The sequence below is a fragment of the Williamsia serinedens genome, from assembly GCF_024171725.1.
GTDB lineage: Bacteria > Actinomycetota > Actinomycetes > Mycobacteriales > Mycobacteriaceae > Williamsia_A > Williamsia_A serinedens.
Genome location: NZ_JAMTCG010000002.1, coordinates 572,386 through 780,192, shown reverse-complemented (window position 1 = coordinate 780,192; position 207,807 = coordinate 572,386). Strand labels below are relative to the sequence as shown.

General features: G+C 69.7%; 226 protein-coding genes, 4 tRNA genes and 3 pseudogenes (1 of these 233 only partly in view). 108 read left to right on the top strand and 125 right to left on the bottom strand.

Going from position 1 to position 207,807, the window contains the following annotated elements; translation table 11 throughout:
* Both LX12_RS07345 and LX12_RS07340 read right to left on the bottom strand, forming a co-directional pair.
* Positions 1 to 310: pseudogene (locus LX12_RS07345) on the bottom strand (amidohydrolase family protein); the annotation flags it as partial.
* A 26-nt stretch (positions 311 to 336) separates the two neighbouring features.
* A complete protein-coding gene (locus LX12_RS07340; protein WP_253653844.1) occupies positions 337 to 1,998 on the bottom strand; it encodes a bifunctional fumarylacetoacetate hydrolase/alpha/beta hydrolase family protein in 1,662 nt (553 codons plus the stop codon).
* A 171-nt stretch (positions 1,999 to 2,169) separates the two neighbouring features.
* Here LX12_RS07340 and LX12_RS07335 point away from each other — a divergent pair, with 171 nt between their 5' ends.
* On the top strand, positions 2,170 to 2,838 hold the full coding sequence (locus LX12_RS07335) for a FadR/GntR family transcriptional regulator (protein WP_253653843.1): 669 nt from the start codon (positions 2,170 to 2,172) through the stop codon (positions 2,836 to 2,838).
* A 28-nt stretch (positions 2,839 to 2,866) separates the two neighbouring features.
* On the opposite strand, the gene LX12_RS07330 is transcribed toward LX12_RS07335, so the two are convergent.
* Positions 2,867 to 3,040: a hypothetical protein gene (locus tag LX12_RS07330; protein ID WP_253653842.1), complete on the bottom strand. Its 174-nt coding sequence runs from the start codon at positions 3,038 to 3,040 to the stop codon at positions 2,867 to 2,869.
* Entirely contained in the window at positions 2,964 to 3,221 is a 258-nt protein-coding gene (locus tag LX12_RS22335) for an SDR family NAD(P)-dependent oxidoreductase (RefSeq protein WP_372504951.1), read from the bottom strand. The genes LX12_RS07330 and LX12_RS22335 overlap by 77 nt, the downstream gene beginning before the upstream one ends.
* A 410-nt stretch (positions 3,222 to 3,631) precedes the next feature.
* Here LX12_RS22335 and LX12_RS07325 point away from each other — a divergent pair, with 410 nt between their 5' ends.
* Entirely contained in the window at positions 3,632 to 4,465 is an 834-nt protein-coding gene (locus LX12_RS07325) for a class I SAM-dependent methyltransferase (protein WP_253653841.1), read from the top strand.
* A gap of 11 nt (positions 4,466 to 4,476) precedes the next feature.
* Here LX12_RS07325 and abmR read toward each other — a convergent pair whose 3' ends face one another.
* Positions 4,477 to 5,031, bottom strand: coding sequence for an ATP-binding transcription factor AbmR (abmR, locus tag LX12_RS07320; protein ID WP_253653840.1), 555 nt, complete (start codon positions 5,029 to 5,031; stop codon positions 4,477 to 4,479).
* A 158-nt stretch (positions 5,032 to 5,189) separates the two neighbouring features.
* Between abmR and LX12_RS07315 the strand changes: the two genes are divergently transcribed.
* The 3 genes from LX12_RS07315 (at position 5,190) to LX12_RS07305 (ending at position 8,129) form a co-directional block, all read left to right on the top strand.
* Positions 5,190 to 6,206: an alpha/beta hydrolase gene (locus LX12_RS07315; protein WP_253653839.1), complete on the top strand. Its 1,017-nt coding sequence runs from the start codon at positions 5,190 to 5,192 to the stop codon at positions 6,204 to 6,206.
* Positions 6,203 to 7,435 (top strand): glycosyltransferase, encoded by a 1,233-nt coding sequence (locus LX12_RS07310; protein ID WP_253653838.1) that lies wholly within the window; start codon positions 6,203 to 6,205, stop codon positions 7,433 to 7,435. The genes LX12_RS07315 and LX12_RS07310 overlap by 4 nt, the downstream gene beginning before the upstream one ends.
* Before the next feature lie 97 nt (positions 7,436 to 7,532).
* Complete coding sequence (locus LX12_RS07305; RefSeq protein ID WP_253653837.1) at positions 7,533 to 8,129, top strand: Rv1733c family protein; 597 nt, start codon at positions 7,533 to 7,535, stop codon at positions 8,127 to 8,129.
* Here the strand turns inward: LX12_RS07305 and LX12_RS07300 are convergent, their stop codons facing one another.
* Positions 8,130 to 8,708 carry a TetR/AcrR family transcriptional regulator gene (locus LX12_RS07300; protein WP_253653836.1) on the bottom strand — a complete coding sequence of 193 codons (579 nt, stop codon included), beginning with the start codon at positions 8,706 to 8,708 and terminating at the stop codon, positions 8,130 to 8,132. It abuts the gene before it with no gap.
* 34 nt (positions 8,709 to 8,742) lie between these two features.
* Between LX12_RS07300 and LX12_RS07295 the strand changes: the two are divergent.
* Positions 8,743 to 9,585 (top strand): annotated as a pseudogene (locus tag LX12_RS07295) (DMT family transporter); the annotation flags it as partial.
* 75 nt (positions 9,586 to 9,660) lie between these two features.
* On the opposite strand, the gene LX12_RS07290 reads toward LX12_RS07295, so the two are convergent.
* The 3 genes from LX12_RS07290 to LX12_RS07280 all read right to left on the bottom strand — a co-directional run bounded on the left by LX12_RS07290 (position 9,661) and on the right by LX12_RS07280 (position 12,515).
* Positions 9,661 to 10,086, bottom strand: coding sequence for a DoxX family protein (locus LX12_RS07290; protein WP_253653835.1), 426 nt, complete (start codon positions 10,084 to 10,086; stop codon positions 9,661 to 9,663).
* Between the two features lie 77 nt (positions 10,087 to 10,163).
* The gene (locus tag LX12_RS07285) at positions 10,164 to 11,186 is read right to left on the bottom strand and encodes a cellulase family glycosylhydrolase (protein WP_301284340.1); all 1,023 of its coding nucleotides are present in this window, start codon (positions 11,184 to 11,186) and stop codon (positions 10,164 to 10,166) included.
* A 246-nt stretch (positions 11,187 to 11,432) separates the two neighbouring features.
* Entirely contained in the window at positions 11,433 to 12,515 is a 1,083-nt protein-coding gene (locus LX12_RS07280) for a DNA polymerase domain-containing protein (RefSeq protein WP_253653833.1), read from the bottom strand.
* A 70-nt stretch (positions 12,516 to 12,585) separates the two neighbouring features.
* Between LX12_RS07280 and LX12_RS07275 the strand changes: the two genes are divergently transcribed.
* Positions 12,586 to 13,656, top strand: a complete 1,071-nt coding sequence (locus tag LX12_RS07275; RefSeq protein ID WP_253653832.1) for an ATP-dependent DNA ligase — start codon at positions 12,586 to 12,588, stop codon at positions 13,654 to 13,656.
* 3 nt (positions 13,657 to 13,659) lie between these two features.
* Here LX12_RS07275 and LX12_RS07270 read toward each other — a convergent pair whose 3' ends face one another.
* Entirely contained in the window at positions 13,660 to 14,676 is a 1,017-nt protein-coding gene (locus LX12_RS07270) for a hypothetical protein (protein WP_253653831.1), read from the bottom strand.
* A gap of 386 nt (positions 14,677 to 15,062) precedes the next feature.
* Between LX12_RS07270 and LX12_RS07265 the strand changes: the two genes are divergently transcribed.
* The 4 genes from LX12_RS07265 (at position 15,063) to gluQRS (ending at position 18,967) form a co-directional block, all read left to right on the top strand.
* Positions 15,063 to 15,500: an NUDIX hydrolase gene (locus tag LX12_RS07265; RefSeq protein ID WP_253653830.1), complete on the top strand. Its 438-nt coding sequence runs from the start codon at positions 15,063 to 15,065 to the stop codon at positions 15,498 to 15,500.
* Positions 15,501 to 15,510: 10 nt separating this feature from the next.
* Entirely contained in the window at positions 15,511 to 16,344 is an 834-nt protein-coding gene (locus LX12_RS07260; RefSeq protein ID WP_253653829.1) for a TIGR03854 family LLM class F420-dependent oxidoreductase, read from the top strand.
* A 77-nt stretch (positions 16,345 to 16,421) separates the two neighbouring features.
* On the top strand, positions 16,422 to 18,062 hold the full coding sequence (locus LX12_RS07255; RefSeq protein WP_253653828.1) for an SMP-30/gluconolactonase/LRE family protein: 1,641 nt from the start codon (positions 16,422 to 16,424) through the stop codon (positions 18,060 to 18,062).
* Complete coding sequence (gene gluQRS / locus LX12_RS07250; protein ID WP_253653827.1) at positions 18,059 to 18,967, top strand: tRNA glutamyl-Q(34) synthetase GluQRS; 909 nt, start codon at positions 18,059 to 18,061, stop codon at positions 18,965 to 18,967. Before LX12_RS07255 ends, gluQRS begins: the two co-directional genes overlap by 4 nt.
* 4 nt (positions 18,968 to 18,971) lie before the next feature.
* On the opposite strand, the gene LX12_RS07245 is transcribed toward gluQRS, so the two are convergent.
* The gene (locus LX12_RS07245; protein WP_253653826.1) at positions 18,972 to 19,877 is read right to left on the bottom strand and encodes a hypothetical protein; all 906 of its coding nucleotides are present in this window, start codon (positions 19,875 to 19,877) and stop codon (positions 18,972 to 18,974) included.
* A gap of 185 nt (positions 19,878 to 20,062) precedes the next feature.
* Between LX12_RS07245 and LX12_RS07240 the strand changes: the two genes are divergently transcribed.
* Positions 20,063 to 20,800, top strand: a complete 738-nt coding sequence (locus tag LX12_RS07240) for an RDD family protein (RefSeq protein ID WP_253653825.1) — start codon at positions 20,063 to 20,065, stop codon at positions 20,798 to 20,800.
* Positions 20,801 to 20,833: 33 nt separating this feature from the next.
* Here LX12_RS07240 and tgt read toward each other — a convergent pair whose 3' ends face one another.
* On the bottom strand, positions 20,834 to 22,075 hold the full coding sequence (gene tgt, locus LX12_RS07235; RefSeq protein ID WP_253653824.1) for a tRNA guanosine(34) transglycosylase Tgt: 1,242 nt from the start codon (positions 22,073 to 22,075) through the stop codon (positions 20,834 to 20,836).
* 53 nt (positions 22,076 to 22,128) lie between these two features.
* The gene (locus LX12_RS07230) at positions 22,129 to 22,620 is read right to left on the bottom strand and encodes a cupin domain-containing protein (RefSeq protein ID WP_253653823.1); all 492 of its coding nucleotides are present in this window, start codon (positions 22,618 to 22,620) and stop codon (positions 22,129 to 22,131) included.
* A gap of 75 nt (positions 22,621 to 22,695) precedes the next feature.
* Between LX12_RS07230 and LX12_RS07225 the strand changes: the two genes are divergently transcribed.
* The gene (locus LX12_RS07225; protein WP_253653822.1) at positions 22,696 to 23,184 is read left to right on the top strand and encodes a hypothetical protein; all 489 of its coding nucleotides are present in this window, start codon (positions 22,696 to 22,698) and stop codon (positions 23,182 to 23,184) included.
* Positions 23,185 to 23,248: 64 nt separating this feature from the next.
* On the opposite strand, the gene LX12_RS07220 is transcribed toward LX12_RS07225, so the two are convergent.
* The 4 genes from LX12_RS07220 to LX12_RS07205 form a co-directional block, all read right to left on the bottom strand.
* Positions 23,249 to 23,336: transfer RNA gene (locus LX12_RS07220), tRNA-Ser, on the bottom strand.
* A 66-nt stretch (positions 23,337 to 23,402) separates the two neighbouring features.
* Positions 23,403 to 23,612: a CsbD family protein gene (locus LX12_RS07215; RefSeq protein ID WP_253653821.1), complete on the bottom strand. Its 210-nt coding sequence runs from the start codon at positions 23,610 to 23,612 to the stop codon at positions 23,403 to 23,405.
* 98 nt (positions 23,613 to 23,710) lie between these two features.
* Positions 23,711 to 24,187 (bottom strand): nucleoside deaminase, encoded by a 477-nt coding sequence (locus tag LX12_RS07210; protein WP_253653820.1) that lies wholly within the window; start codon positions 24,185 to 24,187, stop codon positions 23,711 to 23,713.
* Positions 24,188 to 24,194: 7 nt separating this feature from the next.
* On the bottom strand, positions 24,195 to 24,704 hold the full coding sequence (locus LX12_RS07205; RefSeq protein WP_253653819.1) for a tRNA adenosine deaminase-associated protein: 510 nt from the start codon (positions 24,702 to 24,704) through the stop codon (positions 24,195 to 24,197).
* Positions 24,705 to 24,800: 96 nt separating this feature from the next.
* On the opposite strand from LX12_RS07205, the gene LX12_RS07200 reads away from it, so the two are divergent.
* The gene (locus LX12_RS07200) at positions 24,801 to 25,796 is read left to right on the top strand and encodes a prephenate dehydrogenase (RefSeq protein WP_253653818.1); all 996 of its coding nucleotides are present in this window, start codon (positions 24,801 to 24,803) and stop codon (positions 25,794 to 25,796) included.
* On the opposite strand, the gene LX12_RS07195 is transcribed toward LX12_RS07200, so the two are convergent.
* The 3 genes from LX12_RS07195 to LX12_RS07185 are packed head-to-tail and all read right to left on the bottom strand — an operon-like array spanning position 25,769 to position 28,672.
* A complete protein-coding gene (locus LX12_RS07195; RefSeq protein WP_253653817.1) occupies positions 25,769 to 26,368 on the bottom strand; it encodes a putative glycolipid-binding domain-containing protein in 600 nt (199 codons plus the stop codon). The two genes, LX12_RS07200 and LX12_RS07195, sit on opposite strands and share 28 nt — an antisense overlap.
* The gene (locus LX12_RS07190) at positions 26,334 to 27,167 is read right to left on the bottom strand and encodes an aspartate/glutamate racemase family protein (RefSeq protein WP_301284206.1); all 834 of its coding nucleotides are present in this window, start codon (positions 27,165 to 27,167) and stop codon (positions 26,334 to 26,336) included. Before LX12_RS07190 ends, LX12_RS07195 begins: the two co-directional genes overlap by 35 nt.
* A 5-nt stretch (positions 27,168 to 27,172) precedes the next feature.
* A complete protein-coding gene (locus LX12_RS07185; RefSeq protein WP_372504940.1) occupies positions 27,173 to 28,672 on the bottom strand; it encodes an NCS1 family nucleobase:cation symporter-1 in 1,500 nt (499 codons plus the stop codon).
* Positions 28,673 to 28,771: 99 nt separating this feature from the next.
* On the opposite strand from LX12_RS07185, the gene LX12_RS07180 reads away from it, so the two are divergent.
* Both LX12_RS07180 and LX12_RS07175 read left to right on the top strand, forming a co-directional pair.
* The gene (locus LX12_RS07180) at positions 28,772 to 29,152 is read left to right on the top strand and encodes a VOC family protein (RefSeq protein WP_253653816.1); all 381 of its coding nucleotides are present in this window, start codon (positions 28,772 to 28,774) and stop codon (positions 29,150 to 29,152) included.
* A gap of 97 nt (positions 29,153 to 29,249) precedes the next feature.
* The gene (locus LX12_RS07175) at positions 29,250 to 29,690 is read left to right on the top strand and encodes a hypothetical protein (protein WP_253653815.1); all 441 of its coding nucleotides are present in this window, start codon (positions 29,250 to 29,252) and stop codon (positions 29,688 to 29,690) included.
* A 4-nt stretch (positions 29,691 to 29,694) separates the two neighbouring features.
* On the opposite strand, the gene LX12_RS07170 is transcribed toward LX12_RS07175, so the two are convergent.
* The 11 genes from LX12_RS07170 to LX12_RS07120 form a co-directional block, all read right to left on the bottom strand.
* Positions 29,695 to 30,381, bottom strand: coding sequence for a GntR family transcriptional regulator (locus tag LX12_RS07170; protein ID WP_253653814.1), 687 nt, complete (start codon positions 30,379 to 30,381; stop codon positions 29,695 to 29,697).
* Positions 30,382 to 30,388: 7 nt separating this feature from the next.
* Positions 30,389 to 31,342 (bottom strand): allantoinase PuuE, encoded by a 954-nt coding sequence (gene puuE / locus LX12_RS07165; RefSeq protein WP_253653813.1) that lies wholly within the window; start codon positions 31,340 to 31,342, stop codon positions 30,389 to 30,391.
* Positions 31,339 to 32,322, bottom strand: a complete 984-nt coding sequence (gene alc / locus LX12_RS07160) for an allantoicase (RefSeq protein ID WP_253653812.1) — start codon at positions 32,320 to 32,322, stop codon at positions 31,339 to 31,341. Before alc ends, puuE begins: the two co-directional genes overlap by 4 nt.
* Entirely contained in the window at positions 32,319 to 33,548 is a 1,230-nt protein-coding gene (locus tag LX12_RS07155) for a DUF6986 family protein (protein ID WP_253653811.1), read from the bottom strand. Before LX12_RS07155 ends, alc begins: the two co-directional genes overlap by 4 nt.
* 14 nt (positions 33,549 to 33,562) lie before the next feature.
* The gene (locus LX12_RS07150) at positions 33,563 to 34,279 is read right to left on the bottom strand and encodes an ABC transporter permease (RefSeq protein WP_253653810.1); all 717 of its coding nucleotides are present in this window, start codon (positions 34,277 to 34,279) and stop codon (positions 33,563 to 33,565) included.
* Positions 34,276 to 34,971 (bottom strand): ABC transporter permease, encoded by a 696-nt coding sequence (locus LX12_RS07145; RefSeq protein WP_253653809.1) that lies wholly within the window; start codon positions 34,969 to 34,971, stop codon positions 34,276 to 34,278. The genes LX12_RS07150 and LX12_RS07145 overlap by 4 nt, the downstream gene beginning before the upstream one ends.
* Positions 34,968 to 36,068: an ABC transporter ATP-binding protein gene (locus LX12_RS07140; RefSeq protein WP_253653901.1), complete on the bottom strand. Its 1,101-nt coding sequence runs from the start codon at positions 36,066 to 36,068 to the stop codon at positions 34,968 to 34,970. The genes LX12_RS07145 and LX12_RS07140 overlap by 4 nt, the downstream gene beginning before the upstream one ends.
* 17 nt (positions 36,069 to 36,085) lie before the next feature.
* On the bottom strand, positions 36,086 to 37,087 hold the full coding sequence (locus tag LX12_RS07135) for an ABC transporter substrate-binding protein (protein WP_443741617.1): 1,002 nt from the start codon (positions 37,085 to 37,087) through the stop codon (positions 36,086 to 36,088).
* A 54-nt stretch (positions 37,088 to 37,141) separates the two neighbouring features.
* Entirely contained in the window at positions 37,142 to 37,912 is a 771-nt protein-coding gene (locus tag LX12_RS07130; RefSeq protein WP_253653807.1) for a class I SAM-dependent methyltransferase, read from the bottom strand.
* A gap of 193 nt (positions 37,913 to 38,105) precedes the next feature.
* Positions 38,106 to 39,536 (bottom strand): ATP-binding protein, encoded by a 1,431-nt coding sequence (locus LX12_RS07125; protein WP_372504939.1) that lies wholly within the window; start codon positions 39,534 to 39,536, stop codon positions 38,106 to 38,108.
* 11 nt (positions 39,537 to 39,547) lie between these two features.
* A complete protein-coding gene (locus LX12_RS07120) occupies positions 39,548 to 41,218 on the bottom strand; it encodes an NAD(P)/FAD-dependent oxidoreductase (protein WP_253653805.1) in 1,671 nt (556 codons plus the stop codon).
* Positions 41,219 to 41,285: 67 nt separating this feature from the next.
* On the opposite strand from LX12_RS07120, the gene LX12_RS07115 reads away from it, so the two are divergent.
* From LX12_RS07115 to LX12_RS07080, 8 genes are all read left to right on the top strand, one after another.
* The gene (locus LX12_RS07115; RefSeq protein ID WP_253653804.1) at positions 41,286 to 42,017 is read left to right on the top strand and encodes a YqjF family protein; all 732 of its coding nucleotides are present in this window, start codon (positions 41,286 to 41,288) and stop codon (positions 42,015 to 42,017) included.
* A gap of 83 nt (positions 42,018 to 42,100) precedes the next feature.
* Entirely contained in the window at positions 42,101 to 43,126 is a 1,026-nt protein-coding gene (locus LX12_RS07110) for a hypothetical protein (RefSeq protein WP_253653803.1), read from the top strand.
* 107 nt (positions 43,127 to 43,233) lie between these two features.
* Positions 43,234 to 43,491 (top strand): hypothetical protein, encoded by a 258-nt coding sequence (locus LX12_RS07105; protein WP_253653802.1) that lies wholly within the window; start codon positions 43,234 to 43,236, stop codon positions 43,489 to 43,491.
* 102 nt (positions 43,492 to 43,593) lie between these two features.
* On the top strand, positions 43,594 to 44,214 hold the full coding sequence (locus LX12_RS07100) for a flavodoxin family protein (RefSeq protein WP_253653801.1): 621 nt from the start codon (positions 43,594 to 43,596) through the stop codon (positions 44,212 to 44,214).
* The gene (locus LX12_RS07095) at positions 44,211 to 45,170 is read left to right on the top strand and encodes a TIGR03557 family F420-dependent LLM class oxidoreductase (RefSeq protein ID WP_253653800.1); all 960 of its coding nucleotides are present in this window, start codon (positions 44,211 to 44,213) and stop codon (positions 45,168 to 45,170) included. Before LX12_RS07100 ends, LX12_RS07095 begins: the two co-directional genes overlap by 4 nt.
* A 71-nt stretch (positions 45,171 to 45,241) precedes the next feature.
* Positions 45,242 to 46,087, top strand: coding sequence for an NADPH-dependent F420 reductase (locus LX12_RS07090; protein WP_301284205.1), 846 nt, complete (start codon positions 45,242 to 45,244; stop codon positions 46,085 to 46,087).
* Positions 46,088 to 46,185: 98 nt separating this feature from the next.
* Positions 46,186 to 47,472 (top strand): ATP-grasp domain-containing protein, encoded by a 1,287-nt coding sequence (locus LX12_RS07085; protein ID WP_372504950.1) that lies wholly within the window; start codon positions 46,186 to 46,188, stop codon positions 47,470 to 47,472.
* 41 nt (positions 47,473 to 47,513) lie between these two features.
* A complete protein-coding gene (locus tag LX12_RS07080; protein WP_253653899.1) occupies positions 47,514 to 49,511 on the top strand; it encodes a hypothetical protein in 1,998 nt (665 codons plus the stop codon).
* A gap of 9 nt (positions 49,512 to 49,520) precedes the next feature.
* Here LX12_RS07080 and LX12_RS07075 read toward each other — a convergent pair whose 3' ends face one another.
* The 4 genes from LX12_RS07075 to LX12_RS07060 all read right to left on the bottom strand — a co-directional run bounded on the left by LX12_RS07075 (position 49,521) and on the right by LX12_RS07060 (position 51,598).
* Positions 49,521 to 50,168: a nucleoside/nucleotide kinase family protein gene (locus tag LX12_RS07075; RefSeq protein WP_372504948.1), complete on the bottom strand. Its 648-nt coding sequence runs from the start codon at positions 50,166 to 50,168 to the stop codon at positions 49,521 to 49,523.
* Between the two features lie 117 nt (positions 50,169 to 50,285).
* A complete protein-coding gene (locus LX12_RS07070; RefSeq protein ID WP_253653798.1) occupies positions 50,286 to 51,134 on the bottom strand; it encodes a DUF3800 domain-containing protein in 849 nt (282 codons plus the stop codon).
* 271 nt (positions 51,135 to 51,405) lie between these two features.
* Positions 51,406 to 51,478: transfer RNA gene (locus LX12_RS07065), tRNA-Arg, on the bottom strand.
* A 31-nt stretch (positions 51,479 to 51,509) separates the two neighbouring features.
* Positions 51,510 to 51,598 (bottom strand) — tRNA-Ser (locus LX12_RS07060).
* A gap of 104 nt (positions 51,599 to 51,702) precedes the next feature.
* Between LX12_RS07060 and hisC the strand changes: the two genes are divergently transcribed.
* A complete protein-coding gene (hisC, locus tag LX12_RS07055) occupies positions 51,703 to 52,764 on the top strand; it encodes a histidinol-phosphate transaminase (protein ID WP_253653797.1) in 1,062 nt (353 codons plus the stop codon).
* A gap of 1 nt (position 52,765) precedes the next feature.
* On the opposite strand, the gene LX12_RS07050 is transcribed toward hisC, so the two are convergent.
* Positions 52,766 to 53,773: an alpha/beta hydrolase gene (locus tag LX12_RS07050; RefSeq protein WP_372504938.1), complete on the bottom strand. Its 1,008-nt coding sequence runs from the start codon at positions 53,771 to 53,773 to the stop codon at positions 52,766 to 52,768.
* Positions 53,774 to 53,937: 164 nt separating this feature from the next.
* Between LX12_RS07050 and LX12_RS07045 the strand changes: the two genes are divergently transcribed.
* Positions 53,938 to 54,372, top strand: coding sequence for an acyl-CoA thioesterase (locus LX12_RS07045; RefSeq protein WP_253653796.1), 435 nt, complete (start codon positions 53,938 to 53,940; stop codon positions 54,370 to 54,372).
* Between the two features lie 644 nt (positions 54,373 to 55,016).
* Positions 55,017 to 55,946, top strand: coding sequence for an alpha/beta hydrolase (locus LX12_RS07040; RefSeq protein ID WP_372504947.1), 930 nt, complete (start codon positions 55,017 to 55,019; stop codon positions 55,944 to 55,946).
* A gap of 4 nt (positions 55,947 to 55,950) precedes the next feature.
* Here the strand turns inward: LX12_RS07040 and LX12_RS07035 are convergent, their stop codons facing one another.
* Positions 55,951 to 56,580 (bottom strand): TetR/AcrR family transcriptional regulator, encoded by a 630-nt coding sequence (locus LX12_RS07035; RefSeq protein WP_253653795.1) that lies wholly within the window; start codon positions 56,578 to 56,580, stop codon positions 55,951 to 55,953.
* A gap of 59 nt (positions 56,581 to 56,639) precedes the next feature.
* Between LX12_RS07035 and LX12_RS07030 the strand changes: the two genes are divergently transcribed.
* Positions 56,640 to 58,055: a serine hydrolase domain-containing protein gene (locus LX12_RS07030; RefSeq protein WP_253653794.1), complete on the top strand. Its 1,416-nt coding sequence runs from the start codon at positions 56,640 to 56,642 to the stop codon at positions 58,053 to 58,055.
* Between the two features lie 3 nt (positions 58,056 to 58,058).
* On the opposite strand, the gene LX12_RS07025 is transcribed toward LX12_RS07030, so the two are convergent.
* Positions 58,059 to 59,438: an MFS transporter gene (locus LX12_RS07025; protein WP_253653793.1), complete on the bottom strand. Its 1,380-nt coding sequence runs from the start codon at positions 59,436 to 59,438 to the stop codon at positions 58,059 to 58,061.
* Positions 59,435 to 59,878: a MarR family winged helix-turn-helix transcriptional regulator gene (locus LX12_RS07020; protein ID WP_253653792.1), complete on the bottom strand. Its 444-nt coding sequence runs from the start codon at positions 59,876 to 59,878 to the stop codon at positions 59,435 to 59,437. The genes LX12_RS07025 and LX12_RS07020 overlap by 4 nt, the downstream gene beginning before the upstream one ends.
* A gap of 60 nt (positions 59,879 to 59,938) precedes the next feature.
* Here LX12_RS07020 and LX12_RS07015 point away from each other — a divergent pair, with 60 nt between their 5' ends.
* Positions 59,939 to 60,496 carry a cysteine hydrolase family protein gene (locus LX12_RS07015; protein WP_253653791.1) on the top strand — a complete coding sequence of 186 codons (558 nt, stop codon included), beginning with the start codon at positions 59,939 to 59,941 and terminating at the stop codon, positions 60,494 to 60,496.
* On the opposite strand, the gene LX12_RS07010 is transcribed toward LX12_RS07015, so the two are convergent.
* From LX12_RS07010 to LX12_RS07000, 3 genes are read right to left on the bottom strand one after another with little or no spacing between them, the layout of a single operon-like run.
* On the bottom strand, positions 60,485 to 61,702 hold the full coding sequence (locus LX12_RS07010; RefSeq protein ID WP_253653790.1) for a hypothetical protein: 1,218 nt from the start codon (positions 61,700 to 61,702) through the stop codon (positions 60,485 to 60,487). The two genes, LX12_RS07015 and LX12_RS07010, sit on opposite strands and share 12 nt — an antisense overlap.
* Positions 61,699 to 62,838, bottom strand: coding sequence for an acyltransferase family protein (locus tag LX12_RS07005; RefSeq protein ID WP_308213975.1), 1,140 nt, complete (start codon positions 62,836 to 62,838; stop codon positions 61,699 to 61,701). Before LX12_RS07005 ends, LX12_RS07010 begins: the two co-directional genes overlap by 4 nt.
* Before the next feature lie 26 nt (positions 62,839 to 62,864).
* A complete protein-coding gene (locus tag LX12_RS07000; protein WP_253653789.1) occupies positions 62,865 to 64,199 on the bottom strand; it encodes a UDP-N-acetylmuramoyl-tripeptide--D-alanyl-D-alanine ligase in 1,335 nt (444 codons plus the stop codon).
* An 83-nt stretch (positions 64,200 to 64,282) separates the two neighbouring features.
* Here LX12_RS07000 and LX12_RS06995 point away from each other — a divergent pair, with 83 nt between their 5' ends.
* The 4 genes from LX12_RS06995 (at position 64,283) to LX12_RS06980 (ending at position 68,378) form a co-directional block, all read left to right on the top strand.
* Positions 64,283 to 65,401 carry a D-alanine--D-alanine ligase family protein gene (locus LX12_RS06995; RefSeq protein ID WP_253653788.1) on the top strand — a complete coding sequence of 373 codons (1,119 nt, stop codon included), beginning with the start codon at positions 64,283 to 64,285 and terminating at the stop codon, positions 65,399 to 65,401.
* An 8-nt stretch (positions 65,402 to 65,409) separates the two neighbouring features.
* A complete protein-coding gene (locus LX12_RS06990; protein WP_253653787.1) occupies positions 65,410 to 66,435 on the top strand; it encodes a magnesium transporter CorA family protein in 1,026 nt (341 codons plus the stop codon).
* 64 nt (positions 66,436 to 66,499) lie between these two features.
* Positions 66,500 to 67,660, top strand: coding sequence for an NAD-dependent epimerase/dehydratase family protein (locus LX12_RS06985; RefSeq protein ID WP_253653786.1), 1,161 nt, complete (start codon positions 66,500 to 66,502; stop codon positions 67,658 to 67,660).
* 4 nt (positions 67,661 to 67,664) lie between these two features.
* Positions 67,665 to 68,378, top strand: coding sequence for a CPBP family intramembrane glutamic endopeptidase (locus LX12_RS06980; protein ID WP_308213974.1), 714 nt, complete (start codon positions 67,665 to 67,667; stop codon positions 68,376 to 68,378).
* 115 nt (positions 68,379 to 68,493) lie between these two features.
* Here the strand turns inward: LX12_RS06980 and LX12_RS06975 are convergent.
* A tRNA-Ser gene (locus tag LX12_RS06975) sits at positions 68,494 to 68,581 on the bottom strand.
* Between the two features lie 43 nt (positions 68,582 to 68,624).
* Positions 68,625 to 69,140, bottom strand: coding sequence for a MarR family winged helix-turn-helix transcriptional regulator (locus tag LX12_RS06970; protein ID WP_253653785.1), 516 nt, complete (start codon positions 69,138 to 69,140; stop codon positions 68,625 to 68,627).
* Between the two features lie 204 nt (positions 69,141 to 69,344).
* Between LX12_RS06970 and LX12_RS06965 the strand changes: the two genes are divergently transcribed.
* Positions 69,345 to 70,322 carry an NAD(P)H-quinone oxidoreductase gene (locus tag LX12_RS06965; protein ID WP_253653784.1) on the top strand — a complete coding sequence of 326 codons (978 nt, stop codon included), beginning with the start codon at positions 69,345 to 69,347 and terminating at the stop codon, positions 70,320 to 70,322.
* 18 nt (positions 70,323 to 70,340) lie between these two features.
* On the opposite strand, the gene LX12_RS06960 is transcribed toward LX12_RS06965, so the two are convergent.
* Positions 70,341 to 71,537 (bottom strand): cysteine desulfurase-like protein, encoded by a 1,197-nt coding sequence (locus LX12_RS06960; protein WP_253653783.1) that lies wholly within the window; start codon positions 71,535 to 71,537, stop codon positions 70,341 to 70,343.
* Positions 71,538 to 71,711: 174 nt separating this feature from the next.
* Here LX12_RS06960 and LX12_RS06955 point away from each other — a divergent pair, with 174 nt between their 5' ends.
* The 4 genes from LX12_RS06955 to glfT1 are packed head-to-tail and all read left to right on the top strand — an operon-like array spanning position 71,712 to position 74,941.
* Positions 71,712 to 72,272, top strand: a complete 561-nt coding sequence (locus LX12_RS06955; protein ID WP_253653782.1) for a bacterial proteasome activator family protein — start codon at positions 71,712 to 71,714, stop codon at positions 72,270 to 72,272.
* Between the two features lie 19 nt (positions 72,273 to 72,291).
* A complete protein-coding gene (gene wzm, locus LX12_RS06950; RefSeq protein WP_253653781.1) occupies positions 72,292 to 73,149 on the top strand; it encodes a galactan export ABC transporter permease subunit Wzm/RfbD in 858 nt (285 codons plus the stop codon).
* A 47-nt stretch (positions 73,150 to 73,196) separates the two neighbouring features.
* On the top strand, positions 73,197 to 74,006 hold the full coding sequence (gene wzt / locus LX12_RS06945; RefSeq protein ID WP_253653780.1) for a galactan export ABC transporter ATP-binding subunit Wzt/RfbE: 810 nt from the start codon (positions 73,197 to 73,199) through the stop codon (positions 74,004 to 74,006).
* 2 nt (positions 74,007 to 74,008) lie between these two features.
* Entirely contained in the window at positions 74,009 to 74,941 is a 933-nt protein-coding gene (gene glfT1, locus LX12_RS06940; RefSeq protein WP_253653779.1) for a galactofuranosyltransferase GlfT1, read from the top strand.
* Here glfT1 and LX12_RS06935 read toward each other — a convergent pair.
* Entirely contained in the window at positions 74,928 to 75,350 is a 423-nt protein-coding gene (locus LX12_RS06935; protein ID WP_253653778.1) for a MarR family winged helix-turn-helix transcriptional regulator, read from the bottom strand. The genes glfT1 and LX12_RS06935 overlap by 14 nt on opposite strands.
* A gap of 83 nt (positions 75,351 to 75,433) precedes the next feature.
* Here LX12_RS06935 and LX12_RS06930 point away from each other — a divergent pair, with 83 nt between their 5' ends.
* The 3 genes from LX12_RS06930 to LX12_RS06920 all read left to right on the top strand — a co-directional run bounded on the left by LX12_RS06930 (position 75,434) and on the right by LX12_RS06920 (position 78,099).
* Positions 75,434 to 76,243 (top strand): alpha/beta fold hydrolase, encoded by an 810-nt coding sequence (locus LX12_RS06930; protein WP_253653777.1) that lies wholly within the window; start codon positions 75,434 to 75,436, stop codon positions 76,241 to 76,243.
* A 79-nt stretch (positions 76,244 to 76,322) separates the two neighbouring features.
* The gene (locus LX12_RS06925; RefSeq protein ID WP_253653776.1) at positions 76,323 to 77,201 is read left to right on the top strand and encodes a TIGR03619 family F420-dependent LLM class oxidoreductase; all 879 of its coding nucleotides are present in this window, start codon (positions 76,323 to 76,325) and stop codon (positions 77,199 to 77,201) included.
* Between the two features lie 34 nt (positions 77,202 to 77,235).
* A complete protein-coding gene (locus LX12_RS06920; RefSeq protein WP_253653775.1) occupies positions 77,236 to 78,099 on the top strand; it encodes an alpha/beta fold hydrolase in 864 nt (287 codons plus the stop codon).
* A gap of 7 nt (positions 78,100 to 78,106) precedes the next feature.
* Here LX12_RS06920 and LX12_RS06915 read toward each other — a convergent pair whose 3' ends face one another.
* From LX12_RS06915 to LX12_RS06900, 4 genes are all read right to left on the bottom strand, one after another.
* Positions 78,107 to 78,559 (bottom strand): helix-turn-helix domain-containing protein, encoded by a 453-nt coding sequence (locus LX12_RS06915; protein WP_253653774.1) that lies wholly within the window; start codon positions 78,557 to 78,559, stop codon positions 78,107 to 78,109.
* A gap of 32 nt (positions 78,560 to 78,591) precedes the next feature.
* A complete protein-coding gene (locus tag LX12_RS06910; protein ID WP_253653773.1) occupies positions 78,592 to 79,398 on the bottom strand; it encodes a UbiA family prenyltransferase in 807 nt (268 codons plus the stop codon).
* 64 nt (positions 79,399 to 79,462) lie between these two features.
* Positions 79,463 to 80,290: an SDR family oxidoreductase gene (locus tag LX12_RS06905; protein ID WP_253653772.1), complete on the bottom strand. Its 828-nt coding sequence runs from the start codon at positions 80,288 to 80,290 to the stop codon at positions 79,463 to 79,465.
* The gene (locus LX12_RS06900) at positions 80,290 to 80,721 is read right to left on the bottom strand and encodes a GtrA family protein (RefSeq protein ID WP_301284323.1); all 432 of its coding nucleotides are present in this window, start codon (positions 80,719 to 80,721) and stop codon (positions 80,290 to 80,292) included. The genes LX12_RS06905 and LX12_RS06900 overlap by 1 nt, the downstream gene beginning before the upstream one ends.
* A gap of 159 nt (positions 80,722 to 80,880) precedes the next feature.
* Between LX12_RS06900 and LX12_RS06895 the strand changes: the two genes are divergently transcribed.
* Positions 80,881 to 81,750: an aldo/keto reductase family oxidoreductase gene (locus LX12_RS06895; protein WP_253653771.1), complete on the top strand. Its 870-nt coding sequence runs from the start codon at positions 80,881 to 80,883 to the stop codon at positions 81,748 to 81,750.
* A 95-nt stretch (positions 81,751 to 81,845) separates the two neighbouring features.
* Here the strand turns inward: LX12_RS06895 and LX12_RS06890 are convergent, their stop codons facing one another.
* From LX12_RS06890 to LX12_RS06880, 3 genes are all read right to left on the bottom strand, one after another.
* Positions 81,846 to 82,196, bottom strand: a complete 351-nt coding sequence (locus tag LX12_RS06890) for a hypothetical protein (protein WP_253653770.1) — start codon at positions 82,194 to 82,196, stop codon at positions 81,846 to 81,848.
* Positions 82,193 to 83,533, bottom strand: a complete 1,341-nt coding sequence (locus tag LX12_RS06885) for a GIY-YIG nuclease family protein (RefSeq protein WP_253653769.1) — start codon at positions 83,531 to 83,533, stop codon at positions 82,193 to 82,195. The genes LX12_RS06890 and LX12_RS06885 overlap by 4 nt, the downstream gene beginning before the upstream one ends.
* Positions 83,534 to 83,641: 108 nt before the next feature.
* Complete coding sequence (locus LX12_RS06880; protein ID WP_253653768.1) at positions 83,642 to 84,280, bottom strand: LysE/ArgO family amino acid transporter; 639 nt, start codon at positions 84,278 to 84,280, stop codon at positions 83,642 to 83,644.
* A 70-nt stretch (positions 84,281 to 84,350) separates the two neighbouring features.
* Between LX12_RS06880 and LX12_RS06875 the strand changes: the two genes are divergently transcribed.
* Positions 84,351 to 85,259, top strand: coding sequence for a LysR family transcriptional regulator ArgP (locus LX12_RS06875; RefSeq protein WP_253653767.1), 909 nt, complete (start codon positions 84,351 to 84,353; stop codon positions 85,257 to 85,259).
* A gap of 3 nt (positions 85,260 to 85,262) precedes the next feature.
* Here the strand turns inward: LX12_RS06875 and LX12_RS06870 are convergent, their stop codons facing one another.
* The 3 genes from LX12_RS06870 to LX12_RS06860 are packed head-to-tail and all read right to left on the bottom strand — an operon-like array spanning position 85,263 to position 88,157.
* Complete coding sequence (locus tag LX12_RS06870; RefSeq protein WP_253653766.1) at positions 85,263 to 86,102, bottom strand: aldo/keto reductase; 840 nt, start codon at positions 86,100 to 86,102, stop codon at positions 85,263 to 85,265.
* Complete coding sequence (locus LX12_RS06865; protein WP_253653765.1) at positions 86,099 to 87,454, bottom strand: flavin monoamine oxidase family protein; 1,356 nt, start codon at positions 87,452 to 87,454, stop codon at positions 86,099 to 86,101. The genes LX12_RS06870 and LX12_RS06865 overlap by 4 nt, the downstream gene beginning before the upstream one ends.
* 49 nt (positions 87,455 to 87,503) lie before the next feature.
* Positions 87,504 to 88,157, bottom strand: a complete 654-nt coding sequence (locus LX12_RS06860; protein WP_253653764.1) for a TetR/AcrR family transcriptional regulator — start codon at positions 88,155 to 88,157, stop codon at positions 87,504 to 87,506.
* A 112-nt stretch (positions 88,158 to 88,269) separates the two neighbouring features.
* On the opposite strand from LX12_RS06860, the gene LX12_RS06855 reads away from it, so the two are divergent.
* The 5 genes from LX12_RS06855 (at position 88,270) to LX12_RS06835 (ending at position 94,530) form a co-directional block, all read left to right on the top strand.
* On the top strand, positions 88,270 to 89,874 hold the full coding sequence (locus LX12_RS06855; RefSeq protein ID WP_253653763.1) for an MFS transporter: 1,605 nt from the start codon (positions 88,270 to 88,272) through the stop codon (positions 89,872 to 89,874).
* Positions 89,875 to 89,920: 46 nt separating this feature from the next.
* Positions 89,921 to 91,141 (top strand): alpha/beta hydrolase, encoded by a 1,221-nt coding sequence (locus tag LX12_RS06850; RefSeq protein WP_372504937.1) that lies wholly within the window; start codon positions 89,921 to 89,923, stop codon positions 91,139 to 91,141.
* Positions 91,138 to 92,340, top strand: coding sequence for an alpha/beta hydrolase family protein (locus LX12_RS06845; protein WP_253653762.1), 1,203 nt, complete (start codon positions 91,138 to 91,140; stop codon positions 92,338 to 92,340). The genes LX12_RS06850 and LX12_RS06845 overlap by 4 nt, the downstream gene beginning before the upstream one ends.
* Before the next feature lie 61 nt (positions 92,341 to 92,401).
* Positions 92,402 to 94,108 (top strand): dihydroxy-acid dehydratase, encoded by a 1,707-nt coding sequence (gene ilvD / locus LX12_RS06840; RefSeq protein WP_253653761.1) that lies wholly within the window; start codon positions 92,402 to 92,404, stop codon positions 94,106 to 94,108.
* 20 nt (positions 94,109 to 94,128) lie between these two features.
* Positions 94,129 to 94,530: an SRPBCC family protein gene (locus LX12_RS06835; RefSeq protein WP_253653760.1), complete on the top strand. Its 402-nt coding sequence runs from the start codon at positions 94,129 to 94,131 to the stop codon at positions 94,528 to 94,530.
* On the opposite strand, the pseudogene LX12_RS06830 reads toward LX12_RS06835, so the two are convergent.
* Positions 94,531 to 95,144 (bottom strand): annotated as a pseudogene (locus tag LX12_RS06830) (hypothetical protein).
* Positions 95,141 to 96,292 carry a zinc-dependent alcohol dehydrogenase gene (locus tag LX12_RS06825; RefSeq protein WP_253653759.1) on the bottom strand — a complete coding sequence of 384 codons (1,152 nt, stop codon included), beginning with the start codon at positions 96,290 to 96,292 and terminating at the stop codon, positions 95,141 to 95,143. The pseudogene LX12_RS06830 and the gene LX12_RS06825 overlap by 4 nt, the downstream one beginning before the upstream one ends.
* A 146-nt stretch (positions 96,293 to 96,438) precedes the next feature.
* Here LX12_RS06825 and LX12_RS06820 point away from each other — a divergent pair, with 146 nt between their 5' ends.
* Complete coding sequence (locus LX12_RS06820) at positions 96,439 to 97,314, top strand: crotonase/enoyl-CoA hydratase family protein (protein WP_253653758.1); 876 nt, start codon at positions 96,439 to 96,441, stop codon at positions 97,312 to 97,314.
* A gap of 7 nt (positions 97,315 to 97,321) precedes the next feature.
* On the opposite strand, the gene LX12_RS06815 is transcribed toward LX12_RS06820, so the two are convergent.
* Positions 97,322 to 97,771 carry a DoxX family protein gene (locus tag LX12_RS06815; protein ID WP_253653757.1) on the bottom strand — a complete coding sequence of 150 codons (450 nt, stop codon included), beginning with the start codon at positions 97,769 to 97,771 and terminating at the stop codon, positions 97,322 to 97,324.
* A gap of 123 nt (positions 97,772 to 97,894) precedes the next feature.
* Between LX12_RS06815 and LX12_RS06810 the strand changes: the two genes are divergently transcribed.
* A complete protein-coding gene (locus LX12_RS06810) occupies positions 97,895 to 98,371 on the top strand; it encodes a DUF2231 domain-containing protein (protein ID WP_253653756.1) in 477 nt (158 codons plus the stop codon).
* On the opposite strand, the gene LX12_RS06805 is transcribed toward LX12_RS06810, so the two are convergent.
* On the bottom strand, positions 98,326 to 99,693 hold the full coding sequence (locus LX12_RS06805; protein ID WP_253653755.1) for an alpha-hydroxy-acid oxidizing protein: 1,368 nt from the start codon (positions 99,691 to 99,693) through the stop codon (positions 98,326 to 98,328). The two genes, LX12_RS06810 and LX12_RS06805, sit on opposite strands and share 46 nt — an antisense overlap.
* Positions 99,694 to 99,834: 141 nt before the next feature.
* On the opposite strand from LX12_RS06805, the gene LX12_RS06800 reads away from it, so the two are divergent.
* Entirely contained in the window at positions 99,835 to 101,070 is a 1,236-nt protein-coding gene (locus LX12_RS06800; RefSeq protein WP_253653754.1) for an EAL domain-containing protein, read from the top strand.
* 44 nt (positions 101,071 to 101,114) lie between these two features.
* Complete coding sequence (locus LX12_RS06795) at positions 101,115 to 101,645, top strand: MarR family winged helix-turn-helix transcriptional regulator (protein ID WP_253653753.1); 531 nt, start codon at positions 101,115 to 101,117, stop codon at positions 101,643 to 101,645.
* On the opposite strand, the gene LX12_RS06790 is transcribed toward LX12_RS06795, so the two are convergent.
* Complete coding sequence (locus tag LX12_RS06790; protein ID WP_253653752.1) at positions 101,636 to 102,382, bottom strand: SDR family NAD(P)-dependent oxidoreductase; 747 nt, start codon at positions 102,380 to 102,382, stop codon at positions 101,636 to 101,638. The genes LX12_RS06795 and LX12_RS06790 overlap by 10 nt on opposite strands.
* 124 nt (positions 102,383 to 102,506) lie before the next feature.
* The gene (locus LX12_RS06785) at positions 102,507 to 103,151 is read right to left on the bottom strand and encodes a trimeric intracellular cation channel family protein (protein WP_253653751.1); all 645 of its coding nucleotides are present in this window, start codon (positions 103,149 to 103,151) and stop codon (positions 102,507 to 102,509) included.
* Positions 103,152 to 103,175: 24 nt separating this feature from the next.
* On the opposite strand from LX12_RS06785, the gene LX12_RS06780 reads away from it, so the two are divergent.
* Positions 103,176 to 103,961, top strand: coding sequence for an alpha/beta fold hydrolase (locus LX12_RS06780; RefSeq protein ID WP_253653750.1), 786 nt, complete (start codon positions 103,176 to 103,178; stop codon positions 103,959 to 103,961).
* A gap of 6 nt (positions 103,962 to 103,967) precedes the next feature.
* Here the strand turns inward: LX12_RS06780 and LX12_RS06775 are convergent, their stop codons facing one another.
* From LX12_RS06775 to LX12_RS06760, 4 genes are all read right to left on the bottom strand, one after another.
* Positions 103,968 to 105,476 carry a flavin-containing monooxygenase gene (locus tag LX12_RS06775; protein WP_253653749.1) on the bottom strand — a complete coding sequence of 503 codons (1,509 nt, stop codon included), beginning with the start codon at positions 105,474 to 105,476 and terminating at the stop codon, positions 103,968 to 103,970.
* Between the two features lie 51 nt (positions 105,477 to 105,527).
* Entirely contained in the window at positions 105,528 to 108,356 is a 2,829-nt protein-coding gene (locus LX12_RS06770; protein WP_253653748.1) for a DUF2232 domain-containing protein, read from the bottom strand.
* A gap of 121 nt (positions 108,357 to 108,477) precedes the next feature.
* A complete protein-coding gene (locus tag LX12_RS06765) occupies positions 108,478 to 109,260 on the bottom strand; it encodes a crotonase/enoyl-CoA hydratase family protein (protein ID WP_253653747.1) in 783 nt (260 codons plus the stop codon).
* 23 nt (positions 109,261 to 109,283) lie between these two features.
* The gene (locus LX12_RS06760; RefSeq protein WP_253653746.1) at positions 109,284 to 109,841 is read right to left on the bottom strand and encodes a dihydrofolate reductase family protein; all 558 of its coding nucleotides are present in this window, start codon (positions 109,839 to 109,841) and stop codon (positions 109,284 to 109,286) included.
* A 17-nt stretch (positions 109,842 to 109,858) separates the two neighbouring features.
* On the opposite strand from LX12_RS06760, the gene LX12_RS06755 reads away from it, so the two are divergent.
* Both LX12_RS06755 and LX12_RS06750 read left to right on the top strand, forming a co-directional pair.
* Positions 109,859 to 110,911, top strand: coding sequence for a crotonase/enoyl-CoA hydratase family protein (locus LX12_RS06755; RefSeq protein ID WP_253653745.1), 1,053 nt, complete (start codon positions 109,859 to 109,861; stop codon positions 110,909 to 110,911).
* Positions 110,912 to 111,109: 198 nt separating this feature from the next.
* Positions 111,110 to 112,297: an RtcB family protein gene (locus tag LX12_RS06750; protein WP_253653744.1), complete on the top strand. Its 1,188-nt coding sequence runs from the start codon at positions 111,110 to 111,112 to the stop codon at positions 112,295 to 112,297.
* Positions 112,298 to 112,384: 87 nt separating this feature from the next.
* Here LX12_RS06750 and ku read toward each other — a convergent pair whose 3' ends face one another.
* Together ku and LX12_RS06740 are read right to left on the bottom strand one after the other, a co-directional pair.
* Positions 112,385 to 113,377, bottom strand: coding sequence for a non-homologous end joining protein Ku (gene ku / locus LX12_RS06745; protein ID WP_253653743.1), 993 nt, complete (start codon positions 113,375 to 113,377; stop codon positions 112,385 to 112,387).
* 39 nt (positions 113,378 to 113,416) lie between these two features.
* Positions 113,417 to 114,256 (bottom strand): LysR family transcriptional regulator, encoded by an 840-nt coding sequence (locus LX12_RS06740; RefSeq protein WP_253653742.1) that lies wholly within the window; start codon positions 114,254 to 114,256, stop codon positions 113,417 to 113,419.
* Positions 114,257 to 114,333: 77 nt separating this feature from the next.
* On the opposite strand from LX12_RS06740, the gene LX12_RS06735 reads away from it, so the two are divergent.
* Positions 114,334 to 115,323, top strand: a complete 990-nt coding sequence (locus LX12_RS06735) for a DMT family transporter (RefSeq protein ID WP_253653741.1) — start codon at positions 114,334 to 114,336, stop codon at positions 115,321 to 115,323.
* On the opposite strand, the gene LX12_RS06730 is transcribed toward LX12_RS06735, so the two are convergent.
* From LX12_RS06730 to LX12_RS06710, 5 genes are read right to left on the bottom strand one after another with little or no spacing between them, the layout of a single operon-like run.
* Positions 115,209 to 115,466, bottom strand: coding sequence for a ferredoxin (locus tag LX12_RS06730; protein ID WP_253653740.1), 258 nt, complete (start codon positions 115,464 to 115,466; stop codon positions 115,209 to 115,211). The genes LX12_RS06735 and LX12_RS06730 overlap by 115 nt on opposite strands.
* The gene (locus LX12_RS06725; protein ID WP_253653739.1) at positions 115,463 to 116,698 is read right to left on the bottom strand and encodes an NADH-ubiquinone oxidoreductase-F iron-sulfur binding region domain-containing protein; all 1,236 of its coding nucleotides are present in this window, start codon (positions 116,696 to 116,698) and stop codon (positions 115,463 to 115,465) included. The genes LX12_RS06730 and LX12_RS06725 overlap by 4 nt, the downstream gene beginning before the upstream one ends.
* The gene (locus LX12_RS06720; RefSeq protein ID WP_253653738.1) at positions 116,695 to 117,276 is read right to left on the bottom strand and encodes a ferric reductase-like transmembrane domain-containing protein; all 582 of its coding nucleotides are present in this window, start codon (positions 117,274 to 117,276) and stop codon (positions 116,695 to 116,697) included. Before LX12_RS06720 ends, LX12_RS06725 begins: the two co-directional genes overlap by 4 nt.
* Positions 117,273 to 118,214, bottom strand: a complete 942-nt coding sequence (locus tag LX12_RS06715) for an FAD:protein FMN transferase (protein ID WP_253653737.1) — start codon at positions 118,212 to 118,214, stop codon at positions 117,273 to 117,275. Before LX12_RS06715 ends, LX12_RS06720 begins: the two co-directional genes overlap by 4 nt.
* 1 nt (position 118,215) lies before the next feature.
* A complete protein-coding gene (locus tag LX12_RS06710) occupies positions 118,216 to 118,533 on the bottom strand; it encodes a hypothetical protein (RefSeq protein WP_253653736.1) in 318 nt (105 codons plus the stop codon).
* Positions 118,534 to 118,711: 178 nt separating this feature from the next.
* Here LX12_RS06710 and curA point away from each other — a divergent pair, with 178 nt between their 5' ends.
* Positions 118,712 to 119,737 (top strand): NADPH-dependent curcumin/dihydrocurcumin reductase, encoded by a 1,026-nt coding sequence (curA, locus tag LX12_RS06705; protein ID WP_253653735.1) that lies wholly within the window; start codon positions 118,712 to 118,714, stop codon positions 119,735 to 119,737.
* 12 nt (positions 119,738 to 119,749) lie between these two features.
* On the opposite strand, the gene LX12_RS06700 is transcribed toward curA, so the two are convergent.
* Entirely contained in the window at positions 119,750 to 121,390 is a 1,641-nt protein-coding gene (locus LX12_RS06700) for a serine hydrolase (protein ID WP_301284203.1), read from the bottom strand.
* 189 nt (positions 121,391 to 121,579) lie between these two features.
* Between LX12_RS06700 and LX12_RS06695 the strand changes: the two genes are divergently transcribed.
* Both LX12_RS06695 and LX12_RS06690 read left to right on the top strand, forming a co-directional pair.
* Positions 121,580 to 122,053, top strand: a complete 474-nt coding sequence (locus LX12_RS06695) for an SRPBCC family protein (protein ID WP_253653733.1) — start codon at positions 121,580 to 121,582, stop codon at positions 122,051 to 122,053.
* An 85-nt stretch (positions 122,054 to 122,138) separates the two neighbouring features.
* Positions 122,139 to 122,858: a VIT1/CCC1 transporter family protein gene (locus LX12_RS06690; protein ID WP_253653732.1), complete on the top strand. Its 720-nt coding sequence runs from the start codon at positions 122,139 to 122,141 to the stop codon at positions 122,856 to 122,858.
* A gap of 11 nt (positions 122,859 to 122,869) precedes the next feature.
* On the opposite strand, the gene LX12_RS06685 is transcribed toward LX12_RS06690, so the two are convergent.
* The 5 genes from LX12_RS06685 to LX12_RS06670 form a co-directional block, all read right to left on the bottom strand.
* Entirely contained in the window at positions 122,870 to 123,136 is a 267-nt protein-coding gene (locus LX12_RS06685) for a metal-sensitive transcriptional regulator (protein ID WP_253653731.1), read from the bottom strand.
* A 72-nt stretch (positions 123,137 to 123,208) separates the two neighbouring features.
* The gene (locus LX12_RS06680; RefSeq protein WP_253653730.1) at positions 123,209 to 123,619 is read right to left on the bottom strand and encodes a DUF302 domain-containing protein; all 411 of its coding nucleotides are present in this window, start codon (positions 123,617 to 123,619) and stop codon (positions 123,209 to 123,211) included.
* Between the two features lie 31 nt (positions 123,620 to 123,650).
* Positions 123,651 to 125,816 carry an MMPL family transporter gene (locus tag LX12_RS06675; protein WP_253653729.1) on the bottom strand — a complete coding sequence of 722 codons (2,166 nt, stop codon included), beginning with the start codon at positions 125,814 to 125,816 and terminating at the stop codon, positions 123,651 to 123,653.
* Complete coding sequence (locus tag LX12_RS22390) at positions 125,813 to 125,980, bottom strand: DUF8730 family Cys-rich protein (protein WP_505011337.1); 168 nt, start codon at positions 125,978 to 125,980, stop codon at positions 125,813 to 125,815. Before LX12_RS22390 ends, LX12_RS06675 begins: the two co-directional genes overlap by 4 nt.
* Positions 125,981 to 125,983: 3 nt before the next feature.
* Positions 125,984 to 126,598: a mycothiol-dependent nitroreductase Rv2466c family protein gene (locus tag LX12_RS06670; RefSeq protein ID WP_253653728.1), complete on the bottom strand. Its 615-nt coding sequence runs from the start codon at positions 126,596 to 126,598 to the stop codon at positions 125,984 to 125,986.
* 85 nt (positions 126,599 to 126,683) lie between these two features.
* Here LX12_RS06670 and LX12_RS06665 point away from each other — a divergent pair, with 85 nt between their 5' ends.
* Positions 126,684 to 127,835 carry a sulfite oxidase gene (locus LX12_RS06665; protein WP_253653727.1) on the top strand — a complete coding sequence of 384 codons (1,152 nt, stop codon included), beginning with the start codon at positions 126,684 to 126,686 and terminating at the stop codon, positions 127,833 to 127,835.
* Here the strand turns inward: LX12_RS06665 and LX12_RS06660 are convergent, their stop codons facing one another.
* Positions 127,836 to 128,066, bottom strand: coding sequence for a hypothetical protein (locus LX12_RS06660; protein ID WP_253653726.1), 231 nt, complete (start codon positions 128,064 to 128,066; stop codon positions 127,836 to 127,838).
* Between the two features lie 152 nt (positions 128,067 to 128,218).
* Between LX12_RS06660 and LX12_RS06655 the strand changes: the two genes are divergently transcribed.
* The 5 genes from LX12_RS06655 to LX12_RS06635 all read left to right on the top strand — a co-directional run bounded on the left by LX12_RS06655 (position 128,219) and on the right by LX12_RS06635 (position 130,830).
* Positions 128,219 to 128,458: a hypothetical protein gene (locus tag LX12_RS06655; RefSeq protein WP_253653725.1), complete on the top strand. Its 240-nt coding sequence runs from the start codon at positions 128,219 to 128,221 to the stop codon at positions 128,456 to 128,458.
* Positions 128,459 to 128,531: 73 nt separating this feature from the next.
* Positions 128,532 to 128,894 (top strand): ArsR/SmtB family transcription factor, encoded by a 363-nt coding sequence (locus LX12_RS06650; protein ID WP_253653724.1) that lies wholly within the window; start codon positions 128,532 to 128,534, stop codon positions 128,892 to 128,894.
* Positions 128,891 to 129,982, top strand: coding sequence for an ACR3 family arsenite efflux transporter (gene arsB, locus LX12_RS06645; protein ID WP_308213973.1), 1,092 nt, complete (start codon positions 128,891 to 128,893; stop codon positions 129,980 to 129,982). The genes LX12_RS06650 and arsB overlap by 4 nt, the downstream gene beginning before the upstream one ends.
* Positions 129,975 to 130,409 carry an arsenate-mycothiol transferase ArsC gene (locus LX12_RS06640; protein WP_253653723.1) on the top strand — a complete coding sequence of 145 codons (435 nt, stop codon included), beginning with the start codon at positions 129,975 to 129,977 and terminating at the stop codon, positions 130,407 to 130,409. Before arsB ends, LX12_RS06640 begins: the two co-directional genes overlap by 8 nt.
* A gap of 160 nt (positions 130,410 to 130,569) precedes the next feature.
* Complete coding sequence (locus LX12_RS06635) at positions 130,570 to 130,830, top strand: hypothetical protein (protein WP_253653722.1); 261 nt, start codon at positions 130,570 to 130,572, stop codon at positions 130,828 to 130,830.
* Between the two features lie 6 nt (positions 130,831 to 130,836).
* Here LX12_RS06635 and LX12_RS06630 read toward each other — a convergent pair whose 3' ends face one another.
* The 5 genes from LX12_RS06630 to LX12_RS06610 form a co-directional block, all read right to left on the bottom strand.
* The gene (locus tag LX12_RS06630; RefSeq protein WP_253653721.1) at positions 130,837 to 131,235 is read right to left on the bottom strand and encodes a MerR family transcriptional regulator; all 399 of its coding nucleotides are present in this window, start codon (positions 131,233 to 131,235) and stop codon (positions 130,837 to 130,839) included.
* A 1-nt stretch (position 131,236) separates the two neighbouring features.
* Positions 131,237 to 132,736: a SulP family inorganic anion transporter gene (locus LX12_RS06625; RefSeq protein ID WP_253653720.1), complete on the bottom strand. Its 1,500-nt coding sequence runs from the start codon at positions 132,734 to 132,736 to the stop codon at positions 131,237 to 131,239.
* A 144-nt stretch (positions 132,737 to 132,880) separates the two neighbouring features.
* A complete protein-coding gene (locus LX12_RS06620) occupies positions 132,881 to 134,053 on the bottom strand; it encodes an MFS transporter (RefSeq protein ID WP_253653719.1) in 1,173 nt (390 codons plus the stop codon).
* A 41-nt stretch (positions 134,054 to 134,094) separates the two neighbouring features.
* Entirely contained in the window at positions 134,095 to 134,232 is a 138-nt protein-coding gene (locus tag LX12_RS06615) for a hypothetical protein (protein WP_253653718.1), read from the bottom strand.
* A complete protein-coding gene (locus LX12_RS06610) occupies positions 134,229 to 134,927 on the bottom strand; it encodes a phosphatase PAP2 family protein (RefSeq protein WP_253653717.1) in 699 nt (232 codons plus the stop codon). Before LX12_RS06610 ends, LX12_RS06615 begins: the two co-directional genes overlap by 4 nt.
* Before the next feature lie 232 nt (positions 134,928 to 135,159).
* On the opposite strand from LX12_RS06610, the gene LX12_RS06605 reads away from it, so the two are divergent.
* Both LX12_RS06605 and LX12_RS06600 read left to right on the top strand, forming a co-directional pair.
* Positions 135,160 to 135,408 (top strand): hypothetical protein, encoded by a 249-nt coding sequence (locus LX12_RS06605; protein ID WP_253653716.1) that lies wholly within the window; start codon positions 135,160 to 135,162, stop codon positions 135,406 to 135,408.
* Positions 135,409 to 135,432: 24 nt separating this feature from the next.
* Positions 135,433 to 136,572 carry a permease gene (locus LX12_RS06600; protein WP_253653715.1) on the top strand — a complete coding sequence of 380 codons (1,140 nt, stop codon included), beginning with the start codon at positions 135,433 to 135,435 and terminating at the stop codon, positions 136,570 to 136,572.
* Here LX12_RS06600 and LX12_RS06595 read toward each other — a convergent pair.
* On the bottom strand, positions 136,528 to 137,682 hold the full coding sequence (locus tag LX12_RS06595) for a sensor histidine kinase (RefSeq protein WP_253653714.1): 1,155 nt from the start codon (positions 137,680 to 137,682) through the stop codon (positions 136,528 to 136,530). The two genes, LX12_RS06600 and LX12_RS06595, sit on opposite strands and share 45 nt — an antisense overlap.
* 2 nt (positions 137,683 to 137,684) lie before the next feature.
* Positions 137,685 to 138,395 (bottom strand): response regulator transcription factor, encoded by a 711-nt coding sequence (locus LX12_RS06590; RefSeq protein ID WP_253653713.1) that lies wholly within the window; start codon positions 138,393 to 138,395, stop codon positions 137,685 to 137,687.
* 120 nt (positions 138,396 to 138,515) lie between these two features.
* On the opposite strand from LX12_RS06590, the gene LX12_RS06585 reads away from it, so the two are divergent.
* Positions 138,516 to 139,172 (top strand): DUF305 domain-containing protein, encoded by a 657-nt coding sequence (locus LX12_RS06585; protein ID WP_253653712.1) that lies wholly within the window; start codon positions 138,516 to 138,518, stop codon positions 139,170 to 139,172.
* Between the two features lie 17 nt (positions 139,173 to 139,189).
* Positions 139,190 to 140,623, top strand: a complete 1,434-nt coding sequence (locus tag LX12_RS06580) for an ATP-binding protein (RefSeq protein ID WP_253653711.1) — start codon at positions 139,190 to 139,192, stop codon at positions 140,621 to 140,623.
* On the opposite strand, the gene LX12_RS06575 is transcribed toward LX12_RS06580, so the two are convergent.
* Positions 140,599 to 141,273, bottom strand: a complete 675-nt coding sequence (locus LX12_RS06575) for a response regulator transcription factor (protein WP_253653890.1) — start codon at positions 141,271 to 141,273, stop codon at positions 140,599 to 140,601. The two genes, LX12_RS06580 and LX12_RS06575, sit on opposite strands and share 25 nt — an antisense overlap.
* A 74-nt stretch (positions 141,274 to 141,347) precedes the next feature.
* Here LX12_RS06575 and LX12_RS06570 point away from each other — a divergent pair, with 74 nt between their 5' ends.
* Entirely contained in the window at positions 141,348 to 141,818 is a 471-nt protein-coding gene (locus LX12_RS06570; protein ID WP_253653710.1) for a DUF2231 domain-containing protein, read from the top strand.
* An 18-nt stretch (positions 141,819 to 141,836) separates the two neighbouring features.
* Here the strand turns inward: LX12_RS06570 and LX12_RS06565 are convergent, their stop codons facing one another.
* From LX12_RS06565 to LX12_RS06550, 4 genes are all read right to left on the bottom strand, one after another.
* Positions 141,837 to 142,247, bottom strand: a complete 411-nt coding sequence (locus tag LX12_RS06565; protein ID WP_253653709.1) for a RidA family protein — start codon at positions 142,245 to 142,247, stop codon at positions 141,837 to 141,839.
* Between the two features lie 102 nt (positions 142,248 to 142,349).
* Positions 142,350 to 142,760, bottom strand: coding sequence for a YybH family protein (locus LX12_RS06560; protein WP_253653708.1), 411 nt, complete (start codon positions 142,758 to 142,760; stop codon positions 142,350 to 142,352).
* 54 nt (positions 142,761 to 142,814) lie between these two features.
* A complete protein-coding gene (locus tag LX12_RS06555; RefSeq protein WP_253653707.1) occupies positions 142,815 to 143,489 on the bottom strand; it encodes a hemerythrin domain-containing protein in 675 nt (224 codons plus the stop codon).
* Entirely contained in the window at positions 143,486 to 143,635 is a 150-nt protein-coding gene (locus LX12_RS06550) for a hypothetical protein (RefSeq protein WP_253653706.1), read from the bottom strand. Before LX12_RS06550 ends, LX12_RS06555 begins: the two co-directional genes overlap by 4 nt.
* Before the next feature lie 103 nt (positions 143,636 to 143,738).
* On the opposite strand from LX12_RS06550, the gene LX12_RS06545 reads away from it, so the two are divergent.
* The 4 genes from LX12_RS06545 to LX12_RS06530 all read left to right on the top strand — a co-directional run bounded on the left by LX12_RS06545 (position 143,739) and on the right by LX12_RS06530 (position 148,286).
* Positions 143,739 to 144,794, top strand: a complete 1,056-nt coding sequence (locus LX12_RS06545; protein WP_253653705.1) for a response regulator transcription factor — start codon at positions 143,739 to 143,741, stop codon at positions 144,792 to 144,794.
* A 106-nt stretch (positions 144,795 to 144,900) separates the two neighbouring features.
* Positions 144,901 to 145,125, top strand: a complete 225-nt coding sequence (locus LX12_RS06540; RefSeq protein WP_253653704.1) for a hypothetical protein — start codon at positions 144,901 to 144,903, stop codon at positions 145,123 to 145,125.
* Between the two features lie 51 nt (positions 145,126 to 145,176).
* Positions 145,177 to 147,534, top strand: a complete 2,358-nt coding sequence (locus tag LX12_RS06535; protein WP_253653703.1) for an ATP-dependent DNA ligase — start codon at positions 145,177 to 145,179, stop codon at positions 147,532 to 147,534.
* 11 nt (positions 147,535 to 147,545) lie between these two features.
* Complete coding sequence (locus tag LX12_RS06530) at positions 147,546 to 148,286, top strand: metallophosphoesterase (RefSeq protein ID WP_253653702.1); 741 nt, start codon at positions 147,546 to 147,548, stop codon at positions 148,284 to 148,286.
* Positions 148,287 to 148,692: 406 nt separating this feature from the next.
* On the opposite strand, the gene LX12_RS06525 is transcribed toward LX12_RS06530, so the two are convergent.
* Positions 148,693 to 149,565: a 13E12 repeat family protein gene (locus LX12_RS06525; RefSeq protein WP_253653701.1), complete on the bottom strand. Its 873-nt coding sequence runs from the start codon at positions 149,563 to 149,565 to the stop codon at positions 148,693 to 148,695.
* A 160-nt stretch (positions 149,566 to 149,725) separates the two neighbouring features.
* Positions 149,726 to 151,162: an MFS transporter gene (locus LX12_RS06520; RefSeq protein WP_253653700.1), complete on the bottom strand. Its 1,437-nt coding sequence runs from the start codon at positions 151,160 to 151,162 to the stop codon at positions 149,726 to 149,728.
* Between the two features lie 50 nt (positions 151,163 to 151,212).
* Between LX12_RS06520 and LX12_RS06515 the strand changes: the two genes are divergently transcribed.
* Positions 151,213 to 151,764 carry a winged helix-turn-helix transcriptional regulator gene (locus tag LX12_RS06515; protein ID WP_253653699.1) on the top strand — a complete coding sequence of 184 codons (552 nt, stop codon included), beginning with the start codon at positions 151,213 to 151,215 and terminating at the stop codon, positions 151,762 to 151,764.
* Here LX12_RS06515 and LX12_RS06510 read toward each other — a convergent pair.
* On the bottom strand, positions 151,722 to 153,107 hold the full coding sequence (locus LX12_RS06510) for a DUF2252 domain-containing protein (protein ID WP_253653698.1): 1,386 nt from the start codon (positions 153,105 to 153,107) through the stop codon (positions 151,722 to 151,724). The two genes, LX12_RS06515 and LX12_RS06510, sit on opposite strands and share 43 nt — an antisense overlap.
* A 79-nt stretch (positions 153,108 to 153,186) precedes the next feature.
* Here LX12_RS06510 and LX12_RS06505 point away from each other — a divergent pair, with 79 nt between their 5' ends.
* The 3 genes from LX12_RS06505 to LX12_RS06495 are packed head-to-tail and all read left to right on the top strand — an operon-like array spanning position 153,187 to position 155,986.
* Entirely contained in the window at positions 153,187 to 153,561 is a 375-nt protein-coding gene (locus LX12_RS06505; protein ID WP_253653697.1) for a VOC family protein, read from the top strand.
* Positions 153,558 to 155,279 carry a chloride channel protein gene (locus LX12_RS06500; RefSeq protein WP_253653696.1) on the top strand — a complete coding sequence of 574 codons (1,722 nt, stop codon included), beginning with the start codon at positions 153,558 to 153,560 and terminating at the stop codon, positions 155,277 to 155,279. The genes LX12_RS06505 and LX12_RS06500 overlap by 4 nt, the downstream gene beginning before the upstream one ends.
* Positions 155,276 to 155,986: an IclR family transcriptional regulator gene (locus tag LX12_RS06495; protein WP_253653695.1), complete on the top strand. Its 711-nt coding sequence runs from the start codon at positions 155,276 to 155,278 to the stop codon at positions 155,984 to 155,986. The genes LX12_RS06500 and LX12_RS06495 overlap by 4 nt, the downstream gene beginning before the upstream one ends.
* On the opposite strand, the gene LX12_RS06490 is transcribed toward LX12_RS06495, so the two are convergent.
* A complete protein-coding gene (locus LX12_RS06490; RefSeq protein ID WP_253653694.1) occupies positions 155,972 to 157,396 on the bottom strand; it encodes a CoA transferase in 1,425 nt (474 codons plus the stop codon). The genes LX12_RS06495 and LX12_RS06490 overlap by 15 nt on opposite strands.
* A 97-nt stretch (positions 157,397 to 157,493) precedes the next feature.
* A complete protein-coding gene (locus LX12_RS06485) occupies positions 157,494 to 158,480 on the bottom strand; it encodes a LacI family DNA-binding transcriptional regulator (RefSeq protein WP_253653889.1) in 987 nt (328 codons plus the stop codon).
* Positions 158,481 to 158,690: 210 nt separating this feature from the next.
* On the opposite strand from LX12_RS06485, the gene LX12_RS06480 reads away from it, so the two are divergent.
* The 6 genes from LX12_RS06480 to LX12_RS06455 all read left to right on the top strand — a co-directional run bounded on the left by LX12_RS06480 (position 158,691) and on the right by LX12_RS06455 (position 164,256).
* On the top strand, positions 158,691 to 159,689 hold the full coding sequence (locus tag LX12_RS06480; protein ID WP_253653693.1) for an asparaginase: 999 nt from the start codon (positions 158,691 to 158,693) through the stop codon (positions 159,687 to 159,689).
* A 4-nt stretch (positions 159,690 to 159,693) separates the two neighbouring features.
* The gene (locus LX12_RS06475; protein ID WP_253653692.1) at positions 159,694 to 160,572 is read left to right on the top strand and encodes a polysaccharide deacetylase family protein; all 879 of its coding nucleotides are present in this window, start codon (positions 159,694 to 159,696) and stop codon (positions 160,570 to 160,572) included.
* A gap of 62 nt (positions 160,573 to 160,634) precedes the next feature.
* Entirely contained in the window at positions 160,635 to 162,017 is a 1,383-nt protein-coding gene (locus tag LX12_RS06470; RefSeq protein WP_253653691.1) for an MFS transporter, read from the top strand.
* On the top strand, positions 162,014 to 162,778 hold the full coding sequence (locus LX12_RS06465) for an SDR family NAD(P)-dependent oxidoreductase (protein ID WP_253653690.1): 765 nt from the start codon (positions 162,014 to 162,016) through the stop codon (positions 162,776 to 162,778). Before LX12_RS06470 ends, LX12_RS06465 begins: the two co-directional genes overlap by 4 nt.
* 16 nt (positions 162,779 to 162,794) lie before the next feature.
* A complete protein-coding gene (locus tag LX12_RS06460) occupies positions 162,795 to 163,532 on the top strand; it encodes an SDR family NAD(P)-dependent oxidoreductase (RefSeq protein ID WP_253653689.1) in 738 nt (245 codons plus the stop codon).
* A gap of 298 nt (positions 163,533 to 163,830) precedes the next feature.
* On the top strand, positions 163,831 to 164,256 hold the full coding sequence (locus LX12_RS06455; RefSeq protein WP_253653688.1) for a Rieske (2Fe-2S) protein: 426 nt from the start codon (positions 163,831 to 163,833) through the stop codon (positions 164,254 to 164,256).
* A 64-nt stretch (positions 164,257 to 164,320) separates the two neighbouring features.
* Here LX12_RS06455 and LX12_RS06450 read toward each other — a convergent pair whose 3' ends face one another.
* The 3 genes from LX12_RS06450 to LX12_RS06440 are packed head-to-tail and all read right to left on the bottom strand — an operon-like array spanning position 164,321 to position 167,228.
* Complete coding sequence (locus LX12_RS06450; protein ID WP_253653687.1) at positions 164,321 to 165,847, bottom strand: NAD(P)(+) transhydrogenase (Re/Si-specific) subunit beta; 1,527 nt, start codon at positions 165,845 to 165,847, stop codon at positions 164,321 to 164,323.
* Positions 165,844 to 166,149, bottom strand: coding sequence for an NAD(P) transhydrogenase subunit alpha part 2 (locus tag LX12_RS06445; RefSeq protein WP_055784778.1), 306 nt, complete (start codon positions 166,147 to 166,149; stop codon positions 165,844 to 165,846). Before LX12_RS06445 ends, LX12_RS06450 begins: the two co-directional genes overlap by 4 nt.
* Positions 166,149 to 167,228 carry a Re/Si-specific NAD(P)(+) transhydrogenase subunit alpha gene (locus LX12_RS06440; protein ID WP_253653686.1) on the bottom strand — a complete coding sequence of 360 codons (1,080 nt, stop codon included), beginning with the start codon at positions 167,226 to 167,228 and terminating at the stop codon, positions 166,149 to 166,151. The genes LX12_RS06445 and LX12_RS06440 overlap by 1 nt, the downstream gene beginning before the upstream one ends.
* Positions 167,229 to 167,438: 210 nt before the next feature.
* On the opposite strand from LX12_RS06440, the gene LX12_RS06435 reads away from it, so the two are divergent.
* Entirely contained in the window at positions 167,439 to 167,909 is a 471-nt protein-coding gene (locus LX12_RS06435; protein WP_253653685.1) for a MarR family winged helix-turn-helix transcriptional regulator, read from the top strand.
* Positions 167,906 to 168,289, top strand: a complete 384-nt coding sequence (locus tag LX12_RS06430; RefSeq protein ID WP_253653684.1) for a DUF5313 family protein — start codon at positions 167,906 to 167,908, stop codon at positions 168,287 to 168,289. The genes LX12_RS06435 and LX12_RS06430 overlap by 4 nt, the downstream gene beginning before the upstream one ends.
* A 9-nt stretch (positions 168,290 to 168,298) precedes the next feature.
* Here LX12_RS06430 and LX12_RS06425 read toward each other — a convergent pair whose 3' ends face one another.
* From LX12_RS06425 to LX12_RS06415, 3 genes are read right to left on the bottom strand one after another with little or no spacing between them, the layout of a single operon-like run.
* Complete coding sequence (locus tag LX12_RS06425) at positions 168,299 to 169,117, bottom strand: anti-sigma factor (RefSeq protein WP_253653683.1); 819 nt, start codon at positions 169,115 to 169,117, stop codon at positions 168,299 to 168,301.
* Complete coding sequence (gene sigK / locus LX12_RS06420) at positions 169,107 to 169,733, bottom strand: ECF RNA polymerase sigma factor SigK (RefSeq protein WP_308213972.1); 627 nt, start codon at positions 169,731 to 169,733, stop codon at positions 169,107 to 169,109. Before sigK ends, LX12_RS06425 begins: the two co-directional genes overlap by 11 nt.
* Positions 169,734 to 169,765: 32 nt before the next feature.
* Entirely contained in the window at positions 169,766 to 171,280 is a 1,515-nt protein-coding gene (locus LX12_RS06415) for a molybdopterin-dependent oxidoreductase (RefSeq protein ID WP_253653887.1), read from the bottom strand.
* A 373-nt stretch (positions 171,281 to 171,653) separates the two neighbouring features.
* Between LX12_RS06415 and LX12_RS06410 the strand changes: the two genes are divergently transcribed.
* The gene (locus tag LX12_RS06410) at positions 171,654 to 172,277 is read left to right on the top strand and encodes a fasciclin domain-containing protein (protein ID WP_372504946.1); all 624 of its coding nucleotides are present in this window, start codon (positions 171,654 to 171,656) and stop codon (positions 172,275 to 172,277) included.
* 154 nt (positions 172,278 to 172,431) lie between these two features.
* On the opposite strand, the gene LX12_RS06405 is transcribed toward LX12_RS06410, so the two are convergent.
* From LX12_RS06405 to LX12_RS06395, 3 genes are all read right to left on the bottom strand, one after another.
* The gene (locus LX12_RS06405) at positions 172,432 to 173,886 is read right to left on the bottom strand and encodes an FAD-binding protein (protein WP_253653681.1); all 1,455 of its coding nucleotides are present in this window, start codon (positions 173,884 to 173,886) and stop codon (positions 172,432 to 172,434) included.
* Positions 173,887 to 174,000: 114 nt separating this feature from the next.
* Entirely contained in the window at positions 174,001 to 174,441 is a 441-nt protein-coding gene (locus LX12_RS06400) for a hypothetical protein (protein ID WP_253653680.1), read from the bottom strand.
* Entirely contained in the window at positions 174,441 to 175,094 is a 654-nt protein-coding gene (locus LX12_RS06395; RefSeq protein ID WP_253653679.1) for an RNA polymerase sigma factor, read from the bottom strand. Before LX12_RS06395 ends, LX12_RS06400 begins: the two co-directional genes overlap by 1 nt.
* A 249-nt stretch (positions 175,095 to 175,343) precedes the next feature.
* Between LX12_RS06395 and LX12_RS06390 the strand changes: the two genes are divergently transcribed.
* From LX12_RS06390 to LX12_RS06360, 7 genes are read left to right on the top strand one after another with little or no spacing between them, the layout of a single operon-like run.
* The gene (locus LX12_RS06390) at positions 175,344 to 175,820 is read left to right on the top strand and encodes an Asp23/Gls24 family envelope stress response protein (RefSeq protein ID WP_253653678.1); all 477 of its coding nucleotides are present in this window, start codon (positions 175,344 to 175,346) and stop codon (positions 175,818 to 175,820) included.
* Positions 175,817 to 176,140, top strand: coding sequence for a hypothetical protein (locus tag LX12_RS06385; protein ID WP_253653677.1), 324 nt, complete (start codon positions 175,817 to 175,819; stop codon positions 176,138 to 176,140). The genes LX12_RS06390 and LX12_RS06385 overlap by 4 nt, the downstream gene beginning before the upstream one ends.
* Positions 176,141 to 176,147: 7 nt before the next feature.
* On the top strand, positions 176,148 to 176,438 hold the full coding sequence (locus tag LX12_RS06380) for a hypothetical protein (protein ID WP_253653676.1): 291 nt from the start codon (positions 176,148 to 176,150) through the stop codon (positions 176,436 to 176,438).
* Positions 176,439 to 176,473: 35 nt separating this feature from the next.
* Positions 176,474 to 176,656 carry a DUF2273 domain-containing protein gene (locus LX12_RS06375; RefSeq protein ID WP_253653675.1) on the top strand — a complete coding sequence of 61 codons (183 nt, stop codon included), beginning with the start codon at positions 176,474 to 176,476 and terminating at the stop codon, positions 176,654 to 176,656.
* Positions 176,649 to 177,056 carry an Asp23/Gls24 family envelope stress response protein gene (locus LX12_RS06370; protein WP_253653674.1) on the top strand — a complete coding sequence of 136 codons (408 nt, stop codon included), beginning with the start codon at positions 176,649 to 176,651 and terminating at the stop codon, positions 177,054 to 177,056. Before LX12_RS06375 ends, LX12_RS06370 begins: the two co-directional genes overlap by 8 nt.
* The gene (locus LX12_RS06365) at positions 177,053 to 177,781 is read left to right on the top strand and encodes a DUF6286 domain-containing protein (RefSeq protein WP_253653673.1); all 729 of its coding nucleotides are present in this window, start codon (positions 177,053 to 177,055) and stop codon (positions 177,779 to 177,781) included. The genes LX12_RS06370 and LX12_RS06365 overlap by 4 nt, the downstream gene beginning before the upstream one ends.
* Positions 177,778 to 178,350: a hypothetical protein gene (locus LX12_RS06360; protein WP_253653672.1), complete on the top strand. Its 573-nt coding sequence runs from the start codon at positions 177,778 to 177,780 to the stop codon at positions 178,348 to 178,350. The genes LX12_RS06365 and LX12_RS06360 overlap by 4 nt, the downstream gene beginning before the upstream one ends.
* Positions 178,351 to 178,418: 68 nt before the next feature.
* Here the strand turns inward: LX12_RS06360 and LX12_RS06355 are convergent, their stop codons facing one another.
* Genes LX12_RS06355 through LX12_RS06345 form a run of 3 tightly spaced genes read right to left on the bottom strand, consistent with a single transcriptional unit; the run spans position 178,419 to position 181,232 of the window.
* Entirely contained in the window at positions 178,419 to 180,704 is a 2,286-nt protein-coding gene (locus LX12_RS06355) for a heavy metal translocating P-type ATPase (protein ID WP_253653671.1), read from the bottom strand.
* Positions 180,701 to 180,907 (bottom strand): heavy-metal-associated domain-containing protein, encoded by a 207-nt coding sequence (locus LX12_RS06350; RefSeq protein WP_253653670.1) that lies wholly within the window; start codon positions 180,905 to 180,907, stop codon positions 180,701 to 180,703. The genes LX12_RS06355 and LX12_RS06350 overlap by 4 nt, the downstream gene beginning before the upstream one ends.
* Positions 180,908 to 180,935: 28 nt before the next feature.
* Positions 180,936 to 181,232 carry a metal-sensitive transcriptional regulator gene (locus LX12_RS06345; protein ID WP_253653669.1) on the bottom strand — a complete coding sequence of 99 codons (297 nt, stop codon included), beginning with the start codon at positions 181,230 to 181,232 and terminating at the stop codon, positions 180,936 to 180,938.
* A 126-nt stretch (positions 181,233 to 181,358) separates the two neighbouring features.
* Here LX12_RS06345 and LX12_RS06340 point away from each other — a divergent pair, with 126 nt between their 5' ends.
* A complete protein-coding gene (locus LX12_RS06340; protein WP_253653668.1) occupies positions 181,359 to 182,204 on the top strand; it encodes a phytanoyl-CoA dioxygenase family protein in 846 nt (281 codons plus the stop codon).
* 15 nt (positions 182,205 to 182,219) lie between these two features.
* Here LX12_RS06340 and LX12_RS06335 read toward each other — a convergent pair whose 3' ends face one another.
* The 3 genes from LX12_RS06335 to LX12_RS06325 form a co-directional block, all read right to left on the bottom strand.
* Positions 182,220 to 182,894 (bottom strand): hypothetical protein, encoded by a 675-nt coding sequence (locus LX12_RS06335; protein ID WP_253653667.1) that lies wholly within the window; start codon positions 182,892 to 182,894, stop codon positions 182,220 to 182,222.
* Positions 182,895 to 182,969: 75 nt separating this feature from the next.
* Positions 182,970 to 183,134 carry a hypothetical protein gene (locus LX12_RS06330; protein ID WP_253653666.1) on the bottom strand — a complete coding sequence of 55 codons (165 nt, stop codon included), beginning with the start codon at positions 183,132 to 183,134 and terminating at the stop codon, positions 182,970 to 182,972.
* Between the two features lie 150 nt (positions 183,135 to 183,284).
* Positions 183,285 to 184,427, bottom strand: coding sequence for an acyl-CoA dehydrogenase family protein (locus tag LX12_RS06325; RefSeq protein ID WP_253653665.1), 1,143 nt, complete (start codon positions 184,425 to 184,427; stop codon positions 183,285 to 183,287).
* 228 nt (positions 184,428 to 184,655) lie between these two features.
* On the opposite strand from LX12_RS06325, the gene LX12_RS06320 reads away from it, so the two are divergent.
* Positions 184,656 to 185,510, top strand: coding sequence for an alpha/beta fold hydrolase (locus LX12_RS06320; RefSeq protein ID WP_372504945.1), 855 nt, complete (start codon positions 184,656 to 184,658; stop codon positions 185,508 to 185,510).
* Positions 185,511 to 185,679: 169 nt separating this feature from the next.
* Here the strand turns inward: LX12_RS06320 and nadB are convergent, their stop codons facing one another.
* The 5 genes from nadB to LX12_RS06295 form a co-directional block, all read right to left on the bottom strand.
* Positions 185,680 to 187,230, bottom strand: coding sequence for an L-aspartate oxidase (nadB, locus tag LX12_RS06315; protein WP_253653663.1), 1,551 nt, complete (start codon positions 187,228 to 187,230; stop codon positions 185,680 to 185,682).
* 67 nt (positions 187,231 to 187,297) lie between these two features.
* Positions 187,298 to 188,344, bottom strand: a complete 1,047-nt coding sequence (locus tag LX12_RS06310; RefSeq protein ID WP_253653662.1) for a 2Fe-2S iron-sulfur cluster-binding protein — start codon at positions 188,342 to 188,344, stop codon at positions 187,298 to 187,300.
* Positions 188,341 to 189,174: an SDR family NAD(P)-dependent oxidoreductase gene (locus LX12_RS06305; RefSeq protein ID WP_253653661.1), complete on the bottom strand. Its 834-nt coding sequence runs from the start codon at positions 189,172 to 189,174 to the stop codon at positions 188,341 to 188,343. The genes LX12_RS06310 and LX12_RS06305 overlap by 4 nt, the downstream gene beginning before the upstream one ends.
* The gene (locus LX12_RS06300; RefSeq protein ID WP_253653660.1) at positions 189,171 to 190,169 is read right to left on the bottom strand and encodes an AurF N-oxygenase family protein; all 999 of its coding nucleotides are present in this window, start codon (positions 190,167 to 190,169) and stop codon (positions 189,171 to 189,173) included. The genes LX12_RS06305 and LX12_RS06300 overlap by 4 nt, the downstream gene beginning before the upstream one ends.
* Positions 190,166 to 191,173, bottom strand: coding sequence for a diiron oxygenase (locus LX12_RS06295; RefSeq protein WP_253653659.1), 1,008 nt, complete (start codon positions 191,171 to 191,173; stop codon positions 190,166 to 190,168). Before LX12_RS06295 ends, LX12_RS06300 begins: the two co-directional genes overlap by 4 nt.
* Positions 191,174 to 191,337: 164 nt before the next feature.
* Here LX12_RS06295 and LX12_RS06290 point away from each other — a divergent pair, with 164 nt between their 5' ends.
* From LX12_RS06290 to LX12_RS06270, 5 genes are all read left to right on the top strand, one after another.
* Positions 191,338 to 191,691, top strand: a complete 354-nt coding sequence (locus LX12_RS06290) for a DUF4873 domain-containing protein (protein WP_253653658.1) — start codon at positions 191,338 to 191,340, stop codon at positions 191,689 to 191,691.
* Between the two features lie 79 nt (positions 191,692 to 191,770).
* The gene (locus tag LX12_RS06285) at positions 191,771 to 193,459 is read left to right on the top strand and encodes an alkaline phosphatase D family protein (RefSeq protein WP_253653657.1); all 1,689 of its coding nucleotides are present in this window, start codon (positions 191,771 to 191,773) and stop codon (positions 193,457 to 193,459) included.
* A 117-nt stretch (positions 193,460 to 193,576) separates the two neighbouring features.
* Positions 193,577 to 193,789: a hypothetical protein gene (locus tag LX12_RS06280; RefSeq protein WP_253653656.1), complete on the top strand. Its 213-nt coding sequence runs from the start codon at positions 193,577 to 193,579 to the stop codon at positions 193,787 to 193,789.
* 4 nt (positions 193,790 to 193,793) lie between these two features.
* A complete protein-coding gene (locus tag LX12_RS06275; RefSeq protein ID WP_253653655.1) occupies positions 193,794 to 195,167 on the top strand; it encodes an NADP-dependent succinic semialdehyde dehydrogenase in 1,374 nt (457 codons plus the stop codon).
* Positions 195,168 to 195,192: 25 nt separating this feature from the next.
* Positions 195,193 to 195,825, top strand: coding sequence for a lipocalin family protein (locus LX12_RS06270; protein ID WP_253653654.1), 633 nt, complete (start codon positions 195,193 to 195,195; stop codon positions 195,823 to 195,825).
* 61 nt (positions 195,826 to 195,886) lie between these two features.
* Here LX12_RS06270 and LX12_RS06265 read toward each other — a convergent pair whose 3' ends face one another.
* Positions 195,887 to 196,765: an aldo/keto reductase gene (locus LX12_RS06265; RefSeq protein WP_253653653.1), complete on the bottom strand. Its 879-nt coding sequence runs from the start codon at positions 196,763 to 196,765 to the stop codon at positions 195,887 to 195,889.
* An 85-nt stretch (positions 196,766 to 196,850) separates the two neighbouring features.
* On the opposite strand from LX12_RS06265, the gene LX12_RS06260 reads away from it, so the two are divergent.
* Complete coding sequence (locus tag LX12_RS06260) at positions 196,851 to 197,447, top strand: TetR/AcrR family transcriptional regulator (RefSeq protein WP_253653652.1); 597 nt, start codon at positions 196,851 to 196,853, stop codon at positions 197,445 to 197,447.
* On the opposite strand, the gene LX12_RS06255 is transcribed toward LX12_RS06260, so the two are convergent.
* Positions 197,429 to 198,643, bottom strand: a complete 1,215-nt coding sequence (locus tag LX12_RS06255; protein ID WP_253653651.1) for an FAD-dependent monooxygenase — start codon at positions 198,641 to 198,643, stop codon at positions 197,429 to 197,431. The two genes, LX12_RS06260 and LX12_RS06255, sit on opposite strands and share 19 nt — an antisense overlap.
* 71 nt (positions 198,644 to 198,714) lie before the next feature.
* On the opposite strand from LX12_RS06255, the gene LX12_RS06250 reads away from it, so the two are divergent.
* Positions 198,715 to 199,161 (top strand): MarR family winged helix-turn-helix transcriptional regulator, encoded by a 447-nt coding sequence (locus LX12_RS06250; RefSeq protein WP_253653650.1) that lies wholly within the window; start codon positions 198,715 to 198,717, stop codon positions 199,159 to 199,161.
* A 20-nt stretch (positions 199,162 to 199,181) separates the two neighbouring features.
* Complete coding sequence (locus tag LX12_RS06245) at positions 199,182 to 200,966, top strand: S15 peptidase family protein (RefSeq protein ID WP_308213971.1); 1,785 nt, start codon at positions 199,182 to 199,184, stop codon at positions 200,964 to 200,966.
* On the opposite strand, the gene LX12_RS06240 is transcribed toward LX12_RS06245, so the two are convergent.
* A complete protein-coding gene (locus LX12_RS06240; protein ID WP_253653649.1) occupies positions 200,941 to 201,432 on the bottom strand; it encodes a MarR family winged helix-turn-helix transcriptional regulator in 492 nt (163 codons plus the stop codon). The genes LX12_RS06245 and LX12_RS06240 overlap by 26 nt on opposite strands.
* Before the next feature lie 107 nt (positions 201,433 to 201,539).
* Here LX12_RS06240 and LX12_RS06235 point away from each other — a divergent pair, with 107 nt between their 5' ends.
* The 3 genes from LX12_RS06235 (at position 201,540) to LX12_RS06225 (ending at position 203,542) form a co-directional block, all read left to right on the top strand.
* Positions 201,540 to 202,475, top strand: a complete 936-nt coding sequence (locus LX12_RS06235) for an NADP-dependent oxidoreductase (protein ID WP_253653648.1) — start codon at positions 201,540 to 201,542, stop codon at positions 202,473 to 202,475.
* Between the two features lie 70 nt (positions 202,476 to 202,545).
* Complete coding sequence (locus LX12_RS06230; protein ID WP_253653647.1) at positions 202,546 to 203,121, top strand: hypothetical protein; 576 nt, start codon at positions 202,546 to 202,548, stop codon at positions 203,119 to 203,121.
* A 31-nt stretch (positions 203,122 to 203,152) separates the two neighbouring features.
* Positions 203,153 to 203,542 carry a nuclear transport factor 2 family protein gene (locus LX12_RS06225; protein ID WP_253653646.1) on the top strand — a complete coding sequence of 130 codons (390 nt, stop codon included), beginning with the start codon at positions 203,153 to 203,155 and terminating at the stop codon, positions 203,540 to 203,542.
* Positions 203,543 to 203,555: 13 nt separating this feature from the next.
* On the opposite strand, the gene LX12_RS06220 is transcribed toward LX12_RS06225, so the two are convergent.
* Positions 203,556 to 203,711 (bottom strand): hypothetical protein, encoded by a 156-nt coding sequence (locus tag LX12_RS06220; protein ID WP_253653645.1) that lies wholly within the window; start codon positions 203,709 to 203,711, stop codon positions 203,556 to 203,558.
* Positions 203,708 to 204,982, bottom strand: a complete 1,275-nt coding sequence (locus LX12_RS06215; RefSeq protein WP_301284200.1) for a cytochrome P450 — start codon at positions 204,980 to 204,982, stop codon at positions 203,708 to 203,710. Before LX12_RS06215 ends, LX12_RS06220 begins: the two co-directional genes overlap by 4 nt.
* A 91-nt stretch (positions 204,983 to 205,073) precedes the next feature.
* Between LX12_RS06215 and LX12_RS06210 the strand changes: the two genes are divergently transcribed.
* Positions 205,074 to 205,700, top strand: coding sequence for a TetR/AcrR family transcriptional regulator (locus LX12_RS06210; protein ID WP_253653644.1), 627 nt, complete (start codon positions 205,074 to 205,076; stop codon positions 205,698 to 205,700).
* A 172-nt stretch (positions 205,701 to 205,872) separates the two neighbouring features.
* On the opposite strand, the gene egtD is transcribed toward LX12_RS06210, so the two are convergent.
* The 3 genes in view from egtD to egtB are tightly spaced (at most 24 nt apart) and all read right to left on the bottom strand, a layout consistent with a single transcriptional unit that may run on beyond the window.
* On the bottom strand, positions 205,873 to 206,859 hold the full coding sequence (egtD, locus tag LX12_RS06205; protein WP_253653643.1) for an L-histidine N(alpha)-methyltransferase: 987 nt from the start codon (positions 206,857 to 206,859) through the stop codon (positions 205,873 to 205,875).
* Between the two features lie 24 nt (positions 206,860 to 206,883).
* Positions 206,884 to 207,618 carry an ergothioneine biosynthesis protein EgtC gene (gene egtC, locus LX12_RS06200; RefSeq protein ID WP_253653642.1) on the bottom strand — a complete coding sequence of 245 codons (735 nt, stop codon included), beginning with the start codon at positions 207,616 to 207,618 and terminating at the stop codon, positions 206,884 to 206,886.
* 3 nt (positions 207,619 to 207,621) lie between these two features.
* Positions 207,622 to 207,807, bottom strand: the final stretch of a protein-coding gene (gene egtB, locus LX12_RS06195) for an ergothioneine biosynthesis protein EgtB (protein ID WP_253653641.1). 1,149 nt of this gene lie beyond the right edge of the window; 186 of the gene's 1,335 nt are visible here — the last part of the coding sequence; its start codon lies beyond the right edge, outside the window; the stop codon is at positions 207,622 to 207,624.

Here is a 207,807-nt window from a genome sequence, read left to right as displayed (position 1 = left end):
AGGTCTGTGCCGAGCGTGCGGACAACAGTGTGTGCTCCTCGACGCCCATGGTCCCCAGTCCGGGGAGGTCCGCGGAGTTGGTCCAGGAGAAGTGGGTGTGGGCGTCGCAGAGTCCCGACATGAGGAATTTCCCGCCGCCGTCGACGACGCGGACGCCGTCGCGGGGGATGTCGCCGGTGCTGGCGCGCACGGTGGCGATGCGGTTGCCGCGTACGAGGACCTCGCCCTCGTAGGGGTCGGATCCGGTGGAGTCGAAGATGCGGGCGTTGGTGAACAGGACTGCGTTCTCGGTGGGCTGGGCAGACGTCATCGTGCTGGTCCCTTCGTGGGTGGTGGTCAGGGCTTGGTGAGGAAGTCGGTCAAAAGCGTGGTGACGGTCTCGGGGTCCTCGACCGTGTGCCAATGCCCGACGTCCTCGAGGATGTGCAGCTGCGCGTTGGGGTAGATGCTGAACAGTTCGTCGTTCACGCCGACGGGGCTGACCTTGTCGTGTTCGCCGGTGACGAGCAGGACGGGAACATCGATCGACGCGAAGTCGGGTTCGGTCGCGGCGGCCAATGCGTCGCAGGCCGTGGCGTACCCGTCCGGGTTCTGGCCGAGGAGGAGTTCTCGCACGACCGCGACGGCCAGGGGGCGCTTCTGGTGTGTGCCGTCGGAGAGGGCCGCGGAGACGATGGTGTCGGCGACGGCGGACATCCCGCCCTCGCGGACCGCTCGGGCGCGGGCGCGGGTCGCGGCTGCGGCCTGCTCCGGCTGCGCGCGGACGGCTCCGAGCAACGCGACCTTCGACACCTTCTCGGGGTGGCGTGCCGCATAGGTGGTCGCGACCAGCGTCCCCATCGAATGCGCGACGAGCGACACCGAGTCGGCGCCGGTGCGTTCGACCACGGCGTCGAGCTCCTGGACCCATCCGTCGATGCTCGCCGGCCCGGCGACGGGCGATCGGCCGTGGCCCGACAGATCGAACCGGACGACCGTGTGCGTGCGCTCGAGGGCGCTGACCTGTGGTTCGTAGACGGTGCTGGCGCCGCCGAGCCCATGGACGAGAACCGCGACGGGTCCCTCCCCTGTCTGTTCGACGAAGATTCGTCGGCCGGCGGCGGTGACCAGGTGGTCGCGGTCGGGGGCGTCGCCGATCGTGTTGCGCAGCGTGCCCAGACCGGTCGCGGAGATGGTGACCTCGTCGCCGACCTGCAGGTACTTCGGCGGATCGAATCCGATGCCGACCCCGACGGGTGTGCCCGTTGCGATGACATCGCCCGGTTCCAAGGTGATGCCGGCGGAGAGTGTCTCGATGATCGTCGGGACGTCGAAGATGAGCTGCGCGGTGGAGGCGTCCTGGCGCAGTTCACCGTTCACCCGGGTTTGAAGGTTCACATCGGCGATGTCGACGGAATCTGCGGTGACCGCCCACGGGCCCATCGGGCAGAAGGTGTCCAGCGACTTGCCGATGAACCACTGCTTGTGGTCGCGCTGCAGGTCTCGGGCAGTCATGTCGTTGACGAGCGTGTAGCCCCATACGAAGTCGAGGGCGTCTTCGCGGCTCACCTTCGAGGCCCGGCGCCCGATGATGACACCGATCTCGCCCTCGTAGTCCAGAGCCGACGTGATGTCGAGGTGAGGATCGATTGCCTCGTCGGTGGCGATCACCGTCGCGGCGGGCTTGGTGAACACCACCGGATGCTCGGGTACGTGCTGGCCGTCGGGCGAACCGGTCGCATCGAAACCGCTCCTCGCGAACTCCGCGGCGTGTTCCGAGTAGTTCCGTCCGACGCAGAAGACGTTGCGGTGCGGCACGATCGGTGCGAGCACCCGGCCTGACTCGACGACGTCGGACACCGCTAGGCGATCCGCGACACCGGGGCCGGCGTCGATCAGTTGTTGGACGGTGCGAACGGGCGCACCGGTGTCGGCGAACGACACCGCCCGCGCGGCGCCGTCGCCGTCGACGACGCAGACGCGACCCCCGTCGTTGCTCTCCACTCTCGCAAAACGCACTCTGTGACCTCCGTTGAACCAATATGGACCGATTGCCAATTTCGGTCTGTATTGGTCACCATAGGTCTCACAATTGTGACCGTCAACACAAAGACAGCGGGGATATCACGCGTGACACACACGGCCGGATGCATACGATGGTCCGGATTGGTCTGACGCGGGAGGTGAGCGATGACGATGGCAGTGGGTCCACTGGCCACTGCGCGGACACGCCTTGCGCAGATGCTGTCGTCGGAGGAGCTCGCCCCGGGCGCACGTCTCCCCACGGAGCGCGACCTCGCCGCCGACATGGGTGTCAGCCGAGCGGTCGTTCGGAGCGCACTCGACGAGTTGGCCGCTCAGGGAAAGGTCGTCCGTCACGTCGGGCGCGGTACGTTCGTCGCTCCGCGCGACCAGAGCCTCGGTCCGGGTGAGGGGGTCTACCCCAGCCCGACGGAGATCATGACCTCACGTCTGGCGTTGGAGCCCGAGATGCTGCCGGTGGCCGTCGCGTCGGCGACGCACAGCGATTTGCTAGAGATGCGACGATGCCTGGCCGGCGGCGAGGCGGCTCACACGTCGGAGGAATTCGAGCACTGGGACACGATGCTGCACCACAGTTTCGCTGTCGCCACCCACAACAGCGTGTTGATCGGTGCGAGTCAGCTGCTCATCGACAGCCGCCGACAACCGGTGTGGGGGTCGCTGAAGAAGCGGACGTTCACCCCGGAGACGCGAGAGTGCTACTGCGCAGAACACGCCGCGATCGTGGCCGCGGTAGAAGACCGTGATCCCGACGCGGCCCGAGAAGCGATGCGCACGCACCTGCGGCGCGTGCGCACCAACCTTCTCGGGCCCTGAGCAGAGGACGGTTCCGAGGGCGCCGCGATCAGCGCGGCAACAACCCGCCGTCGACGGTGATGATCTTGTTCGTCGGGTAGCCGTTGTTCACGACACCGGCTGTGATCGAACCGATCTGGTCCGGCTCACTCAGATTCCCGACCGGGATGGGCATGCGCAGCTCGTCGCCGCCCGACGGATCGGCGGGCAGGATGGGTGCCACCGATCAGCGCCAGGGCAATGGCGTTGACGGTGTCGCAATGCGGGGCCGCGTCCTTCGCGAGCGAACGGGTGAGACCGTGCAGCGCGGCCTTGCTGGACGCGTGGTGCGGGCCGACCACGCCTCCGTTGAGTGCGGCGATCGAACTGATGAAGACCACCCGCCCGAAAGATCGCTCGTACATCGCGCGCAGTAACCGCTGGGCGACCATCGGGCTGTTCGAGGGCAACGTCCTCGGCGGTGGGCCCGGTGGCATCCGCCACCTCATCGAGGGTGTCGGTGCGCAGACCGGCAGCATCGAGTTCGGTACACCTGCGACGGATCCCGTGTCGATGGAGGCGCTCATCGAGTCCGTCGAGGACACCTACGGCTCAGGTGACGAGGTCTACGAGGTGCTCCGCGCCCGACGGGACCGTCGGACGCGGGCTGTCCTTCGACGCTGGCCCACGTCGAGGACTGACGCGCTCGCCTGCCGCGTCAGGAGTGGCCCGAAGGGCTTTCCGACCAGAAGCCCGGGCGCGGACCCACCCGCTCATCGCTACCGTGTGATGGGCACCGACTCGACGTGCCTGTCCGGCGACGAGAAGAGTAGGTGTGAAGGACGACCACCTGGCCTCCAACCAGGAAAACTGGGACCAACGTGCTGTTCTTCACGCCGCACGAGACGGCTCCGGTTATGCCGTTCAGACCTATGTCGACGGTCCCGCGAAGCTCTCCGACGTCGTGCGATTCGATCAGCCTCGGCTCGGCGACATCACGGGGCTGCGCGTGGCGCACCTGCAATGCCACATCGGCACCGACACCATTTCCTTGGCCCGCATCGGCGCTGCCGTGACAGGCCTCGATTTCTCGGAGCGCTCGATCGACGAGGCGCGGCGTCTGGCCGCGGACACCGGATCCACTGCGACGTTCGTCCACGCCACCGTCGACGATGCGGTCGACGTGCTCGGAGCGGGGCGGTTCGACCTCGTCTACACGGGCATCGGAGCGCTGTGCTGGCTACCGCGGATCCAGGAATGGGCCACAGTCGTGGCCGCCCTCCTCGCGCCAGGCGGCTCGCTCTTCCTTCGCGAGGCACACCCCATCGTGTGGTCGATGGACGAATCTCTCGGCGACGGCTTGCATCTGCGCTTCCCATATTTCGAGCAAGAACACCCCCTCGAGTGGGATGACGACCAGACCTACGTCGACTCCCCCGGACGCCTGACGGCGACGACGACCTACGAGTGGAACCACTCACTCGGCGAGATCGTCACGGCGCTGCTGGTCAGCGGTCTCCGCCTCGACATGCTGGTCGAGCACGACAGCATCCCGTGGGAGGCACTTCCCGGCCAGATGACCGCCCACACCGACGGCGAGTGGCGGCTCACCGAGAACTCAGGCGTCGTCCCACTGAGCTACACACTCCGAGCCAGCAAGGTCACATGACGACGCCGTGATCAGATCTTCGGACCCTGGGCTCGTAGTTCGTCCACCGAGTCCATCGCCTGCCGCAGTTCCGCGAGCCAGGCCTCGGTGTGTTCGCCGACCAGCTTGACCGACCACGCCACCGCGTCGGCGCGCGACCGTGCGACTCCCGCGTCGACGAGGGTGTCGAGGACCTGCCGCTCGGACTGACGGAGACGCGTCATCACCGGAACGGCCAGGTGCGTGAACATGATTCGCTCGTCACCGACCCGCACACCCCACGAGACGGTGCGTCCGTAGCGAGCCTGCGCCTCGTCGGCGATGGTCATCCGCTGCGCACGGGTGTCCTCACGGAACCGCGACGCCCGTCCCTGCGCGGCCGCGCTGCTGTTGCCCTCGGTGTCGGGCGCGGTCAGCGTGCCCACCACGGTGATCTCGTCGCGGTCGACGACGACGTCGGGAGTGCCGTCGAACCAGCCGTCGGGGAGTCGGCCGACGAACCACGCGGTGGCGTCGCTCGCGTCGGGGAGTTCGGCCTGCTGCCATCCACCGCGGCGCCCTCGGCCGCGACTCTGTTGCTGTGTCATGTTCGCTCCTTCGCTGACCGGAGCAATGATTACACGCTTACGGTGTAATTCCACGCGGTTCGCTGCCAGCGGAATCGCTCGTCCTGCGATGACGAGCACCTCGACTTATTCTTCCCACCGTCCATTCGCGAAGATGAATGTCCGGTTCGGGGAAGTCCATGTCGCGGTTGCTCGTTCTCGTCACGGCGGTGGCGCTGGTGTCCCTCACCGGCGTGTCCGCCGCCTCCGCCGCGCCGTCCACCGCAGTCGGCACAGCGCCGCGTGACCTCGCGTTGGCCGGACCGTTCGAGGTCGCGTCGACGGCACGGATCGTCCCCTGCTCCGGACCGGGAGCGGCGGAACAGAACGCCGACGCCCGCCGCCAGGGAGCGCGAACACCGTTGCAGTGCACCGCGAACAACCCGATCGTCGGCGGTCCGGAGACCAGTGTCGACTACTGGTACCCGACCGCCGGCGGCCCGCGACCGCTCGTCGTGTTCGTGCCCGGCAACGGGGCGAACCCGGGCTACTTCGCCGCGCTGGCCCGTCACTGGGCCGGCTTCGGGTTCGTCGTCGCGATCGCGGTGATCCGCCACGAGGTACTGCCGCAGAGCCCGTTCCTCGGTGTGCGACGGGCACTCGCGGCGAACGCCGACCCGCGATCGCCGGTCTTCGGACGCATCGACGCACGGTCGGTCATCCTCGCCGGCCACTCCGCGGGCGCGACGAAAGCGATCGAGGCGGCCGGCCTCGTGAGCGTCGCGCAACGGGGCCTGCCCGTGCCGGCCGACCTGCGACTGCCGTCCGGGACCGCCCTCCGCGCGGTGCTGGCCCTGCAGCCCGACGTCTACACCGTCACCGCGGGCGTCGAGGTCCCCACGTTCACGGTGACCGGCGATGCCGACCAGACGTCCCGACCCGGTCCGATCGAGGCGCTGGTGCAGAACCGGATCGCCGGCCCCGCGTGGTTCGCCGTCGCCCGCGGCGCCCCGCACCTCGTGTCCGTCGATCCCGTCGACACCATCCCGTTCACCCGGGCGGTCGTCGCTTTCCTGCTCGCCACCGCCGGCGACACCGAGGGCTGCCGCGCGTTCGTCGGTGCCGGGTGGGGACTCCGGACCGACCCGACGTTTATCCGCGCCGTGCGCAACGGCACCGCGGCGTCGACCGGCTGTCCGATCGGCGGGGCACGATGACGCGCATCCTGGCCATGACGTCACCGGCACGCGGGCTCCTCTACCCGATCGTCGAGACCGCCCTGACCCTGCGAGCCCGCGGCCACGACGTACATGTCGTGACCATCGGCGACGAGGTCCCGCGGCTGCGCGAGCTGGGCCTCGGCGCGTCTCCGCTCCCTGGCGATCTCGAGCACGCGACCCCCGGCGACCAGCACGCAGGCCGCCGCAGCGTGCGGGCGCTGACAGACCGTCTCATCGCACGAGCCGAGGACGAGTTCCGCCACCTGTCCGGGCTCATACGCTCGCACCAGCCTGATCTGGTGATGGCCGACATCTCGGTAACGGGCGCCCACCTGGCCGCCGAGGCATCCGGAGTTCCCTGGGCCATCTGGAGTCCGACCTACCTGCCGCTGCCCACCGACGGTCCGCCGCCCGGGCTCGGCCTGCGTGTCCGCGACGGCCGGATCTGGCGAGCCCGGGACGCTGCGCTCGGTGCTCTCGCCCGCGGGGTGTGGGACCGCACTTTCCTCACCCCGCTGAACGACCTCCGTGCGCGCCACGGCCTGCCGCCCGTCGCGCACACCGAGGACATCGTCCGCGCCGCGCCGCTGGTGCTCAGTCTGTGTGGCCCTCCGCTGCAACGCCCGTCGCCGAGCTGGCCGTCGAGCGTGGTGACCGTCGGACCGTCCCTGTGGGGTCCACCGGCCGACCCCGACCCACGCATCACCGCACTCACCGGACCGGTCGCGATGGTCACCCTCTCGACCGAAGCGCAGCAGGACGCGGTGCTCGCCCACACCGCACTCGCCGCTCTCGCCGACGGTGACCTGCACACCGTCGTGACGACCGGTGCCCACGACCCGGCAGGGTTCGTCGGTCACCCCCGCGCCACGATCGCCCGACTGCTGCCCCACGATCAGCTCCTCGACCATGCGGACGTGGTGGTCACGCACGGCGGGCTCGGCATCACGCAGAAGGCCCTCGCCCGCGGGGTCCCGCTCGTGGTCGTCCCGTTCGGCCGCGACCAGCGCGACGTCGCGGTCCGCGTCGAGGCGTCCGGTGTGGGTGTGCGCCTGGTGCCACGGTCGTTGACCGCACAGACGCTGCGCGACGCGGTCGAGCAGGCCCGCACCCTGCATCCGCGGGTGCGCGAGGTCGCCCGTCGGATGAACGCCGACGGCTCGGCCCGACGTGCGGCCGACGCCGTCGAGCAGCTGTCCGCCGCACGCGGTCGGCGGGTCGCCTGACCACCGCGGTCCACAGACACCTCGTGGCCGAACCGGACATCGCCTACTCTGGTCAGAAGGCGTGCACCACCAGCGGTTCTCGAAGGAGAGCGAGTCGATGTCCGGCGATCAGCGTCCGTCCACGAGGAGGGTCACCTCCCGTCGATACGCCGTACGAACGGACCGCGGACGACGACATCCCCTCGAGCGCGACATCGACATCCGTGAGCGCCGACTCCAGTTGCTGCTCGGCTTCGTCGGCCTGCTGATGCTGCCGTTGGCCATCGCCCCCGGCATCGTCATCTGGGCGTCGCAGGACGAGGCACCGGCACCGGTCATCACGATGGTCAACGCCACGACGGACACCGCCTCGCCGCCGAGCACACCGATCTCGTCGGGCCTCGGCCGCGACGACGTGAACTCGGTGGTCGCCCACTGGGACTTCAAGGGTCAACGGCACACGGGTCGGATCGCCGTTCCGCCGGGGACCGACGCGGGGAGCAAGCTGTTGCTCACCGTCGACGACACGGGCGAACCCACGCCGCCGCTCCCGCTGCGAGCGGACTCCAGCGTGACGGGCGTGGCCGTCGCCGTGGTCCTCGTCGGACTGGTGATCGCCGTCTACCTGGCCCTGCGCGCGCTGATCACCACCCGCTGCGATCGCAGTCGGATGGCCGCCTGGGACGAGGACCTCGCGCGGCTCCTGCGCTCCTGATCAGGCGCCCGACGCCAACCGCACCGCCGCCTCGCGAGCACTGACCCAGGGGTCGGCGCCGACGCCGACGCCGTGCGCGACGAGAGCGCCCTCGTGCAATGCGAGAACCGCCTGCGCGAGGTGGTCGTCGACGACGCCGGCATCGGCGAGGACCCCGCGGAAGAGTTCGAGCAGCTCCTGTTTCTGCGCGGCCACGAGCTGCGCCACCGGATGGGCAGGGTCGCTGAACTCGGCGTGCGCTTTGGTGAAGCCGCACCCTCGGCCGCCGTCGCTGTCGGACCATCCGGCCGACGCGTCGAACACCGCGCGCAGACGGTCGATCGGATCGGGCCCGGCGGCATCCACCGCCGCGGTGCGCAGTGCGAGCCACCGCTGGTCCCGACCCCGCAGGTACTGCTCGACGAGGACGTCCTTCGACCCGAACCGGTTGTAGAGGGTCCGCTTCGTGACACCGGCCTCGTCGGCGATCGTGTCCACCCCGACGGCATGGATGCCGCGCTCGTAGAACAGCCGCGACGCGGTGTCGAGGATGCGCCGTGCTCCCGGGGTCAGGTCGACGGTCGATCCCTGCGAGCTCATGGACGCAGACTATACCGATCTGTAAAGTCGCGGCATGAGCACTTCACAGATCGGTAAAGTATTCCGTCCGACGACTCACACCGTCCTCACGATCGGCCTCTCCGTGCTGTTCGTCGTCTGCTGGAGTTCGGGATTCATCGGCGCGAAGCTCGGCGCCGCCGACGCCGCTGTCCCGACCGTCCTGATGTGGCGGTTCCTGCCGCTGGCGGCCGTGCTGGCCGTGCCGGCATGGTGGCTCGCCCGACGCCGCAGCGCGGTCCCTTCGCGGCGCTCGACCGTGCGGCAGGTCGTGATCGGGTTGCTCTCGCAGAGCGGCTACCTTCTCACCGTCTACTGGGCGATCAACCTCGGCGTGAACACGGGGACCACCGCGCTGGTCGACGGGATCCAACCGCTGGTGGCCGCGGCGCTGCTCGGACCGTTGCTCGGGGCAGCGGCGTCGGGGCGGCAGTGGTGCGGCCTCGTCCTCGGCATGGTCGGGGTCGCCGTCGTGACCCTCGCCGACGCCGGTAGCAACGCGACCGCACCCGTGTGGGCCTACGGTGTCCCGCTCCTCGGGATGCTGTCGCTCGTCGGTGCCACCTTCGTCGAACGGCGTGACCCCGACGCGGTGCCGCCGCTCACCGCGCTCGCGATCCACTGCGCGACGAGCGCGGTGGTGTTCACCGCGATCGCCGTCGTCACCGGCGACGCCGTCGTCCCCGCCGACGCGTCGTTCTGGATCGCCACCGCCTGGCTGGTCGTGCTGCCGACCTTCGGCGGCTACGGGTTGTACTGGGTGCTGTTGCGCCGCATCGACGTCGCGCGCGTCAACACGCTGATGTTCCTGATGGCACCGGTGACCGCCGTGTGGGGTGCGCTGGCGTTCGGGGAGTCGTTCACGGTCACGACCGCGATCGGGATGGCCGTCGGCGTCGTGGCTGTCGTCGTCGTCTCGCTGGGTGGCCGAGCCTCACACGACGGCGCGGTCGTCCCGGGTTCGACGGCGCCGCAGGGCCGCCCACGCCCCGGTGCACCACAGGGCCCATGCGATCAGCAGGGGCTGGAAGAACAGCCGGATCAGCCGGCCCGTGTCGGTGTCGAGGCCGAAGGCGTCCCGGTGGTCGACGTACTGGGCGATGTTCCCGGGGAACACCGCCACGAAGAACGCCGCGACGATCCAGCCCATCAGCACCTTGTGGCGGTACAGCGCGAGTAGCGCGACACCGAGCACGATCTCGACGACGCCGGACGCGACCACGACGAACCCCGTGTCGAGCGGGACCCAGCCGGGGACCTGGGCGTCGAACTCGTCGCGCGCGAACGTCAGGTGCGCGGTTCCCGCGAAGATCAGGAAACCGCCGAGGACGCCTCGGGCGAGGTTGCGCAACCAGGGCACCACCACTCCTGCCGTCGACCGCTCGTCCTCCCACCGTAGATGCGCGACGGGTCACGCACGGCACGACCGCCGACGCGTCAGCTCGTCGCCGCCGATCCGACCACCGCGGCGGCCGGCTTGGCCGTCCAGTTGTCCTGGTAGATCCCGAACGTGCTCTCCGGGTCCGAGGTGTCGGCGGAGTTGCGGTCGACGAGCGTGTAGACGTATGCCGGCCCGGCGTAGGCCAGCGTTCGCCAGGTGGACAGGAAGTCGCTGATGTAGTCCGACTGCTGCGCGGCGGAGACCTGGTTGGTGGGGAGGCCGTACTCGGTCGCCCAGATCTTCTTCGCACCGTCACCGTTCGACACCATGAGGTTGCGCATCGCGGTCACCTGGTTGAGCGGCGAGTTCGCGAGCGACGCGCCCTGGGAGAACTTGGTCGAGTACTGATACGGGTGGAACGAGAGGGCATCGAAGGACCCCGCCGCGCCGGCTGCGTACATCTGCTGGACGAAGTCGACGGGATTGAGCGTCCAGCTCCCCCACGTGATCGTCGAGCCCAGGACCCCACCGATGACGGTCGCCCCCGGCTGCGCCTTCTTGATCGCCGGGTAGGCCGCCTTGAGCAGCGCCGCGTACCCGGCGGGGTCGGGCGCGGGCGCGTACGAGGTCGCAGCGTTCGGTTCGTTCCACACCTCGAACGCGGTCATCGTCGACACATACCGCTTGGCGAGGGCACCCATGAACGCCCCGAGATCGGCGGGGCTCGTCGGCGGTGTGTACAGCGACGTGTTCGCGGCCCGTGCCCACGCGGGCGTCGTGTTGACGACCCCCAGCACCCCCAGACCGTTCGCGGACGCCGCCGACACGACGGCGTCGAGCGCCGCCCACGAGTAGCTGCCCTTGGCCGGTTCGTAGGCGGCCCACGGGACGGCGAGACGAACAGTCTTGACGCCGAGGTTCTTGATGGTGCTCAGATGCTTCGCCACGGTCGGCGAATCCGAATACGAGAAATACAGGTCGTTGTCGGATATGCCGACTGTCCGCGAGGTGACCGATATCGACGCAACCGTACGTATTTCTGTACGAATGTCGCTCACGTCATGTGCATTGTTCGCCATCAGTGCCACGGCGAGTCCGCACCCCACCACGAGGGCGAGGAACCGGCGGAAAACCCCTGCTGAGTACCACGGAACTGCGGCCACTACCTTCTCCGATCGTTCGACGACGATCCCCCGGGGAAGCAGTGAATTTACTCTTTATTTTGTGGAATATCGGACAATGACGGGAATTCACGAATTGCCGGTAATCGCGGAGATCACGACGTGACGACGACCATTCATCCGGTTGACGTCATCCGGTCGGCGTCAACCGTCCACGCGATTTCCGTCGGCGTCCCAGTGCTCGGCGACCTTCTTCGACGGCTGCACCCGGGGCGGCTCGCCCGGCATCTTCGGGTAGTCGGGCGGGAAGTTCAGTTCGCCGCCGGGCAGCGTCTCCCACAGCTCGAGGAGCGGGTCCAGTGAGAAGGCGGTGTCGTTCATCCCGGCCCAGGGGTCGCCGTCGGCGACGTAGTCGGGGACGGTGAAGAGGTTGTAGGCGGCCGGGTCGTCGGTGTCGGCGAGGCGATCCCACGTCATCGGCGTCGACACCGGCGCGCCGGGCCGCGGACGCAGACTCCACGCGCTGGCGATGGTGCGGTCGCGGTTGTTCTGGTTGTAGTCGATGAACAGTCGCTGCCCGCGTTCCTCTTTCCACCACGAAGTGGTCACGCTGTCGTCGCGCCGTTCGAGTTCGCGGCCGAAACCGATGGCCGCGTGGCGGACGTCCTCGAACGATCGCGTCGGCTCGATGCGGACGTAGACGTGGATGCCGCGGTTGCCACTCGTCTTCGGGTAGCCGCGGAGACCCAGCTCCTCGAGCAGTTCGCCGGCGACGAGTGCGACACGTCGTGCGTCGGTGAACGTGGTGCCCGGCTGCGGGTCTATGTCGATACGGAGTTCGTCGGGGTGGTCGACGTCGTCGCGGGTGCAGGGCCAGGGATGGAAGGTCAGCGTGCCCATCTGCGCGGCCCACACCGCGGCAGCCGGTTCGTGCGGACAGAGTTCGTCGATCGGCCGCTTGCCCGGTGTGTACACGCGGACGGTCTCCAGCCAGTCGGGAGCGCCCTTGGGCAGACGCTTCTGATAGAAGCCGTCGGCCTCCCGATCCTGCGTGCTGGTCGCGAGTCGCATCCCCTCACGCCACCCGTCGGGCCACCGCTCCATCGCGAGGGGTCGGTGCCCGATAGCGTTCATCAGCGGGTCGCCCATCGCGGCGAAGTACTCGCACACCTGGAGCTTGGTCACCTCGGGTGTCGCGTCCGTGGCCTCGTAGACGACGCGGTCGGGGCTCGAGACCCGCACTTCGCGCCCGCCTGCGGTCACCGTCGTTGCCGGGGCCTTCGCCATGAGGTCCACGCTATCGGTGTGCGGGCCCGAGTGGGCCCGCCTCGCCACGGGAGTGCGCCACAATGGCGACGTGGACCTCCCCGTCATGCCGCCGGTGTCACCGATGCTCGCCAAGCCGCTGAAGTCGATGCCCGCCGACGCCTCCTACGAGCCGAAGTGGGATGGGTTCCGCAGCATCTGTTTCCGCGACGGTGACGAGGTCGAGCTCGGCAGCCGCAACGAGCGACCCCTGACGCGGTACTTCCCCGAGGTGGTCGCCGCCGCGCTGGCTGAACTGCCCGACCGGTGTGTGATCGATGGGGAGATCGTCGTCGCCACCGAGCACGGCCTGGACTTCGAGGCGCTGCAGCAACGCATCCACCCGGCCGACTCGCGGGTGCGGATGCTCTCTTCGACGACCCCGGCCGCGTTCATCGCGTTCGATCTGCTGGCCCTCGGCGACGACGACCTGACCGGTCGTCCGTTCACCGAGCGGCGCGCGGCGTTGGTCGAGGCGCTCGACGGCGTCGGCCCCACCTTTCACGTCACACCGGCCACCACCGACGTCGACGTCGCCCAGCGGTGGTTCTCCGAATTCGAGGGCGCGGGACTCGACGGCGTCATCGCGAAACCCTTCGACGTGACCTATCAACCCGACAAGCGCGTGATGGTGAAGGTGAAGCACGAGCGGACCGCCGACTGCGTCGTCGCCGGATACCGGGTGCACAAGTCCGGTCCCGAGGCGATCGGGTCACTGATGCTCGGGCTCTACACCGACAGCGGCTCTCTCGCCTCCGTCGGCGTGATCGGGGCGTTCCCGATGGCCAAGCGCCGCAGCCTGTTCGAGGAGCTCCAGCCCCTCGTGACGACGTTCGACGACCACCCGTGGAACTGGGCTGCCACCGAGGCGGGCGAGCAGACCCCCGGTCGCAACGCGGGGTCGCGGTGGAACTCGGGCAAGGACCTGTCGTTCGTGCCGTTGCGTCCCGAGCGGGTCGTCGAGGTGCGGTACGACCACATGGAAGGCGAACGCTTCCGCCACACAGCACAGTTCAACCGGTGGCGCCCCGACCGCGACCCGCGCTCATGCACCTACGAGCAACTGGAACAGCCCGTCACCTTCCGCCTCGACGACATCGTCCCGGGGTTGGGGGCGCAGTAGATCTCAGTCCCGTCGGCGGAGGATCTCGTCCACCGCAGGAGTCGTCGACCGATACGTGATGAGGTTGTCGACGGCAATCCGACGGCATCCGTTGCGTTCGGCGGTGAGAAGGCCTCCGCCGGATCCGTCCGGTCGTCGCAGGGTCGCGGTGATGACCTCGGTGCCGCGGGTCGTGCAGTCGCGTGACGCCGGTGGCGACGCCAGGATCTCTCGGACGAGGCGCGTGCTGTCCTGCGCCGACAGCCGTGTCGAGCCGAGCTGTTCAGTCCGCCAGTCGTTGTTCGGCAGGTCCACCACACGGCTCGCGCAGAGCGTCGTCGTGGCGACCGCCTGTTCGGGAAGACGCACCGCCGGGCGTCGTTCCGCGCCGAGGTCCCCCAGACGGACACTGCCCGCGCCCCTGCACTCCGCTGCCGGGTCGCCGACGACGGGTTGCCGGGGTACGGACGCCACAGACCGCCGGGAAGTCTCTCGAAGTTCGGCGAGGGGATCGAGTGGTTCGCTGCGCAGGTCGCACGGCGCCGCGGGCCAGCCGACGCGGATTGCTCCGTCGTCGGCCACCAGCCAGACTGCAACCGGCGCATCGGCCCTGACGGCGCAGGACGGATCGCCGTCGCGGTACCGCAGCGACGGGAGCGCGAAGGCGTCTCTGACCGCCCCGACGTCGCCGGACAGAGTGACCTCGTCGATCGACGTGGCGTCTCCCGTGTCCCTGACCTCGCACCGGACGACTTTCGTCGGAACGAAATCCTCAGGGATCGACCCCTCTCGTGGGGTGTCCGTGTACTGCGATGTGCTGAATCCATAGCCGAGTTCCTGGACGATGCCTGGCCACGCGCATGAAGCGGTCGCCACGACAGGCGCGGCGGGCGTGCGGTACTCCTCGGTGTCGAGATCCGGACCGATGACGGAGCACGCTGCGGCGGACATCAAGCCGACTGCCACCAGCACCCGTGCCAGCCGGGCACGCTCATGTCTGGGTGATGACGTGGCTTTCGATCGAGATATCAGCGGTCGCATCTTCCTGACCGGTTTTGTTTCTCGACTCTGGCGACCGCGTCACACCAGAACCACGCTGCCGATCCCACGAACGGCACGAGCCAGATGACCGCAGTCCATCGGCGTCGGGATCTCGCTGCTGCCCTGCCCCGCTCCAGTCTCACAGTGGCCAACAGACAGCTGTAGAGCCAGACAGCGACCAAGGCCACGAGCCCCGCGATGTAGAAGGGCCGGTCGAAGTCGGCACTGCACGCGGCGTCCCGCGCGCATTCGGACAATCCGGCCTCGGCGAGCACCATGCTCGCACGGTAGTACAGATGATCCCGTCGACCCCTGTCGCGTTGGGTCGCAGCCGCTGCCGCCGCTGAGCAGCGGTCGCTCAGAAATCCGCCCGGTAGCCTCGCCGCGTGTCCGAGATCCGACCGATCGCGCTGGCCCTCATCCGACGACCCGCCGACGGGGCCGTGCTGGTGACGGGTCACGGCATGGACACCGACGACCCTCGTGTGCGGCCCGTCGGCGGCGGTGTCGAGTTCGGGGAGTCTGCCCAGTCCGCGCTCGACCGGGAGTTGCACGAGGAGCTCGGCGTCGGGGTTCGCGACGCCCGATTGCTCAGCGTGTTCGAGAGCATCTTCGAGGTCGACGGGATCACCGGCCACGAGATCGTCTTCGCCTTCGCGACCGACGTCGACGACGCCGGGCTGGTCGACCGTGACCGCTTCCCGATCCTCGACGCGCCCCACGAGATCGCCTTCTGGTGGCGGCCCGGCATCGACGAGGGTCGACTCGTCCCCGAGGCCCTGCTCGGCCTCGACGAGACGCTCCGACTGCCCCGTCGGGTGTAGGAACGAACCGGTGAGCATCCGTTTCGGCATCGGGGTCGGCGGCGACGTCCCGCCCGGCGACCTACCGCGACTCGTCGACCGACTCGAGTCCGACGGCGTCGACTCGCTGTGGTTCTCCGAGCTGATCTACTCCCCAGCGGTCGACCCTTTCGTGGGCATGGCGTTCGCCGCGTCGCGGACCACCAAGCTCAAGGTGGGGACCTCCGTCGCGATCCTCCCCGGCCGACAACCCGTCCTCGTCGCCAAGCAGCTCATCTCGTTGTCGGCGTTGGCGCCACGACGAATCCTGCCCGTCTTCGGACTGCAACCGGCCCTGCCCGGGGAACGCGAACTCTTCCCCGTCGACGGGCGCCGCGGCGACGTGTTCGACGCGTCGCTCCGACAGCTACGGTCCGCGCTGGACAACGACGACATCCGTCAGGGCACGCCGGGACGGCTCGACATCTGGCTCGGCGGACGGGCGCCCGCGGCGTTCCGCCGGATCGGGACCCTCGGCGACGGGTGGCTCGGGAGCTTCCTCACGCCGACCGAGGCGCAGGCCGGCGTCGCCGCCATCCGTGGCGCGGCGACGGAGGCCGGCCGGACCATCGACGACGACCACTTCGGGATGACGCTGCTCGTGACCGACGGCGTACGGCCGGACGATGTGATGCGACGCATCGGGACCCAGCGACCCGAGGTCGACCCCCGCGAGCTCGTGGCCACCGGGTGGGATGCCCTGCACCGCATGATCGACGATCACATCGCGGCGGGCATCAGCAAGTTCGTCGTCGTCCCCGCGGGCGGGGACACGACACCCTTCGTCGACCGGTTCGTCGAGGAGATGCTCCCGCGCCAGACGTGATCACGGCGTCCATTCCGTGACGACCCTCGCAGCCTCCCTAGACTCGACGAGGTCGTCGTGGCGAGGAGGACCGAAGAGTGCAGCACCCGTGGCGTCCGGCGTTGCGCTCCGGATCCGGCGCGGTCGCGCTGGAGTGGTGGACCCCGACCGAGGTACGGACCGGTGACTGGTGGGTCGAGGCGTACGCCCAGCGCATCGCCCGCATCGCCGACGCCGACGACGTGCGCGTCCACCACCTCGACGACGGGCTCGTCCTGGTCGAGGTGACCGCGCCGTCGCGGGTGGGACCTGATCCCGGCGATCTCGCCCGCGGCCCGGCGGAGACCCGCGTGCCGATGGCCGGCCAACTCACCTCCCGCGGCGATGTGATGGCCACGTCGACGGAGGCCACCGTCGGCGGTCGAGCAGTTCTGGTGACCGCGCACCGACCCGGGAACCAGGCACGCCACCGGACGGTCGTCGTCGACTGCGTCCTGCCCGCACTGCATGCCGCACCCGGTGTCCGTGCGGTCCGCGCGCATCTCACCGACGGGCGACACGGCGAGTCGGCGCTCGGCGACCTCGTGGTGGTGGAGGCGCGCGACACCGACAGCGCATGCTCCGCCGTGCGTGCGGTCGTCGACGAGATGGGTTCCCTCCTCGCCGAACCCCGTGTCCACCGCGTGTGCAGCACGCAGATCCTCCGCGAGGGCGGGCGCCCGCTCCTGCCTGCCCGCGGGACGGCCGACAAGCCCCGGCTCGATCCGCGCCGCCGCCCTGTCCCGCCGCCCGCACCGGTCTCTTCGACGACGGCGCTCCCGCCCTCGCGTGTCATCGACCTGCCGGCAGGCTTCGCCGAGGACGTCGTCGTCGACGGCGACGGACAGCTGCTGTGCGGGGTCGACGGCGGTGCGATCCTGCGCGTCGACCCGCAGACCCATGCGGTGTCGACGGTGGCGTCGACCGGTGGGCGACCCCTCGGTCTCGAACACCGTTCCGACGGCACACTTCTCGTGTGCGACGCACATCTCGGCCTGCTGCATCTCGACCTCGGGACAGGTGAACTGACCACACTCACGCGGTTCGTCGACGACCGCCCGCTGCGGTTCTGTTCGAACGCGACGACCCTGGCCGACGGCACCATCTGGTTCACCGAGTCGACGACGCGCTTCGACTTCGAGCACCACCGTGGGTCGATGATGGAGAACCGGCCGTCGGGTCGCCTCCTGCGCCGCGGCCCCGACGGGACCGTCACCGTGGTCCGCGACGATCTGTGGTTCGCGAACGGCATCACCGCGACCCCCGACGCTGACGCCGTCATGGTGGTCGAGACAGCCGGGCACCGGGTGAACCGTCTCGCGCTGACGGGTCCGCGTGCCGGCGCGGTCGACGTCGTGACCGCGGGACTGCCCGGCTTCCCCGACAACATGTCCGACTTCCGGACAGGACGGGCGTGGATACCCCTGACCAACCCGCGGATGCGCGCTCTCGAGGTGCTGGGTGTCGCACCCCGATGGGTCTCGGAGGTCGCGTGGCGCATCCCCGATCGTCTCCGGCCCGAGCCCGAACACACGGTGTGGGCCGTCGCGATCGACGAGAACGGCGACATCGTCGACGAGGTGCACGGCACCCACCCCGCGTTCCACACGGCGACCGGCGCCGTCGAGGTGGACGGGAAGCTGTTCCTGTCCAGCGTGTTCTGCGCACCGATGCTCGAGATCGACCTGGAGGCACGGTGACCGGCGCCGGACGTTTCGCCCCGTCGCCGTCGGGTGATTTGCACATCGGCAACCTCCGGACCGCGCTCCTCGCGTGGCTCTTCGCGCGGAAGTCCGGACGGGATTTCCTGCTCCGCATCGATGACCTGGACGACCGCACGTCGAGTGAGGTCGCGCAGCGTCAGATCGACGACCTCACCGCGATCGGCCTCGACTTCGACGGCAAGCCCGTCGTGCAGTCGGAACGCCGCGAGATCTACGACGCGGTCATCGAGCGGTTGACCGCGGCGGGCAGGACCTTCGAGTGCTTCTGCACGCGCAAGGAGATCCTGTCGGCCCCCCGCGCACCGCACTCACCACCCGGCGCCTATCCGGGCACATGTCGCGACCTCACCGCCGACGAGGTGCACGAACGCCGCGGCTTGGGGCGGCCACCGGCCATCCGACTGCGCTCGGACGTCACGCAGTTCACGATCCGCGACGACCTGTGCGGTGAGTTCACCGGTGTCGTCGACGACTTCGTCCTCCGCCGCGGCGACGGCGTCGCGGCATACAACCTCGCCGTCGTCGTCGACGACGCGGACAGCGACATCGATCAGGTGGTCCGCGCCGACGACCTGCTGAGCTCCACACCCCGCCAGGCGTATCTGGCGCAGGTGCTCGACCGGCCGATCCCGTCCTATGCGCATGTCCCGCTGGTGCTCAACACGTTCGGGACCCGCCTGGCCAAGCGGGACGGTGCCGTCACGCTCGCCAGCCTGGCCTCGATCGGGGTGTCCGCGGACCGCGTCCGGGCGCAGCTGGCAGGTTCGCTCGGCCTCGGCGACGGATCCGAGACCCCGGACTCCGCAACCCTTCTCGCGCGGTTCGACCCGGCGAGGATCCCGGCGGGGCCGTGGATCCTCGACCCGGTCGACCTCCTCTGACCTCTCAGGCCACCGGGGACTTCGCCGGCGAGACCACGCCGCCGGTGAGGACGCGGAACGCGTAGGTACCGGCGATGAGCGTCACCGGGATGGTGACGAGCAGTCCGACCAGGCACAGCACGAACCCGACCACGTTCAGCAACGCGCAGACGATCGCCAGCGGCAGGAGCTTCCCCACGTTCTGACTGGTCAGTCGGACACTGTTCGACAGCGCCGCGCCGAGGCCGTCGTTGCGGTCGATCGCGAATGTCAGCGCGTACCAGGTGAGATACAACAGGACGAGGCCGGGGATGATCACGATGACGAAGCCGATCGTGACGATCAGGCCGACGACGATGGCGAGTCCGAACACGACACCGAGGTTCGACCACCTGAAGAAGTCGCCCAGGCGCGGCTTGCGCCCGTCGATCTCATCGAGGGCACCGCGGATGTAGGCAGCCTGGAACAACACCCCGACGATGAACGAGACCACGACCCCGACGAGCGACAGAATCGCCGTCGACGCGGTGAGGTCGGTGGTGTCGAAACCGCCGAACAGGAAGTTCACCACGCCGTTGACCACCACGGAGATGAGAGCGATGAGAATCCACGGCCCGACGTTCCCGCTGAATTTGCCCCACCCGTAGGACAAGGCGTCACCGACCGACAGTTGTGGAGGCTGCTGAATGCTCGGTGGCTGCATCGGCGGCGGAAAGCCGCCGGGCGTCTGACCGTACTGCGGAGGCGGGGGATAGCCGCCAGGAGGCGGATACGAGCCCTGCGGCGGAGGGTAGGCGCCGGGAGGCGGGTAGGAGCCCTGGGGCGGGGGGTAGGACCCCGGCGGGGGCGGATACGAACCGGGCGGCGGCGGATACCCGGCCGATCCCTCGTCGGACTGTTTGCGCAGCGGATCCTCGGGTGGCTGGGTCATCGTCGCTCCTCGACAGGTGGTCCATCCGGTCAGCTCAGAAGCCTAGAGCGTCGGTGCCACCGCCGCGGGGACGCGCCGAACATGTGTCCGCCGGACCGCACAGGAAGAACTGCTACGTCCGATCCGTCTGTTTTACGCTGGACGACATCTGCCACGCCTGTGGTGGGCACACGAGAGGACCCGACATGACCGGACCGCAGCAGTACCCGGGCCAGCCCGAGGGACAGGATCCCGGGTACGGGCAGTCCCCCCAGTACGGCCAGACACCCCAGTACGGGCAGGGCCCCGACCTGGGCAAGGGCGGACAGCAGGCGAGCTACCCGCCGCCCGGCGCCTACCCGCCCCCGCAGGGCAGCTACCCGCCCCCGGCCCAGGGCAACTACCCGCCCTCGCAGAGCGGCTTCCCGCCGCCCCCGCCGCCCGGGCAGTACGGCGCCCCCACCGAGCAGGGGATCCACCAGACGGGCGGACAGCCCGCCGGTGCCGGTCTGCGCCTGGTGGCCCGCATCCTCGACGGGCTGATCGTCGGCATCCCCGTCGCGATCGTCGAGGGCATCGCGGCCGCCGCAGGTGGCTGGGCCGTCGGCTACATCGTGGCGCTCATCCTGAGCCTCGCGGGGTTCGCCTACTTCGTCCTGCTCGAGTCCCGCAACGGCGCGACCCTCGGCAAGCGCATCCTGTCGCTGCGGACGGTCGGACCCGACGGCGGACTGCCGTCGCAGCAGGTCGCCATGCGTCGCAACGCGTTCATGTTGCTCGGCTTCGTGTCGGCGCTGCTGAACTTCACGTTCATCCTGTCCGGACTCGTCGGCCTGGTCACGCTCGCGGTGTTCATCGCGCTCGGCGTCACCATCGCCAACGACCCGAACAAGCAGGGCTTCCACGACAAGTTCGCCGGCGGGAGCCGCGTCGTCCGCGCCTGACCCTCACCGCACCATCACTCCGGCCGGTCCGCCTCAGGCGGGCCGGCCGGCGTAGTACCGGGCCAGGAACGCGTCCCGGAAGTCCGCGTAGGTGCCGTCCTCGATCGCGGCGCGGGCCCGGTCGACCAGTGTCACGACGAAGTGCTCGTTGTGGATCGTGCACAGCGTCGAGGCCAGGCCCTCCTTCGCGCGGAACAGGTGATGGATGTAGGCGCGTGAGTAGGAACTGGTGTAATTCTCCAGCTCTGGCTCGATGGGTGCGAAGTCGCGCTTGAAGCGACTGTTCGTGATGTTCACGCGGCCGTCGAAGGTGTACACCGCGCCGTTGCGCGCGACCCTCGACGGGGAGACGCAGTCGAAGGTGTCGGCGCCGTTCTCGATGGCCGTGAAGACGTCATCGGGTTCGCTGATGCCGAGGAGATGGCGTGGCGATTCATCGGGCAGTTCGTCGACCACCCACCCCACGATCGTGCCGAGGTTCGCCTTCTCGAGTGCCCCGCCGATGCCGTACCCGCCGAATCCTCGGCCACCGTCGGCGATGTCGCGGTCATGCAGTGCGACGAGGCCGCGCGTGGCGAGACGGCGAAGGTCTTCGTACTGGGCACCCTGCACGACGCCCCACAGAGCCTGCGGCGGGCGGTGAGCACGCAGCTGCGACTGTCGATTGTGTTCGGCGAGACAGCGTTCCGCCCACAACCGGGTCCGCTCGACCGAGGTCTCCTGGTAACCACGGGTGTTCATCAACGTGGTGAGCTCGTCGAACGCGAAGATGATGTCCGCGCCGAGCTGATGCTGGATCTGCATCGACACCTCCGGCGTGAACCGGTGGGTCGTCCCGTCGAGGTGCGACTTGAACGTCACGCCGTCGTCGTCGACGCGGGCGAGACGCTCCTTGCCGGGCGCGATGACGTCGTCGTCCTGCTGCCCCGACACGTCCATCGAGATGACCTTCTTGAACCCCGCTCCGAGCGACATCACCTGGAAGCCGCCGCTGTCGGTGAAGGTCGGGCCGGGCCAGTTCATGAAGGCGCCGAGTCCTCCCGCGGCGTCGACGATGTCGGGACCGGGCTGCAGGTAGAGGTGGTACGCGTTGGCGAGGACGGCCTGCGCACCGAGGTCCGCGACGGACTCCGGCAGGACGGTCTTCACCGTCGCCTTGGTGCCGACGGGGACGAACGCGGGCGTCCGGATGTCACCGTGGGCGGTGTGGATGACGCCGGTGCGACCGCGCGTCCCCGGCAGCACCGTGCCGGGGGTGAAGGGGGTGGACGTCACCCGGGGATCTTCCCAGGCGCTGCGGTCCCCCGTCGTGACGGGTGTGGAGCGCGTCAGCGATCGCAGGGTGGCGCGGGTGCATCCTCGAAGAACGGTGCACCCTTCGGCAGCAGGTAGACGACGTCGAGAACGACCGGGTCCTTCGTGAGATTCTGTCCGCGGTGGGTGTTCGCACTGCCCTCGGGTTCGAGGATGACCTGACCGGCGCGATACGTCACGGGCCGGCAGTCGGATCCGGGGTGGGTGAGGGTGCCCGATTCGACGATGCCCACGATCCGGCCGTCGTGGAAGTGCCAGCCCGTCGTCCCGCCGGGGGCGATGGTGATGCGACGCGCGGTGGCGACGCCGGGCCCACTGATGAAGGGCAGCAGCCCGGCGGGCAGGTCGGCGGTCGCGATCGTGGTCGCGGTGACACCGGAGCTCGGCGTCGCCCCGGCGGTGGTCGCCGTGGTGGCCCCGGCGGATACGACGAGGCCGACGGCGCCTGCCGCCACCCCGAGGACACGCAGTACGCGATGGTGCATCGTCGCTGGAAGCAGGTGCATCGGCGCAGCGTACGCCCGGGTGGGCGGCCCCCGACGCTGATCGGGAAGACCCGCCCGGTTCGCTACGGTGGCGACATGGCTGCGTTGCGTACCTGGTCCCTGGCCGTCGCCGTGGTGGGCGGGGCCGTCCTGCTCGGCGGGTGCGGATCGGACTCCGGCGACGTCGCCGGCACCGTCTCCTCCGCCATTGATGCCGGTAACCAGGCCCCGACGTCGTCGTCTGTCGACGAAGCCCCGACCAGCACGAACCCGAGTGCTCAGACCGTTCCCGGGCCGCAATTGCCGTCGGCCACGTCGGTACCTCCCTCCAAGGAGGCGCCGACGATCGGAGGCACACGGTGCGACACCGTCAACGGGCCGGACGGAGCCCTGCGAGTCGTGGTCTTCTCGAGCGGATCGGCCGACTGCGGCGTGGTCATGCCGGTCGCGCGCACCTTCGGGCCGCTGATCGCCACCGGACGCAACCAGGACGTCGACGGCTGGAGCTGCGGTCCGTCGCAGACGACCGGTGTCCTCGCGAAGTGCACGAAGGGCTCCGACGCCTTCGGCTTCATCCCGCAGTAGGGGTCACCTGCACCCACAGACGACGCATCCCCGCCCCGGTGACCCGGGACGGGGATGCGTACTGCGGTGGCGGGGGGATTCGAACCCCCGGTACGGGGTTACCGCACACAGCATTTCGAGTGCTGCACCTTCGGCCGCTCGGACACGCCACCGCCGGTGACTGTACCGGAGGCGACCCTCAGCCCATGAATCGGCTGCTCAGGGCGCACTCGGACCGCTCACTTGCCGGTGAGCTTGTCCTTGATGTCATCGACCTTGTCCTTGACGGAGTCCGCCACGTCCGCGGCCTTCTCCTTGAGGTTGGCGCTGGCCTGGTCGCCCTTGCCCTCGGCCTTCAGATCGTCGTCGCCGGTGACACTGCCCGCGGCTTCCTTGCCGCGGCCCTTCAGTTCCTCGGCCTTGTTCTTGGCATCGTCAGCGAGACCCATGGTGCACTCCCCTTCGGTCGGTGTGTGTGCAGACGTCGTCGACGCCCTGACCCCACAGTGGCACCGCGAGCGGCGGAACCCCACCGGATGCACTCATCTCAACCCGATCGTTGTCCGCGGAAGAATTGGGTAACGAGTTCGACACAGTCGGCCTCGCGCACGCCCCCGATCACCTCGGACCGGTGGTTGACACGACGGTCGCGGACCAGGTCCCACTGGGATCCGACGGCGCCGGTCTTGGGTTCCCAGGCGCCGAACACGACCCGTCCGACGCGTGCGGCGACGATCGCCCCGGCGCACATCACGCAGGGCTCGAGCGTCACCACCAGGGTGCACCCCTCCAGGCGCCACCCGTCGCCGTGGACGCGGGCCGCGGAACGCAGTGCGGTGATCTCGGCGTGTGCCGTCGGGTCCCCGTCACTCTCACGGGTGTTGCCCGCCCTCGACAGCTCCCGGCCGTCGGCGTCGAAGACCACCGCACCGACCGGGACATCGTGGGGCCCTGACGATCCCGCGGCCTCGAGCGCGACTCCCATCGCCGCGACCAGCCCCGCGGGCCCGACGTCGAGGCTCATGACGCGGTCAGTGGCCGAGGCGATCCAGGACCGCGGACAGCTCGTCGGCGAAGCCCAGCCGCGCGGCGATCATCCCGATCTGCTCGTCGGCGTACAGGTCGGTGTCGCCGACGATCACGCTCATCACCGATTCGGGCAGCCCCAGGTCCGACAGGACCCCCAGGTCGCCCTCCTCCCACGGGTCGACGTCGTCGAGGTCGTCGGAGTCGATGTCGGGGACGTCGATGTTGAGTGAGTCGAGCACATCGGCGGCGATGTCGTAGTCGATGGCGGCCGTCGCGTCCGACAGCAGCAGACGCGATCGCGAAGGCGCCGGGCGGATGACGACGAAGAACTCGTCGTCGACGTCCAGCAGACCGAAAACCGCGCCGGCGCTCCGCATGTCACGCAGTCGCTTCTCGGCGTCGTCGAGCCCGGTGAGCGCGGCGGAGTCCATGGCCGTCACCGACCACTTGCCCTCCTCGCGCACCACCGCGACGGCGAACCCGTCGAGGTCGTCGCTGTCCGCTGCGGCCATGTGCGACACCGTAGTCCCCCGCCGGGTGTTGTCCCAACTGTGGCGTCGAACCCCGGCGGGCGCGCTGCCCTGCGACGATGTGCGACGCTGACCGGTGTGACCACCCCGACCGGAGACCGCACCGCGCCGGGAGTCTGCGTGCTGGGACTCGGACTGATCGGGGGCTCGCTGCTGCGCGCCCTCGACCGCGCCGGGCGCCCTGCGTTCGGGTGGAACCGCTCAGCCGCCACCGTCGACGCGGCGGCCGCAGCCGGACACGACGCCGACACCGATCTGAGCGCGGTCCTGGCGCGGGCCGCGCAGCAGGACGCGCTGGTGGTCGTGGCCACACCGACGCCGATCGTCGGCGAGATCCTGGCGCAGGTCGCGCGACACGCACCCGGCTGCGCCTTGACCGACGTGGTGAGTGTGAAGCAGGCCGTCGCCGACGCGGTCGCCGAGCGCGGGCTGTCGGCGCGGTACGTCGGCGGGCACCCGATGGCGGGGACGTCACGGTCGGGATGGGACGCCACCGACCCGGACCTGTTCGTCGACGCCCCGTGGGTCGTCTGCGCCGACGACGACACGGATCCGATGGTCTGGTCGACGGTCGCCGACGTGGCCCTCGCGGTGGGCGCGCGCGTCGTCCCCGTCGCCACGGAGGACCACGACCCGCTGGTCGCGGCGATCTCGCACCTCCCGCACCTGACGGCCGCGGTGACCGCCACCGTGGGTGCAGGGCCCGGCGACCTGGCGCTGCGACTGGCCGCGGGGAGCTTCCGCGACGGGACCCGGGTCGCCGGCACCGCCGTCGACCTGCAGCGGGCGATGATCGAGGCCAACGGTCCCGCGGTGCTGACGCTGCTGTCGGAGGCGATCGACCGGCTCACCGCCGCCCGCGACGAACTCCGCGACTCCGGCACCGTCCACACGCTCGTCGAAGACGGCCACCGTGCGCGGACGCGGTGGGACGCGATGCGCGGCGCGGATCCGGAACCGATCGTCGACGTGACCGTCGGGTCGGACGGCTGGGCCGCCGAGCTCCGGCGACAGGCCCATCTGGGCCGGGTGTGGACCGGCCCCGGTCAGACCCGGCGCGACAGCCCGGGGTAGTCGACGACGAAGCCCGCCGCGTCGGTGGTCAGGGTGACGTCACCGACGGGCGACTGGATCGCGACCGACGACCCGTCCGACGAGTAGCGGGACGTCACCGGCTCGACGGTCCCCTCCGGCAGGCGCAGGTACACCAGCGGGACGTCGACCGGGTCGGACGCCGTCTTGTGCAACTCCATCCGGCGGATGGGGAGGGCGTTGAACAGCGGGCTCAGCACCAGGTCGACGTCCTGGGCGCCGTTGAAGTCGCCACGCTCGGTGCCGCTCGCGGACTGGATCAGCCAGGTGCTCTCGCCGTCGCGGGTGATCGACACGTGCGACTCGCCGCTCTCGCGGATCATGTGCACCGCGAGCCGTCGTGTCACGCCTGCGTCGTCGGTCACGAGGTCGTAGTTCGCGCCGAACGCGGGGTGGCTGTCGGTGGCCGCCGCGATGATCTGGCCGTAGGCCTTCACCCGGAGTCCGGAGACCTGAACCCGCGCCTGCTCGAGACGGGTGACCTGGTCACCGCTCCAGGTGAGAACGGTTTTCAGGTCGTCAGAGGCCGCTTGCGTCGCCTGTGGACTGGTCACCCGACAACGGTAAGCGAACCCCCGCGTCCGGGGGGAATCGATCGCCCGATCCGTCGAGACCGTCCGTCGCGGACACCGAGAAGTCGGACAGCAGTCCGGTGTACCGCTTGGGCAGGGGCGTCGCGAACTCGCCGAGCTTGCCCGTCGTGAGCCCCATCGTCACCAGCGACTGCACGGTGAGCGTCGCGGCGCACACCCCGTCGATGACGGGCACCCCCAGATCAGCGGTCAGGTCGGCGCACATCGCCGCCATCCCCGCGCAGCCGAGCACCACCGCGTCGGACTCGTCCTGGGCGATCGCCATCCGGCAGGCGTCGGCGATCCGCCGATACGCGGCCGGGTCGGTCTCGAGGTCCAGCACCGCGATCTCGCACGCGTGGATCCCCCGACAGAACCGACCGAGCCCGTAGTGGTCGGCCAGGTCCGCGGCGCGTCCCCGGGTGCGACCCAACGTCGTGACGACGCTGAACCCGCGGCCCAGGTAGGCCGCGGTCCGCATCGCGGCCTCGGCGATCCCGACGACGGGCCCCGACGCGAGCTCGCGGGCGGCGTCGAGGCCGGGGTCGCCGAAGCACGAGACGACGTAGCCGTCGACGCCGCGCCGCTCACCGTCGGCGATCGCCGCGAGCAGGCCGGGCACCGACATCGCCTCGTCGTAGTGACTCTCGATGGACACCGGGCCCGTGCTCGAGGTGATGGCCTCGATCTCGACGCCCGGCGCGGCGACCGACCGCGCCGCGGCCGCCGCGACCTCCGTCATCGCGACGGTGGTGTTCGGGTTGACGACTGCGATGCGCATGCCGGTCAGCCTGCCATCGCGTACTGACGACGCAGGGAGCCCGTCATCGCGAGGTACAGGCCGAACCCGACCGCGACACCGATGAACCACGAGTACTGCGAGGCGCCGGTCATGCCCCAGATGTCGATCCCGAAGGGGTGGGCCTTCGTGATGACCGGGAACATCGCGATGATCGCACCGACGAACGTCGCGACGACGGCCGGCGGGTTCACGCCGTTGCGGTACCAGTACGGCTTGCCCTCCTCCATGGAGAACAGGGCGTCGACGTCGACACGCTGCTTGCGCACGAAGTAATAGTCGGCGATGAGGACGCCGAACAGCGGACCGATGAACGCGCCCAGGGTCTCCAGCGTGTAGTGGATGACGTCGGGGTTGTTGTACAGGTTCCACGGCGTGATCAGCACGGAGCCGACGGCGGCGATCATCCCGCCGGCGCGCCAGCTGATGCGCTGCGGGTCGACGTTGGAGAAGTCGAACGCGGGCGAGACGAAGTTGGCGACGATGTTGATGCCGATGGTCGCGACGATGAACGTGAGCAGACCCAGGACGACGGCGGTGACGCTGTCCATCTGGGCGACCGTCTCGACCGGGTCGGTGATGAGCTTGCCGTAGACCGGCAGCGTCGCCGACGCCGTGACGACCGTCAGGACCGAGAAGAAGAGGAAGTTGATCGGCAGGCCGAGGAAGTTGCCGGTGCGGACCGCCTTCATCGACTTGGCGTACCGGGAGAAGTCACCGAAGTTGAGCATCGGGCCCGAGAAGTAGGACACGACGAGCGCGATCGCACCGAGCATCACCGGCACCGACGACCATCCGGAGTACTCGACCGAGCCGAGGTTGAGGCTGATGTTCGACCAGCCGGCCTTGGTGACGAGGTAGATCGCGAGCACCAGCATGACGAGGTAGACGGCGGGGCCGCAGAAGTCGATGAACTTGCGGATCGCCTCCATGCCGCGCCAGAAGACGATGGCCTGCAGCACCCACATGATGGCGAACGCTCCCCATCCCAGGGTGGAGAGTCCGAGGAAGCCGTGCTGGTCGACGTCGGCCCACGGTGCGAGCGACGGCCACAGCTTGAGTCCGAGGACGACGAAGGCGTTCGACGCGAGGTAGGTCTGGATGCCGTACCAGGCCACCGCGATCAGGCCGCGGATGATGGCGGGGACGTTCGCGCCGAGGACACCGAACGGCGCGCGACAGATGACCGGGTAGGGCACCCCGGCGACCTGCGACGGCTTCGCCACGAGGTTGGCGAAGACGTTCACGACGATGATGCCGACGACCAGCGCCACCAGCACCTGCCAGCTGGTGAGACCGAGCGCGAACAGGCTGCCCGCGGTGACGTACCCACCGACGCTGTGCACGTCGGACATCCAGAACGCGAAGATGTTGTAGCCCGACCACGTCTGCGGGACCAGGGGCTTCAGGTCGTCGTTCGTGAGCCGGGTGTGGTACCCGAGCTCGGCGTCATACATCGCTGACGCGGGCGCCGGTGTTGTCGTCATGCGAGGAAAATATTCCCCGCCTGTTTCATCACCGTTGCTCTGAAGATATATCTTGCGTCACCCGTGCTCGAGCGGGTCACGCCCTGCGAGGAGGTCCCCATGGCATGTCGGCTCAGCGAACTCGTCCTCGAGTGCCGGGATCCCGAGACCCTCGCACAGTTCTGGTGCGACGTCCTCGGTCACGTCGTGCTCGACCGACCGGGCGACGGGTCGATCGAGATCGGACCGGCGGCCGGCTTCGGCGGTCTGGAGCCGACCATCATCCTCAGCCCCCATCCGTCGCCCGAGCGCGCCAAACCCCGCCTGCACCTGGACGTCAACCCCACCGACCGCGACCAGGACGCCGAGCTGGAACGCCTCCTCGCCCTCGGTGCGCGACCGGCCGACGTCGGGCAGACCGGGGACGAGTCCTGGCACGTCCTCGCCGACCCCGAGGGCAACGAGTTCTGCTTGCTCCGCGCTCGGATCCCGGATCTCTGACGCCGCCTCGTCACAAACGTCCGACATACGCGCGTGGAGGGGAATATGCCCTCTGCTCGCGTGGTCCGGACGTTTGTGACGGGATTCGGGCGCGGCCGTGTCCGAATTCCGCGCCGTGACGCGCCATCGTGGCCATACTGACCACGGCATGAGCTCACGACGCGGATTTCGGCAACGGGCGGCGGTGGTCTGGCTCCGCCGGTGGCGGTTTCCGGCCTTCGTCGTCGTCCTGGCGATTTTCCTCGGCCCCGGTGTGATCGCCGACCTCGGTTCCACTTCCTCGATCTGGGATTGGACCGGGCTCGGCTGCCTTGTTCTCCTCGTCGTGGGATTGCCCTTGTTCATCCGTGATGCGCTCCGCGACGGTCGCGCCGAGATGACACCGGTGCGCCTCGATCCCGCCGAGGTCTCGCCCGGTGCGATCCATCAGGCCATCTCGAGGACCTCCGACCGGGTCTCGGCGGTGCGTCTTCTCCGCGAGGCTCATCCGGGCCTCGGGCTGCGCGACGCGGCCGAGCTGGTCGACGCCTACCGCTGACCGGTCAGTCCGACCCCTGCGAGGCCGAGATGGCGGCGCGGAGACGGTCGTTGTGGTCGGTGGTGGCGGCGGTGAGGGCGTCACCGTCCCGGGCGAGGAACGCGGTCAGCATGTCGGCGTGGTCGAGGTGCAGCGCGACGCGTTCGGTGGTCGGGATCTGCCACATCGGGCGCCCGGGTTCGGTGATGTTCCAGGTCGACTCGAGGACGTGCAGCAATCGGTGCATCCGGCACGGGGTGACGAGGGCGAGGTGGAAGGCTCGGCTCTCCTGGTGGTACCCGACGACGTCGTCGGCGAGGACGGCACGGTCGAGCGCCGCGTAGGCTGCCCGGGCCCGCGCGTCGTCGTCGGGCGTCGCCGACGGCAACGCGATGCCGTGCGCCGCGGTCTCCAACGCCCCCCGCACCAGGTACAGCTCGACTAGTTCAGCCGCGGTGAGCCGCGCGATCGAGTACCCGCCGTTGGCCCGGTGGTCGACGATCCCCTCGCCGACCAGCGTCTTCAACGCCTCGCGCACCGGGATGCGGCTCACGCCGAAGTGCGTCGCGACGGTGTCGACGGGGATCGGTGTGCCGGGCGGCGCGATCCCGTCGAGGATCACCGACCGCAGCGCGTCGAGGATGATCGCCTGCGACGCCCCGTCGGTGTGGGGCAGCGCGGCGACCAGTCGCTCCTGCGGCGGTCCCAGCATCGGGCCATCATCCCGCCGAGGCGGTGTCCCCGCTCGCTGTCGGCGGATGTGTCGCGCGCCAGTGCCGCGCGATGTCGACACGCCGGGCGACCCAGACACCGTCGTGTGCGGCGACGTGATCGCAGAACCGCTCCAGCGCAGCGGTTCTCGCGGGACGGCCGGCGAGACGGCAGTGCAGTCCGATCGACAACATCTTCGGTGACCCCGCGACGCCCTCGGCGTACAGGACGTCGAAGGCGTCCCGCAGGTGGGCGAAGAACTGCTCACCGATGGTGAACCCGCCCGCCGACGCGAACCGCATGTCGTTGGTGTCCAGCGTGTACGGCACGACGAGGTGGTCCTTCGCGCCGTCGGCGGTCTCGACCCGGGTCCAGTAGGGCAGGTCGTCGGCGTAGGAGTCGGCGTCGTATTCGAAGCCGCCGTGTTCGACGACCAACCGGCGGGTGTTCGGCGAGTCGCGCCCGGTGTACCAGCCGACGGGCGCGGAACCCGTGATCTCGGTGAGCATCTCGACGGCGGCGGCCATGTCCGCGCGCTCGGTGTCCTCGTCGACCTGCTGGTACGACTTCCACCACAGCCCGTGGCTGGCGATCTCGTGCCCGAGTTCGGCGAACGCCGCGACCGCCTCCGGGTTACGACGCATCGCCTGCGCGACCGCGAAGATCGTCAGCGGCCACCCGCGTCGTTCGAACACGCGCAGGACCCGCCACAGCCCGGCACGGGACCCGTACTCGTACAACGACTCCATCGACATGTGCCGGTTCGGGAACGCCTGCGCACCGATCATCTCCGACAGGAACGTCTCGCTCGCGGGATCGCCGTGCAGCGGGTTGTTCTCCGCGCCCTCCTCGTAGTTGAGGACGAACTGCACCGCGATGTTCGCGTCGCCGGGCCACCGCGGATCCGGGGGTGTCGGCCCGTACCCGATCATGTCGCGCGGGTAGTCGGCGATGGGGTTCATGACGCGAGATCCTGCCGCCCCGCGTCGGTGAGCGCACCCCAGGCGCGGACACGCGCCATCCCTCCGTCGGGGAAGACGTCGACGCGCAGCGCGGTGACCGCCGGGGCGTCGCGCACGACGAAGCGGTGTCGGGTGTCGGGGTGCAGGTCGACACGCGGGACCAGCTCGGTCCACGTCCCGTCGGGGCCCCGACCGCGAACCGTCGCCGCCCCGGGAGCGTTGCCGAGGAAGTACGAGGTGTCCAGTTCGATCATCCGCGGGACACCCTCTGCGGCGAGGGCGATCTCGACCCAGTCGTTGGCGTCGTCGCGACGACGCGCGGTCTCCCACCCGTCGCCCATCGACCGGGCGACGCCGGGCAGCAACAGGTTCTGCGGCGAGCTGTAGAACATGTTGGAGCAGTCCGTCACCCGCGCACCGTTCTCGATGGCGGCGAGGTCGACGGGACCGGCGTCGAGGTAGGTGACATCGGGGCGGGCGATGCCGTGCACACGCAGGCGCGCCACACCGCCGTCGGGGTGCATCGTGAGCTTCACGTGGGTGACGCGGGGGCCGGGTTCGACGTCGAAGTCGTTCTTCGTGTCGCCCCGCACGCGGGACCGCGGGACCAGCGTCACCCAGTCGGCCGCGCGCACCTCCTCGACCGACGGGTGGCCGTCGACACAGGCTCCCTCGACGGAGACCTCGGGCGGGTAGTTGCCCGTGAACCAGGCGGTGTCGACGACGACACCGTGCACGACCCCGGGCGCTCCGAGCCGGACGATGGCCTCGTCGACACCCGACGACCGACGACGCCGCGTCTCCCATCCGTCGTAGACCTGGCCCTTGTGACCGAACGTCGCGGCCGAGTACCCGGCCGGACCGGGCTTGATGAGGTTCTCGCGCTCGGCGAAGAACTCGTCGTTCGCCCAGATGACGGCGCCACCGAGGGTGCGCAGAGCGAGGTCGGGCAGGGTGCGGAACACGTGGTCGTCAGTCATGGTGTGCCCGAGTATCGCAGCAGCCCGCGCAGCGTCGACACGGTGCAATTCGGGGCGAGCGCCAGGATCTCCGACTCGGTGACGGCACCGCAGTCGACGCCGCGCAGGACCACCGCGGCCAGGGCCTCGGCGGTCGCGGGTTCGTCGACGACCGACCCGCCGAGACGCCCGAGGTAGGACTCGAGTCGCCGCGCGGCCGGCGGCAGTGCGCCGCGGAAGAAGGCCGTGGTCGCCGCCCAGCGGGTGACGAGGTGGCCGGGGTGCATGTCCCAGCCCTGGTAGATCCCCCGCTGCAGCGATCGCGTGACCAACCGGTAGTGGCGGGAGACGGCGGCGATCACGGCGTCCGCGTCGCCCTCGGGCACCACCTGCGTCGAACCGTCGGAGACCCACACACCGGTCTGGGCGGTGGCCGCGGTCATCACCGCCTTGGCGTGGTCGGCGACGGGGTGGTCGAGGGACTGGTATCGCGCGGCGATCCCGCAGGCTGCGCTGTAGTCGTAGGTGCCGTAGTGCAACCCGGTGCACCGCCCCTGTGCGGCGACGATCGCCCGTGCGAGGGTGGCGGTCCCGTCCGCGCCCACGACGGCCTGCGGACTCTCGATCTGCAACTCGAAACGCAGACTGCCCGTGGCGAGTCCGTGCGCGCGTTCGATCTCCTCACACAGGGCGACGACGCCGTCGACCTGGCGCACCGATCGCAGCTTGGGGACGGTGAACACGAACCCGTCCGGGATGCCGCCTGCGGCGTCGAGCACGGTCTCCAGCGTGCGGATGCCCCGACGCCGTTCGGCCGCTCCGAGCCCCTTGGCGCGGATTCCCAGCGAGAACGGCCCGGACGGGTCCGCGGCCCACGACGCCAACGTGGCGCCGGCACGACGTGCGTCCTCGTCCTCGACCTCGTCGCCGCGGTCGCCGTATCCGTCCTCGAAGTCGATGCGCAGGTCCTGGACGGGACGCTCGGTGAGGATGCGGTCGACGAGCGCCACGTCGACGGCGGCGTCGAGTCCGGCGACGATCGTCGCGTGGTCGGTGAGCAGCGCCCGGGCCTGCGTCCCCCAGGCCTGCGGCGTCTGCGGGACGGCCGCGTCGGCGGTGACGTAGACGGTGTGGACGGGCTGTCCGGTCCGGCGGTCACCCGGGTAGAGCCGGTCGAGTTCGGCGTCCGCCTCGGCGAGGATGGCCTCGACGCGATCCAGTCCGTCGGCAGGGATCCGTACGTGCATGACAGGTGATCGTGTCAGACCCGCGCGGCCACCCCGCCGTCGAGAGCCGGTGTGGGCCGGAGTCGTCCGGTTCCCGGCGCCGCGACCCAGACGAGCCCGGCGAGGATCGCGTCGAGCACGAGGGCCAGCAGGGTCACGAGGATCGACCCGGCGATCATCGGTGCGTAGTCGTAGGTGGCGAGCCCGTCGAAGATCGGCCGTCCCAGGCCGCCGAGCCCGGCGTATGCGGCGATCGCGGCGGTCGCGACGATCTGCAACGTCGCGTTGCGGAGCCCACCGAGGATGAGCGGCAACGCATTCGGCAGCTCGACGCGCAGGAGGATCTGCCACTCGCGCATGCCCATCGCCCGCGACGCGTCGACGACGACACGATCGACGTTGGCGACGCCCGAGTACGCCCCGGCCAGCAGCGGCGGGATGCCGAGCAGGATCAGCGCGATCAGTGTCGGGGTCAGCCCGAGGCCCATCCACAGCACGAACAACAGCAGCAGCCCGAGTGTGGGCAGGGATCGGACGACGTTGACCAGACCCACGACGACGACCTCGCCGCGCCCCGTGTGACCCACGATCAACCCCAGCGGCACGGCGACGACGGCGGCGACGGCCACGGCGATGACGGTGTACTGCAGGTGTTGTCCGATGAGCAGGCCCAGACCGTCGACGTCGGCGGTGCCGGTCCAGTTCGTGCCGGTGGTGAGATACGACCAGGTCTGCGCCGCGATGTTGCTCATGCGCCTGCCCCCTGCGCGACGAGTCGCTGTTCCCGACGACGGAACCAGCGCGACTGCGGTGCGGAGCGGGTCCACGGGGTCGCGAGACGTCCGAGCACCACGAGGACCACGTCGATGACCAGCGCCAGCACGACCGTCGCGATGATGCCCGCGATGATCTCGTCGGTGTAGTTGCGGCTGTAGCCCTCGGTGAACAGCTTGCCAAGCCCACCGAACCCAATGACCGAGCCGACCGACACCAGCGAGATGTTGGTGACCGAGACGACGCGGATCGACGCGACGAGGACCGGGATCGCCAGCGGCAGTTGCACCTTGACGACGCGCTCCCACGGCTTGTATCCGATGGCGGTGGCCGCGTCCAGCGAGGCGGCGGGCACGGCGTCGAGCGCCTCGGGCACCGACCGCACCAGCAACGCGGTCGCGTACACCGCCAGCGCGATGATCACGTTCAGGTCGGAGAGGATCCGCGTGTCGATCAACGACGGCAGGACGATGAACAGCGCGATCGACGGGACGGTGAACAGGATCGACCCGACGATGACCGTCACGCGTCGGGCGGTCGCGGATCGGTGCACCGCCAGGCCGAGCGGGATGGCGATGACCAGCGCCACGACGATCGGGATGAGCGCCAGCTTCAGGTGTTCGCCGACGAGGCCCCAGACCTTGTCGAAGTGGTCGAGGAGGTAGTTCACGACGACGTCCGCTCGCGCTCGATCACCGACAGCACACCGGCGGCGCGGAGGCCGCCGGTCACCTCGCCCGCGGAGTCGACGACGACCCCGACGCCCGACGGTGACGACAGCGCGGCGTCGAGCGCCTGACGCGCGGTACCGCCTTCGACGAAGAGCGACCCACCGGCAGAACAGCTCTCGTAGAGTCCGGCGCCGCCGCGATGGGATGCGACACCGGCGGCGTCGACCCAGCCGAACGGCCGCCGGTCACCGTCCAGGACGAGCCGCCAGTCGTCGTCGCCGAGACTCAGGCCGTCGATCTCGGGTTCGGTGATCGGGACCAGCGGCTCCATCGGGATCTGCTGCCCGGAGGTGAACTGCAGCAGCCGATATCCGCGGTCGCGTCCGACGAAGCCGGCGACGAAGTCGTCGGCGGGGGCGGCGAGCAACCGCTCGGGGGTGTCGTACTGGTGGAGTCTGCCGCCGGATCCGAAGATCGCGATGCGGTCGGCGAGCTTCACGGCCTCGTCGATGTCATGGGTGACGAACACGATCGTCTTGCGGAGTTCGCCTTGCAGACGGAGCATCTCGTTCTGCAGGTCCTCGCGCACGACGGGGTCGACGGCGCTGAACGGCTCGTCCATCAGCAGGATCGCGGGGTCGGCGGCGAGGGCGCGCGCCACGCCGACACGCTGCTGCTGTCCGCCGGAGAGCTGCGCCGGGTACCGGGTCGCGAGCGACGCGTCGAGACCGACGCGCTCCAACAGTTCCATCGCCGCGTTCCGGGCCTGTCTGCGGGAGACACCCTGCAGCACAGGCACTGTCGCGACGTTGTCGACGATGCGCTGGTGCGGCATGAGACCCGCGCTCTGGATCACGTACCCGATCCCGCGGCGCAGCCTCACCGGGTCGACGCCGGCGACGTCGTCACCGTCGACGCGCACCACTCCGCCGGTCGGCGTGATCATCTTGTTGATCATCCGCATGGATGTCGTCTTGCCGCAGCCCGACGGGCCGACGAACGCCGTGAAGGACCCGGCCTCGATCGCCAGGTCGAGCGTGTCGACCGCGGTGGTCCCGTCGGGGTAGGTCTTGGTGACCGACTCGAAGCTGATCATCGTCGATTCGGGACTGGTCATCGCTGTCCGATCTTCTCGTTCAGGTTCCATCTGTCGACCCATTCCGACGCCGCCTGTTCGACCTCGAGTTTGCGGGGGCCGGACACGGCGTAGTTCAGGTCGCGGAGCTCGGTGACGGTCAGTTTCGCCGAGACCGCGTTCAGCACCTCGAGCAGCTTGGGTGTCACCTTCGACTTGGCGATCAATGGGACGATGTTGTTGGCCGGGAAGTTGTTCTTCGGGTCCTCGAGGACGACGAGGTTCTCGGTCGTGATCGCCGGCGTCGTCGTGTAGATGTCAGCGGCGGTGACGCGACCCGAGGTGAGCTCGTTGATGGTCGCCTGTCCACCGGAGTCGTTGTTGGGTCGGAACTCCACGCGCAGGCCGTAGTTCTTCTCCAGGCCCGGCACACCCACCGAGCGCGTCGCGAACTCGCTGTTCGCCATGAACGTGACGGTCTGCCGCTTCGACAGCTCGGCCAGATCGCCGATGGTCTTGAGGCGGTAGCGATCGGCCGTCGTCGAGGTGACGGTGACGCTGTCGGAGTCGGATCCGGGCGCGGGCTCACCGATCGCGAGGTCCGGTCCGAGGGCCTCGGGCATCGCGGCCTCGATGCCCGGCAGGTCGGTGATCGTCGAGATCTGTTCTGCGCGTTCGGCGGACACGGCCGAGTTGTTGGACGCCAGGTAGTAGAGGAGGTTACCGATGAAGTCCGGCGTCAGGTCGATGTCACCGGCCTTGAGTGCGGGGACGTAGCGCTCGCGGGTGCCGGAGTTGAGCTGGTCGGTGACCTGGAAGTCGTTGGCCTTCAGTGCGTCGATGTAGATCTGCCCGATGATCTGCGCCTCGAGCACACCACCGGAGCCGACGACGATGTGGTTCGGGTCCGGGTCGCGTGAGCCGGCGCGGTCGAGCGGGTCGAAGCACCCCGCGAGGAGCACGGCGACGGCCGCGAGCGTCACGGTGAGGACGAAGCGACCGCGGCGCTGGCGGCTCGTGGGCAGGCGCACCCGTTCCATACAACACCACTGACCGGCGCGACGTGCGCCTTCGGCGCGCGGCGGGCGAGCTCGTCAGCGTACGAGCGCGGTCACGACCACGTAGGGCGAGTCGAACGCGATAGTCCCGTCGGTGTCGGCGACCCCGGTCAGCGTCGCCTCGAACGCGGTGAGCAGCCGGTCGCGCTGCACCTCGTCGACGCGGGACAGCAGGTCGACATGAACCGGCGACTCGTGGGAGATGAAGTGCAGCGCGGTGTCGACGGAGTCGAACCGCCAGGTGTGCACACGCGGGTCGACCTCGACGGTGTGGAACCCGTCGGCGAGCCGAGAGCGCACCGTCTCCGCGTCACCCCAGGCGTCGGGCCCCGGCTGGTCGCTCGGCGGCGGCCCGAGGACCTCGACCACCGGATCGTGGAAGGGGTTGTGCGCGCCGCGGGTCCACGCGGTGAACCCCAACGTCCCGCCGGGCCGCAGCAGGCGGGCGATCTCGTCGAGCACCGCGGGTGGGGTGAAGATGATCCCCATGCTCGACAGCACCACGTCGGCGCTGTCGTCCGGAAGTCCGGTGTCGACGGCGTCGGCGACCAACCAGTCGATCGCGTCGGGAGAAGCCGCACGGGCGATGTCGACGAGTTCGGGGGTGATGTCGACGCCGGTCACCCGGGCAGCACGGCGCACCGCGGATCGGGCGACAGACCCTGTGCCACAGGCGAGGTCGACGACGTCGGCGCCGGCCAGCGATCGAAGATCGTCGACCCGGGCGACGAGTTCCTCGGCGACGGGCGCGATGAGCGTGGCCACGGACTCGTACCGACCTCGCGCCCACGGCGCCTGCTGGGACATGCGGTCAGCCTAGTGCCGCGCTCACCGGACAGGCCGCTCCACAAACCCGCGTCGAACCGGCCGTCCCGCGCCGAGCTGGGCGTGGGTCGACGAGGTGCGCGCGGGTTCGCGGCGCGGCAGCCGAACCCGGCATCGAACTCGCCTGTCCGCGCCGAGCCGGGCGCGGATCCACACGGACGACGCGGGTGGCCCTTCAGTCCGTGGCGGGAGGGACCTCGGGCGTCGGTGCCTCCAGCGGGATCCGCACCTCGAAGACCGTGTCACCGGGTACCGATCGCACCGTGAGGCTGCCGTGGTGCTTCTTCACGACGATCCGCCACGAGATGTCGAGACCGAGACCGGTCCCCTCCCCGACCGCCTTCGTCGTGAAGAACGGCTCGAAGATGCGGGTCCGGATGTCCTCTGGGACGCCGGGGCCGGTGTCGGCGATCTCGACGACGGCGTCGTCACCGTCGCGGCGGGTGCGGACCGTCAACGTCCCCGAGCCGTCCATCGCGGCGACCGCGTTGTCGATAAGGTTGGTCCACACCTGGTTCAGCTCGGCGGCGTAGACCGGCAGTGCCGGCAGGGCGGGGTCGTATTCGCGGACCACGTCGACCCCGTCGCCGATCTTGCGACCGAGCATCACCAACGTCGAGTCGATCAGCTCGCGCAGGTCGGCACGCTGGTGGGGCGCCCGGTCCATCTGGGAGTACTGACGCGCGGCCTCGACGAGCGTCGACACCCGGGTCGTCGAGTCACCGATCTCGTTCATCAGCAACTCGGTCTCGACGGTGTAGAACAGCCACCGGACCGCGCTCTCGAGGATCGATGCGTCCACACGGGCGGACACCTTCTCCAACCAGTCGACGTCGAAGCCGGCGGCGACGAACGGCGAGGCGAGCTCCCAACTCTGGGCGATGCCGTGGTCGTCGAGCCAGTCGGCGATCGCGTCCTCCCGGTCGGCGGCCTCCAGCGGGGTCAGCGTCGGCGCCTTGGCGACGAGTTCGGCGGCCTCGTCCTGCAGGCGGATGAGCGTCGTGATCGCCTCGGCGTCGTAGACGCCCGACGCGATGACCTGCAGCTTGCGCCGCATGTGCGAGACACGGTCGCGCAGGGCCGACGTCGCCCGCACCGCCGCCGCGGCCGGGTTGTTGAGCTCGTGGGTCAACCCCGCCGACAGCGAGCCGAGCGCGAGCAACCGTTCGCGCTGGTCGAGGACCTGCCGGGAGTTCTGGTTGCCGATGAACAACCCCTCGAGAAGGTGGACGGCCATCGGGAACCACTCGCGGACGAGCCGGCCGAACACCTCGGCGTCGAGGACGAAGAACCGCGAGCGGGTCACGGCGCGCATCGACGCCGGGTAGGTGTCGGACCCCAGATCGCCGAGATACGCCTGCCAGGCGCCGGCGTAGACACCCTTCTGCGAGGTCCGCGAGATCTGGATGTCCTCGCCCCCCGACATCTTCGACATCACCACCTCGCCGGAGATGAGGACGTAGAAGCACGTGGCCGGTTCACCCTCGGTGTAGAGCGGACCGGGCTCGATCTCGACGACGTGCCCCTCGCGGCACAGCGTGTCGAGCTGCTCCGGCGAGAGGTGTTCGAAGAGGAACAGCTCGCGCAGCTCCTCGGGTGTGCACATCACCCGTTCTGTCATGACTGCCCCAGATATCTGTGGACGAGCATCACGGCCATCGCCCCCTCGCCCACGGCGGAGGCGACGCGTTTTGCGGACTGCGACCGGACGTCACCGGCGGCGAACACGCCGGGGACGGTGGTCTCGAGGTGGTGCGGCATCCGGTCGAGCGACCAGCCACCGGGCACCACTCCGTCCGAGATCAGGTCGGGACCGGTCGGGATGAAGCCGTGCGGGTCCCGCGTGACCACCCCGTCGAGCCAGTCGGTGCGTGGTGCGGCGCCGATGAACAGGAACAGGAAGGCGCTCGCGACGGTCTCCTCGTCGCCGGTGGTGCGGTCGCGCAGGGTGATCGTCTCGAGGTGGTCCTCGCCGCCGACCCCGACGACCTCGGTGCAGGTGCGGACGGTGACGTTCGGGGTCTTCTCGATCTGCGCGATGAGGTAGTGCGACATCGACGCCTGCAACGACGGGGCGCGGACGACGATCGTCACCGACCGCGCGCCCCGGGCGAGGTACAGCGCGGCCTGGCCGGCGCTGTTCGCACCGCCGACGATGTAGACGTCCTGATCGCTGCACCGCGCGGCCTCGGTGACCGCCGACCCGTAGTAGACGCCGCGGCCGGTGAGTGCGTCGAGACCGTCCGCGTCGTGCCGACGGTAGGAGACCCCGGTCGCCAGGATGACGGTGTGCGCGTCGATGGTGCTGCCGTCGTCGAAGCGCACCGTCCGGGCCGACCCATTGACCTCGAGGGCGACGACGTCGCGGGTGGTGATCAACTCGGCGCCGAACCGGATCGCCTGGCGCCGCGCGCGGTCGGCGAGCTGTGCGCCCGACACGCCGTCGGGGAAGCCCAGGTAGTTCTCGATACGCGAGCTCTGGCCCGCCTGGCCACCGGTCGCGGTGCGTTCCACGAGCACCGTCCGCAGTCCCTCGCTGGCGCCGTACAGCGCCGACCCCAGGCCCGCCGGCCCGCCCCCGACCACGACGAGGTCGTAGAAGTCGCCGCTCGGGTTGGTCTGCAGGCCCAGGTGGTCGGCCAGCGCGGTGTCGGTCGGCTCCTGCAGCACGGTCCCGTCCGCGCACACGACGACCGGCAGTCGCGCGTCGTCGGCGAGGCCGGCGGCCGCGAGCAGCCGGGTCCCCTCGGGCTCGTCGGACATGAACCAGCGGTAGGCGAGCTGGTTGCGGGCCAGGAACTCCCGCATGGCGGAGCTGCGGGGGTCCCACCGGTGTCCGACGATCCGCGTGTCGTCGGACCGACTCCGGTCCGACGCGCGCCACGCCTCGAGCAGCGCATCCACCACGGGGTAGAGCTTCTCCTCCGGCGGGTCCCACGGCTTGAGCAGGTAGTGGTCGAGATCGACGACGTTGATGGCGTCGATCGCGGCGCCGGTGTCGGCGTAGGCGGTCAGCAACACCCGCTTCGCGGCGGGGACCAGGTCCATCGCCTGTTCGAGGAACTCGATGCCGGTCATGAGCGGCATGCGGTAGTCGGCGAGGATCACCGCCACCTCGTCGCCGCGCAGGGTGATCTCCCGGAGGGTGTCGAGCGCGGTGTCGGGCGACTCGGCCCGGATGATGCGGTGGTTCTCGCCGTAGCGACGCCGCAGGTCGCGGGCCACGGCACGCGACACCGACGGGTCGTCGTCGACGGTCAGGATGGCGGGTTTGCTCCCGGATGGCACAAGGGTGAATTGTCCGCTCGGTCACGGTCCCGTGTCACATGGAACGGGCCGCGGGATACTGGTCCCCATGTCCAGCATCCTGGGAGCACCGCTGACCGCGCCGAAGCTGCCGCGGCCGATGATCCTCGACCAGCGGTGGGAGAACCTGACTTTCGTCCACTGGCCCGTCGACGCGTCGTCGGTGGCGCACATGTTCCCGCGCGGGACGCGTCCGGACGTGTTCGCCGACGGCGTAACCTACGTCGCCCTCGTCCCGTTCGAGATGCACGACATCTCGCTGGGCCGCACCCCTGCGGTCCCGTACCTGGGTTCGTTCGCCGAGACCAACATCCGCCTCTACTCCGTCGACGACAAGGGCCGTCACGGCGTGCTGTTCCGGTCGCTCGAGACGAGTCGTCTCGCCGTGGTGCCGCTGACCCGCATCGGTCTGGGGATCCCGTACACCTGGGCCGACATGTCGATCCGGCGCATGGGGACCCGCGTGGAGTACGTCAGCAAGAGGCGGTGGCCCGATCGCGGACTGCGCAGTCGACTCGAGGTCGAGATCGGCGAACCGGTGGAGCCGACCGACCTCGAACAGTGGCTGACCGCCCGCTGGGGTGCGCACACCCGCGTCGCCGGACGCACGCTGTGGGTGCCGAACCAGCACTCGTCGTGGCCACTGCACCGCGCGGACATCGTGCACCTCGACGACGACCTGCTCGATGCGAGCGGCGTCCGCGCGGCGGGACCCCCGCTCCGCGCTCTGTGGTCCCCGGGTGTCCGGACGCAGTTCGGGCGGCCCGCGATCGTCGCCTGACACCGTCGGGTCGTCGCAGGTTGCGAACGGTGAATGTGTGATGAGATATCGCACAGATCGCCCTCGCCCGCCCAGGAGCACCGATGACCCGTCCGCCCCTCACCTCGCGCGTCCTGTGGCGCTGCGTCCTGATCGCGCTCGCGGCAGCGGTCGGTGCAGGATCGCTCACCGCGTGCGGTGACGACGCCCCGCCGAACCCGGCGGCCATGTTCAGCGGCACGTACTCGGTCACGCGGACGACCACCTCCACGGACGGCTCCACCACCACCGGCAGCGACGCCACCCCACAGACGTCGACCTGGGTCGTCCAGACATCCTGCGCGGGGCCGGGTTCCGGCTGTGTCGCGGTCGCCTCGTCGACCGCCGCGGACCCGAGCCTGCCCTACGACCAGCAACGCATGGACTTCGTGTTCGAGAACGGGGCCTGGTCGCGCGTCGTCGTCCCGCCGACTCGACCCTGCGTGCCGCAGGGACTCTCGGCCCCCGTCGACGAGCCGTGGGTCGCGCTCGAGAGCGCGTCGCTGCGTGCCAACGACTCCGCGAGCCGGCTCTCGGGCACGCTCGCATCGGTCCAGGGCGGTTCCTGCGCCATGACGTCGGAGGGGACGATCACCCTCGAGCGCACCGGGGGCCTGCCGTCGGGGACCCGCAAGCTGGGCGACGTCCGGGTGCCGACGGCGGTCACCTCGCCGGTCGAGGGCTTCCGGGGCACCTACGAGGAAACGACGACGATCGTCGCGTGGAACCCGCCCACGCTCATCCGGACACCCACCGTCCAGACGACCCGCTTCACCGCGACCCCGACGTGCACCCGTGACGCGACCACATGCGCCGTCGTCATGGTGGACCAGGGTTCTCAGGGCGCCTCGCCCACGGTCGCCGGGTACACCGGCGGCCCCTCGCGGCGGCTCTCGCAGGTCGAGACCGTCGGACCCCGGCGCTGCGCGGACGGTCGCAGCTATCGGCCGGTGCTCACCTCGACCGCCACGCTCCCCGACGACGCCGCGTCTCCCGTGCCCTCGGTCACCAGCACCTCGACGCTCGCGTGGACCGAGGCATGCCCGGGTCGTGTGACCTTCGAGAACGACCTCCGACGCGTCGGCGACTGACGGGAAGGTCACGGCGGCGTTATCGAAACGCGACCGCCGACACGGTTGCACCGTCGATTGCCTCGAGCTCCTTTCGGGCACGTCTGCCCGGTCCTACCGTCGTAGACGTGACGAACCACAAGGCAATCGCAGACCACCTCGCACTCGGATCGTCGCCGGCACAGGTCGCGGCGGCACTCGACGCACCCCTCGCCGACGTCGAACGCTGCGTCGCGGGCCTGCAGACCATCCTCCGAGCGTCCACCCTCGACGACATCCGTGGCCGCCTGGTCCAGATGGGTTACGGCACAACGCCGCTGGCCCCGTTCAGCGTCGAGGCGTTCAGCGCCCACAGCCGTACACCGCAGGTGGCCCCCGCCGCCTGACCCCCCGGTCTCGGCGAGTGCAGACCTGGCTGCCGTCGAGACCCGCCCGCGCGGTGACGCGCGAATCCCCGTGCGCCACACCGCAGAGACCCAGGAGTCGCCATGTCCGACGACACCCTTTCCGTGCTCGCACTCGTGTGCACGCTCACGCCCTCACCATCGCAGTCGAGCAGTCAGCTGCTCGCCGACCAACTTCTCGCGGCCTTCCCCGACGGCACGCGCACCGAGTCCGTCCGCGTGGTCGACCACGACGTGCGGCCCGGCGTCGAGGCCGACATGGGTGACGGCGACGCGTGGCCCGGCATTCGCGAGAAGATCCTCGCGGCCGATGTCCTCGTGGTCAGCACGCCGACCTGGGTGGGTCAACACAGCAGCGTGTGTCAGCGGGTGTTCGAGCGTCTCGACGCCGAGCTGTCCTACACCGACGACCAGGGTCGGCCACACCTGTTCGGCAAGGTCGCGATTGTCGGCGTCGTCGGCAACGAGGACGGCGCCCACCACATCAGCGCGATCGCGTTCCAGTGCCTGAACGACGTCGGCTACACGATCCCCGCCCAGGGCGTCAGCTACTGGAACGGCGAGGCGATGCACGGTACCGACTACCTCGACCTCGACGAGACACCCGAGGGCACCGCATCCACCACCCGCACCGCCGCATCGAACGCGGCACACCTCGCGCACCTGCTGAAGGGCGCGCCCTACCCCGCGAACGGAGCATCATGAGCCGCCTCGGCTACTTCCTGTCCTGCGAGCAGTTCGGTCCCGCCGAACTCGTCGACCAGGCCCGCCGCGCGGAGGACGCCGGGTTCGACGCCCTGTGGATCTCCGACCACTTCCACCCCTGGAACGACGCCGAGGGACACAGCCCGTTCGTGTGGGGTGTGATCGGCGCACTGTCGCAGGCGACGTCCCTGCCGATCGCCACCGCCGTCACCTGTCCGACGGTGCGGATCCACCCGGCGATCATCGCCCAGGCCGCCGCGACCGCCTCGGTCCAGCTCGACGGGAAGTTCGTCCTCGGTGTCGGCTCGGGTGAGGCGCTCAACGAGCACATCCTCGGCGACCCGTGGCCGTCGGTGGGGGTGCGTCTGCGGATGCTCGAGGAGGCGGTCGGCGTGATCCGGCTGCTGCAGGAGGGCCGCGAGATCAGCCACCACGGGGAGTTCTACGAGGTGCAGGACGCGCGGCTGTACACGCTGCCGGAGAACCCGACGCCGATCTATGTCTCGGCGTTCGGACCGCAGGCCGCGGAGGTGGCCGGCCGCATCGGGGACGGCCTCGTCACGGCGATGGCCGACACCGAGCTGATCCAGGCGTTCCGCGACGCCGGTGGTGCCGGCAAGCCGATCCAGGCCGGCACGAAGGTCGCGTGGGGACCCGACGCGGACGCCGCACTCGACCTCGCGCACCGTTTGTGGGCCAACGAGCAGCTACCCGGCCAGCTGGGACAGACGCTCCCCCGGCCGCAGGACTTCGAGGCGGCGATGTCGCTGGTCGACCGGGAGACCGTCGGCGACGCCGTCGCCCATGGCGACGACCCCGAGGCCCACGCCCAGCAGATCCAGCAGTTCCTCGACGCGGGGATCGACGAGGTGTACGTGCATCAGATCGGGCCGGACATGGAGGGCTTCTTCGACGCGTGGTCGCGCGACATCCGGCCGCTGCTGACCGGGATCTGACAGCGCACACGACGACGGCGCCGACACCCTCGTGAGGTGCCGCCGCCGTCGGTCGGTGGACGGAACCGGTGATGCGCCTCTCGGCGAGTGGCCGCTCGTGGCGGCAATGGGTGGGGCCCGGGGCATTCGGTCCGGCTCCGTCGCGCTGTTCAACCGCACACCCACTCCGGCTATTCCGACGGAGCGGACGTCTCGCGCATCACACCGGTGTGGGGCGCCGGAATACCCGTCGGATGCCGGTGCTTCTGCCTGTCATGCGTATCGGGATCATCGGAGCAGGACACATCGGCGGCAGCCTCACGCGGCGACTCACCGCTCTCGGACACGAGGTGCAGGTCGCGAACTCGCGGGCACCGGAGACGTTGACGGAGCTGGCCGAGGAGACCGGTGCCACGCCCGTGTGGGCGCGTGACGCCGCCAAGGACGCCGACCTCGTCATCCTGTCCATCCCGCAGAAGAACGTCCCCGACCTCGAGCCGGGCATCTTCGCCTCCCGCAAGGACGGCGCCCCGATCATCGAGACGAACAACTACTACCCGCAGCAGCGCGACGGACTCATCGCGGCGATCGAGGACGGGCAGACCGAGAGCGCCTGGGTGTCCGAGCAGATCGGTCAACCGGTCGTGAAGGTGTTCAACGGCATCTTCTGGAAGTTCCTGCTGGAGCGCGGCAAGTCCGCCGGCGAGGAGGGACGTATCGCGTTGCCGATCGCCGGCGACGACGCCGCCGCGAAGGTGATCGTGTCCGACCTGGTGGACGAGCTGGGGTTCGACCCGGTCGACGGCGGGACCATCGCCGAGTCGTGGCGTCAGCAGCCGGGCACCCCGGTCTACGGCCAGCACGGCAGCGCCGACGAGACCCGCGCCGCCCTCGAGGAGGCGTCCCCCGAGCGCACCGCGGACTGGAAGGCCGCCTGATCGCGTCGTCGGCTGCGCCGAATAGGTAGCCGTCTGCGTCATCTGTACCGTTGGCGGGGCTCGACCCCCGACCGTTCGACGGGAAGGAGACAGGCATGATGCAGACGCAGACACAGTCCTCGTCGCAGTCACAGACGCAGGTGCAGTCCACGAGGCAGCGAGCGCCGCAGGACCCCGACAAGGGATTCGTGGCTCTCCTCGGATGGAGTCTCGCCGCAGTCGAGGCCCTCGACGCATTCGATCGCCGGTACGTCGTCGTCGCCCCCGAGTGGGCGCGCGACTACTGCGACCAGCACGACATCCCGTATCTGTCGTGGGACTTCGAACGTCTCAACGACCGCTCGCTGGAGATCGCCGAGACCCTGCGTGACCGCGGTGTGGACGTGGCGATCCCGCTGTACGAGGAGACCGTCGAGTGGGCCGGCGCGATCAACTCCGTGCTTCTCGACAACCCGAGGCTGTTCGGCCAGGCGATGCTGTTGCGCGACAAGGCCCTCATGAAGCGGCGCGCACAGCTCGGCGGTATCCGCGTCGGCATCTTCGAGGAGGCGCACGACCGCGAGGACGTCATCCGTTTCCTGCGACGTGTCAACCAGACGCTGCTGAAGCTCGACGGTGACCCGAACGACCCGATCCACCTCAAGGCGTTCGACAAGGCCGGCTGCCTGGGTCATCGCGTGATCCGCACTCCCGACGAGGTCGACTCGATCCCGGACGAGGAGTTCCCGGTGCTGATGGAGTCGCACCTCGACGGCTGGGAGTTCGCCGTCGAGGCGTGGATCCACGACGGGAAGATCAAGTTCCTGAACATCTCCGAGTACGTGACGCTGGGCTACTCGGTGTTCGTGCCGGCGACGCCGGAACTGGAGAAGTACCGTCCGGCGATCACCGCGCAGATCGAGAAGCTGATCAAGGCGTTCGACATCGAGTTCGGCTTCATCCACCCGGAGTACTTCGTCACCAGCGACGGCGAGATGTACTTCGGCGAGGTCGCCTACCGCCCACCGGGTTTCAAGGTCTTCGAGCTCCTCGAGCGCGCCTACGGCTTCAACGCCTACCAGGGGCTCGCGCTCGCCTTCGACCCGAAGACCACCGAGGAGGAGATCGACGCGTTCTTCCCGCGAGAGGTCGTCGACGCGACCGGCGTCGCCGGGTGTTTCGGGGTGTATCCCCGTCGGCGCGTGGTCAGTTCGTTGGAGATCCCGGCCGAGACGGCCGAGCACGACTACTACGAGACCAACGACCTCGCACCGCCGTTGGAGCAGACGGTCACCAAACGCACCGCCTTCGGGACACATTGGGGGCTGCTGTACTTCTTCGGTGACGACCCCACCCGTATGCGTGACCTGTTGAAGCACCAGGAAGAACTGGACTTCTACGTGTGAGACAGGATCTCGGAACGGGTGACCGCGGACCCACTCAGTCGATGGACCCCGGTGGCGCCGCGGGGTCCCCTGTGCCCGATCCGGCGCTCACGTCGCGGCTGGCCCAGCTCGACCACGCCACCGCGGCACTGCGGGACGCGCCGGACTTCTCCAAGAGCACCAAGGTGCGGCGTGTCCTCGACTCGCTGACGCGTGCCCTGTCCCAGCGGGCTGGGTGCGCGGCGGTCCGCGAGCGGGCCGGGGCGCTCGAGGAGGCCGGGGTGTTCGCGGGCACGGACTGGGGTCACCCCGACATCCTGGTGCCCGCGATCGTCGGGACGAGCCTGCGCAGCGGTCACGCCGACACGGTGGCGCTCGAGGCGGCTAGCGAGTTGCGGCTGGTCGCCGTGGCCACCGGCGAGATGTCGCATCCCGCGGTGGACGCCGACGACGCACGACGTTTCCTGTCGCAGGTCCTGGCGATGAACCTCGAGGTGTTGTTCACGCCGCCGTCGGAGGCCGAACGCATCCGACTCGGACAGACCGCCACCCTCATCCGTGACCTCTTCCGCTACGTCGCCGAGCAGATCGGCTACGACAGCGTCCTCGACGAACTGGTCGAGGAGATCTGGCGCATCCTGCGGCAGCGGCCGATCCAAGTGGAGCAGGTGACGGCCATGGTCACCCGCATCGCCATCTACCGCGACGATCCCGACGTCGATCTCGGCACGTCGGGATCGGGCCTCGACCGGCTCATCACCGCGCTGTTCGGCACCACCGAGGCGTGCCGTGAGGACCCCGGCGTCGACGTCTACCGGTCACGGCTCGAGGTGATGGACGCCGGCGGGCTGCAGTTCGAGGCCGGCGGGTTCGCCCGCGCCATGCACGACACCGGGCTGGTCTCGCCGTATCACGCGACACTGCTCCGGTATCTGGTCGAGACCAATCCGCACCTGCTGCCCGAGGCCCTCGGGCTGTCGGACGTGGGTCGCACGTCGCTGCAACGCTTCCCGGATCTCGTGTACCGCCTCGTCGAGGTCGCCGTCCACCCCGAGACCGCGCAGTGCATCTACGGTCTCGCGTTGATGCTCGACCGCGGCCTGCTCCATCAGCCGCCGATCGTCCCGTCGCTGTGGCGTCAGATCGCGCTGCCGCTGTCGGACGCGTCGCGGGAACGACTGCGCCTGGCCTTCGGTGACACCCCGGACCCCTCGGCACGCCTGCTCGCCGGCCTCCTGTCGATGCTGGGTCAGCCGCTCGGTGTGGGGCAGGGCGACAACCCGACGTGCCAGTCGGCCCGCGCACTGTCGATGTGGGCCTACAACGACCCCGACTACCTCCTGCAGATGGTCGTGTGGGCAGCCCGCGACGACGAGATCGTCATGCACTTCGAGGGCAAGGCCATCTCGTCGACGGCGAGCGAGAGCGGTGTCGCGACGAGCGACCCCGTCGACCTCGACCCGGTCTCCCTGCTGCTGGTCCCCCACCTCGACCGCATCTACGCCGAGATGGTCCGGGAGTGCGCCGGCCGGCCCGGTGACCCGCACCGCTGGGTGAACCCCGAGTTCCACGGATGGTGGTCGTGGCGGGAGTTCCACATCGACGTCGACGTCGAGACCGGCGACCTCGTCGACCTCGACGCGTTCCTGCGCCAGTTCCACGCGTCGTACCACCCCGCCTACAACGGGGACCAGCCGCTCATCCACCCGCAGCCGGCCGGCGTCGCCGTCACCGACAGCGCGGCGCGCTACGTCGGGTGGCATGCGATCACGATCCTGCGGGTGGCCGCCGACCCGGACGGCGTCATGCGGGTGTACTTCTTCAACCCGAACAACGACAGCGGGCAGGACTGGGGCGACGGCGTCGTCGTCGGGACCGCCGGCAACGGCGAGCGCCACGGCGAGGGCTCGCTGCCCTTCGACCAGTTCGCGTCGCGGCTGTACATCTTCCACGCCGACCCGTTGGAGAACGGTCGCCCCGACGACGTCCCCGCCGAGGACATCGACCGCATCGTCGGCTACATCCGCCGCAGCTGGGGTGCCGACCGCATGCCGTCCTGACGGGCCGCGCTAGCGCTCGATCGTCCACCCGTCGGGACCGGAGGCGATCACACGGTCGGCCCGCGCGGCCGTCGACAGAACCGATGCGGCGTTGGGCTCGTCGACGTCGTCGATCCATGCACGCGCCGCCGACGGCGTCTTGCCGAACTCGACGTGCCGGGTCAGGAGGCGGTCACGACGGGTCGGCTCGTCGGCGGTCACGAACCACACGGCGTCCATCACGGCTCGCGCCGCCGCCCAGACGGGATCGTCGAGCAGGAGGTAGTTGCCCTCGGTGACCACGAGCCGCGCCTGCGGAAGCACCACCAGCGCGGCGGCCACCGGCTGCTCGAGGGTCCGTTCGAAGCCGGGCGCGTAGACGGGTCGATCGGTCTCGAGACGAGTTCGCTCGAGCAGGGCCGCGTATCCGGCCGCGTCGAAGGTGTCGGGCGCACCCTTGCGACCGAGTGCTCCCAGGCGCCGCAGCTGATCGTCGGCCAGGTGGAAGCCGTCCATCGGCACGAGCGCGGCCCATCCCGGTCCTCGGAGCTCCTCGATCCGGGCGACGAGCGCCGTCGCCATCGTGGTCTTGCCCGCCCCGGGCGGACCGGTGATGCCGAGGACAGCGCGTCCGTCTTCCCCGACGAGGTCGATGGCATCCCGGGCGAGAGAGTCGATCACCACGGCGCCGACTGTAAGCGCCCGAACGACATGCACCCGAAAGGATTCGAAACCCCTGATCTTCTGATCGGTGGTCGGCCAACCCCGGCAACTCTCGGTGACCGGCGGCGACGCCTATAGAGCCGTGAAGTTATAGGGCACGTCACGAAACAGCGCTAGCGACGGTTGGCGGTTCAGGTGGTCGATGACCCTAACGCCACCGGCGCGACGGCCGTCCGCGTCAAGATACCGATGCTCCAATAGCTGTAGACGGGTACCGTAACGCGCTCTCAAGGACGAGAACTCGTCGTTCAGATGGATGTTGTGGATGAGGCTGGACGAGTACGCCGCGCACGCCATCGGGAACTGTAGCGCCGAGACCAAGATGTCAGCGATCTGTAGCACGACGTGAGAGTCGCTGTGTCCAAACAATGGCGCTTCGAGCAGGTGCGGGAAAGCGTCGCCACCCGTCTTGAACCGCTTCGTCGTAACGTGATGGACGCTTGGGACGTTCTTATGCTTGGTGTGCGCGTCCAAAATCATCATCCCGGGCACCTCGGCAGCGCGCAGCTGAGCCTCGAACTGGGCGGCCATAGCGGCGACGGCATCGGAGTAGACCCACCGGCTCAACGGCGTGGCACCTTTGACGTGCACCTCGGCCAGTATTGTCACACTCGTGCTTTCCAGAAGCCGGAGGACATCGTCGAGGAACCCGTAGGCCCGGCGGCGCCGCCGCCTCGACCCGGAGCGGACATCTTTCCGAATGTCGCTTCCTTTGACCTCGAAGCGAATGACGTCGGACAGCTTGACGCCCGGCTCAGCGAGCGTGGGATTGAATCGCTTCTTGATTTGAAGGAAGTCCCAAATCAATGACTTGGCTCGCTCGTGGTCGACGACCAGACCGCCAAGGGCCAGTACCGGTGGATCGCTAGGTGTGCGGAGCTGTTGCTCGTCGCCCGACTCATCGATGTAGCACAGCAGCACGTGGTGTCCCCCGAACAGCGCTTGATACAACTACAGCCACCCCGCACTCGGGGTGGCTGTAGGACTTGCCGCACAGGGGGCGGCGAATGCTTGATGCTGACCGAGTATGCATGAGAACGCGTGAACCGCGCAACAGCCATGTAATTAGGCAGCTCGGGCGACGTTTCGAATGTGCGCCACGTTGCGACGGTCACGGACCCGGCGCGGTCGCGCCAGCGTCGGCCCCTTACGTGCAGAACCCCCGCCGTCACCGGCGGGGGTTCTGTCGTTGTGCGCCCGAAGGGATTCGAACCCCTAACCTTCTGATCCGTAGTCAGATGCTCTATCCGTTGAGCTACGGGCGCATGTTCTTCAGTTGTCGGCGGGTGCCGGCGGCGGAGGCGAGAGGATTCGAACCTCCGGTCCGGTGTTGGCCGGACAACTCATTAGCAGTGAGTCCCATTCGGCCACTCTGGCACGCCTCCAGCGGAGTTCTCGCGAACTGCCGAACGCAAAGGTTACACATGCGTTCCGAGCCGGAGCAAACCAGCATGGAACCGCAGGTCGGACGCCCGTTAGATTGGTCTGTGTGACCCCGCGCATCCGCCCCGACCTGGCCTCGGTACCCGCCTACGTCCCCGGTCGGACGTTCCCCGGGGCGGTGAAGCTGGCCAGCAACGAGGTGACGTTCGGCCCGCTGCCGAGCGTCGCCCGCGCGATCGCGGACGCGGCGCACAACCTCAACCGCTATCCCGACAACGGCATGGTCGGCCTCACCGAAGCGCTCGCCAAGAAGCTCGGTGTCCCGCCGGACGCGATCCAGACGGGCTGTGGGTCGGTGAGCCTGTGCCAGAACCTCATCACCATCACCTGCCGCCCCGGCGACGAGGTGCTCTTCGCCTGGCGGTCGTTCGAGACGTACCCGCTCGCCACCCGCGTCGTCGGAGCGACGCCTGTCCAGGTCCCGCTGACCGGCGACCGCGTCCACGACCTCGAGGCGATGGCCGACGCGATCACCGAGCGAACGCGCCTGATCTTCGTCTGCAACCCCAACAACCCGACCGGGACCATCGTCGAGGCGCAGGCTCTCGTCGACTTCCTCGAGAAGGTGCCGTCGGACGTCGTCGTCGCGCTCGACGAGGCCTACGTCGAGTACGTCCGGCCGAGCGAGACCCAGCGCTACGACGCGATCGAGCTGCAGCGGCGCTTCGCCAACCTGGTGGTCCTGCGGACCTTCTCCAAGGCGTACGGGCTGGCGGGACTCCGCGTCGGCTACGCGGTGGCCGACGACGCCGTCATCGACGGTCTCCGCCGGGTGCACGTCCCGTTCAGCGTGAACTCGCTGGCGCAGGCGGCCGCCACCGCCTGCCTCGAGGCCGACGACGAGCTGTTGGCCCGCACCGAGGCCGTCGTCGCCGAGCGCGCACGCGTGTCCGCTGCGCTGAAGGATCTCGGCTATCCCGTCCCGGAGTCGCAGGCGAACTTCGTCTGGCTCGACCTCGGCGACGCCGCAACCGATTTCGCCGCCGCGGCGATCGAGAACCGGGTCGTCATCCGCCCGTTCGCCGGCGACGGTGTGCGCGTCACCATCGGCGATCCCGAGGAGAACGACCTCTTCCTGCGCTACGCGCAGACGTGGCGTCGGGACTGAGTCAGAGCCCGCGAGCGATCGTCGGCCACAGCTGCGGCAGGTCCTGCCGCCAGTACGCCCACGAGTGCGTGCCGATCAGCGGGAAGCTCTCCGTCGCGGGGATGTTGTTGGCGCGCAGGGTCAGAGCGAACTCCAGCGAGCACCGGTAGGCGCCGCTCTCCAGCCCGGACGCCGCGAACGTCTGCTGCTGTCGGCTCATCCCCGGGTCCAGCGGTTCCTGGAAGTCGAGCGGCCCGATCGCGCCGGAGGCCGCGGAGATGTAGAGGTTCTTACCGCGGAGCTTGTCGAGGTGCAGGCTCGGGTCGTGCGCGGCCCACCCGGGCGCCCCGAACGGACCCCACATGTTGGTGGCGTCGGCTCCGTCGCGACCGACGGTCGCACGGACGTACGCCTCGTTGAGCAGGCCGCTGGTGGGCGGGCACCCGCTCAACGACGCGGCGCCGGTGTAGAGCTGCGGGTGCCGGAACGTGAGCGCAAGAGCGGCCTGTCCACCCATGGACAGTCCGACGATCGCGTTGCGGCCGTTGCCGTTGTAGTACCTGTCGATCAGGGGCGGCAGTTCCCTCGTCAGGAACGTCTCCCACATCGGTTTGCCGACGACGCGGTCGGTGCGTTCCCAGTCGGTGTAGAACGTGCTCTTGCCGCCCGCGGGCAGCACGACGTTGACGTCCTTGTCCTCGAAGAACGCCACCGCGTCACCCTTGGTGATCCAGTCGCTGACGTTCCCCGTCGCGCCGGCGCCGTCGAGCATGTAGACCGTCGAGCGGCTCCGCGACGTGTCCCGCGGGAGGAGCACAGTCACCGACACCGGGCCGCCCATGGCCGGGGACTCGACGGACACCTCGAGCTGACGGGGGCTCACCTTGGTCACCTCGTCGAGGGCGACCTCGCGCGGCGGGGCCGGCGCAGCGGACGCGACCGGCGACGCGCCCAGGACGGTCGCAACGACGGCCAGCGGGATGAGGGCGCGACGGAACCGGCGGCGTCGAACCCCCACCGAACTGATCACCTGCTCACCCCTCGTCACCGTGCGCGCACCCCCGCGCTGTAGGAACGAGGGGTGTTCGCGCCCCACAACAGTAGCGAGCGGCCGGCTCTCGAACCGCCACACGGCGCACGTCGACGGGCATCGGGTCCGTCACGATCCTGTGTCCATCCAGCAACATCAGCCACATGAGCACCACAGGCAGCGGAGCGTTCACGGCGACTGTGCCGGTCCGGTGGTCCGACGCCGGACCGACGGGACTGCTGTCCACCGGACACCTCGTGACGGTCATGGAGGAGGCCCGCGTCGCGTGGCTGCTCAGCGCGGGCGAGGAACACCGCCCCCTGATCACCAGCGCGATGATCGTGACTGTCGACCTCACCGCACATCGACATCTCCGCCACGAGGACGGCCCGATCCGGGTCGCCATGTGGATCGACGGGTTCCGATCCGTCGACTTCACCATCGGCTACGCGCTCACCGCCGATGGCGACGACCCCGACACGCCGCCGGCGTACAGCGCGAGCACCCGTATGGCCGTCGTCGACGTCGAGGCGCACACTCTGCGCCGTCTCACCGACCACGAGAAGGAGACATTGTGCGCCTGGTCGCGTTCGGGGTGACCGACACGCTCTGACCGTCGGCAGCCCCTGTCCGCAGCTTCGTCAGCTGTCCGCGCCGAGTACGGCGCGGGAACGATGGAACGGCGCCGAACGAGAACGCCCGGATCGTCGCGTGCGTCCGAGTTGCCCTGTGCTCACACGTATCTCACAGCGATCGGACAGGGTGGCTCGGCACACTCGCCGACGTGCCTGTGTCGTCACACAACGGGGTGTCCCTGCTCGACGGGTGGTTCCCCCTCACGCTGCAGATCGTCGCGGTGGTCCTGCTCGTCGTCGCCGTCGGATGGCGGACACGGCGGTGGCGTTTCCTCTGGGTGCCGGTGTCCCTGCTCGTCGCGGTCGTCGGAGCACTCCTGGTGCACCTGTACTTCGACTCGCAGGGTCTGGCGACGGATCCGGCGCCGTGGCAGCTGTGGGTCTGGGTCGGTGCGACGGTCGGCGCGATCGCGGTCTTCGTCGTCGGGTTCCGCAGCGCGCGGTGGTGGCGACGCGGGGTCGCCGTCCTCGCCGTCCTGGCCACCGCGCTGACGACGTCGGTCGTGCTGAACCAGTGGGTCGGCTACTACCCGACCCTGTCGGCGGCCTGGGGTGCGGTCACCGCGGGTCCACTGCCCGACCAGGTCTCCGCCGACGCGCTGGGGTCGATGAGGAATACAGGCCGAACCACCGGCGCCGTCGTCCCGATCACCACCACCGACGATGTCAGCCACTTCGCCCACCGCACCGAGTACGTCTACCTGCCGCCCGCGTGGTTCCGTGGGGCCACTCCCCCGACCCTGCCGGTGGTCATGATGATCGCCGGTGAGTTCAACACCCCGTCGGACTGGATGCGGACCGGCAACGCGATCCCGATCGTCGACGCGTACGCGAAGCAGCACGACGGCAACGCACCGGTACTCGTGTTCGTCGACGCCGGCGGGTCGTTCAACAACGACACCGAGTGCGTGAACGGACCCCGCGGGAACGTCGCCACGCATCTCACCGACGAGGTGCGGCCCGCGGTCATCTCGACGTTCCACACCTCCTCGTCGGCGGCGAACTGGGGCATCGTCGGATGGTCGATGGGCGGGACGTGTTCGGTCGACCTGACCGTGATGCACCCCGACCTGTTCCACTCCTACGTCGACATCGCCGGGGACGCGGCACCGGTCGCCGGGACGACGCGGCAGACCGTCGACCGGCTCTTCGGCGGGAACGCCGCGGCGTACGCCTCGTTCGACCCGGCGACCGTGATGCAGAAGCACGGCCCCTATGTCGGGGTGTCCGCCCGGTACGAGGAGGCGGACCAGTCCGGCATGCCGCGGTGGCGCGGTCAGCACGCCGGGGCCCATCACCGCCCGCCGGGCGGCTGGAAGCCGCCGTCGCAGGGCGGCGCGGGACTCGGCGGTCGCGGCGACGGCGGGTCGGCGAACCAGGGGCAGGAGGCCGTGCAGTTGTGCGCCGAGAACCGGGCGGTCGACATCAGCTGCACCATCGACAACCGGCCCGGCCGCCACTCGTGGCAGTTCGCGTCGACGTCGTTCCAGGACTCACTGCCGTGGTTGTCCCACGAGATCGGTGTCAGCTCGGCGTGATCGGTCAGTCGTCACCCGACGGCGGGTGCGCGAGGTGCAGGACGGCACCGCTCATGAAGTCGGACGCCAGCCGTGACGCGGCGGCCGGATCGGCGTGCGAGACGAGCAGCGCCTCCCGCGCGGAGTAGACCGACGCGCCGACGAGCATCGCTGCGATCTGTCGCAGCGCGGTGGACGACGTGTCGAGGCCGGTCCGCGCGGCGAGACGACGGACGATGCGGTCGATCACAGAGTCGGTGAAGTCCTGTGCACTCTCGCCCCCGGGACCCCGATGGGTGTCGTCGACGATGAGCCGGAAACCGTGGGGCCTCTCGCGGGCGTAGTCGAAGAACGCCACGACGTCGGCGGTCACCTCGTCGGCGATCGACTCCGACTCCGCTCGCGTGTAGGCGTCGAACAGGAACTCGCGGGCCACCGCGATCTCGCTCTCGAGACAGCTGCGATAGAGGCCGGCCTTGTCACCGAAGTGCTTGTAGATGGTCGGCTTGCTGGTGTGCGCGCGGCGCGCGATCTCGACCACCGAGGCGCCGTCGTAGCCGGACTCGGCGAAGACCTCGGCGGCCGCGGCCAGCACCCGCTGCCGTGGGATCGGGGCGGGACCAGGCCTTTTCCGGCGGGGCGGCGGCTCGGACACGGCTGACACTGTACGCAGCGCGAGCCATGTGCTAACTGTTTACCGTGCGGTCAAGTGTTATGGGTCACAGTCGGCGTCGGTGGGCGATGGTCGTCGTCGGTGTGGTGTGCGCACTGATGACGGCGCTCTCCACGCCATTCGCCGCTGCGGAGCCCTCGTCGACCCCGGCGCCGACGTTACGATCGTGCCCGGTCCCGAACGGCACGTCCCATCCGCAGACCGCCACCCCGGCCCAGGTCGGCATCGACGCCGCGAAGCTCCGGACCGCGATCGCGTTCGCGTCGTCGCGGTTGCGGACCAACGTCCAGATCTATCGGAACAACTGCCTCGTCGGTGAGGGGCCGTTCAACCCGGTCACCGACGGTGTCCCGTGGAACCTGTGGAGCGGCACCAAGTCGGTCGTGTCGATGGTCGCCGGCGTCGCCTACAGCGAGGGGCGGCTGCGCCTCGACGCACCGATCGGCGACTACCTGCCCGCCGGACTCGGGGACGCCGCACACCGTGCGATCACCGTGCGCGACCTGCTCACCCAGACCTCCGGGCTGAAGCAGTCGATCGTCAGCGAGGGCATCCCGGCGGCCCTCGACCTCGACATCGACGTGGTGAAGCAGGCCCTCGCGCTGCCGATCCTGCACCGCCCGGGCACGTTCTTCGAGTACGGGCAGCACAACGGTGACCTGCTCGCCTTCGTCGTCGGTCGCGCGGTGGGCGAGGACGTGCAGCGCTACGCCCAGGACAAGCTGTTCGGACCCGTCGGCATCGGACCGCGTGACTGGTTCTGGAACCGTGACCGCAGCGGGAACACCTACGGCTACGCCTTCCTCTACATGCCCCCGGACGACTTCGCCCGTCTCGGCCTGCTGATGCTGAACGGCGGAGAGTGGAACGGGCGCAGGGTGATCTCCACCGACTACGTCGACCAGGCACGCACCCCGACGACGACGAACCCGTGCTACGGCTACCTCTTCTGGCTCAACCGGGGACCGTGTACGGGACCGTCGATCCCGTCCCGGCAGACGGTCGACGCCGCACCGTTCCAAGGTCTGCCCGCCGACACCTACGCGATGGTCGGCCTCGCGCAACAGAACAACTTCATCATGCCGGGCCTGGGCATCGTGGTGAGTTGGACGGGTGCGTTCGGCGACGTCTCGCCCGATCCGATCACCACGCTGAGCGGGAGCCTGAACAGCGAGCTGTACCACAGCTTCCTGCGGTTGTTCGCGGCGTCGCTGACGTCGCCACGACTCCCCGATCCCGGTCCGTACCGGCCGACGTTCAACCTCACGATCGACCCCGACGAGTTCGCCGATCCGTCGGTCGCCCTCGGCGCATTCGGGCTCGGACCCTACGCCCCGCCCGGTTGCACCGTCACCCGCTGCGGCTCGGCACCACTGCGCGCGCCGCTGCAGGGCAATCCGGGATGCTTCGCGCTGGCGTGCCTTCCGGTCCCGGGTGCGCCGCAGCGTCCGCGCTGACGGTCAGCTCTGGGCCGCGGCGTCGACGGCCCGCAGGCTCCGGTCGACGACGGTGAGAACGGCCAGCACCGCGGCGACCACGAGCATGAACAGCGCCAGTTCATGCACTCCCGCGGTGGTGGCACGCGCACCGAAGAACGCGCCGCTCGCGGCCGACGCGAGCATCGCGCCCGAGTACATGAACGTCCGCAGCAGACCCGATGACGCACCCATGCGTCCCGGATCTGCCTGGTGGTACAGGGTGTTCTGCACGGCGAGGTTGATGAGCCCTTGCGGCACACCGGTGACGGCAGCCGTCAGCACCAGATACCAGACGGGCGCGTCGGTCCACGTCGACAGGATCAATGCGGCGGCAGCCATCTGGGCCACGGCACCGACCAGCAACTTGCGGCGGATCTGCGGCCGACGGCCCGTCGTCACGGACACCACGATCCCGACCACGAAAGTCGGCAGCAGGACGAGTCCTGCTGCGGTGGCCGACAATTCCCGCGTCTCCTGCAGCCACTGCGTGTAGCCGTAGAGATAGCTGTAGGAGACCGTGGCCGCCAGGACAGCCCGGACATAGGTCACGACGAGCGGCCTGTTCCCGACGAAGACGGCCACGTCGATGAACGGGTGGGTTCTCCTGCGCTCCCAGAGGACGAAGGCGGTGCCGACGCCGACGGCGAGCACCGGGAGCCACATGCGGTCGAGGGACAGGTGCATGAGGAACACCAACAGCGACAGCACCATCGCGGTGAACAGCGCGACGCCCACCCAGTCGGATCCGGTGCCCTGGCCGCCGGACGCCGGGACGGTCCGGGGCAGGAACAGGAGCCCCAGGACCAGGATCGCCACCCCGAGCGGGATGTTGACGGCGAAGGTGGCCCGCCACCCACCCAGGCCGATGAGCAGCCCACCCAGGGTCGGTCCGATCACCGCGATGGTCTGCGTCGTCACCGACAGCGCCGTCAGCACACCCGCCGGGCTCGCCGTCCCCGTCCGGTCACCCTCCATCCGGATCAGGTACATCGACGCGGGGTAGGCGGCGCACGTACCGATCCCGAGCAACACCCGGGCGATCACCAGGACCCAGAGGTCCGGGGCCACGACGCCGAGGATTCCTGCGGCGACGGTGCACAGCGCGCCCACGAGGTAGAGGCGGCGCGGTCCGTGCACGTCGATGAGACGCCCCATGACCGGCTGGCCCACCGCGGTGGCGAGATACAGCCCCGAGACCAGCCACGCCGTCTGCGACGCGGGTGCTCCGAGTGCGACGGCGATGGGCACCAACGCGATCGCGATGATCGACGAGTTGATCGGGTTCAGGATCGAACCGATCATCATCGGCGCCAGGAGTCGCCGATCGAATCCGGTGTCGGTCTCGACGGCACCTGCCGTCATCGCGCGACCAGCTTGTCGATCACCCGGGCGGCCTCGATCAGCGTCGCGCACTCGTCCTCGGTGAGCCGCTCCACGACCGTCTCGGTCAACCACTCCGCGCGTGCGCGGTGGTTGTTGTCGTCGGCGTCGCGGCCGGCCGCGGTCAGCACCACGATCTGGCGACGACCGTCACCCGGATCGGCGTGCCGCTCGAGCAATCCCATCCTCTCCAGGGCCGCGATGGTCGTCGACATCGACTGCGGCCGGACGTTCTCCACCTCGGCGAGTCGGGCGGCGGTGGACGCCTCACCCTTGCCGACGCGGGCGAGCACAGACGCCTGCGCCGGGGTGAGTTCGTCACCGGTGGACACCTCGCGCAGACGGCGCAGCAGCCGTCCGACGGCGACACGGATGTCCCCCGCGGCACGCAGGGCGACATCGGGAGCGGCAGTGTCAGGCATATCCATCAGTCTAAACTGATCAGGTTGTGGTGAACAGTCTGGGCTGACATCCTGGGATCCATGACCACAGCGCTTCTCGTCATGGACTTCCAGAACGGCATCGTCGACCGGTTCGACGGCACCTCCGCCCTCGCGAACGCCGTCTCGGCGGCCGATGCCGCCCGCGCCGCGAGCATCCCCGTCCTCTTCGTCCGCGTCGCGTTCCGACCCGGTCACCCCGAGATCGCGTCGAGCAACCTCGGCTTCGGCCGGATCGCCGACAGCGCCGGCGAGACCATGACGGAGTCGGCCCACGGGACGCAGATCCACCCCGCGCTGAGTCCGCGCGCGGACGAGCCGGTCGTGACGAAGCGCCGGGTCAGCGCGTTCACCGGCAGCGACCTGGAGGTGCTGCTCCGCGGCCTCGCGGCCGACCACCTCGTCCTGGCCGGTATCTCGACGAGCGGCGTGGTGCTCTCGACCCTGCGGCAGGCCGCCGACCTCGACCACCGGATCACCGTGCTGGCCGACGCCTGCGCCGATCGGAGACGGGACGTCCACGATCTGCTGATGGAGGCCGTGTTCCCGAATCAGGCCACGGTCACCACGACCGCGGACTGGGTCGCGTCACTCTCCTGACCAGGGCCGGCTCCCCGCCGACAGTCGGAGGATGTTCCCCTGCAACACGTCCCGGTAGATGCGGAGGTTCTCCTCGCCGGCACGCACCTGCTCGGTGAGGCGACGGGTGTTGTCGGCGGACACCTCCCGCGATCCCGACCGCGCGACCAGTTCGTCGATGCGGTCGTCGATCGTCGCGGTGTGGGCGTACTCCTCGAGGACGCGCAGCTCCGCGGCCGCGGACTCCACCACCTCGGCGACGGTCGCCAACGCCGCGACCCGGTCGACGAGTTCGCGCCAGACCGGACGCAGCGACTGTTCACGGCGGGCGATGTGGCCGTCGAGATCGTCGTCGAAACCGGCTGCGCGGCGGGAGGAGTCCAGATCGACGCGGATCGCCCGCAACGCGATGACGTCGGCGGCGATCTCCGCCAGCTCGGCCTCGAGGTCGACCTGCCCTCGCTGCATCGCGAAGTGCTCCGAATGCCATGCCGGGCAGCGCATCACCCGGTCGTAGAAGCTGCCCGCGGCGAACAGAATGGTCTCGTAACCGTCGACGAACCGGGAGTCGGCGCCCGGGGTGATGCTCTCGGCGTCACCGACGAGATCCGGGAGCCACCGTCGCCCGGAGTCCTTGCCCGCCTTCGCGGCGGCGTTCTCGATGACACCGGCAACACGCTCGAGCGCCGCGTTGCCCATCCGCCGCACGTAGCCACCGATATCCGGTGTGGGTGTGTAGGACAGTCCGATGAAGAGCCGTTCGCGGTCGACGGCCTCGAGATGCGTCCCCTCACGACGCTCGCGCCGGATCGCCCGGACGCCCGTCGCGGACACCCCCTTGCCCCCGACGAGCGTGCGACGGGCGTCGTCGAGCCGCCGTGCGACCGAGTTTCGCCGCGCACGGATCACCGCGGCGACGACGGACGGGGTGACCGGGGCGTTCGCCTGTTCGTCGAGTGCCGCGACCGTTCGCTGCAGACGGCGCAGCTCGGCGAACTCGCGGGCGCCGGGCAGGATCTGCGAAGCCATCGGGATCGGCAGCCCACGCGACATCCGGGCGAGCACGATCGACCGCGCTGCGGCGTCGAGATGACCGGTGGCGATCGCGACCGCCGCCGGGTCCGACAGCTCCGGGTGTCGCCCGGGGATGGTCGACTTCTCGCACCACCGATGGACGGTGTCGGCGGTGACGCCGACGGCGGAGGCGTCGCGACGCTGCTCGCTCATCGGGTGGTGCTCCTGTCGCGGTGCGGGGATGGCTCCGATGGTACGGAGCGCGCCCACAACCAGGCATATGTCGTTCGATGCAATGCCCAGGCGATCGGGACGCTCACCACAGTCGTGACGATGAGCACCCCGAGCATCGACCCGGTGAACGTCGGATAGCCCAGCAGATCCATCACCCACACCAGGACGACGAGGTGCACGAGGAAGAACTCGTACGAGATCTCGCCGAACCACACCGCCACGCGGAGTCCCAGCAGACGGTCGAACCAGTTCCCCGACCGTGACAGCGCCAGCGCCCCGACGAGACAGGACGCGACGAGGCCGTAGAGCAGCGACTTCACGACGGTCGCGCCGGCGGTCGTCGGGGTGATGGTCGGCTCACCGGCCGCCGACGTCCAACTGAGCTGGAACGCGAGCACCGCCACGAGCACCGCGAGCAGCGGGTGCACGCGGACGCCGCACTGCGCGGCGACGGCGAGGAGCATCCCGCACGCGAACCACAGGACGAACGCCGGCGGCCAGAGACGGGCGGTCGGGTCGGTGAGCGTGCCGTCGGAGGTGAGGACGGCCCACACCGGTGTCACCGCGGCCAGCACCACCGATGACCCGACGACGGCCCACGGACGCCACCGCCCGCGGCACACCACGCGGACGACCACCCAAGCGATGACCGGCAGTGCGAGATAGAACGCGACCTCGACGGCGAGACTCCACATCTGGGTGAGCCCGACGTGCAGGTGCCCGAAACCGTAGATCTGCGTGAGCGTCATCGTCCGCAGGAACCCGGACCAGTCGTGGGCCAGCGTCGCGTCCTGCGTCCGCCACACCGAGAACAGCGCGTAGCTCGCGACGACGGTCACCCAGTAGGCGGGCAGGATGCGCCGCGCGCGGTGCAGCGCGTACCGACGCAGCGACGGACTCGGTCGGCCCTCGGCGAGCGCACGCACCCACGGCTGGAACAGCAGGAACCCCGACAGCGCGAAGAAGATCGCGACACCGATCTCCAGTCGCGCGGCCATCCGGCCGGGCAGGTCGTCGGTGTACCCGCCCGTCCAGAACGCGGCGTGCGTCGCGCAGACGGCGAACGCGGCCACCGCCCGCAGGCCGGTCAGGGAGTCCCGACGGCGCACCGCCACCCGGTCCCCGCGGCCCGCGACGGCGGTCAGCGCGAGGCCGGCGCCGCCAGCAGGGCGGCGGCGACGCGTTCGAGTGCGGCGACCCGCGAGCCCTTGACCAGGACGGCGTCCCCGGCGGACAGATCCGACAGCGCCGTCACGGCGCCGTCGATGTCGGCGACGTGCCGCGCGTCGGGTCCGTAGTCGGGGGCGTCGACGGCGATCACCTCGACGCCGAGCTCGCGGGCCCGGGCGGTGATGGCGAGATGCTCGGCCCGGGCGGTGTCGCCGATCTCGGCCATCACCCCGACGACGGCGACCTTGCGGCCCTCGGTGAGTCCCGACAGACCCTCGAGGGCGGCCCGCATCGAGGTGGGATTGGCGTTGTAGGAGTCGTTGAGGACGGCGACACCGTCGTCGGTGCGCGTCAGCTCCATCCGCAGGCCCGAGATGGCCGCACCCGCCAACCCCTCGGCGATCTGCTCGACGGAGAGGCCGAGGCCGCCGGCGACCGACGCCGCGGCGAGAGCGTTGTGCACCTGGTGGCGCCCGCGCGCCGACATCGCGACCTCGATCGATCCCCACGGGGAGCGCAGCGTGAACGTGGGGCGCAGATCGGCGTCGACACTGATGTCCTCGGCGTGGACGTCGGCCTTCGGGGACAGCCCGTAGGCGATCACGTCGGCCGTCGTCCGCGCGGCCATCGCGATGACCGTGTCCTGGTCGACGTTGAGCACGGCGAGACCGTCGTCGGGCAGCGACGCGATCAACTCACCCTTCGCCTGGGCGATCGCCCCGATCGAGCCGAACATCTCGAGGTGCACCCCGTCGACACGTGTGACCACGCCGACGGTCGGGTGGGCGATGTCGCACAGCATCGCGATGTGGCCGACACCGCGTGCACCCATCTCGACGACGACCGCCTCGGTGTCGTCGGGGGCGCCCATCAACGTGATGGGCAGGCCCAGTTCATTGTTGAACGACCGCTCGTTGGCGTGGGTCCGCAGCGCCGTCGAGAGCACCTGGGCGAGCATGTCCTTCGTCGACGTCTTACCCACCGACCCGGTGACCCCGACGACCGGTCCGGTCAGGCGACCGCGAGCCGCCTCCCCCACCGCCATCAGGGCGCGAGCCGTGTCGTCGACCTCGATCGCCGACGCCGCGGCGTCGGGCAGGGGCGGGCGGGACGTCAGGTAGGCCGACGCGCCGGCGGACAGGGCCTGGGGGATGAAGTCGTGCCCGTCGCGCTCGGCGACGATGGGGACGAAGAGTTGTCCCGACCCGATCGTGCGGGAGTCGATCCCGGCGCCGTCGATCTGGACATCGGCGCCGGTGAGACTCCCGCCGGTGGCGGTGGCGACCTCGCTGGCTGTGAAACGCACCCGTCGATTTTACGCGGGCGGTGATCGCAGACAGTCCCACCACGTCGCGCGGGTGTCCGGATCGTGACCGTAGGGTGAGGCCCATGGTCCTCCCGCCCGACCCCGACCAGCCGTTGGAGCGCGTGCGCCTGGTCGTCCTCTACGGCGGCAAGTCGGCCGAGCACGACATCTCCTGCATCACCGCTGCGCACGTGATGGCAGCCGCCGACCGGCGTCGCTACGACATCGTCCCCGTGGGCATCACCCGCTCCGGCGAGTGGATCCGCAACGACAAGGCGGTCGCCGCGCTGGAGGAGGGGCGGGAGCTCCCGTCGAGCCTTCCGGTCGAGGGCACGTCGGCGTCGTCGACGGAGATCCTGCAGGGCCCCCGTGCGGTCACCACCGCCGACCTGATCCCCACCACGGTGGTCCTCCCGCTCCTCCACGGCCCGCACGGCGAGGACGGCACGGTCCAGGGGATGCTCGAGCTCCTCGGTGTGCCCTACGTCGGCAGCGGTGTCCTGGGGTCGGCCGTGTGCATGGACAAGGCGATGGCGAAAGTCGTGGCCGCACAGAACGACATCCCGCAGTGCCGCTGGCTGGAATACCGCGACGGCGTCGGGACGACCGAGGACTTCGCCACCCGCGTCGCCGACGAGCTCGGCTTCCCCGTGTTCGTGAAGCCCGCCAATCTCGGTTCGTCGGTGGGCATCTCGAAGGCACACGACGCCGACGAGTTGGGCCCGGCGCTCGAGCTGGCGCTGCGGTACGACGAGGTCGTCGTCGTCGAGGAGGGCGTCACCGCTCGCGAGATCGAGGTGGCCGTGCTCGGCAACGCGCAGCCCGAGGCCTCGCTGCCCGGCGAGATCCTCCCCGGGGCCGAGTTCTACGACTACGCGGACAAATACCTGAACGGCACTGCGGGACTGTCGATCCCGGCGCAGCTCTCCGACGAGGCGATCGCCGAGGTGCGAGAGCTCGCCCTGCGGGCCTTCACCGCGCTGCGCTGCTCCGGCATGGCCCGAGCCGACTTCTTCTACGAGGAGGGCGGTCGCGGCTGGCTCCTCAACGAGGTCAACACGATCCCCGGCTTCACGCCGTCGTCGATGTACCCGAAGATGTGGGAGGCAACGGGGTTGTCGTATCCCGACCTCATCGACCGCCTCGTCGACCTCGCCTGGTTCCGCCACGGGCGCCGCTCGACGTTCTCCACCGACCACTGAGCGGCGCCGTGTCCGACGGGGCGATCACCGGTCAGATCTGGCGCGACGGCAAGCCCGTCGACGGGTTCGACCTCGCGGTCATCTCCGACTGCCTCACCGAGGACCACACCCTCGTGTGGGCCGACCTCGAGGACCCGTCGGAGGAGACGATGGGGCGCCTCGCGGAGGAGCTCGACCTCAGCCCGTGGGCGGTGGAGGACGCGCTCGCCGCATCCGAGCGCACCAAGGCGACCACCTACGCCCACCACACGTTCGTCACCGTCTACGCGGTCCGGTGTTCCGACGACGCCGGGGTCCGCGCCGCCGACACCCCGACCGGCGTCTCCCAGTCGATCGCCACCCAACGCGTGTCCGTCTTCATCAAACGCAACGCGCTGATCACCGTCCGGCTCACGGAGTCGGCCGACATCGTCGACATGGACGAGGTCCGTCGGCGGTGGGACGAGACCGAGGCGCACGACCGCGGCGTCGAGGCGCTGCTGCACGGACTGCTCGACGTCGTCGTCGACGGTCACTTCGAGGCGGTGCAGACACTCGACGACGCGATCGAGGACCTGGAAGGGCTGTTGTTCGACGAGTCCGTCGCAGCCCGCACGTTGCAGCGCCGGACCTACGGTGTGCGCAAGGATCTCGTGGCGCTGCGCCGCGTCGTGCTGCCGATGCGCGAGGTGGTCGCCGTCATCCAGCACCGGCGCGACGCCCTCGGCGCCGGCGACCGCCTCGATCCCGAGTTCGCCGACCTCTACGACCACGTCCTCCGGGCCGCCGAGTGGACCGAGTCGTTGCGGGACATGGTCTCGACCGTGTTCGAGACCAACCTGTCGCTGCAGGACGCGCGTCTGAACACGGTGATGAAGAAGCTGACCGGGTGGGCGGCGATCATCGCGGTGCCGACCGCCATCACCGGCTTCTACGGGCAGAACGTCCCGTTCCCCGGTTTCGACCACACGGTGGGGTTCGTCACGAGCTGCGTACTGCTGCTCACCGCCATGGTGGTGCTGTACGCGCTGTTCAAGCGACGCGACTGGCTGTAGTCGCCGACCCCCGGCAGGGCCCCGTGCCCCGACCCTCCGTCCCGTCACCGCCTACCGTGGGGGCATGCGCATCCTGGTGACCGGCGCCAGCGGCTACGTCGGGTCACGACTGGTCACCGGTCTGCTCGACGCCGGCCACGAGGTGATCGCCGCCTCCCGCAAGCCCGACGGCCTCGCCGCGTACGGCTGGTACGACGACGTGATCCCCGTCGCGCTCGACGCGTCGGACCGGACCGCGGCCGCCACGGCGTTCGGCGCCGTCGGCCCGGTCGACGTCGTCTACTACCTCGTCCACGGCATCGGTGAACCCGGCTTCCGCGCGAAGGACAACGCGTCGGCCCGCAACGTCGCCGAGGCCGCCCGCGACAACGGCGTCTCCCGCATCGTCTACCTCGGCGGGTTCGTCCCCGACGAGGACGAGCTGTCCGAGCACCTCGTCAGTCGCGCCGAGGTGGCCGAGCACCTGAGGGTGCCCGACGGTCCCGAGCTCGTGTGGCTGCGCGCGGCGGTGGTGCTCGGCGCCGGGTCGACGTCGTTCGAGCTGATCCGCTACCTCGCCGACCGGTTGCCGGTGATCCCGCTTCCCGCCTGGGCCGACAACAAGATGGACCCCATCTCCGTCCGCGACGTGGTGCACTACCTCGTCGCTGCGGCCGACGCCGACCGGCTCCCCGCGGGCGACTACGACGTCGCCGGGGCCGACGAGTCCAGCTACCGGGACGTCCTGATGACCTATCTGTCGGTCGCGCATCGGCGTCGTATCCCGTTGCCGCTCCGCGGGTTCGGCACGGGGCTCGCGTCGAAGGTCAGCGGTCTGCTGGTGCCGGTACCGAGTGGGCTGACCGGTGACCTGGTGGCCTCCCTCGACTACCCGATGTACGCCTCGGAGAGCCGCATCCGCGACCTCGTCCCGGACCCGCCGGGTGGGCTGCTGACCGTGCGCGAGGCCATCGGGCGGGCGCTCTCCGGCGGCACACCCCGCCCTGTGAACCGACTGACCGACCCGCACCACCTCGCCGACACCGACCCCGACTGGGCCGGCGGCGACGTCGCCCGGATCCGTCTGCTCGGCGCCGCGACCGTGTCGGCCGACGGGTGGGAACAGTTCGAGCGCCTCGGCGCATCGCTGCTGCTGTCCTCCGGTCCGGCGGCGGGCGCCGTCCGGGTCGGATGGGACATCGCGGCCGCAGCGGTTGCCCGGGTCAACAACCACCTGGGACGGTGATCGTGTGACCACGTTGGTGACCGAAGGCTGGGAACAGTTGCGGGGGGCCGTGCTCCACAGGGAGCCGGCGCACCCGGCGGAGCCGCCGCGCACCATCAAGCGTCGACGGATCGTGGTCGTCGTCTTCCTGGTGATCGGCGCGGTCTTCCTCGGGCTGTCGTTGTCGACGAAGCCGGGCGACGCGATCTTCTACGTCTACACACTCGCCCTCGCCGCCGTGTGGTGCGTCGGCGCGGCACTGTCGCGGCCGTTGCACCTGGGCCGCGTCACCTGGCGCGGCCACCGTCGACGCCCGATCCTCACCGGCATCGGCGTGGGTCTCGGGCTCGGCGCCGTGTTCGTCGTCGGCGGTCTCGTCGTGCGGACCATCCCGCCGCTCAAGGACCTCGTCACCTCGGTCTTCGAACACGCGACCGCCGGCAACATCGTCGTCGTCCTGGTGATCGCCCTCGTCAACGGCATCGCCGAGGAGCTGTTCTTCCGCGGTGCGCTGTACTCCGCACTCGGTCGGCACTACCCGGTGATCTTCTCGACGCTGATCTACATCGTCGTGACGATGGCGAGCGGCAACCCCATGCTCGGATTCGCAGCGATCTTCCTGGGCTTCGTCGCGGCGGTCGAGCGTCGTGCAACCGACGGTGTGCTCGCCCCGATCCTCACCCACGTCGCCTGGACGTCGGTCATCTTCCTCGCCCTGCCGCCGCTGTTCGGCGTCTGAGCGAGTTCGCACCGCCGGGTGTCTTGTTCCAGATCCGCGCTGTGAGAGCGGTCCGTGGACCATGTGACCGCGGTGCGCGCTGCGGGCGCGGAATTCGGACAGCGGTCACGAATCCTGGCGGAAGTGGAGGGATTTGAACCCCCGGTGGTTTCACCCACGCTCGCTTTCAAGGCGAGTGCATTCGGCCGCTCTGCCACACTTCCCTCGCCGGTCAGGGTAACGCAGCCGGTCGAGCCGGTTTCCGGGCTACTCCAGCCCCTCGCGGACGTCGCGGAAGAACAGGTCCAGATCGCCGATGTGCCCCGGACGGGGGTCGACGTGGGCAAGCAGGTGCTTGCGGACGCGGTCGGCGTGACCCGTCGCGGCGCGGCGGAGGTGTTCCCGTCCGGCGTCGGTGATGCGGACCAGACGGTTGCGTGCATCGCTGGTGTCCGGGATGCGTTCGACGTCGCCGAGATCAACGAGACGCGACACCTGACGCGAGATGGTGCTGCGCGAGGCGAGCCCGCCGCCCGCGAGATCGGTCATGCGCAGCATGGGGTGGTCGGCCAGCACCTCGAGGATCATGTACTCGCCCAGGGCCAGGTCGGTCTCCTCCACCAGCTCGCGGTCGAGGAACGTCAACAGGGCCTGGGTGCCCTCGACGAAGCTGCGCCAGGCGCGCTGCTCGACGTCACGGAGCGGACCCCCGTCCGGCACCGGGTGCAGCGGGACGACGCGGCGGTCGGGCTGCGGACCCAGGTCGTCGCCTGTGCTGAACATCGCCCCCCACCTTCTCTCCGGGCGATCCCGCGCAGCGTTCAGCGGAAGGCGCCTTTTCTCGGCTCCTCGACAGTAGTCCGGGTCCGGGGCGGTGAGCAGTCGGCTGATCGCATCATTTCCGCTGGTCAACCGTTGTCGATGCGTCACGCATGCTCTGTAACGATCGTTCGGGAATGGTGGCCGCCGACGGCGGTTGCAGGAGTCATGCGCGCAATCGCCGTCGAGAACGAAGGACCGGATTCCCGCCTCGTGCCCACGACCGTCGACCGACCGTCGGCCGGTCCGGGCGAGGTCGTCGTCGCCGTCGCGGCCGCCGGACTCAACCGGGCCGACCTCATGCAGCGACAGGGCCTCTATCCGCCGCCGGCCGGTGCCAGCCCGATCCTCGGACTGGAGGTGTCCGGCACGGTCGACGAGGTGGGCGACGGCGTCACCGACCTCGCCGTCGGTGACGAGGTGTGCGCCCTGCTCGCGGGCGGCGGCTACGCCGAGTACGTCGCCGTGCCCGCGGTGCAGGTCCTGCCGGTGCCCGACGGCGTCGACCTCGTCGAGGCGGCCGCATTGCCGGAGGTGGCGGCGACGGTGTGGTCGAACCTGGTGCTCGTCGCGGGCCTACGGTCCGGCGAACGACTCCTCGTCCACGGTGGCGCCAGCGGGATCGGCACCCACGCCATCCAGCTGGCCCGCGCCCTCGGGGCAGAGGTCGCGGTGACCGCCGGATCACAGCGCAAGCTCGACATCTGCGCGGAGTTCGGCGCGACGACGCTCATCGACTATCACCAGGACGACTTCGTCGACGTCGTCGACGACCTCGGTGGCGCGGACGTCATCCTCGACATCATCGGCGCGAAATACCTGGCCCGGAACGTCGACGCGCTCGCCTCCGGCGGCCGGCTCGTGATCATCGGGATGCAGGGTGGCGCGAAGGCCGAACTCGACATCTCCACGCTGTTGCCCAAGCGCGCGTCGGTCACCGCCACCAACCTGCGTGGACGTCCCGTCGAGGGCCCGACCGGCAAGGGCACCATCATGGCCGGGGTCCGCGAGACCACATGGCCGCTCGTCGCCGACGGCAGCGTCCGCCCCGTCGTCGACCGCACGTTCCCGCTCGAGGAGGCCGACGCGGCGCACCGTCATCTCGACGGCGGCGACGCGGTCGGGAAGGTCCTGCTGACGGTCTGAGACCGCGGCGACTCTGCGTCAGCCGAGCGAGCCGAGGCAGCGCACCAGCTGGTCGACCTCGTACGGCGTCGAGTACTGCCCGAGCCCGATGGTGACCGCTCCCCCGACGTCACCGACGCCGATCACGTCGAGCGCGCGGCTCGGCTGGTCCACCAGGGCGCAGATGCCGTTGTCGGCCAGACGGCGGGCGACCTTGTCGGCGGCGACGCCGTCGACGGTGAAGCTGACCGTGGGGACGCGCTCGGCGGCGGAGCCGACCATGTGCACGAAGTCGAGATGCGACAGGGACTCCGCGAGGTAGGCCGTGAGGCGCCGCAGATAACCGTTGAGGCTGGCGATCGAGGTGACCAGGCGATCCCGACGGCTGCCGGTGGCTGCGTCGTCCAGCGATGCGAGGTGCTCCACCGACGCCGCGAGTCCGGCGAGCAGGGCATGGTGCAGCCCGTCGACCTCGAGGCGCCCGGGCCCGCTCGTCGACGTCGACAGCCCCGACGACCGGAGGGTCGCGATCCGGCCGGGATCGCGGAACGCGAGCGCGGCGACCTGCGGACCACCCCAGCGCTCGGCGGACACGACGAGCACGTCGGCACCCATCGCCTCGATGTCGAGGACCGTGTAGGGCGCGGCCGACGTCGCGTCGACGACGAACAGTGCACCCGCGGCGCGTGCCGCGGCACCGATGGCGGCGACGTCGGTGACCGTCCCGATGGTCGACGAGGCAGCCGTCACCGCGACGATGGCGGTCGCGTCGTCGAGGAGGTCCGAGTACTGCCACGGCGGCAGTTCGCCGTTCTCGATGTCCACCTCGGCCCAGCGCACCCGCGCGCCGTAGCGGTCGGCCGCGCGCAGCCACCCGATGATGTTCGGCTCGTCGTCGAGACGGCTGACGACGGCGGTCGAGCCCAGCCACAGCCGCGGCGGCAGCGCCTCCGCGAGCGTCGACAGCAGGATCCCGCGACTCGGCCCGAGCACCACGCCGGCCGGGTCCCCACCGACGAGGTCGGCGACCGCCTGACGCGCGGCGTCGACGACGGCCTGCGACTGCCGCGCGGCCGGGTACACCCCGCCGGGCTGCGACACGAGGGCACGGAAGGCCTTGGACACCGTCGACGCCACCGAGTCGGGGATCTGACTCCCGGCCTGCGGATCGAGGTGGATCCACCCGTCGCCGAGCGACGGGAACAGCCCGCGCACCCGTGCGACGTCGTAGGTCATGGCAGACACCATAGACCCGCGCCGAAGAGTTGTTAGGTCGCCCTTCACACGCGCCAACCACGACCTGTGAGCACTCACGCATGCGTCATCGTCGCAGGTGACGACGCCCGAAGCCCGGCTGCGGACAGGGTGGCTCCTCGCGCGGCTGTCGGGGCCTGCCGCACAATGGGACCCATGACGTCACCACTGTTCGGATCGGGTCCCGACAACCAGTCCGACCGCGACGACATCGTCGTCGTCGGCCCGGGGTCCCGTTCCTCCGGCGGCACGGGCGAGGACACCGAGGAGCAGCAGGGCGGTATCGCCGACATGGTGGAGCAGCCCGCGAAGGTCATGCGGATCGGGACGATGATCAAGCAGCTTCTGGAGGAGGTCCGCGCCGCACCTCTCGACGACGCGAGCCGCACCCGTCTGAAGGAGATCCACGCGTCGTCGATCCGCGAGCTGGAGGAGGGTCTCGCCCCCGAGCTCCGTGACGAGCTCTCGCGCCTCGCCCTACCCTTCGGCGACGAGCAGACGCCGTCGGACGCGGAACTGCGGATCGCGCAGGCGCAGCTCGTCGGGTGGCTCGAAGGTCTCTTCCATGGGATCCAGACCGCGCTCTTCGCGCAGCAGATGGCCGCGCGTGCGCAGCTGGAGCAGATGCGTCAGGGCCAGCTCCCGGGCCCGGGTGGCCCCGGCGGGCCAGGTGGTCCCGGGGGCCACGGAGTGACCGGCACGGGGCAATACCTGTAGCCCGGTAGTCTCGACCCTCGTGTCCACCGTCGCCCCGGGGGTCGAACCCCCACCGGAAGTCGTCGACTCACGCACCGTGCGTCGTGCCGTCGACGACCTGCGCGAGGGGTTCCGTCAGCACGAGTTGTGGCTGTTGCTCGGTTGGCAGGACATCAAGCAGCGGTACCGCCGGTCGATGCTCGGTCCGTTGTGGATCACCGTCGCCACCGCGGTGACCGCAGTCGCGATGGGATTCCTCTACGCCGAGCTTTTCCACATCGACATCAAGACGTTCCTGCCGCACGTGACCTTGGGCCTCATCTTCTGGAACTTCATCAGCCAGTCGATCCTCGAGGGCTCGGTGGTGTTCTCCAGCAACGAGGGGCTGCTTAAACAGATCCCGGCCCCGCTGAGCGTGCACGTCTACCGACTGGTGTGGCGGCAGCTGATCATCTTCGCCCACAACATCGTCATCTACGTGGTGATGTTCGCGATCTTCCCCCAACCCATCAGCTGGACGATTCTGTTGGTGATCCCCGGCATCATGCTGCTGGCGCTCAATGCGGTGTGGGTCACCATCGTTTTCGGGGTCATGTCCACCCGCTTCCGCGACATCGGCCAGCTGCTGAACACGCTGGTGCAGTTGGTCTTCTTCCTCACCCCGATCATCTGGACCGCGGACAGCATTCGACAGCGAACCAATGGCGGCGACTACCGTCTGACGCTCGTTCAGCTGAACCCGATGTACCACTTCCTGGAGATCACCCGTGGTCCGCTGGTGGGTTCCCCGATCTCCTGGCACAGCTGGGTCGTCGTGGTCGGGTGCACCGTGGCGGGATGGGCCCTGGCGATGCTGGTCCTGCGCAACTACCGCGCCCGCGTGGCGTACTGGGTGTGACGACATGGTGAGCGGAGTGACGCGATGACGCCGAGCGGAGCGATCCGATGACCGAGGTCCAACTCGACGCCTGGGGCGCCTGCGTCGACTTCCCCATCTTCGACGCGAAGACGCGGTCGTTGAAGAAGTCCGTGCTGGGCAAGGCCGGCGGGGTCATCGGCGCGAACGAGTCCGACGTGGTCGTCGTCGAGGCGCTGAAGAACATCGACCTGCACCTACAGCACGGTGATCGGATCGGGCTCGTCGGACACAACGGTGCCGGCAAGTCGACGCTGCTCCGTCTGTTGTCGGGGATCTACGAGCCCACCCGCGGCGCCTGCCGCATCCGCGGTCGCGTCGCGCCCGTCTTCGACCTCGGCGTCGGCATGGACCCGGAGATCTCGGGCTACGAGAACATCATCATCCGCGGGATGTTCCTCGGCATGAGCCGTCGCGAGATGCTCAAGCGCGTCGACGAGATCGCCGAGTTCACCGAGCTGGGTGACTACCTGACCATGCCGCTGCGCACCTACTCGACGGGTATGCGCGTGCGCGTGTCGCTCGGCGTGGTCACCAGCATCGACCCCGAGATCCTCATCCTCGACGAGGGCATCGGCGCCGTTGACGCGGACTTCATGCGCAAAGCCCGTGTGCGACTGCAGGAGTTGGTGAAGCGGTCGGGCATCCTCGTGTTCGCCAGCCACTCCAACGAGTTCCTCGCCCAGCTGTGCGACCGCGCCCTGTGGATCGACCGGGGTGAGATCCGGATGGACGGCGACATCGAGTCCGTGGTCGGCGCCTACGAGGGCCCGGATGCCGCGCGGCACGTCCGTGAGGTGTTGGCCGACGTCGCCGGCGACGCCGCCGCCGGGGCGTGAGGGTGCCCGCCGGCCCGGACGTACAGACCGACGGCACCGTCGTCGCGGTGGTCGTCACCCATCACCGTCGCGAGCTGCTGGCGCAGTCGCTCGAGGTCCTGACGACGCAGAGCCGGCCAATCGACCATCTCGTCGTCGTGGACAACGGGGACGAGCAGGACGTCGCGGAACTCGTCGCGGCGCAGTCGATCCCGACCACCTATCTGGGTTCGAAGCACAACCTCGGCGGGGCAGGCGGATTCGCGCTCGGGATGCTGCACGCGCTCGCGCTCGGCGCCGACTGGGTGTGGTGTGCCGACGACGACGGCCGTCCCGACGGACCCGACGTGCTCGCGACCCTGCTCCGATGCGCTGTCGCCGGCGGTTACGACGAGCTGTCGCCGGTGGTGGTCAACATCGACGACGCCGACACCCTCGCCTTCCCGCTGCGACGCGGACTCGTGTGGCGCCGCAAGCGATCCGAACTCTTCGAGCCGGGTGAGGACACCGCCACCCAGGAAGTGCTCGACGGCATCGCCTCGCTGATGAACGGGGCGTTGTTCTCCGCGCGCGCGATCGAGGCGGTCGGCGTTCCCGACATGCGCCTGTTCGTCCGCGGCGACGAGGTCGAGATGCACCGTCGGCTGGTGCGGTCGGGGCTGCGCTTCGGCACCTGCCTGGTCACCGCCTACCTGCATCCGGACGGGACCGCCGAGTTCCGCCCGATCCTCGGCGGCAGGATGCACACCCAATACCCCGACAACGACACGAAGCGCTACTACACGTACCGAAACCGCGGGTGGCTGCTGCACCAGCCCGGGCTGCGTCGCCTGATCCCTCAGGAGTACGCCCGCTTCGGCTGGTACTTCCTGGTCCAGCAGCGTGATGTCGCCGGTTTCCGCGAGTGGGTCGCGTTGCGGCAGAAGGGCCGTCGCGAGTTGTTCAGTCGGCGTTGACGCCGTCGAGAACTCGCGCGAGCAGTTCTCCGAGCTGATCCAGTTCACGCTGTGACAGGTGCCCGACCGTCGATGCCAGGACGTCGTCGACGACGCTGCGTCCCTGCTCGAGGAGTGATCGGCCGGCATCGGTCATGACAAGGCGGACGACGCGGCCCGGTCCGGAGGTCCGCTCGACCAACCCGCGCTCCTCCATCCGCCGCGCCAGCGTCCCGAACGCCTGATCGCTCTGGAATGTCCGCTGAGCCAGATCGTGCAGGGAGGCGTCCGGGTGGTGGGCCAGGTGTCGGAGTGCGTCCCACTGCACGAGCGTGACCCCGCGCTCCGACAGCGCCGCGTCGAGGAGTCGATGGTGGGTGCCCTGGACCCGCTTGATCAGTTGGGCCACGTCCTGACGCGATCGGGTCACGGTACAAGCGTAAACGTTGAATCAGCTTGCTTATATCAATATGTTGACTTAGCGTGATGGCAAGCCACGCGACAGGAGCCGCCATGACGACCACGACCCACCCGATCACCTCACCGAGCGGCGCCCGACTCGATCTGCGTGTCACCGAGACCGGCAACGGCCACCTGGTTCTCCTGCTGCACGGCGGAGCCGGCCCCGCGTCGGTCTCGGGGTTCGCCACGCATCTCGCCGACCGATTCCCCGCCCGGGTCCTCGTCCCGACGCATCCCGGCTTCGACGGCACCGACCGTCCCGACGCGTTGACGTCAGTGAACGAGCTGGCCGGGCTGTACCTGAGACTGCTCGACAACCTCGACCTGCACGACGTCACCGTCGTCGGCAACTCGCTCGGTGGGTGGATCGCGGCGGAGATGGCGCTCGCCCACTCCGACCGCATGAGCAGTGTTGTCCTCGTCGACGCCGTCGGGCTCGCCTCGTCGAGCGACCCGATCGTGGACTTCTTCTCGTTGACCATGGACGAGGTCGTAGACCTGAGCTACCACTCTTCGCATCGTGCGGCGGCCCGTGCGGCGCAGCAAGCCCTCCCCGACGCCGCGCGGGCAACCATGGCAGGCAACCGGTCAGCGCTGCTGACCTACGGGGGCGTGAGCATGGCCGACCCCGCCCTCGCGGGACGGTTGCCGTCGATCACGGCCCCGACGCTCGTGGTGTGGGGCGCGGCCGATCGCATCGTCGCTCCGAGCCACGGCCGCGCCTACGCCGACGGCATTCCCGGCGCGACACTGCAGGTCATCGAGGAGGCGGGACACCTGCCCCAGATCGAGACCCCGGACGTTCTCGCCGACGCGATCTGGGACTTCGCCGACCGCCATGCGGTCGCGCGCCCGGCCTGAGGGTCGTCGACCGCAAACCGGACCTCCAACCAAACTGGAACATGTTCTACTTTGGTGGCAACCGGACCGAGGAGTTCCCATGCGTTTCACCTACGCCGAGGCGATGACCGACCCGCGGTACTACACGGACCTCGCGGTCGCTGCCGAGGAGGCCGGCTACGACGGGTTCACCATCCCCGACTCGATCGCGTATCCGGAGGAGTCCGACGCGACCTACCCGTACACCGAGGACGGCAACCGCGAGTTCCTCGACGGCAAGCCCTTCATCGAGACGTTCATCCAGGCAATGGCGATGGGTGCGGTCACCAGCAGGATCCGCTTCACACCGTTCGTGCTGAAGCTCCCGATCCGTCCGCCGGTGCTCGTGGCGAAGCAGGCGAGCTCGGTCGCCTACCTCACCGACAACCGCCTCGCGCTCGGCGTCGGCAGCAGCCCGTGGCCCGAGGACTACGACATCATGGGCGTCGACTTCGCCCGCCGTGGTCGCCGCATGAACGAGTGCATGGACATCATCCGTGGCCTCACCACCGGCGAGTACTTCGAGTTCCACGGCGAGTTCTACGACATCCAGAAGATCAAGATGACGCCCGCACCGACGCAGCCGATCCCGCTGCTCGTCGGCGGGCACGCCGACGCCGCGCTGAAGCGTGCGGTGATCCGCGGCGACGGGTGGATGCACGGCGGCGGTCAGCCCGAGGAGCTCGACGCCCTGCTCGCCCGCATCGACGAGATCAAGAAGGCAGAGGGACTGCAGGACAAGCCGTTCGAGGTCCATGTCATCTCGTTCGACGCCTACACACCGGACGGGTGCAAGCGCCTCGAGGACAAGGGCGTCACCGATGTCATCGTCGGCTTCCGCATCCCGTACATCATGGGAAACGACACCGAACCGCTGCAGACCAAGATCGACAACCTGCGCGGGTTCGCCGACGGCGTGATCAGCAAGGTCAACGGCTGACCGCGAGAATCGACCCCTGACGGAAGGGGACACCATGACGCCGCCCGACACGCAGTTCACCGACCTTCACGGCGAACGCATCGCCTACCGCGACGTCGGCAGCGGCGACACCCTGCTGCTCGTGCACGGGATGGCCGGGAGCTCCGCCACCTGGGACGCGGTCATCGGCCCCCTGTCGACGCGGTTCCGGGTGATCGCGCCGGACTTGCCCGGGCACGGCGCGTCGTCGAAACCCCGCGGCGACTACTCCCTCGGCGCGTTCGCGGCGTTCCTGCGCGATCTGCTCGACCACCTCGACGTCGCGCGGGTGACGGTGGTCGGCCAGTCTCTGGGTGGCGGGATCGCGATGCAGTTCACCTACCAGCACCCCGACCGCTGCGAGCGCCTCGCGCTGATCGGCTCCGGGGGCCTCGGGCCGGAGGTCAACTGGACCCTGCGACTCCTCGCTGCCCCGGGCGCCGAGGTGCTGCTCCCCCTCATCGCCCCGCAGTGGGCCGTCGCCGCGGGCGGACGAGTTCGCGGGTGGATGGCGGCCGCAGGCGTGCGGTCACCACGCGCCGACCAGTCGTGGCAGGCCTACGCCTCGTTGTCCGACCGGGCGACGCGCGACGCGTTCCTCCGCACCCTGCGGTCGGTGGTCGACCATCGGGGACAGGCCGTGAGCGCGATGAGCCGCCTGCACCTCAACGCCGACCTCCCGACGCAACTCATCTGGGGTGCGGCGGACAAGATCATCCCCGTCGCACACGGATACGCCGCGCACGAGGCCATGCCGCACAGTCGGCTCGAGGTCCTCGACGGGGTCGGCCACTATCCGCATGCCGAGGCGCCCGAGAAGGTCGTCGCGATCATGACCGAGTTCATGGAGACGACGACGCCCGCGCGCGCAGGTCACTGACGACACATCACGTCGACTTCTTCGACTGAGCGCGCTGCGCAGGCTTGGCGATCTCCATCTTCGCCGCGAGCTCCCCCATCTGCCGCTGCGCGTCGGCGTGCGCGCGGTTCGTCGTCGCGAACGCGCGGATGATCTGGTCGACGCAGGCGCGCTGCTCCGCCGTCATGAAGTCCGCGACCGCCGGCGGCTCGTAGGGCTCGTGCTCCGCCCACGCGGCGTCGATCCACCCTCCCAGGGTGCGCGGCGGCAGGCCCAGGGCACCGGCGAGCGTCGTGATGACCTGATGCGTCGGGCCTTTCGGGTTCTGTCCCTTGATGATCCGCGAGATCGTCGACACGTGCACCCCGGTGGCCTCAGACAGCCGGTTCATGCTCGGGGTGTTCCACGGGCTGACGAATCCCGCGTCGGTGAGGGCAGAGGCCCATGGCTCGGGGATACCGTGCTTCAGTGTCGGCGCCATGGTTTTAGCGTGTCTCACGCAACAAGCTACGGTCAAGCGGTCACCAGGATCGCGAGGTCGACGACGGCGATCGTGACGGTCACCGTCAGCGGTGCGCGACGGCACTGTGTCGCGATCACCACCACGCCGGCCAACGCCGCCCAGTGCCACAGATGCGCCCCTGCACCGAGGACGGCGACCAGTGTCGCGACGGTCATGATCACCGTCGTCGCCACAGGGATGCCACGTCGCCCGAGTCGCTGGGGCAGTCCCCGAACGCCCGTGGCCGCGTCGGCGTCGAGGTCGGGATAGACGTTGAGCAGGTGCGCGCCGATCCCCAGGAGCCCGGCGACCACGACGACCCACGCGGGCGGCAGTTCGGTCGGCCGGAGCGTGAGCCCCACCGCCACCGGCAGCGCCCCGAACGCCACCATGTATGGAACCCACGACAGCACCGTTGTCTTGAGAACGAGGTTGTAGGTGATCGCCGCACCGACTCCGAGAACGAGATGCACTGCGGCAGCGGCCGGTCCGCACACCAGCGAGAACACGATGCAGGTGGCCGCGCCGAGGACCGCGGCAATCGCCACCCACGTGACGGACAGGGCTCCGGACGCCAGTGGTTTCTCGTCGCGACCCGCCCGACGGTCGATCCGAGCGTCCAGCAGGTCGTTGGTCCAGCCGACGAGCAGTTGACCACTCAGCACGGCGACGGCGAGGACGAGCACCCGGACCGCGGGCATCCCGGAGAAGACAGCCAGGGCGACGGCGAGTCCGGTGACCGCGAGGCCCGGCTCCGGATGTCCGGCGCGCACAAGGGCAAGCGCTCTCGCCGCGACGCCCGACCCGGTACCCGGCACCTGGATGACCGTACTCGCCGGAGAACCGGCGGACCGCTGTCGACTGCGGCGACGGACTGACGAGTCAGCCGGGCTGGTCACCCATCAGCGACCGTTGGTAGCGCCGCATCCCGGCCAGCCAGCGGTCGGGATCAGCGGCCTTCTGCGCATACATCGTCGCGACCTGCTCGTGCGGGAGGATGAGGAACCGCTCGTCACCGATCGCCTCGATCACCACGTCGGCCACAGCCTCCGGGCTGAGCACCTCTCCCGCCGACCGAACGGCGTTCGCCGCCACCGACGCGCCCTCCCGGTCGCTGTGGAATCCCGCGTTGAGCAACTCGGTGTCGACCCCCATCGGGCACAGGCAGCTGACGCGCACACCGGCGTCGCCGTACGTCACCGACAACCACTCCGCGAACCCCACCGCGGCGCGCTTGCTGACCGAGTACGTCGCCGACCCGATCTGGGTCAGCAGCCCGGCAGCCGACGCCGTCGACAGGAAGTACCCGTGTCCCCGCTCGACCCAGTCGGGCACCAGCGCCTTCGCAGCACGGACATGCGCGAGGGTGTTCACCTCGAGCGCGGTGTGCCAGGCGATCTCGTCGGAGTCGAGGCCCATGCCGGCCGTCGTGCCGGCGTTGGCGACGTACAGGTCGACCGGACCGAACTCGCCACGGGCGATCTCGATCGTCCTGGCGATGAGCTCGGGGTCACTGGCGTCACCCGCGACGGCGACAGCGCGCTCACCGCCGGCTGTCTCGTTGATCTCGGCGGCCACGGCCGAGACACGGTCCGCGGCGAGATCGGTGACGACCACGCGCGCACCCTGTGCGACGAGGGCGCGGGCGATCGCCGCGCCGATCCCTGCTGCGGCGCCGGTGACGATGGCGACCGCTCCGTCGATCTGCATCAGCGGATCCGGAAGATGACGGCGCGCTGCACGACGAAGTTGATGACCGTCGCGGTGCCCTGCGCGATGACGTAGGCCAGGAAGCTGTACAGCACCGTCTCCTCCCAGACGTGGGACAGCGCCGAGTAGATGCCGACCTGCACCGCGAAGGTGACGAGGTACAGCGCCACGACGGCGACGAACCGTGCGCGGCTGGGCTCGGCACGGAAGGTCCAGCGGCGGTTGATCAGGTACGCGGTCGTCGTCCCGCAGATGAAGCCGATCGACTTGGCCAGCCAGTACGGAGCACCGATGACGTACTGCAGGAGCAGCGTCACGCCGAAGTCGAGGACGCCGGATCCGGCGCCGGTCACGACGAACCGGACGAGCTGGGTGACGAGGGGGACGTCGGTCGACGCCTCGGCGTCGTCGAGTGGCAACTCGATCGGCATCGGCGCGTGCGGTGACGCGTATTCCTCGTGCGAGTGGTGGGCGGCGTCGGTCACGACGATCAGGGTAGGACCACCGGTCCCTCGTTCGTCGACGCGCGCGCGATTAGCGTCGGAGACAGCGCGGACGACACCCGCGAACCACGACGAAGGGAACCACCCATGTCGGACACACCACTTCCCGGCGGCACCTTCCATCTCGGCGACCTGACGGTCGGCCGCGTCGGGTACGGCGCGATGCAACTCGCCGGCCCCGGCGTCTTCGGACCCCCGAAGGACCGCGACGGCGCGATCGCCGTCCTGCGGGAGGTGATCGACCTCGGGATCAACCACATCGACACGTCGGACTTCTACGGGCCGTACGTGACGAACGAGATCATCCGCGAGGCCCTGCACCCGTACCCCGACGATCTGCACATCGTCACCAAGGTGGGAGCTCGTCGCGACGACCAGGGCGGCTGGCCGCACGCGCGGACACCCGACGAGCTGCGGCAGCAGGTGCACGAGAACCTGACCCACCTCGGCCTCGACGCGCTGGACGTCGTGAACATGCGCGTCGGGGCCGTCGACGGGCCCGAGGCGGGATCCATCGCAGAGCAGATCGAGACCCTCGCCGAGCTGCAGGAGAAGGGCGACATCCGGCACATCGGCGTCAGCAACGTGACCGCCGAGCAGTTGGCCGAGGCGCAGGGCATCGCCGAGATCGTGTGCGTGCAGAACAACTACAACCTCGTGCACCGCGCCGATGACGCGCTTGTCGACAGCACCGCAGAGCAGGGCATCGCGTTCGTGCCGTTCTTCCCCCTGGGCGGGTTCTCGCCGCTGCAGTCCGACAAACTCTCGGACATCGCGAAGCGCCTCGACGCGACCCCGCTGTCGGTCGCCCTGGCGTGGTTGCTGCACCGCTCGCCGAACATGTTGCTGATCCCGGGCACCTCGTCGGTCGAGCATCTGCGCGAGAACGTGGCGGGCGCCGGCCTCGAACTGAGCGCGGACGTCCTCACCGAGCTCGACGCCGTCGCGACGAGCTGATCGTCGTCACAGACGTCCGCTCTGCGCGTCTGGGGGGCATATTGCCCTCCTCGCGCGTGGAGCGGACGTTTCTGACAGAAAGTCGAGCGGGCTCCTCAAGACCAGACGCGGCTCTGGCCGATCGCCTTTTCGACCAGATATGGATTGTGCACGGCGCGCTGACGAGAAGGGCCGACCCGGCATACACGCAATGCAACGCTAGCTGCCGCTCGGGTAATCTCGACGTCGTCTAAAAGCCGTAAAAGCGCAGGCAGGCTATCAGTCTCTATATGACTGACGCCGGGCCCAAGTTCGGAATAATTCGCGATCGAAATCTTTATCGATGGGTGCCTTCGCACCAGACGAATGAGGTCGAGCGTGTCGTCGACATTCAATTCTGCGTCGTTGACAGCGAAAAATGCGAAGAAGGCGCCGTCGTCGATGAGTATCGTAAGCATTTCTGTCATAGAAATTGATGACAGGATACTACGGTCCACTTTTTATCTCGGCCTCCACGCTTGGCACCCGGTAGGCAGCTAAGCGACCAACTCGTCAACTCGGTCCGCGCGGGATATGGAACGCATCGAAGTAGATACCTTCGCAGCGCTTCCACCACGTCTCCAGAATAAGGTCTTTTCGAAAACTCGTGGTACTTTGCGAGTTTTGCGGCGTGCTCGGAGGACTTAAGAGCGGTCAGAGCAAATTCGTCGCGAATACAGACTGCTTCGGGGTCGGAAATCCAATCGCCCAGATGCGACGGGCTCACGGCGTCTGCAAAACCTGTAAATGGTCTCTGCGGAAAGGACATCTCCCTGAAGTTCTCCGCAAATAGACCGGCTCTTTGCGCATCGTGAATTAGCGACCTCTCTGCAAGAAGGAGCTGCATCTTTCGATCTTTCTTCGCAGCCATCGAATGAGCCCGCAAGTCCGGTCGCACATAGAATCCGACTAGCCGGTCGCCGAACCGGCGAGTGTGCGTTGTCAGTCGATCTGCCATCTGAACGGTCTCACCGATGTAGCAGTGGCCGTCGGACAGAGAAACCGTGTAGTGGCCGGTCGATGGCGCGTTCAAACTCTTCAGGTGCTCGACTACTTTTGCCACGGTTTCGAATGGTCCCGCAAATCCATTCCTGAGAGCCCATTCATTCACCGCATCGCGCATATCTTTGGTTGCGAAGGCGTCAGCTCGACCCTCCACTTCCCAAGCCTCGCTCGGCAACACCGACTGTGGCGGTTTCTTTGCCTCCGAGTGCCACCCTTGGCGGGGGGACAAGAAATCCGGCTTTATCCAGTCCGGCGCGAGGAGGAGTGCTAGCGAGAAAAGCTCGCCGAGCTCCGTTGCAACAAATTCGTCGATCGAGCGAAAACCGGCACGGTCCGGAAGCTCAAGCCAGTCTCCCGCCACCTCCTCTCGAATCCAATACACCTGGCCCAACGAACCCGACGGAACTCCAAAGGGGTCCCAGTGGCGTTCCGACTCCGGAATTGAACTCTCGGGAAAACGAACATCAAGAGAGGCGCGCTTGGCACCGACAGCCAACTCGACGTCGCAACCTAATAAGAGAAACTCATACGCAATATCTACCGGGTTGCTTGATGCAGCCTCGCTCCCGTCTGCGTCAGACGGTTCTTGCGAAATTAGGCTCTCAAACTCCTCGGTCTCGATCGATCCGAATCGCTGAAAACCAACGCCAGACGCGAACGTCTCGACAAGAACATCTGGGCCATCGAGGCGAATCCGGCACCGAGTCGGTTGCAGCGTCCCGTCAGGCTCCAGCTCGAAGGGGTCTGGGTCTTCGTTCACGTCTCAATCTTGCCCCGAGGAAGGGTGCCGCGTGCTGGGAAGCGGAGAGAGGCCCTTCCCTCCGAATCGCTTGGACTGAGCCAGCCATCTCAGCGGCTCGAAACATGGTCAAGGTCCGACCAGCGAACCGATCAGCACCGCGCCGAAGGTGATCATCACGACGGCGATGACGCCGTCGAGGACCTGCCAGGCGCGGGGTCGGGCGAACCACGGTGCGAGACGTCCGGCGCCGAAACCCAGCGCGGCGAACCACAGGATGCTGGCGGCGCACGCCCCCAGTCCGAAGGCCCACCGCAGGTCGGGACCGTGGGCGTTCGCGACGGCTCCGAGCGTGAGGACCGTGTCCAGGTAGACGTGGGGGTTGCCGAACGTCAGCAGCAGGGCGGTCGCCACCACGGCGGCGCGCGTCGTGGTCCGGCCCTCGTCCGCGACGGTCATCGCCTCACCGCCGGTGCGCGCGGCCCGCACCGCCCGACGCGCGGCGAGCAGTCCGAGGACGATCACGTACCCACCGCCGAGCACGGTCGCCACGACGACGAGCGACGGGTGGCCGCTGACGACGGTCCCGAGTCCGGCGACACCGCCGAGGATCAGGACGATGTCCGACGTCGCGCAGACCGCGACCACCGACCGGACATGAGTGCGCGCCACACCGGTCCGCAGCACCATCACGTTCTGCGGACCGATCGCGACGATCAGCCCGGCGCCGGTGAGCAGGCCCGCCAGTGCGGTCGAGAACCAGGTCATGCCGACGACGCTAGGGGCGGTAGTGCCAACAGACCAGCGAAGGTTTTTCATGTTTCATTAGAATCTCTTCATGTCGATTTCGAGCGACGGGCTCGCCACCCTGGTCGCCGTCGTCCGCGAGGGGACGTTCGAGGCGGCAGCCCGGGCCCTGCATGTCACACCGTCGGCGGTGAGTCAGCGGATCAAGGCGCTGGAGACCGAGACCGGCCGTCTGCTGGTCCGCCGGACGCGGCCGTGTGCCGCGACGGCCGACGGCGAGGTGCTGCTGCGCCTCGCCGAACAGTGGGATCTGCTGCGGACGAGTGCACTCGCCGAGTTGGCCGGCGAGCCGGAACGGCCGTCGAGCGATCCGCGGGACCAGCCGCGGGTGTCGTTGCCGATCGCCTCGAACGCCGACTCGCTCGCGATCTGGCTGCTGCCGGTGATCGCCGAGATGCAGCGCCGTCATCCGGTGAGCATCGAGGTGCTCCGCGACGACGAGAGCCGCAACACCGAGCTGCTCCGTTCCGGACGGGTGGTGGGGGCACTCACGTCCGAGCCCGGCCGGGTCCGCGGGTGCGTCGTCCACCGGCTCGGTGCGACGCGCTATCTCCCCGTCGCGACACCGGAGTTCGCGCGGTACTGGTTCCCCGACGGCCTCCGCGGCCCCGACCTCGCGCGGGCACCGATGGTCGCCTTCGACCGGGCGGACACCATCATGGAGACGTTGATCCGTCGCCACACCCGACGCCACGTCGACCCGCCGACGACCTACATCCCGGCGTCGACCGAGTACCACCGAGCCGTCGAGCACGGCGCCGGATGGGGAACGGTGCCCGAGGCCCAGATCGCGCCGGCGCTCGCCCGGGGCACGGTGCAGGTGCTGTCGGACGCGCATGTCGACGTCGAGTTGTTCTGGCAGCACTGGGGAGTCGAGTCACCTCTCCTCGCCGCGCTGACCGAGATGATCACGCAGGCCGCCCCGGATCATCTGGTGTAGCGGTCAGAACTCCTCGTCGACGTGGGAGTCGCGGGCGGCGGACTCGCCGAGGTCGAGTCCGGCGAGCGACGCCATGTCGTCGTCCCTCAGCTCCCAGTCGAACAGCGACGCGTTGTGCACCTGGCGATCCGGGTCGGCGGATTTCGGGATCACGCCGATCCCCTGCTGCACCGACCATCGAAGTGCGACCTGGATCGGGCTGCGTCCGTGCGCCTCGGCAATGGCCGTCACGCGGTCGTCGTCGAGCACCCCTTCGGTCCGCCCGGTCGGGCTCCACGCCTGGGCGTGGATCCCGTTCTGCGCCATGAACGCTCGCAGCTCCTGTCTGGGCAGCGCGGGCGAGCACTGGATCTGGTTGAGCACGGGCCAGCGACCGGTCTCGTCGAACAGCATCTGCAGCTGGTCGACGGTGAAGTTCGAGACGCCTGCCGCGCGGACGACGCCGTCGTCGACAAGGGCGAGCATGGCTCGCCACGTCTCGAGCGTCAGACCCAGGCTGGGACACGGCCAGTGGATGAGGAACACGTCGATGCGATCGACGCCGAGCCGACGTGCCGACTGGCGCGCCGCGGTGACCGTCGGGTCGAAGCCGTGGTCGCCGCCACCGAGCTTGGTGATGACCGTGACGTCGTCGCGGGCGACACCCGACTCCGCGATGCCGATCCCGACAGACCTCTCGTTGCTGTAGCGCGTGGCCGTGTCGACAAGTCGGTAGCCGGAACGGATAGCCGTCGCGACGGCCTCGGCACCCGGCCGTCCCAGGAGCTTGTAGGTGCCCAGCCCGACGAGGGGGATCGGGGGCGCGTCGGTCAGCGGTGCGGTCGGGATCGCGAGAGCGCTCATCGGCCCATCATCGTCGACGGGACGTCCGCCTCCGCCCACAGCGTCTCGATCGGGACCTGCCGGCCCAGGATCCGCGAGGCCGCCCGGTGCCCCGACAGCAGTGCGGCGGGGACGGTGGCGGGGTCGTCGGTCCATGTCGCCTCGCCTGCGATGTGCAGAACGCCGCCGATCGGCGCGGCCAGGTCGTCGTGGTCGGCGGTGGTCGCGCCCACGGTCATGTAGGCGTACGACCCTCGTGCGAACGGGTCGCCCTGCCAGTCCGTGCGGTGGACGGCCACCGGGGTGGACACGCGCGGTCCGTACAGACGGCGCAGTTGCTCCAGGATCGACTCGACGACCTGCGCGTCGTCCCACGCCCGGGTCTCTGTCGCGGTCGGTCCCGCCGCGAACGTCAGCAGGGTGGGCTCGCCGTGCAGGCGGGTGAGGTCGTACCAGGAGTGCCACCTGCGTCCGTGCGGTCCCTGCTGGCGGATCGCATAGACGTCGGCGGGCCAGAACCGGTCGGGGAACCGCAGCACGATCTTCTCGAAGGCGTTCATCCGCAGGTGGCCCAGCGCACGAGCGTTGACCGGCGGCAGCGGCGGCTCGACGACGAGATCCGACGACTGCAGGACACCGACGGGCACGGTGACGACGGCGACCGGCGCGGCGAGACGACCGCGGTCGGTGGTCACGGTCACCCCGTCGTCGCCCCATCCGATGTGGGTCACCGTGTGCGAGAGCCGGATGTCGAGGCCCTCGGCGAGACGCGACGGCAGCGCGTCGTACCCGTCGGGGAACACCACCTCGTCGCCGACGACCTCGTCGTCGTCGAGACCGTGCGCGGCCAGGTCGTCGATCCAGACGCCGTACTGTTCCTCGGCCCGGTGCTCGAGGTACTCCCGCACCCGCGCTGCGCGCGCGTCGTCCCATCCCTGCCCTGCGATCGCCATCTCGGTGACGTCGCGGTACGAGGCATCCGGGTGCGACGCGGCGATGATCCCGCCCAGCACCGCGTCGACGGCGTGGATGTCGGCGACGTGGGCGCCTGCGTCGCCATCCGACAGGCGGCGACCGTCGGGGCCGTGGTGGGCGATCGGGCGACCGTCGGGCTGGAAGGCACCGACGGTGAACTCGACGGTCCTCAGCCCGAACGCGTCGGCCGCGGCAGCGACCGGGCATCCGTCGACGCCGTGGATCCACGACGCGCCGAGATCGGTGACGCGACCGTCGGATCGGTCGGTGACGACACGGCCGCCGACACGGTCTCGCGCCTCGAGCACGACGACGGCGCGCCCGTCTCGCGCCAACAGCCGCGCCGCGGTCAGACCTGCGACACCGGCACCGATCACGAGGACATCGACGTCGCTCACCGAAACCCTCCGCTCGCCCGCACCCCAGAGCTGCTGTCGCGCATTGCCATCAGGCACCACCACCGGTCCGGTCCACCCACCACGTGAGCGCCGCGTCGGCCGCGCGCGACGCCCGGTCGGGCGCGTCCCCCATCCCGACGATGATGCGCGTGCACAGAGGTCGCAGGACGGCGACCGCCGGGTCGGCGTAGCGCTCGAACTGCCCGGCCGCCTCGAGGGTCACGAAACCGTGCACCGCACTCCACAGTTCGGACGCGACCTCGTCGGGGGTGATCGGGTCCAACCGGCCCGTCGCGATCAGCCGACCGCACGCGGCGACCAGCATCGCGTAGCACTCCGCGAACCGATTGCTCGGCGAGTCCGGGCTCGCCGACAAGGGACGGTAGGTGCCCCTCGTCGACAGTCCGAACATCAGGTCGTAGAGGTGGGCGTTCGACCGAGCGAGATCACGCGTGCACAGGGCCATCGCGAACAGTTCGGCGGCGGGGTCGTCCGACAACTCCGACGCGTCGGCGAACGCGGACCGGAGATCGGAGAACCCCTGGGACACGACAGCCGTGAGCAGTTCGGGCACGCCGCCGAAATGGTGGTAGATCGCGACGGTCGACGCCCCGACCGCCTCCGCGACGACTCTCGCCTTGATCTGCGCCGGCCCCTGCTCGCGAAGCAGGTCGGCCGTGGCCGCGATCAACCTCTCCGGCATCGGAACCGAGGGGGATGAGGTCGCCGATCTCTCGGCGCCGGGCGCGTCCGTCACCCGACCACTGTCGCCCATGCGCGCCGCACGCTCCACGAGGACGTGATAGAACTTCGTTATGCCGCTCCGACCCGTGGGCTCCGTGATGCGGGGTCCCTCCGACGTCAGCAAGACGTCCGTGCTGCTGGCCCTGTGCCTCGCGGTGTTCGTCGTCAACGTCTCGACGACGGTGGTGAACATCGCCCTGCCCACCCTCGTGCGGGAGCTCGGTGCGACGACGACGGATCTGCTGTGGGTCGTCGACGCGTTCAACCTCGCGTTCGCGGCGTTGGTGCTCGCGGCGGGATCGCTCAGCGATCGGTTCGGGCGTCGATCGGCGTTGCTCCTCGGGCTCACGCTCTTCGCGGTGGCGTCGCTCGTGGGGGCGTGGAGTTCGTCCCCGGAGGTGCTCATCGCCTTCCGCGCGGTGGCGGGGGTGGCCGCGGCCGTCGTCTACCCGGTCACGCTGTCGATCCTGTCGAACGTGTTCACCGACAGGACCGAACGCGCTCGCGCCATCGGGATCTGGGGTGCGGCGACCGGCATGTCGGTGGCCGTCGGACCCATCGTGGGGGGCGCGCTCATCGAGCACTTCTGGTGGGGCTCGATCCTGGTGCTGAACGGGGGCGTCGCGGTGCTCACCCTGCTGCTCTCGGTCGTCGTGATCCCGGACTCGAGGGACCCGTCGACACCCCCGCTCGACATCCCCGGGCTCGTCCTGTCCACCACCGCACTCGGCGTCCTCGTCTACACCATCATCTCGGCGCCGGAGCGCGGATGGTCGTCGCCGGCGACACTCGCCGGGTTCGCCGTCGCGGCCGTCGTCCTCACCGCATTCGTCCTGCAGGAGCGGCGCGTCGAGCATCCGATGCTCGACGTCCGACTCTTCGCCAACCTGCGGTTCACCGCCGCGAGCGGCGCCGTGACCAGTGCGTTCTTCGCGCTGTTCGGGTTCATCTTCCTCGTCACCCAGTACTTCCAGTCCGTCCGGTCATACGGCGCACTCGAGACGGGACTGCGCATGCTCCCCGTCGCGATCTCGCTCGCGGCGTTCGCTCTCGTCGGACCACGCCTGGCGGTCGCCGTCGGGTCGAAGATCGTTGTGGCGCTGGGACTGGCGTCGCTCTCCGCGGCCTTCCTGTGGGCGTCGACGGTCGGTCAGGACACCGACTACCTCGTCATCGTGGGCCAGATGATCCTGCTCGGCGGGGGCCTCGGTCTCACCAGTGCGCCTGCGACGGAGGCGATCATGGGCGTCGTGGCGCCGGAGAAGGCCGGGATGGGATCCGCGGTGAACGATGCGACACGAGAACTGGGTGGGACGTTGGGCGTCGCCGTCATCGGGTCCGTCGCCCTGTCGGTCTATCGCGACAACCTCGGTCGACCACCCGTACCCGACGCCCTGATCGAGCCCGCCCGGGAGTCGATCGGCGCGGCTCAGGAAGCCGCGCGGCAGGCCGCGAACCTCGGTGGCCTCGCTCAGGCGGCGGGCGATCAGGTCCTGGCCCTGGCGCGGACCGCGTTCGTCGACGGCTTCACGACGGGCTGCGTGGTCGCCGGTGTCGTGACCGCACTGGCCGGGGTGCTGACGCTGATCTACCTCCCTGCGCATCCTGAGATGGCGCAGCATGCCGGCGAGGAGTCGGTAGGACAGGGTGTGGCAGCCGTGGACGACGCGGCCTGAGGCGGCACCGAACCGGCGTCGGGCCACCTCGGCCTAGAGTCAGCGGGTGATCGTTTCCCCGCGCGTTCGGGCGCGCCTGGTGACCCTGGTCCTGGCCGTCGGAGTCGGTACGTCTCTCCTGACTCCCGCCACAGCCGGTGCGGATTCGCCGCCCCCGACCGCCGCGCCGGTGTGGTCCGGCCTCGACGTCCGCGACTATGCGGGACCTGTCCCGACGACACCGGGGACGCTGATCCGCTCGGTCCCCCTCGACCGCTCGCTCTGGGTCCGCAGCGCCGGTGACGCGCGACGATTCCTCTACTCCTCGGTGGACCAGCACGGGAAGCCCGCGGTCAGCACGGCTGCCGTCTTCCTCCCGAGGTCGCGACCGCCCGCCGGTGGTTGGCCGGTCGTGGCGTGGGCGCACGGGACCGTCGGACTCGGCGACGACTGCACCCCGTCGGCGCAGAAGCGGTCCACCCGCGACGACGACTACATCTCCCACTGGCTGGACCAGGGCTACGCCGTCGTCGGCACCGACTACACCGGACTGGGAACGCCGGGCCTGATGAGCTATTTGAACGCCGACGTCGAGGCCCGCTCGGTGGTCGACTCGGTCTCGGCGCTGCGGCAGCTGGACCTGTCGACGTCGCCGCGCTGGGTGATCGTCGGGCAGTCGCAGGGCGCGGGCGCGGCGATGAACGCGGCCCGCCGGGCGACCGAGCTGAGCCGCGGTCGCGGGCTCGACTACCGGGGCGTCGTCGCGACGGGCACACCCGCGAACATCGAGTCGATCATCGCGCTCGGGGGCCCGACGTTCCCGCCGGTGCGCCTGCCCGCCGGACTCACGACGTACCTGGCCTACATCATCGCGGCGGTCCGCGAGGCGCGGCCGGATCTCCCGATCGACGGACTCCTCACCCCGTCCGGCCGCTCGGTGGCCGACCTCGCCGAGACGATGTGCCTGCCGGAGTTCGAGAAGCGACTGACCGGCGTCGACGTGCGGTCGTTCTTCGCCAGGCCCATCTCGTCGATCCCGAACGCCCGCGCGCAGCTCGCCGCGTTCCTCGGCATCCCGGCCTCCGGGTACGACCGTCCGATCTTCCTGGGGCAGGGTCTCACCGACATCGACGTGCCGGCGCCGTTCGCGCTGTCCCTGGCCGCGCAGCTGACCCAGAACCGCCAACCGTTCGAATTGCACGTCTACCCGACCGATCACTCCGGCACGGTGTATGCCTCGCAACGGGATTCGACGCCCTTCGTCGCACGGGTCCTGGCCGCACGATGAGGCGTGCGCGCCGGTCGACCGCCGTGGTCCTCGGGATCGCGGCGACCATGGCCGTCGTCGCGCCCGCCGCGGCCGTCCCGCTCCCGCCGCCGGAACCGGCACCCGTGTGGTCGGGTCTCGACGTCCGCGACTACGCGGGACCGGTCCCGACCACTCCGGGCAGACTGCTCCGCTCGGTGCCGCTCGACCGCAGTCTGTGGTTGCCCGACGCGGGTTCTGCGGTCCGGGTGCTCTACTCGACCGTCGACGGCCGGGGACGCCCCGCGGTGAGCACCGGGTCGATCACGCTGCCGAAGGGGACGCCACCCCCTGGCGGGTGGCCTGTGCTCGCCTGGGCCCACGGGACGGTCGGCATGGGCGACGACTGTGCCCCGTCGGCGCAGAAGCCGACCGCCGACGACATCGCCTACCTCGGTCACTGGCTGCGGACGGGCCACGCGATCGTCGCGACCGATTACGTCGGCATGGGGACGCCGGGACCGCTGTACTATCTCGACGGCGTCACCGCGGCGCACTCCATCGTCGACTCGGTGGCCGCCGCTCCCGCCACGGGTCTGCCGCTGTCGCGGCGCTGGGCCGCCGTCGGACACTCCCAGGGAGCCGGGGCGGCCCTGAACGCCGCTCGCTACGCACACACTTTCTCCGCCGGGTCGGGGCTCGACTTCCGCGGCGTCCTCGCGACGGGTGTCCCCGCCAACCTGGAGTCGGTGCTGCCGGGTCTCGGACCGCAGTTCCCGCCGGTCGTCCTCCCGCGCACGCTGAACACCTACGTGCTCTACATCCTCGCCGGGCTGCGGTCGGCGCGACCGGACCTGCGCGTCGACGACCTCCTCACCGCCACCGGTCGCCGGCTCGTCGGCCGGGCGAACGGGGCCTGCGGCAAGGAGATGCGCCCGTTCACCGAGGGACTCGACCTGCGCACCGTCTTCCGACGACCCCTCGCGTCGATCCCGGACGTGTACAGCGTGTTCCGGACGTACCTCGGAACGCCGGCCTCGGGCTACACCCGGCCGGTCTTCATCGGACAGGGCCTCGCCGACGTGAACGTGCCCGCACCGTCGGCCCTGTCGCTGGCGGCGCAGATGACGGCCACCCGCCAGCCCCTCGAACTCCACGTCTATCCCGCCGCCGACCACCCCGGCGTGCTCACGGCGGTGCTCCCCGACGCCGACCGGTTCCTGACGCGCGTCCTGCGCTGACCAGCGCCCGTCCTAGGCTCGACACCGAACACCGATCCACCCCTTCCAGTCAGGAGACGCCATGTCGACCGAGAACCCCTCACCCGACGTGAAGCCGCGCAGCCGGGACGTCACCGACGGCCTGGAGAAGACCGCCGCACGCGGCATGCTCCGCGCGGTCGGCATGGGCGACGAGGACTGGAGCAAGTCGCAGATCGGTGTCGCCTCGTCGTGGAACGAGATCACGCCGTGCAACCTGTCGTTGGAGCGCCTGGCGAAGGCGGTGAAGGGTGGTGTCAGCGCGGCCGGGGGCTTCCCCCTGGAGTTCGGCACCATCTCCGTCTCCGACGGCATCTCGATGGGCCACGAGGGCATGCACTTCTCGCTGGTCTCCCGCGAGGTCATCGCCGACAGCGTCGAGACGGTCATGAGCGCCGAGCGCCTCGACGGGTCGGTCCTGCTCGCCGGGTGCGACAAGTCGCTGCCCGGGATGCTCATGGCCGCAGCCCGTCTCGACCTCGCGAGCGTGTTCCTATACGCCGGGTCCACCCTCCCCGGCTTCGCGACGCTCTCCGACGGCAGCGAGCACCAGGTCACGATCATCGACGCGTTCGAGGCCGTCGGCGCGTGCTCGCGCGGGCTGATGTCCCGCGAGGACGTCGACACCATCGAGCGCGCCATCTGCCCGGGCGAGGGCGCATGTGGCGGCATGTACACCGCGAACACGATGGCCAGCGCCGCCGAGGCCCTGGGGATGTCGTTGCCCGGCAGTGCGTCCCCGCCCGCACCCGACCGTCGTCGCGACCAGTTCGCGCACGCCAGCGGTGAGGCCGTCGTCGAACTGCTGCGCCGCGGGATCACCGCCCGCGACATCCTGACCCGCGAGGCGTTCGAGAACGCGATCGCCGTCGTGATGGCGTTCGGTGGGTCCACCAACGCCGTGCTGCACCTGCTCGCGATCGCCAACGAGGCCGAGGTCGAACTGACCCTCGACGACTTCACGCGCATCGGCTCGCGCGTCCCGCACCTCGCCGACGTCAAGCCGTTCGGCAAGCACGTCATGACCGACGTCGACCAGATCGGCGGCGTCCCGGTCGTCATGAAGGCGCTGCTGGACGCGGGCCTCGTGCACGGCGACTGCCTCACCGTCACCGGGAAGACCCTGGCCGAGAACCTCGCCCACATCGCCCCGCCCGATCCCGACGGCAAGGTCCTGCGCGCGATGGCCGAGCCGATCCACCCGACGGGCGGCATCACCATCCTCAAGGGATCCCTCGCCCCGGGTGGCGCGGTGGTGAAGTCGGCCGGTTTCGACTCCGACGTCTTCGAGGGGACCGCGCGGGTCTTCGAGCGCGAGCGCGCCGCGATGGACGCCCTGGAGGACGGCACCATCACGGCCGGCGACGTGGTCGTCATCCGCTACGAGGGACCCAAGGGTGGCCCGGGCATGCGCGAGATGCTCGCCATCACCGGAGCGATCAAGGGTGCCGGCCTGGGCAAGGACGTCCTGTTGCTCACCGACGGCCGGTTCTCGGGCGGCACCACCGGTCTGTGCGTCGGCCACGTCGCACCCGAGGCCGTCGACGGCGGGCCGGTCGCGTTCGTCCGCGACGGCGACAGGATCCGGCTCGACGTCGGGAAGGGGACTCTCGACCTCCTCGTGGACGAGGCCGAACTGGAGTCCCGGCGCGACGGCTGGGCTCCGTTGCCCCCGCGCTACACCCGGGGCGTGCTGGCGAAGTACACCAAGCTCGTCGGGTCGGCGTCGCAGGGAGCCGTGCTGGCCTAGGGGATCCGTAAAGTCGGGGCATGCGCCTGGGACTCCGCCATCGGATGCCGACCGTCGACCGCGCGATGCCCGTCCCTGCCGCCGCGGCCTGGGACGTCATCACCGACCTCGACGCGTGGCCGGTGTGGGGTCCGTCGGTGACGGGCGCGCACCTGGACGGTCCCGGGCCACTGCAGCTCGGGTCCCGCGGGCGTGTCGTCACACCGATCGGCGTCCCGATCCCGTTCGAGATCACCGAGTTCGACGACGGTCGCGCGTGGGCGTGGAAGGTCCTCGGGGTGCCGGCGACCCGGCACGAGGTCATACCGACCTCCGACGGGTGCGTCGTCAGCTTCGGGGTCCCCGTGTGGGCGCCGGCCTACCTGACTGTGATGGCGCTGGCACTCCCGCGCATCGAACGACTCGCGCGCGACCGCGCCTGATCACCGCCGGCGGCGTCGGCCCCCGGTGAGGGCCACGAACAGCCGCACCGCCGCCGCACCCGTCACGACCCACGGCCCGGCCACGATGATCGGATCGATCCAGGTGTGGTTGAGGTCGACCCGCTTGCGCCCGACACGCGACCGCCATCCTCCGTGGGACAGTTCTGCACGGATGCCGGTCTCCGTGATCGGGTTGTCGGGGCGGGTGGTGCCCAACGACGCACGTGATGGATCAGGGCGTCCAGGCGATCGGTGTAGAGCAGGATCAGCCAGTGCGCCGCACGACCCTCGCTGAAGCGGTCGTAAGCGACGCGGCGCAACCGTCCCGGCAGCCCCTCGAGGGGCTGCGCGGTGCCAAAAACGGGTGTCAGGAAACGGTGTTCGATGGACCGCTCGCGATACCCGTGTTCGGGTTGACGCTCGGGGAACCGCCAGTGCGCACCGGTGTCGAGCTGCTGCAGCTTCGGTACCGAAGGCCGGTCCTTCGGGTCGAGATCGGCACCCCATCCCGGGATCCGCGCCCGCAGTTCGTCGGCGGACGGGGCCGACGGCCGGTCGGGGGTGTAGGCGGGAAGGTGGTCGGTCACGGCATCTCCTGACGTCTGTGTGGTCATGACCCGTCTCCCACGGTGACCACGGGCTTGATGATGTCGTCGAGCTTCGACGAGAACATGTGATATCCCTCGGCGATGTGCTCCAACGGGATCCGGTGCGTGACGATGTCACTGGGCTTGAAGTACCCGTCGTGGATGTGCGAGAACAACCGCGGCCATTGACATTTCACCGGAGCCTGGTTCGCGTTGAGCGTCAGCCCCTTGTTCATGGCGTCGCCGTACTTGACGGCACTGAAGACAGGGCCGTAGGCGCCCACCACGCCGATCGTCCCGCCCTTGCGGACCGAGTCGATGGCCCAGTTGAGGGCGATCGGAGACCCGCCCTGCAACTTCAGCTTCGCCGACGACACGTGCTGGACGAGGTTGCCGTCGGCCTCCGCCCCCACGGCGTCGATGGCCACGTCGGCGCCGAGGAAGTCCGTGGTCTTCTTCATCTCCACGACGATGTCGTCGACCTCGCCGAAGTTCACCGTCTCGGCGTGCGCGAACGTGCGCGCCTTCTCGAGGCGGTGTTCGAGGTGGTCGACCACGATCACGCGACCCGCGCCCATCAGCCACGCCGACCGCGCGGCGAATAGCCCCACCGGACCGGCGCCGAAGACGATGACGGTGTCGCCCTCCACGATGTCGCCCAACTGCGCACCGAAGTACCCGGTGGACAACGCGTCGGTGCACAGCAACGCGTCGGTGTCGTCCATCCAGTCGGGGATGATCGACGGTCCGACGTCGGCGAACGGCACCCGCACGTACTCCGACTGCCCACCGTCGTAGCCACCGCAGGTGTGCGAGTAGCCGTAGATGCCGCCGACTGCGGTCGCGTTCGGGTTCACGTTGTGGCAGTTGGAGTACAGACCGCGTGAGCAGAACCAGCACGACCCGCAGTAGATGTTGAACGGCACCATGACCCGGTCACCGACCGACAGGTTCTGCACCGACGACCCGACCTGGTCGACCACACCGATGAACTCGTGCCCGAACGTGTGGCCGACCCGGGTGTCGGGCATGAGCCCGTGGTAGAGGTGCAGATCGGACCCGCAGATCGCGGCGAGCTGCACCCGGACTATCGCGTCGTTGGGATGCTCGATCGTCGGCATCGGCTTGTCCTCGACGCGGACTTTGTAGGGACCTCGGTATGTCATCGCTTTCATGCCGACCGCGATACCCGGCCCGATCAGGGAGGCAAACCGCCCCTGGAGAAGTTGTCGAATCCGGGGCTCGGCCCGCTCCTGCCGTATGGGACCGTGATCTCCGACAGGCGGCAGAGCGCCGCCGCGCGTGACCTCCGGGAGTCCCCATGCAGCGTGAGACCGTCCGCTACGACGTGACCGACGGGATCGCCGTCCTCACCCTCGACCGGCCCGAGAACCTCAACGCGTTCACCGTGCAGATGGCGAACGACCTGGAGGCGGCGTTCGACGAGGTGTCGGCCGACCCTGCGGTCGGTGCGGTCGTCGTGACCGGCGCCGGCAAGGCCTTCTGCGCCGGGATGGACCTCAGCAGCGACGGCAACGTGTTCGGGCTCGACGAGACATTGCGGCCGACGATGCAGGACCTGGACGACCACTTCGACGACCCCGCGATCATCAGCGGCGTCCGGGACACCGGCGGGCGCGTGTCCCTCGCGATCTACCGCTGCACCAAGCCGGTGATCGCGGCCATCAACGGTGCGGCGGTCGGCATCGGCGCGACGATGACCCTGCCGATGGACTTCCGTCTCGCGTCGGAGAAGGCGCGTATCGGGTTCGTGTTCGGTCGGCTGGGCATCGTTCCCGAGGCGGCGTCGTCATGGTTCCTGCCCCGTGTCGTCGGGATGCAGAACGCCCTCGAGCTGGTCTACTCGGCCGACATCGTCGACGCGACGACCGCGAAGGACATGGGCCTGGTCCGCAGCGTCCACGCCCCGGACGAGCTGATGGACGCCGCGCTCGCCCTCGCCCACCGTTTTACCGACGGCCGGTCGCGGGTGGCGACCGCGCTCACCCGGCAGATGATGTACCGCAACAGCGCTGCGCGGTCCCCGGTGGAGGCCCACAAGGTCGACTCGCTGGCGATGTTCTACACCAGCGTCGCCGACGGCAAGGAGGGCGTGGCCGCGTTCCTGGGGAAGCGGGCAGCCGAGTTCTCGTCCCGCGTCCCGGAGGACCTGCCGGAGGCGTTGCGCGACCTCTGATCCCGGATCAGCGCGCGCCGCGGCCCACTCCGAGCACGGCGAGGAGCGCCGGCCGACGCAGCAGCATCGCGACCCACAGCAGCACCCCGAGGTAGACGGCGAACAGGGTCGTGCTCACCAGCGGCTTGTCGGCGTTCCAGTTGGCACACACCGCGCCTCCCAGGTACGCCGTGATCCCGACGGCTCCCAGGACGGTTGTCCGCGGGATCAGCCACACGATCGTGCACAGCCCCAGCACGATGCCCATGACGGTCGCCTGGTCGGTGGTGAAGCCGAGCGCGGTGGTCCCCTCGACGACGGACTCGGGCTGGAACAGCTTGCCCAGCACGTCGAACACCAGGAACGCAGCGATCAGGACGGTCAGCGCGGTGCCGACGATCCAGGTACGGGGCCGGCGCGCGGGGGTCGACGTGGCGGGTGCCGCGGCGGACGTGGCGGTGGACAGGTTCTCGGTCATCGTGACTCCCTGGGGCTCGGTGATGGAGGTGACATCGGGGCAGACCCCGCCGGGCCGCAGAAGTCATCGCGGCGATCGCAGGAAACACCCGCACGCGTGCTGTCCGCCCCTACGATCGGTGCCGTGGACACCATCGGAGGCATCCCCGCGCACCCCCTCTTCGTGCATCTCACCGTGGTCGCGATCCCGCTCGCCGCACTCCTGGGGATCGTCGCGGTCCTCTGGCCCGCGGCACGCCGCCGGATCGGGGTCATCGCGCCGATCGTCGGACTGGTCGCCGTGGTGATGACCCCGCTGACCACCAGCGCCGGTGAGTCGCTGGAGAAGTCACGGATGCCGCTGAACCCCGACCTGGCCGACCACGTCGAACTGGGCGATCAGATGATCATCTGGGTCGCGCCGCTGTTCGTGTTCGTCGTGCTGTTCTGGGCCCTGAACACACCGGCCGTCATGAGCAGGGTGCCCGTGACCCTCCCGACGCGCGCGGTCACCCTGTCCACGTGGGTGTTCGGACTGGCCGTCGTGGTGTTCGGGATCGGCGCGATCGTGATGGTCTACCTCGTCGGCGACAGCGGCGCGCGGTCGGTGTGGCTCGACTGACCACACCCACAGTCCGCCCGGCGCACCACATCCGGTGACAGCTCGCTCACCGAGGTCTGGCCCGCGAGGCCGAGGGTGAGGTCGAGTTCGGCGATGATGTTCGCGACCGCGTCGCGGGCGCCGTCGCGTCCGTCGATCGCGAGGCCGTACATGTGGGGGCGTCCGACGCACACGGCGTCGGCTCCGAGTGCGAGCGCCTTGTAGACGTCGGAGCCGGTGCGGATCCCGGAGTCGAACAACACATGGGCGCGACGGCGGACCGCCTCGGCGATGCCCGGCAACGCGTCGAGCGCGGATATCGAGCCGTCGACCTGTCGGCCGCCGTGGTTCGAGACGACGATGCCGCCGACACCGATGTCGACCGCGCGGGCGGCGTCGTCGGGGTGGAGGATCCCCTTGAGCACGACGGGCAGTTCGGTGCGGTCGCACAGTCCCGCGATGTCGTCCCAGTTCAACGAGGGCCGCGAGTAGATGTCGAGGAAGGTCTGCACGGACTCGCGCGGGACGGGTGACCGCAGGTTGGACAGGAACGATCCGGGCACACGGCGCGCCATCGACGCGAGCGCGGCCACCGCCGACCTCGTCACCCGGACCTTCGGGCCCGCAGGACGATCCGGCGCGGCGAGCCGTGCCGCCACGATGTCGCGGAACCGGGGATCCGAGGTGTACTGGGCGATCCCCTCGGCGCGGGCGAACGGCAGGGAGCCGATGTTGAGGTCCTGCGGACGCCACCCGAGCATCGTCGTGTCGAGGGTGACCACGATGGCCTGCGCATCCATCGACTCAGCGCGACGGACGAGGCTGGTGACGAGGTCGTCGTCGGTCGACCAGTACAGCTGGAACCACCGCGGCGCCCCGGCGCGGACGGCGTCCATCGCGGCCGCGGTCTCCTCCATCGGAGAACACCCCTGGTTCGAGAAGATGTACGGCACACCGAGTTCCGCGGCCGCCTGTCCGATGAGGACGTCGGAGTCGGGGCGGGCGAGCTCCCCCGCGCCCACCGGGGCGAACAGCACGGGTGCGGGCAGCCGGTGACCGAACAGTTCGACGGACAGGTCGCGACGGGAGACGTCCCGCAGCACCCGTGGGACGATCTCCCACCGGGCGAAGGCCGCGCGGTTCGCGGTCATGGTCGCGCCCTCGCCCGCGCCACCGGCGATGTAGGCCCATGCCCGCTCCGACATGGCCGCTCGTGCCCGGCGCTCCAGCTCGGCGAAATCGGCCGGGACACGGGGGCGGTCACCGAACACACCGGCGGTGTAGATCGCGTTCTGTCGCGCACGTCCCGGCGATGTGGCGCCGACGCCGCTCTCGTCGCTCATGTGGCGCACGTTACCCCCAGCCGCACTACAGGATCGCGCAGCGGATCCGCGGGACCGTAGCTGGACGACCGGTGCACTAGTCTGGGCCCTTGTAGCGGTTTCGGGGGACACCGCGCGCAGCAGTTCGGGGGGCTTCACACAATGCGTACGCCGCGATCGGGGATGTCGGCCATCCTCGGCGACCCGTCCTGCGTGGTGCCCGTTTTTCAACCCGTCGTCGAGCCCGCCACCGGACGCACCGCCGGGTACGAGGCACTCGCCCGCTGGCCCGGGCTGCCGGACATCTCACCGCTGGAGGCGTTCGACGCGGCGCGGCGCGGCGGGTCCGCCGCGACCATGGACTGGTGGTGTCGTCGACGAGCCGTCGAGGGGGTCCACCGCCGCGGACCGGGCACTGCCCGCCACGTCTTCGTCAACGTCGAGCCGGACTGCCTGGCAGCGCCGCCGCCGTGGGGCCCGACACCGGTGCTGACCGATCCCGCCGGCACCGAGACCGGTGTGCGCGTGGTCCTCGAGCTGACCGAGCGCACCCTGCTCCAGGACCCGCCCGCGGTGATCGCCGGGGTCGAGTGGGCGCGCGCGCTCGGGTTCGGCATCGCCCTCGACGACGTCGGCGCACTGCCGGAGTGCCTGGCCCTGCTCGACGTGATCGCGCCGGACGTCGTCAAGCTGGACCGCAGCCTGACCCAGATGTCGGCACACGGGCTCGAGGCGGCGCGAGCGATCAACGCGGCCGGCGACCTCGCCCGTCGTCGCGGGTCGGTCATCCTCGCCGAGGGCGTCGAGACCGACGAGCACGAGGACTGTGCGCTGTCGATGGGCGCGACCCTCGCGCAGGGGTATCGGTACGGACGTCCCGGACCTCTTCCGGAGCGCGCCGCCGAGGCGTCGCCCATCCGCATCGTCGACAGCCGTCGGGGTCGCATCCGCTCGCTGCCCGACATCCTCGACGACGCACCCACCGCGGTCGGTGACGCTCGCGAGGCCGTCGACGCCTGCGCCCTGGTGGAGTCCCTGGCGGCGTCGGAGCACCGGGCGGGATGCGTCGTCGCGACGATGCACGGCGCCCGCCACCTGTCCGCGGAGATCGCCGGGCGCTACCGGGGACTCTCGGGCCGCCACGCCTTCGTCGGCATCAGCGCCCCGGGGCTGGGTCCGTCACCCCGTCCCGGTGTCCGCGGCCCCCGGTCGCCCGAACTTCCCGATCCCGGCGCGTTCGCGGTGGCGTCGATCGGCGCCGACCACGCGGTGGCCGTGCTCGCCGCACCGCTGGTCGCCTCCGACCCCCGGGGATCCGTGCGCTGGTGCATCACCACCGACCGCGACGTCGTCGCCGACATCGCCCGCGCCGTCATCGGGACCCTCGCCCCGCGCTGATCGGTCGCCACGGCGCCGATCGTGCCGGGACTAGCATCCGATGGATGACGTCCACGGCGACCGGAGACAGCGTGTCGGGTACGCCTGACCGGCGCCCCGGCGACGGCTTGACCCCTGCGCAGCAACAGACGTGGCTGGCGTACATGCGCGTCCACCACCGCCTCGAGTACGAGATGAACCACCAGTTGCTGTGTGACAGCGGCCTGTCCATGGGCGACTACACGGTCCTGACGGCGCTGTCGCAACGGCCGGGCGGCCGGGCACGGCTGGGCGTCCTCGCCTCGACGATCGGGTGGGAACGGAGCCGGCTGTCGCGGCACCTCAAGCGGATGGGGGGTCGCGACCTCGTCGCGCTCACGGCGTGTGCGTCCGATGGTCGTGCCACCGACGTGGTCCTGACCGAGAACGGACGCAGCGAACTGGACGCGGCCGCGCCGGACCACGCGGCCTGGGTCCGGTCGGCGTTCTTCCCCGACCTCGACGCCGACCGGACGCGGCAGCTCCGTGAGGCTCTCGAGATCGTGCACGAGAGCCTCCTGCGGACCGGGACGCTGCCCCGCCCCGATCAGACCTGAACCGACCCGCCGTCGACGAACACCTCGCTGCCGGTCATGAAGCTGCTGCCGTCGGAGGCGAGGAACGCCACCGCCGCGGCGACCTCCTCGGGCTTGCCCACTCGCTTCAGCGGCAGCGCCGACCCGAGATCGTCGAGGAACGCCCTCTGCTGCCCGTCGGGCACGAGGCCGGTGAGCCCCGGCGTCTCGGTCGGCCCGGGGATGACCGTGTTGACGCGGATCTTCCGGTCGGCGAGCTCCGCCGCCCACGTGCGTCCGAGGGATCGCACCGCAGCCTTCGACGCGGCATAGGCCCCGAACGCCGGCACGCCCTCCGAGGCGGAGGTGGATCCGGCGAGGACGACGGACGCGCCCTCGTTGAGGAGTGGGAGGACGGTCTGGACGGTGAACACCGTGCCGCCGACGTTGCGGTTCAGGGTCTCGGCGAGGTGCTCGCGGGTCTCGTCCTCGAGCGCGGCGAACTCACCGCCGCCGGCGTTGGTGAAGACGACGTCGAGTCCGCGACCGCGCGACCGGATCGCCTCGGCGAGACGCTCGAGGTCGGCCGGGTCGGTGACGTCGCCGACGACGCCCGTCGCCGCGTCGCCGATCGTGGCGACCGCGTCGTCCACCGCGTGCGCACGCCGACCGGTGATGAACACGTGCGCTCCCTCCGCGGCCAGTCGCTGCGCGGTCGCGAGACCGATGCCCGAGGTCCCGCCGGTGACCAGAGCCGTCTTGTCGTCGAGCTGATGCATGGTGACCCTCCTGGGTGTCTCGTGCGTCGGCATCTCCGGCGCCCCCGGGACAACTAGGTGACATGTCACCTTATTCCGGACCGGTGAATCCGTAGCGTTTCTTCCCGCTGAGCGGGAGACATCGCTAGGGATCGACGTCGCCGCGGTCGCGACCGATCGGCCCGGGCGCGTTCACACCGAAGTGGACACCCAGCATGCGGATCACGAGACACAGTGCGGCACCGACGATCGCGGCGGGCAGGGCCGCGACACCGAGTTGCGTGCCCCCGACGACGACGAGCGCGCCGATCAGCGCCGGGATGGCGTACAGACCACTGGTGAGGACCGTCGGGATCTGGCGGATGAGCACGTCGCGCAGGGTGCCGCCACCGACCGCCGTGATGACGCCGAGGATCACCGCCTGGACCACCCCCACCTCGAACCCCACACCCTTCAACGCGCCGCTGACCGCGAACAGGCTGAGGCCGGCGGCGTCGAGGACGAGGATCGGCGTCGCGAGCCTGTCGGCGACACGTCCCGAGACGAAGGCGACGAGGGCACCGGCCGCCGCGACGACCAGGTAGCGCCAGTCGGCGAACGTCGCCGGTGGCAGCGCGTCGAGGATGGTGTCGCGGATGAACCCGCCACCCAGCGCCGTCAGCATCCCCAGCGTCACCACCCCGACGATGTCGAGGCGTGCCACCCGCATCGCCGTCCACGCACCGTTGAGGGCGAACGCGAAGGTGCCGGCGAGGTCGAGGACGAGGAACGTCGTCGAGGTGGTGTTCACGCCGATGTGTCTACCCTGCTCGGCATGGATCGCGTCTCGAGCCCCGACGGTGTCTCCATCGCCTATCGCGAGGTCGGCGACGGCACGCCCGTCGTGCTGCTGCACCCCAGCGGGCTGTCGCAGGCGGTGTGGCGCGCGTACGGATTCGTCGCCGGCCTGCGCGACGAGCACCGGTTGGTCATGCCCGACTTCCGCGGGCACGGGCACAGCGACAGGCCCCACGACCCGGCCGCCTACGGGATGCGCCGCCTGGTCGACGACATCATCGCGGTCCTCGACGTCCTCGGACTCGACCGCGTCGCCCTCGTCGGTTACTCCCTGGGCTCACGCGCAGCGCTCACCCTCGCGGCGACGCATCCCGACCGCCTCGACCGACTGGTGCTGGGCGGCACCAGTTCTCGGCCTCTGCGTGGCGCGTTCGACGAGCTGTTCTTCCCGGGATGCGTCGCCGTCCTCCGCGAGGAGGGGACCGCCGCGTTCCTCGACGGATGGCAGCGGCAGCGCGGCACGTCACTCGACGCGGGGAGCAGGGCCGCGTTCGAGGCCAACGACCCGCAGGCGCTCGCCGCGTACATGACCAGCGTCGACGCGGAGCCGGGTGTGCCCGACACCGATCTGGCCGGGATCGCCGCTCCCACACTGGCATTCGTCGGTTCCGACGACGGCGGTCGCCTGGAGGACACCCGTCACGTCGCGGCCACGATCCCCGACTGCCGGTTGCTGGTGGTCGACGGCACCGACCACGCCACGACCCTCGCCGCGACGGCGACGGTGCTCCCGGCCGTCCGGGAACTCCTCGCCGCCCGGTAGTCCGGCTCAGACGTCGGCGGTCTGGCGCACGCGTCCGAAGGTCATCGCGTCGGTCACCTTGCCTCGCTTCTCGTCGATCGTGTCGAGCACGACGTTCGCGCGGACACGCCACGGCTGCTCGGGCGCCGAGCGCGGCAGGGAGTCGGCGTCACGGGCGATGTAGCCGGACTTCAGGTCGACCATCGGCTCGTCGGGCAGTGGCGCGTCCCCGCGGTCGGGGTAGGCGTGGGTGTAGCCGTTGGCGCCCATGTAGGCGATGAGCTCGGCGACCGCCTTCGAGGTGAGGTCGGCCCGGAGGGTCCACGACGCGTTGGTGTAGCCGAACGTCCACGCGAAGTTGGGGACACCGTCGAGCATGCGACCCCGGTAGAGGACGTGCTCGTTCGGCTTCATCTCCTCGCCGTCGATCGTGAGACGGATCCCGCCGAACACCAGCAGTTTCAGTCCCGTCGCGGTGACGACGATGTCGGCGTCGAGGTGGTCACCGGACGACAGCCGGACACCGGTCGCGTCGAACGAGGCGATCGTGTCGGTGACGATGTCCGCCTTCCCCTTCTTGATGGCCCGGTAGAGGTCACCGTCGGGGATGACGCAGAGGCGCTGGTCCCACGGGTTGTAGGTCGGGTTGAAGTGCGTGTCGACGTCGTAGTCCTTCGGCAGGACACGCTTGGCCAGGCCGCGCAGACGGGCGCGCGCGGAGTCGGGGTACTTCCGGCAGTACAGGTAGAACGCCAGGGCGATCCCGGCGTTCTTGAACCGCACGATGCGGTGCGCGAGGCCGGCGGGCAGCCGCTTCCGGAGCGCGTGCGCGACGCGGTCCTTCGACGGCAGGATCGTGATGTACGTCGGCGACCGCTGCAGCATGGTCACCTTCGCGGCGTCCCGCGACATCGACGGGATGAGCGTGATGGCCGTTGCGCCGCTGCCGATCACGACGACCTTCTTGCCGGTGTAGTCGAGGTCCTCGGGCCACTTCTGCGGGTGCACCACGGTCCCCGTGAAGTTCTCGAGCCCGGGGAACTCGGGGGTGTAGCCGCCGCTGTAGTCGTAGTAGCCGGTGCACAGGAACAGGAAGCGACACCGCACCGTCTGCGTCTGTCCGCCGACCTCGGTCACGACGGTCCACTCGTCGGTCGTGGTGTCGAAGTCGGCCGAGCGCACGGACACACCGAAGCGGATCTTGTCGGTGATGCCGTAGTCGTCGGCGGCGTCCGCGATGTACTGACGGATGTCGGCACCGTCGGCGATGCTCTTCTCCCCCTCCCACGGACGGAACGGGTAGCTGAGCGTGTAGATGTCGCTGTCGGAACGGATCCCGGGGTAGCGGAACAGGTCCCACGTCCCACCGATGCGGTCGCGCTGCTCGAGCAGGGCGTACCGGATGCCGGGGTTGCGCTCGGCGAGGCGGTACGCGGCGTCGATGCCGGAGAGTCCCGCACCCACGATCACGACGTCGAGGAACTCCGACGAACGGTCACCGGCACCACCGGTCGAACGGTCCTGCACCTGGGTCATGGCAATCCTCTCTGGTCTGCCGACCACGGTACCCACGTTATTGACGGGTCGTCAATAAGAACTTCCGACGAGCGTCGCGCAGCCGATGGTGAGGGCGAGGATCCCCACGATGACCAGCACGTCCACCGGTCCCGGTCGACGATCGCGTCGTGCGACCGGGCCGATCCCACCCCGGTTGTCGAGCGACGTCGCGACCTCGCGGGCGTTCTGCACCGCGAGGCTGCACACGATCGGGAGGCACGCACTCCACTGGACCGCGCGCTGCGTGAACGACTGCGGTCCCGGCGTACGGCGCTGGGAGATGGTCTGCAACAGCGCACGGAAGTCGGTGAGCAGGAACGGCAACAACCGCAGGGCGACGGTGACGCCGACGGCGACCGGCTGCACCGGTATGCGCACACGCGCGAACCACCCGACGAGGCGCTGCAGGAACGCCGGCACCTCGACCATCGGGGTGGTCCAACAGAACAGCAGCGACAGGTAGAGCGAGACCACGGTGATGCTGATCAGGATCCCGAACGTGCTCGCACCGCCCAGACCCAGGCGGACGTCGGCGACGGTCACGTAGGGCGCCCCGCCGCCGAACGCGGTGAGCGAGCCGCCCAGCAGTGTCACCACCGGCACCCACCACGGGAGCCTCGGGAGGGTGCGCAGGGAGATCCGGCCGGCGACGGTCCAGACCACCGCCAGCAGTGCCGCCGCCCCCACCGTCGTCCACGACGGGTTCCACCCGAGCATCAGCGCCGTGGCGACGATCGCGAGCACCTTGGTGCCCACCCACAGGCGTTTGGCCGGCGACGGCTGCGGCAGCACCCGTCCCACGACCCCGACGAGCGATGCGCGAGACGCTCTGCCGCGCACCGGCTCGTCGACGTCGGTCAGAGGTGACACCTCGACGACGCGGTCGGCGATCGCCGTCAACTCGGTCTCGTCGTGGGTGACGACGACCAGCGTGGTGCCCGAGGCACGGACCCGAGCGAGCGCCGCGACCATGGCGTGCCGGGATGCGGTGTCGAGGCCGGCGAGAGGCTCGTCGAGGACGAGCACCCGGGGGCGGGCGGCGAGCAGCCCGGCGAGCGCGACGCGCCGCTGTTGGCCGACGCTGAGGTGGTCGATGCGGGACTCGGCGACCTGGGCGGGGTCGAGTCCCAGCTCGCGCAGGGCCTGCCAGACCAGGCGGCCGTTGGCGTGGTCGACCCCGGCGGCGTCGCAGATGTCGTCGCGGACGCGTGACCGCACCAGCGACAGCCGCGCGAACTGGTGGCCGTAGAGCGCACAGGTCCGGTCGTTGCGGACGGGTTCGCCGTCGACGAGAACGGTTCCCTCGACGGGCTTCTCGATCCCGGCGAGCAGTCGCGCGAGCGTGGTCTTGCCGGCGCCGTTGGCGCCCGTCACCAGGACCGTCTGTCCCGGTGCGATCGACATCGACACGTCGCGCAGCACCGGCCGTTGCCACGGTGTGCCGCTGTCGTGCGCGAAGCGCAGACCCTCGACGCGCACGGCCCCGCCGCGCAGCCATCGGCCACCGCCGTCGGGCACGGGGACAGCCGGCTCCCAGGTGCCACCCGGGACGACGACCGTGGCGTCCGTACCGGCCACCTCGGCGGGCTCGTGGGTCACGTGCACCACGGCGGTCCCGGCGTCGGCGAGGCCGCGGTAGAGGCGCATCAGCCCGTCACGGCCGGCGGCGTCGATCATCGCGGTGCTCTCGTCGCTGACGAGCAGCGCGGGGTCGCGGACCAGCGCCGACGCGACCGCCAACCGTTGGAGCTGACCACCGGACAGCCGCGACGTCTCCGCGTCGAGTTCCAGGTCGAGCCCGACGCGACGGAGCACCGCCTCCGACCGCTCCGGCGTCATGTCGGACACACCCCAGGCCAGATCGTCGCCGACGGCGAGTCCGAGCACGCTGGTCTCGGGCCGCTGACCGATCATCGCCGTGCCGCCGGGCATCCCCAGCCCGACGGCGCCCGGCCGCCACACGTCGCCGGCGGTGGGGACGCGGCCCGAGATGACCCGCGCCAGGGTCGACTTGCCGGCCCCGTTGTGCCCGACCACCGCCACCAGCGACCCGGGCAGCACGTCGACGTCGACACCGGCGATCGCCGGCACCACCGTCTCGGGGTGGACCACGGTGATGCCGCGTCCGTGCAGCGGGACCGGTGCGACCACCGCGGTCTCGGTGGCCGGTGCGTCGTCGCCCGCGACCGGACCCAGACGTCGTGCGATGGACCGCGCCGGACGCCACACGAACACCGCGGTGAGCAACACACCGAGCGTCGACCCGATCAGACCGACCACGGCGATCGTCACGGGCCAGACCTCGAGCGCGCGTCGCACGGCCGCGTCGAACTCCTCCACCTGGGCGATGCCGGCGTTCGCGAACAGTCGCGCGGTGCCGCCGAGGCCGTTGCGGATGTTGTCGAAGACGAATTCGCGGTAGCTGGAGAAGACGGCCAGCAGTCCGGTGGTCAGTGCGGCCGACGGGATGCCGACGACCACCAGGGCGCGCACGACCACCGACGGCGGCGACCACTCGCGGCGGATGGCGATGCCGGAGAAGCACCCGGCGATCGCCGCGGCGCCGACCATGTTCGCGGCGGTGTACCCGCCGAACAGCAGTCCGACGATCCACCCGACGACGGTGGCGAGCACGCACACCGAGAGACGACGGCGGATCCCGAGCACGGCGAACGGGATGGACGCCACGAGCATCGCGGCCCCGGCGATCGGGAGGATGCGGCTCAGGACGCAGATGGCCGCGGCGACGTCGGCCAGGACAGCGGCCTCGGCCACCTCGGAGGCGGAGATGCGCCGGCGCCCGGGCCGGGTTCGCGAGCCGGTGGCGTTGTCGGCGTCATGCAGGGTCGGGTGGCCCATGATCACCCTTTCTCCGCGCGCCTGACGATGTCCGAATCCAGGGTGCCAGAGCGGACGAGTCCGCTCGCCCGAGCGACGGCGGAGTGGAGCCGGGCCGGGGCGGAGGCGGTGGATCCGCGCGTCAGTCCGCGTCGGCGGCGGCCCCGTGCCGGCCGGCGCCGGCGGCGAAGCGCGCCGCACCCTCAGCGGTGCCGTTGACCAGCGACGTCGCCCCGTGTCGGGTCTCGTTCAGCAGGGCCTGCTGCAGCGACAGACCGTGCTGCTCGCGGGCGGACAGACGGTCCTGTCGCAGGCATGTCTGAGGAAACGCTGCGAGTTCTCGCGCGAGGCCCTGCGCGGCCTGCACCGCCGAACCCGACGGCACGACGCGATTGGCCAGTCCCATGGCCAGAGCCTCGTCGGCCGGGACGGCGCGACCGGTCAGGATGAGGTCCATCGCCCGGCTCTCCCCGATCAGCCGGGGCAGGCGGACGGTCCCGCCGTCGATGAGCGGGACACCCCAGCGTCGGCAGAACACACCGAAGACCGCGTCGGCGGCGGCGACGCGGAGATCGGCCCAGACGGCGAGTTCGAGTCCACCGGCGACGGCGTAGCCCTCGATCGCGGCGATCACCGGCTTCGACAGCTCCATCCGCGACACGCCCATCGGGGCGTCGCCGTCGGGGGCGAGGCGGTTGATGCGGTCCGGGTCGCCGGCGATCGCCCCCAGATCCGCGCCGGAGCAGAACGTCGACCCGGCTCCGGCGAGGACCGCGACCGCCGCGGCGTCGTCGGCGTCGAACGCGCGGAAGGCCGCGGCGAGCGCTTCCGCCGTCGGGCGGTCGACGGCGTTGCGGACGTCGGGGCGGTCGATGGTGACGGTCGTGACGGGACCGTCGCGATGGACGCGGACCAGCTCGCTCATGCAGGCAGGCTATGCCCGCCTCCTCACCGCTGGACCGTGTAGCGCAGGTACGTCCAGCCCGAGGCGCGGAAGACCCGCGACTCGGCGAGCGACAGGTCCCAGCGGTGGCCGGCCGGATAGAAGGGTGTGCCGCCGCCGAGCACCGTCGGCAGCAGGTACGGGTCCACCTGGTCGACGAGGTCCGCGACGGACGCTGCCAGTCGGGGGCCGCCGATGCTGAGGGTTCCCGTGGTCTCGGCCTTCAGACGCATGATCTCGTCGCGGGCGTCGGCGCTGCGGACGAGCCGGCAACCGTTAGGCACCGACTCCAGGGAGTCGGAGAAGACGATCCGTGGCGTCGCGCGGTAGATCTCGGCGAACTCCGCCTCGACCGGGTCTGCGCCGTCGCGCTCCGGCGACGTCCAGAAGTCCTCCATCACGTCGTACAGGCGACGCCCGAACAGGAAGGCCGCGGTGTCCCGCGCCTGCACGTTGGACGCCTTGTGCATCTCCTCGTCGGGGACACCGAAGCCGATGCTCCCCGACTCGTCTTCGATGTAGCCGTCGAGGGAGATGTGCATGCCGTAGGTCAGGATCCCCATGTGGTTAGTGTCAGCCCATGAGCGACGAGGCGGACATCACCACACCGACCGACGGCGGAGATCGTCCCGCCGGCTGGCGCGACGACTGGACCGCCGCGCCGCCGGTGTCGACCGCCCGCGACCGCACACCGCCGGACACGCTGGAGTTCCCGACGTTGACCTACGAGGTCACCGACCGCGTCGCGCGGATCACCTTCAACCGGCCGCGGCACGGCAACGCCATCACCGCAGACACGCCGCGCGACATCGCGTCGGCCGTCGAGCACGCCGACCTCGATCCGCGTGTCCACGTCATCCTGCTGTCCGGGCGCGGCAAGGGATTCTGCGGCGGCTACGACCTCGGCATGTTCGCCGAACGGTGGCAGGACCCGGGCGCCGACGAGACCGGCAAGGCCACCCATGAGGTGAGCGTCGACGGCACCGTCCTCGACCCGCGGGTCCAGGCGACCAACCACGACCCGCGCGGGCAGTGGGACCCGATGGTCGACTACGCGATGATGAGTCGCAACGGACGCGGCTTCGCGAGTCTTCTGCACGCCGACAAGCCCGTCGTGGCGAAGCTGCACGGGTTCTGCATCGCCGGCGGCACCGACATCGCGCTGCACTGCGACCAGATCATCACCGCCGACGACGTCCGCATCGGCTATCCGCCCGTGCGGGTGTGGGGTGTGCCGTCGACGGGGCTGTGGGCGCACCGCATCGGCGACCAACGCGCCAAGCGCATGCTGTTCACCGGCGACAGCATCGACGGGAAGACCGCGGTCGAGTGGGGTCTCGCCGTCGAGTCCGCCCCGGCCGACGAGCTCGACGCCGTCGTCGAGGACTACGTCGCCAGGATCGCGCGGATGCCGATCAATCAGCTGATGATGGTCAAGCTCGCACTCAACAGCGCGTTGCTGTCCCAGGGTGTCGCGACCTCGGCCATGGTCAGCACGGTGTTCGACGGCGTCTCCCGCCACACCCGTGAGGGATACGCGTTCCAGACCCGCTCGGCGACAGCTGGTTTCAAGCAGGCTGTCCGCGAACGCGACGAGCCCTTCGGCGACTGGCGGGGTGCGCCGAAGCAGTAGGCGCTCCGGCTACAGGCTTTCCGCTCCACATACAGGCTTCCCGCTCCGGCTAGGGGTTCCCGCTCCACATGTTCGAGGACGCTCCGGATACATCCGGAGCGTCCTCGAACATGTGGAGCGTTTGCGGAGTGGCGGAAATACGTTGCGCCGCAACCGCTCGATGCGAACACTGGGTCGGCACATCGAGAGGAGAATCCCGTGCCCACCCGTATCGGCAACCACAAGTTGCTCAGCTTCGCATCCGACCTCGACGACAAGACCGTCGAGCAGGCGATCGAGGCTGCCCGGCTGCCGTTCGTCCACCCGCACATCGCGTTGATGCCCGACGCGCACTACGGCCGGGGGTCGTCGGTGGGCACCGTGCTCCCCACGGTCGACGCGGTGATCCCCGCCGCTGTCGGTGTCGACATCGGCTGCGGGATGATCGCAGTCCGGACGACCCTCGACGCCGAGTCGATCCGTGGACTCGACCTCGCGGCCCTTCGGCGATCCATCAAGTCGGCGATCCCTCTGTCCCCCGGCAACTACAACCGCGGGACCGACCGATTCGCCTTCACCGCCGCGCGGATCACTGCGCTGGAGGAGTTGGCCGAGCGGGACGCGGTCGACCTCACCCACTCGAAGAAGTGGCGGGAGCAGCTCGGATCGCTCGGGGGCGGGAACCACTTCATCGAGCTCTGCGTCGACGAGGCGGACCGCGTGTGGATGTTCCTGCACTCCGGGTCACGAGGTGTCGGACATCGCATCGCGTCGCGGTACATCACCCTCGCCCAGAAGCTCTGCCGTCGGTGGCACGTTCGTCTGCCGAATGCCGATCTCGCCTATCTCCCCGCGGGGACCGACGAGCTCGACGCGTACCTCCGGGACCTCGCGTGGGCGCAGCGGTTCGCGGCCGAGAACCGGGCGGAGATGATGGACCGGTTCCGCCAGGCGCTCGCGCACTGGTCCGACACCGCCGACCCGGCCGCGCTCGAGGTCGAGCGCATCAACACGCACCACAACTACACCGCGCGAGAGACCCACGGTGGTCGCGAGGTGTGGTTGACGCGCAAGGGCGCGATCGACGCGAGGATCGGCGTCCGTGGGCTCATACCGGGGTCGATGGGTACGCGGTCGTACGTGGTCACCGGGAAGGGGAACGCGGCGTCGTTGTGCTCGGCACCCCACGGTGCCGGGCGACGGTTCTCACGGGCCGAGGCGAAGCGACGGTTCACCGAGGACGACCTCGCGGCGGCGATGGTCGGCATCGAGTACCGCCACGGTGCGGACTGGATCGACGAGATCCCGATGGCCTACAAGGACATCGACATCGTCATGCGTGACGCCGACGACCTCGTCACCGTCGATCATGTCCTCCGACAGATCCTCAACGTCAAGGGGACCTGACCGGGCAGCGCATCCCGTCCCCGGGTCACCCGACCCGGGGACGGGAGCGGGGCGCGGCGCCCGTCGACGACCAGGACTCGCACAGGCTCACCCGGCCTTCTTCGCCGGGGCCTTCTTCGCGGGGGTCTTCTTGGCCGTCGTCGTCTTCTTGGCGGTCGTCTTCTTCACCGCACCCGACGCGGTCTTCTTCGCCGCGGTCTTCTTCGCGGCCGTCGACGAGGTCTTCTTCGCCGGACTCTTCTTCGCGGCCGACTTCGTCGCCCCGGAGGAGGATCCCCCGTCGCTCGACGAGCCCGACTCGCCGCGGCTCTTCACCGAAGCACGCAGGGCCGCGAGCAGATCGGCGACCTCGGAGTCGTCGTCGGCCCCGTCGTCCGACTCGTCGGCGGCCGGGAACGCCTCGCTCCCCTGGGCTTTCGCCTCGATGAGCTTGGCGAGCTCCTTCTGGTAGGTGTCCTCGTACTCGTCCGGGTCGAAATCGGTGGCCATGCTGTCGATGAGGGACGCCGCCATCGACAGCTCCTGGGGGCGCAACTCGGGTTCGTCGTCGAGCGAGGCGAACTCGGGCTTGCGGACCTCGTCCGGCCACAGCAACGTCTGCAGCGTCATCACGTTGTCGACGACCCGCAACGCGGCGAGACGTGTCCGGTTGCGCAGCGTGAAGGTGGCGATCGCGAGACGCTCGGTGTCGGCGAGAGCCTGGCGCAGCAGCACATAGGCTTTGGTCGACTTCGACGCCGGCTCGAGGTAGTAGGGCTTGTCGAAGTAGATCGGGTCGACCTGCTCCTCCGGCACGAAGCCGGTGATCGAGATCTCCGGGCTCCGCTGCACCGGCAGCTCGGCGAGGTCGGACTTCGTGAGGATCACCGTCTCCCCCGAGTCGGACTCGTAGGCGTTGGCGATGTCGGCGAACTCGACCTCCTGGTCGGTCCCCTCGCGCACCTTGCGGTAGCGGATGCGGGTCCCGTCCTTCGAGTCGACCTGGTGCGACGTGCGGTCGTGCGACTCGGTCGCCGAGTAGACCTTGACCGGCACGTTCACCAGGCCGAAGCTCAGGTCGCCTTTCCAGATCGAGCGCATCTGCTCATTGTGCCCACCAGGGGTCCCCGCCGCAGCCCCCTACGCGCCGCGACGTGCCACGGGTTCACCCAACCGTGACCGCAGTGATGCGACCACCGCAGCCCTGGTCGCGGCCTCGACCCGCTCGCCGAACGTCACGTACAAGGGCACATCCGGGATGGAGGGCAGATGGCGCACGCGTCGCAGGCCGTCGGGCAGTGGCCCGATCCGCGGCAGGGGCGTCATCCCCGTACCCGCCCGGGCTGTCGCGAGAACCGTGCTCAGGTCGGCACATTCGCGGACCACGTGGTGATCACGACCAGCCAACGACGCGACCGCCTGATGGCGGACCGCGCACGGCACCCCGAAGAGGACCAGTGCCGTCGACGCGGCACCGTCGGCGCTGAGCCATTCCAGGGCGAGGTCCGCGACGTGGACGCTGCCCTGCGCCGGGCGGGTCAGCATCAGCGCGACGTCGGCGCGGTCGTCGTCGGCGAGTTGTCGGACGCGCTCGCTGCGGGTCAGGCGCACCCGGACGTCGACCGTCGGATGCAACCCGTCGAGGGTCGCGACGACGGCCGGGACGAGGAACTCCGCCGCGTGCTCCGTGGCGGCGACGAGCAGTTCCCCGTCGCCGGGCGGTGCGAGCGCCCGGACAGCGGCGTCGTGCACCTCGAGCAGGGTGCGCGCGCGCTCGACCAGTTCCTCCCCGTCGCTGGTCAGCCCGACACCCCTGCCCTGGGCCATCAGCAGCCGACAACCGAGCTCGGTCTCCAGTTTGTGGATGTGGCCGCTGACGGCGGCCGGTGACAGGTGCAACGCCTCCGCCGCCGGACGCACACCGGACACGGCGGCCACGGTCACGAGGCTGCGCAGCCGGGAGATGTCGAGCGCGGTCACCGGTCCAGTCTGCACCGACCGTCAACGAAACGTGAACGATCTTGAATCCAGTCGGTCACCCGGCGCACCGTCTCCCCATGAGCCGCACACAGAGCACCCCCGCGACGATGTCGCTCGGACTCGCCGTGCCGACCGTCCTGCTGTACGCGGCCGGCTACCCGATCGGCGCCGCGACCATCGCCGTGATGTCGCCGTTCCTGGTCATCCTCATCCGTTTCGCCGCGTCCGCTGTGCTCCTGTGGGGCGTCCTCGCGGTGCGGCGGGTTCCGCTGCCGCCGCGCCGACAACTCGGGCACGCGGCGATCGCCGGCGTCCTCACCCAGGGTGTGCAGTTCCTCGGCTGCTACTGGGGGCTGTCGCACGGTGTGCCCGCCGGGCTCGCGGCGCTCATCGTCGCCCTGAACCCCGTCGCCACCTCCGCGATCATGATGGCCGCGCTCGGGCATCGCGAATCCCGCTGGGGCGTCGCCGCGCTCGTGCTCGCCACGGTGTCGGTCGTGCTGGCCTGCGCGCCGTCGCTGGTGGCCGACCACCACCTGGGTGTCGGCATCGTCGCGGTCATCGTGGGCATGCTCGGCCTGTCGGTCGGCGGCATTCACCAGGGTCGCCGGTGCGTCGGCATGGACCCGATGCTCATCACGGCCATCGGGGTGACCACCTCGACACCGCTGGCCGCACTGGTCGCGGTCGCCTCGCCGATGCACGTCACCGACTGGCCGCGGGCGGGCGTCCTGCTGGTGGTCATGGTCGTCTTCAGCTCGATCGGCGCGACGTCGCTCTACGCCGCGTGCATCGCGCGCTCCGGCCCTCGCGCGGCGTCGATCCTGTTCGCCGTGATCCCGTCGGTCGCCGGTGTGATGGCGTGGATCGGTCTCGGGGAGGCCCTGTCGCCGCTGGCCGTGGTCGGCCTGGTGCTGGGTGCGGTGGCCTGCGTCGCTCAGAGCCGAGCCGGTCAGCCTCGCGCCGGGTCGACGGCCTCCACCACCGACAGCGCCGACCGCGGGCATGCGCGGACCGCACGGGCGACGCGGCCGACGTCCGAGGCCGCGACCTCGGGCTCTCGCTGAACCGTCGCCCGAGGGTCGGCGACGGCGATCGGGTACCCCCACGGGTCCCGCGCGAGCGTCGCGGGCAGCAGCTCGGCACACAGGCCACGACCGTCGCAGCGGGTGAAGTCGATGTGCACGGCAACACGGCCGGCTCGGGTCATCGGTGTCCTCCGGATGTCCGGGCGGCGCATCGCCCCGCCGCGTGGTGGTGGATGTCGTCGGCGAACACGGTGAGCGCCGACCGGACGAGTCGGGCGGTCCCGTCGGGATGCGCGCAGGCGCCGCGGCCGTCGACGGTCGCGGCCAGACGAGCGACTTTCTCGGCACGATCGGCACCCCCGTGGGTGACCAGATCCCGGATCGCCGACGCGAGCGCGGGGAGTCCGAACACACACGGCCCGCACTGACCGGCGCTCTCCGCGGCCAGGTGGTCGGCGATGTCGGCGGTCGCCCGCAGCCCACAGGATCCGGCACCGAGCGATCGGACGATCCCCGCGCCGGGTGCCGCCCCGACGGCCCGGAGCGACCGTGCCGAGAGTGCGAGGGACCCGACCTCCCTGCCGTCGACCCAGGTCCCGTGGAAGCCGCCCACCAGCACCGCGCGGGCGTCGGGGTCGACGAGGGACGCCAGCGGCGCACCGAGATCGCATTCGGCCACGCCGCGGATGCCCCCGTCGTCGGACACGGTGACGAGCATCGACCCGGGCTCGGACCGGGTCCCGCGTTCGCGGAACCAGTCGGCACCATGCCGGTCGACGAGGGCGACGTGCGCGAGGGTCTCGACGTTGTGCACGACGGTGGGTCGTCCCCGGAGTCCGTCCGCCGCGGTCGGGACGCGACGGTCGTGGGGCAACCCGGCTCCGCCGGCGATCCGGTCGACGACGGCGGTGGTCTCGCCGGCCACGAAGCGATCCGGGGCCTCGACCACCGTCGGGACCGCGTGGTCCCATCCCCGTGCGGCACGTGTCGCGATCACCGCGCGGAGTCGGGTCGCGGCGCCCGCGGGCACGTACAGGTACGTCTCGGTGGCACCCACCGCCGACGCCACCGCCGCCAACCCGTCGAGGACGAGGTGCGGGGCCTCGTGCACCAGGACGGCGTCCTTGCGCGAGAGCGGTTCGCCCTCTGCGGCATTCGCGACGACCACCGACCGCCGGCCGCGGGTCATGGCGTCGCGTGCCGTCGCGAGCTTGGTCGCGACCGGGAACGCGGCGCCGCCGCGTCCGGTGAGTCCCGACCGCGCGATCTCGTCGATGACCGCGGGTCCGTGCAGGCGTCGGGGTCCGTGTGTCCGGGCGTGACGGTCGATGTCGTCACCCACGCCGAGCAGCAGTCTCCGCCGACCGCCGGGTGCGGGAGCCATCCCGGTCGGGGATGTCGCGGCCGCGGTCATCGCACACCGGCCATCGGCCGTGCCACACGAGCGGACCGGCGGGGGCCGGCGAACTCGTCGGGCAGGACGAGACGCGCGACGACCGCAGCGACCACGACGATCGCGCAGACGGCGCAGATCGCGATCATCCACCCGTGCCCGGTGTCGGTGCCGCTGCCGAGTGCGTGTGCGAACGCGACCGGCCAGAGCAGGTAGGTCCCGAGGTGGATGATCCGGAAGACGTTCGGGCGCAACCGGTGCCGCATCAGTCCCGTCACGACGACGACGAGCAGCAGGTCGAGCGCGAGTGTTCCCAGACCGACCCACAGGGGCTCGTACCCGGCGCGGAACGGGAGCACCGCGTCGACCAGATCGACCTGTGCATACGGGTCGATCACCATCGTCGCGACGTGGAGGCCGATCAGCAGCGTCGCCCCGAGCGCCACCGAGCGGTGCAGGGACGAGACCGCGAAGCGCGGGAGTCCGGGAAGCGGTCGCCCGGACCGGGCCGTGACGCCGAGCGCGATGGACACGGTCAGCAGCATGAGCGCGGTCAGTCCGGTCCCCCGGCCGAGCGCCCAGATCGCGTCGTCGCTCATGCCGCGAGCTCGCAGTCCTCGGGCCACCCGCCGAGCACCGTGACGACGCCCTCGGCGCTCACCAGGCGGGCCGGGAGCCCGGTGCTCGCGACGACATCGGCTCCGTCGCGGCCGTCGACGATGCAGGCCGTGCTCGCGGTGTTGGCGTCGACGCAGCGACGTGCCGCGACGGTGACGGTGACCCAGAGCTCCTCGGCGGGCATGCCGGTGCGCGGGTCGATGATGTGGTGCCGGTCGACACCGTCGGCGTCTCGCCACCGGCGGTGCAGCGTGCTGGAGGTCGCGACGCCGCAGTCGCCGGTGACGGCGATCTGCGCCCGCGGCCGTCCGGGTCCGTCGTCGACGAGGATCTGCCAGCCACCGGCCGGATGCGCACCACGCGTGGCGATGTCGCCGCCCAGTTCGACGAGGACACCGCTGCCGGTCCGGGCCGCGACGACGTCGGCCGCGAGGTCCGCGGCGACGGCCTTCGCGGTCGCCCCGAGGTCGAGCAGAACACCCTCGGGCACCGTGAGGAGATCCCCCTGTCGACGGACCATCCCGGCGTGCGCGCGGTGGGCGGCGAAACGTGACCGCTCGAACCGGCGTGCCGGATCCACCGGGCCGGCGGGGTCGGCGAGCGACTCCAGGTCGCGGTCGTACCCGAGTGCGACGAGTCGATGACCCACGGTCGGGTCGACGGCGCCGTGGGAGGCGCGCGCCGCATCGAGCGCCGCGTCCACGAGGGTGGCGAGCATCGGCGAGATCGGTGTCGGACGGCCGCGTCGGATGGACGACGCCGACACCTCGGCGTCGTCGCGGAATCGACTGCAGGCGCGGTCGACGTCGTCGAGCACGGTCTCGACGATGGCGCGGGCGTCGTCGAGCACCGACGGATCGGTGACGGTGACCGAGGCGTCGAGGCCCCAGACGGTCCATGCCGCTGTCTCGGTGGCCATGTCAGCTCCCACTCGTCTGCGCGTGGCTGTCGCCGCTGCCGGCCGAGATCGTCGGTGCGGTACCCCAACCGGACTGGTCGCTGCCGGTACCCGACTGACTTCCGTCCGTGGTCGAGCTGTCACCCGTCGTCGAGCCGTCCGTCGACCCCGTGGTGTCGGTCGAGGAGGTCGTCGACGTGGTGGAGGACGTCGTTGACGATGTGTGGTCGGTGTCGGCGTAGGCCATCCCGGACGTGATCCCGATCGCTCCCAGGGCGGCCATGCCCACAGCGGCGGCCGCGGCGCGGGCCCGGCGGATGCCCCGTTCGGGTGTGGTCATCGTGCATACCTCTCGTCTGGCCGACGGTGGGGATGTCGGCGATGACGTCGAGTGTGCGAATCGAAACTGTGGGGACGCTGGCAGCACGATGTGAGGTCCTCCACGACCCGCGCGGAACAACCACGGCCGGGCGTGGTGTTGACCCAGGGTTTGCACAGATCCACCCGATGGGAGAGCCATGACCACCCAGACGACCCGACGCATCGTCCTCGCCGCCCGGCCGCACGGAGAGCCGACCGACGACGATTTCCGGTTCGAGGAGGTGGAGCTTCCCGACCTGTCCGACGGCCAGGTGCTGCTGCAGACGCTGGACCTGTCCCTGGATCCGTACATGCGCGGACGGATGAGCGCGGCGAAGTCGTATGCGGCGCCGGTCGAGATCGGGGACCCGATGGTGGGGGCGACCGTGTCCCGCGTGCTGGAGAGTCGCGACCCGTCGTTCTCCGAGGGCGACGTGGTGCTCGGCTACGGCGGCTGGCAGACGCACTCGGTCGAGTCCGCGAAGCACCTGCGTCGGCTCGACACCTCGGTGGCACCCGCGAGCACCGCGCTCGGCGTGCTGGGCATGCCCGGCTTCACCGCGTACTCGGGCCTCCTCACCATCGGGAACCCGCAGCCCGGGGAGACCGTGGTCGTCGCCGCAGCAGTCGGGCCCGTCGGCTCGGCCGTCGGGCAGATCGCGAAGCTGAAGGGTGCACGCGCCGTGGGCATCGCCGGTGGCCCCGAGAAGGTCGCCCATCTGCGTGACGAGTTCGGGTTCGACGCGGCGATCGACCACCGCGCCGACGACTTCACCGACCAGCTGGCCGCGGCCACCCCCGACGGGATCGACGTCTACTTCGAGAACGTCGGCGGTGCCGTCTTCGACGCGGTGTTGCCGCGCATGAACACCTACGGTCGCATCCCGGTGTGCGGGCTCGTCGCGAACTACAACCGCACGTCGCTGCCCGAAGGTCCCGACCGCAGCGGTGCACTGATGGGGCAGATCCTGACCCGCAGCCTCACCGTCCGCGGGTTCATCCAGACGGAGTTCGTCGCCACACAGCAGGAGTCGTTCCTCCGCGAGGCGACGCAGTGGGTCGCCGACGGGAAGCTCAAGTACGTCGAAGACGTCACCGACGGCTTCGAGAACACCCTCGACGCGTTCCGCGCGATGCTCGCCGGGCGCTCGTTCGGCAAGACCGTCGTGCACGTGGCGGACTGACCGCCGTCGCCCTCACTGCCGCGTGAAGACGCCGTCGTTGCCGTCGGAGGTCAGGTACTCGACGGTCATCTTCGGCCCGTCGAACGTCACCGCCGAGATGGACCCGGGCTCGGCGTTCTCGCTGTACGGCGCGAACGTGAAGACGTTGCCGTCGCGGTGGGTCAGCGGGTACCGCGTCTGGCCGCTCGGGCCGAGCGCGATCACGAGTCCCCCGTTCTGCTCGCTGATCACCGCCGGACCCCAGTACGCACTATGGTAGGTGCCGACGTACGTCGAGTTCGGCTGCGCCGGAGCCGGGTTCGCGGGTGCAGGCTTCCCGACCAGAGAACCGCTGGGTTCGGACAGCCCGGCATAGGCGTTGCCGTACAACTCGTCCCACGGCTGGCGCTCCTCGCCGAACTGGACGAGGTCCATGAACCTCATGTTCACCGCGTCCGCGACACCGATCGGCGCCGCGTTCGTGAGCATGATGATCGCGACGTCGGCCGACGGCATGACGACGAAGTTGGTCCCGGCACCCGAGGCGAAGGCGCCGCTGTGGGAGTACGTCGTCCGCCCGTCGGACGTGGTGGAGGCGTTGAAGCCGTATCCGTAGAAGCCGGCGCGGTCGGCCGCGGACCCCGGCATCGCGGTGCGGATCTCGGGGATCGTCGCGGGCAGGATCGAGTCGGGACTGAACACCTGGGTGCCGCCCGCCTCACCGTCGGCGAGCATCGCGGCGAGCCATCGCGCCATGTCGTTCACCGACGAGCTGGCCCCACCGGCCGGTGCCTGCGCGTCGGGTTCGCGCTGCATCGGGGTGACCACCCACTTCCCGTTCTGCTTCACGTGGCCGACCGCCCGGTCGGCGCGACCGGCGAAGTCGGAGTACCGCATCGACGACGAGCGCATGCCCAGCGGGGAGAAGATCGACCGGTCGGCGAGTGTCGCCCAGTCGGTGCCCGCCTTGTCCGCGACCGACTGGGCGGCCGCGGTGAGCCCGAAGTTCGTGTAGTCGTACGTCGTCCGGAACGGCTGCAGGGGAAGGAGCCGCAGCCGCTGCAGGATGGTGTCCCGGTCGTAGCCGAACTCCTCGAGCTTGTCCCCCGCATGCTCGGCGAGACCCGACCGGTGGGCGAACAGGTCGCCGACGGTGACGTTCGCGGTCACGTACGGATCCGACAGTGCGAAGCCCGGCATGTTCGCGACCACCGGGGTGTCCCAGCTGACCTCGTTCTGCGTGATCTGTGTGGCGACGACCGACGCGCTGATCGACTTCGACACCGACGCCAACTGAAACACTGTGTCCGCGTCGACCTTCCGCCCGGTGGCGAGGTCGGCGACGCCGAACCCTTTCGCGTACACGGTCGTGCCGCCGTGCACCACCGCGACCGCGGCACCGGGGATCCCCGTCCGGGACAGCTCCTCGGAGATCATCGTGTCGAGGCGGCCGACGGCCTTGCTCACAGCGTCGGCGGGGAGTCCCTCCGCAGCTGCTGCGTTGACGTCGCCGGCGCTCGCCGACGAACTCTCGCCGGACGATCCCGGTGAGCCCGACGAGCAGGAGGACACCGCGAGGACGAGACAGGTCGCCACGACGGTCGCCGAGAGCACGTGAGTTCGCGCGCTGCGAGACGCGGTGCGAGACGCGGTGCGAGAGAGGTCACGGATCATCGTCGCTCCGGTGTGACAGGCCGGTGGCCTGTGACACCGACTCTGGACGGATCGAACACCCGTCACGCGCGTGATGTACTCCGTTTCGTCGCATTCGAGATCGTCCGAATTCGTTCCGCGACAGTTGGTGGACAGTTGCGCTGAGCAGGTCGTGTGTACAGGTCGTGACCCCCGGATAGGGTCGGGGACATGGCCGCCTACGAGCACTCCGATTCCGTCGTCGTCGCCGCTGATCCGGACACGGTCTACGCCGTCGTCTCCGACGTCACCCGGACCGGGGAGTGGAGCCCGATCTGTGAGGCGTGCTGGTGGGACGAGGAACCCGGTCCCGACGGGCCGCGCGAGGGCGCCTGGTTCACCGGTCGCAACGTGACCCCGAACCGCACCTGGGAGACGCGATCCGTCGTCGTCGCCGCCGAACCCGGACGGGAGTTCGCCTGGCTCGTCGGCGGGAAGTTCGCGCGGTGGGGTTACGTGGTGCGACCCGTCGACGGCGGCACCGAGCTCACCGAGACGTGGGAGTTCCGCGACGACGGGATCGAGTTCTTCCACGAGAAGTACGGCGACGAGGCGCAGTCGCAGATTCAGGACCGCGTCGACGCCGCGCACAGTGGGATCCCTGCCACACTCGCTCGGATCAAGGACGTCGTCGAGGCGTCCTGACCACGGGAGTCTCTGCTCCGCAGACCTTCTCAGGCTTGCCTGTGCTTGCTGGACGCGCTGGTCAGCCCCCTGTTTCATGGTCGTCATGACCGAGAACCCGACTCAGCACACAGCCGAACCGCACGCCGCGGGCGCCGCCAGCAAGCTGAATTGGTTGCGCGCCGGTGTCCTCGGCGCGAACGACGGCATCGTCTCCGTCGCCGGCATCGTCATCGGTGTCGCCGCGGCCACCGCCGCCCGCGAACCCATCCTCACCGCGGGCGTCGCCGGTCTCACCGCCGGCGCGGTGTCGATGGCCCTGGGCGAGTACGTGTCCGTCTCGACCCAACGGGACACGGAAAAGGCGCTTCTCGCGAAGGAGCGAACTGAACTCGACGAGCAGCCGGAGGAGGAGCTCGAGGAGCTCGCCGCCATCTACGAGGCCAAGGGTCTGTCGGCGGAGACCGCGTGGCAGGTTGCGACGGAGCTCACCGAGAACGACGCGTTCGCCGCCCATGTCGAGGCCGAGCTCGGCATCGATCCCGAGGAGCTCACGAACCCGTGGCATGCGGCGCTGTCGTCAGCCATCGCGTTCACGCTCGGGGCCCTCCTGCCCCTGCTCGCCATCGTCCTACTCCCGGCGCACCTGCGGGTCCCTCTGACGTTCGTCGTGGTCGCAGCCGCGCTGGCTCTGACCGGTTACGTCAGTGCCGTCGTCGGAGACGCCGACCGTCGTGCCGCCGTCCTGCGTGTGACTGTCGGCGGCGTGATCGCCATGGCAGTCACGTATCTCATCGGCACGCTGGTCGGCACCGCCGTCGGGTAGTCGCCGGTCGCTCAGGCCAGCGCCAGGAACAGCTTCTCGAGTTCGGCCTCCGTCATCGGCTCCTTGGCCCCAGGGTCGCCGGTGATGCACTCACGCAGCCCGGTGGCGACGATCTTGAAGCCCGCCTTGTCCAGCGCGCGTGAGACGGCGGCGAGCTGGGTGACCACGTCCTTGCAGTCGCGGCCGTTCTCGATCATCGAGATCACGCCGCCCAGCTGACCGTGCGCACGGCGCAGTCGGTTCAGCACCAGGGCGATCGTCTCGTCGTCTCCGGTCATGTCAGTCCTCCCGTGTCAAGAGACCATCGTACCCCCGGGGGCATGAACCCCCGGGGGTCGACGGTGGTGAGGTCAGGCGTCGCCGAGTGCGGCGATCGCCTTGCCGAGCAGCTCGGCGGCCTGCGACGCGACCGGCTCGAGACCGGCCTCGCCGGTGACCGACACCATGAGGTCGGGGTTCATCGCCTCGACGATCATCGTGCGGCCGGACTCGTCCGCCGTGTCCGCGCGGACGACGACGTTGCAGGGCAACAGCATCCCGATCTGGGGCTGCACGCCGAGCGCCTTGTGCGCGAGCGTCGGGTTGCAGGCACCGAGGATGGTGAACTGCTCCATGTCCTCGTCGAGCTTCTGCTTCAGGGTCGCCTGCACGTCGATCTCTGTCAGCACGCCGAAGCCCTGCTCCTTGAGCGCGGCGGTCACCTTCTCGCGTGCGGTCGCGAAATCGGTGTCGGTCAGGGTCGTGGTCAGTCCGAGTTCCATCGTTCTCTCCTTCGTGTCGATTGTCGTGAGGTCAGTTGTGGGCAAAGCTGATGGACGGCAGGATCCGCTTCAGCCACGCGGGTGACCACCAGCCGGCATGGCCGGTGATCCGGAGCAGCACCGGCAGCAGGATCAGCCGGATGAACACCGCGTCGAGCAGGACCGCCACACCCAGGATGATGCCCATCTCCTTCGGTGGGAGCGGATCGGCGAGGGCGAAGCTGAAGAACACCGCCACCATCACCGCGGCCGCCGCGAAGATGACGCGGCCCGAGTGCGCCATGCCGTCGATCTGCGCCGTGTGCGGGTCGCCCGATTTCTCGTAGTGCTCCTTGGCCGTGGCCAGGAGGAACACCGTGTAATCCATCGCGATGGCGAAGATCATCGCGAAGAAGAACACCGGTCCCCACCCGTCGAGAAATCCCTGCGGGGTGAAGCCCAGCAGCGACGCCCCGTGGCCGTCCTGGAAGACCAGCTTCGCCACACCGAACGCCGCGCCGGTCGAGAGCAGGCTCACAACCGTTCCCATCAGCGCGATGAGCGGCGCCTGCAGGGCGACGAGCAGCAGCAGGAAGCCCATCACCAGGATGACGCCGACGATGATCGGCAGGTAGTCGTTCAGGGCCGTCTGCAGATCGAGGTTCTCCGCCGGCGCACCGCCGACGAGAGCGTCGACCGGGAGCCGGTTGCGCAGGGTGTCGAGGATCGACCCCATCTGAGCGTTCGACGGGTCCACGGTCGGGATCGCCTGCATCAGCGCGTATCCCGAGCCGTCACGCGCGGGCTGGGGCGGGGTGACCATCGCGATGCCCGGGCTCGACGACGCGGCCGTCGCAGCGGTCTGCGCGTCGGCCGCCGGGGCGATGATCTGCAGGGCCCCGGGCGCACCCGGACCGAACTGCTCCTGCACCAGGGCGTATCCCTGCCGCACCGGCGCATCCTGCGGGACGACCGAGATCGACGGCATCGCGACCTTGAGCCCGAACACCGGTAGCGCCAGGAGCACCAGGATCCCCAGCGACACGACGGCGAACGGCCACGGATGCCTGTGCAGCAGCGAGCCCCAGCGGTGGAAGACCGGCGAGCGGTGCTCCTGCTTCTTGGCATACGGCAGCGACACGGCGTTGACCTTCGGCCCGAGGGCACCGAGCACGGTGGGCAGCAGGGTCAGGGTCGCGAGCAGGACGAACACGACGGCGAGCATGATCCCGACCGCCATGGTGCGCACCGCCGGAGCGGGCACCAGCAGCACGGCCGAGAGGCTCACCAGGACGGTGAGTCCCGACAGGAAAACGGCCTTGCCCGCGGTGTCCATGGTGTCGACGACGGCCTGTCGTCGGTTGCCCCGTTGCTTCAGCGCATCTCGGAACCGCGAGACGACGAACAGCGCGTAGTCGATACCGAGCGCGAGGGCGAACATCATCGCGAAGTTCATGGCCCACACCGAGATCGGGGTGATGTGGTTGAGCAGCACCAGGCCACCGGCGGATGCGACGAGTCCCGCGATGGTCAGCAGCAGTGGCAGACCGGCCGCGACCAGCGACCCGAAGGCCAACACCATGATGGCGAGGGTGACCGGCCACGAGAAGAGTTCGGCCTTGATCATCGCGTCGTGATTGGCCTTGTTGAAGTCGGCCCACAGCGCCGACGCACCGGTGGGATAGACCTCGACTCCGTTCTTCGACAACGCGGTCAGTTGCGACTTGTGATCGTCGACGGCGTTCACCATCTCGTCGGTCGACGCGTTCGCGCCGGCGATGAGGATGCCGGTGTGACCGTCGCGGCTGATCGTCATCCCGGGCTGCGGCGCGACGATCTCACCGAAGCGGGGGTCCGTCCCGAGCTCACGACCGACCTGCGTGAGCACCGCCTGCATGGACGGGTCCGAGACGGTCGCCGAGTTCGAGTGGACGACGACCTGGACCGCCGACGAGGCGTTGCCGCCGAAGTGCTTCTGCGCGAGGTCGCGCACGGCGACCGACTCGGAGCCGTTCGCCTGCCATCCGGCACCGGCGAGGGACGAGAACACCGAGGGTGCGAACGCGCCGAGGACGACGATCGCGGCGAGCCACACGCCGAAGACGACCCGACGGTGGTCGCCGCCCCAGCCGCCGATGCGGCCGAGAACACCCGGTGGCGAGGCCTCGGGATCGGCGCCCGACCGATCGGGTGGCGCGGTGGTGTCGGTGCTCGTCATTTCTTCCGTCCTGTCAGTCGAGAGAAGATCGATCCGGTCGCGGTGCTCGCGTGGCCGTCACACCACTGCGAGTCGGGTACCCGTCGCTTGACGGATTCGACGTGTCGACCGCACCCGGCCCACGTCGTCTTGCCGCATGTCCTGCAGGTCACCGCGTGGCACATGGGTCAGTCCTCCTGCGTCGTCGTGAGGGTGGGCGGCCCCGAGCGGGGTCGTTGGAGCTGGGCAAATGCCGGCGTGCGGGCGACGACGGCCAGCGCGTCGAGCAGGTCGTCCGCGGCGTCGCCCGTCGGGATCTCGGTGATCACCGGCCCGAAGAAGGTGCGACCGTCGACCGTCACGAGCGGCGTGCCCGACGGCTCGCCGTAAGCGGCCACAGCGGCCGCATGGGCGTCCGCGACCGCAGCGTCGTGAGCCGGATCGTCGATCGCCGCCGCGAGAGCCGGATCGAGTCCGCACTCCTCGAGCGCGGCCCGGGCGACGTCGGTGTCGACGTCGGCGTGATCGAGATGGATCCGCCGGCCGAGTGCGGCGTACAGCTCGGCGAAGGACTCGTCGGGCGCGGCCGCGAGAAGCCGGCCGCCGGCACGCGAGATCTCCATGTGGTGGGCCATTCCGGGATCCATGTTGCCGCTCGCGATCGCGTCGGCGTTCAGGACCGCCAGGCTCATCTGCCGCAGGGTCAGCGTCACGTCGTCGTGGCGACCCGCGACATCGGTCAACCACCGCGACGTGGCCCACGCGAACGGACACGCCGGGTCGACGTGGCAGTCGATGTTCATCTCGCCTCCTCCTGGGTACCCCTAGGGGTAATTTCCGATGTGTGGACCGACCCTGCGGGTCGGTCGGATGACCAGGACTATACCCATGGGGGTATACGAATGTCGAGAGGTCTCGCCGGAGGTGCCCGACGAGGACACTCGACTGCAGTCGATGACCGAGGAGGAGCGCACCATGGCAGAGGCGCCGTTGATCGTCCACGAGGACGAACCGTTCAACGCCGAGACCCCGCCGCACCGCCTGGGTGACCACATCACCGAGCCGGGATCGTTCTACGTGCGTGGACACGGGCCGGTCCCTCGGGTCGACTCCGACCAGTGGGAGCTGGTGGTCGACGGGATGGTCCGTACATCGCTCAGACTCGGTCTCGACGGCCTCCAGTCCCGATTCGCCGGCCACACCGTCGAGGCCACGCTCCAGTGCGCGGGCAATCGGCGCGCCGAACTGATGGCCGTCCGAGACATCCCGGGCGAGGCTCCCTGGGACGTCGGCGCGATCTCGACCGCGCGGTGGACCGGTGTGCGCCTTCGCGATGTCCTCGACGACGCCGGCATCACCGATGAGGCGACCCATGTCGCGTTCGACGCCCCCGACCTCGCCTCGGAAGCCGACCCACCTCAGGCCTTCGGCGGATCCATCGACCGGACGAAAGCGATGTCCGACGATGTCCTTCTCGCATGGTCAATGAACGACGCCCCTCTCCCCGCCGTGCACGGGGGCCCGGTTCGCGTTGTCGTCCCCGGTTACATCGGCGCACGCAGCGTCAAGTGGGTCCAGCGGATCACCGCGCAGGACGGGCCGTCCGACAACCACTTCCAGCGCGTCGCGTATCGGATGCTCGCTCCCGGGCAGGAGCCGGGAGCCGATGTCGGCGTGGAGCTCGACGCCACCGCCGTGACGTCCGCGATCGTCTTGCCCACCGACAGGAGCGCGGTGCACGCTGGATGGACGACGATTCGCGGCTACGCGGTCTCCGGTCACGGAGAGCGGATCCTGGCCGTCGAGGTGTCCGTCGACGGCGGCTCGACCTGGCGATCAGCGGATCTCGAGACGGAGTCCGCGCTGTGGTCGTGGCGGCACTGGACGCTGGCCACGGAACTCACGCCCGGCGCCCACACCATCGTCGTCCGAGCGCGGGACACCGGCGGGGGTCAGCAACCCGCCGACAGCGCTGACGTCTGGAACCCCAAGGGCTACATGAACACCGCGCGACACGCGGTCCACATCACCGCGGAGTGATCACGCGGGCGTCTCACCGCGCGGCCGCAGGTCGGCGGTGTCGGCGAACACGAGGCCGCCGTCGTCGGTGAGGACCGCGAATCGACGCGCGGCGTCGGCGATGCGGGTCGAGTTCACATCCACCGGGTAGGTCTCACTGTCACCGAAGTCCTCGACGACCTTCCCGGTCACACTGCGATCGGAGTCGGCGAAGGCGATCACGTCCGCACCCACCTCGGGGGTCCACGCCACGGTCGACTCCGTTCTCGATCCGGTCGCCGGAGGGAGACCGCGTTCTCGGCTGCACGCTCCTCCGGACCATAGCAGCGGGATGGCAACCGGTGTCCGATTGGCGCGTCTCCTCTTTCAGCGTCCTCTCAGCATCGACAGGTCATACTCCGGCGGTGGTCGACGAGCGCGGGGTCGGTGGTCTCACACGTGTCGCCAGCGCGTACAGCGCAGTCGCGGCCTTTGCCATCACGTTCCTGCTGGCGAGTGGTCGCGTGCATCATCGTGCCGACGAATCGACGTTCGGCTTCGTCTGCAGTGCGCCGTTGAGCTCGTGGGCAATCGCCATCTGTGTCGCGATCATCGTCTCGCTGATCGTCGGCGGCGTGGGTCGCACACTCGTCCGGCGGCGCTGACGCCGGGACGCGGACGACGATCTGCAGGGCCGCTACTCTTGACCCCTGATTAGTCGGTCGTCAATATAGAACGATGTCGAAACAAGCGGCGGCGTGCGGCGCTCCTCTGCTCCGAGAGCCGCTGTCACCGGACGCTGCAACCGATCTGGCGCTGATGTTCAAGGCGCTTGCCGACCCCGTACGGCTGCGGCTGCTCAGCCTGGTCGCGAGCCACGAGGGTGGTGAGGCCTGCGTGTGCGACATCTCGCCGACGTTCGACCTCTCCCAGCCGACGATCTCGCATCACCTGAAGGTCCTGCGATCGGCGGGGCTGCTGGACTGCGAGCGCCGCGGGACCTGGGTCTACTACTGGATCGTTCCCGCTGCGGCACAACGACTCTCGACGGTCCTCGACGTCGCCACCCCGGGGTCGACCGCCGGTCTGGTCACCTCGTGACGACTGCGACGCGCGACGACGCAGCTGTCGTCGGGAAACTGTCCACCCTCGACCGATTCCTGCCGGTCTGGATCGGCTTCGCGATGGCCCTCGGATTGGGTGTGGGTGCCCTGGTTCCGGGTCTCGACCGCCTGCTCTCCGCGATCTCTGTCGACGGCGTCTCACTGCCCATCGCGGTGGGATTACTCGTCATGATGTACCCGGTGCTGGCGAAGGTCCGCTACGACCGCCTCGACACGGTGACGGGCGACCGCCGCATGCTCGGAGCGTCCCTCGTCCTGAACTGGATCGTCGGGCCGGCGCTCATGTTCGCGCTCGCGTGGCTGCTCCTCCCGGATCTCCCCGAGTACCGGACGGGCCTCATCATCGTCGGTCTCGCGCGGTGCATCGCGATGGTGATCATCTGGAACGACCTCGCCTGTGGTGACCGCGAGGCCGCCGCGGTTCTCGTCGCGATCAACTCCGTGTTCCAGGTCGTCATGTTCGCTGTTCTCGGCTGGTTCTACCTGTCGGTGCTGCCCGGATGGTTGGGGCTCGAACAGACCACGATCTCCACCTCGGCTTGGCAGATCGCGAGATCCGTGGTGATCTTCCTCGGGATCCCCCTCGTCGCAGGCTTCCTGTCACGGCGGATCGGGGAAAAGGCCCGGGGTCGCGACTGGTACGAGGGGATGTTCATCCCGCGCGTCGGCCCGTGGGCGCTCTACGGTCTGCTGTTCACGATCGTCATCCTCTTCGCACTCCAGGGCGATCAGATCACCTCGCGTCCGCTCGACGTCGCCCGGATCGCACTCCCCCTGCTCGTCTACTTCGCCGTGATGTGGGGCGGAGGATATGCGTTCGGCGCGGCGGTCGGCCTGGGTTACGAACGCACCACCACGCTGGCGTTCACCGCCGCGGGCAACAACTTCGAGCTGGCCATCGCCGTCGCCATCGCGACCTACGGCGCCACGTCCGGACAGGCTCTCGCGGGTGTCGTCGGCCCGCTCATCGAGGTCCCCGTCCTGGTCGCATTGGTCTACGTGTCGTTGGCGCTACGCCGGAGGTTCGCGACGGGTTCATCGCAGAGAGTCCGCCACGATGCCTGAGGCGCATCCCGTGGCGCGCCGTCCGAGCGTGCTGTTCGTCTGCGTGAAGAACGCCGGCAAGTCACAGATGGCCGCCGGGCTCCTTCGCGCCGCCGTCGGCGATCGCGTCGAGATCCACTCCGCCGGAACGGCACCCGGATCAGCTGTGAATACGCAATCCCTTCAGTGCCTACGCGAGATCGATGTCGACATCAGTGACGGGCATCCCAAGCCCATCGATCCCGGCCTGCTCGGCCGCGTCGATCACGTCATCACCCTCGGGCGCGAGGCCACGATCGTCAACCCACCGCCCGGCGTCACCATCGAGAACTGGGACACCGACGAACCGTCCGGACGCGGCGTCGAGGGCATGGAGCGGATGCGCCTCATCCGCGACGACATCGCCAGCCGCGTCGACGATCTCGTCCGACGCCTCGACCGCCGGTAGCGCAACCGGGCCCGCCAGTCGGTGTCGACGGCTCAGCCTCCACCCGATCGTGATGCAGCCTCCACCACCGCTTCAACGTCCTCTCAGGGTGACGGGGTCACCATCGAAGGTGCGTCGACGACGACGCGTCCCGTCGATCTCGAGAAGTCGGTGATTCTCAATGAAGAGAACGTCACTGTCCGCCGCCGCGACCATCCTGGCCGGCAGCATCGCAGTCGCGACAGCCGGATCCGCATCCGCCAGAGCAGCGGAGAACGATCACGATCCCACGATCCCGACCTGCCCGTCGGTGTCCGCGGTGCACGACCCCGACGGCCACGCACCGTTCCTCTACCTCGGACGGGAGGTCGTCCCGGTCGGCAGCTCGGTCACCGGGACATGGGGCTTCTGGTCAGGCACGTGCTGGGTGCCGCTCGACTGAGCGGCGTCACAGAACGACGTCGCCCAGTCGACGTGTGAGTTCGCGCGCGTAGTCCAGCTGCACGCGCAGCCCCTCACACGCCTCCTCCGCTCGTGTCCTGAACGCGAGCAGTACCTCTCGTGCGCTCTGCCGCGTCGCGGCGGATGTGCCGTCGGCGGTCGACGCGTCGATCGCCTCGAGCACCTCCCCCATCTCCTCCAGCGAGAACCCGAGCGGCTTCATCCTGCGAATGGTGAGCAGACGGTCGACGTCGTCCTGTGTGTACAGCCGGAAGCCGCCGGCTGATCGGGCTGACGGCTGGACCAACCCCACCTCGTCGTAGTGGCGAATCGTCTTGATCGACAGTTCGGTCGCCTCGGCGACCTCGCCGATCTTGCGCAGCGCGGGGCGCTCGTCGGACGCCATCTCAGTGCGCACCGGTCAAGCGGCCGCTGAGCCGGGCATGGCGACCCGCGCTCTCGTCGTTCAAGCCGACGATGGTGGCGCACTTGCCCTTCGCCGCGTACTTCCCGGTGATGGCGTCGAGCGTGGCGACGGTGGACGCGTCCCAGATGTGCGCATCGCTCATGTCGAGGACGACGTTCGCGGGGTCGCCGACGTAGTCGAACTGGTGGACGAGGTCGTTGCTGCTCGCGAAGAACAACTCCCCGCGCACCGCGTAGACACGTGTGTCCTCGTCGGGGTGGGCCACGTCGACGACCTCGGTCAGGTGCGCGACCCGACGAGCGAACAGCACCATCGCGGTGAGGACGCCGACGCCGACGCCGTAGGCGAGATTGTTCGTGGCCACGGTGACGGCCACCGTCGCGAGCATGACCAGCGTCTCGCTCTTCGGCATCCGTCGCAGGGTGCGCGGCGAGATGCTGTGCCAGTCCATCGTCCCGACCGACACCATGACCATCACCGCGACGAGGGCCGCCATCGGTATCAGCGCGACGATGTCGCCGAGGCCCACGACGAGGGTCAGCAGGAACACACCGGCGAGAAACGTCGAGATCCGCGTGCGCGCACCGGACACCTTCACGTTGATCATCGTCTGGCCGATCATCGCGCAACCGCCCATGCCGCCGAAGAACCCGGTGACGACGTTGGCGACGCCCTGCCCGACGCCCTCGCGGGTCTTGTCGGAATGGGTGTCGGTGATGTCGTCGACGAAGGTCGCCGTCATCATCGACTCGAGCAAACCGACCACCGCCATCGTCGCGGCGTACGGCGCGATGATGCCGAGGGTCTGCAGCGTGTACGGCACGTCGGGGATCAGGAACGCCGGCAGGCTCGACGGGAGTTCGCCCTCGTCACCGACGGTGGGGACCTGACTCCAGCCGAAGACGAGCGTCGCCGCCGTCAGCAGCACGATCGAGACGAGCGGCGCGGGCACCACGGTCGTGATGCGCGGCAGCAGGACGATCATCGCGATGCCGACGACCACGAGCGGGTAGACCAACCAGGGCACCCCGATGAGGTTCTTCAGCTGCGCCAGGAAGATGAGGATCGCGAGAGCGTTGACGAATCCCACCATGACGCTGCGCGGGACGAACCGCATGAGCTTCGCGACACCGAGCGCCGAGATGACGACCTGGATGAGGCCCGCGAGGATCACCGTCGCGATGAGGTAATTCAGGCCATGGCTTCTCACCAGTGGAGCCACGACGAGCGCGACGGCCCCGGTGGCCGCGGAGATCATCGCCGGTCGCGCGCCGACGATCGCGATCGTGACGGCCATGGTGAACGACGCGAACAGCCCGACCCTGGGATCGACGCCGGCGATGATGGAGAACGAGATGGCCTCGGGGATCAAGGCGAGCGCCACGACGAGGCCGGCGAGGACTTCCGTGCGCAGCCGCTTCGGCGACCGGATCGCACCGAGGACGGACTGCAGCGCAGCGGGACTCGGTTCGGTGGACACGCCGACAACAGATGTGGACAAGAGGCGACTCCGTTCGGCCGTGGCCGGGATGCAAGCGGGATGGGCGCGTCGTTGCGCTCTCGGGTGGTCGCGAGGGCCGCGCACGCCGGCAGGCGGCGGCTTCGTCGCGGAACGCGGTGAACTCTACCCGAGGGGGAGAGTTTCGCCGAATCGCGGGCGGCCCGCCATCGCGAGAAGCATCACCCCGGCGATGACCTGGGTGAGCACCGTGTAGCCGACGACAGCCGGGACCGAGCGCTCGTAGAGCGCGCCGATGAGCACGGACCCGCCCAGCCAGGCAACTCCGTAGACCGCCGCGAACACCCCGAATCCGGTGCCACGGCGTGACGGCGGGACGAGTTCGGCGACGACCGCTCGAAATGTCGACTCGTGGATCCCCATCGAGGCACCCCAGATCACGGCTCCGGTGACCACGAGCGCGGTCGACGTCGTGAACGCCAGCGTGGGCACAATGGCGGCGAGCGGGAGGGCGATCAGCAACGCGCGCGTGCCCACGCGATCGTAGAGGCGCCCCGACGCGATCGCCGCGACCGCCGCTGCAGCCATCGCGGCCGCGTAGACCACAGGTATGAGCGCGTCGGCGACGACGTGACGCTCGTGCATGTGGAAGGCGAGTACCGCGAACGTCGACGAGCCGGCCATCGCGACCGCCGTGAACGCTGCATAGCGCCAGAACTGCGCGGGAAGCCGCCCTCTCTGCTCGGCGCCGGCGGCAGCGGACACCGTCGAACTCTCGTAGGCCCCGGGCATCGGAACGGTTCGGCGCAACCACAACAGAGCGAGCAGGGCGAGCGCACCGGGCACGGCCAGCGCGGCGAACCCGGCGCGGTATCCGACGACCGCGACCATCGTCGCGACGAGCAGAGGTCCGAGGAGCGCCCCGGACTGATCGAGGGCCTCATGCACCGCGAACACGTGTCCCCGACGACGACCAGCGCTCGCCTGCGCCAGCATCGTGTCCCGGGCCGGCGTACGGACGGCTTTTCCGAAGCGTTCGACGACGATGAGGACCGATGCCGACCACAGGGCAGCGGTGACGGCGATGAGGGGTGCGGCGACCGCGGTCATCGCATAACCGAGCATCGACTGGTCCCAGTGCCGCCCGATGCGATCGGAGAGCGGCCCCGTCACCATCCGTAGAATTAGCGCCACGGCCTCGCCTGCGCCGGTGATGAGCCCGACGAGTGCGGCCGATGCCCCGAGCGTCGCGAGGTACGGCCCGGTGATCGATCGGGCGCCCTCGTAGACCATGTCGGTGAGCATGCTGACGACGCCGAACCCGACGACGAACTGCATGGGGCTCAGGCGGTTCGAACGCCCGGCTCGCGGTCGGGACATCACCGGCGGGCGGTCACCTCGTCCGCTGCGTGGCGTTCCGCACGCTCGGCGATACAGATCCCGCGGGCGACCACCAGTGCGGTGGCCACCGAGCAGGGGATCCACGCGGCGGCGAGGCCGAGGAGGGTCAGGCTCATCGTGCGGCCTCGACCGATGTCCGTCCGCCGACGTCCACCATCGACCGCAGTCGCAGCGGCAGATGCGGTCGGAGTGCGGCGAGCACGGCGTCGACGACCACCGGCGCCGCGATCACCGCGGCGACGGCGACCGCGATGGAGGCGACCACGTCGGTGAGCCAGTGGGCGCCGAGGTAGAGCCGAGACACCGCGACGGCGGCACTCAGCAGCGACGCCGTCGTGATCGCGGTGGTCCGCGCGGCGCGCGATGCCGTCACCGTCAGCGCCGCGGCGAGCAACAGAGCGGCGGTACCCGTCACGTGTCCGGACGGGAACGACGCCGCGGCTTCCGGCGATCCGATCTGGTCGATCGTGGGAGGCCGCAACCGGTTGATCGCCAGTTTGAACACCTCAGCGAGGGCACCCGCGATCGCGACGGTCCCGAGAACACGCATTCCCCGGTCGAGGATCTGGTCACGCCGGATCAGTCCGACTGATACGACGACGGCGGCGATCGCCACCCACATCGGTGCGAAGACGGTGCTGAGAGCGGTCGCGAGATGCGTCGCCCAGGGCGTCCGGTGGTCGAGGAACCAGCGCAGCGTCGCATTGTCGGCGCCGGCGGCCGGGTCATGATGGACCGCGATCGCGAGCCCGAGACCCAGCACGGCGGCAACCAGGACGAGCGTGGTCGCAGCACGCGCACGAAGAGACATGAGAACACCGTGCACGACGTCCGCTGTGAGGACGCTGAAAGCGCATGCGGTGCAGGCTTCACGCAAACTCCACACACCGACACCACGAAATCCATACACCCTGCTCACTCGCCCGGTGATTCTCCGAAAGACGGACGAACGCGACACCTCGGTCACGGCGCCTTGTTGCAACCGACGCCGTGCCATCCGTATACCCAACGGGGCACGGGTAAGGACTACGGAAGGGCACGCGATGATGAACGGCGCGGGGATGGGGATCGGCGGCTTCTGGGTCGTGATCGTGTTCCTGGTGGTGGTCGTCGTCGGTGTCGTCGCTGTCGTCGTGATGCGCGGCGATCGAGGTCGGGGCACGGTCGTGACGAAGGAGCCGACAGTTCACGAGGGGACCGCTCGTGATGTGATCGAGATGCGATACGCACGCGGCGAGATCACCGCCGCCGAGATGCGCTCGATGCTCGACGACCTCGACCACCGCCGCTGACGCCGGACCTCGGAGGAGCACGCCATGCACGCAGTCCTGCACGCCCTCGAGGTCGCCGGTTCGATGGCGTGGACCATCCTGTGGCCACTCGTCTTCGGCTTCGCGATCTCCGCGGTCATCCAGTCCGTCGTCCGCAAGTCGGCGATCACCAGCGCGCTCGGTGGGGACGGGCCACGCGAGCTGCTGGTCGCCACGGGATTCGGCATGGCGTCGTCGTCGTGTTCGTACGCCGCTGTCGCACTGGCACGTTCACTCTTCCGCCGGGGGGCGTCGTTCATCTCGGCAATGGCCTTCGAGATCGCGTCGACGAACATGGTCATCGAGCTCGGCGTCGTCCTCGCCCTGTTGATGGGGTGGCAGTTCACACTCGCCGAGTTCGTCGGGGGTCCGATCATCATCGTGCTGGTCGCGGTGATCTTCCGGATCATCCTGCGCGAGCGGGTCATCGCGGCGGCACGCGAGCAGGCGGACAAAGGCATCGCCGGCTCGATGGAGGGGCATGCCGGCATGGACATGTCCGTCGCCTCCGACGCCGGCTTCTGGCGGCGCCTGTTCTCCCGCAAGGCGTTCACCTCGGTGTCGGAGATCTTCGCGATGGAGTGGGCGGCGATCTACAAGGACATCATCGCCGGTGTCCTGATCGCCGGCGCCGTGGCTGCGTGGGTTCCCGACAGCGTCTGGCGGGCACTGTTCTTCGAGGGCCACCCCCTGGCGTCCGCGGTGTGGGGGCCGATCATCGGACCGCTGGTCGCGGTGATCAGCTTCGTGTGTTCGGTGGGCAACGTGCCGCTCGCGGTGGTGCTCTGGACCGGCGGCATCAGCTTCGGTGGCGTCGTGGCGTTCATCTTCGCCGATCTGCTCATCGCGCCGATCCTGAACATCTACCGAAAGTACTACGGGACCGCGATGACGATCCGGATCGCGGCCACCTTCTACGCCGCTATGGTGATCGCCGGCTGGATCGTCGACGCCCTGTTCTCCGGACTCGGCCTCGTGCCCGATCCGTCGAGCGCGCACATTCCCGACCAGGGGATCTCGTGGAACTACACGACCTGGCTGAACATCGTTGCGCTCGCGCTCGCCGCCATCCTGGTGACCCGGTTCGTCCGCACCGGCGGTCTACCGATGCTCGCCCACATGGGCGGCGACCCGTCCCGGGACTGACACCCGACGCGCGGCGACGGGCAGACGGAGCGTGAAACGCGCACCCCGGCCTCGGCCGTCACTCGCCGCGGAGAGGGTTCCGCCGTGCGCGTGCGCGAGCGACCTGGCGATGGTGAGACCGATGCCGCTGCCACCGGTCGCGGTACTGCGGGCGGAGTCACCGCGAAAGAACCGGTCGAAGACGTGCTGGAGGTCGCCGGCGGCGATGCCCTCGCCGGTGTCGGCCACGACGACGTCGACGCCGCCGTCCGCGGCCGTCGCGCCGATGCGTACCGTCCCGCCGGCGGGCGTGTGGCGCAGCGAGTTGTCGAGCAGGACACCGATGATCTGACCGACGCGGTCGAGATCCACCTCGACGGCGACGTCGTCGACGTCACCGACGTCGAGCGTGACCCGGGAATCCCGGCTGCGCGGGAGCGCGAGTGTCACCGCGTCGTCGACGACCTGCCGGACGGGGACCAGCTCGGCGGTCAGCGCGAGTTCCTCATCAGCCGTCGACACCGCGCCGAGATCTGCCGCCAGACGATGCAGACGACCGGCCGCGGCGCGAATCGCCTGCAGCGTCCGGGCGTCGGGTTCCCGCACACCATCCTCGATGGCCTCGACCTGCGCGGTGATGGTCGCGACCGGCGTCCGCATCTCGTGCGCCAGGTCCGACATCAGCCGTCGTCGGACTCCGTCGGTCGCGGCGAGCCGTTCACCCAGGACGTTGATCGACTCACCGAGACGGTCGAAGTCAGCACCCAGGCCGGACGGTCCGACACGGGTGTCGAGGCGGCCCTCGGCCATGTCGGCTGTGGTGGACGCAACCGATGCGATCGACTGCTGGATCCGGCGCGTGAAGTACCACGCCACACCGATGCTCAACAGGACGGCGACGAGCAACGCGACGCCGAGCGACAGCACCAGAGCCGAGCGGAAGGCGCGATCGGCGTGCTCCACACCCATCGGGATGTTCGCCACACCTGCCTCGATGAGGTGCTTGTGGAACAGGCCGGGGGCGATCGCGGCGGCGATACCCGCCGCGGTCAGCGCGCCTGCGACAACCACCGCGCTCTGCGCGATGAGCAGACGTCGAGCGAAACCCGATCCGGGAGAACGCCGCCCCATGATCATCCCTCTCCCATCCGATAGCCCACCCCTCGCGCGGTCCGGATGTACTTCCCCACCGCGGCGTCGTCGCCGAGTTTTCTGCGGAGATGCCCGACGTGGGTGTCGATGAGGTGGGCGTCGCCCACCCAGCCCGCCCCCCAGACCATCTCGATCAGCTGGTGTCGAGTCAGAACCACGCCTCGGTGGCGTGCGAGCGCCTCCAGGACATCGAATTCCGTTCGTGTCAGGGGGACGAGGCCCCCCGCGGCGCGAACCTCACGGGCGTCCAGATTGATCTCCAGGTCGCCGATCACGATGACGTTCCGAGGCCCGGTGTGCTGCGCGGTCCGAGGTCGCCTCATCATCGCCTGCACCCGTGCCGTCAGCTCCCGGGGAGAGAACGGCTTGGTGACGTAGTCGTCCGCGCCCACGCCGAGGCCGACGAGGGTGTCCACTTCATCGGACCGCGCCGTGAGCATCACGACGTAGGCGTCGGAGAACATGCGCAACCGACGACACACCTCGATGCCGTCCAGGCTGGGCAGACCGAGATCCAGAACGACCACGTGCGGGTCCGACGCGCGAGCACGCTCCACCGCGCCCAGACCGTCGACGACGTGTTCCACCGCGAAACCCGCCCGGTCGAGGTACGAGACGACGACCTGAGCGAGATCCACCTCGTCCTCGACCACCAGGGCCCGGAAGGCCCCGCCACCCTCGTCGACACCCATCCCCACATCGTCGCGAAGGGGCGCCGGTCTGTCGACCACATCGGAGCCGATCACCGATCTCCATCGAATCTCCATGATTCGAGAACCAGTCCTCGACACCACGGTCCGATCATCGAGGGCATGACTGAGAACACCCTTCGTCCTCGCCGTGTCCGACGCGCAGCGCTGGCGGTGACCGCACTCGCCGCCGGCGCGACCATCGCGCTCACCGCCTGCGGGACCTCGTCGAGCGACACGTCGGCACCCGCAGCCTCGTCCTCCGCCTCCGCCACGGCGTCGGCCGGGTCACACAACGCTGCCGACGCGATGTTCGTGCAGATGATGATCCCGCACCACGAGCAGGCCGTTCAGATGTCGGACATGCTGCTCGCGAAGTCCGGCATCGACCCCCGCGTGGTGTCGCTCGCACAGGAGATCAAGGCAGCACAGGCCCCGGAGATCACCACCATGAAGCGGTGGGCGTCGTCGTGGGGAGTCTCCGCCGACGGCGGCATGTCCATGGATCACGGCTCGATGGACCACGGGACCATGGACAAGGGTTCGATGTCCGGGATGATGTCCGCCGACGACATGAACACGTTGCGGTCCGCGCAGGGGGTAGACGCGGCGAAGCTGTTCCTCAACCAGATGATCCAGCATCACGGCGGGGCGATCACCATGGGGCAGAACGAGATCCGCGCCGGCAAGAATGCCGACGCGAAGCAGCTGGCACAGTCGATCGTGACCAGCCAGCAGCGTGAGATCGCGACGATGCGTCAGCTCCTCACCCAGCTGTAGGGATCTACGCTGCAGGGATGGCCCTGTCCCTCCACCGCGTCGTCGCGGGCGCACGCACGCGGCTCGCCCGCGTCCGCGTGCGGCTCACCGTGGTGGCCACGGCGCTGCTGGCGGTGGGGCTGGCGATCGCTGCGGGGGTCATGCTCCTCGTCCTGCACCAGTCGCTGCTGAGCACCGCCGATGGGGTCACCCGTGCTCGCGCATCGGAGATCGCCGACGCGCTCCGCACCACCCCGGTCGCGTCGCTCGACGCCGGTGTCCTCGCCCCGACCACGAGTATCGACCTCATCCAGGTCGTCGACGCCGACGGACGCGTCCTCGTCGCCACCCCCGGTGACCGCGACGTCCCGCTCGCAGCGCCGGGTGCGGCCGGGTCCACGCGGACCCTCGACGACGCCAGGATCGCCGGCGACGACGACACGAAGTACCGGGCGACGGCGCGGGCGGTGAGCACCCCGGGCGGTGTGGTGACCGTGATCGTCGCCGCGGCCGAGGGACCGATCGACCGGGTGTTGTTGATCGTCGCGGCGATCGTGGCCGCGGTGTTCCCGCTGATCCTGGTGATGATCGCGGTCGCGACCTACGTGTTGAGCGGCCGAACGCTCGCCCCCGTCGAGAGGATCCGGGCCCGCGTCGCGGCGATCACGGGCTCCGGACTCGACCAGCGTGTCCCCGTCCCCACGACGCGGGACGAGATCGCCGACCTCGCCGAGACGATGAACGCGATGCTCGACCGCCTCGACGCGGCGCACCGCCGGCACGTGCAGTTCGTCGGCGACGCCTCCCACGAACTACGCAGCCCGCTGGTCACCCTGCTGGGTCTTCTCGACCTCGCCGCATCTCGCGGGGACGGTGTGGACCAGGCGACGGTGGCGCAGGTGCTGCTGCCGGAGGCACGTCGCCTGCACGACCTGATCGACGACCTGCTTCTGCTCGCCCGATCCGACGAGAGCGCGACACCTCTTCCGATGTCCGACGTCGACCTCGACGACGTCGTCGACGCCGACGTCCGGAGGCTGCGCGACGACACCCCGGTCACCGTCACCGCGGAGGTCCACGCGATCCGCGTCCGCGGTGATCGCGAGGCGCTGACTCGCGCGCTCCGCAACCTCACCGACAACGCGGTGCGACACGCTCGCACCTCGGTCCGGATCACGATGTCGCAGAACTATGCCGACGGGGTGGCGACGATCGACGTCGACGACGACGGCCCCGGCATCCCCGCGCACGACCGTGGTCGTGTGATCGAACGCTTCACGCGTCTGGACGAGGCCCGGTCACGCGGGGACGCCGGAGGGTCCGGCCTCGGGCTGGCCATCGTCACCGAGATCGCACGCGCCCACGGAGGGTCGCTGACGATCGACGATTCTCCGCTCGGCGGCACCCGCGCCCGGTTGACGATTCCCGTCGACGGGATCGAGGATGCTCAGTCCACGGCGACGAGTCGGTAGCCGACCCCGCGCACCGTCTCGATGGAGGCGCATCCGAACGGTTTGTCGATACGGCGGCGGAGGTAGCCGATGTAGACCTCGACGACGTTCTCGTCGCCCTCGAAATGAGCGTCCCAGACGGCGTGGAGGATGTCCGCCTTGCTCACGGCGACACCGACATTGCGCATCAGGAACTCGAGCACCGCGAACTCCCGGGGCGTCGGCGCGAGCTCCGTCCCGCGCCGCGAGACGGTGTGTGCTGCGGGGTCGAGGACGAGCGACCCCGCGGTGAGCACCGACGGACGTTCCGGGGCTCCGCGACGGATGAGCGCACGCAGCCGAGCCACCATCACGTGCACCGGGAACGGCTTCACGAGGTAGTCGTCGGCCCCGAGGTCGAAGGCGTCGATCTGGTCGTACTCACCGTCTTTCGCGGTCAGCATCATCACCGGCGTCCACACCTCGCGGTGTCGGAGTTCGCGGACCACCTCGTACCCGTTGCGTCCCGGCAGCATGATGTCGAGCACGACCGCGTGGTAGTCGCCATGAGTGGCGCGCGCGAGGCCGGTGTCCCCGTCGTGCACGACGTCGACCGCCCACCCCTGCGCGACCAACGTCCGCCGCAGCGTCTCGGCCGCGTTGCGGTCGTCCTCGACCACCAGGATGCGCACTCCCGTACCCCTCACCCAGGTGAGGCTCACCTGTTTCAGCCATTTCTCAACAAAACTCTGCTTGCATCACGCGTATGGATTCCATCAACGGGATACCCGCCCATCCGCTCTTCGTCCATCTCGCGGTTGTCGCGATCCCACTGCTCGCACTCCTCGGAATCCTCACCGTGGTGTGGCCCGCGGCGCGCCGCAAGCTCGGGATCATCGTGCCGATCGTCGGGTTGGTGGCGGTGGTGATCACCCCGCTCACGACGTCGGCGGGTGAGTCGCTGGAGAAGGTGACCCGGCCCAATCCGGTCTTGGAACAGCACACGGAACTCGGTGACCAGATGATCTACTTCGTGGCTCCGCTGTTCGTCGCGGTGGTGCTGTTCTGGGCGGTGAACAGTCCCGTCGTGATGAATCGTCTCCCGTCGGCGCCGGCCGGCGCGGTCCGCGTCGGGTCGATCGCGCTGGCCGTGATCACTGTCGTGTTCGCGGTCCTCGCGATGATCTGGGTCTATCGGATCGGTGACACCGGCGCGGAGTCCGTCTGGACGCGCTGACGGACCCCGCGCGGTCTCTCACTGCGCCGCGGTGACCTCGATCTCCAGGGCCATACCGGGCAGGGCCAACCGGGCCACCCCGAGCAGCGTCGCCGGCGGAGACGCGTTCGCGGCCGCCAGACGCGTGCTGATCCGGGCGTACTCGGCGAGCACACCGTCCATGTCGGTCGTGTAGATCGCGAGCCGCACGACATCGGGCCAGCCCATCCCCGCGAGCTCCAGCAGCGTCTCGATGTTCGTCAGGGTCAGGTCGATCTGCCCGCCGATGTCGTCGACGTGTCGCAGCGCGCCGGTGTCGTCGACCGGGCCCTGGCCGGCGAGGGCCAGCAGTCGGGTGGGGGCGGGCCGCACCTGTGCCTGGTCGTATCCGAACACCTCCGACCACGGGGTCGGGTTGATGCGTTGGACGGTCGTGTCGGTGACGGTCATCGTGTCGTTCCTTCTCTGAGGTGGTGATGTCCCCACCGTCGCCGACCCTGTTTGCAGGAACCTTGCGGGCTTCTTGGTGCGACGCAGCCCTTGTCGGATCCCTCAGCCCTGGTCGGATCCGCCGAACGGGTGGTCGATGACGAAGCGCCACGCGCCCTCGTCGTCGCGGATGGCGATCTCGGACGTGATGCCGTGCAGATCGATCGGTGTTCCGTCGGGCGCATGGCCCCCGCTCATCTGATGCGCGCTGCTGCCGAGCGCGAGATCGTCGGCGACGAGCCAGAACCGGTCGGTCCCCGTGATGGTCCCGCCCAGCGCGACGAAGTCGACGAGTGCCTGACGGATCGCCGCGGTGCCGCGCACCTCGGGTGCACCGGGTCCGGGCACGATGATCGCGTCGTCGGTGTACATCGAAATCATCGCGTCGATGTCGCCGGCGTTGAACGCCGCCTCCCACCGGTGGTGGAGATCGTGGACGTCGAGGACGGGTGCGGTGTGATCGGTGATGGTCATGGTTCTCTCCTTGTGATATGACCGGATTTGCCTGTGGTGGTGGTGATCTCGGGGTCAGGGTGTGCGGGTGCCGTGGACGGCGAGGGCACGTCGGGCGTAGACCCTCGGCGCGATGCGGGGCACCAGCACCCGGATCGGCGCCGGGGCCGGGCGCAGCATGTCCCGCAGGACGGCCGGATCGCCCTCGTACGCGAACATCCCGATGACGAGGGGCATCGCCGACTTCGGCACCGACGCCGCGCCGGCCTCACCGACGGCATGCCACTCGGCGGGCTCGAGGTGGACCGCCGCCAGCGGCAGCACCGATCGCTCCTCCACCTCCAGGTGATCCCGCAGGGAGTCGAAGAGGTCCTCGAGCGCCGACGCCAGGCGCCGGGTGGTCGTGGCGTCGACCGCCTCGCACCACCCGGAGCGGGCGTCCTCCACCCGGGTGAGTGCGGTGTCGATGCCGGCGTGCTGCGCCTCGACGACGTCGAGCATCGCCGCGTCCTCGCCGGTCAACCGCTCGCGCAGAAGCGGCCACAGGAGTTCGTCCTCACCCTCGTGGTGGTGGTGCATCAACGTGCACAACAGCTCGAGGTGTTCGTCGACGCGGTCGCGTTGCCGGGTGTCGGCGTCGCGAACCCGTCGGACCGCGGCCGGCGCGAGTCGGAACTCACGGAGCAGCGCGGTGTGCACGACGAGCATGTCGCGGACGTCGACAGCGGAGGTGTTCTGCGCCGCGGTCATCGAATCGACCCGTCGGTGGTGCCTGCGGTGGCACCGCAGTGCCACCGCGCGTCGCGGTGATCCCACCAGCACCGCCGGTCGTGGCGATGCCGGTGCGTCAGGTCGGGGATGGGTCCGGGGATGGGGATCGTGCTCGGTGATGTCATGCCGATGACGGTAGGAAGCGCAGGTCACGCGGCCCATCCCAGAAATGTGGGGAATCCGCGTCGTCGCGTGTCGGGACCCGCTCAGCCGTGCGACAGTGCCGGCATGGCACGCCCCGCCCCCTCCCTGTCGCTCCGTGATCGTCTGGCGCGCGACCTCGCGGCGCCGTCGTCGATGGAGGATGTGGCCGACCGCGTGTACGCCGCGACACGTCGTCACATCGACTTCGATTTCGCGTGCTTCGCGACCACGGACCCGACGACCGGTGTCCTCACCTGGGCGTCGAAGACGCGTGACCTCGGCGTCGGCGACGTGGACTTCGCGGCCGCCGAGTACGGGGCGCCGGACATCAACAAGTTCGACGAGATCGCCCGGCGTGACCCACCGGTCGCGATCCTGTCGATCGACACCGACGGCGACCTGTCACGATGCCGTCGTCACCGCGAGTTCATGTCACCTGTGTTCGGGTTCGGCGACGAGCTCAGAGCATGCTTTCTCGGTCGGGCCGCGACATGGGCGGTTCTCGCGCTCTATCGGCGCGCGGACGAACCGTCGTTCACGCCTGCCGACGCCGCCGTGATCGCGGCGACGGGCGCCGTGGTCGCAGACGCCGTGCAGCGCGCGCTGTTCCGGCTGCCGCCACCGGGAGGGTCACACGCCGGCCCCGACCGCGGCGGGCCAGCCGTCGTCATCGTCGATGCAGCAGACCGGGTGACCCACATGACGGCCGGCGCGCGCGCTGCCGTCGATGTCCTCGGCGGTCTCGACCACGGTCAGTTGCCCCCGGGGATCCTCGCCGTCGTCGCCTCCACGCGGACATCGGGCGCACCGCTCACCACGCAGACCCTCACGCGCGACGGCACGTGGCTCAGTGTCCGGACCGCGCCACTGGACGGAGTCGCGACCGTGCCCGACGTCGTGGTCACCGTCGAACCCACCTCGCGGGCCGCGGTCAGTCGCATGGCTCTGGCCGCGCACGGGCTGACCGCACGTGAGGAGGACGTCGCCCTGCAGGTCCTGCAGGGCGCGCACACCCGCGACATCGCGGCGACGCTCCATCTGTCCCCGTACACGGTGCAGGACCACCTGAAGACGATCTTCGCCAAGCTCGGCGTGTCCAGCCGTCGGGAGATGACCGCACGCCTCGTTCTCGACGCCTGAGCGCGGTCATCCGCTCAGATGACACCTTTGTGATCGCACATTGACCTATGGTGATCCAAAACCCGGTGCTGCAACGACGCGCCACCGCGGGACCGGAGGCGCTCCCATGACGATCAATCTCAGCCGTCGACCCACGTACGGCACCGACGACCGTGCGCTCGCCGACCGGCTCGTCGCCGACATCCTCGCCGCCGGTGGGACCCGTGAGTCCCTCACCGCGGAGGTCCTGGTGCTGATGCTGTGGTCCGCGGGCCACCGCACCGACGTCGAGTCCCGCGCGCGACGCATCGCCGACATCATCGCCCACGAGACAGCCGCACCGGCGGTCTGAGCCACCCCCGCGCCCGCACCCGCCCGGGCCGCGACCTGGGACACTGGGGGCATGGCGGACACGCTCGACGTCGACGGCCGCACGGTGTCGGTGACGCATCTCGACAAGGTGCTGTACCCGGCGACAGGTACACGCAAGGCCGAGGTGATCGAGTACTACGACCACATCGCGCCGCTGGTGCTGCCGCACCTGTGGTGGCGACCGATCACCCGTAAACGCTGGCCCGACGGCACGGGAGCGCAGCCGTTCTTCGAGAAGAACCTCCCGACGAGCGCACCGGAGTGGTTGAGCCGGAGAGTGATCGAGCACAGCGACCGCACCGCCACCTACCCCCTCGCCACGTCCCGCGCCGACCTGATCTGGTTCGCGCAGCAGGCCGCGTTGGAACTGCACGTGCCGCAGTGGACCTTCCCCGTCGACGACGCGCCGCTGGCGAAGGCCGACCGCCGAGCGAACCGTCTCGTGCTCGACCTCGACCCCGGGCCGGACGTCACGCTGGCCCAGACGGCCGAGATCGCGCTGCTCGTCCGCGACATCCTCGACGGCGCAGGACTGGTCGGGTACCCGGTCACCAGCGGCAGCAAGGGCATCCACGTCTACGCGCCGCTGCCCGCCACGGTCACGTCGGACAACGCGCGCACCGTCGCCAAACAGATCGCGACGGCGCTCGCGGCCGAGAGGCCGGACGACGTGACCGCCGTGATGGCCAAGGCGGTCCGCGCGGGGAAGGTCTTCATCGACTGGAGTCAGAACAGCAGCGCGAAGACGACGCTGTCGCCGTATTCACTCCGCGGCCGGGACGCGCCGATGGTGGCGGCGCCCCGCACCTGGGACGAGTTGGCGGACCCGGACATCGCCCACGTCTCGCTCGCCGAGATGCTCACGCGCGTCGACGACCTCGGTGACCTGCTCGCCGACCTCGACATCGCGATACCGGACCCGACGACCCCCGCCGACGACGCGGTCGACCCGGTGGCACCCGGCGTCGTCGACCTCTCCGAGTACCGCCGCAAGCGGGACAAGACCCGGACCCCGGAACCGTTCGGGGACAGCCGCGAGGACGTCGACGTCGAAGACTCCGAGCCCCCGGCCGGACCGATCTTCGTCATCCAGGAACATCACGCACGACGTCTCCACTACGACTTCCGCCTCGAGCACGACGGCGTCCTGGTCTCGTGGGCCGTACCCAAGAACCTGCCGACCGACCCCGGCCAGAACCGACTCGCGGTGCACACCGAGGACCACCCGATGGACTACGCCGACTTCGCCGGCGACATCCCGGCCGGCGAGTACGGCGGCGGCCACGTCGAGATCTGGGACCGCGGCACCTTCGAGACCGAGAAGTGGCGCGACGACGAGGTCATCGTGCGGCTGCACGGCGAGCGCATCCAGGGCCGGTACGCACTCATCAGGACCGGGGACAAGAACTGGCTCGCGCACCTCATGTCCGACGAGCCGCGGCCGATCGTCCCCGACAGCCTCCGGGATCCGCGTCCGATGCTCGCGACGCTGGAACCCGTCGAGGCTCTCGACGCGACGGACTGGGCGTTCGAGGGCAAGTGGGACGGATATCGGATTCTCGCTCAGTACACCGACGGCGCCCTCCGCTTGCGGAGTCGCTCGGGCATCGACATGACCGCCGACTTCCCTCAACTCGGTTCGCTCGCCGACGATCTCGGTCTTCTCGACGTCATCCTGGACGGGGAGGCCGTCGCGATAGACGCGAGCGGTCGGAGCAACTTCACCCTGTTGACCGGGCGCGCCGCCGCCGACGGCGAGGTCGACGTCCGCTACCTCGTCTTCGACATCCTGTTCCTCAACGGCACCTCGTTGCTGCGCAAGCCGTGGCGGGATCGTCGGGCCGTGCTCGAGGAGATCGCCCCGCTCTTCGCGCGCGACCCGGTCATCGAGGTACCCCCTGTGCTGGAGGGCTCCGGCGAGGAGGCCATGACCCACAGCCGCGACCGCGGCTGGGAGGGTGTGGTCGCCAAACGGCGCGACTCGGTCTACCAGCAGGGACGACGGTCGACCACGTGGCGCAAGCAGAAGAACTGGCGCGACATCGAGGTGGTCGTCGGTGGATGGCGCCCCGGCAAGGGCAACCGGTCCTCGACCATCGGGTCGCTGCTCGTCGGGCTGCCCGAGGACACCGGACTGCGCTACATCGGGCGCGTCGGGACCGGTCTCACCGAACGCCAGCTGGCCGAACTCACCGCCGAGCTCGAACCACTCCGGCGCAAGACCTCACCGTTCCTCGAACGCCTCGACCGGCCCATCGAGCGGGACGCGGTGTGGGTGCTGCCCAAGGTGGTGGCCGAGGTGCGCTTCATGGACTGGACGACAGCGGGGCATCTGCGGCACCCGAGCTGGCGCGGCATCCGCCGGGACAAGCTTCCCGGCGATCTGTGATCATGTCCCGCGTGACCGTGATCGCCCACATCAGCGACCTGCACGTGACGGGTGACGCCGCGCGTCGGTCCCGGATCTGCGCGGTCGTCGACCACGTGAACGCCCGCGCCGACGGCATCGACGTCCTCGTGGTCACCGGGGACATCACCGACGACGGGACACCGGCCCAGAACACCGAGGCAGCCGAGATCCTCGGTGCCGCGCGGGTTCCCACGCTCGTCATCCCCGGCAACCACGACCGGCGGCCCGAGTTCTCGCGGGCACTGCTCGCGGGCGCGGCGACCGACCTGCCGCTGAACCGGTCGGCGACGGTCGCCGGTGTCCTCTACCTCATGTGCGACAGCACGATCCCCGGCCGCGACGACGGGTGGCTGTCGGATGCGAGCCTGGGGTGGATGGAGTCCGAGATCGTCGCGGCCGGGGCGGACACGCCCGTCGTCGTGTGTTTCCACCACCCGCCGGTGACCCTGGGGATGCCGTTCATGGACGGCATCCGCCAGATCGGCGAGGACCGTCTCGCCGATCTGATCGCACGCCACCCGAACGTCGTCGGGTCCCTGTGCGGCCATGCCCACACCGGCGCGGTCACCACCTTCGCCGGCCGACCTCTCGTGATCGCGCCGGGTGTGTCCGCGACTCTGAAGCTCCCGTTCGAGGGCGAGGGGATCGTCGACGCGACGCAGCCCGCAGGGATCGCCTTCCACCAGCTCGACGGGTTCCGGCTCATCACCCATTTCCGATCGGTGGTCTGAGCCGACCGGGTCACGCAGCCGCATCGGAGTTCCGCGCGGGTGCGCGGGAGCGGTGTTCGTGTCCTGTCGGTGTGCGGACCAGCGCTTCGTGGGTGCCGTCGTCGGTGATTGCCGCGATCACCCGCCACCCGGGGTTCTGTTTCTGTCGGTTGTGGGTCCGACAGGCCGTTGCCGTTGGCGCTGTCGGTGGATCCGCCGTCGGCGTGGGGGTGGGCGTGGTCGATCTCGGCGATCGGGGCGTCGCAGTAGGGCATCCGGCACGACACGTCGCGTCGGGTGATGAACCGCCGCAACCCGGACGGGAAAATCCTGGCCCGAGATTCCATCGCGACCAGCGCGCCGGAATCCGGGTTCGCGAACAGCCGACGCAGCGTGACCAGCGAATCGGCGTCGAGGGCGTCGGTGATCAGCGACCGCGCCGTGTCAGCCGGGATCGGCCGTAACCGGGAACGTCCGCCGCGGCGTCGGAGAACCCGACGAGCGCGTCACCGGCGATCACGACGTCGACCGCGACGGGCAGGTCCTCCACCGCAGGCTTGCCGGTGAGTCGTTCGAGGAGGGTGTCGGCCATGATCTGCGCGTGGGTCCGGTCACCAACGCCGACGAGCCCGTCCGCGTGTTGCTTGAGCGCGGCGTACGCCGCGATTCCGGCCGTCATCGGTAGGAGCGCTGAGAGCTGCACCATCGCATCGGGTTTCGGACGCATGGACACGCAGCGATTTTTCGGCGCTGAGGCGTTGCGGTCGACCACCGCATGCGGGTCTCGCTGGTAGGCGATCTGCTTGGCGAGCGCCTCGAGCGCGCGGTAGCCCACCCCGTCGAGCGTCGCCGGATCGGCGCACAGCGCGTGATCGATGACCCGACGGTCCTCGACCTGCAGGTAGGCGGTCTCGCGGACCAGGATCGTCGCCCGCCACTCGGACAGGGACCCCTCCCGCAGGCGGGCGAAGGTGTTGGGCATCTCGCCCATCGCCCGCGCGAATCTCAGATGCCGACCGCCGGCGTTGCCCGACACCCGCCGAGCCAGCGCCACCTCTGCCGACAACCCGCGGCACCGGCGCTCTACCGGCACCCCGGCCTTCGCCTCGGCTGCCGACCGCAACTCCTGCAGACGCAGCGTCTGCTGTGCCTGCACCGCGGCACACGAGGACTTCACCGATTCCGCGAGGGAGATCAGATCGATCGCCGCGACCTCGGTGTCGGCCGCGGGCAACCGACCGAGCACAGTCAGCATCTCGCCCAGCGCGTCCTGCGCGTCGACGATGCCGGTGAGCTCCATACGGACATGTGTACACGAGGGGTTCGACAGACATCCCGACGCAAAAGCGACTGTGTCACAACCGCCCAACCGATTGCTCCAACCGCCCAACGAACGGTTCCTGCTGCCCATCGAACGGTTCCTGGTGCCCAACGAACGGCGCGGCGTGGGCCGGGGTGCGTCAGACCGAAGCGGTCGCCGGCGCAGCATCGGGCGTCGACACGGCCGCCCGTGCGGGCGTCATGAAGATCGCCGCGACCGCGGCGAGGACGGCCACACCGGCGGTCGCCCACCAGGCGTGCTGGAACGCGGTGTGCGCAGCGGCGTACCCTACCGGTGCACCCACCGTCGCGACGACGAGGCTGACGCCGAGCACCATCCCGACCTGTCGCGCCATCGACACGGTCGCGCTGCCCGCCGCTGCCTGCGACGTAGGTAGGTCGACGGTCGCCGACGAGAGGATCGACGGCAACGCCAACCCGACGCCGATGCCACCGATGAGCCACCCCGGGAGGATCGCCGCCGCGTAGTCGGAGTCCGCTCCGACCGAGACCGACACGAGCACCGCACCCGCCGCGAACAGCAGGCACCCCGCGGCCACGACCAGGCCGACCGGGATCCGAGCGGCAAGACGGTGGGCGACCGCGGCGAAGATCGGGACCATCATCGGACCGGGGGCCACGGCGAAGCCGGTCGCGATGGCCGACCACCCCCAGACCTGTTGCAGCCACAGGATGTTGACGAGCAACCCCGCCGCGAACGGGACGCCGAACAGCAGTGCGGCGACGTTCGACCACGCGAACGCCCGCACCCGGAACAGCGCCGTCGACAACAGGGGCGACCGGTGACGCGCGTTGCTGATCGCGAACACTCCCAGGGCGACCACCGTGACCACCCACACGACCGCCGACCGCGTGGACGCCCACCCCCAGTCGGGCCCTTCCACGAGCGCCAGGGTCAACCCACCGATGCCGACGACCGCGGCGATCGCGCCCAGCATGTCGGGGAAGGGGGTCGGGACGAGCTCCCGGGACGACGGGACCACCAGCCACGCGCCGATCATCGCCGCCACACCGACGGGCACGTTGACCAGGAACACCCACCGCCAGTCGACCGAGACGAGCAGGCCGCCCACGACCGGGCCGAAGGCTGCGGCCAGCGCACCCGTCGCAGCCCAGATGCGCACCGAGCGCTCGCGGTGCTCCGGACGTGCCGCAGCGACCACCAGGCCGAGGCTCGCCGGCGTCAGGATCGCGGCGCCGACGGCCTGGACCACCCGGAACGCCACCAACCACCACACACCGGGACCGACAGCACACGCGATCGACGCGGCGGTGAAGACGCCGAGCCCGAGGAGGAAACCGCCCTTGCGCCCGTACCTGTCGACGAGCCGCCCGGCCGGGATGAGGAATGCCGCGAAGACGATCGCGTAGGCGTTCAGCACCCAGGACAACGTCGTCAGATCGGTCCCGCCGAAGTCCTGGCCGATCGCGTCGAACGCGACGTTGACGATGAACACGTCGAGGCTCGCCATGAACGCGGCCAGGCACAGGACGGCCAGGGCCAGCGGTTCCCGTCGAGCACGCCCTGCCGGGGCGGGCAGGCTTGAGTTTGTCATAGTCAGATGCTCGGATGCTGACATTGGTTTTGTCAAGCTAGAGTGAGCACATGAGTTCGACAGAGGACGGGGCGGTGCTCGCCCCGACAGGTCCGCTCGCCCGCCGGTCCGCGTGGCGTGCCGACGGGTGCCCGGCGGCGGCGACGTTGTCGGTCGTCGGCACCCGCTCGGCGCTGCTGATCATGCGGGAGGCGCTCTACGGCACCCGTCGTTTCGACGACTTCGTCGACCGCGTCGGCGTCACCGAGGCGGTCGCGGCCGCGCGCCTCAAGGAACTGACCGCCGCGGGACTGCTGCACAAGGTGCCGTACCGCGAGCCGGGTACCCGGACCCGTCACGAGTACCGACTGACCCCCGCGGGCACGGATTTCGCCCCGGTGATCCTCGCCCTCTACGACTGGGGCGCCGAGCATCTCCTCGACGACGGCGCCCCGCTGGACTTCCGGCACGTCGGGTGCGAGGCACCCGTCCACGTGGACATCGTGTGCGACGAGGGACATCGCGTGCCGGTCGACGAGGTGCACGTGACGCGCCCGGACCGTGGGTCGCGGGCGGCCGATCAGATCTCGCCGACGGCGACCGCGTCGAGGAAGGTGCGGTAGTCGACGTCGACCTGATCGGCGTAGTCGACGGACCACCGTGCGACCGCCACCTGCGCGGAGTCGTTCTTTCCGAGGTACCCGGCGATCTGACCGAACGCCGGGCTCTGACTGTGCGCCCGGGCCAGCAATCGAGCACACAGCTGGCCGTAGCGCCGTAGCTCCTTCGCACCGAGGTCGCTCGCGTCGATCGACCCCTTCATGTCCCGGAACTGACGCCAGTAGAACGCGCCCTCCCGGGACGCGGTCCACCCGAGGAACGGGTCGGAGTTCGCCTGCAGCACATGGGCGGCCGCGACCACCCGCACGGCGTCGCGGGCGACAGCCGGGGTGTCCTCGGTCTCCGGGATGACGTCGACGAGACCGCCGTTGGTCTCCAGGACGGATCTCGCCGCCTGCTTCAGCTGCAGCACCATCGGTTCCCGCGACGGGCCCTCGAGCAGCACGACGAGGGCGATGTTGCCGACCGACCCCACACCGACCACGCGGCGGGCGACGTCGACGATCTCGAACTGCGACAGCAGGAGGGCCACGTCCGTGCGCAGCGACCCGAGGTAGTGCGCGAAGATCTCGTCGACGCGCTGACCGGCGAGCTGCACCGTCGCCGGGTCCTGCCCGGACAGCGGCACCACGATGGGCGGGTCGGGGACGATCCGCCGTCGACCGTCCAGTCCGACCTCGGTCATCTTGTCCACGATGCTCGCGGCGGTACGCCGACGCGCCTTCGCCAGCGCCTCCTCGATCACCTCGGCCACCGCGCCCGGGCCGGAGTCGGCGAGTTCCTCGGCGTCGACGGCCGTGTAATACCGGTCGAGGACCGATTCCCCTGACGCCCGGCGGATGGCACGCCGGTAGGCCTCACCGACCTGCGCCCCCAGGTCGAGCTGGTCGTCGCGGTCGGCACCGTCCGCGCGGGCGCAGAGCACCGCGCTGGTCACCAGACGCTTGAGGTCCCACTCCCACGGTCCGACACCGGACTCGTCGAAGTCGTTCAGGTCGAACAGGATCCGACGTTCCGGGCTCGCGTACAGCCCGAAATTCCCCACATGTGCGTCACCGCTGATCACCACGTCGACGCCGGTCGTCGGCGTGCCGGCGAGGTCGGTGGCCATGATGTCGGCGGTGGCGCGGAAGAAGGTGAACGGCGACTCGCTCATCCGCGCGACCCGCAGAGGGATCAGTTCGGGGATGCGTCCCTCGTGCTGGCGCCGCACCAGGTCGACGACGTCACGCTGCGCGGTGCTGCGTTCCGCGAGCGCCGAGCGGGGGACGTCGTCGCGGCGGGCCTTGCCCATCGCGACGGCCTCGTCGTGGACATGGCGCTCGAGGAACCGGTGGAACGGCACGCGGCGATCCTAGACGGGACCGGTGACGACGACCTGGCGTGCGCGCGCCCGGGGAATCGGACTCGGTTACGGTCACCCCATGCCGAGCCGGATCGCAGTCGTGGCCGTCGACTGTCACGACGCCCGCCTGCTGTCCGACTTCTGGTGCGCCGCACTCGACTGGGTGGTCCGCGACGTCGACGGCCCCGACATCGGGATCGGCCCCACCGACCCCGACGCACCCGGGATCGACCTGCTGACCGTGCCCGACGCGAAGACCGTGAAGAACCGTCTGCACCTCGATCTCCGCGCCGACGCGTCGACCACTCCCGCCGACGAGGTCCGGCGGTTGATCGGTCTCGGCGCCCGCCACGTCGACGTCGGCCAGCCCGACGACGCCCGGTGGGTCACCCTCGCCGACCCGGAGGGCAACGAGTTCTGCGTCCTCGGCGTGAACCGCGGGGAGGTCGGGTGACCGCCGGCGGAGTGGCGGACTGGCTGCGGACCGGACGGTCCGCGCTGGTACCCCTCGCCGTCGTCATCGGACTCGGCACCGGTCTCGGCGCGGTCGGCTTCCGCTACCTGATCGAGGCGATCACCTGGGCGTTCACCGGGACCGACGACTTCTCCGACGCGGGTCGCGTCGGGAGCCCGCATTTCCCCGGGCTCGGGATCTGGTTCCTGCTGTTCGCACCCGTGATCGCCGGCGCACTGTACGGCCCGCTGGTCTACCGGTTCGCCCCCGAGGCCAAGGGCCACGGCGTCCCCGAGGTCATGTTCGCCGTCGCCGAACGTGGTGGTCGGATCGCCCCGCGGGTCGCGATCGTGAAGGCACTCGCCTCCGCGCTGTGCATCGGTGGCGGCGGGTCGGTCGGGCGCGAGGGCCCGATCGTGCAGATCGGGTCGGCGCTCGGATCGACCGTCGGTCAGTGGACCCGCCTCGACGCCGAGCGACTGAAGGTGATGGTCGCGTGCGGCGCGGCCGCCGGCATCTCCGCCACGTTCAACGCCCCGCTCGCCGGGCCGTTCTTCGCGTTGGAACTCATCCTGCGGACGTTCGCGGCCGAGTCCTTCGGGGCCGTCGTGCTCGCGAGCGTCACGGCGAGCATCGTCGCGCGCGCGATCCTGGGCAACGAGACCTTCCTGCAGCTGCCGCATTTCAGCGTCGACCACCCCGTCGAATACCTCCTGTACATCGCGCTGGGTCTCGTCGTCGGCGTACTCGGTGTGGCGTTCTCGCGCGTCCTCTACCTCATCGAGGACCTGTGCGACTGGGCGTGGCGTTGGCCCGAGTGGGCTCGACCGATCGTCGGCGGACTGCTCCTCGGCGGTCTTCTCCTGGGCGTCCCGCAGATGTACGGCGTCGGCTACCCGATCCTCGAGAAGGCCGTCGAGGGCCACTACATCGTCGCCGTTCTCATCGGCCTGTTGTTCGCGAAGATGCTCGCCACCAGCCTCACCATCGGCATCGGCGGTTCGGGGGGAGTGTTCGCGCCCACGCTGTTCGTCGGGGCGATGGCCGGCAGCGCGTTCGGTCTCGTCGGACACGACGTCGCACCCGGCATCGTCGGCAACGCCGGCGCCTACGGCCTCGTGGCGATGGCAGCAGCACTGGCCGGGGCCACCCGCGCTCCTGTCACGTCGGTGGTCATCATCTTCGAGCTGACCGGCGAGTACGGCATCATCCTGCCGCTGATGCTCGCGGTCGCCATGGCGGCCGGGGTGTCGCGACTCATCTCCGAGGACACCATCTACACGCGCAAGCTGCTGCGCCGCGGCATCGACATCGACCGCGCACCGGACCGCGACCCGTTCACCGAATTGTCCGTGGCGCAGGTGGTCTCGGCCTCACCCCCCACGCTCCGCGCGGACCTCGCCCTCGACGACGCCGCCGACGCGCTCGCCGCCGCCGACCACGCGATGCTCCCGGTCCTCGACGGTTACGGCCGCTACATCGGATGTGTGACGTCCCGGGCGGTCACCGAGGCGATACGCATCCCCCACGCCCGCGCGGTCACCGTGGAGCAGATCACCTCACTCCCCGACCCGATCACCGCAACCGACGACGTCGACGCCGTGCTCGATGCACTCGCCGCCCACGGCACCACCGGGCTGCCCGTACTCGACGACGATCACGCCCGCGTCGTCGGCTGGATCACCCACGCCGACGTGTTGGGTGCCCTCCGTCGGTGAGCAACCGGTCGCTCCGGCGAGCCGACGCCATGCTCGACGCCGTCGCCCGCGCCCCGCGGCCGTTGTCACTCACCGAGATCGCCGATGCGGCCGGAGCGCCCGTCAGCTCCGCGCACGATCTGCTGGATGAGCTCACGGCACTGGGCCACCTGCGTCTGGTCGACCGTCGCTACGTTCTCGGATGGCGCGCACACACGCTCACGGTGATCGGCGGGACGACGCGTCCGGCAGGTGTGGACCACGCCCGGCTGGGTCGACTGAGCCGGCAGTGCGGCGCGCCGCTGACACTGGCAGTCCTCGTCGGCGACGCGGTGCACTATCTCGACCACGCGGGTCCACGCGCCCCCGGCCGCATCCAGGCGGTCGCCGACGATCATCGCCCGCGTCCGGCGCTCCGGACGGCGGCGGGCCGGTTGATGCTCGCCCGGGCGGAGAACGCCCCGCGCGATCGTGTGCTCGATGCCCTGCGCGCCGAGGACCCGACGGCGGTGGCGGCATTCGACGCCGAGATCGCGACCATTCGCCGGGAGGGCATCGCGCGCAGTGACGGCCTCGCCGATCCGGACATCGCTGCGATCGCCGTCGGAACGAGCGACCCGAGCGTGGCGTTGCTGCTCACCGCCCGGCGTGGTCCGCGCGGCGGTCGGGTCCCGCACCTCGAGGCCGCCGCGCGGAGTCTGCTCACACAGCTCTCACACCGACCCTGACGACATCCAGCGCAGGGTGTCGCTCCCCAGCGGCGTCGGCGGTCGATGCCCCGGCGTACCCGCCGGTGACATGCGGAACGGCACCGCCGGCTCGGTCACGGTGCCGAAGACGGTGGGTTGCGTCGTGAGCTCGATGACCGGGTCGCCGGGCATGTCCAGGTCGGTCCACCCGGTCACCGCGCCCAGCTCTCGCACCCACGAGCACACCGACGCCAGGGTGATCCGGACACGCCACGAGCCTCCCTCCATCGATCGTCGGCGGAGCGCTGCGACGGTTCCCGCCGCCCCCAGGTACGCCGCGAGGTAGTCGTTGAGCAGATGGGTGGGTGGCAGGCTCGGCACGCCCTCCGATCCCTCCTCTGCGGCAAACCCGGTGGCGCTGCAGGCGAGTTGATCGAATCCACCGCGGTCCGCCCACGGACCGTCGGCCCCCCAACAGTGGTAGTCGACGACGACCGTCCCCGGACGGGATCCCGCGACGGCCGCGGCCGACAGCCCGAACCGGGCCATGTCGCGATATCCGGTCACCAGGACGTCCGCGGTGCCCAGCAGTTCCTCGACCGCCGCGCGGTGCTCGGGACGACGGAGGTCGGCGAAGGCGTTGCGTTTGCCCCCGCCGGTGGACGCGACCATGCCGACAGGGTCGGGCAGGTCGGGTCGCGTCACGTGCAGTACGTCGGCACCGTGCTCGGCGAGCAGCTTCGTCGAGACAGGGCCCGCGATGACGTGTGTGAGGTCCACGATCCGGATGCCCTCCAGCAACGACTCACCTGCGCCGCGCGGCAGCGGAGCCGGGGGTCCGTCGCCGATCCGTTCGATCTCGACGACCGGGCGGCCGATCAGATGGCGGCCGGCGGGGTGGGCCGCCCACTCCTCCGCACTGCGGACAACGGCGCAGACGCCCCCGGCCGAGCAGATCGCGTCCTCGAGCGCGAACGCGTCCCACGACCGCGCCGCCGCGGCGATCCGCTCCGGCAGCGGCGGGACATCCAGGACCCCGCACACCGCATCCCGGAGACCCGCGAAGGTGGTGATGAGGAAGATCCACCGGTCGTCGGCGCACCGGTAGAAGTCGTTGTTGCCCAGTGCTCGGGGGTCCTCCACCAGCACGCCGATCGGCACCCCCGAGACGGACGTCAGGCAAGCGGCACGCAGCTGGTCGATGGCCTCGGCCGCGTGTACGGACACCGTTTGCGGCGGGGCGCCGACGGCCTCGGCGAGAGATGCCATCTGCAGACCGAATGTCGCGATGGCGGCCGACATCGCGTCGGCGAGACGGTGCGGGGACGGTGTGACCGGGTCACCACCGTCGACGACGACGGTCGTGTGGACGTCGTGCTGGTCGGTGCCGAGGACGGCAGTCAGCTCGTCGACGATCTCGCGGACGGTGAGTCTGTTCGTGTGGGACATCGGTCGAGGATCGGTCGACACACATGATCGTGTCCGCATCCTCCGTCATCTCGGAAGGAGTTGACGCCGCCCCGGCGCCCACGGGGGGTGGGGCCGTTCAGTTGCCGGTCGTGCTCTGCCGCACGATCAGCTCCGGCTCGAGCAGAACCGATTCCGGGTGTCCGCCCGCGAGGACCTCGAGAAGCATCGAGACGGCTCGGCGTCCCATCTCGTGCATCGGTGACCTGACGGTCGTCAGCGCCACCGCGCCCCCCGCCGCGAGAGGCGTGTCGTTGTAGCCGACGAGTGCCACGTCGTCCGGGACGCGGATGCCGCGCTCGCGCAGGACTCCGAACGCCCCGAGGGCGGCGAAATCGTTGGTGGCGAAGAGAGCATCCGGAACCCGGCCCGCATCGAGGATGCGCTCGGCCGCGATGCGGCCGCCCGCCGGGTCGAACCCGGAGTGCACGATGCGATCAGGGTGGACGTCGACCCCGCGGGCGGCGAGTGCGCCCACCAGTCCGGCCGTGCGGTCCCGCGCCGTCGACGCGAAGTCGAGGCCGGCCAGCACGGCGACATCCGTCCGCCCGAGATCGGCGAGGTGGTCGCCGACCAACGCGCCGCCACGGACGTCGTCGGTGGTCGCGGAGGGGTGGTCCCCTGCTCGGCGGGACGCGAGGGTGAACTTCACTCCGCGGTCACGCATCTCGTCGAGGAACCGATGGTCGAGATGTGCGTCGCCGAAGATCATCCCGTCCACGCGACGGTCGATCATCATCTGAGTCCGCGTTCGTTGGTTCGCCGGCACGTCGAGGGAGTTGGTGACGAACGTCGACAACCCCGACTCGGTGGCAGCCTCCTCGATCCCCTCGTAGATCGTCGCGAGGACGTAGTCCTGCAGGCGCGGGACGAGGACCCCGATCAGACCGGAGCGCCGCGTGCGCAGGCTCGACGCCTGGGGATTCGGCGAGTAGCCGTGCTCCTCGGCGAATGCGCGGATCCGCGCGACGGTCTCGGGAGCGCCCCAGCGCAGCGCCGCGTCGCCCGGGGTGTTCAGGACACGGGAGACCGTGGACGCGCTGACGCCCAGTTCCGACGCGATCATCCGGAGGGTCAGAGGCCCCTGGCGTGACACGGTCACCGCTCTCGCCTCCCTCTCATCGCCGACAGCGTACCGAACCGGACGCGTTACGAGGCGATTTACACAAACGTTTGACGGATGTTACGCAAACGATTGCGCCAAACGTTTGTGTGCTGCTTCACTGTCTCGCATGCAACCGAACACACGCGCCGTCCGGCGCATGGACCGGCCACGATGCGACGCGTAGCCGTCATCGCGACCGGCGGGACGATCGCGTCCGAGTCGACCGACGGGGGTGTCGTCGCCCGACGCGGCGGGGCGAGCCTCCTGGGCGGGTCCGAGGTCCCAGGGGTGGAGATCGAGTACGTCGACCTCATGACCGTCGGCTCCTACCGGCTCACCCTCGGCCACCTCCGTCGGATCTGCGACGCCGTCAGGGACGTGCTGGGACGGGAGGACGACCGTGTCGACGGCGTCGTCATCACACACGGCACCGACACGATGGAGGAGACGGCGATCCTCCTCGACCTCGTCCACGACGACCCGCGGCCCGTGGTCCTGACCGGCGCACAACGACCGGGGGACGCGGCCGACGGGGACGGACCTCGCAACCTGACCGACGCGGTGCTCGTCGCCGCGGCCCCCGCCGCGCGACACCTCGGCGCGCTCATCGTCTTCGCAGGCCGCGTCCTGCCCGCCCGGGGCACACGCAAGGTCCACACCACCGCGCTCGACGCGTTCGACACCGTGGTCGGCGGACAACTCGGGACGGTGGACCGGTCCGGGGTCTCCCTCACCGCCGCACCGCGGAGACCCAAGCCCCTGCCGCGCCCCGGCACCTCGTTCGACGAGACGCGCGTCGACCTCATCACCATGTATCCCGGCGCGGACGACGCGCTGGTCCACGCCTCCGCCGCCGCCGGTGCCCGGGGTGTCGTCCTCGCCGGCACCGGGATCGGCAACGCGAACCCGGTCGTCGTCGACGCGGTCGTCGCGCTGCTCGGACGCGGCATGACCGTGGTGCTCTCCACCCGGGTGCCGGAGGGGCCCGTCGTCGGGGTCTACGGCCAGGGCGGTGGTGCCGACCTCGTCGCGGCGGGCGTGCCGACCGCCTCCGGGCTCCCTGCCACCCAGCTCCGGATACTGCTGGCGCTCTGGCTGTCCCACGATCTCACGACCGTGCACCCCATCCGATCACTGATCGACATCTACGCAGACATCAAGGAGGACTAGGACAATGGCGAAAGAGATCTTCGTGGCGTTCGGGATCGACGTCGACGCCGTCGGCGGATGGCTCGGTTCCTATGGGGGCGAGAACTCGCCCGGCGACATCTCGCGCGGCGTGTTCGCCGGTGAGGTCGGTGTCCCGCGCCTGAACCAGCTGCTCGCGCGGTACGACCTGCCGGCGACATGGTTCTGGCCCGGACACTCGATCGAGACCTTCCCTCAGCAGTTCGACGAGGTGGTCGCCGCCGGTCACGAGATCGGCCTCCACGGCTACAGCCACGAGAACCCGATCGCGATGACCCGCGAGCAGGAGTCCGAGATCCTCGACCACTGCATCGATCTCATCGGCTCGCGCACCGGCAACCGCCCCACCGGGTACGTCGCACCGTGGTGGGAGTTCAGCACCGTGACGAACGAGTTGCTCGTCGAGCGCGGCATCACCTACGACCACTCCCTGATGCACCGCGACTTCGAGCCGTACTACGTGCGCGTCGGTGACTCATGGACGCCGATCGACTACGACAAGCCGGCCGCCGAGTGGATGAAGCCCCTCGTCCGTGGGCAGGAGACCGATCTCGTGGAGATCCCCGCGAGCTGGTACCTCGACGACCTCCCCCCGATGATGTTCATCAAGGGGAGCCCGAACAGCCACGGGTTCGTCAACCCCCGCCACATCGAGGAGATGTGGCGCGACCAGTTCGACTGGGTCTACCGCGAGAAGGACTACGCGGTCTTCACGTTCACGATCCACCCCGACGTCTCCGGGCGGCCGCAGGTGCTCCTCATGTTGGAGCGCCTCATCGAGCACATCAACTCCCACGACGGTGTGCGGTGGACGAACTTCGACACCATCGCCACCGACTTCCTCGCGCGGTTCCCGCGCTCCTGATCCACCCCGCCGCGTCGTCCTCGTTCGAGGACGACGAACCTCCTCACGAGAGAGCTCAACCCATGTCACTCGACCACTCGACCGGCGTGCCCGGTCTGCGCCGCGTCACCGGTGCCGAGACCCGGCGCGCGTCGGGAATCGCGTTCTTCGCGTGGACGATCGCCGTCTACGACTTCATCCTGTTCGGCACCCTCCTCCCCCGGATCGAGGAGTCCTTCGGCTGGTCGACGAGCCATGCCCTGCTCGTCTCGACCCTCGTCAGCGTCGGCACCGCGATCGTGGTGCTGCTGGTCGGGCCGATGGTCGACAAGCTCGGGCGCCGCAAGGGCATGATCATCTCCGTCGGTGGCACCGCGGCGTCGTCGGCGGCCACCGCCGCCTCGATGGGCGCTGCCTCGCTGATCGGGGTCCGCGCGATCAGCGGTCTGGGCCTGGCCGAGCAGTCGGTCAACGCCACGTACCTCAACGAGCTGTACGAACTCACCGAGGACGAGAAGATCAAGAAGCGCCGCGGGTTCGTGTACTCGATGGTCCAGACTGGCTGGCCGGCAGGCGCTCTGCTCGCCGCCGGGTTCGTGGCAGCGGTCACCGCAGTGTTCGGCGCGGACGCCTGGCGCATCGCGTTCCTCCTCGCCACCATCCCCGCGGTCATCGTGGCCCTCGTCTGCCGGACCCTCAAGGAGAGCCCACAGTTCGAGGCCCAGGACGCCGTGAAGAAGCTCCGGAAGGCTGGACGCCACGACGACGCGGTGGCACTCGCCGCGGCGACGGCGACCGTCGAGCAGAGCTCGGCCCCGTTCCGTCGCATCTTCGCCGGTCGTCACCTGCGCAACACGGTGATCCTCTCCCTGGCCTGGCTGTTCAACTGGTTCGCGATCCAGACCTTCTCCGTCCTCGGCACGACGGTGCTCGAGAAGGGCAAGGGCATCGACGCCTCGAGCACCCTGATCCTCGTGGTGCTCTCGAACCTGGTCGCGGTGGCCGGCTACCTCGCACACGGGTGGGCGGGTGACCGATTCGGTCGGCGCAACACCATCGCGTTCGGGTGGACGATGTCGGCGGCCTTCTTCGCCGCGATGCTGTTGGGTCCGTCGAACGAGATCTTCGTGCTCGTCACCTACATGATGGGACTGTTCTTCCTGCTCGGTCCGTACGCCGCGATCCTGTTCTTGCAGGCGGAGTGCTTCGAGACCGATTGTCGTGCAACGGGTAGCGCGTTCATCGGTGCCATGTCACAGCCCGGCGCGATCATCTCCGGTTTCATCCTCACGGGTCTCACCGCCGCGTCGATCGGGTACTCGTCCGCCGCTCTGTGGGTCGGTGCCCTGGGCGCTCTCGCGTCGGCGATCATCGTCCTCGGAGCCCGCACGATCACCGAGGCGGAGCCCTCCGTGTCCGCCGACACGGCAGCCGGGGCCGGCACGCCCACCGGGATCCAGGCATGACCGGTCCGACCGTCGCCATGATCACCGGGGCGGCCTCGGGAATCGGTGCGGCCACCGCGCGCGTGCTCGCCGCGCGCGGTGTCCGCGTCGGTATCGGGACTTTTCCGGGCGACCCCCACGACCCGGAGAAGACACTGCAGGAGGTGTCGGCCGTCGGCGGGGAGGGCGTGATCGTCGAGGTCGACGTCCGCTCGACCGCATCGGTCGACGACTTCGCCGACGGACTCAGGTCGCGGTGGGGTTCGGTGGACATCACGGTCGCCAATGCCGGGATCCTGCGTCACGCACCCTTCGGGTCGATGACCGACGACCAGTGGCACGCCCTCCTCGACGTCGACCTGCACGGCGTGATGCGCACTGCGCGTGCAGGTCTCCGCCACGCCCGGGAGGGTGCGTCGGTGATCGCGGTGTCGTCGATCGCCGGCGGCGTCTACGGATGGCAGGAGCACGCCCATTACGCGACCGCGAAGGCAGGGGTCATCGGCCTGGTGCGCAGCCTCGCCGTCGAGTACGGACCACGCGGCATCCGGGCGAACGCCGTCATCCCCGGACTGATCCGGACCCCGCAGTCGAGCGATCCGGTCAACTCACTCGGGCCAGACGGTCTCGATCGTGCGGGCGGGTACATCCCGTGGGGACGCGTCGGCGAGCCCGACGAGGTGGCAGAGGTGATCGCGTTCCTCGCGAGTCCACAGGCGTCCTACGTCAGCGGGCAGGCGATCGTGGTCGACGGCGCGCTCACCACAGCGATGCGGGACTGACGGGGGGATCTCGGACATGTCAACGGTGTTGAGCGGTCGGACCGCACTCGTGACCGGCGCGGCCTCGGGGATCGGTCGGGCGATCGCGGCCGCCTTCGTGGAGGCAGGTGCTGTCGTCACGGTCGCCGACCGCGACCCGTCGGTCGACGAGGTGGCCCGGGCGATCGGTGCGCGCCGGAGCGCGCACCTGGACGCGACGTCTGAGGACGAGGTGGTCACCGTCGTCGACGAGGTGGTCGAGTCCACGGGACGCCTGGACATCCTGGTGTGTTCCCACGGGATCCTCACCCAGGCACCGACGGTCGAGATGTCGGCGGCACAGTGGCGCGAGACGATCGACGTCGACCTGACGAGCGTCTTTCTGCTCAATCGCACTGCGCTGCGGCCGATGCTCGCGCAGGGCTCCGGACGCATCGTCAACATCGCGTCGCAGCTCGCGATCAAGGGTGGTGTGTCCCTGGCGCACTATGCGGCGGCGAAGGCGGGTGTGATCGCGATGACCAAGTCCATCGCACTGGAGTACGCCGACGCGGGTGTCCTGGTCAACGCGATCGCGCCGGGACCGATCGACACCCCGATGGTCGAGGGGATCGACGACGAGTGGAAGCAGGCGAAGCGCGCCGAACTCCCCCTCGGCCGATTCGGCACCCCCGAGGAGATCGCACCCACCGCGGTTCTCCTCGCGTCCGACCCCGGGGGCAACCTCTTCGTCGGTCAAGTTCTGGGCCCCAACTCCGGGGACGTGATGCCCTGATGTGTGGCGGGTGTGGCGGCGGTCCGCAAGACCGGGTCGCAGCCCAGGTGCAGGGGCCCCGCCGGCGCCGTCAGATCGCGTCCCGGCTCACGGCGCTGCTCCTGCGGGACACCGTGCGTGCCGTGACCGCGGGGTGGGTGGTCCAGGGTGTGACGGGTCAGGGAACGGTGTGTCGCACCTATGACGATCTCGTCGCGGTGGTGGCCGCATCGTCCGGCCATACGCCGGCGGAGATCCACGCAGCGGGTCTGCACGTCGACGACCCCGCTTTCACAGATTCGGCTCCTACCCTGACGCCATGAACCTGGAATCCGTGGGTCGTCGATCCGTCCTCGTCGGCGGTGCCGCCGGTGTCTGTGCCTGCGCGCTCGCCGCGTGTTCGAGCGGCGGTGGGTCGACGTCGACGTCGGCGGCACCGTCGACGAATGCCGACGGATCGCTCACCGAACTGTCTGCGGTCCCCGTCGGGTCCTCCGTGGCCGTCGGCTTGCCGGGCGGCGCGCAGGGGATCGTCACCCGCACCGGGGAGACCACGGCGCGCGCGTTCTCCGCGATCTGCCCCCACCAGGGCTGCGCCGTCGCGCCCAACGACGGCAAGCTCGTCTGTCCGTGTCACGGGTCGGAGTTCGCGCCCGACACCGGCGCCGTGCTGGAGGGTCCGTCCAAGACCGGCCTGAGCACCGTCGCCGTGTCCGTCCGCGACGGGAAGGTGTATCCCGCCTGACGACAGATGAGGCGATCCTTCCCGGTGAGCGGGAAGGATCGCCTCGTCTGTGGCCTCGGTCAGATCAGAGGGCCTTCAATTCCTCGATGACCTCGCCGACCGACTTCTTCGCGTCGCCGAAGAGCATCGACGTGCCCGCTGCGCCGAACAGCGGGTTGTCGATGCCGGCGTAGCCCGACGACATCGACCGCTTGAGGACGATCACCGACCGCGCCTCGTCGACGTTCAGGATGGGCATCCCGTGGATGGGACTGCTCGGGTCGTTGCGGGCCGCCGGGTTGGTGACGTCGTTGGCGCCGATGACGATGGCGACGTCAGTCCGGCTGAACTCGCCGTTGATGTCGTCCATCTCCTTCATCGCGTCGTACTCGACGTCGGCCTCGGCCAGCAGCACGTTCATGTGCCCGGGCATGCGGCCGGCGACCGGGTGGATCGCGTACTTGACCTCGACACCCTTGCCCTCGAGCAGCGTCGCCATCTCCTTCACCGCGTGCTGCGCCTGCGCGACCGCGAGACCGTAGCCCGGGACCACGATCACCTGGTTGGCGTAGGCCATCTGGATCGCCGCGTCGGCCGCGGACGTGGCCTTCACCGTGCCGCCGTCGCCGGCCGGACCGGCGGCGGCACCACCGGCACCGCCACCGAACGAGCCGAACACGATCGCGGGGATGGAGCGGTTCATGGCCTTGGCCATGAGGTTGGTGAGGATGGAGCCCGACGCGCCGACGATCATGCCGGCGACGATGAGCGCGGTGTTGTCCAGCGCGATACCCGCCGCGGCGGCGGAGAGTCCGGTCATCGCGTTCAGCAGCGAGATGACGACGGGCATGTCCGCGCCGCCGATCGGCAGCACCACGAAGAGACCCATCACGCCGGCCGCGATCAACAGTCCGACGATCCACCAGACACTCGCCCCGCCACCGCTGGTGGCCTGGACGCCCAGGTAGATCGCGATGCCGATCGACAGGGCGAGCAGCACGATGTTCGCGAGCTGGAACAGCTTGGCGTTGCCGACGAAGAACTTCTCGACACCCTTGGGCAGGATCTCCTGCAGCTTGGAGAACGCGATCAGCGAACCCCAGAACGAGATCGAGCCGATGATCGCCGCGATGAGCGACCCGACGACCAGCGGCGAGGCCGGCTGCTTGTCGCCGAACTCCGAGAAGCCCGAGGTCTCGATGAACTCCGACCACGCGATGAGCGCGACGGTGCCGCCGCCGACGCCGTTGAACAGCGCGACGAGCTGCGGCATCGCGGTCATCTTCGTCTTCAGCGCGGGCGGGATGCCCAGTGCGACACCGAGAACGAGGCCCACGGCGATGAGGATCCAGTTGATGGTCGGGACGTCGACGCGTCCCGCGCCGTCCTCGGCGCGCGCGCCCTCGTTCCAGACGTAGAGCAGCGTCGCGGCGACCGCGATGCCCATACCGACGGCGGCGATCCAGTTGCCGCGCACTGCGGTCTTCGGACCGGTCAGCCCGGACAGGCCGTAGATGAACAACGCGAAGGCGACGATGTAGAGCGCCGTGACCAGGTACGAGACGCCCTGATTCGGAACATGAGCGGCGGTGAAGGTGGCAATGACGGTCACTTCTCGACCTCCTTCTTGCCCTTGAACATCCCGAGCATGCGGTCGGTGACGGCGAAGCCGCCGATGACGTTCAGGGTGCCGAACACCAGCGCGACGAACGCGATGATGCGCACGCCCCAGTTGGCGTCGGCCGGGAGGGCACCGAGCACGACGAGCGCGCCCAGTACGACGATGCCGTGGATGGCGTTCGTGCCCGACATCAGCGGCGTGTGCAGGGTGTTGGGCACCTTGGAGATGACGGCGAAGCCCACGAACCCGGCCAGGACCAGGATCGCGAGGTTCGCCAGGAGTCCGGTGTACATCAGGCGTCCGCCTCTCGGGTCACGCACGACTTCGCCAGCACCTCGTCGGAGAAATCCGGTGCGATGGCGCCGTTCTCGTCGAGCATCAGCTCGATGAGGGCGAGGAGATTCTTGGAGTAGAGCTCGCTGGCGTGCTCGGGCATGCCGGCGGGGAGGTTGAGCGGCGAGCAGATCGTGACGTCGTGCTTGACGACGTTCTGTCCGGGCTCGGTCAGTTCGCAGTTGCCGCCGGTCTCGCCGGCCAGGTCGACGATCACGCTGCCGGGCTTCATGCCCTCGACCGCGGCGGCGGTGACCAGACGCGGGGCGGGACGACCCGGGACCAGCGCGGTGGTGATGACGACGTCGAAGCCCTTGATGGCCTCCTCGAGCGCCTTCTGCTGCTGCGCACGCTCGTCCTCGGTGAGCTCCCGGGCGTAGCCACCCTCACCGGCGGCGTCGATGCCGAGGTCGAGCCACTGCGCTCCGACCGACTTCACCTGCTCGGCCACCTCCGGGCGGACGTCGTAGCCGGTGGTGCGTGCGCCCAGTCGCTTCGCGGTGGCGAGCGCCTGCAGGCCCGCGACGCCGACGCCGAGGATCAGCGCCGTCGCCGGCTTCACCGTGCCCGCCGCCGTGGTGAGCATCGGGAAGTATCGCGTCGACTTCTCGGCGGCCAGGATGACCGCCTTGTAGCCCGACACGTTGCCCTGCGAGCTCAACGCGTCCATCGCCTGCGCGCGGCTGATGCGCGGGATGGCCTCGACGGCGAACGCCTGCACCCCGGCGGCCTTCAGCGCGCCGATCTGGTTCTCCTGGTTACGCGGGGCCAGGAATCCGATCAGCGTCTGACCGGACTTCAGCTTCGCCACCTCGTCGTCGGTGGGGGCCACGACCTTGACCACCACATCCGCCGACCAGGCGTCACCGATGGTGGCGCCTGCCTCTGTGTAGAGGGCGTCCGGGATCAGGGCCTGCTCCCCCGCACCGGACTCGACGACGACGTCGACCCCCTTGTTGACCAACGTCGCGACGACCTTGGGCACGAGCGCGACCCTGCGCTCCCCCTCGGCCACCTCCCGCACGACACCGACACTCATGGACACACCCGTCTCTCACGGACCGCATACGCGATGGACACATCCTCCGCACCACGCCGGGGGTCGCCCAGAGTGGCGGGATGAGGGCACGGCTGCGATCGGCAGCCGGTGAATGCAGGAAACATAGCATGCGGCCACGATTGCTGATCACCTGTCCAGACAGTTGTCCGTATACGTATGGCGCCGTAATTGTTCGCGTACGATCAAATCGTGCAGACGACATCCGAAGACTCCGGCGACCTGCTCGCCCTCGACCGCCAGCTCTGCTTCGCGCTGGCGGTGACGAACCGGACGGTCCTCACGCTCTACCGCCCGCTCCTCGAACCGCTCGGGCTCACGCATCCGCAGTACCTCGTGATGCTCGCGTTGTGGGAGGAGTCGCCCCGATCGGTCCGCTCGATCGGGGACGCACTCGTCCTCGACTCGGCCACGCTGTCCCCGCTGCTGAAGCGCCTCGAGGCGATGGGCCTGGTCACGCGGCGTCGGTCCGACCTCGACGAGCGGCGCCTCGACGTCGCCCTCACCGATGCGGGGACCGCGCTGCGCGAACGCGCCGAGGCGATTCCCCCCGCCGTCATCGACAAGCTCGGCGTCTCCCTCGCCGAACTGGAACGGCTGCGCGACGTCCTGTGGGACCTCAACCGCGCGGCCGCCACCACCCCGACAGGAGGACAGGTATGAGCGCCCGCAGGCGTCCGTCGCCGGTGCAGTGGATCGGCTACGCGTTCGGACGAAAGCTGCCCGACGACCTCCGCGACTGGGTGCGCGAGGACCTCACGGGCCGCAACGCCTACGTCCGCCACCTGGTCCGGGGCATGGTGCCGTTCATCCCGATCTTCGTGATCTTCATGCTCTTCCCCGGCCCGTGGTGGTTGCGCGCACAGATGGTCGCGCTCGGACTGGTGCTCGGGCTCATCTACTCCGCGGCGTACATGAAGCAGAACCGCGCACACCGGCTCGAGAAGCACGGTCTCGACCCCGACCTGAAGCCCGCTCGGCAGCAGGCCGAGGACGACCGCGCTCGCACCGAGTACGAACGGCTGTACCGATCGGGATCCTGAGACCGCCGGTCAGAAGGTGACCGCGGCGACGACGGCACCCGTCGGCTGCGGTGACCCGCCGTCGGGCTCGACGGTCATCCCGATGGTCCGCGAGTCGGTCAACCCGGTGACGACGACCGGCGACTGCCCCGCGACCGACGACACCAGACCGGCGGACTTCGGCGCGTGCGAGTTGCCGATCAGCCAGAGCTGGTAGACGCGCTGACTCGGGGGCTGCTGGGCACCGTCGAGCACGACGACCGCCTGATCGGCACTCCGCGACGACGCGACCACCACCGTCCCGGGCATGCCCGTCATCTCGGTGCGATGCACCTCGACGTCGCTGCGGCTCATGACGTTCTGCATCGCCGCCATCTGGTCCGACTGCGCGATCGACGGCTGATCCGCCGGCGACGACACCGTGGACCTGCCGATCACGACGCCCCCGACGACGAGCAGCAGCGCCGCGGCCGCCGACGAGACAGCCACCGCGAGACGCCGACGACGCGCCCGGCGGGCGGCCAGTTCGTCGGTCGCGACGGGGTGGTCCCCGACAGCGACCGGTTCGTCCCCGACAGACCGCGTCGAGTCCGCCCGGTCGATCGACGACAGGACGCTGTCCCGCACTCGAGGATCGGGCGTCGCGGCGCGCTCGGCCGCCCACCGCGCGACGGCGTCGCGCGTGCTCCGGATGTCCGCCACCGCTCGACGACGCGACGCCTCGTCGAGCACGCCGAGCGCATGCTCGAAGGCGACCGCCTCGTCGGCCGGCAGGGCGTGGATCGCGTACAGCTCCAGGAGGTCGTCGACCATCCGGGCCGCGTCCGCCCGCGGGTCGTCAGCCCTCATCGGAGGACTCCAGACAGTTCCGGAGCCGACGCAAACCGTCCCGGATGCGCGACTTCACCGTGGGCAGTGCGGCGTTCAGACGCTCGGCCACCTGCGGATAGCTCAACCCGCCGTAGTAGGAGAGCTCGATGCTCTCCCGCTGGGTGTCCGTCAGCGTGCCGAGACACTCGATCACCGCGCGCCGGTCCTCGCGTGTCACCACCGAGTCCACGACCTGATCGGTCTCGATCGTCGCGGTGGACACCGAGTACTCCACCCCGCGACGGGTCGACGCCTGCTCCGACCGCACCCGGTCGACCGCTCGACGATGACCGATCGTGAGGATCCACGAGATCACCGACCCCATGTCGGCGCGGTAGTTGGGGGCGTTCTGCCAGACCTGCAGGTAGACCTCCTGCAACGTCTCCTCGGCGTAGCCGGGGTCGCGCAGGACCCGTTTGACGAGCCCGAACACCCGGGTGTTCGTCGCGTCGTACAGGTCGGCGAAGGCTTGGCGATCCTGCGCGGCCACACGCTGCACCAACGCGACGAGCCGTGTCGGTTCGTCGGGCGCGTCGTGGCCACCGTGATCCGGAGTGGCCGACGGCGCCGATCTCGCGGCAGAGCGGTCGGTCACACAGGTGACAGTAGCGTGTCATCGTCGGCGTCCTAGGTGATCGTGATGACACGGTTGTGCCACCCGGTGGCGCCGCCCGGGATGGGCGGTGTGCGTTCCTCGGTCTGCAGCTGACCGGTCTTGTCGGTGGCCCGGCAGTAGAGCATGTGCTGCCCGGGCGTGGCCTGCCAGCGGTAGGACCACTGGCGCCACGTGTCGATCGAGTACTCCTCGGCCAGCTGCGCGACCTCCCACGGACCGTCGTCGATCCGGACCTCGACCTTCTCGATCCCGCGGTGCTGCGCCCACGCCGTTCCCGCGATGACGACCTCACCGGCGGGTACCTGCGCGAACGATGCCGGAACGTCGATACGGGAGGCGGTCTTGATGGGGCCCATCTGGCCCCACCCGCGCTCCGTCCAGTAGGCCTTCTTGCGGTCGAAACGGGTCAGCTCCCAGTCGACGACCCACTTGCAGGCGGAGACGAAGCCGTAGAGCCCGGGCACGACCTGACGGACGGGGTAGCCGTGCTCGAGCGGGAGCGGCTGCCCGTTCATCCCGACGGCCAGGATGGCGTCGCGACCGTCGGTCAGTGCGGAGACCGGCGTCCCGGACGTCCAGCCGTCGACACTGGTGGAGAACAACATGTCGGAGTCGGCCTGCACGCCGACCTTGGCGAGGATGTCCTTGATGGGGTAGCCGATCCACGTCGCGTTGCCCGCGAGGTCACCGCCGACCTGGTTCGACACACACGTCAGCGTGATGACCTTCTCGACGGGCTGCATCCCCATGAGGTCGTCCCAGGTGAGGGTCATCTCGCGGTCGACCATGCCGTGGATCCGCAACTGCCACTCCGAGGTCTTCAGCTCGGGGACCTGCAGGGCGGTGTCGATGCGATAGAAGGACTGGTTGCTGGTGACGAACGGGGTCGCGCCGGGGACGTCGATGTTCGAGCCGGCCGGTATGGCCTTCGCCCGGACACGGGGCGTCGGGAGCTTCAGTGACGCCCGCTCGGAGATGGCGTTACCCGCGTTCGCGATGGCGCGGCCGACGAGCGCGACGCCTCCGGCCGCCACCGCAGCCGTCGCGGCGAGGCCGACGAAGGCCCGGCGGGACAGCCCGTCCTGCTCCGGGGCCGCCGCGTTGCGTCGCGCGCCGAGGTAACCGGTCAACACACGGAGGACGAGGACGCCGACGACGATCGCGGCGAGCGAGGGGAAGACGTACGTCGCGGTGGCGGTGGGCCGCTGGAAGGCCGCCACGATGCCGACGATCCCGAAGAGCACGACGAGGACGGATCCGAACGGCTTCGTCCGACGTTCGACGAGCCCGGCCACGATCGCGAGGACCGCGATACCGATGGCCATGCCGGTCAACAACACCTGCTTGTCGGACGTGCCGAAAGTGCGGATCGCGAACTCCCGCACCGGAGCCGGCGCGTTGTCGACCAAGAGCGCGCCCACCGCGAAGTACGGGGACGAGAAGGACGAGACGGCGACGGACACGATCTCGCCCGCGGCCAGGGCAGCTCCGACGGCGATCAGGCCGGCGAGAGCCCGGCGGATCACGGTCTCGATGCGGGACACGTGCGTCACCCCTTCCGGGTGGTCGGTGCAGACACCGTCGGGCGGGGTCGCGGTCGGGACGGTCACCGCCCACGCTGCTGTAGTCCGGGACCGTCGTGATGGGGTTCGGCACCGCAGGCCCCGCGGATGGACGGATGACGCGGATCACCCGCATCTGCCGCACGCCTGCGTTACCGGTTCGTGATCGCCGACGGCGATAGACATGAATTCGAGACCGGAAAATTCGGGCGTCACCCATCCGGCCGCCCGTACGTTGCGAATGGAAAGCGACCGATCCCCAACCAAAGGAACCAAGAACATGGCTCTGAAGCGCACCCAACGATTCGCTGTCGCCATCGCCGGCGTCGGCCTGGCCATGGGCCTCGTCGCCGGTTGTTCCAGCGACAGTGGCTCGAGCTCCTCGGGCTCCTCGAGCACCGCCGCCACCTCGTCGGCCGCCGAGTCCTCGGCAGCGGGCGGCAGCGCGAGCGCCGATCCGGCCGCCGACCTCGTCGGCTCCGGCTGCGCGAGCTACGCCGAGCAGAACGCCTCGGGCCCCGGCTCCGTCGGCGGCATGGCTCTGGACCCGGTCGCCACCGCGGCCAGCAACAACCCGCTGCTGAAGACCCTGACGCAGGCCGTCTCGGGTCAGCTGAACCCGCAGGTCAACCTGGTCGACACCCTGAACGGCAGCCAGTTCACCGTCTTCGCGCCGGTCGACGAGGCCTTCGCGAAGATCCCGGCCGCCACGATCGACACCCTGAAGACGGACAGCGCCCTGCTGACCAAGATCCTGACCTACCACGTCATCCCGGGTCAGCTCTCGCCGTCGCAGATCGCCGGCACCCACAAGACCGTCGAGGGCCAGGACGTCACCGTCACCGGTTCGGGCAACGACCTCAAGGTCGGCGCCGGCAACGCCTCGGTCATCTGCGGTGGCGTCAAGACCGCCAACGCGACCGTCTACCTGATCGACTCGGTGCTCATGCCCCCGAGCTGATCACCTCCGTGATCCGATGAGCCGGAGTACTTCTCCGCGCTGATCGACCCACACACGACGACCCGGAGTCATCCTCGGGTGGCTCCGGGTCTCGTCGTCTGCGGGGTCGGCGACCGGACATCGACCGCCGGGAACGCCTGTGGGCCGGCGACTCTCAGCGTGACTCGGCGGCGTGACGGCCCGCGCGTCGACCGAAGTACGACCCCTCGCCGAGCTGGGTCCCGCTGGCGTAGCCCTTCGCGTCTTGTGCGATGTTGGCCGCGCCGGCACCCGCGGCGTACAGACCGGGGATGCGGTCGCCGTCGCCGGTGAGGACTTCCCCGTCGACCGACGTGGCGAGACCACCCATGGTGAAGCCGGCGTACAGCGCCTCACCGAGGCTCATGTTGAACGCCGCCCACGGGCCGGTGTCCTGCGGCGCCAACCACTCCGCGCTCTTGTGGAAGTCGGGGTCCTCCCCCGTGGCGGCGAACTCGTTGTAGCGCTTCACCGTCGCGACGAGAGCGCCCTGCGGCATCCCGAGGTCGGACTCCATCTCCTCGACCGTCTCCCAGCCGTCGACGAACTTGATGAGCGGCATCTTCGGACGCTCCATGTGCGCCTCGTCGACGATCAGCCACGCCTTCGCGTCGGGCTGGTCGAGGATGAATCCCGATGTGCGGGAGTGATAGGAGTCCTCGGCCACGAACCGCTCACCGTTCTTGTTGACGATCATTCCGGTGATGAGGATCGACGGCGGGTACGCCGGCGCGGTGACGAACGGTTCGCCCATGTGCTTGAGGCCCGCGCCGACGGACGCGCCCAGACGGATGCCGAGGCCGTCGTCGAAGGTGTTGCCCAGCGTGTACGGCTTCTCGGCGAGGGCGGGGACGAACTCGTCGACCATCTCGGGGTTCATCACGAAGCCGCCCGCGGCGACGATCACGCTGCGGGCGCGGATGAACCCCGTGTCCGACAGGCTCTTCCACGCCACACCGACGACAGCGCCGGCTCCGTCGACGACCAGGTTGCGCGCCCCTGTCTCGTACCGGATCTCGACCCCCAGGTCGGCCAGACGCTTCACGAGCAGTTCGATGACCAGGTTCGCTCCGCCGGTGTCGCCGGGGACCGGCACCTTGTGACCGCGCGGGGCAGGCTTCGCCATCTCGCAGAACGGCCACACCTTCTCGTTGCCGGTGTACATCAGGCCCTGGGTCTCCGGCTGGATGACCGCCTTGCCGGAGAAGAAGGTGCGCTCGAACTCGAACCCCAGCGACTCGAGCCAGTCGAAGTGCTCGACGCTGTCCTGGCAGTAGGCGTGGATCTTGTCGGGCTCGGGGTCGCGGCTGACCGCGGTGATGTACTTCTCCATCTCCTCGGCCGAGTCCTCCTGGCCGGTCGCCTTCTGCACGGCGGTGCCACCGCCGAGATAGAAGTGACCGCCCGCCAGGGACGTGGTCCCCCCGGCGACCGCGGCACGCTCGAGGACCAGGACGGACGCGCCATGCGTGGCCGCCTCGACCGCCGCGCACCCGCCGGCGATGCCGCACCCGATCACGAGTACGTCGACCTCGTCGGTCCAGGACTCGACCGACGACGCGGTCACCACCTCGGGCAGTTCGGCACGCATCGGGACAGTCCTCCGGCACTCGACTCCGGCGGCGCCAGCCGACGCCGCCGGATACCAGAGTAACGACTGACTAGAACAGGTTCTAGTTCGTGCCGAATCCGACCAGGTGAGAGGTCACTCGAGATCGGCCCAGTGCACGTCGATGGCCGCCGACACCTTGGCGGCGTGCTCCTCGCCGAGGACGTCGGCGAGCAACGCCTCGATCGCGGCCCGCGCCTGTACGGCCACGGTCTGCAGGTCGTCGGCGTACTGGCCCACGAGTCCCAAGGTGACGCCGACGGCCTCACCCTCCGCGATCCGAACCGACACCTCCACGACCCGCCGCCCGAGCGCCGACCGGACGGCCAACAGGATCAACCGTCGGACGACGCGATCGGTGACGACGACGAGGCCGTCGTCGGTCGCGAGCTCGTCACGCGACTGCGAGAGGCGACGCGCCGTGTCCACGACGGTCTTGGTGAGTCGGGTGATGTCCGCTGTCGTCGGCCCGAGCCGTCGACCCGCCTCGAGGATCCAGTCCTCGGTGCGCGGTTCGGCGGTGTGCATGTCGACCATCACACACCCGCTTCCTGTGCAGCGCCCACCGCGGCCGCCGCCCGCTCCGGTCCGGAGGGGCGCGGTCGCCATGGCTCGAGTCGTTCCGCCAGCCGCGCCCGTGTCCGCTGCAGGTGTCCCCGGACGGAATTGGGCGAGATGGACAGGATCTCCCCGATCTCCGGATGCGACAAGCCCTCCATCTCGCGCAACCACCAGACCGCGCGCGCCGTCGGTGTCAGGGCACCCAACTCGGCTTCGAGCGCCTCGTGCAGGGACTGCCCGACCGCGGCGTCCGCCGGCCCGGGACGACGGTCGGGGAGGGCGATCATGACCTCGTCGTCGAACGGTGCCTCCACACGGCGTCGACGGAGATCGATGATCTTGCGGTGCGCGATCGAGAACACCCACGTGCGGAAGCTGCTCTGGAACCCGAACTTGGGCAGGCTCTTCCACGCTGCCACCAGCGTCTCCTGCACCACGTCCTCGGCGTTCTGGGCGTCGGGGGTCAGGCGTCGTGCGTATCGGAGGAGGAGCGGCAGAGTCCGACGGACCAACTCCTCGAACGCAGCCCGATCACCTACAGCGGCACTCGCCGCGAGGGATTCGTCGGTCTCCTCGGCGAGACGACCACGAAAGGACCGGCTCTCACCGGCACCCTGCTCACTGGCCACGTCATCTCCGTTCGGCGGGGCCCGTTCTCGGCCCGTCTCGTACCGGGTCAACGGGGCGAGCCCCCCAGCGTATCCCGCTGTGACTCACATCACAGCACGCATGAGTGCATTCCCCGAAGGTCGCTCGACTACACAGATGCGCCGATTGGCGACCCCGGCGACGGGGAACCCCGGTCGACGCGACCGCGTCCACCGAATCGTGCGAGTCGACCCGATCGGTCGACTCATGTGTTGACATAAGGAGTGGCTATGAGCACACCGACCACCACCACCAGCAGCGCTGCGGCCAAGGTCAGCCCCAGCAAGGAGATCTCGCCCGAGCACCGCGACCTCGTCGGTGACCACGGACGTACCACCATCGCCGACCAGGTCGTCGCGAAGATCGCCGGCATCGCGACCCGCGAGATCGACGGCGTCCACGCCCTCGGCGGTCAGGCCGCTCGCATCGTCGGCCGCGTCCGCGAGGCCATCCCGGGCGGCCAGCAGAGCATCACGCAGGGCATCTCCGTCGAGGTCGGCGAGAAGCAGGCCGCCGTGGACCTCGGTCTCGTCGCCGAGTACGGCGTCGCGATCCACGACCTCGCGGCCGCCGTGCGGTCCAACGTCATCAACTCCATCCAGCAGATGACCGGCCTCGAGGTCACCGAGGTCAACGTCGCCGTCCACGACGTCCACTTCGAGGACGAGGACGACGACGAGACCACCGCCGAGCCGCGGGTCCAGTGACCTCCGACGCCGACCTGGCCGATGCGGTGGCCTCCGCCGCCGCATCGGTCCCCGGTGTCACCGGGTTGAACGCGGGTCGGTTCGGAGAGGTGGCCACGTTCGCGGCCGGCCGTCGCATCGTGGGCGTGCGGTTGCACGACCACAGCGGCGAGGTCCACATCGAGGTCACGTTGGACCGGGCGGTCATGGACACCGCCGAGGACGTCCGTCGCGCCACCGAGGAAGTCGCCTCGCGGCCGATGACGGTCGTCGTCGAGGACGTGTCCATCGCCGAGGACGTCGCCCCCGAGCCGGTCGACGTCCCCGCCCCCGGGAACTGATCGTCCCGTGCCGGTCCCGTCCGAGTACGCCGCCCGGCGTCGAGCACTGATCCGCCGTCACCACCCCGACGTGGGTGGTGACGCGGATGTGTTGGCCGCCGAACTGGAGGCACTCGACCGAGAGTTCGCCGAACGCCGCGCAATGGTCCCGCCACGCGTGGTCGGCACTGCACCGATCCGTGTCCGCCCGACCGGGCGCGTCCGCCGGATGCGCCGATCCGCCGGGCGGGCGGTCACCCGGCTTCGGGCTCGGCTGCCCCGTTCGGTGCCCGGCAGCCGCCGGTACTTCGAGATCTGACCCGACACCCATCCACCGCATCGAAGAGAGACGCCATGAACAACAACGCCACCATCGGACTCCTCGTCGGACTGCTGCTCGCCATCGCGGCGACCACAGGCGGTTTCGGCGGATTCATCCTCGCGATCGTGCTCGGTGCGATCGGACTGGCCATCGGCCTGCAGCGCGACGGGACGATCGATCTGTCCGGTCTGCTGCGGAGCCGGAACCGTGGCTGATCGCCACCTCCCCGTCGCGCGACCGGACCTGACCGTGCGTCCGCCCACCGAACCCAACGGTGGGCCGGGCACCACGACAATCCACGACCGGGTCGGGGAGAGCATCGCCAAGAAGGCGGCTCTGTCGATCGAGGGCGTTCTGCGCCATCGCAGTTCCCTCGGACTCATCACCGGCGGCGATCACCCCAAGGTGTCGGTCGACATGTCGCGTCCCCACCCCGACGTGAAGGTCGACGTCGCGGTGCGCTGGCCGACGCAGGTGACCGCGCTGTGTCAGGAGGTGCGGGCGCTGGTGCACACCGAGCTCGCGCGGCTCACCGGCACCACGCCCCACCGTGTCGACGTCACGATCGCCGACGTCGTCGTCGGTGACGAGGGATCGCAGAGGAGAGTGCGATGACCACACCCGAACCCGGGCCCGCGCGCGGGCTCAAGAAGATCGTCCCGCCCACCGCGACGCCCGGCGCCGTCTGGACCACATCGCTGTTCGCTCTGGCGCTCATCGCCGTCGGGGCGATCGCCATCCGCGACATCTGCGTCGACCAGAAATGGATCACCGGGTCGCAGTGGATCGCCGCCGCGTCGCGATGGATCGCGAAGCTGTCGTGGCAGGGATGGTTCTGGGCGGTCGCCATCGCGCTGATCGTCGTGGGACTGCTGTTCGTGTGGACCGCCATCCGACCGCGCTCCAAGACGCACATCGCCCTCGACGGCGCGGGGACGGTGGACGGCTACTCGCCGAGCACCTGGACCCGCAAGGTGGACGTCGCCCGTCGGGCCAGCGCGGTCGCGCGGCAGGCGAAGGGCGTCACCAAGGCCGACAGCACGGTCAAGCGACGCAAGGTGATCAGCCGCATCACCAGTTCCGACGAGTCGCCGGCGTCCGCCGACGCCGTGCGCGACGCCATCACGGCCGCCATCGCCCCGGTGCTGCCGAAGCACACCGTGAAGGTGAAGACCACGGTCGTGAAGATCCCGAAGTCGCAGACGCCGCCGCCCCCGAGCGGGCGACCAAGCCTGCCCGAGCCGATCGTCGGTGACGCCGACGACGACTCGGAGCAGACGGCGCCCTCCGCCGCGACGTCCGCCGCGACGACGACCACGACGAAGGAGGTCCGGTCGTGAACGCACTGCCCGCCGGGCTCAACCGGCTCATCACATTCCTCCTCGGCGCCGTGTTCATCGTCGTCGGCGCGGGCGCGATCGCCTGGGAGCTCAAGGTCCAGCAGGTCCGTGATCAGCTCGACAAGATCGACCTCTCCTGGTTCGACCGCACGCCGGACCAGAGCTGGTGGCTGTACGTGCTGATCGGTGTCGCCGTCGTCGGCATCCTGGTCGGGCTGCTGCTGCTCGGGATGAACAGCCGGCCGCGCAAGACCAGCACGGTCGTCCTCCCCGGGAGCGACGAGTCCGGGACGCTGTCGGTGAACCCGTCGAAGATCGCCGCGGCCGTCGCCGACGACCTCGAGCGTCACCGTCTCATCACGGCGACGCGGTCGCGCGCGATCGACGACCGCAAGCGGAAGATGCTCGAGATCACCGTCGAGGCCGACTCCACGCGCGAGTTCGCCGACATCGCCGAGGTGGTCGGCAAGGCCGAGCAGCAGGTGGCCGCCGCACTGCCGGGCAGCGAGATCCGCCCCAGGTTCCAGATCCACCTGTCGACGCCGAAGAAGAGTGCACGCGTCGACTGACTTCGACGCACACGACGCGACGGGCCCCGGGGCATCACGCCCCGGGGCCCGTCTCGTGTCCTGAGGGGCTAGCGGAACCGCCGTAACCGCAGGCTGTTCGCGACCACGAAGACCGACGAGAAGGCCATCGCCGCGCCGGCGAACATCGGGTTGAGCAGACCGGCCGCGGCCAGCGGGAGGGCCGCCAGGTTGTAGGCGAACGCCCAGAACAAGTTGGCGTGGATCGTCTTCCGGGTCGCCCTGGCCAGGCGGACCGCGTCGACGGCGGAGGCGAGATCTCCCGACATCACCGTGATGTCCGACGACTCGATGGCCGCGTCGGTGCCCGTCCCCATGGCGAGCCCCAGGTCGGCGGTCGCGAGGGCGGCGGCGTCGTTGACCCCGTCGCCGATCATCGCGACGCGAGCACCGTCGTGCTGCAATCGCTCCACCACCGACGCCTTGTCGGCCGGCATCACGCCCGCGATGACCTCGTCGATCCCGACCTGTGCAGCGACGGCACGAGCCGAACCCTCGTTGTCCCCGGTGAGGAGGACCGGCGTCAGCCCGAGCTGTCGGAATCGCGCGACGGCGTCGGCCGACGACGGCTTCACCTCGTCGGACACGACGACCACGCCGCGGACGGATCCGTCCCAGCCGGCGACGATCGCGGTCGCGCCCGACGTCTCGGCGTCGGCGACCGACCGGACGGTGGCGTCGTCGACCGTGAGGCCGAGATCCCGCAGCCATGTCAGACGCCCGGCGACGACGGTCGTCCCGTCGACGGTGCCGCGCACGCCACGACCCGGCTCGGAGGAGAAGTCGCGCACCGCGGGCAGGTCCTCGGGGAGCCGATCGTGTGCGCCGGCCACGATCGCGCGGGCGATGGGGTGCTCGGAACGTGATTCGACCGCTGCCGTCGTGCGGAGCAGATCGTCTGCGTCGACACCCTGCGCGCCGACCGCGTGGACGAGCGTCATGACGCCGGTGGTCACGGTGCCCGTCTTGTCGAGCACGACGGTGTCGATGCGGCCGGCGCGTTCGAGTGCCTCCTGCCCACGGATGAGCACGCCGAGCTGCGCGCCTCGTCCGGTACCGGCCATCAGGGCGGTCGGCGTGGCGAGACCCAGCGCGCACGGACAGGCGATGATCAGGACGGCGACGGCCGCGGTGAACGCTGCCGACACCCCGCCGCCCGCGAGGAGCCACGCCGCAAGGGTCACGACCGCGAGGCCGAGCACCGCGGGCACGAAGAACGCCGAGATGGTGTCGGCGACCCGTTGCAGTCCCGCGCTGCCCTCCTGGGCGCGCTGGACAAGCTGCGCGATCTGCGCGATCTGGGTGTCCGCACCGACCGTGGTCGCGCGAACGGTCAGCGTGCCGTCGACGACGATCGACGCACCGACGACACGGTCGCCCGGGCCGACGTCGACGGGTACGGACTCGCCGGTGACCACCGACGCGTCGACCGACGACCGACCGTCCTCGACCACCCCGTCGACCGGGATCTTCCCGCCGGGCCGGACGACGACGCGATCGCCGACGGCGACCTCCCCGACGGCGACGGTGCGTTCCGTCCCGTCGACCAGCAGGACCGCCTCCTTCGCGCCGACCTCGGCCAACGCGCGCATCGCAGCACCCGCCTCGCGGGTCGATCGAGCCTCGAGATACCGACCGGCCAACAGGAACACGGTCACACCGGCCGCGACCTCGAGGTAGATCGACGACGAGGCGTCACCCCGATCGAGCGTGAACGAGAAGCCGTGCCGCATGCCGGGCATCCCCGCGTGACCGAAGAACAATGCGTAGAGCGACCAGCCGAACGCCGCTGTGATGCCGATGGACACGAGGGTGTCCATCGTGGTCGCCAGGTGGCGTGCGTTGCGGACGGTGGCGACGTGGAACGGCCACGCGCCCCAGACCACCACGGGCGCAGCGAGAGTCAGCGACAGCCACTGCCAGTTGTCGAACTGCAGGGCTGGGATCATCGCGAGCGCGATGACCGGGATGCCCAGCAGCGCCGACACCCGCAGTCGATGCCGCAGATCCGCGGCGTCACCGCCGTGGGCCATGTGGTCGCGGTCGTCGGATTCGTGCTCGGTGTGCGTCGGCGCCGCATCGCTCTGCTGATCACGCGCGATGGCGCGGTACCCGGCCGCGGCGACCTGGCCCGCGAGCTCGGACACCGTGACCTCGGCCGGGTGGTCGACACGGGCGCTGCCGGTCGCGAAGTTCACCGTCGCCTCGACGCCGTCGAGCTTGTTGAGCCGCCGCTGGATCCGCGCCGCGCAGGACGCACAGGTCATGCCCTCGATGTCGAATCGCGCCGTCGTCGTGGACACCTCGTCGGCGGTGCCGACCTCCGTCGAGGTCATGACCCCAGCTCGTAGCCCGCCTCGTCGACCGCGGCCGCGACCGCGGTCCGATCCGGCTCGGCGTCGGCGTGGACGGTCAGACCCCCCGACGCGAGATCGACCTCGACATCGGTGACGCCCGGGATCTGCGAGACCTCCTCGGTGACGGCGCGCACGCAGTGCTCGCAGGTCATGCCGGTGACGGTGTAGGTGCTGACGGACATGGTGGTTCCTTCCTGGGGCGGATGGGTGTCAGGACCGGACGAGGCGCGTGATGGCGTCCATCGCCTCGGTGACCTTGGCCTGGCCGAGTTCGTGGTCCTCGCGGGCCGCGTCGACCACGCAGTGGCTCATGTGTTCCTCGAGCAGCCCGAGGCTGACGGCGTGCAGGGCCTTCGTCATCGCCGTGACCTGGGTGAGGATGTCGATGCAATAGGCCTCGTCGTCGACCATGCGCTGCAGGCCGCGGGCCTGCCCCTCGATCCGACGAAGCCGTTTGAGGTAGTCGTCCTTGCGCTGGATGTAGCCGTGCTGGTGCGTGTCGTCCACGACGTCTCCTCCGAATCGGATACCCCCACCAGGTATACGCCCGACGGGCGGTCTTGGCTACCCCCTGGGGGTATGCGACCGGGCCCTCGACGGGCGAAAGGGCCCATCCGGCCATAACCTCGGCGGATGGGTACGGCGAATGGCGAGGGCGTCTTCGGGGTCGACGAGACGGCCGACCTCCTGTGGTTCTACGACATGCACGGGTACGCGATTCTGCGCGGGCTCCTCGACGAGGATCGCGTGGGGCAGATCGAAGCCGAGTGTGTCGACGCGCAGGCGCGCGTGCGCAGCGGAGAACTCGCCGGACGGCACGGCTCGACGGTGTTCTTGGACGACGCCTCGTCGTCGACCGGGGTGGTGAACTACGTCGAGTACGTGTCCGAGGTGTCCTCGGCGGTCGCGGACGCGGTGACCGATCCGGTGCTCGTCGCGGTGATGCGGCAGCTCCTGGGATCGGACTGCTGGCTCCGGGAGCACGAGCAGTTCGGGGTCGTCTACCAGGACGCCCGGCCGGGTCGCGACTCCGGCTACGCACGGATCGGGTGGCACTCGGACTGGCAGGCCGGACCCAGCCTCGACGTCTGGCCGAGTACGGCCTTCACCATCCACGTCGATGGGACGAGCCCCGCCAACGGATTCCTGAGAGTCGTTCCCGGCAGCCATCTCTGGGCCACGCCGGCACCGTTCCGCAACGCGAACGGGGTGGCAGTCCCCGAGACCGCACGCCCGGTCGGGGGCCGCACCGATCGGACACCTCCGTTCGACATGCCGCTGCGGTTCGAGAAAGTGCGCGGCGAGGTGGCCGTCTACGCCGAGGCCGGCGACATCCTGCTGCACGACGCCTACCTGTGGCACTCCGCCGCACGCGCCACCGACGACGACACCCGGCGTCGGCATGTCCGCGGCGGCTACTTCGGCGGGATACGACCGCCCGCGGGCGTGGAGGAGTTCGTCAAGAACGCCGCACGCTGAATCGCGTCGCGCGCGTCAGATCTCCCTGGCCCGACGACCGCGCGGTGCGCGGAGCAGGTCGGCCAGGTGCGCCAACGCGGAGACGACGTCGTCGAGAGCGGCGACGACCTCCGGGTCCGTCAGCGAGGGGCCGACCGCGCGCGGACGGTCGACGTCGGGAGACGGTCCACCATGGCGCCCCATCGGCTGCTCGGGCAGTCGCTGCGGCTCGGGTCGGTCCTGCTGCGGCACCACGGCGGGAGGGTCGTCGAGACCGGGCGTGCGCACCGCGCGATTGCGCATGGACGGGACGTCGGTCGCCAGGTCCACCGCGGACCGCTGCGGGACGTCGATGCTCTGCTGCGCGGGCGATGGACTCGGGCCCGGCGAGGCCGGGCGGGGCGCGTGACCGTTGCTCGGCGCGAACCAATGCGCTCCCGGGTGACCCTCGAACAACATGCACGGCGAGACGGCAGGCGCCGAGCAGGGGTTCCGCTCGATCAGGGACTGTGCGTGCGCGTCGGTGTCGTTCCACTGGATCCACAGACGGCGGTCGAACCGAGGGACCATCTCGGCGTCGCTCGCGTGGTCACCGCGGTGCCCGATGCTGAGACGACAGTTCAACACCCAGCCGCCCACACTGGTCTCCCCCAGGGCAGCCCGTTCGGCTTCCGTGCAGATGACGGTCGACCAACACCCGTCGTGAACCATGCTCAATCCCCTCGCCCCCGCGCGCGCTCAGACTAGTCGCAGAGGTCTGACCGTGTGCGCATGGCGGCGGCGCGATCAGGTGTGGTCGGCGAGTACGCGGCCGTCGAGCGGCGGCGCCTCATCGGCCGCCCGCTGCTCCGCGAGAGATATGGCCCTGCCCACGAGGACCGACACCACGACGGCCGCCGTGGCCCACACGACGACGATCGTCGCGATGACGGCGATGAGGAGAACACTCACCCTCTGCCACCTGCCTTCCGGCCGGTAACCCCCCGTCCGGCTGTCTACCCCGACCCGAACATTCGTACTCCTGCATTCAGGATGCACGATCTTCCTGAGTGGTCGATGAGGGGGAGGTGAGAACCTCCCGGGTGCGCAGGCGCCTCGAGGTCAGAAGCCCAGGTCCCGCCCCACGATGTCCTTCATGATCTCGGTGGTGCCGCCGTAGATCGTCTCGATGCGGACGTCGGTGTACAGGCGCGAGATCGGGTACTCGGCCATGTAGCCGTAGCCGCCGTGCAGCTGCACACAGGTGTCGACGATGCGCTTGAGCAGCTCGGTGGTCCACCACTTCGCCTTCGAGGCGTCGACGGCGGTCAACTCGCCGTCGACCATGGCCTGGATGCTGCGGTCGACGTATGCCCGTGCGACGTCGAGCTCGGTGGCGATCTCGGCCAGCTTGTGACGGTTGACCTGGAACGACCCGATGGACTGGCCGAACGCCTTGCGGTCGAGCGCGTAGTCCTTGGTCATCTCGAACGCCTGGTGCGCGGTCGCGACCGCACCCACCGCGATCGCCAGTCGCTCGGACGGGAGGTTGTGCATCAGGTGGTAGAAGCCGCGACCCTCCTGCCCGACGACGTTGGCCTCGGGCACGCGGACGTTGTCGAAGTGGAGCTCGGCGGTGTCCTGGGCGTGCTGACCCATCTTGTCCAGGTTCCGCCCCCGGGAGAACCCGTCCATGCCGCGCTCGACGGCGAGCAGCGTGAAGCCCTTGTGTCCGGCCTCGGGATCGGTGCGCGTCACGACGATGACGAGGTCGGAGTTGATGCCGCAGGAGATGAACGTCTTCGACCCGTTGAGGACCCAGTGGTCGCCGTCCTTGACCGCGGAGGTCTTGATGCCCGCGAGGTCGCTGCCCGCGCCGGGCTCGGTCATCGCGATCGCGCCGATGATGTCGCCGGCGGCGAACCCGGGCAGCCACCGCTGCTTCTGCTCGTCGGTGCACAGGTTCACCAGATAGGGACCGACGATGTCGTTCTGCAACGTCAAGCCCGGCGCCCGCGACCCGGCGCGCGTCATCTCCTCGATGATCACGGCGTTGAACCGGAAGTCGTCGATCCCCGCGCCGCCGTACTCCTCCGGGATGTAGTGGCCCACGAGACCCGCCTCGCCGGCCTTCTTGAACACCTCGCGGTCGATGATGCCGTCGGCCTCCCACTGGTCGGCGTGTGGCAGCACCTCGCGCTCGACGAAGGCGCGCGCGGAAGAGCGCAACTGCTCGTGTTCGGGCTCGAAGACCAGGCGCTTCATCGTGACCTCTCCTGTGTGGGGGCATGACACGGCCGCGGATGGGTCGACCGCCATAAGCGACGTTATAGCGCCGAAGCATTTCTGACAACAGTTTCAGTTTTCGCGCTCGGTCCCGCGCGGCTGGACCACGGTCCGCTGCGTACGCTCGTTCCGGTGACCACGGGGGATCGTCCGCAGACAGCTCTGGTCGACGACTCCGGGGACGGCCCCGCCGTCGGCAGTGGCGCGATCGTCGACACCGTGCGGTTCGCCGGTGTCGCCGATGTCGGTCTCGTCGGGAGTCGGTGGACCCCACCGGAGGCGCCGACGGCCACCGCGCTGCTCCTGCACGGCGGCGGTCAGACCCGTCACTCGTGGAAGCGGACCGGCGATCACCTCGCCGCGTCCGGGCTCCGGGTGGTCTCCATGGACTGCCGGGGCCACGGCGACAGCGGGTGGTCGCCGGACGGCTACTACGACATGGACATCCTCGCCGAGGACGTGCACCGGGTGATCGCCGACCTGGGCGGTCCCGTCACCCTCATCGGGGCGAGCCTGGGCGGGTTGACCGGCATCGCCGTCGCCGACAGATGGGGCCCCGACGAGGTGTCGGCGTTGGTGTTGGTCGACGTCGTCCCCCGCTACGACCGCGGCGGGACCCGACGGATCCGGACGTTCATGCGCAGCGGCATCGACGGTTTCGACTCCCTCGACGACGCCGCCGACGCTGTCGCCGCGTACCTGCCACACCGGAAGCGTCCGCGCAGCATCGACGGGTTGACCCGCAACCTGCGACGCCGCGACGACGGCCGGTGGTACTGGCACTGGGACCCGAACGTCATCTCTGCGGAGACCGTCGCTCGGATCCCCGTCGACGACCTCGACGACGCGGCGGCGCGTCTGCGTATCCCGATCATGCTGGTACGCGGCATGTTGTCCGACGTCGTCCCCGACGAGGTGCTGTCGGCGTTCCGCGAGCGCGTCCCCCACGCCGAGATCACCGAGCTGCGCGCCGCAGGCCACACCGCGGCCGGCGACGACAACGACGCCTTCAGTGATGCCGTCGTCGACTTCGTCGGACGGGTCATACGACCCGGTCCCTGACCCACCGGCCCCGAGCGGGCACTTGATCCCGCCGGGCGTGCACTTGATCCCGCCGGGCGTGCACTTGATCCCGCGGCGGCCTCACGACTGCACACTCGCGGGGATCTACCGCACGCTCGTGGGGATCTACCGCACGCTCGTGGGGATCTACTGCACGCTCGGCGGCGGGTCAGACAGCGGCCACGGGGTCGCCGGCGGGGACCGTCGGGGACACGAGGAGGTCCCCGGTGTCGCGATCGAGCCTCGCCGTGATCACGCGGTCGCTGTCACCCTGTGAGATGCCATCTGAGCGGCGGTGGCAGCCGACGCTGTCGGTCCGCGCCAGCGCGGCGGTGACGACCGCGCGCGCCACCAGAGCCATGTCGGCCGTGTCCGCCGTCCCGCCGGAAACGACTGCGTCCAGGGCGTTCCGGAGTCCGAGGGCGTCCCGGTCGACACCGGCACCGGCCGTCATCGCCGCTCGGATGACCTGCGCCGACGGCCCGATCCCACGGTCCGGGAGGGTCGGGCCGACACACGGCCGGGCAGACACCGTCCGGTCCTCCGACGCCGTCTCCGCGGCGCGGAGACCCATGACCACCGCCTCGGTGAGGCTGTTCGAGGCGAGACGGTTCGCCCCGTGCAACCCGGTCCGCGCGACCTCGCCGGCCGCGAGCAACCCGGGCACGTCGGTCCGCGCGCGGAGGTCGGTGAGCACGCCCCCACAGTGGTAGTGCGCCCCGGGGACCACGGGGATCAGCTCACGGACGGGGTCGAACCCGGCGGCGCGCACACCCGCGGTGACCGTCGGGAAGCGACGGACGAGATCGGGGACGTGCCGCGCGTCGAGGAACACGCACGGCGCCCCGGTCGCGACCATCGCATGGTGGGCCGCCGACGCGACGACGTCGCGGGGAGCGAGATCGCCCAGCGGGTGGACACCGGCGGTCACCGAGGTGCCGTCGGCGTCGACCAGTCGCGCCCCCTCCCCGCGCAGCGCCTCGGTGATGAGCAGGCACCGACCGTCCGCGCCGGGCGTGAACAGCATCGTCGGGTGGAACTGCACGAACTCGAGGTCGCCGACGGTGGCGCCGGCGCGCAGCGCGAGCGCGATCCCGGAACCGACCGAGGACGGCGGGTTCGTGGTCGCCGTCCACAGCGCCCCGAGCCCTCCGGTGGCGAGCACCACCGACCGCGCAGGCACGAAGCGGCCGTCGTCGTCGATCACGCCGACAGCGCGTCCGTCCACCACCGGGATGTCGCGGATCAGCCCGCGACGCACCGCGATACGGGCGTCGTGACGGACCGCCGACCACAGCGCGGCGTGGAGGTGTGCCCCGGTGGCGTCACCCCCGGCGTGCACGATCCGTCGGACACCGTGGCCACCCTCGCGGGTGCGGGCGAGACCGCCGGCAGGGTCATGGTCGAAAGCGACGCCACGCGCGACCAGCTCGGCGATCGCCGCGGGGCCGTCGGCGAGGATCGACCGCACCGCGACAGGGTCGCAGTGACCGGCGCCGGCGGCGAGGGTGTCCGCGACGTGCGCGTCGAGCGAGTCACCCCGGTCCGTCGCCACCGCGGCCATCCCGCCCTGGGCATAGGCGGTCGACGTGCCCCCGGCGACGGAACCGTCGCGGGCCCCGGCGACGACGGTCACCGACATCCCGCGCTCGGCGGCGTTCAGTGCGGCGGTCAGACCGGCAACGCCGGCACCCACCACGACGAGATCGTCGACGTCCATGAGCCGCTCCGTTGGTCGAGGTTTTCGACCGTGAGTCGATAACCACCTCACACGGTACGCGTCCTGCTCAGGAGTCGAACGTGACGGTGATCTCCTCCGAGCGGGGGACGGCCTGGCAGGCGAGGGTGAGGCCCATCGCGATGTCCGAGTCGACGAGGGTGTCGTTCTTGCGCATCGTCACGTCCCCGCTGAGCACCCGACACGCACACGAACTGCACTCGCCCTCGCGGCAGGAGAACGGCGCGTCGTGTCCGGCGGCGAGGAGGACGTCGAGGAGCGTCGCGGACCGCGGCCAGGCGAGGTCGACGGTGTCACCGCGCAGGGTCACCGTCACCTGCGCGTCGTCGTCGTCGTTCACGACGGTGACGTCGACATCGGCGAAGGGATCGCCGGAGAGCGACCGGTACCGCTCGGTGTGCACGCGGTCCGCGGGGATCCCGACGGACTCCGCGGCCTTCTCGACGACGGCCATGAACGGCCCGGGCCCGCACACCCACACCCGGTGCCCGGACCACGCAGCGAGTTCGGCCTCCATCGCGTCCGGCGACGGAAGTCCCCGCTCGGACTCGTGCCAGTGCTCGACGCTGAACCGGTCATCGAATTCCGCCTGCAGTTCGGCTATCTCGTCGACGAATATCACCGACGCGGGGTCGCGGTTGGCGTAGAACAGGCGCACAGCCCGCACCCCACCCATCAACGCCGACGTGGCGATGGACATCAGCGGCGTGATCCCGCTGCCGGCGCCGACGAGCAGAAAGTCCTCGTCGAAGGCACGGGGGAAGAACGACCCGGACGGAGTGAGCACGGTCAGCCGGTCACCGACCTGCACCTCGTCGCACAGCCACGACGACGCCCGACCACCCGGCACCCGCTTGACGGTGAGGATGAGGTCGTCGTCGAGGTGCGGCGAGCTGGACATCGAATAGCACCGTGCCACAGCAGATCCGGTGTCCTCCACCGGGACGCGCAGGGTGAGGAACTGGCCCGGGTGATACCGGAAGCGGTGCGCGAGGGAGTCGGGGACGTCGAGGACGAGCGAGACCGAGTCGGCGGTCTCCCGGATGATCTCGGCGACCTCGAGCTCGTGGGCGCGACCGCGCGGGCCGACGCTCACGAACCGATCCGCTGGCCGGCGGCCAACGGACGGGCCATCACGTCCTGGTACCGCCCGCCGAGCAGTCGGGGCAAGGTGTCGAACAGCCGCGCGTCGGGACCGATCAACACCCGCGGCTTGTTCTTCTCGATCCCCCGGATGATCCTCCTCGCCGCCGTCTCGGGACGGGTGAACGCGATCCGCTGGAAGTTCTCGTCCTTCACCTGCAGGTCCTGGGCGTACTCGCCGCTCTGCCGCCCGTTGCGGACGATGTTCGTCTTGATGCCGCCGGGGTGCACGCAGGTGACGCCGACGCGATGTCCCCCGCTGATCATCTCCTGACGGAGCGACCCGGTGAACCCGCGCACGGCGAACTTGGCGGCGTTGTAGGCACTCTGACCCGGGATGGACATCAGGCCGAACACCGACGAGACGTTCACGATGTGTCCGTCGCCCGACGCGATGAGATCGGGCAGGAACGCCTTCGTCCCGTTGACGACGCCGCCGAAGTCGATACCGACGATCCAGTCGAAGTCGTCCCAGTGCATGTCGACGACCGTGGCCGACAGCGAGACCCCAGCGTTGTTGACGACGACGTTCACGCCACCGAAATGCCCGCGCACCCCGTCGGCGTGGTCGAGGAACGCTGCCCGGTCCGCGACGTCGAGCCGATGGGGCACCGCTTCCGCGCCGGCCTTCTCCGCCATCCGTGCGGTCTCGGTCGCCGCCTCGATGTCGATGTCGCTCAGCGCGAGTCGGGCACCACGTTCGGCGAGCTGCAGTGCGACGGCACGGCCTATCCCGGACCCCGCCCCGGTGACGACCGCGACCTTGTCCCGGAAGTCCCTCACCGGTCACGCTCCTCGCCGCGGACGGCCTGCAGGACGTCGTCGGGCAGCGCTCGTGACGCGCGGTACAGCGCGGTGGTCACCCGGCCCTTGATGAGCCCTGCCTCGTGGAAATACCGCAGCATCGGGCCGCACATGAAGGTCGCGTTCTCGCGGTAGCGCGGCGACCGCTGGGCGGTCATCCACCCCTTCAGCTGCCCGATGCCGACCGACTTGTACGCCTGCGAGTCGACGAGGGTCGGCATCACGAACAGGGTGAGTGCCGCGCAGAGCACTCGGTTCACGGCCAGCGCGACCGGCCCCGACCGCTCGATCGCGTCGGCGAGTTCGTTGCGCGCGAACGTGATGTGCCGCGCCTCCTCCAGCACGTGGATCTTCATGAGCTGACGCACGTGGGGCTGGATGCGCCCGTCGGCCATCGACTCGCGCTGCACGCGGTCGAGGACCTCCTCCACCAGCAGGGTCCCGGCGTAGACGATGGGCCCGTGCGGGATGAACCCGATGAGCCGCAACGGCATCGACAGTGCCTTGGGACGGCGGTACGGCTCCATGCCGGTCTTGTTGATCAGCCGACCGAACATCGTCGAGTGCCGCGTCTCCTCGGCGATCTCGCTCAGCGAGTACAGCGTGCTCGCGTCGGAGAAGTCGCGGCCGTGGAAGACGCCGCGGAGCAGGTTGGTGCACAACCCGATCTCGGCGTTGATGCCGTAGGTCAGGATCGCGACCGCCTCGGCGCGGCTGAGTCGGAGCTTCTGCTCCTCGGTCAGCGCCTCGTAGATCTCGGTGCCGAACAGCGTGCCCCGCTTCTCGGTGGCCCACGGACGGCCCGGGGCGATCGGCGCGTCCCAGTCGATGTCGAGGTCGCCGTCGTATGCGCGGTCGGCGGTCGACCGCAGCAGACGTTCGGCGAGCTCCCGTCGCTCGGCCTCGACGTCCCGGCTCGTCCCGGTGTCCGAACCCGGTGCGCGCCTCTCGGGTGCGATGCTCTCGATGGTCACAGGTCCCCCTCCGCTGATGTGTCGAGTCGTGCCCCCGTGCTCCGCACCAGCAGCCGGCTCACCGGGTCGGTGAACATGCCCGCTTCCCGTGCCGCCTCGAGGAACTCGCCGTACAGGATGTGCGCGCGTCGGGCCCGCATGGGGGCGCGGCGTCGGGCCAACCGCAGGCGCCACCGCGGCACCCCGGCAGCGTGCTCCGCGTCGGCGTCGTCGAGTGCCCGGGTGACAGCGCGCATCACGACGGCCGCGGCGATCGAGTACCAGGTCAGCAGCAGACGGTTCCGTCCCGGCACGGTCGTCGCGAAGTCCAGATGGGCGAACTCCCGCAGACGTCGCGTCGCCCGGAGGTAGATGTCGGCGACCTGCCGGGCGTGCGGCTGCACGCCCGGGTCCTCCGCGAGCGCGGCCGCCACCCCGTGGACGAACGACTCCCCCAGCAGGTACAGCGCGGCGGTCGTCCCACCGGCCGGCGTCAGCAGCGTGTACCGCTCGAATCGGCGGGCCAGCGTGGCGTGCCGGCCGGGCGGCAGACCGGTCACGGTCACGAGCCGTCCGAACATGGCGGTGCTGGTGGTCCGGATGTTGATGGTCGCGAACCCCCATCGGGCCGTGTCGTCGCACAGCGTCTGGTCCTCACCGATGCGTCGGAACTCCAGCATCGACTGCGCCGTCGTCGCGAACGCCGCGAGCGTCAGCAGGTCGACGAGTCCGTGTCGCCCGAGTTCCACGCGTGCCGCCGGCGTGAGCCGACGCCACGGGCGTGTGCCCGCGAGGCCGACGAGTCCCTCGGGCAGCCACGCCGCGTCCGGCGACGGCGGCGCCGACCAGTCGATGTCGATGTCCGGGTCGAACCGGTCGTCGACGGTGTCGATGAGGAAGCGTTGTGCCGCGGCCTCTCGGTCGGCGACCGACCGTCGTCGGGTCGGACGACGTTGCGCGCGCGAGGGATCGGTCCCGGCCGTGGTGTCGACCGTGACGTCCCGCGGCTCCACGAGCCCTGACATCTGCCACCCTTTCCGCCGTCATCTCCTGTGGCGAGGTCACGAACTTAAGGGATCGTCGCGTGAGCAGGCGCACGATCTGATGCACTTTGGTGTCGCGTCACAACGAGCTCGGGGCAGGGTGCTCGGACGACGACGCCGGGGAGAGGGACAGGGGAGGACAACGGATGAACACGTTTCTGGACATTCGGGACTCGGGCCGCGCGACACCACGGTCGCACCACGACGACTCCGACTACGTCGGCACCGCGTCGATCATCGTCAAGGGCATCGAGATCCCGGTGAACGTGGAGTTGAAGGGGTACCGCGAACCGATCGACGGCGTGTACCGCTGGATCGGGCGCGTCGGCGCGAACGACCGGTTGTCGGCGATCGTCGGGGACGCCAAGCGCATCCGCGTCATCGTGTCGACGCCTCACAGCGCGCGGGAGGCGTATCTCGGCGATCCCGACTTCTGGGGTCGTTTCCGCATCAACGGCAAGTCGACGCCGCCGTTCGCGGTCGACTCCTCCGTCGACTGAATCCGTCTGGGACCTCGAGGGCCCGATCGCGGGCGAAACGGACAGCCCGGGCGTCGGCGTGAACCGGTAGCGTCGGTCCATGGCACCCGCGCTGGTCCTCGGACCGATCCTCCGATTCGTCGACGACAGCCGGGCGACGGTGTGGGTCGAGACCGACCGGCCCTGCACCGTCACGGTCGACACCGCGGTCGGGGTGTCCGCGACGGAGGAGACCTGGGGTGTCGGCGGCCATCACTTCGCGCTCGTGATCGTGCGCGGTCTCCCCGCCGACACACTCGTCGACTACACCGTGCGACTTGGTGAGGACGGGGGCGACGACGAGCACGTCTGGCCACCGGCCGGCGTGGCGTGTCACCTGCGCACCAGCGGGCCCGACCGCCGTCCGTCCATCGCGTTCGGCTCCTGTCGGCGCGGTGAGAACCACGACGCCGAGTCGCTGGAGCGGATCGGCGCCGACGCGTTGACGGGCTTGGCCGGACGCGTCCGGACCGAGGCCGTGGACCGGCACCCGGATCTGCTGCTGTTCCTCGGTGACCAGGTGTACGCCGACGACCCGTCACGCGAGGTGCTGGCCCGCCTGCGGCGTCACCGCGCCGCGCACTCGCCCGACCCGGACCTGACGCCGGAGGTCCGCGACGAGATCTGTGATCTGGAGGAGTACACCTGGCTCTACCACGAGTCCTGGGGGACACCGGCGGTCCGCGGGCTGATGGCCTGCGTGCCGAGCTGCATGATCCTCGACGACCACGACCTGCGCGACGACTGGAACTCGTCGTGGTCGTGGCGACAGGAGACGTCGGCGAAGCCGTGGTGGCGCCGCCGCGTGATCGGGGCCTTCACCTCGTACTGGATCTACCAGCACCTGGGCAATCTCGACCCCGACGCCCTCGACCGGGACCAACACTACGCGCGGGTGCGGTTCGCCGTCGACGACGCGGAACGCGAACAGATCCTCGCCGACTTCTCGCTGCGCGCCGACGCCGAACCCTCCTCCGCCCGATGGAGTTACACGCGCGACCTGGGCCCGCTGCGACTGATCATGATCGACTCGCGGTGTTCCCGTGATCTCGCTCCCGACCGGCGCGGCATCGTCGACGACGGCGAGTGGAAGTGGGTCGTCCAGGCCGCCACGGACCACCCCGCCCGGCACGTCGTGTTCGGGACGTCGCTGCCGTACCTCATGCTCCCCGCACTGCACCACCTCGAGCAGTGGGACGAGGCCGTGGCGCAGGGCGCATGGGGCCGGACCGGCGCGCGTCTCGGCGAGAAGGCCCGTCTGGCACTGGATCTGGAGCACTGGGCCGCGTTCGACAACTCGTTCCGCGACATGGCCCGGCTCGCCGAGGAGCTGTCGGACGGGCCGGACGCACCCGCCTCCGTCGTGTGGGTGTCCGGCGACGTCCACTGCTCCTACATCGCCGACGCCCATCTCGTCGACCGCTCGCCGGGCCGGGGCACCGCTCTCATCCAGCTGACGATGTCGCCGTTCCGCAACCCGCTGGAACGCCCGGTCCGCGTGGTGAACCGTCTGGCGCGCCGGAAACCGCTGGTGCGGTTGATGCGTCGGCTCGCCCGCGCGGCGGGTGTCGCGGACCTCCCCCTCACCTGGGACACCAGCGCGGGCCCCTGGTTCGACAACGGCGTCATGACGCTGTCGGCCGACGGCGACGATCTGTCCGTGCGCGTGGAACACGCGTTCACCGCGCCCGACGGATCGCAGCGGCTGTCGTCGACGCACGAGGCCCAGCTGGCAGGGCCGAGGGCCTGATTGCCCTGCCTCGGCACGCCTGCCGTGCGTTATCCGGCCGTGATCCGCGGACACGACTCAGACGCAACGGTCGCAGGCTGGTGTACAGCACACCGACACGTACCTACCGTCGTGACCATGGCTGACTATCGAGTTCTCGACCCCACCGGCGACGTCGTGTCCGAGAAGGCGTTCGACAACGCCTCCGAGGCGTACGAGTGGTTCATCAACTCCAAGGCCGACAACACCGAACTCGGATGGCGCCTCGAGGTGAACCACGACGGCGACTGGGCGTTCGTCGACGACACCGAGGGCAACGCCGTGGGCGAAGACGGCCCGGCGAGCGTCTGACCCGATGGCGATCGCGACCACCAACCCGGCCACCGGCGAGGTGCTGAAGGAGTTCGACGCACTGTCGGACGCGGAGATCGAGGAGAAGGTCGCGCGTGCGGCGCAGGCAGCGCAGGCTCACCGTGCGACGTCGTTCGACGAGCGCGCGGGCGTGCTGCGCGGTGCCGCCGACATCCTCGACGAGGACGTCGACTCACTCGCGGTGACGATGACGACCGAGATGGGCAAGACCATCACGGCGGCGAAGGCGGAGATCGCGAAGTGCGCGAAGGGGTTGCGGTACTACGCCGACCATGCGCCGGAGATGCTCGCCGACGACATCGCCGACGCCGACGCGGTGGACGCGTCGCGCGCGTTCCACCGTTTCCAGCCGCTCGGCGTCGTGCTCGCGGTCATGCCGTGGAACTTCCCGCTGTGGCAGGTGATCCGCTTCGCGGCCCCCGGGTTGATGGCGGGCAACGTCGGCCTGCTCAAACACGCGTCGAACGTGCCGCAGACCGCGCTGTACCTCGAGGACCTCTTCCGTCGCGCCGGTCTGGTCGACGGCGGGTTCCAGACCCTGCTGATCGGGTCGAAGCAGGTCGAGGCCATCCTCACCGACAAGCGCGTCGCCGCGGCGACGCTCACCGGCAGTGAGGGCGCCGGCCGCTCGATCGGCGAGACCGCCGGCAAGCAGCTGAAGAAGGTGGTCCTCGAACTCGGCGGCTCCGACCCCTTCGTCGTCCTCCCCTCGGCCGATCTCGAGAAGGCCGCGAAGGTCGCCACGACCGCACGGTGCCAGAACAACGGACAGTCGTGCATCGCGGCGAAACGTTTCATCGTGCACACCGACGTCTACGACGAGTTCGCCCGACTGTTCGTCGAGAACATGTCCGGCCAGAAGGTCGGCGACCCCACCGAGGACGACACCGACATCGGTCCGCTGGCCACCGAGCAGGGACGGCAGGACGTCGTCGACCTCGTCACGGACGCCACCGCCAAGGGTGCGCGCATCCTCACCGGCGGCGAGGTCCCCGACGGGCCCGGATGGTTCTACCCGCCGACGGTCGTCGCCGACATCACCACCGACATGGACATCTACGGTGAGGAGGTGTTCGGGCCCGTCGCGTCGCTGTACCGGGCCTCCGACACCGACGACGCCCTCCGCATCGCCAACGACACCGACTTCGGTCTCGGCTCCAACGTCTGGACGACGGACGACGCGGAGATCGACAAGTTCGTCGACGGCTTCGAGGCCGGGCAGGTGTTCGTCAACGGTATGACGACCTCGTACCCCGCCATCGCCTTCGGCGGGGTCAAGAACAGCGGGCACGGACGGGAACTCACGAAATTCGGCATCCGCGAGTTCTGTAACGTCAAGACCGTCTGGATCGCCTGAGTCTTCGAGAAATGGAGCACTGAGCATGTCGCACACCACATCCCCGTCCCGCCGGCGCGGTCGTCGTCGGTCCGTCTTCGTCACGCTGGTCACCGCGGTCGCCGCGGCGTTGGGCCTCGTCGTCGGAACCGGTGGTGCGAGTGCCGCACCGCTGCAACCCATCCCGTCGCTCGACCTCACCCGGTACGTCGGTGTCTGGAACCAGGTCGCCGCGATCCCGCAGCCGTTCAACATCGACTGCCTGCGCAACACGCAAGCGCGCTACACGAAGATCGACGACCGTGACATCAAGGTCGAGAACAGCTGCACCAAGTTCAGCGGACAGCGCAGCGGGATCGTCGGGAACGCGCGGATCAACGACACGCGCACCAATGCACAACTGCACGTGAGCTTCCCGGGTGTGCCGTTCCAGGACTCGAAGTCGGGTCCGACGAATTACATCGTCACCTACATCGCCCCCGATTACTCGTGGGCGTTCGTCGGGAGCCCTGAGCGGCTGTCGGGCTTCATCCTCAAGCGCGACCCGAAGGTCACCAGCGCCCAGTGGACGCAGATCCGCGACGTCGTGCGCTCGCGCGGCTACAACGACTGCTTCTTCCTCACCACACCGATCGACGGGGCGTACCCGAACATCCAACCGCTCTGCACGGTGCGCTGACACCTCACCGAGCACGCCCGCACCGCCCGTCCGGACCTCGTCCGGGCGGGCGGTCGCACGTTCAGGCCGCCAGTGCGTCGAGTCGCGCGACGGCGTCGTCGTCCAGGATCGTCTGTGCCGCCGCCACGTTCGCCCGGAGATGGTCGAGGTCTGCCGTACCGGGGATGAGCCGCGTCGCCGCGGAGTGCCCCAGCAGCCACGCCAGACCGACCTGGGCGGGTGTGAGGCCGCTCTCGCCTGCGACCGCACGGACGACGGGGTGGTCGACGACCGAGGTCATCCGGCCGGCCGCCCCGCCGAGCGGAAAGAAGGGCACCCAGGCCATCCCCGATCGCTCGCAGAGTCCGACCTGGTCCTCGTCGGCGCGGGCGAGCAGGTTGTAGGCGTTCTGCACGCAGACGATCCCGGCGGGCAGCGCGCGGCGCACCCCGTCGGCGGTCACGCCGCTGACACCGATCGCGCCGATGACGCCGCGCTCCCGGAGCTCGACGAGCGTCGCCAGCTGGTCGTCCGGTGACACCACCTGGTCTCCCGTCGCCCGGATGCCGTGCGGGGTGTCCAGACGGCGCAGGTTGACCACGTCGAGGCGGTCGGTCCCGAGGCCACGCAGCGCGTCCTCCACGGACGCGCGGAGGTCCGCGGGTCGCTGAGCAGGCCGCAACACCCCGTCGTCGTCGAGCACTGCCCCCACCTTCGTGACGAGGAGGACGTCGGCATCGCGGGGGATCGCCTCACGCAGCACCTCGTCGACGGCCCCGTGTCCGTAGAAGGGCGCGGTGTCGATGTGGTCGACCCCGAGGTCCACCGCATGCCGAACCAGGTCGACCGCTGCGGTCCGGTCCCCCGCCCGGAGCAGCCGTTCGAGGTTCATGGCCCCGAAGCCGACGGGCGAGCGCGACGCGAACGGGTTGGTCGACGGCAGGGCGGTGAGGGTTGTCATGGCGTTCCTGTGGGACGATTGGCGAGAAAACGGAGGGACCTCCGTTTCGCGACCCACGGTACAGAAACGGAGGGCTCTCCGCTTGGTGATCGATCGAACCGTCCGCAAGGACGCACGACGTAATCGCGAGCGAGTAATCGACGCGGCACGAGGCATGTTCGCCGGCGGCCGTGCGACACCCTCGTTCGACGCGATCGCCCGCGAGGCGGGAGTCGGGGTCGGGACCGTCTACCGCCACTTCCCGTCCCGCGAGGCGTTGATCGAGGCGGTCTACGAGGCCGAGCTCGACGACCTCACCGACGCCGTGGGACCACTGTTGTCCGAGCTGCCGCCTGCTGACGCGCTGCGCGAGTGGATGCGTCGCTACGCGAGGTTCTTCACCACGAAGAGCGTCATCATCGACACCCTGCGTGCCGGGTGGTCGTCGGGGTCGATGACCACACCGGCCACGCGGGAACGGATCACGGCGGCGGTCGCGACCATCGTCGCGGCCGGTGTCGACGCCGGGTCGCTCCGGGCCGACGTCGACCCGGACGACATCACGGGGATGGTTCTCGGCGCACTCATGTCGACGGGGACCGACGACCCGGCGAAGACGGACCGCATGCTCTCGCTCATCGCCGACGCGGTAACCGCGCCCGCCGGCGCAGGTCGACGAGGGAATCAGTCGAACAGCGGGTAGCGCGGCAGCCGGAAGTCCCCGCCCGCACGGGAGACCAGGCGCTTCTCGACCCGGTCGCGCACCGCCGGCGTCGCGAGCACACGGTGCACGGCCCGTTGGACGGCGAGGGCACGCTCGCTGCGCGGCAACACGACTCGCGGACCACCGGGCGGAAGTGTCTGTACCGCCTCGGCGTACGGGCGGATCACCGACTCGTAGCCCTCGTAAGCGCGGGTGTGGTCGACGCCGGAGCCGGATCGGGCCCTGTCGAGCTCGCCGGCGAGCACATAGGCGCCGACGAGGGCGAGCGTCGTCCCCATCCCCGTCGGACCGGCGGCCCAGGCGGCGTCACCCACCACGATCACCCGCCCCCGGGAGTAGACGGAGAGCGCCACCTTGTCCATGCGCTCCATGTAGAACTCGTCGGGCGCCGCCGCGAAGCCGTCGAGGATTCGATCGGTCGCCCAGCCGACGCCCGCGAAACGGGCACGGAGAACGGTCATCTGGGCGGCGTGGCCGATCTTGTCGATCGCGAGGTCGGGGGCGACGAAGCTGAGGTTGGCGCGGATGGTGCCCACGTCGTCGGGTCGCGTCGAGACCATCCGACTGTCGGTGGTCGTCATCCAGTTCCACCAGTCGTCGTCGTCCGCGGTGCGCGGGATGGTCCCGTAGGCGATGTACTGGTCGCGGCTCACGCGCGTCACGGCGTCGCCGAGAACCAGGTCACGGGTGGTGGAGTTGCGGCCCTCGGCGACGACCACGAGGTCGAAGTGCTCGACCCCGCCGCCGGCGAACCGCACGTCCACCCCGTGGTCGTCCTGGGACAGGTCTGCGATCGAGTCGCCGTAGCTGTGCTCGACACGGGGATCGTCCGTGGTGAGTCGTCGCAAGATCTCCGAGAACCGGCCGCGCAGGATCTCCAGCTCGGCGGTCGGTCCGTCGCGACCCTCGGTGGTGGGCAGGTCCGCGTAGGCGCGGCCCGCCGGGTCGCGATACCGCAGGCCGATCTCGCCGGTCGTGTTCGCGGCCACCTCCTCCCGGACGCCCATCGCGCGGAGCACGTCGTGGCCGGCGTCGCGGATGTCGATGTTCTGACCCGCCTCCCGTGGCGCCGCGGCTCGCTCCAGCAGGGTCACGTCGTAGCCCGCTCGCGACAGAGCCCACGCCTGCGCTGGTCCCGCGATGCTGCCGCCGGTGACGAGTACCGATCCACCCATTGACCCACCCCTGTTGCTAGTTCTACTGGTAACTAGATTGTCTAGTCACAAGGTACATGGTGGAATGGGGGATGGCCGTCGACGAGACATTCACCGACCTCGACCCCGCCACGATCGCCGTCCGCGACATGGTCGGTGCCTCCCGGGAGCTCACCGGACGGATGGCCGCACTGATGGGCATGAACGCGAACGACATGGCGGCCATCGGCGAACTGACGATCACCGGGCCGATGGGCGTCGCCGACCTCGCGCGACACCTCGGCATCCGGTCCGCGTCCGCCACGGCCATGGTCGACCGGCTCGAGCATGCGGGGCACGTGGTGCGGACCCGCGACGCCGTCGACCGTCGTCGCGTCACGGTCACCGAGACCGCGGCTGCGCGGGCCGCGTCGTTCAAGGCGTGGGCCCCGACGATCGGCGCGATCGACGCCGTGTGCCGCGACCTCGACGATCACGACCGGGACGTCGTCGTCCGCTTCCTCGACGACATCACCGCGATCCTGCGGACCAACCCCTGACGCTCGATTAGCGTTTGCCCGTGCGAAGGAACTGGGGGCAGTCCGGACTGGTCGCCGTGGTCATGGCACTGGGGCTCGCCGCGCCCGCGTCGGCGGCGCCGGTCGACACGTATTCGACTGAGCTGCTGCACTTCTCGGTCCGCACGGGTCCCGACCGTGCGACACCGTGCACGATCGTCGGGCAGCTGTATCGGCCGGCGGGGCTGTCGCCGTCGCGGCGCGCACCGGCCGTCCTCACCACCAACGGGTTCGGCGGCTCGTACACCACGCAGGCGCCGATCGCGCGGTACCTCGCGACGCAGGGCTACGTGGTGCTCGCCTACTCCGGTCTCGGGTTCGGCGGCAGCGCCTGCCCGATCACCCTCGACGATCCGGACGTCGACGGCGTCGCGGCCTCCCAGCTCATCGACTACCTCGGCGGCAGGACGGGCATCGCCTACACCGATGCTGCTCTGCGACGGCCGGCCCCGGCACTCGACGTCGTCACCCACGACGACGTCGACCACTCCGGTCGCCGCCGCGCGGACGATCCCCGCGTCGGGATGGTCGGCGGTTCCTACGGCGGCGGCATCCAGTTCGCCACCGCAGCGGTCGATCCGCGCCTGGACACCATCGTCCCGCAGATCACCTGGAACGACCTGAGCTACTCGCTCGCGCCGAACGCGACGTCGACGTTCTCCGGCGTCAGCACCCGGGTGTCGGGGTCGGCGAAGATCGTCTACGCGGCCGGCCTGTTCGTGGACGGCGTCACGAATCCCGGTCGCGCCGGCTACCTGTCCGATCCGGCCCGCATCACTCCGTGCCCGAACTTCACCGTCACGCAGTGCACCACGTTCGCCGAGGGCGCCACCGTCGGGCAGTTCAGCCCGGCCGGCGTCGCCCATCTGCGGCACGCGTCGGTGTCGAGCTACATCGACCGGATCCACATCCCCGTGCTGCTCGAGCAGGGCCAACGCGACACGCTGTTCGACCTGAACGAGGCGGTCGCGACGTATCAGGCGCTGCGGGCACGCGGCGTCCCGACGTCGATGATCTGGCAGCAGTGGGGCCACAGCGGCGGTCCCGCGCCCGGCGAGTACGACAGGGCCCACCCGGACCGCACCACCCAGTACGAGGTCGGGCGCACGCTCGACTGGCTCGACCACCACCTGAAGGGTCTCGACGTCGACACCGGCCCGCAGTTCGCGTACTTCCGGAACTGGGTGCCCTACACCGGGATCGCGACGCCCGCCTACGCGAGCGATTCCTATCCCGTCGGCACGACGTCGTCGTTCCGGCTCTCGGCCGGGCAGGGACTGCTCGACGGCGCGATCGTCGCCGCCGGGGCGCCCGCCCGCCCCGGTGGGGCGACGATCAGGACGCCGCTCCTCGGTGGGCGCACCCAGACCGGGCCGTACGACGACGCCCCGGACAGCGGCAAGCCCGTCCGGCAGGACCCGGGCACCTACGCCCGGTGGGACACGGCGCCGCGCACCACACCCCTCGACGTCGTCGGCATCCCGACCATGCGACTGCGCCTGCGCGCCCTCGGTCAGCCACTGGTGTTCGCGAAGATCTACGACGTCGCGCCGGACGGTTCGGCGGATCTGATCAACGGCCTGGTGTCCCCGATCCGCGTCGCAGACCCGACGGAGCCGGTGACCGTCACCCTCTCCGGGTTGGTGCACCGGTTCGCCGTCGGACACCGGCTCCGTGTCGAGATCGCCGGGGGCGACCAGAGTTTCCGCACCGGCCTGCAGGGTCAGCCGGTCACGATCCTCAGCGGACCCGACACCTCGCTCACCCTGCCGGTGACGTCCGGCTGACGCTGCGAGAGCGCGACGGGCGGCTGCGCATGTGGTCGCGGACCCGCACCAGGATGGATCCGAGGGTCGCCACGTCGTCGTCGTCGAGGGCGCCGTAGAGCAGGTCCCGCACCACCTCGATGTGACCGGGCAGGACCCGATCGAGACGGTCGCGGCCGCCGTCGGTGAGGTCCACGACGGTCGCACGCTGGTCCGTCGGACTCGGTGAGCGCGTGATGAGCCCGGCCTTCTCGAGCAGCGCGGCCTGGTGGGTGAGTCCGCTGCGGCTGTACACGACCCCGTCGGCGATGTCGGTCATGGTCATCGGTCTCTGCGCCGCTCCCAGCGTCGCGAGGATCTCGAACTGCACGTAGCTGAGGTCGGCCTCGGCCCGCAGCTGCTGCGCGACGGCGAATTGGAGCAGCGACGCGGCCTCGGTGAACGCGAAGTAGGTGTGCATCTGCGACGGGGCGAGCGGCTCGGCCATGTCGGCCACTCTACTGCTTCGACATCGAAGGGGTTTACTTCGAGATCGAAGCAGTCTATCGTCATCGACAGATGCTTCGACATCGAAGCACTGACGAAGGAGGAATCATGAAGGCAATCGCATTCGACCGGTACGGCGACAGCGACGTCCTGCGGTGGATCGAGCTGGACCGCCCCGTCCCGGGCGCCGGCGAGGTCCTCGTCCGCGTCGCCGGGACGTCGTTCAACCCTGTCGATGCCGGCATCCGGGGCGGGTGGCTGGCCGAGGTCTTCCCGGTGTCCTTCCCGCACGTGCCGGGCATCGACGTCGCGGGGACCGTGGCCGAGATCGGTGCGGACGTCACGGATCTGCACGTCGGTGATGCGGTGATCGGCATGCTGCCGATGACCGCCGACGGTGCCGCCGCCGAGTTCGTCGTGGCCCCGGCGGAGTCGTTGACACCGGCCCCGACGTCGGTCGAGCTCGCCGACGCCGCGGCCCTGCCCGTGGTCGGTCTCACCGCATGGCAGGCGCTGTTCGAGATCGCCGACCTCCGGGCAGGCCAGTCCGTGCTGATCAACGGCGCCGGTGGCGCCGTCGGCGATTACGCGGTCCAGCTCGCCCACCAGGCCGGCGCCCATGTCACAGCGACCGCGTCCGATCGGAGCGCAGACCGGGTCCGGGCACACGGTGCCGACCACGTCGTCGGTCATCTCGACCTGTCCGGTCGACCTGCGGTCGAGGGTGCGCCCTTCGACGTCGTGCTCAACCTGGTCAGCACGTCGCCGGAGGAGACACGACACCTCGTCGGGCTCGTCGCGGACGGGGGGACGCACGTGGGCACGATGACCGCGGGCGAGCCCGACCAAGCGCGCGGCGTCACCGCACGGCGCGTGTTCGTGCGCAGCGACGCGGCGCTCCTCGCCGACCTCGTGCGTCGGGTCGACGCCGGCACGCTCACCGTCGAGGTCGGACGGCGTGTCGGATGGGACGACGTGGCGGCCGTCCATGACGACTCCGACGCGGGCCGGCTGTCGGGCAAGGTCATCGTCCTCCCTGCATGAGGATCGGACGTTCGTCGCCGAGACGGCAAGTCGGACATGGTTTCTGGCGGACACCACTACCCTCGTGCGGATGACCACTCCGGTGACACGTCGACTCGCGGTGCTGCTGATGATCCTCGTCGCGCCGATCGCGCTGCTGGCCGGCTGCAAGAAGTCCGACTCGTCGTCCTCGGCGGCGCCGTCGTCGGCGGTCGTCGCGAGCCAGTCCGCATCCGCCACGGACTGTCCGACGAGCAACACGACCTCGTTCGCGAAGACGAAGTTCGTCGCGCACAGCGGACTCGCGTTCGGCGCCTTCCACCGATACCTGTACAAGCCGTACAAGGCCGGCACCTTCACGAAGGGTGCCGACGGCCGACTCACCGCCTTCGCCAAGGGTGGTCTCGCGGCTCTGTTCATCAAACGGGAGATCCGCCTGGCGAGCGAGGACGTGAAGGCGAACCCGACTCTGTGCCGGACGATCGCCGCGCCGTTGGCCCGCATCGGCGACACGGTGCAGTCGGCGTTCGACAAGGCGAAGTCGGGGGACGCGAGCGGACTCGACGACGTCCAGTCCGCCGTCACCTCGGTGAGCAGCTCGTCCAAGAAGGACGGCGTCGACATCACCGAGAACGACAACCCGGACCTGAACTCCGTCCCCAGCTGACGGTTTCGGGGCGCCCGCATAGGGTGTGCCGATGCCCGATGACCTGGTCGGCCGGTATCTCGACTGCCTCCGGCGCGGCGAGCCCGACGCGATGCTGTCGCTGTTCACCGACGACGCGATCGTCCACTCACCGCTCTACGGGACCCTCCCCGCGGCGCAGTTCTATCCGCGCCTGTTCTCCGACACCCAGCAGTCGACACTGCACCTCCGGCGGACCTTCCGCGACGGTGAGTCGTCCATCGCGTTCTGGTTCGACTTCGACTGGGTGCTGGGTGACGGGACGCCGGCGCCGTTCTCGGTCGTCGACGTCGCCGAACTCGATCCGAGCGGGCGCATCTCGACGTTGCACATCGTCTACGACACCGTCGGGATCCGAGATGCGTTCCGTGCTGCGACCGGCCACGAGTCGACCGGTATCTGACCGGCAACTCTCGTCAGAAGTAGTGGGCCCGACCGGCGTTGAGGCGGCCGTTCTTGCCCGACGCCGCCAACACGACTCCGGCGACGGTCAGCACGATCCCGACGATCCAGATCCACGGCACGCCGACGATCACCCCGACGATGATCGCGATGATCCCCAGGATCGTCACGGCGCGGAGTAGGACACCGGCAGCCTCTTGATGCCGTTGATCCAGCCGTGGCGCAACCGCTCGGGGTCACCCAGTCGGGAGATGTCCGGGCAGTGGTCGGCGATCGCGTTGAAGATCAGGTTGATCTCCATGCGCGCGAGGTTGGCGCCGATGCAGAAGTGGGTGCCGTTGCCGCCGAAACCGACGTGCGGGTTCGGGTCCCGCAGGATGTTGAACGAGAACGGGTCGTCGAACACGTCCTCGTCGAAGTTGGCGGAGCCGTAGAACATCCCGACGCGCTCGCCGGCCTTGATCTGCACGCCGTCGAGGTCGAGGTCGTGCTTGGCGGTGCGCTGGAAGCAGTTCACCGGCGTGGCCCACCGGACGATCTCGTCGGCGGTGGTGCGCGGGCGATCTCGCTTGAAGATCTCCCACTGCTCGGGATTCTCGAGGAATGCGTTCATGCCGTGGCTGATCGCGTTGCGGGTGGTCTCGTTGCCGGCGACCGACAGCAGGATGAAGAAGTAGCCGAACTCGATCTCCGACAGGGACTCCCCGTCGAGATCGGCGTTGACCAGCTCGCTGACGATGTCCTCGGCCGGACACTGCTTGCGCTGCTCGGCCATCTGGTAGGCGTAGCCCAGGACCTCGGCCGACGCGGTCGTCGGGTCGACGGTGAACTCCGGGTCGTCGGCGTTCATCATCGAGTTCGACCACTCGAAGAGCTTCTCGCGGTCCTCGCTCGGGACGCCGAGGAGATCGGCGATCGCGATGAGGGGGAGGTCGACGGCGACCTGGTGGACGAAGTCACCCGTCCCGGACGCGGCGGCCTTCTGCACGATCTCCGCGGCGTGCTTCTCCATCTCCTCCTGCAGCGCGTGGACCGCACGAGGGGTGAACAGGCGCGAGACCAGCTTGCGCAGGCGGGTGTGCTCCGGCGGGTCGTGGTTGATCAGGAGCGCCTTGGTGATCTCCAACGCCTCCGGCGGCATGGTGTCCTCGAACCGCATGATCACGCCGTTGGCGTTGGTCGACCAGTTCTCGTCGTTCTTCGAGATCTCGCGGATGTGACGGTGCTTGCTGACCACCCAGTACCCACCGTCGTGGAAGCCGCCGCCGGACCCCTCGGCCTGCGCGTTCCACCACACGGGGGCGGTCTTCCGCAGCTCGGCGAACTCGGTCACCGGCATGCCCTTGTGCAGCAGGTCGGGGCTCGTGAAGTCGAATCCGTCGTGCATGAACGGGCACGCGCGCGGGTCGCGCGCGGCGGTGGTGAGATCATGGGTGGTCATCGTTCTCCTGACGCTCGCGTTCGAGACGGTATCTAGACCACTGGTTCCGATACCGCCGGTTACGGTACCACTGGCTCATGAAAGGAGTCACGTGTTCACACCAGATTCGTCACCGTCTCCGCGCGGCGGCCGCCCGCGCGACGAGACGGTCGACGACAAGGTGCTGCCGGTGGTCCGCGAGTTGCTTCTCGAAGTCGGCTGGAACGACCTCAGCGTCCGGGCCGTCGCCGCACGGTCCGGTGTCGCCCGCGCGACCATCAACCGCCGCTGGGAGACGAAGGCCGCACTCGTGTTGCACGCCGTCCTGAACGACCGGATCCGGCTCGAGGACATCGGCACCGACCAGCCCGGGGGCTGGATCGAGGACCTCATCGGGCAGAGCCGGGAGATCTTCTCCCACCCCGAGGTCCGCACCGCGCTGCCCGGCCTGCTGAGCACCTTCGAACAGGACCCGGACCTGCGCACCCAGCTGTGGACCGGTCTCGCCGGCCCCGCCGCCGCCCGGTACGCCACCGGCGGGGCACCGGAGCGCCGTGACCAAGCCGAGGTCGACGCCCTCGCGATGATCATCATCGCGGCGGGCACGGCACTGTTCACCAGCGTGCTGGCGCCCGACATCACGACAGACCCCATCCGCGAACGCATCGACGAGCTGCTCCACGTGGCCGCGCGCGAGGTCACCGACGCGGCCGACACCGCCCCGGCCGCCGTCGACTGAGCCAGATCGCCCGACCGACACCCTGACCCGTCAGCGCCGAGCGGGCAGCAGATCCCCTCGACCGTGCGGTGGATCCCGTCGAGCGTGCACCGCCGCACCTGTCGGCGAGATCAAGTGCACGCCCGGCGGGATCTGATGCACGCTCGGCGAGTTCGACCTGGGGTAGGGCGCCTCAGGCCCGGGTGGCGAGGACGACGGCGAAGCGGTCGTCGGTGTCGGTGAAGACGCGGGTCACGTCGAAGCCTGCGGCGACGAGTTCCTCGGTGATGCCCTCGACGCGGAACTTCGCCGAGATCTCCGTCCGCATCTCCTCGCCTTCGGCGAACTCCACCTCGAGATCGAGGTCGGCGACATGCACGGTCATCGCCCGCTGCGCGCGCAGGCGCATCTCGATCCACTCGTTCTCCGCGTCCCACAGCGCGACGTGGTCGAAGGCGTCCGGATCGAAATCGGCGTGCAGACGGCCGTCGATGACCGACAGCACGTTCTTGTTGAACGCCGCGGTGACGCCCTGGGCGTCGTCGTAGGCGGGGACCACGATCGACTCGTCGACGACGAGCCCGACGCCGATCAGCAGGTGCTCGCCGGGACGCAGCGCGTCGGCGATGCCGGTGAGGAAGCCTGCCCGCTCGGCCGGCGTGAGGTTGCCCAGGGTCCCGCCGAGGAACGCGACGGTGCGGCCGGGTCGGTCGGGGATCGACACCGACAGGTCGGAGAAGTCGCTGGCGATGCCCTCGACGGACAGCGCCGGGTACGCGACGGTCAGCTCGTCGACGGCACCCTGCAGCGCACTGACCGAGACGTCCTGCGGCACATAGGTCGTGAGCGTCCCGGCACGTACACCCGCGTCGAGGAGCAGTCGCGTCTTCTCCGACGACCCCGAGCCGAGCTCGACCAGGGTCTGCATGCCGGTGGACGCGGCGATGGTGTCGGCGGCGGCGGCGAGCACCGCCCGCTCGGTGCGCGTCGGGTAGTACTCGGGCAGCGCGGTGATCTCCTCGAAGAGTTCGCTGCCCCGGGCGTCGTAGAACCATTTGGGCGGCAGGTGCTTCGGCGCGGCGGTGAGTCCGGCGCGAACGTCGGCGACGAGAGCCGCGTCGATGTCCGCGTCGGTCAGATGGACCTGCACGGGGATCGCCGCGGGAGGCGTGGAAGTCACGGATGTGTCCTGTCGTGTCGGGTGTCAGAGGTCGGTCACGGTCACGCCGTCGCGGGTCGCGACGACGAGAGAACGGTCGGGGACGGGCTGCCACCGTGGATCGGCGTCGAGCGGTTCGGACGACACGAGCACGCCGTCGTCGTCGGCCAGCACCGACAGCGAGTGGTGCACCGTCGTCGCCCAGAGGGAGTCCCCGTCCCCCAGGAGGAAGTTCAGTCGCGAGTGCGGACCGGTCCGGTCGAGGTCGGCCACGACCGACCGCAGGACGGCCCCGGGCTCGTCGTCCCGCAGGCGATGGCGGATCACCGACCAGAGGCCGGCCGAGTCGGTCGCCGCCGGTTGGCGCAGGAGATCGACCACGGGGACGTCGGCCGCCAGCGGGGCCAGACTCTCGGGCCACCCCCGCACGACGCCGTTGTGGCTGAAGGCCCACCGGCCGTCGACGAACGGCGCGGAGGCCGTCGGTGTCACGGGCATGCCCGACGTCGCGGATCGGACCGCCGCCAGGACCGCCCCGGATCGCACCGAGGCGAGCGCGCCCCCGATCACCGGGTCACCCCACGCCGGCATGGCCGAGACGTGCACCGACGCGGTCGTCGGGTCGTCCCACCACGCGGCACCGAACCCGTCGGCGTTCGCCACGGCGTCACACCGCATGTCGGTGGGAGCCCATGACTGCACGACGAGGGAGTGCTCACCCCGGGTGAGGATGTCACCGACGCTGGTGACCGGGCCCAGATAGCCCAGATGGCGGCACATCGATCAGGCGACGTCTCGCGCGAGTCGCAGTCCGGAGAAGATCTGCCGGCGTATCGGGTGGTCCCAGTTGCGGAAGGTGGTCCGCACGGCCACGGGGTCGGTACCGAACGATCCCCCGCGGAGTACGCGGTAGTCACCGCCGAAGAAGACCTCGGAGTACTCCGGGTACGGGAACATCGTGAAGCCGGG

What these genes read in the sequence shown, in the direction of transcription:
- LX12_RS07335 (WP_253653843.1), top strand. Translation starts at nt 2,170, where the DNA reads ATGACGATGGCAGTGGGTCCACTGGCCACTGCGCGGACACGCCTTGCG.
- LX12_RS22335 (WP_372504951.1), bottom strand. Translation starts at nt 3,221, where the DNA reads ATGTACGAGCGATCTTTCGGGCGGGTGGTCTTCATCAGTTCGATCGCC.
- abmR (WP_253653840.1), bottom strand. Translation starts at nt 5,031, where the DNA reads ATGACACAGCAACAGAGTCGCGGCCGAGGGCGCCGCGGTGGATGGCAG.
- LX12_RS07315 (WP_253653839.1), top strand. Translation starts at nt 5,190, where the DNA reads ATGTCGCGGTTGCTCGTTCTCGTCACGGCGGTGGCGCTGGTGTCCCTC.
- LX12_RS07310 (WP_253653838.1), top strand. Translation starts at nt 6,203, where the DNA reads ATGACGCGCATCCTGGCCATGACGTCACCGGCACGCGGGCTCCTCTAC.
- LX12_RS07305 (WP_253653837.1), top strand. Translation starts at nt 7,533, where the DNA reads ATGTCCGGCGATCAGCGTCCGTCCACGAGGAGGGTCACCTCCCGTCGA.
- LX12_RS07300 (WP_253653836.1), bottom strand. Translation starts at nt 8,708, where the DNA reads ATGAGCTCGCAGGGATCGACCGTCGACCTGACCCCGGGAGCACGGCGC.
- LX12_RS07285 (WP_301284340.1), bottom strand. Translation starts at nt 11,186, where the DNA reads ATGGCGAACAATGCACATGACGTGAGCGACATTCGTACAGAAATACGT.
- LX12_RS07280 (WP_253653833.1), bottom strand. Translation starts at nt 12,515, where the DNA reads ATGGCGAAGGCCCCGGCAACGACGGTGACCGCAGGCGGGCGCGAAGTG.
- LX12_RS07270 (WP_253653831.1), bottom strand. Translation starts at nt 14,676, where the DNA reads ATGCGACCGCTGATATCTCGATCGAAAGCCACGTCATCACCCAGACAT.
- LX12_RS07245 (WP_253653826.1), bottom strand. Translation starts at nt 19,877, where the DNA reads ATGACCCAGCCACCCGAGGATCCGCTGCGCAAACAGTCCGACGAGGGA.
- LX12_RS07240 (WP_253653825.1), top strand. Translation starts at nt 20,063, where the DNA reads ATGACCGGACCGCAGCAGTACCCGGGCCAGCCCGAGGGACAGGATCCC.
- LX12_RS07230 (WP_253653823.1), bottom strand. Translation starts at nt 22,620, where the DNA reads ATGCACCTGCTTCCAGCGACGATGCACCATCGCGTACTGCGTGTCCTC.
- LX12_RS07225 (WP_253653822.1), top strand. Translation starts at nt 22,696, where the DNA reads ATGGCTGCGTTGCGTACCTGGTCCCTGGCCGTCGCCGTGGTGGGCGGG.
- LX12_RS07215 (WP_253653821.1), bottom strand. Translation starts at nt 23,612, where the DNA reads ATGGGTCTCGCTGACGATGCCAAGAACAAGGCCGAGGAACTGAAGGGC.
- LX12_RS07210 (WP_253653820.1), bottom strand. Translation starts at nt 24,187, where the DNA reads ATGAGCCTCGACGTCGGGCCCGCGGGGCTGGTCGCGGCGATGGGAGTC.
- LX12_RS07205 (WP_253653819.1), bottom strand. Translation starts at nt 24,704, where the DNA reads ATGGCCGCAGCGGACAGCGACGACCTCGACGGGTTCGCCGTCGCGGTG.
- LX12_RS07190 (WP_301284206.1), bottom strand. Translation starts at nt 27,167, where the DNA reads ATGCGCATCGCAGTCGTCAACCCGAACACCACCGTCGCGATGACGGAG.
- LX12_RS07185 (WP_372504940.1), bottom strand. Translation starts at nt 28,672, where the DNA reads ATGACGACAACACCGGCGCCCGCGTCAGCGATGTATGACGCCGAGCTC.
- LX12_RS07180 (WP_253653816.1), top strand. Translation starts at nt 28,772, where the DNA reads ATGGCATGTCGGCTCAGCGAACTCGTCCTCGAGTGCCGGGATCCCGAG.
- LX12_RS07170 (WP_253653814.1), bottom strand. Translation starts at nt 30,381, where the DNA reads ATGCTGGGACCGCCGCAGGAGCGACTGGTCGCCGCGCTGCCCCACACC.
- puuE (WP_253653813.1), bottom strand. Translation starts at nt 31,342, where the DNA reads ATGAACCCCATCGCCGACTACCCGCGCGACATGATCGGGTACGGGCCG.
- alc (WP_253653812.1), bottom strand. Translation starts at nt 32,322, where the DNA reads ATGACTGACGACCACGTGTTCCGCACCCTGCCCGACCTCGCTCTGCGC.
- LX12_RS07155 (WP_253653811.1), bottom strand. Translation starts at nt 33,548, where the DNA reads ATGCACGTACGGATCCCTGCCGACGGACTGGATCGCGTCGAGGCCATC.
- LX12_RS07150 (WP_253653810.1), bottom strand. Translation starts at nt 34,279, where the DNA reads ATGAGCAACATCGCGGCGCAGACCTGGTCGTATCTCACCACCGGCACG.
- LX12_RS07140 (WP_253653901.1), bottom strand. Translation starts at nt 36,068, where the DNA reads ATGATCAGCTTCGAGTCGGTCACCAAGACCTACCCCGACGGGACCACC.
- LX12_RS07135 (WP_443741617.1), bottom strand. Translation starts at nt 37,087, where the DNA reads ATGGAACGGGTGCGCCTGCCCACGAGCCGCCAGCGCCGCGGTCGCTTC.
- LX12_RS07130 (WP_253653807.1), bottom strand. Translation starts at nt 37,912, where the DNA reads ATGTCCCAGCAGGCGCCGTGGGCGCGAGGTCGGTACGAGTCCGTGGCC.
- LX12_RS07125 (WP_372504939.1), bottom strand. Translation starts at nt 39,536, where the DNA reads ATGTGCACACCCGAGGAGCTGCGCGAGCTGTTCCTCTTCGAACACCTC.
- LX12_RS07115 (WP_253653804.1), top strand. Translation starts at nt 41,286, where the DNA reads ATGTCCAGCATCCTGGGAGCACCGCTGACCGCGCCGAAGCTGCCGCGG.
- LX12_RS07110 (WP_253653803.1), top strand. Translation starts at nt 42,101, where the DNA reads ATGACCCGTCCGCCCCTCACCTCGCGCGTCCTGTGGCGCTGCGTCCTG.
- LX12_RS07100 (WP_253653801.1), top strand. Translation starts at nt 43,594, where the DNA reads ATGTCCGACGACACCCTTTCCGTGCTCGCACTCGTGTGCACGCTCACG.
- LX12_RS07095 (WP_253653800.1), top strand. Translation starts at nt 44,211, where the DNA reads ATGAGCCGCCTCGGCTACTTCCTGTCCTGCGAGCAGTTCGGTCCCGCC.
- LX12_RS07090 (WP_301284205.1), top strand. Translation starts at nt 45,242, where the DNA reads ATGCGCCTCTCGGCGAGTGGCCGCTCGTGGCGGCAATGGGTGGGGCCC.
- LX12_RS07085 (WP_372504950.1), top strand. Translation starts at nt 46,186, where the DNA reads ATGCAGACGCAGACACAGTCCTCGTCGCAGTCACAGACGCAGGTGCAG.
- LX12_RS07080 (WP_253653899.1), top strand. Translation starts at nt 47,514, where the DNA reads ATGGACCCCGGTGGCGCCGCGGGGTCCCCTGTGCCCGATCCGGCGCTC.
- LX12_RS07045 (WP_253653796.1), top strand. Translation starts at nt 53,938, where the DNA reads ATGAGCACCACAGGCAGCGGAGCGTTCACGGCGACTGTGCCGGTCCGG.
- LX12_RS07040 (WP_372504947.1), top strand. Translation starts at nt 55,017, where the DNA reads ATGAGGAATACAGGCCGAACCACCGGCGCCGTCGTCCCGATCACCACC.
- LX12_RS07030 (WP_253653794.1), top strand. Translation starts at nt 56,640, where the DNA reads ATGGGTCACAGTCGGCGTCGGTGGGCGATGGTCGTCGTCGGTGTGGTG.
- LX12_RS07025 (WP_253653793.1), bottom strand. Translation starts at nt 59,438, where the DNA reads ATGACGGCAGGTGCCGTCGAGACCGACACCGGATTCGATCGGCGACTC.
- LX12_RS07020 (WP_253653792.1), bottom strand. Translation starts at nt 59,878, where the DNA reads ATGCCTGACACTGCCGCTCCCGATGTCGCCCTGCGTGCCGCGGGGGAC.
- LX12_RS07015 (WP_253653791.1), top strand. Translation starts at nt 59,939, where the DNA reads ATGACCACAGCGCTTCTCGTCATGGACTTCCAGAACGGCATCGTCGAC.
- LX12_RS07010 (WP_253653790.1), bottom strand. Translation starts at nt 61,702, where the DNA reads ATGAGCGAGCAGCGTCGCGACGCCTCCGCCGTCGGCGTCACCGCCGAC.
- LX12_RS06995 (WP_253653788.1), top strand. Translation starts at nt 64,283, where the DNA reads ATGGTCCTCCCGCCCGACCCCGACCAGCCGTTGGAGCGCGTGCGCCTG.
- LX12_RS06985 (WP_253653786.1), top strand. Translation starts at nt 66,500, where the DNA reads ATGCGCATCCTGGTGACCGGCGCCAGCGGCTACGTCGGGTCACGACTG.
- LX12_RS06970 (WP_253653785.1), bottom strand. Translation starts at nt 69,140, where the DNA reads ATGTTCAGCACAGGCGACGACCTGGGTCCGCAGCCCGACCGCCGCGTC.
- LX12_RS06965 (WP_253653784.1), top strand. Translation starts at nt 69,345, where the DNA reads ATGCGCGCAATCGCCGTCGAGAACGAAGGACCGGATTCCCGCCTCGTG.
- LX12_RS06960 (WP_253653783.1), bottom strand. Translation starts at nt 71,537, where the DNA reads ATGACCTACGACGTCGCACGGGTGCGCGGGCTGTTCCCGTCGCTCGGC.
- LX12_RS06955 (WP_253653782.1), top strand. Translation starts at nt 71,712, where the DNA reads ATGACGTCACCACTGTTCGGATCGGGTCCCGACAACCAGTCCGACCGC.
- wzt (WP_253653780.1), top strand. Translation starts at nt 73,197, where the DNA reads ATGACCGAGGTCCAACTCGACGCCTGGGGCGCCTGCGTCGACTTCCCC.
- LX12_RS06930 (WP_253653777.1), top strand. Translation starts at nt 75,434, where the DNA reads ATGACGACCACGACCCACCCGATCACCTCACCGAGCGGCGCCCGACTC.
- LX12_RS06925 (WP_253653776.1), top strand. Translation starts at nt 76,323, where the DNA reads ATGCGTTTCACCTACGCCGAGGCGATGACCGACCCGCGGTACTACACG.
- LX12_RS06920 (WP_253653775.1), top strand. Translation starts at nt 77,236, where the DNA reads ATGACGCCGCCCGACACGCAGTTCACCGACCTTCACGGCGAACGCATC.
- LX12_RS06915 (WP_253653774.1), bottom strand. Translation starts at nt 78,559, where the DNA reads ATGGCGCCGACACTGAAGCACGGTATCCCCGAGCCATGGGCCTCTGCC.
- LX12_RS06905 (WP_253653772.1), bottom strand. Translation starts at nt 80,290, where the DNA reads ATGCAGATCGACGGAGCGGTCGCCATCGTCACCGGCGCCGCAGCAGGG.
- LX12_RS06900 (WP_301284323.1), bottom strand. Translation starts at nt 80,721, where the DNA reads ATGCCGATCGAGTTGCCACTCGACGACGCCGAGGCGTCGACCGACGTC.
- LX12_RS06895 (WP_253653771.1), top strand. Translation starts at nt 80,881, where the DNA reads ATGTCGGACACACCACTTCCCGGCGGCACCTTCCATCTCGGCGACCTG.
- LX12_RS06890 (WP_253653770.1), bottom strand. Translation starts at nt 82,196, where the DNA reads ATGACAGAAATGCTTACGATACTCATCGACGACGGCGCCTTCTTCGCA.
- LX12_RS06880 (WP_253653768.1), bottom strand. Translation starts at nt 84,280, where the DNA reads ATGACCTGGTTCTCGACCGCACTGGCGGGCCTGCTCACCGGCGCCGGG.
- LX12_RS06875 (WP_253653767.1), top strand. Translation starts at nt 84,351, where the DNA reads ATGTCGATTTCGAGCGACGGGCTCGCCACCCTGGTCGCCGTCGTCCGC.
- LX12_RS06870 (WP_253653766.1), bottom strand. Translation starts at nt 86,102, where the DNA reads ATGAGCGCTCTCGCGATCCCGACCGCACCGCTGACCGACGCGCCCCCG.
- LX12_RS06860 (WP_253653764.1), bottom strand. Translation starts at nt 88,157, where the DNA reads ATGCCGGAGAGGTTGATCGCGGCCACGGCCGACCTGCTTCGCGAGCAG.
- LX12_RS06855 (WP_253653763.1), top strand. Translation starts at nt 88,270, where the DNA reads ATGCCGCTCCGACCCGTGGGCTCCGTGATGCGGGGTCCCTCCGACGTC.
- LX12_RS06845 (WP_253653762.1), top strand. Translation starts at nt 91,138, where the DNA reads ATGAGGCGTGCGCGCCGGTCGACCGCCGTGGTCCTCGGGATCGCGGCG.
- ilvD (WP_253653761.1), top strand. Translation starts at nt 92,402, where the DNA reads ATGTCGACCGAGAACCCCTCACCCGACGTGAAGCCGCGCAGCCGGGAC.
- LX12_RS06835 (WP_253653760.1), top strand. Translation starts at nt 94,129, where the DNA reads ATGCGCCTGGGACTCCGCCATCGGATGCCGACCGTCGACCGCGCGATG.
- LX12_RS06825 (WP_253653759.1), bottom strand. Translation starts at nt 96,292, where the DNA reads ATGAAAGCGATGACATACCGAGGTCCCTACAAAGTCCGCGTCGAGGAC.
- LX12_RS06820 (WP_253653758.1), top strand. Translation starts at nt 96,439, where the DNA reads ATGCAGCGTGAGACCGTCCGCTACGACGTGACCGACGGGATCGCCGTC.
- LX12_RS06815 (WP_253653757.1), bottom strand. Translation starts at nt 97,771, where the DNA reads ATGACCGAGAACCTGTCCACCGCCACGTCCGCCGCGGCACCCGCCACG.
- LX12_RS06805 (WP_253653755.1), bottom strand. Translation starts at nt 99,693, where the DNA reads ATGAGCGACGAGAGCGGCGTCGGCGCCACATCGCCGGGACGTGCGCGA.
- LX12_RS06800 (WP_253653754.1), top strand. Translation starts at nt 99,835, where the DNA reads ATGCGTACGCCGCGATCGGGGATGTCGGCCATCCTCGGCGACCCGTCC.
- LX12_RS06795 (WP_253653753.1), top strand. Translation starts at nt 101,115, where the DNA reads ATGACGTCCACGGCGACCGGAGACAGCGTGTCGGGTACGCCTGACCGG.
- LX12_RS06790 (WP_253653752.1), bottom strand. Translation starts at nt 102,382, where the DNA reads ATGCATCAGCTCGACGACAAGACGGCTCTGGTCACCGGCGGGACCTCG.
- LX12_RS06780 (WP_253653750.1), top strand. Translation starts at nt 103,176, where the DNA reads ATGGATCGCGTCTCGAGCCCCGACGGTGTCTCCATCGCCTATCGCGAG.
- LX12_RS06775 (WP_253653749.1), bottom strand. Translation starts at nt 105,476, where the DNA reads ATGACCCAGGTGCAGGACCGTTCGACCGGTGGTGCCGGTGACCGTTCG.
- LX12_RS06770 (WP_253653748.1), bottom strand. Translation starts at nt 108,356, where the DNA reads ATGGGCCACCCGACCCTGCATGACGCCGACAACGCCACCGGCTCGCGA.
- LX12_RS06765 (WP_253653747.1), bottom strand. Translation starts at nt 109,260, where the DNA reads ATGAGCGAGCTGGTCCGCGTCCATCGCGACGGTCCCGTCACGACCGTC.
- LX12_RS06760 (WP_253653746.1), bottom strand. Translation starts at nt 109,841, where the DNA reads ATGGGGATCCTGACCTACGGCATGCACATCTCCCTCGACGGCTACATC.
- LX12_RS06755 (WP_253653745.1), top strand. Translation starts at nt 109,859, where the DNA reads ATGAGCGACGAGGCGGACATCACCACACCGACCGACGGCGGAGATCGT.
- ku (WP_253653743.1), bottom strand. Translation starts at nt 113,377, where the DNA reads ATGCGCTCGATCTGGAAAGGCGACCTGAGCTTCGGCCTGGTGAACGTG.
- LX12_RS06735 (WP_253653741.1), top strand. Translation starts at nt 114,334, where the DNA reads ATGAGCCGCACACAGAGCACCCCCGCGACGATGTCGCTCGGACTCGCC.
- LX12_RS06730 (WP_253653740.1), bottom strand. Translation starts at nt 115,466, where the DNA reads ATGACCCGAGCCGGCCGTGTTGCCGTGCACATCGACTTCACCCGCTGC.
- LX12_RS06725 (WP_253653739.1), bottom strand. Translation starts at nt 116,698, where the DNA reads ATGACCGCGGCCGCGACATCCCCGACCGGGATGGCTCCCGCACCCGGC.
- LX12_RS06720 (WP_253653738.1), bottom strand. Translation starts at nt 117,276, where the DNA reads ATGAGCGACGACGCGATCTGGGCGCTCGGCCGGGGGACCGGACTGACC.
- LX12_RS06715 (WP_253653737.1), bottom strand. Translation starts at nt 118,214, where the DNA reads ATGGCCACCGAGACAGCGGCATGGACCGTCTGGGGCCTCGACGCCTCG.
- LX12_RS06710 (WP_253653736.1), bottom strand. Translation starts at nt 118,533, where the DNA reads ATGACCACACCCGAACGGGGCATCCGCCGGGCCCGCGCCGCGGCCGCC.
- curA (WP_253653735.1), top strand. Translation starts at nt 118,712, where the DNA reads ATGACCACCCAGACGACCCGACGCATCGTCCTCGCCGCCCGGCCGCAC.
- LX12_RS06700 (WP_301284203.1), bottom strand. Translation starts at nt 121,390, where the DNA reads ATGATCCGTGACCTCTCTCGCACCGCGTCTCGCACCGCGTCTCGCAGC.
- LX12_RS06695 (WP_253653733.1), top strand. Translation starts at nt 121,580, where the DNA reads ATGGCCGCCTACGAGCACTCCGATTCCGTCGTCGTCGCCGCTGATCCG.
- LX12_RS06690 (WP_253653732.1), top strand. Translation starts at nt 122,139, where the DNA reads ATGACCGAGAACCCGACTCAGCACACAGCCGAACCGCACGCCGCGGGC.
- LX12_RS06685 (WP_253653731.1), bottom strand. Translation starts at nt 123,136, where the DNA reads ATGACCGGAGACGACGAGACGATCGCCCTGGTGCTGAACCGACTGCGC.
- LX12_RS06680 (WP_253653730.1), bottom strand. Translation starts at nt 123,619, where the DNA reads ATGGAACTCGGACTGACCACGACCCTGACCGACACCGATTTCGCGACC.
- LX12_RS06675 (WP_253653729.1), bottom strand. Translation starts at nt 125,816, where the DNA reads ATGACGAGCACCGACACCACCGCGCCACCCGATCGGTCGGGCGCCGAT.
- LX12_RS22390 (WP_505011337.1), bottom strand. Translation starts at nt 125,980, where the DNA reads ATGTGCCACGCGGTGACCTGCAGGACATGCGGCAAGACGACGTGGGCC.
- LX12_RS06670 (WP_253653728.1), bottom strand. Translation starts at nt 126,598, where the DNA reads ATGAACATCGACTGCCACGTCGACCCGGCGTGTCCGTTCGCGTGGGCC.
- LX12_RS06665 (WP_253653727.1), top strand. Translation starts at nt 126,684, where the DNA reads ATGGGGGTATACGAATGTCGAGAGGTCTCGCCGGAGGTGCCCGACGAG.
- LX12_RS06650 (WP_253653724.1), top strand. Translation starts at nt 128,532, where the DNA reads ATGTCGAAACAAGCGGCGGCGTGCGGCGCTCCTCTGCTCCGAGAGCCG.
- LX12_RS06640 (WP_253653723.1), top strand. Translation starts at nt 129,975, where the DNA reads ATGCCTGAGGCGCATCCCGTGGCGCGCCGTCCGAGCGTGCTGTTCGTC.
- LX12_RS06635 (WP_253653722.1), top strand. Translation starts at nt 130,570, where the DNA reads ATGAAGAGAACGTCACTGTCCGCCGCCGCGACCATCCTGGCCGGCAGC.
- LX12_RS06630 (WP_253653721.1), bottom strand. Translation starts at nt 131,235, where the DNA reads ATGGCGTCCGACGAGCGCCCCGCGCTGCGCAAGATCGGCGAGGTCGCC.
- LX12_RS06620 (WP_253653719.1), bottom strand. Translation starts at nt 134,053, where the DNA reads ATGCAGTTCGTCGTCGGGTTCGGCGTCGTCAGCATGCTCACCGACATG.
- LX12_RS06615 (WP_253653718.1), bottom strand. Translation starts at nt 134,232, where the DNA reads ATGAGCCTGACCCTCCTCGGCCTCGCCGCCGCGTGGATCCCCTGCTCG.
- LX12_RS06610 (WP_253653717.1), bottom strand. Translation starts at nt 134,927, where the DNA reads ATGTCTCTTCGTGCGCGTGCTGCGACCACGCTCGTCCTGGTTGCCGCC.
- LX12_RS06605 (WP_253653716.1), top strand. Translation starts at nt 135,160, where the DNA reads ATGATGAACGGCGCGGGGATGGGGATCGGCGGCTTCTGGGTCGTGATC.
- LX12_RS06600 (WP_253653715.1), top strand. Translation starts at nt 135,433, where the DNA reads ATGCACGCAGTCCTGCACGCCCTCGAGGTCGCCGGTTCGATGGCGTGG.
- LX12_RS06595 (WP_253653714.1), bottom strand. Translation starts at nt 137,682, where the DNA reads ATGGGGCGGCGTTCTCCCGGATCGGGTTTCGCTCGACGTCTGCTCATC.
- LX12_RS06590 (WP_253653713.1), bottom strand. Translation starts at nt 138,395, where the DNA reads ATGGGTGTCGACGAGGGTGGCGGGGCCTTCCGGGCCCTGGTGGTCGAG.
- LX12_RS06585 (WP_253653712.1), top strand. Translation starts at nt 138,516, where the DNA reads ATGACTGAGAACACCCTTCGTCCTCGCCGTGTCCGACGCGCAGCGCTG.
- LX12_RS06580 (WP_253653711.1), top strand. Translation starts at nt 139,190, where the DNA reads ATGGCCCTGTCCCTCCACCGCGTCGTCGCGGGCGCACGCACGCGGCTC.
- LX12_RS06570 (WP_253653710.1), top strand. Translation starts at nt 141,348, where the DNA reads ATGGATTCCATCAACGGGATACCCGCCCATCCGCTCTTCGTCCATCTC.
- LX12_RS06565 (WP_253653709.1), bottom strand. Translation starts at nt 142,247, where the DNA reads ATGACCGTCACCGACACGACCGTCCAACGCATCAACCCGACCCCGTGG.
- LX12_RS06560 (WP_253653708.1), bottom strand. Translation starts at nt 142,760, where the DNA reads ATGACCATCACCGATCACACCGCACCCGTCCTCGACGTCCACGATCTC.
- LX12_RS06555 (WP_253653707.1), bottom strand. Translation starts at nt 143,489, where the DNA reads ATGACCGCGGCGCAGAACACCTCCGCTGTCGACGTCCGCGACATGCTC.
- LX12_RS06550 (WP_253653706.1), bottom strand. Translation starts at nt 143,635, where the DNA reads ATGACATCACCGAGCACGATCCCCATCCCCGGACCCATCCCCGACCTG.
- LX12_RS06545 (WP_253653705.1), top strand. Translation starts at nt 143,739, where the DNA reads ATGGCACGCCCCGCCCCCTCCCTGTCGCTCCGTGATCGTCTGGCGCGC.
- LX12_RS06540 (WP_253653704.1), top strand. Translation starts at nt 144,901, where the DNA reads ATGACGATCAATCTCAGCCGTCGACCCACGTACGGCACCGACGACCGT.
- LX12_RS06535 (WP_253653703.1), top strand. Translation starts at nt 145,177, where the DNA reads ATGGCGGACACGCTCGACGTCGACGGCCGCACGGTGTCGGTGACGCAT.
- LX12_RS06525 (WP_253653701.1), bottom strand. Translation starts at nt 149,565, where the DNA reads ATGGAGCTCACCGGCATCGTCGACGCGCAGGACGCGCTGGGCGAGATG.
- LX12_RS06520 (WP_253653700.1), bottom strand. Translation starts at nt 151,162, where the DNA reads ATGACAAACTCAAGCCTGCCCGCCCCGGCAGGGCGTGCTCGACGGGAA.
- LX12_RS06515 (WP_253653699.1), top strand. Translation starts at nt 151,213, where the DNA reads ATGAGTTCGACAGAGGACGGGGCGGTGCTCGCCCCGACAGGTCCGCTC.
- LX12_RS06505 (WP_253653697.1), top strand. Translation starts at nt 153,187, where the DNA reads ATGCCGAGCCGGATCGCAGTCGTGGCCGTCGACTGTCACGACGCCCGC.
- LX12_RS06490 (WP_253653694.1), bottom strand. Translation starts at nt 157,396, where the DNA reads ATGTCCCACACGAACAGACTCACCGTCCGCGAGATCGTCGACGAGCTG.
- LX12_RS06485 (WP_253653889.1), bottom strand. Translation starts at nt 158,480, where the DNA reads ATGATCGCGTCGGAACTGGGCGTCAGCGCGTCCACGGTCTCCCGTGTC.
- LX12_RS06480 (WP_253653693.1), top strand. Translation starts at nt 158,691, where the DNA reads ATGCGACGCGTAGCCGTCATCGCGACCGGCGGGACGATCGCGTCCGAG.
- LX12_RS06475 (WP_253653692.1), top strand. Translation starts at nt 159,694, where the DNA reads ATGGCGAAAGAGATCTTCGTGGCGTTCGGGATCGACGTCGACGCCGTC.
- LX12_RS06470 (WP_253653691.1), top strand. Translation starts at nt 160,635, where the DNA reads ATGTCACTCGACCACTCGACCGGCGTGCCCGGTCTGCGCCGCGTCACC.
- LX12_RS06465 (WP_253653690.1), top strand. Translation starts at nt 162,014, where the DNA reads ATGACCGGTCCGACCGTCGCCATGATCACCGGGGCGGCCTCGGGAATC.
- LX12_RS06460 (WP_253653689.1), top strand. Translation starts at nt 162,795, where the DNA reads ATGTCAACGGTGTTGAGCGGTCGGACCGCACTCGTGACCGGCGCGGCC.
- LX12_RS06455 (WP_253653688.1), top strand. Translation starts at nt 163,831, where the DNA reads ATGAACCTGGAATCCGTGGGTCGTCGATCCGTCCTCGTCGGCGGTGCC.
- LX12_RS06445 (WP_055784778.1), bottom strand. Translation starts at nt 166,149, where the DNA reads ATGTACACCGGACTCCTGGCGAACCTCGCGATCCTGGTCCTGGCCGGG.
- LX12_RS06440 (WP_253653686.1), bottom strand. Translation starts at nt 167,228, where the DNA reads ATGAGTGTCGGTGTCGTGCGGGAGGTGGCCGAGGGGGAGCGCAGGGTC.
- LX12_RS06430 (WP_253653684.1), top strand. Translation starts at nt 167,906, where the DNA reads ATGAGCGCCCGCAGGCGTCCGTCGCCGGTGCAGTGGATCGGCTACGCG.
- LX12_RS06425 (WP_253653683.1), bottom strand. Translation starts at nt 169,117, where the DNA reads ATGAGGGCTGACGACCCGCGGGCGGACGCGGCCCGGATGGTCGACGAC.
- LX12_RS06410 (WP_372504946.1), top strand. Translation starts at nt 171,654, where the DNA reads ATGGGCCTCGTCGCCGGTTGTTCCAGCGACAGTGGCTCGAGCTCCTCG.
- LX12_RS06405 (WP_253653681.1), bottom strand. Translation starts at nt 173,886, where the DNA reads ATGCGTGCCGAACTGCCCGAGGTGGTGACCGCGTCGTCGGTCGAGTCC.
- LX12_RS06400 (WP_253653680.1), bottom strand. Translation starts at nt 174,441, where the DNA reads ATGGTCGACATGCACACCGCCGAACCGCGCACCGAGGACTGGATCCTC.
- LX12_RS06390 (WP_253653678.1), top strand. Translation starts at nt 175,344, where the DNA reads ATGAGCACACCGACCACCACCACCAGCAGCGCTGCGGCCAAGGTCAGC.
- LX12_RS06375 (WP_253653675.1), top strand. Translation starts at nt 176,474, where the DNA reads ATGAACAACAACGCCACCATCGGACTCCTCGTCGGACTGCTGCTCGCC.
- LX12_RS06365 (WP_253653673.1), top strand. Translation starts at nt 177,053, where the DNA reads ATGACCACACCCGAACCCGGGCCCGCGCGCGGGCTCAAGAAGATCGTC.
- LX12_RS06355 (WP_253653671.1), bottom strand. Translation starts at nt 180,704, where the DNA reads ATGACCTCGACGGAGGTCGGCACCGCCGACGAGGTGTCCACGACGACG.
- LX12_RS06350 (WP_253653670.1), bottom strand. Translation starts at nt 180,907, where the DNA reads ATGTCCGTCAGCACCTACACCGTCACCGGCATGACCTGCGAGCACTGC.
- LX12_RS06340 (WP_253653668.1), top strand. Translation starts at nt 181,359, where the DNA reads ATGGGTACGGCGAATGGCGAGGGCGTCTTCGGGGTCGACGAGACGGCC.
- LX12_RS06335 (WP_253653667.1), bottom strand. Translation starts at nt 182,894, where the DNA reads ATGGTTCACGACGGGTGTTGGTCGACCGTCATCTGCACGGAAGCCGAA.
- LX12_RS06325 (WP_253653665.1), bottom strand. Translation starts at nt 184,427, where the DNA reads ATGAAGCGCCTGGTCTTCGAGCCCGAACACGAGCAGTTGCGCTCTTCC.
- nadB (WP_253653663.1), bottom strand. Translation starts at nt 187,230, where the DNA reads ATGGACGTCGACGATCTCGTCGTGGTGGGTGCCGGCGTTGCCGGTCTG.
- LX12_RS06295 (WP_253653659.1), bottom strand. Translation starts at nt 191,173, where the DNA reads ATGTCAGGGCTCGTGGAGCCGCGGGACGTCACGGTCGACACCACGGCC.
- LX12_RS06290 (WP_253653658.1), top strand. Translation starts at nt 191,338, where the DNA reads ATGAACACGTTTCTGGACATTCGGGACTCGGGCCGCGCGACACCACGG.
- LX12_RS06285 (WP_253653657.1), top strand. Translation starts at nt 191,771, where the DNA reads ATGGCACCCGCGCTGGTCCTCGGACCGATCCTCCGATTCGTCGACGAC.
- LX12_RS06280 (WP_253653656.1), top strand. Translation starts at nt 193,577, where the DNA reads ATGGCTGACTATCGAGTTCTCGACCCCACCGGCGACGTCGTGTCCGAG.
- LX12_RS06275 (WP_253653655.1), top strand. Translation starts at nt 193,794, where the DNA reads ATGGCGATCGCGACCACCAACCCGGCCACCGGCGAGGTGCTGAAGGAG.
- LX12_RS06270 (WP_253653654.1), top strand. Translation starts at nt 195,193, where the DNA reads ATGTCGCACACCACATCCCCGTCCCGCCGGCGCGGTCGTCGTCGGTCC.
- LX12_RS06265 (WP_253653653.1), bottom strand. Translation starts at nt 196,765, where the DNA reads ATGACAACCCTCACCGCCCTGCCGTCGACCAACCCGTTCGCGTCGCGC.
- LX12_RS06255 (WP_253653651.1), bottom strand. Translation starts at nt 198,643, where the DNA reads ATGGGTGGATCGGTACTCGTCACCGGCGGCAGCATCGCGGGACCAGCG.
- LX12_RS06250 (WP_253653650.1), top strand. Translation starts at nt 198,715, where the DNA reads ATGGCCGTCGACGAGACATTCACCGACCTCGACCCCGCCACGATCGCC.
- LX12_RS06240 (WP_253653649.1), bottom strand. Translation starts at nt 201,432, where the DNA reads ATGGCCGAGCCGCTCGCCCCGTCGCAGATGCACACCTACTTCGCGTTC.
- LX12_RS06235 (WP_253653648.1), top strand. Translation starts at nt 201,540, where the DNA reads ATGAAGGCAATCGCATTCGACCGGTACGGCGACAGCGACGTCCTGCGG.
- LX12_RS06230 (WP_253653647.1), top strand. Translation starts at nt 202,546, where the DNA reads ATGACCACTCCGGTGACACGTCGACTCGCGGTGCTGCTGATGATCCTC.
- LX12_RS06225 (WP_253653646.1), top strand. Translation starts at nt 203,153, where the DNA reads ATGCCCGATGACCTGGTCGGCCGGTATCTCGACTGCCTCCGGCGCGGC.
- LX12_RS06215 (WP_301284200.1), bottom strand. Translation starts at nt 204,982, where the DNA reads ATGACCACCCATGATCTCACCACCGCCGCGCGCGACCCGCGCGCGTGC.
- egtC (WP_253653642.1), bottom strand. Translation starts at nt 207,618, where the DNA reads ATGTGCCGCCATCTGGGCTATCTGGGCCCGGTCACCAGCGTCGGTGAC.